The sequence below is a fragment of the Herbidospora mongoliensis genome (assembly GCF_001570545.1).
In the GTDB taxonomy this organism is placed as follows: domain Bacteria; phylum Actinomycetota; class Actinomycetes; order Streptosporangiales; family Streptosporangiaceae; genus Herbidospora; species Herbidospora mongoliensis.
Map to the genome: position 1 here is coordinate 1 of NZ_BBXD01000014.1, position 230686 is coordinate 230686.

General features: G+C 69.9%; 189 protein-coding genes and 2 riboswitches (1 of these 191 cut by a window edge). Of the genes, 100 read left to right on the top strand and 89 right to left on the bottom strand.

Going from position 1 to position 230686, the window contains the following annotated elements; genetic code table 11:
* Positions 1 to 46 precede the first annotated feature (46 nt).
* The gene (locus AW272_RS19115) at positions 47 to 829 is read left to right on the top strand and encodes a transposase family protein (protein ID WP_066367833.1); all 783 of its coding nucleotides are present in this window, start codon (positions 47 to 49) and stop codon (positions 827 to 829) included.
* Positions 830 to 909: 80 nt separating this feature from the next.
* On the opposite strand, the gene AW272_RS19120 is transcribed toward AW272_RS19115, so the two are convergent.
* Positions 910 to 1116 (bottom strand): GntR family transcriptional regulator, encoded by a 207-nt coding sequence (locus AW272_RS19120; RefSeq protein ID WP_066366899.1) that lies wholly within the window; start codon positions 1114 to 1116, stop codon positions 910 to 912.
* A gap of 661 nt (positions 1117 to 1777) precedes the next feature.
* On the opposite strand from AW272_RS19120, the gene AW272_RS19125 reads away from it, so the two are divergent.
* From AW272_RS19125 to AW272_RS19140, 4 genes are all read left to right on the top strand, one after another.
* Positions 1778 to 3796, top strand: a complete 2019-nt coding sequence (locus AW272_RS19125) for an MMPL family transporter (RefSeq protein ID WP_083958464.1) — start codon at positions 1778 to 1780, stop codon at positions 3794 to 3796.
* 3 nt (positions 3797 to 3799) lie between these two features.
* Positions 3800 to 4294 carry a hypothetical protein gene (locus AW272_RS19130; protein WP_066366905.1) on the top strand — a complete coding sequence of 165 codons (495 nt, stop codon included), beginning with the start codon at positions 3800 to 3802 and terminating at the stop codon, positions 4292 to 4294.
* A 146-nt stretch (positions 4295 to 4440) separates the two neighbouring features.
* On the top strand, positions 4441 to 5667 hold the full coding sequence (locus AW272_RS19135; protein WP_066367835.1) for a serine hydrolase domain-containing protein: 1227 nt from the start codon (positions 4441 to 4443) through the stop codon (positions 5665 to 5667).
* A gap of 58 nt (positions 5668 to 5725) precedes the next feature.
* A complete protein-coding gene (locus AW272_RS19140) occupies positions 5726 to 6424 on the top strand; it encodes an alpha/beta fold hydrolase (protein WP_066366910.1) in 699 nt (232 codons plus the stop codon).
* Between the two features lie 10 nt (positions 6425 to 6434).
* Here the strand turns inward: AW272_RS19140 and AW272_RS19145 are convergent, their stop codons facing one another.
* The 4 genes from AW272_RS19145 to AW272_RS40695 form a co-directional block, all read right to left on the bottom strand.
* A complete protein-coding gene (locus tag AW272_RS19145; RefSeq protein WP_066366912.1) occupies positions 6435 to 7202 on the bottom strand; it encodes an SDR family NAD(P)-dependent oxidoreductase in 768 nt (255 codons plus the stop codon).
* A gap of 65 nt (positions 7203 to 7267) precedes the next feature.
* Complete coding sequence (locus AW272_RS19150; RefSeq protein WP_066366915.1) at positions 7268 to 8140, bottom strand: LysR family transcriptional regulator; 873 nt, start codon at positions 8138 to 8140, stop codon at positions 7268 to 7270.
* 54 nt (positions 8141 to 8194) lie between these two features.
* A complete protein-coding gene (locus AW272_RS19155; protein WP_066366924.1) occupies positions 8195 to 18571 on the bottom strand; it encodes a hybrid non-ribosomal peptide synthetase/type I polyketide synthase in 10377 nt (3458 codons plus the stop codon).
* 55 nt (positions 18572 to 18626) lie between these two features.
* Complete coding sequence (locus tag AW272_RS40695) at positions 18627 to 19175, bottom strand: TetR/AcrR family transcriptional regulator (RefSeq protein ID WP_157518650.1); 549 nt, start codon at positions 19173 to 19175, stop codon at positions 18627 to 18629.
* Between the two features lie 36 nt (positions 19176 to 19211).
* On the opposite strand from AW272_RS40695, the gene AW272_RS19165 reads away from it, so the two are divergent.
* The 9 genes from AW272_RS19165 to AW272_RS19205 all read left to right on the top strand — a co-directional run bounded on the left by AW272_RS19165 (position 19212) and on the right by AW272_RS19205 (position 29410).
* Positions 19212 to 19499, top strand: coding sequence for a hypothetical protein (locus tag AW272_RS19165; RefSeq protein ID WP_083958466.1), 288 nt, complete (start codon positions 19212 to 19214; stop codon positions 19497 to 19499).
* A 32-nt stretch (positions 19500 to 19531) separates the two neighbouring features.
* The gene (locus AW272_RS19170) at positions 19532 to 22228 is read left to right on the top strand and encodes an AAA family ATPase (RefSeq protein ID WP_218010957.1); all 2697 of its coding nucleotides are present in this window, start codon (positions 19532 to 19534) and stop codon (positions 22226 to 22228) included.
* Between the two features lie 55 nt (positions 22229 to 22283).
* Positions 22284 to 23117: an alpha/beta fold hydrolase gene (locus AW272_RS19175; RefSeq protein ID WP_066366935.1), complete on the top strand. Its 834-nt coding sequence runs from the start codon at positions 22284 to 22286 to the stop codon at positions 23115 to 23117.
* Positions 23117 to 23911, top strand: a complete 795-nt coding sequence (locus AW272_RS19180) for an alpha/beta hydrolase (protein WP_066366937.1) — start codon at positions 23117 to 23119, stop codon at positions 23909 to 23911. The genes AW272_RS19175 and AW272_RS19180 overlap by 1 nt, the downstream gene beginning before the upstream one ends.
* A 58-nt stretch (positions 23912 to 23969) precedes the next feature.
* The gene (locus AW272_RS19185; protein ID WP_066366939.1) at positions 23970 to 24980 is read left to right on the top strand and encodes a glycoside hydrolase family 113 protein; all 1011 of its coding nucleotides are present in this window, start codon (positions 23970 to 23972) and stop codon (positions 24978 to 24980) included.
* Positions 24958 to 25524, top strand: a complete 567-nt coding sequence (locus tag AW272_RS19190) for a TetR/AcrR family transcriptional regulator (RefSeq protein WP_083958467.1) — start codon at positions 24958 to 24960, stop codon at positions 25522 to 25524. Before AW272_RS19185 ends, AW272_RS19190 begins: the two co-directional genes overlap by 23 nt.
* Before the next feature lie 75 nt (positions 25525 to 25599).
* Complete coding sequence (locus AW272_RS19195) at positions 25600 to 26511, top strand: GNAT family N-acetyltransferase (RefSeq protein WP_083958468.1); 912 nt, start codon at positions 25600 to 25602, stop codon at positions 26509 to 26511.
* An 86-nt stretch (positions 26512 to 26597) separates the two neighbouring features.
* Positions 26598 to 26951 (top strand): hypothetical protein, encoded by a 354-nt coding sequence (locus tag AW272_RS19200; RefSeq protein ID WP_066366944.1) that lies wholly within the window; start codon positions 26598 to 26600, stop codon positions 26949 to 26951.
* 155 nt (positions 26952 to 27106) lie between these two features.
* Positions 27107 to 29410, top strand: a complete 2304-nt coding sequence (locus AW272_RS19205; protein ID WP_157518651.1) for an alpha/beta hydrolase — start codon at positions 27107 to 27109, stop codon at positions 29408 to 29410.
* Positions 29411 to 29543: 133 nt separating this feature from the next.
* On the opposite strand, the gene AW272_RS19210 is transcribed toward AW272_RS19205, so the two are convergent.
* Positions 29544 to 30554 carry an aldo/keto reductase gene (locus AW272_RS19210; protein WP_066366949.1) on the bottom strand — a complete coding sequence of 337 codons (1011 nt, stop codon included), beginning with the start codon at positions 30552 to 30554 and terminating at the stop codon, positions 29544 to 29546.
* A gap of 90 nt (positions 30555 to 30644) precedes the next feature.
* Here AW272_RS19210 and AW272_RS19215 point away from each other — a divergent pair, with 90 nt between their 5' ends.
* Positions 30645 to 31220 (top strand): TetR/AcrR family transcriptional regulator, encoded by a 576-nt coding sequence (locus AW272_RS19215; protein ID WP_066366951.1) that lies wholly within the window; start codon positions 30645 to 30647, stop codon positions 31218 to 31220.
* Here AW272_RS19215 and AW272_RS40700 read toward each other — a convergent pair.
* On the bottom strand, positions 31204 to 31446 hold the full coding sequence (locus tag AW272_RS40700; protein ID WP_083958469.1) for a winged helix DNA-binding protein: 243 nt from the start codon (positions 31444 to 31446) through the stop codon (positions 31204 to 31206). The genes AW272_RS19215 and AW272_RS40700 overlap by 17 nt on opposite strands.
* 254 nt (positions 31447 to 31700) lie before the next feature.
* Here AW272_RS40700 and AW272_RS40705 point away from each other — a divergent pair, with 254 nt between their 5' ends.
* The gene (locus AW272_RS40705) at positions 31701 to 31919 is read left to right on the top strand and encodes a Rossmann-fold NAD(P)-binding domain-containing protein (protein WP_083958470.1); all 219 of its coding nucleotides are present in this window, start codon (positions 31701 to 31703) and stop codon (positions 31917 to 31919) included.
* Between the two features lie 86 nt (positions 31920 to 32005).
* Here AW272_RS40705 and AW272_RS19225 read toward each other — a convergent pair whose 3' ends face one another.
* From AW272_RS19225 to AW272_RS19265, 9 genes are all read right to left on the bottom strand, one after another.
* On the bottom strand, positions 32006 to 32599 hold the full coding sequence (locus tag AW272_RS19225) for a response regulator transcription factor (RefSeq protein ID WP_066366953.1): 594 nt from the start codon (positions 32597 to 32599) through the stop codon (positions 32006 to 32008).
* Positions 32596 to 33663: a sensor histidine kinase gene (locus AW272_RS19230; RefSeq protein ID WP_083958471.1), complete on the bottom strand. Its 1068-nt coding sequence runs from the start codon at positions 33661 to 33663 to the stop codon at positions 32596 to 32598. The genes AW272_RS19225 and AW272_RS19230 overlap by 4 nt, the downstream gene beginning before the upstream one ends.
* Positions 33654 to 34361: an ABC transporter permease gene (locus AW272_RS19235; protein ID WP_066366954.1), complete on the bottom strand. Its 708-nt coding sequence runs from the start codon at positions 34359 to 34361 to the stop codon at positions 33654 to 33656. The genes AW272_RS19230 and AW272_RS19235 overlap by 10 nt, the downstream gene beginning before the upstream one ends.
* The gene (locus AW272_RS19240) at positions 34361 to 35203 is read right to left on the bottom strand and encodes an ABC transporter ATP-binding protein (RefSeq protein ID WP_066366956.1); all 843 of its coding nucleotides are present in this window, start codon (positions 35201 to 35203) and stop codon (positions 34361 to 34363) included. The genes AW272_RS19235 and AW272_RS19240 overlap by 1 nt, the downstream gene beginning before the upstream one ends.
* A 142-nt stretch (positions 35204 to 35345) precedes the next feature.
* Positions 35346 to 37028, bottom strand: coding sequence for a CATRA conflict system CASPASE/TPR repeat-associated protein (locus AW272_RS19245; protein ID WP_066366958.1), 1683 nt, complete (start codon positions 37026 to 37028; stop codon positions 35346 to 35348).
* On the bottom strand, positions 37025 to 37345 hold the full coding sequence (locus tag AW272_RS19250; RefSeq protein ID WP_066366960.1) for a CATRA system-associated protein: 321 nt from the start codon (positions 37343 to 37345) through the stop codon (positions 37025 to 37027). The genes AW272_RS19245 and AW272_RS19250 overlap by 4 nt, the downstream gene beginning before the upstream one ends.
* A 430-nt stretch (positions 37346 to 37775) precedes the next feature.
* A complete protein-coding gene (locus AW272_RS19255; RefSeq protein ID WP_066366974.1) occupies positions 37776 to 38159 on the bottom strand; it encodes a ubiquitin-conjugating enzyme family protein in 384 nt (127 codons plus the stop codon).
* 485 nt (positions 38160 to 38644) lie between these two features.
* Entirely contained in the window at positions 38645 to 39205 is a 561-nt protein-coding gene (locus AW272_RS19260) for a CHAT domain-containing protein (protein ID WP_066366976.1), read from the bottom strand.
* An 831-nt stretch (positions 39206 to 40036) separates the two neighbouring features.
* A complete protein-coding gene (locus tag AW272_RS19265; protein ID WP_066366980.1) occupies positions 40037 to 40573 on the bottom strand; it encodes an RICIN domain-containing protein in 537 nt (178 codons plus the stop codon).
* A gap of 266 nt (positions 40574 to 40839) precedes the next feature.
* Between AW272_RS19265 and AW272_RS19270 the strand changes: the two genes are divergently transcribed.
* Positions 40840 to 41775: an ArsR/SmtB family transcription factor gene (locus AW272_RS19270; RefSeq protein ID WP_169807573.1), complete on the top strand. Its 936-nt coding sequence runs from the start codon at positions 40840 to 40842 to the stop codon at positions 41773 to 41775.
* Positions 41776 to 41885: 110 nt separating this feature from the next.
* The gene (locus AW272_RS19275; RefSeq protein ID WP_066366987.1) at positions 41886 to 42410 is read left to right on the top strand and encodes a hypothetical protein; all 525 of its coding nucleotides are present in this window, start codon (positions 41886 to 41888) and stop codon (positions 42408 to 42410) included.
* 204 nt (positions 42411 to 42614) lie between these two features.
* On the opposite strand, the gene AW272_RS19280 is transcribed toward AW272_RS19275, so the two are convergent.
* From AW272_RS19280 to AW272_RS19305, 7 genes are all read right to left on the bottom strand, one after another.
* Positions 42615 to 42968, bottom strand: a complete 354-nt coding sequence (locus AW272_RS19280) for a hypothetical protein (RefSeq protein WP_157518652.1) — start codon at positions 42966 to 42968, stop codon at positions 42615 to 42617.
* 361 nt (positions 42969 to 43329) lie between these two features.
* Positions 43330 to 43680, bottom strand: a complete 351-nt coding sequence (locus AW272_RS19285; RefSeq protein ID WP_066366992.1) for a hypothetical protein — start codon at positions 43678 to 43680, stop codon at positions 43330 to 43332.
* Positions 43681 to 43819: 139 nt separating this feature from the next.
* The gene (locus AW272_RS45620) at positions 43820 to 43954 is read right to left on the bottom strand and encodes a hypothetical protein (protein ID WP_275527302.1); all 135 of its coding nucleotides are present in this window, start codon (positions 43952 to 43954) and stop codon (positions 43820 to 43822) included.
* A 184-nt stretch (positions 43955 to 44138) separates the two neighbouring features.
* Entirely contained in the window at positions 44139 to 44492 is a 354-nt protein-coding gene (locus AW272_RS19290; protein ID WP_083958472.1) for an STAS domain-containing protein, read from the bottom strand.
* Positions 44493 to 44602: 110 nt separating this feature from the next.
* Positions 44603 to 45598 carry a DNA topoisomerase IB gene (locus AW272_RS19295; protein ID WP_066367004.1) on the bottom strand — a complete coding sequence of 332 codons (996 nt, stop codon included), beginning with the start codon at positions 45596 to 45598 and terminating at the stop codon, positions 44603 to 44605.
* Positions 45599 to 45734: 136 nt separating this feature from the next.
* Positions 45735 to 46208, bottom strand: a complete 474-nt coding sequence (locus AW272_RS19300; RefSeq protein WP_066367006.1) for a hypothetical protein — start codon at positions 46206 to 46208, stop codon at positions 45735 to 45737.
* A 193-nt stretch (positions 46209 to 46401) separates the two neighbouring features.
* Positions 46402 to 48012 (bottom strand): helix-turn-helix domain-containing protein, encoded by a 1611-nt coding sequence (locus AW272_RS19305; protein WP_066367008.1) that lies wholly within the window; start codon positions 48010 to 48012, stop codon positions 46402 to 46404.
* Positions 48013 to 48121: 109 nt separating this feature from the next.
* Between AW272_RS19305 and AW272_RS19310 the strand changes: the two genes are divergently transcribed.
* Positions 48122 to 52300, top strand: coding sequence for an NACHT and WD repeat domain-containing protein (locus tag AW272_RS19310; protein WP_157518653.1), 4179 nt, complete (start codon positions 48122 to 48124; stop codon positions 52298 to 52300).
* A gap of 4 nt (positions 52301 to 52304) precedes the next feature.
* On the opposite strand, the gene AW272_RS19315 is transcribed toward AW272_RS19310, so the two are convergent.
* Entirely contained in the window at positions 52305 to 53282 is a 978-nt protein-coding gene (locus AW272_RS19315; RefSeq protein ID WP_066367013.1) for a methyltransferase, read from the bottom strand.
* An 11-nt stretch (positions 53283 to 53293) separates the two neighbouring features.
* On the bottom strand, positions 53294 to 54190 hold the full coding sequence (locus AW272_RS19320) for a tyrosine-type recombinase/integrase (protein WP_066367016.1): 897 nt from the start codon (positions 54188 to 54190) through the stop codon (positions 53294 to 53296).
* A gap of 245 nt (positions 54191 to 54435) precedes the next feature.
* Here AW272_RS19320 and AW272_RS19325 point away from each other — a divergent pair, with 245 nt between their 5' ends.
* Positions 54436 to 54735, top strand: coding sequence for an STAS domain-containing protein (locus tag AW272_RS19325; protein ID WP_066367017.1), 300 nt, complete (start codon positions 54436 to 54438; stop codon positions 54733 to 54735).
* On the opposite strand, the gene AW272_RS19330 is transcribed toward AW272_RS19325, so the two are convergent.
* Both AW272_RS19330 and AW272_RS19335 read right to left on the bottom strand, forming a co-directional pair.
* Positions 54736 to 55602, bottom strand: coding sequence for a fumarylacetoacetate hydrolase family protein (locus AW272_RS19330; RefSeq protein WP_066367019.1), 867 nt, complete (start codon positions 55600 to 55602; stop codon positions 54736 to 54738).
* 40 nt (positions 55603 to 55642) lie between these two features.
* Complete coding sequence (locus tag AW272_RS19335; protein WP_066367021.1) at positions 55643 to 56758, bottom strand: erythromycin esterase family protein; 1116 nt, start codon at positions 56756 to 56758, stop codon at positions 55643 to 55645.
* A gap of 80 nt (positions 56759 to 56838) precedes the next feature.
* Between AW272_RS19335 and AW272_RS19340 the strand changes: the two genes are divergently transcribed.
* Complete coding sequence (locus tag AW272_RS19340) at positions 56839 to 57549, top strand: TioE family transcriptional regulator (protein ID WP_066367023.1); 711 nt, start codon at positions 56839 to 56841, stop codon at positions 57547 to 57549.
* On the opposite strand, the gene AW272_RS19345 is transcribed toward AW272_RS19340, so the two are convergent.
* From AW272_RS19345 to AW272_RS19375, 7 genes are all read right to left on the bottom strand, one after another.
* Positions 57505 to 58314 carry an ABC transporter permease gene (locus tag AW272_RS19345; RefSeq protein ID WP_066367024.1) on the bottom strand — a complete coding sequence of 270 codons (810 nt, stop codon included), beginning with the start codon at positions 58312 to 58314 and terminating at the stop codon, positions 57505 to 57507. The genes AW272_RS19340 and AW272_RS19345 overlap by 45 nt on opposite strands.
* Positions 58311 to 59321: an aliphatic sulfonate ABC transporter substrate-binding protein gene (locus tag AW272_RS19350; protein ID WP_066367026.1), complete on the bottom strand. Its 1011-nt coding sequence runs from the start codon at positions 59319 to 59321 to the stop codon at positions 58311 to 58313. The genes AW272_RS19345 and AW272_RS19350 overlap by 4 nt, the downstream gene beginning before the upstream one ends.
* Positions 59318 to 60106: an ABC transporter ATP-binding protein gene (locus AW272_RS19355; RefSeq protein WP_066367028.1), complete on the bottom strand. Its 789-nt coding sequence runs from the start codon at positions 60104 to 60106 to the stop codon at positions 59318 to 59320. The genes AW272_RS19350 and AW272_RS19355 overlap by 4 nt, the downstream gene beginning before the upstream one ends.
* A 117-nt stretch (positions 60107 to 60223) precedes the next feature.
* Positions 60224 to 60928, bottom strand: a complete 705-nt coding sequence (locus AW272_RS19360; protein WP_218010958.1) for a cupin domain-containing protein — start codon at positions 60926 to 60928, stop codon at positions 60224 to 60226.
* A complete protein-coding gene (locus AW272_RS19365) occupies positions 60925 to 61827 on the bottom strand; it encodes a DUF6807 domain-containing protein (protein ID WP_066367029.1) in 903 nt (300 codons plus the stop codon). Before AW272_RS19365 ends, AW272_RS19360 begins: the two co-directional genes overlap by 4 nt.
* Entirely contained in the window at positions 61820 to 62914 is a 1095-nt protein-coding gene (locus AW272_RS19370; protein ID WP_066367031.1) for a Gfo/Idh/MocA family protein, read from the bottom strand. Before AW272_RS19370 ends, AW272_RS19365 begins: the two co-directional genes overlap by 8 nt.
* A gap of 90 nt (positions 62915 to 63004) precedes the next feature.
* Complete coding sequence (locus AW272_RS19375) at positions 63005 to 63979, bottom strand: LacI family DNA-binding transcriptional regulator (RefSeq protein ID WP_066367033.1); 975 nt, start codon at positions 63977 to 63979, stop codon at positions 63005 to 63007.
* Between the two features lie 446 nt (positions 63980 to 64425).
* Here AW272_RS19375 and AW272_RS19380 point away from each other — a divergent pair, with 446 nt between their 5' ends.
* The 8 genes from AW272_RS19380 to AW272_RS19415 all read left to right on the top strand — a co-directional run bounded on the left by AW272_RS19380 (position 64426) and on the right by AW272_RS19415 (position 77134).
* Positions 64426 to 65409 carry an ABC transporter permease gene (locus AW272_RS19380; RefSeq protein WP_066367036.1) on the top strand — a complete coding sequence of 328 codons (984 nt, stop codon included), beginning with the start codon at positions 64426 to 64428 and terminating at the stop codon, positions 65407 to 65409.
* Positions 65406 to 66278, top strand: a complete 873-nt coding sequence (locus tag AW272_RS19385) for a carbohydrate ABC transporter permease (RefSeq protein WP_083958527.1) — start codon at positions 65406 to 65408, stop codon at positions 66276 to 66278. The genes AW272_RS19380 and AW272_RS19385 overlap by 4 nt, the downstream gene beginning before the upstream one ends.
* Positions 66279 to 66319: 41 nt before the next feature.
* Positions 66320 to 67951 carry an ABC transporter substrate-binding protein gene (locus tag AW272_RS19390; protein ID WP_245657627.1) on the top strand — a complete coding sequence of 544 codons (1632 nt, stop codon included), beginning with the start codon at positions 66320 to 66322 and terminating at the stop codon, positions 67949 to 67951.
* A 5-nt stretch (positions 67952 to 67956) separates the two neighbouring features.
* Complete coding sequence (locus AW272_RS19395) at positions 67957 to 68643, top strand: YesL family protein (protein ID WP_066367048.1); 687 nt, start codon at positions 67957 to 67959, stop codon at positions 68641 to 68643.
* Between the two features lie 487 nt (positions 68644 to 69130).
* Complete coding sequence (locus AW272_RS44180; protein WP_083958474.1) at positions 69131 to 70864, top strand: RICIN domain-containing protein; 1734 nt, start codon at positions 69131 to 69133, stop codon at positions 70862 to 70864.
* A 37-nt stretch (positions 70865 to 70901) separates the two neighbouring features.
* Positions 70902 to 72071: a polysaccharide deacetylase family protein gene (locus AW272_RS44185; RefSeq protein ID WP_218010959.1), complete on the top strand. Its 1170-nt coding sequence runs from the start codon at positions 70902 to 70904 to the stop codon at positions 72069 to 72071.
* Positions 72072 to 72187: 116 nt separating this feature from the next.
* Entirely contained in the window at positions 72188 to 75259 is a 3072-nt protein-coding gene (locus AW272_RS19410) for an endo-1,4-beta-xylanase (RefSeq protein WP_083958475.1), read from the top strand.
* Between the two features lie 96 nt (positions 75260 to 75355).
* Positions 75356 to 77134, top strand: coding sequence for a ricin-type beta-trefoil lectin domain protein (locus tag AW272_RS19415; protein ID WP_169807574.1), 1779 nt, complete (start codon positions 75356 to 75358; stop codon positions 77132 to 77134).
* A 55-nt stretch (positions 77135 to 77189) separates the two neighbouring features.
* Here AW272_RS19415 and AW272_RS19420 read toward each other — a convergent pair whose 3' ends face one another.
* Both AW272_RS19420 and AW272_RS19425 read right to left on the bottom strand, forming a co-directional pair.
* Positions 77190 to 78245, bottom strand: a complete 1056-nt coding sequence (locus AW272_RS19420) for a fatty acid desaturase family protein (protein WP_066367056.1) — start codon at positions 78243 to 78245, stop codon at positions 77190 to 77192.
* Between the two features lie 10 nt (positions 78246 to 78255).
* The gene (locus AW272_RS19425) at positions 78256 to 79341 is read right to left on the bottom strand and encodes a ferredoxin reductase (protein WP_066367058.1); all 1086 of its coding nucleotides are present in this window, start codon (positions 79339 to 79341) and stop codon (positions 78256 to 78258) included.
* A gap of 126 nt (positions 79342 to 79467) precedes the next feature.
* Here AW272_RS19425 and AW272_RS40710 point away from each other — a divergent pair, with 126 nt between their 5' ends.
* From AW272_RS40710 to AW272_RS19435, 3 genes are read left to right on the top strand one after another with little or no spacing between them, the layout of a single operon-like run.
* Complete coding sequence (locus AW272_RS40710; RefSeq protein ID WP_083958476.1) at positions 79468 to 79884, top strand: UBP-type zinc finger domain-containing protein; 417 nt, start codon at positions 79468 to 79470, stop codon at positions 79882 to 79884.
* A gap of 19 nt (positions 79885 to 79903) precedes the next feature.
* Positions 79904 to 80902: an acyl-CoA desaturase gene (locus AW272_RS19430; RefSeq protein ID WP_066367060.1), complete on the top strand. Its 999-nt coding sequence runs from the start codon at positions 79904 to 79906 to the stop codon at positions 80900 to 80902.
* Positions 80903 to 80939: 37 nt separating this feature from the next.
* Positions 80940 to 81866: a LysR family transcriptional regulator gene (locus AW272_RS19435; protein WP_066367064.1), complete on the top strand. Its 927-nt coding sequence runs from the start codon at positions 80940 to 80942 to the stop codon at positions 81864 to 81866.
* A 25-nt stretch (positions 81867 to 81891) separates the two neighbouring features.
* Here the strand turns inward: AW272_RS19435 and AW272_RS42145 are convergent, their stop codons facing one another.
* Positions 81892 to 82074: a hypothetical protein gene (locus AW272_RS42145; protein WP_157518654.1), complete on the bottom strand. Its 183-nt coding sequence runs from the start codon at positions 82072 to 82074 to the stop codon at positions 81892 to 81894.
* Here AW272_RS42145 and AW272_RS19440 point away from each other — a divergent pair.
* The 3 genes from AW272_RS19440 (at position 82064) to AW272_RS19450 (ending at position 84150) form a co-directional block, all read left to right on the top strand.
* Complete coding sequence (locus AW272_RS19440; protein WP_157518655.1) at positions 82064 to 82564, top strand: DUF5994 family protein; 501 nt, start codon at positions 82064 to 82066, stop codon at positions 82562 to 82564. The two genes, AW272_RS42145 and AW272_RS19440, sit on opposite strands and share 11 nt — an antisense overlap.
* 75 nt (positions 82565 to 82639) lie before the next feature.
* Complete coding sequence (locus AW272_RS19445; RefSeq protein WP_066367066.1) at positions 82640 to 83398, top strand: ANTAR domain-containing protein; 759 nt, start codon at positions 82640 to 82642, stop codon at positions 83396 to 83398.
* Positions 83399 to 83412: 14 nt separating this feature from the next.
* The gene (locus AW272_RS19450) at positions 83413 to 84150 is read left to right on the top strand and encodes a GAF and ANTAR domain-containing protein (protein ID WP_066367067.1); all 738 of its coding nucleotides are present in this window, start codon (positions 83413 to 83415) and stop codon (positions 84148 to 84150) included.
* 5 nt (positions 84151 to 84155) lie between these two features.
* Here the strand turns inward: AW272_RS19450 and AW272_RS19455 are convergent, their stop codons facing one another.
* Entirely contained in the window at positions 84156 to 84530 is a 375-nt protein-coding gene (locus AW272_RS19455; RefSeq protein ID WP_066367068.1) for an STAS domain-containing protein, read from the bottom strand.
* 298 nt (positions 84531 to 84828) lie between these two features.
* On the opposite strand from AW272_RS19455, the gene AW272_RS19460 reads away from it, so the two are divergent.
* Positions 84829 to 85896, top strand: coding sequence for a DUF5685 family protein (locus AW272_RS19460; RefSeq protein WP_066367070.1), 1068 nt, complete (start codon positions 84829 to 84831; stop codon positions 85894 to 85896).
* Here AW272_RS19460 and AW272_RS19465 read toward each other — a convergent pair.
* The 4 genes from AW272_RS19465 to AW272_RS19480 all read right to left on the bottom strand — a co-directional run bounded on the left by AW272_RS19465 (position 85893) and on the right by AW272_RS19480 (position 90381).
* Positions 85893 to 86231 (bottom strand): peptidase inhibitor family I36 protein, encoded by a 339-nt coding sequence (locus AW272_RS19465; protein ID WP_066367071.1) that lies wholly within the window; start codon positions 86229 to 86231, stop codon positions 85893 to 85895. The two genes, AW272_RS19460 and AW272_RS19465, sit on opposite strands and share 4 nt — an antisense overlap.
* Positions 86232 to 86362: 131 nt before the next feature.
* A complete protein-coding gene (locus tag AW272_RS19470; protein WP_218010960.1) occupies positions 86363 to 89170 on the bottom strand; it encodes a M14 family zinc carboxypeptidase in 2808 nt (935 codons plus the stop codon).
* A 267-nt stretch (positions 89171 to 89437) separates the two neighbouring features.
* A complete protein-coding gene (locus AW272_RS19475; protein WP_066367076.1) occupies positions 89438 to 89995 on the bottom strand; it encodes a YdeI/OmpD-associated family protein in 558 nt (185 codons plus the stop codon).
* Complete coding sequence (locus tag AW272_RS19480; protein ID WP_066367078.1) at positions 89992 to 90381, bottom strand: VOC family protein; 390 nt, start codon at positions 90379 to 90381, stop codon at positions 89992 to 89994. Before AW272_RS19480 ends, AW272_RS19475 begins: the two co-directional genes overlap by 4 nt.
* 74 nt (positions 90382 to 90455) lie before the next feature.
* On the opposite strand from AW272_RS19480, the gene AW272_RS19485 reads away from it, so the two are divergent.
* Positions 90456 to 91388, top strand: coding sequence for a helix-turn-helix transcriptional regulator (locus tag AW272_RS19485; RefSeq protein ID WP_066367080.1), 933 nt, complete (start codon positions 90456 to 90458; stop codon positions 91386 to 91388).
* Between the two features lie 192 nt (positions 91389 to 91580).
* Positions 91581 to 93665, top strand: a complete 2085-nt coding sequence (locus tag AW272_RS19490) for an RNA polymerase sigma factor (protein ID WP_157518657.1) — start codon at positions 91581 to 91583, stop codon at positions 93663 to 93665.
* 12 nt (positions 93666 to 93677) lie between these two features.
* Here the strand turns inward: AW272_RS19490 and AW272_RS19495 are convergent, their stop codons facing one another.
* Positions 93678 to 94355: a peptidoglycan-binding domain-containing protein gene (locus tag AW272_RS19495; protein ID WP_245657646.1), complete on the bottom strand. Its 678-nt coding sequence runs from the start codon at positions 94353 to 94355 to the stop codon at positions 93678 to 93680.
* 343 nt (positions 94356 to 94698) lie between these two features.
* On the opposite strand from AW272_RS19495, the gene AW272_RS19500 reads away from it, so the two are divergent.
* The 5 genes from AW272_RS19500 (at position 94699) to AW272_RS19520 (ending at position 99833) form a co-directional block, all read left to right on the top strand.
* Positions 94699 to 96315: a carboxylesterase/lipase family protein gene (locus AW272_RS19500; protein WP_083958478.1), complete on the top strand. Its 1617-nt coding sequence runs from the start codon at positions 94699 to 94701 to the stop codon at positions 96313 to 96315.
* A gap of 131 nt (positions 96316 to 96446) precedes the next feature.
* The gene (locus AW272_RS19505) at positions 96447 to 97352 is read left to right on the top strand and encodes an ABC transporter ATP-binding protein (RefSeq protein ID WP_066367091.1); all 906 of its coding nucleotides are present in this window, start codon (positions 96447 to 96449) and stop codon (positions 97350 to 97352) included.
* Positions 97349 to 98086, top strand: a complete 738-nt coding sequence (locus AW272_RS19510) for an ABC transporter permease (protein WP_066367098.1) — start codon at positions 97349 to 97351, stop codon at positions 98084 to 98086. Before AW272_RS19505 ends, AW272_RS19510 begins: the two co-directional genes overlap by 4 nt.
* Positions 98087 to 98088: 2 nt before the next feature.
* Positions 98089 to 99213 (top strand): sensor histidine kinase, encoded by a 1125-nt coding sequence (locus tag AW272_RS19515; protein ID WP_245657628.1) that lies wholly within the window; start codon positions 98089 to 98091, stop codon positions 99211 to 99213.
* Positions 99210 to 99833, top strand: a complete 624-nt coding sequence (locus AW272_RS19520) for a response regulator (protein WP_066367102.1) — start codon at positions 99210 to 99212, stop codon at positions 99831 to 99833. The genes AW272_RS19515 and AW272_RS19520 overlap by 4 nt, the downstream gene beginning before the upstream one ends.
* On the opposite strand, the gene AW272_RS45625 is transcribed toward AW272_RS19520, so the two are convergent.
* Positions 99820 to 102480, bottom strand: a complete 2661-nt coding sequence (locus AW272_RS45625; RefSeq protein ID WP_066367103.1) for an ATP-binding protein — start codon at positions 102478 to 102480, stop codon at positions 99820 to 99822. The genes AW272_RS19520 and AW272_RS45625 overlap by 14 nt on opposite strands.
* Before the next feature lie 56 nt (positions 102481 to 102536).
* A complete protein-coding gene (locus tag AW272_RS19530) occupies positions 102537 to 103157 on the bottom strand; it encodes a TetR/AcrR family transcriptional regulator (RefSeq protein WP_066367107.1) in 621 nt (206 codons plus the stop codon).
* Between the two features lie 48 nt (positions 103158 to 103205).
* Here AW272_RS19530 and AW272_RS19535 point away from each other — a divergent pair, with 48 nt between their 5' ends.
* On the top strand, positions 103206 to 104153 hold the full coding sequence (locus AW272_RS19535; RefSeq protein ID WP_066367109.1) for an NADP-dependent oxidoreductase: 948 nt from the start codon (positions 103206 to 103208) through the stop codon (positions 104151 to 104153).
* A gap of 29 nt (positions 104154 to 104182) precedes the next feature.
* Here the strand turns inward: AW272_RS19535 and AW272_RS19540 are convergent, their stop codons facing one another.
* Positions 104183 to 105112: a GntR family transcriptional regulator gene (locus AW272_RS19540; protein ID WP_066367112.1), complete on the bottom strand. Its 930-nt coding sequence runs from the start codon at positions 105110 to 105112 to the stop codon at positions 104183 to 104185.
* A gap of 93 nt (positions 105113 to 105205) precedes the next feature.
* Between AW272_RS19540 and AW272_RS19545 the strand changes: the two genes are divergently transcribed.
* A complete protein-coding gene (locus tag AW272_RS19545) occupies positions 105206 to 105769 on the top strand; it encodes a GNAT family N-acetyltransferase (protein ID WP_066367113.1) in 564 nt (187 codons plus the stop codon).
* A gap of 43 nt (positions 105770 to 105812) precedes the next feature.
* Complete coding sequence (locus tag AW272_RS19550; RefSeq protein WP_066367114.1) at positions 105813 to 106670, top strand: alpha/beta fold hydrolase; 858 nt, start codon at positions 105813 to 105815, stop codon at positions 106668 to 106670.
* Between the two features lie 24 nt (positions 106671 to 106694).
* On the opposite strand, the gene AW272_RS19555 is transcribed toward AW272_RS19550, so the two are convergent.
* Positions 106695 to 107246, bottom strand: coding sequence for a calcium-binding protein (locus AW272_RS19555; protein ID WP_066367117.1), 552 nt, complete (start codon positions 107244 to 107246; stop codon positions 106695 to 106697).
* A gap of 277 nt (positions 107247 to 107523) precedes the next feature.
* Here AW272_RS19555 and AW272_RS19560 point away from each other — a divergent pair, with 277 nt between their 5' ends.
* The 4 genes from AW272_RS19560 to AW272_RS19575 are packed head-to-tail and all read left to right on the top strand — an operon-like array spanning position 107524 to position 112150.
* Entirely contained in the window at positions 107524 to 108618 is a 1095-nt protein-coding gene (locus tag AW272_RS19560; RefSeq protein ID WP_066367121.1) for an alcohol dehydrogenase catalytic domain-containing protein, read from the top strand.
* Complete coding sequence (locus tag AW272_RS19565; protein WP_066367123.1) at positions 108615 to 109361, top strand: SDR family NAD(P)-dependent oxidoreductase; 747 nt, start codon at positions 108615 to 108617, stop codon at positions 109359 to 109361. Before AW272_RS19560 ends, AW272_RS19565 begins: the two co-directional genes overlap by 4 nt.
* Positions 109349 to 111088, top strand: coding sequence for an IlvD/Edd family dehydratase (locus AW272_RS19570; RefSeq protein ID WP_066367133.1), 1740 nt, complete (start codon positions 109349 to 109351; stop codon positions 111086 to 111088). The genes AW272_RS19565 and AW272_RS19570 overlap by 13 nt, the downstream gene beginning before the upstream one ends.
* Before the next feature lie 18 nt (positions 111089 to 111106).
* The gene (locus tag AW272_RS19575) at positions 111107 to 112150 is read left to right on the top strand and encodes a LacI family DNA-binding transcriptional regulator (RefSeq protein ID WP_218010961.1); all 1044 of its coding nucleotides are present in this window, start codon (positions 111107 to 111109) and stop codon (positions 112148 to 112150) included.
* Here the strand turns inward: AW272_RS19575 and AW272_RS19580 are convergent.
* From AW272_RS19580 to AW272_RS19610, 7 genes are all read right to left on the bottom strand, one after another.
* Complete coding sequence (locus AW272_RS19580; RefSeq protein ID WP_066367137.1) at positions 112135 to 113118, bottom strand: Gfo/Idh/MocA family protein; 984 nt, start codon at positions 113116 to 113118, stop codon at positions 112135 to 112137. The genes AW272_RS19575 and AW272_RS19580 overlap by 16 nt on opposite strands.
* A gap of 68 nt (positions 113119 to 113186) precedes the next feature.
* The gene (locus tag AW272_RS19585; RefSeq protein ID WP_066367139.1) at positions 113187 to 115496 is read right to left on the bottom strand and encodes a beta-glucosidase family protein; all 2310 of its coding nucleotides are present in this window, start codon (positions 115494 to 115496) and stop codon (positions 113187 to 113189) included.
* Between the two features lie 25 nt (positions 115497 to 115521).
* A complete protein-coding gene (locus tag AW272_RS19590; protein ID WP_066367142.1) occupies positions 115522 to 116460 on the bottom strand; it encodes an aldo/keto reductase in 939 nt (312 codons plus the stop codon).
* Position 116461: 1 nt separating this feature from the next.
* Complete coding sequence (locus tag AW272_RS19595) at positions 116462 to 117307, bottom strand: SMP-30/gluconolactonase/LRE family protein (RefSeq protein ID WP_066367146.1); 846 nt, start codon at positions 117305 to 117307, stop codon at positions 116462 to 116464.
* Entirely contained in the window at positions 117307 to 118323 is a 1017-nt protein-coding gene (locus AW272_RS19600) for an NAD-dependent epimerase/dehydratase family protein (RefSeq protein ID WP_066367151.1), read from the bottom strand. Before AW272_RS19600 ends, AW272_RS19595 begins: the two co-directional genes overlap by 1 nt.
* A gap of 10 nt (positions 118324 to 118333) precedes the next feature.
* The gene (locus AW272_RS19605) at positions 118334 to 118699 is read right to left on the bottom strand and encodes a tautomerase family protein (protein ID WP_066367158.1); all 366 of its coding nucleotides are present in this window, start codon (positions 118697 to 118699) and stop codon (positions 118334 to 118336) included.
* Between the two features lie 81 nt (positions 118700 to 118780).
* Positions 118781 to 119827 carry a LacI family DNA-binding transcriptional regulator gene (locus tag AW272_RS19610; RefSeq protein ID WP_245657629.1) on the bottom strand — a complete coding sequence of 349 codons (1047 nt, stop codon included), beginning with the start codon at positions 119825 to 119827 and terminating at the stop codon, positions 118781 to 118783.
* A 378-nt stretch (positions 119828 to 120205) separates the two neighbouring features.
* Here AW272_RS19610 and AW272_RS19615 point away from each other — a divergent pair, with 378 nt between their 5' ends.
* The 4 genes from AW272_RS19615 to AW272_RS19630 are packed head-to-tail and all read left to right on the top strand — an operon-like array spanning position 120206 to position 124733.
* Positions 120206 to 121597, top strand: a complete 1392-nt coding sequence (locus tag AW272_RS19615; RefSeq protein ID WP_066367159.1) for an ABC transporter substrate-binding protein — start codon at positions 120206 to 120208, stop codon at positions 121595 to 121597.
* Positions 121598 to 121615: 18 nt separating this feature from the next.
* Positions 121616 to 122566: a carbohydrate ABC transporter permease gene (locus tag AW272_RS19620; RefSeq protein WP_083958480.1), complete on the top strand. Its 951-nt coding sequence runs from the start codon at positions 121616 to 121618 to the stop codon at positions 122564 to 122566.
* Complete coding sequence (locus AW272_RS19625; protein WP_066367160.1) at positions 122559 to 123347, top strand: carbohydrate ABC transporter permease; 789 nt, start codon at positions 122559 to 122561, stop codon at positions 123345 to 123347. The genes AW272_RS19620 and AW272_RS19625 overlap by 8 nt, the downstream gene beginning before the upstream one ends.
* Before the next feature lie 15 nt (positions 123348 to 123362).
* Positions 123363 to 124733 (top strand): glycoside hydrolase family 5 protein, encoded by a 1371-nt coding sequence (locus AW272_RS19630; RefSeq protein ID WP_066367161.1) that lies wholly within the window; start codon positions 123363 to 123365, stop codon positions 124731 to 124733.
* Positions 124734 to 124778: 45 nt separating this feature from the next.
* Here the strand turns inward: AW272_RS19630 and AW272_RS19635 are convergent, their stop codons facing one another.
* The gene (locus AW272_RS19635; protein WP_169807576.1) at positions 124779 to 127928 is read right to left on the bottom strand and encodes a S8 family peptidase; all 3150 of its coding nucleotides are present in this window, start codon (positions 127926 to 127928) and stop codon (positions 124779 to 124781) included.
* Between the two features lie 140 nt (positions 127929 to 128068).
* Between AW272_RS19635 and AW272_RS19640 the strand changes: the two genes are divergently transcribed.
* Complete coding sequence (locus AW272_RS19640) at positions 128069 to 129031, top strand: TrmB family transcriptional regulator (protein WP_066367163.1); 963 nt, start codon at positions 128069 to 128071, stop codon at positions 129029 to 129031.
* On the opposite strand, the gene AW272_RS19645 is transcribed toward AW272_RS19640, so the two are convergent.
* Positions 129032 to 129931, bottom strand: coding sequence for an NmrA/HSCARG family protein (locus AW272_RS19645; protein WP_066367165.1), 900 nt, complete (start codon positions 129929 to 129931; stop codon positions 129032 to 129034).
* Positions 129932 to 130026: 95 nt separating this feature from the next.
* Here AW272_RS19645 and AW272_RS19650 point away from each other — a divergent pair, with 95 nt between their 5' ends.
* Positions 130027 to 130578 (top strand): TetR/AcrR family transcriptional regulator, encoded by a 552-nt coding sequence (locus AW272_RS19650; RefSeq protein WP_066367168.1) that lies wholly within the window; start codon positions 130027 to 130029, stop codon positions 130576 to 130578.
* Positions 130579 to 131413: 835 nt separating this feature from the next.
* Here the strand turns inward: AW272_RS19650 and AW272_RS19655 are convergent.
* The 6 genes from AW272_RS19655 to AW272_RS19680 form a co-directional block, all read right to left on the bottom strand.
* Positions 131414 to 131896 carry a hypothetical protein gene (locus AW272_RS19655; protein ID WP_066367170.1) on the bottom strand — a complete coding sequence of 161 codons (483 nt, stop codon included), beginning with the start codon at positions 131894 to 131896 and terminating at the stop codon, positions 131414 to 131416.
* Between the two features lie 626 nt (positions 131897 to 132522).
* Positions 132523 to 133719, bottom strand: coding sequence for an aminotransferase class V-fold PLP-dependent enzyme (locus AW272_RS19660; RefSeq protein ID WP_245657630.1), 1197 nt, complete (start codon positions 133717 to 133719; stop codon positions 132523 to 132525).
* Positions 133720 to 133733: 14 nt separating this feature from the next.
* Positions 133734 to 133849: riboswitch (SAM riboswitch) on the bottom strand.
* Positions 133850 to 133912: 63 nt separating this feature from the next.
* Positions 133913 to 134539 (bottom strand): hypothetical protein, encoded by a 627-nt coding sequence (locus AW272_RS19665; protein ID WP_066367171.1) that lies wholly within the window; start codon positions 134537 to 134539, stop codon positions 133913 to 133915.
* Between the two features lie 896 nt (positions 134540 to 135435).
* Complete coding sequence (locus tag AW272_RS19670) at positions 135436 to 135924, bottom strand: VOC family protein (RefSeq protein WP_066367173.1); 489 nt, start codon at positions 135922 to 135924, stop codon at positions 135436 to 135438.
* 55 nt (positions 135925 to 135979) lie between these two features.
* Complete coding sequence (locus tag AW272_RS19675; protein WP_174551838.1) at positions 135980 to 136966, bottom strand: helix-turn-helix transcriptional regulator; 987 nt, start codon at positions 136964 to 136966, stop codon at positions 135980 to 135982.
* 403 nt (positions 136967 to 137369) lie between these two features.
* Positions 137370 to 138236 (bottom strand): NmrA family NAD(P)-binding protein, encoded by an 867-nt coding sequence (locus AW272_RS19680; protein WP_066367174.1) that lies wholly within the window; start codon positions 138234 to 138236, stop codon positions 137370 to 137372.
* Positions 138237 to 138325: 89 nt separating this feature from the next.
* On the opposite strand from AW272_RS19680, the gene AW272_RS19685 reads away from it, so the two are divergent.
* The 3 genes from AW272_RS19685 to AW272_RS19710 all read left to right on the top strand — a co-directional run bounded on the left by AW272_RS19685 (position 138326) and on the right by AW272_RS19710 (position 141868).
* A complete protein-coding gene (locus tag AW272_RS19685) occupies positions 138326 to 139051 on the top strand; it encodes a TetR/AcrR family transcriptional regulator (protein WP_066367175.1) in 726 nt (241 codons plus the stop codon).
* A gap of 155 nt (positions 139052 to 139206) precedes the next feature.
* Positions 139207 to 139992: an isoprenyl transferase gene (locus AW272_RS19690; protein WP_245657631.1), complete on the top strand. Its 786-nt coding sequence runs from the start codon at positions 139207 to 139209 to the stop codon at positions 139990 to 139992.
* 1048 nt (positions 139993 to 141040) lie between these two features.
* Positions 141041 to 141868: an AfsR/SARP family transcriptional regulator gene (locus AW272_RS19710; protein ID WP_169807577.1), complete on the top strand. Its 828-nt coding sequence runs from the start codon at positions 141041 to 141043 to the stop codon at positions 141866 to 141868.
* Here AW272_RS19710 and AW272_RS19715 read toward each other — a convergent pair.
* Complete coding sequence (locus AW272_RS19715) at positions 141863 to 142717, bottom strand: LysR family transcriptional regulator (RefSeq protein ID WP_157518659.1); 855 nt, start codon at positions 142715 to 142717, stop codon at positions 141863 to 141865. The genes AW272_RS19710 and AW272_RS19715 overlap by 6 nt on opposite strands.
* An 83-nt stretch (positions 142718 to 142800) precedes the next feature.
* On the opposite strand from AW272_RS19715, the gene AW272_RS19720 reads away from it, so the two are divergent.
* Positions 142801 to 143523 (top strand): SDR family oxidoreductase, encoded by a 723-nt coding sequence (locus tag AW272_RS19720; RefSeq protein ID WP_066367190.1) that lies wholly within the window; start codon positions 142801 to 142803, stop codon positions 143521 to 143523.
* 71 nt (positions 143524 to 143594) lie between these two features.
* Here the strand turns inward: AW272_RS19720 and AW272_RS19725 are convergent, their stop codons facing one another.
* The 5 genes from AW272_RS19725 to AW272_RS19745 form a co-directional block, all read right to left on the bottom strand.
* Positions 143595 to 144770, bottom strand: coding sequence for an RNA polymerase sigma factor (locus tag AW272_RS19725; protein ID WP_066367193.1), 1176 nt, complete (start codon positions 144768 to 144770; stop codon positions 143595 to 143597).
* The gene (locus AW272_RS19730; RefSeq protein WP_066367196.1) at positions 144767 to 145066 is read right to left on the bottom strand and encodes a YciI family protein; all 300 of its coding nucleotides are present in this window, start codon (positions 145064 to 145066) and stop codon (positions 144767 to 144769) included. The genes AW272_RS19725 and AW272_RS19730 overlap by 4 nt, the downstream gene beginning before the upstream one ends.
* Positions 145063 to 145419 carry a YciI family protein gene (locus AW272_RS19735; protein WP_066367198.1) on the bottom strand — a complete coding sequence of 119 codons (357 nt, stop codon included), beginning with the start codon at positions 145417 to 145419 and terminating at the stop codon, positions 145063 to 145065. Before AW272_RS19735 ends, AW272_RS19730 begins: the two co-directional genes overlap by 4 nt.
* Before the next feature lie 66 nt (positions 145420 to 145485).
* Positions 145486 to 146637, bottom strand: a complete 1152-nt coding sequence (locus AW272_RS19740) for an AI-2E family transporter (protein ID WP_083958531.1) — start codon at positions 146635 to 146637, stop codon at positions 145486 to 145488.
* A gap of 62 nt (positions 146638 to 146699) precedes the next feature.
* Positions 146700 to 147557 carry an alpha/beta fold hydrolase gene (locus AW272_RS19745; protein WP_066367203.1) on the bottom strand — a complete coding sequence of 286 codons (858 nt, stop codon included), beginning with the start codon at positions 147555 to 147557 and terminating at the stop codon, positions 146700 to 146702.
* Between the two features lie 166 nt (positions 147558 to 147723).
* On the opposite strand from AW272_RS19745, the gene AW272_RS19750 reads away from it, so the two are divergent.
* Complete coding sequence (locus tag AW272_RS19750) at positions 147724 to 149622, top strand: AfsR/SARP family transcriptional regulator (RefSeq protein WP_066367862.1); 1899 nt, start codon at positions 147724 to 147726, stop codon at positions 149620 to 149622.
* Between the two features lie 18 nt (positions 149623 to 149640).
* Positions 149641 to 149752, top strand: a riboswitch (TPP riboswitch).
* Positions 149748 to 150416, top strand: a complete 669-nt coding sequence (tenA, locus tag AW272_RS19755) for a thiaminase II (protein ID WP_066367204.1) — start codon at positions 149748 to 149750, stop codon at positions 150414 to 150416. (Overlaps the previous riboswitch by 5 nt.)
* On the opposite strand, the gene AW272_RS19760 is transcribed toward tenA, so the two are convergent.
* On the bottom strand, positions 150362 to 150802 hold the full coding sequence (locus AW272_RS19760) for a DUF6010 family protein (protein WP_066367206.1): 441 nt from the start codon (positions 150800 to 150802) through the stop codon (positions 150362 to 150364). The genes tenA and AW272_RS19760 overlap by 55 nt on opposite strands.
* A 99-nt stretch (positions 150803 to 150901) precedes the next feature.
* Between AW272_RS19760 and AW272_RS19765 the strand changes: the two genes are divergently transcribed.
* Together AW272_RS19765 and ligA are read left to right on the top strand one after the other, a co-directional pair.
* On the top strand, positions 150902 to 151879 hold the full coding sequence (locus AW272_RS19765) for a GlxA family transcriptional regulator (protein ID WP_066367210.1): 978 nt from the start codon (positions 150902 to 150904) through the stop codon (positions 151877 to 151879).
* Positions 151876 to 153945 (top strand): NAD-dependent DNA ligase LigA, encoded by a 2070-nt coding sequence (gene ligA / locus AW272_RS19770; protein WP_066367212.1) that lies wholly within the window; start codon positions 151876 to 151878, stop codon positions 153943 to 153945. The genes AW272_RS19765 and ligA overlap by 4 nt, the downstream gene beginning before the upstream one ends.
* An 11-nt stretch (positions 153946 to 153956) precedes the next feature.
* Here ligA and AW272_RS19775 read toward each other — a convergent pair whose 3' ends face one another.
* A complete protein-coding gene (locus tag AW272_RS19775; protein ID WP_066367214.1) occupies positions 153957 to 155159 on the bottom strand; it encodes a glycosyltransferase in 1203 nt (400 codons plus the stop codon).
* Between the two features lie 93 nt (positions 155160 to 155252).
* Here AW272_RS19775 and AW272_RS19780 point away from each other — a divergent pair, with 93 nt between their 5' ends.
* Positions 155253 to 155843, top strand: a complete 591-nt coding sequence (locus AW272_RS19780) for a TetR/AcrR family transcriptional regulator (RefSeq protein ID WP_066367217.1) — start codon at positions 155253 to 155255, stop codon at positions 155841 to 155843.
* Positions 155844 to 156083: 240 nt separating this feature from the next.
* Here the strand turns inward: AW272_RS19780 and AW272_RS19785 are convergent, their stop codons facing one another.
* From AW272_RS19785 to AW272_RS19810, 6 genes are all read right to left on the bottom strand, one after another.
* Positions 156084 to 158129, bottom strand: a complete 2046-nt coding sequence (locus AW272_RS19785) for a bifunctional rhamnulose-1-phosphate aldolase/short-chain dehydrogenase (protein ID WP_066367220.1) — start codon at positions 158127 to 158129, stop codon at positions 156084 to 156086.
* A gap of 6 nt (positions 158130 to 158135) precedes the next feature.
* Complete coding sequence (gene rhaI / locus AW272_RS19790) at positions 158136 to 159293, bottom strand: L-rhamnose isomerase (protein WP_066367223.1); 1158 nt, start codon at positions 159291 to 159293, stop codon at positions 158136 to 158138.
* A gap of 89 nt (positions 159294 to 159382) precedes the next feature.
* Positions 159383 to 160366: a substrate-binding domain-containing protein gene (locus AW272_RS19795; RefSeq protein WP_066367225.1), complete on the bottom strand. Its 984-nt coding sequence runs from the start codon at positions 160364 to 160366 to the stop codon at positions 159383 to 159385.
* A gap of 29 nt (positions 160367 to 160395) precedes the next feature.
* On the bottom strand, positions 160396 to 161394 hold the full coding sequence (locus tag AW272_RS19800; RefSeq protein WP_066367227.1) for an ABC transporter permease: 999 nt from the start codon (positions 161392 to 161394) through the stop codon (positions 160396 to 160398).
* Positions 161391 to 162368 (bottom strand): ABC transporter permease, encoded by a 978-nt coding sequence (locus AW272_RS19805; RefSeq protein ID WP_066367230.1) that lies wholly within the window; start codon positions 162366 to 162368, stop codon positions 161391 to 161393. Before AW272_RS19805 ends, AW272_RS19800 begins: the two co-directional genes overlap by 4 nt.
* Positions 162365 to 163918: a sugar ABC transporter ATP-binding protein gene (locus AW272_RS19810; RefSeq protein WP_066367233.1), complete on the bottom strand. Its 1554-nt coding sequence runs from the start codon at positions 163916 to 163918 to the stop codon at positions 162365 to 162367. Before AW272_RS19810 ends, AW272_RS19805 begins: the two co-directional genes overlap by 4 nt.
* Positions 163919 to 164107: 189 nt before the next feature.
* Between AW272_RS19810 and AW272_RS19815 the strand changes: the two genes are divergently transcribed.
* The 4 genes from AW272_RS19815 (at position 164108) to AW272_RS19830 (ending at position 171185) form a co-directional block, all read left to right on the top strand.
* Entirely contained in the window at positions 164108 to 165130 is a 1023-nt protein-coding gene (locus AW272_RS19815; RefSeq protein WP_066367235.1) for a LacI family DNA-binding transcriptional regulator, read from the top strand.
* Positions 165127 to 166521: a rhamnulokinase gene (locus AW272_RS19820; RefSeq protein WP_066367238.1), complete on the top strand. Its 1395-nt coding sequence runs from the start codon at positions 165127 to 165129 to the stop codon at positions 166519 to 166521. The genes AW272_RS19815 and AW272_RS19820 overlap by 4 nt, the downstream gene beginning before the upstream one ends.
* A gap of 164 nt (positions 166522 to 166685) precedes the next feature.
* Positions 166686 to 169892: an alpha-L-rhamnosidase gene (locus tag AW272_RS19825; protein WP_066367242.1), complete on the top strand. Its 3207-nt coding sequence runs from the start codon at positions 166686 to 166688 to the stop codon at positions 169890 to 169892.
* A gap of 135 nt (positions 169893 to 170027) precedes the next feature.
* Positions 170028 to 171185, top strand: coding sequence for an oxalate decarboxylase family bicupin (locus AW272_RS19830; protein ID WP_066367243.1), 1158 nt, complete (start codon positions 170028 to 170030; stop codon positions 171183 to 171185).
* 14 nt (positions 171186 to 171199) lie between these two features.
* Here AW272_RS19830 and AW272_RS19835 read toward each other — a convergent pair whose 3' ends face one another.
* On the bottom strand, positions 171200 to 171568 hold the full coding sequence (locus AW272_RS19835) for a winged helix-turn-helix transcriptional regulator (RefSeq protein ID WP_066367246.1): 369 nt from the start codon (positions 171566 to 171568) through the stop codon (positions 171200 to 171202).
* Between the two features lie 169 nt (positions 171569 to 171737).
* On the opposite strand from AW272_RS19835, the gene AW272_RS19840 reads away from it, so the two are divergent.
* Complete coding sequence (locus tag AW272_RS19840) at positions 171738 to 172691, top strand: NADP-dependent oxidoreductase (RefSeq protein ID WP_066367249.1); 954 nt, start codon at positions 171738 to 171740, stop codon at positions 172689 to 172691.
* Between the two features lie 24 nt (positions 172692 to 172715).
* Positions 172716 to 173480: an SDR family NAD(P)-dependent oxidoreductase gene (locus AW272_RS19845; protein WP_066367251.1), complete on the top strand. Its 765-nt coding sequence runs from the start codon at positions 172716 to 172718 to the stop codon at positions 173478 to 173480.
* Between the two features lies 1 nt (position 173481).
* Here the strand turns inward: AW272_RS19845 and AW272_RS19850 are convergent, their stop codons facing one another.
* On the bottom strand, positions 173482 to 173799 hold the full coding sequence (locus tag AW272_RS19850) for a substrate-binding domain-containing protein (protein WP_083958483.1): 318 nt from the start codon (positions 173797 to 173799) through the stop codon (positions 173482 to 173484).
* A gap of 29 nt (positions 173800 to 173828) precedes the next feature.
* Here AW272_RS19850 and AW272_RS43220 point away from each other — a divergent pair, with 29 nt between their 5' ends.
* Positions 173829 to 174077 (top strand): MmyB family transcriptional regulator, encoded by a 249-nt coding sequence (locus AW272_RS43220; protein WP_066367259.1) that lies wholly within the window; start codon positions 173829 to 173831, stop codon positions 174075 to 174077.
* Between the two features lie 610 nt (positions 174078 to 174687).
* A complete protein-coding gene (locus tag AW272_RS19860; RefSeq protein ID WP_245657632.1) occupies positions 174688 to 176127 on the top strand; it encodes an endo-1,4-beta-xylanase in 1440 nt (479 codons plus the stop codon).
* Between the two features lie 105 nt (positions 176128 to 176232).
* Here AW272_RS19860 and AW272_RS19865 read toward each other — a convergent pair whose 3' ends face one another.
* Entirely contained in the window at positions 176233 to 176700 is a 468-nt protein-coding gene (locus AW272_RS19865; protein ID WP_066367265.1) for a MarR family winged helix-turn-helix transcriptional regulator, read from the bottom strand.
* Positions 176701 to 176931: 231 nt separating this feature from the next.
* Between AW272_RS19865 and AW272_RS19870 the strand changes: the two genes are divergently transcribed.
* A complete protein-coding gene (locus AW272_RS19870; RefSeq protein WP_066367268.1) occupies positions 176932 to 178290 on the top strand; it encodes an extracellular catalytic domain type 1 short-chain-length polyhydroxyalkanoate depolymerase in 1359 nt (452 codons plus the stop codon).
* Here the strand turns inward: AW272_RS19870 and AW272_RS19875 are convergent.
* Entirely contained in the window at positions 178280 to 179146 is an 867-nt protein-coding gene (locus tag AW272_RS19875) for a PaaX family transcriptional regulator (protein ID WP_245657633.1), read from the bottom strand. The genes AW272_RS19870 and AW272_RS19875 overlap by 11 nt on opposite strands.
* Before the next feature lie 39 nt (positions 179147 to 179185).
* Here AW272_RS19875 and AW272_RS19880 point away from each other — a divergent pair, with 39 nt between their 5' ends.
* From AW272_RS19880 to AW272_RS19890, 3 genes are all read left to right on the top strand, one after another.
* Positions 179186 to 180046 carry an amidohydrolase family protein gene (locus AW272_RS19880; protein WP_066367271.1) on the top strand — a complete coding sequence of 287 codons (861 nt, stop codon included), beginning with the start codon at positions 179186 to 179188 and terminating at the stop codon, positions 180044 to 180046.
* 76 nt (positions 180047 to 180122) lie between these two features.
* Positions 180123 to 181439 (top strand): MFS transporter, encoded by a 1317-nt coding sequence (locus AW272_RS19885; protein ID WP_066367273.1) that lies wholly within the window; start codon positions 180123 to 180125, stop codon positions 181437 to 181439.
* A complete protein-coding gene (locus AW272_RS19890) occupies positions 181432 to 182940 on the top strand; it encodes an acyl-CoA synthetase (RefSeq protein ID WP_066367275.1) in 1509 nt (502 codons plus the stop codon). Before AW272_RS19885 ends, AW272_RS19890 begins: the two co-directional genes overlap by 8 nt.
* On the opposite strand, the gene AW272_RS19895 is transcribed toward AW272_RS19890, so the two are convergent.
* Complete coding sequence (locus tag AW272_RS19895; protein WP_083958533.1) at positions 182927 to 183949, bottom strand: LacI family DNA-binding transcriptional regulator; 1023 nt, start codon at positions 183947 to 183949, stop codon at positions 182927 to 182929. The genes AW272_RS19890 and AW272_RS19895 overlap by 14 nt on opposite strands.
* A gap of 106 nt (positions 183950 to 184055) precedes the next feature.
* Here AW272_RS19895 and AW272_RS19900 point away from each other — a divergent pair, with 106 nt between their 5' ends.
* Genes AW272_RS19900 through AW272_RS19915 form a run of 4 tightly spaced genes read left to right on the top strand, consistent with a single transcriptional unit; the run spans position 184056 to position 188155 of the window.
* On the top strand, positions 184056 to 185423 hold the full coding sequence (locus AW272_RS19900) for a type 2 periplasmic-binding domain-containing protein (RefSeq protein WP_066367276.1): 1368 nt from the start codon (positions 184056 to 184058) through the stop codon (positions 185421 to 185423).
* 1 nt (position 185424) lies between these two features.
* Positions 185425 to 186306: a carbohydrate ABC transporter permease gene (locus AW272_RS19905; RefSeq protein ID WP_066367279.1), complete on the top strand. Its 882-nt coding sequence runs from the start codon at positions 185425 to 185427 to the stop codon at positions 186304 to 186306.
* Positions 186303 to 187127, top strand: coding sequence for a carbohydrate ABC transporter permease (locus tag AW272_RS19910; RefSeq protein ID WP_066367868.1), 825 nt, complete (start codon positions 186303 to 186305; stop codon positions 187125 to 187127). The genes AW272_RS19905 and AW272_RS19910 overlap by 4 nt, the downstream gene beginning before the upstream one ends.
* A 2-nt stretch (positions 187128 to 187129) precedes the next feature.
* Positions 187130 to 188155 (top strand): glycoside hydrolase family 68 protein, encoded by a 1026-nt coding sequence (locus AW272_RS19915; RefSeq protein ID WP_169807578.1) that lies wholly within the window; start codon positions 187130 to 187132, stop codon positions 188153 to 188155.
* 9 nt (positions 188156 to 188164) lie between these two features.
* Here AW272_RS19915 and AW272_RS19920 read toward each other — a convergent pair whose 3' ends face one another.
* The 3 genes from AW272_RS19920 to AW272_RS19930 all read right to left on the bottom strand — a co-directional run bounded on the left by AW272_RS19920 (position 188165) and on the right by AW272_RS19930 (position 196826).
* Positions 188165 to 190861: a beta-L-arabinofuranosidase domain-containing protein gene (locus AW272_RS19920; RefSeq protein ID WP_066367280.1), complete on the bottom strand. Its 2697-nt coding sequence runs from the start codon at positions 190859 to 190861 to the stop codon at positions 188165 to 188167.
* A gap of 135 nt (positions 190862 to 190996) precedes the next feature.
* Positions 190997 to 193609, bottom strand: coding sequence for a family 43 glycosylhydrolase (locus tag AW272_RS19925; protein ID WP_066367282.1), 2613 nt, complete (start codon positions 193607 to 193609; stop codon positions 190997 to 190999).
* 43 nt (positions 193610 to 193652) lie between these two features.
* Positions 193653 to 196826 carry a family 43 glycosylhydrolase gene (locus AW272_RS19930; protein WP_218010963.1) on the bottom strand — a complete coding sequence of 1058 codons (3174 nt, stop codon included), beginning with the start codon at positions 196824 to 196826 and terminating at the stop codon, positions 193653 to 193655.
* An 836-nt stretch (positions 196827 to 197662) separates the two neighbouring features.
* On the opposite strand from AW272_RS19930, the gene AW272_RS45105 reads away from it, so the two are divergent.
* The 15 genes from AW272_RS45105 to AW272_RS20005 all read left to right on the top strand — a co-directional run bounded on the left by AW272_RS45105 (position 197663) and on the right by AW272_RS20005 (position 215931).
* Positions 197663 to 198802, top strand: coding sequence for a lectin (locus AW272_RS45105; RefSeq protein WP_066367284.1), 1140 nt, complete (start codon positions 197663 to 197665; stop codon positions 198800 to 198802).
* Between the two features lie 43 nt (positions 198803 to 198845).
* Positions 198846 to 201236: a ricin-type beta-trefoil lectin domain protein gene (locus AW272_RS45110; RefSeq protein WP_245657634.1), complete on the top strand. Its 2391-nt coding sequence runs from the start codon at positions 198846 to 198848 to the stop codon at positions 201234 to 201236.
* Between the two features lie 66 nt (positions 201237 to 201302).
* The gene (locus AW272_RS19945; protein ID WP_218010964.1) at positions 201303 to 202067 is read left to right on the top strand and encodes a FadR/GntR family transcriptional regulator; all 765 of its coding nucleotides are present in this window, start codon (positions 201303 to 201305) and stop codon (positions 202065 to 202067) included.
* 21 nt (positions 202068 to 202088) lie between these two features.
* On the top strand, positions 202089 to 202892 hold the full coding sequence (larE, locus tag AW272_RS19950) for an ATP-dependent sacrificial sulfur transferase LarE (protein WP_066367293.1): 804 nt from the start codon (positions 202089 to 202091) through the stop codon (positions 202890 to 202892).
* 130 nt (positions 202893 to 203022) lie between these two features.
* Positions 203023 to 204303: an ABC transporter substrate-binding protein gene (locus AW272_RS19955; RefSeq protein ID WP_066367295.1), complete on the top strand. Its 1281-nt coding sequence runs from the start codon at positions 203023 to 203025 to the stop codon at positions 204301 to 204303.
* Positions 204304 to 204439: 136 nt separating this feature from the next.
* Positions 204440 to 205273, top strand: coding sequence for a carbohydrate ABC transporter permease (locus AW272_RS19960; protein ID WP_066367303.1), 834 nt, complete (start codon positions 204440 to 204442; stop codon positions 205271 to 205273).
* A complete protein-coding gene (locus AW272_RS19965; protein ID WP_066367306.1) occupies positions 205273 to 206094 on the top strand; it encodes a carbohydrate ABC transporter permease in 822 nt (273 codons plus the stop codon). Before AW272_RS19960 ends, AW272_RS19965 begins: the two co-directional genes overlap by 1 nt.
* Before the next feature lies 1 nt (position 206095).
* Positions 206096 to 207289, top strand: coding sequence for a mandelate racemase/muconate lactonizing enzyme family protein (locus tag AW272_RS19970; protein ID WP_066367309.1), 1194 nt, complete (start codon positions 206096 to 206098; stop codon positions 207287 to 207289).
* A 39-nt stretch (positions 207290 to 207328) separates the two neighbouring features.
* Entirely contained in the window at positions 207329 to 210256 is a 2928-nt protein-coding gene (locus AW272_RS19975) for a right-handed parallel beta-helix repeat-containing protein (RefSeq protein WP_157518660.1), read from the top strand.
* 82 nt (positions 210257 to 210338) lie between these two features.
* A complete protein-coding gene (locus tag AW272_RS19980; RefSeq protein ID WP_066367313.1) occupies positions 210339 to 211187 on the top strand; it encodes a fumarylacetoacetate hydrolase family protein in 849 nt (282 codons plus the stop codon).
* A 24-nt stretch (positions 211188 to 211211) separates the two neighbouring features.
* Positions 211212 to 212468, top strand: a complete 1257-nt coding sequence (gene larA / locus AW272_RS19985) for a nickel-dependent lactate racemase (RefSeq protein ID WP_066367315.1) — start codon at positions 211212 to 211214, stop codon at positions 212466 to 212468.
* A 2-nt stretch (positions 212469 to 212470) separates the two neighbouring features.
* A complete protein-coding gene (gene larB / locus AW272_RS19990; RefSeq protein ID WP_066367318.1) occupies positions 212471 to 213124 on the top strand; it encodes a nickel pincer cofactor biosynthesis protein LarB in 654 nt (217 codons plus the stop codon).
* Positions 213121 to 214236 (top strand): nickel pincer cofactor biosynthesis protein LarC, encoded by a 1116-nt coding sequence (gene larC / locus AW272_RS19995; RefSeq protein WP_066367320.1) that lies wholly within the window; start codon positions 213121 to 213123, stop codon positions 214234 to 214236. The genes larB and larC overlap by 4 nt, the downstream gene beginning before the upstream one ends.
* On the top strand, positions 214233 to 215081 hold the full coding sequence (locus tag AW272_RS20000) for an amidohydrolase family protein (protein WP_066367323.1): 849 nt from the start codon (positions 214233 to 214235) through the stop codon (positions 215079 to 215081). Before larC ends, AW272_RS20000 begins: the two co-directional genes overlap by 4 nt.
* 79 nt (positions 215082 to 215160) lie before the next feature.
* A complete protein-coding gene (locus tag AW272_RS20005; RefSeq protein WP_066367325.1) occupies positions 215161 to 215931 on the top strand; it encodes a FadR/GntR family transcriptional regulator in 771 nt (256 codons plus the stop codon).
* A gap of 41 nt (positions 215932 to 215972) precedes the next feature.
* On the opposite strand, the gene AW272_RS20010 is transcribed toward AW272_RS20005, so the two are convergent.
* The 5 genes from AW272_RS20010 to AW272_RS20030 all read right to left on the bottom strand — a co-directional run bounded on the left by AW272_RS20010 (position 215973) and on the right by AW272_RS20030 (position 224628).
* Positions 215973 to 217625, bottom strand: a complete 1653-nt coding sequence (locus tag AW272_RS20010) for a glycoside hydrolase family 27 protein (RefSeq protein WP_066367329.1) — start codon at positions 217623 to 217625, stop codon at positions 215973 to 215975.
* 34 nt (positions 217626 to 217659) lie between these two features.
* The gene (locus AW272_RS20015) at positions 217660 to 219474 is read right to left on the bottom strand and encodes a family 43 glycosylhydrolase (RefSeq protein ID WP_066367873.1); all 1815 of its coding nucleotides are present in this window, start codon (positions 219472 to 219474) and stop codon (positions 217660 to 217662) included.
* 64 nt (positions 219475 to 219538) lie between these two features.
* On the bottom strand, positions 219539 to 221011 hold the full coding sequence (locus AW272_RS20020; RefSeq protein ID WP_245657635.1) for a non-reducing end alpha-L-arabinofuranosidase family hydrolase: 1473 nt from the start codon (positions 221009 to 221011) through the stop codon (positions 219539 to 219541).
* A 12-nt stretch (positions 221012 to 221023) separates the two neighbouring features.
* Complete coding sequence (locus AW272_RS20025) at positions 221024 to 222484, bottom strand: glycoside hydrolase family 10 protein (RefSeq protein ID WP_066367334.1); 1461 nt, start codon at positions 222482 to 222484, stop codon at positions 221024 to 221026.
* Between the two features lie 86 nt (positions 222485 to 222570).
* Entirely contained in the window at positions 222571 to 224628 is a 2058-nt protein-coding gene (locus AW272_RS20030) for an RICIN domain-containing protein (protein ID WP_245657636.1), read from the bottom strand.
* A gap of 462 nt (positions 224629 to 225090) precedes the next feature.
* Here AW272_RS20030 and AW272_RS20035 point away from each other — a divergent pair, with 462 nt between their 5' ends.
* From AW272_RS20035 to AW272_RS20050, 4 genes are all read left to right on the top strand, one after another.
* Positions 225091 to 226131, top strand: coding sequence for a LacI family DNA-binding transcriptional regulator (locus tag AW272_RS20035; protein ID WP_066367340.1), 1041 nt, complete (start codon positions 225091 to 225093; stop codon positions 226129 to 226131).
* Between the two features lie 929 nt (positions 226132 to 227060).
* Positions 227061 to 228095 (top strand): SGNH/GDSL hydrolase family protein, encoded by a 1035-nt coding sequence (locus tag AW272_RS20040; protein ID WP_083958487.1) that lies wholly within the window; start codon positions 227061 to 227063, stop codon positions 228093 to 228095.
* Between the two features lie 193 nt (positions 228096 to 228288).
* Positions 228289 to 230445: an iron-containing redox enzyme family protein gene (locus AW272_RS20045; protein WP_066367341.1), complete on the top strand. Its 2157-nt coding sequence runs from the start codon at positions 228289 to 228291 to the stop codon at positions 230443 to 230445.
* A gap of 44 nt (positions 230446 to 230489) precedes the next feature.
* Positions 230490 to 230686, top strand: the start of a protein-coding gene (locus AW272_RS20050) for a carbamoyltransferase family protein (RefSeq protein WP_066367342.1). 1642 nt of this gene lie beyond the right edge of the window; 197 of the gene's 1839 nt are visible here — the first part of the coding sequence; its start codon is at positions 230490 to 230492; its stop codon lies off the right edge, out of view.

Below are 230686 nucleotides of genomic sequence, written 5' to 3' on the forward strand. Positions count from 1 at the left end.
TAAGACAGCAGTCGACCAAGATCCGATGCCCCAACCGGGAGCCTCGCTGCTGTCTTACCGTGCCGCGATTCCGCTGTCGAACCGCACCCTGGCCCGCCTGGCCGACCTGATCCGCGCCCGCCGTGCCGAACGCCGCTGCAGGTGGCGGCGCCTGAGCGCCGGACGGCAAGCCCTGCTGGTACTCGCCCACCTGCGCAACGGCGACACCTACACCCGCCTGGCCTCGGGGTTCTCCATCGGCACCGCCACCGCCTGGCGCTACGTGCGAGAAGGCGTCGACCTGCTGGCCGCCCTGGCCGAGGATCTCCATGCCGCCGTCGCACGAGCCGGCCGCCTGGCCTACGCCATCCTGGACGGCACCCTCATCCCCATCGACCGCCTGGCCGATCAAAAGCCCTACTACTCCGGGAAACACCGGCGTCACGGCCTGAACGTCCAGGTTCTTGCCGACCCCATCGGCCGGCTGGTCTGGGCCTCACCCGCTCTGCCCGGCGCCGTGCATGATCTGACCGCCGCCCGCCCCATCGGCCTCATCGACGCTCTGACCAACGCCGGCGTGCAGGTCCTCGCCGACAAGGGTTACCAAGGCGCGGGCGGTGCCATCCGCACCCCGTTCAAGCGCCATCGGTATCGGCCACGGCTGTCCTCTGGCCAGAAAGCCGTCAACCGCTCCCACGCCCGCATCCGGGCCATGGGCGAACGCGCGGTCGCGACTCTGAAGACCTGGAAAGTCCTGGCCAAACTCCGCTGCTGCCCGCACCGGGCCACCGCGATCGTGCAGGCAATCCTCACCCTGGAGACCATCGAAACCGATCGCTACTCAGGATGAAAAGGGCTCAATGATCGACGTATAGAACCTTCATCCTGGCTGCGACCATCGATCTAGTGCAACAACCCCACGGCCTTGATCTACTCCAACGAGGGCGGGGGCTCGACTACGAAGCTCCCCATCCCGGGCTCTGTTCGTATCAGGCCGTCTGTGCGCAAGGCGCGGTGAACCTTCTGACCTGTCGCAGTGGCGATGCCGTAGATCTCCTGTAGCCCAAGAACGGATGGCACCTGGTCGCCGGCAGCGAGCTCCCCACGCTCGATCTGCCCCTTGATGTCCTCATACACCTGGAGCTATGGGGACTCGAACCCCAACCCTCCTCGATGCCAAGTCATTTGACTACATCAACAATCGTAATCTCTCGCGCCACGGAGTTCCCTGCTGCCGGTCTCAGTCTGTATCAGCTAACCCTGACGCAGCATGTGGTCGACCATATAGCCGATATGTGTCGAAACATGCCTAATTTAGCGTCAAGTAAGGCTCCCCAGTCCTAAGGAGCGTTTTGGCAAGCGGTAAAGACCTCGCCGTTCGCGCGCCCCGTCTAGATCACTTGGTAATCTTGGTGCCGCAGTTCCTGGTGTCAAAAGCCAGTTCGACGTAAAGCGATTCGCCCGCCTACGCCCGCTACGCCAATCGGATAAGGGACCGATCACGCGCCGCCACTTCGCATGCCAACGCATCAACCGGAAAGCGCGTCTCATAAGCAACATCGGCCTATCTTCTGAATTTGGGTTGGAAGCCCCATCCGAGCGAAGCGAGAACAACCCGAGCGAAGCGAGGCCCTACCAGGGAGCGCGAGGGGCGGAGCCCTTCGCAAGGAGCGGCAGCGACCCGGAGCGAACGCGACGCCGGGGGCGCGACAGCGCACCAGGGGGAGCGCGAGGGGGCGACAGCCCCTTCGCATCGGGGGGCTCGGGGGGTCGTCCCCCCGAAGATAGGGGGGCGTAAATGTCAATCCCATCGCGTATGCCGGTGATCGTGGTGTGGGTGCTTGTCGCGTTCGCATCGCTGGTGTCGCTGCCGGGGCTGTTGGAGCGGCTCGTTCCGCCGTCGCTGGAGGTGCCGGGGGCGGCCTCGGCCAAGGCCGCGCAGGTCGTGGCGGAGGGGTTCCCCGGGCTCGGTGACGAGCAGGCCGTACTCGCGTTCACCTCGTCGCGGCTCACCCCCGACGACCCGCTCTACCAGCGTGCGCTGGCCGCGACCGTACACAAGCTTGCCGCCCTGCCGGAGGTCGGTGACCTGCGGCCGTTGCCCGTCGTCGAGTCGCAGAATCCGCACCATCTCTACGTGCTGGTCGGGGTGCGTGGCGATGAGCAGGAGCGCCGGGATCGGCTGCCCGTTCAGCGCGGGGTGGCGCAGGACGCCGCGCGGGAGGCGTCGGGCGGGGCGGTGGAGGTGTCGCTGACCGGGTCGTCGGCGGTGTTCGCCGAGCTGGCGGGGACCGATGTGCGGGATCTGCGGGTCGTCGAGCTGGTCACGGTTCCGGTCGTGCTGGTGTTGCTGGCGCTCGGGCTGGGGTCGGTGCGGGCGGCGTTGGTGCCGATGACGGTCGCGGGGGCGTCGGTGGTGGCGGGGCTCGGTGCGCTGGCGGTGGTGCCGGGGCGGGTCGACACGCTCATGGTGACGGTGATGGTCGCCGTGAGTCTGGGGCTCGGGCTCGACTACGCGCTTCTGCTGCTGCTCCGCTACCGGCAGGCCAAGCGCGACGGGATGGACGATCACGCCGCTGCGGCCTCGGCTGTCCGGACTGCCGGGGTGACGGTCTCCTGGTGTGCGCTGGTCATGGTGCTCACCGCGGGCGGGCTGTTCGTCGTGCCGGCTCCGCAGATCCGGGGGATGGCGTTGGCGGCGATCTTGGCGACCGGCGTCACGGTCGCGGCGGCGTTGACGCTCACGCCGGTGCTGCTGTCGAAGGGGGTGCCGGCCGGTCGTACCGCGGCGGATCCTCACTGGGTTCGGTGGGCCACCCATTTGATGCGTCATCCCTGGCGCTACACCTTCGCCGTCACGGCGGGGCTGGTCATCGTGGCGATCCCGGTGGGTTCGACCGCGCTCGGGATCCACTACGACCGGTCTGTGCTGGCGGGGACCGACGCGGGTGCGGGGCTGGCCCGCATGGAGGCCGACGGTTTGGCCGGGTTCACGTTGCTCGCGTTGCCGCATCCGCCGGGGCCGCCCGCCGATACGACGGCGCTGACCGCCGGGCTGCGGGAGGATCCGCGGGTGTCGGCCGTCGTCAGCTTCGACAACGGGCGCGACCTCACTCTGGTCACCGTCGGTGAACGCCGGCCCGGCGATCATCCCGACACCGCCGCGTTGCTGGCGCGCTACCGCCAGCTGGCCCCCGACGCCCTGGCCGCCGGGCCGGCCGCACAGCTCGGTGACCTCACCGGGGAGCTGCGCACCCGCCTGTGGCAGGTCATGGCGGTCGTGCTGGCCAGTTCGTTCGTGCTGCTCATGGCGCTGTTCCGGAGCCTGCTCATCCCGCTGAAGGCGATCGCGATGAACGTCCTCACCATCGCCGCCACCTTCGGGCTGCTCGCGCTCGTCTTCGACGGGCAGGTCGGCGCGATCGTGCCGTTGCTGACGTTCTCGCTGGTCTTCGGCCTGTCGATGGACTACGAGGTGTTCCTGGCGCATCGCGTCACCGAGCACTGGCGGCGTACCGGCGACACCACCGCTTCGGTCGTGTACGGCCTGCGGCACACCGCGCAGGCCATCACGCTCGCCGCCGCCGCGATCGCCGTCACCTTCGCCGCGCTCATGTTCACCCATCGGGAGGAGATCCGGCAGACGGGCTTCGCGGTGGCCGTCGCGATCGCCATCGACGTCACTTTGGTCCGGATGGTGCTGGTCCCGGCGCTGATGCGGCTGTTCGGCCGATGGAACTGGTTCCCTGGCCGGGCCGTGACTTCCCCATCACCCGTTCCCTGCTACGAATTGGAGCTCACTGATCACGGGAGGTAACCCATGCCCGCTGTCGCCGTGCTGCTCGCCGCCGCCCTGCTGACCGCACCCGCACCCTCGAAACCCGCGTTGACCTGCGACGTCTCCACCGCTCCCGGCAGTGCGGTGACGTTCACCCCGGCGGTCGGCCTGCTGCCGCGCACGGTGAGGGTGAAGGCCGTCCTCAACCTGGGCAACTGCCGCCACGGGGCCACGATGACCATCGACGGCACCGTGCACGCGTCATGTGCGGGTGGGTGGCGCGCGGAGGGCGGCGGCCGCATCGAGTGGTTCGGTCGCAAGGGCGGCGTCGAAGCCAGCTCGACCGTCGAGTTGGTCACCAGTGACGTCGCGACCGCCAACCCGGCCGACATCCTGTTCAACGCGCGCGTCACCAAGGGCCGCCTGAAGGGCGCCAAGATCGGCGGCAGCGCCACGCCCACCTCCGAGACCGGCGGCTGCGCCCTCACCGGCCTGCGCTCGGTCACCGGCGTCGGCATGATCACCTTCACCCGCTGACACGGCTGATGGGGCGCGACCTCGAGCGGGTCGGTCGCGTCAGGTCGGCGACGGTCCCATATCAGGACGGCCCGCGACGGTGGGGTCATGAACGGTTCGCCACGGACATACACGGCGAACCACCACCGTAAGCAAGGGACTTGATGATGGACGGCAACAACGGTTTCTCCGAAGCAGGACTCCGCCGGGTGCACGACGTGCTGGCGCGGCACGTCGACTCGGGGAAGATCCCCGGGCTCGTCGCCCTGGTCGGCCGGGGCGGCGAGACCCACGTCGAGGCGCTGGGGACCATGCGCCATGACGGTGGCGCGCCGATGCGCCGGGACACGATCTTCCGGATGGCCTCGACGTCCAAGCCGGTCTCGACGGCGGCGGCGATGATCCTGCTCGACGAGTGCAGGCTGCGGCTGGACGACCTCGTCGAGCCGTGGCTGCCCGAACTCGCCGACCGGCAGGTCCTCAAGAGGATCGACTCCCCGCTCGACGACACGGTCCCGGCCCGGCGGCCGATCACCGTGCGGGACGTGCTGACGTCCACGTTCGGGCTCGGCATGGACCTGACCTCGCTGGGCACGCCGATCATGGGCGCGATCTTCGAGCAGGGGCTCACGCCCGACCTGCCCACCCCGATGCCCGAGCCGGACGAGTGGATGCGCCGCCTCGGGGCCCTTCCGCTCATGCACCAGCCCGGCGAGCGCTGGCAGTACCACATCAGCAACGACCTCCTCGGGGTGCTGGTCTCCCGGGTCACCGGGCAGTCGTTCGAGTCGTTCCTTCGGGAGCGGATCTTCGAGCCGCTGGGGATGAAGGACACCGGTTTCCACGTGCCCGCCGACAAGATCGACCGGCTGCCGACCCTCTATGCCCCCGACCCGCAGACGGGTGAGTTCCACGTGTGGGACGACGCCGCCGACGGACGCTGGAGCCGGTCGCCGGCGTTCCAGGGCGGTGGCGGTGGGCTGGTCTCGACCGTGGACGACTACCACGCCTACTTCCGGATGCTGCTGAACGGCGGCACGCACGACGGCGAGCGGATCCTGTCCCGGCCCGCCGTCGAGCTGATGACCACCAACCGGCTCAACCCGGCGCAGAACGCCGCCCGCAACGCCCTGGCCACCGACAACGTCCACATCTCGTTCGGGCAGGGGCAGCACGGCGGATGGGGCCTGGGGATGGCGGTGCGCACCTACCGGGGCGACTACGCGCCCGTCGGCCAGTTCGGCTGGGACGGCGGCAGCGGCACCTCGACCTACGCCGACCCCGGCAAGCAGGTCACCGGCATCCTGCTCACCCAGGTCGGGATGTCCGTCCCGGATCCCGCGCGGCTCATCCACGACTTCTGGACCACCCTCTACCAGTCGATCGATGACTGATGCGGGCACAGTCGGATGACTGTCGCGATCGGTGCGCGGGCTGACTAGCGTCGGCGTCATGAGTACTGATGGAGTCAACCCGCGCATCGTCCTGGTCCACGGTGCGTTCGCGGACGGATCCGGCTGGCAGGGCGTCTACACCCTGCTGAAGAACGACGGCTACGACGTGGCCGTCGTCCAGAACCCGACCATCTCCCTGGACGGCGACGTCGCCGCGACCCGCCAGGTCATCGACGCCCAGGACGGTCCGGTCGTGCTGGTCGGCCACTCCTACGGCGGGGTGGTCGTGACCGAGGCGGGCAACCACGACAGCGTGGCGGCCCTCGTCTACGTCACGGCCTTCGCCCCCGACAAGGGCGAGTCGGTCAACACGCTGATCGCCGACCCGCACCCCGGCGCGGCCTCGCCACCGATCCTGCCTCCCGTGGACGGTTTCCTGCGCCTTGACCCGGAGAAGTTCCACGAGGCGTTCGCCGCCGACCTCCCGGCCGCGCAGGCCGCGTTCATGGCCGACTCGCAGGTCCCGTGGGGCGTGGCCGCGCTCGGCGGCGTGATCTCCGAGCCGGCCTGGCGGGCCAAGCCGAGCTGGTATGTGGTCGCGGCAGACGACCAGATCATCCCGCCGTCCGCGCAGCGCGTGATGGCCGGACGCGCGGGCGCCACGGTGACGGAGACCCCCGGCAGCCACGCCGTGTTCGTGTCCAACCCCGCGGTGGTGGCCGAGGTGATCGCCAAGGCCGCGAACGCGGTCCGTTAACGGCCGACGCTCAGCAGCGACCGGCCATGACGCCGCCGTCGACGTCCCAGACGGCGCCGGTCACCCAGTCGGTCTGGTCGGACAGCAGGAAGGCGACGGTGGCGGCGACGTCGTCCGGAGTGCCGAGGCGGCCGAGCGGGTGGAAGCCGTCGAACCTGTCGAGGACGGCGTCGACCCTCTCCTTGGGGATGAACTCCTCGTAGATCGAGGTCCGGACGAAGGCCGGGGCCACCGCGTTGACGCGGATCCCGTAAGAGGCGAGTTCCAGGGCCAGATGCTGCGTCAGGGCGTGGAGCCCGGCCTTGGCCATCGAGTAGGCCGACGACGGCGTGGCGGCGACGGCCTGCCGCGCCCACATCGAGCCGATGTTGACCACGGCCCCCCGCTCCTCGCGGTCGATCACGTTCTGGACGACCGTCTGGGTGATCAGGAAGAAGGCCCGGTTCACGATCTGGTAGCGGTCGAAGTCGTCGGGCGTGTGGTCCAGGAAGAGCTTGGGCGCGAAGACGCCGGCGGCGTTCACCAGGAGGGTGGCGTCGGCGTGCCACTCCGTCAGGTCGGCGCGGAGCCGGTCGACGGCCTCGAAGTCGGTCAGATCGGCGACCAGACCCTCGGTCTTGCCGTACACGCCGAGGTCGGCCGCCGCCCGGTCGGCGCTCGACCGGGTCCTGCCGGTGACGACGGCGCTGCCGCCGCCCGCCAGGACGCGCCGGGCGACGGCGAGGCCGATGCCGCTGGTCCCGCCGATGACAATGACCTTCCGAGTGGTGAAGTCCATGCTTTCGACGGTAGGACGCGAAGGCGGAGGCCGGTAGAGGATCTTGGTGAATCAGGACATAAGCGTCATTTATCGCCAGCAAGCTCCCCGGTCAGCCAGGCGAGATCGGTGCCGAACGCCGAGTCGACGCTCCACAGGGCCTCGAAGGAGATCCGCACCTCGTGGCCCTCATCCATCAGCGGACGGTGGGGCACGCCGGGCGAGCTGAGCTTCGAGCGGGGGATCAGCGCCGCCCCGAGGCCGAGCGCGGTCCACTGCTCCAGGACCCGGTAACTGGCGGCCTCACCCGGATAGGCCCGCAGAGGCAGGCCGTGGGACCGGAAGAGCCGCTTGGTGAACATCGTCAGCCCGCACGGGTCGGGGACCAGAAGGAACTGCACCTTGCTCGCCTCGTCGATCTCGATCGGGGCGTCCGCGCCGCAGCCGACGACGACGATCGGGTCCACGTCGACCACGCGGTGTTCGAAGCCGGGCATCGCGGCGACGGAGGGCATCAGGACGACGTCGAGCTCGCCGGACGCCAAGCCCTGCTGGAGATCAGGGATGAGCGCCCCCCGCACCACCAGATCGCGGGGCTCGGGCAGGCCGCGCAGCACGCCGAACATCCGGGCGACGAGATGGGAGGAGAGGGGAGAGACGCCCATGCGGATCTTCGACTCGCCGGGCTCGGTCAGCCGCTGGGCCTCCGCCGCGACGGACCCGAGCGCGCCCAGGGCGTGGTCGATCAACGGCAGGATCCTGGCCCCGAAAGCGGTCGGGGTCACGCCTCGGGGCGACCGGTCGAACAGCTTCCCGCCGAGGCGATCTTCCAGCTTGGCGATCCCGTTGGACAGGGCGGGCTGGGTGACTCCGTAGGCGCGGGCGGCGGCGCTGAACGACTTGGTCTCCGCGACCGCCTGGGCGTACCGGAGTCCTTCGAGATTGAGTTTCTCGATCATGACTGTGCCTCGTCGCCGACCTGGCCCGCAGTGGGGCCTGTCAATCCAGCATAGTCACCGGACCTTTCCGGCCAGGTGGAGCGGGGCGGCGTGGACCCCGGCGGCGGTGATCGCCCGCCAGTACGCGAGGGCCTGATCCGGCTCCACCAGACCGTGGACGACGGGCAGGTCGATCAGGGATTCCAGGCGGCACGACGCGATGGTGCCGGGGATCCACGGCGCGGGCACGTCTTCGGCCAGCCGCCGTTCGATTCCCGCCATCGACAGCAGTCCACCGCCGACGACCATGACATCTTCCCTGGCCAGAGCCTTGGCGACGTCGAAACAGTGCGGGAAGGAGTCGTCCACGACGATCGTTCCGGGCCTCAGACGGTCGACGTCGACGACGATGCCGTGGCTGCTGACGGCGGTGACGATGAGGTCGGCCTCGTAGACCGCGTCGATGTCGCAGATCTCGGCGTCCGGGTGCAGCCCGTCCAGCCTGGCGGCGTTGTCACACAGCAGCAGCCGTTTCGGCCGGTCCTCCACGGCCAGCAGGAGGCGGAGAGAGGAGCGGCCGATGGAGCCCAGCCCGACGAAGGCGACGGTCAGATCACGCAGCGACCGGCCCGCCAGCGCCGCCCGCACGGTCAGCACGACCGAGACGGCGGTCGCGGCATGGCCGGTGGTGACGGGCACGCGCGTCTTGCGCGCGACGTCGAACCCGTAGCCGGTCAGCGAGGGGATCATCCCGGCGAGCGAGACGGTCCGGGCTCCTAGTGTGGCGGCGTAGTCGACGGCCTCGACGGTTCTCGATGCCAGGTCAGGGGTGCTCGCCAGCTCGTCGGCGAACAGCGGCAGGCAGATGAACCCTGACCGGCCGAGCGGAGTGTCGAGCTCCTCGGCCAGCCGGAAACGGCCGTCGGGGAAGAGCAGGGCGCGCAGGTCCTCCCGGGGCATGGCGGGCGCTCCGGCCAGGGCCAGCAGATGGCCGGGGGAGGGCAGGTAGCCGATCAGGGCCGCGTCCAGGGCGACCTCATGCGCGAAGGCCAGTTCGTTCCGCAGCAGCCGTTCGAAGCGGTCGAAGTCGGTCAGTGTCGCGCGGAGGATCACCCGTAGACCGTCCTCGGTCGGTCGCACCGCGAGGAACGTCTCCGCGCCGACCGGGGCGATCTCCGCGTCGAGGTCCCAAGTCAGGCTCAGCTCCGCGCCTTCCAGCGGGCCGAGGGCGGTGAAGTCGAGGTAGCTGAAGAAGAACTGCGCCGCCCTGATGTCGGGAGTGTTCCTGAGGCGCGCCGCCGCGATCTCCGCGGCCACCTCTCGCTGATTCCCCGACGACAGCCGGACCGGCACCGCGCTCGCATACGGCCCGAACACCAGATGCGCGTCCGGTGGCGCGGTGTCGCGGCCGGTCACGGCGACGCCGAGCATCAGGTCGTCCTGGCCGGTGAAGGCGGCCAATGCTCGGTAGTACGCGGCCAGCACCACGACGACCGGCGACGAGCCGGTGGCGTCGACGGTGAAGGCCGTGGAACGGGCCGGTCCGAGTTCGGTCACCGGTTTCCGGTACGCATCCCGTCCGCCCCCCACGGCAGACAGCTGCGCCACATGATCGCGGAACGTGCTGCGCGGGACCGGCAGGTCGATCCCGTCATAGGCGGCGAGCAGCTCACGCCCCAGCAGCGCGGCGCTGTATCCGTCGCCGATCAGATGGTGGGCATGCACGACCAGCACGTGCTCGTCAGGGGAGAGCGTGATCAACCGGAGGCGCAGCAGCGGCCACGCCCACGGCTCGAAGATCCTGGCCCGTTCCTCGGCGATCTTCGCGGCCGGATCGGCGGCGTCCTCGAAGACGACCGGCAGGCGCAGGCTGGCCGGAAGCTCCTGCTGAACGTCTCCGGGGAAGATCGTGCGCAGCATCCCGTGCCGCGCCACACACGTGTCGACCGCGCGCTGGAACCGCTCCCGATCGACGTGCCCACGCACCCGCAGCGTCGCCAGCCACGCCTGACCCGCGAGCAGGAACCCCTTCTGCGACGGCGTCAGCGGGAACGGCCCGTCGTCCCCGCCGATCTTCACCGGCTCGGCAGGTTCCGCGTTGTCGATGGCCTCGGCCAGCGCCGCCAGCGTCCCGTGTCCGTAGATGACCGTCGGACGTGGCAGCGTGTCGATCTGCTCGCCGAGCTGGGCGAACACGCGAAGGATCAGGATCGAGTCGCCGCCGAGCGCGAAGAAGTCGTCCTCCCGTGACACCTGCGGCACGTCGAGGAGCGTGCGCCAGACCTCGGCGACCACCTTCTCGGTCGAGGTCGCGGGCGGCGTCCCGTTGAGCTCGCGTCGGTCGATCTTGCCCGTGGTGGTCTGCGGGAGCGCGGGCACGATCTCGATCCGGGCCGGGATCATGTACGCCGGCAGCACCGCCCCCAGGTGCCCGCGCAACGCGACGGGATCGGGGTCGGCGCCGGGCCGGGGTTCGACGAACGCGCTCAGCCGGTCGCCCGTCAGCACCACGGCGGCCCGCGCGACCTCCGGATGCGTGTGGAACGCCGCCTCGATCTCGCCCGGCTCGACCCGATGGCCACGCACCTTGACCTGCGCGTCCACGCGCCCGAGGAAGACCAGATCCCCGGCGGCGTCCCGGCGGACGCGGTCGCCGCTCCGATACCACCGCACACCGTCGCGTTCGATGAAGGCGTGTCCTGGTTCGTCCAGATAACCGGGAGTGAGCCCGATCCCGGCGATGAGGAGCTCGCCTGATTCGTCCACGTCGACGAACGTCCCCGCGATGGGGCGGCCGATCGGGATCGTGGTCACGTCGTCGGCCGGACGCTCGTCGATGATGTGGCAGGTCGTGTTGATGGTCGACTCGGTCGGGCCGTAGAGGTTGGCGATCCGGGCACCGGGGCCGACCTGGTCGTACCAGCGGCGCACGTGCTCCGGCGGCAGTGCCTCTCCGCCGACGTGGATCCAGCGCAGGCGGGGGGCGACGGGGCTGGCGTCCAGCAGCCGCGACCACAGGCTGGGCACCGAACTCCAGACGGTGATGTCGCGGAGCCGGCTGGCCAGCAGTTCGGGGTCGCGGACCTCCTCCCGGGTGAACGTCACGACGGTCGCGCCGGCCAGCAGCGGGGCCAGCAGCTGGCGTACCGACGCGTCGAAGCAGATCGACGCCGTCTGGGCGAGGCGGTCGCCCTGGTGGTAGCCGAAAGTCGCCAGCGCCCAGTCGAGGTAGTTCTCCACCGACCGATAGGTGATGGGCACGCCCTTCGGGCGGCCGGTCGAGCCGGAGGTGAAGATGACGTAGGCGATGGCGTCCGGAGAGACGTCGGGGGCGTCGTGGGAACCGTCGCCCGAGACGTCGGTGACCACGGTCGTCACGCCGCAGCGAATGAGCTGGTCCTGGCGACGCGCCTCCGGATGGGTGGGGTCGAGCGGGACCCAGCCCGCGCCCGCGCGGATGATGCCGACCAGTCCGATGACGGTGTCGACACCGGGTTCGGTCATCAGCCCGATCAGGTCACCGGCTCCGCGCAGGCGGGCGGCCAGCGCGGCGGAACGCCGGTCGAGTTCGGCGTAGGTCAGCCGGGCGGTGCCGGTGTCGACGGCGACCGCGTCCGGGGTGGCGCGGAACCGGGCGCGCAACCGGGCCGCCAAGCCGACGCGTTCGGGATCCGAGGTGAGTTCGGCCAGATGCTCGGCGGCCAGCCGACGCACCGTGGCCCGGCGGAACAGGCGCGACGGGAAGTTCCAGGAGAAGCGCAGCTCACCGCCTGACTCCCAGCACAGCAGGCTGAGTCTCGTTGCGGCCGACGCGGTTCCGGCGGCGGTGGCGATGACGTCCACCGGGCAGTCCGGGTCGGCCGCCGCCGGGAATCTGGCGAAGCTGAACGACGCCGGGCTCGCCGTGCGGGGTCCTTCGGCAGTCGGCAACAGTCGGGCCAGATCGACGCCGGTCGGGGTGGCGTGGCGTTCGGCGAGCTGCCAGGTGTCCCGCAGTCTCGCCGCCAGCTCGGGCAGCGACTCGCCGGGGTGCACACCGGTCAGCAGCGGGAGGGTGTCGGCGAGCGGGCCGACCAGGCGATCCATGCCCGGGAGCCGGATCTCGCGGCGGGCTCTGGCGATGTTGACGGCCACGTCGTCGCTGGTGGTCCAGCGGGCGAGGCAGCGTACATAACCTGCCAGCAGCAGATGGAACAGCGAGACACCGTGCGCGGCGGCCTGCGCACGCAGGGCGGCGGACTGGTCGCTCGTCAGCGCGACCTGGAGGGTGTCGAGGGTCGGTCCGCCGAGAGCGCCGTCGTAGGGGAGGTGCAGGTCAGGGGTGGTTTTCAGGACCTCGGTCCAGTACGTCAGATCGTCGGCGCTCGCGGGCGGCGACGCGGCGGCGTAGTCGGAGAAGGTCGTGGTGAGCGGGGGAAGTGTCGGTTCGAGCCCTCGGGACAGGGCGGTGTAGACGGTCCAGAGTTCCTCGCCGAGCACGTTCAGGCTGAAGCCGTCGGCGGCGATGTGGCTGACGACGATGACCAGGTGGGTGCCGGTCGGGGTGCGGGCCAGCACAGCTCTCAGCGGGCTTTCGCCGCCGAGGTCGAACGGGCGGTTGCGGAGGTCGCTTTCCAGCGCGTCGAGGTCGTCGACGTCGCGGACCTCGAAGAACGGGCGCATCCCGGCTTCGGCCGACTGCGTGTCGTCGGGGTGAAACCGCAGGCGCAGCATGGGATGGCGGTCGACCAGGTGCTCAAGCGCTTTTCGCAGCAGGGCCGCGTCGAGGGGACCGGTGATGGTCTGGCGGACATACCCATACGCCGAAATTTCGGGGTAAAGGCGGTGCTGGGTCTGGAACGCGAGCTGCACCGGAGTGAGCGGGAACGACCCGTCGGCGTCCAGGTGGGCCGACAGTTCCCGCAGGGTGCGGAACTCGAAGAACAGCGTGACCGGGAGGGTCCGGCCGAGTTCCTTCTCCAGGCGTTTGACCAGGTCGACGGCGGTGAGCGAGTCAAGCCCGAGGCTCAGGAACGACTCGTCCTCACCGATGTCGTCACGCTTGAGCGCGGTGCCGACCAGCCGCCTGATGACGGTCCGCACCTCACCGGCCGGGGTCTCGGGCGTCGGCTCCGGTACGTCGTCCAGATCGGCCACCAGCACCTGCGCGGCACCCGTCCCGATCGCGCCGCGAAGAGCGGCTAGCGCCGCCGAGGTGTCGAGTGCACCCCGGGTCAGCCCGGCCCTGGCGGCCAGGCCGATCTCCGCGAACGCGGCGAAGTTGACGGCGATCCACGGCATGCCGGCCGCGCGTTCGGCCGTGCACAACGCGTCGAGGTAGGCGTTCGCCGCGGCGTAGTCGCCGATCGCCCCCGCCATCTCGGGCAGCACCGACGACACCGACGAGAACGCCACGCACACGACAGGAGTGAGCCCGTGGCGTCGCAGGCCCTCGGCCAGCAGGTATCCACCCCGCGTCTTGGCGGCCATGGCCTCGACGATCGCGTCAGGCGACTTGCTCCGGAGCGCGCCGGGACGCACCTCCCCGGCGGCGTGGAACAGCCCGTCCAGGCGGGGGAGCCCGCGCAGCAGCGGCTCGACGTCCTCGGACACGTCGACGGCGTGATACTCGACGGTCGCGCCACGTCCCCGCAGGTCAGCGAGCAGCCCGGCAGGCGGCCGGGGTGACCGCCCGGCCAGCACGAGCGTGGGCCGCCCCCGATCGGCGAGGTCCCGGGCCAGCGCCGCCCCGACACCTCCGGCACCCCCGGTGATCAGGTAGACCCCATCGGGAGGCAGTTCTGTAGGAGCAGGTACGACCGCCTCCGGCTCCCGCCCCAGCCTCGTCCCATCGCGCCATGCGACGACGCCGCCACCCCGGGCGGACAGCTCGCTTCCGACCGCGGCGACCCGGTCACGCAGGGGTTCGCGGGAGACCAGATCGACCACCCTGACCTCGGCGCCCGTCTCCTCCGCCAGCGCCGCCGCCAGACCTTGCAGGATCGCCTGCTCCGGCCGGTCGATGTGGACGTCCTGGGTGACGACCAGAATCCGGGCCGCGTCGAGCCCGAGGATCGCCTCCGCCATCTCGCGGTGCGCCGCGTCGAGCGCGTCGGCCGACCCCGCCGGACGGGGCGCTCCCGCGACGAGAACGGCGACGTCTCCACTGTTCAGAAGGGTCACGCCGGTCTTCTCCAGCGCCTCGGCCAGCCCTTCGACGGCCACAGGCGTTCCGTCGATGGGCCGTTCTTGCCAGACGAGCCGGTGCAGCAACCGGGACGACGGCCAGTGACGCCGCCGCTGGAACGGATACGTCGGCACGTCGACGCGGGCCCGCCCCTGGTCCATGGCGGTGCGATCGATCGGGAGGCCGCGCTGCCACAACGCGCCCACGGTCTCCAGCAGCGCCCGCGCGCCACCTTCATGCCCGGCCGCCATCGTCGTCGCGGTGCCGGACGCCGCCCGCACCGCGCCGCCCAGCGCGGGGGATGGCCCGAGCTCCAGGAACGTGTCGTATCCCTCGGCGATCAACCGGCTGACGGCGTCGGCGAACCGCACCGGCTGCCGGGCGTGTTCCCGCAGGTAGTTCGGGTCGAGAGGAGGGTTCCAGGCACCGGTGACGGTACTGAGGAGGGAGATCTCCGGCGGCCTGACGGTGATCCTGGCGGCGGCCTCGGCCAGCGGGTCCAGTGCCGGGTCCATCAGCGGTGAATGGAACGCGCGGGCGACGTTGATCCGTCGTCCGTTCAGCCGCTCGACGGCGTCAGGTGGGCCGGCGACGACGACCTGACCCGGCGCGTTGATCGCCGCCACGGTCACCTCCGGTGGCAAGTCGGTGTCGTCGGGGACCACCGCCATCGCGCCCGGGGGGCAGAGTTCGTGCATCAACCGGCCGCGTTCGGCCGCGAAGGTGACGGCATCAGCGAGGGAGAGCCGGCCGGAGACGCAGGCGGCGGCGATCTCGCCCACGCTGTGCCCGGCGACCGCGTCCGGAGTCACGCCCCAGGCGTTGAGCTGGCGGGCGAGCGCGATTCCGTACGCGACCATGAGCGGTTGCACCACATCGGTGCGGACGACGTCGGCGGCGGGATCCGCGCACCAGTCCCGCAACGTGCGCCCGCCGATCGGGCCGACCAGTTCGGACGCGGCGTCGATGACCTGCCGGAACACCGGAGCGCCGGCGTAGAGGTCCGCGCCGGATCCCTGCGCGCCCTGGCCGGGCAGCAGGAAGACCAGCCGGGGGCGCGGCCCGGCGACGCGTCCCTGTTCGAAGGCGGTCAGCCGCTCCGCCAGGTCTCCGTCGGCGACCAGCGCGACCCGGTGCGGACCGTCGTCCCTGGCCTGCGCGACCGATGCGCAGACGTCGGCCTCGTCATGTCCCGGCAGGAACGCGGCCAGGTCGTCGACCGCCCGGCGCAGCGCGGGCGCGCTTCTGGCGGACAGGGTGAGCAGGTTGAGACCTCGGTGGGGTGACCTTCCGCTCTCTCGCGGAGGCGCTTCGGACAGGATCGCGTGCGCGTTGGTGCCGCCGAAGCCGAACGCGTTGACCCCGGCGGTGCGCGGCCCCGTCCAGTCGACCGTTTCGGCCGGGACGGTGAAGCCGTCGAGGCCGTCGGCGGGCGGAGTGGCGTGCAGCGAAGGCGGCACCTTGCCGTGCTGGAGAGCCAAGACCACCTTGACCAGGCTCGGCATCGCGGCGGCGTTCAGCAGGTGACCGACGTTGGTCTTCACCGAGCCCAGCAACCGGGTGCCGGTGGGGAAGGCGTGGCGGAGTGACCGTAGTTCGATCGGGTCGCCGACCGGGGTCCCGGTCCCGTGCGCCTCGATGTAGGTGACGTCGGCCGGGTCGACCCCCGCCTCCCGGTAGGCCTGGACGATCACCTCCCGCTGGGTCAGCGGGTTGGGCGCGAGCAGGCTCAGCGACCGGCCGTCGTTGTTGACCGCCGTGCCCCTGAGCACCGCGAGCACGGTGTCTCCGGACCGTTCCGCGTCGTCGAGCCGGGCCAGCACCAGCGCGGCGCCGCCCTCGCCGGGGACGAACCCGTCGGCCGCCGCGCCGAACGTGTGACACCGGCCGGTGGGGGAGAGCGCCTGCGTCTTGCCGAGCGCGCGATATCCGGCCGGGGTGAGGTTGAGGTTGACGCCCGCCACCACGGCGAGGTCGCATTCGCCCTGCTGGAGGCTGCGCCGGGCCAGATGCAGGGCGACCAGCGCCGACGAGCAGGCGGTGTCGACGGCCATCGCCGGGCCGGTCAGGTCGAGCGTGTGGGCGACCCGGGCGGCGAGCAGGTTCGGCAGGTTGCCGGTGAGCGCCTCGGGCGGGAGGCCGGTGACGCCGTGGGCGCGTTCCAGGATCTCGCGGTAGCCGCTCTCACCGGACGCGGCGAACACGCCGACCCGGCGGTGGTGGCGGCGGGAACCCGCGTAACCGGCCCGTTCGAGCGCTTCGTGGGCGAGTTCCAGCAGCAGGCGGGCCTGCGGGTCGGTGGCTGCCGCCTCCTCATCGGAAAGGCCGAAATATCCGGCGTCGAAGAGGGCGGGGTCGTCCAGGAAACCGCCGTGGCCCTGGTAGTCGAATCGGGTGATGGGCGTGACGGCGTCATGGCCGCTGACGAGCCGCTCCCAGAACCGCCCGGGGGTGTCGGCGCCGGGGAACCGGCAGGCCATCCCGGTGATCGCGACGAGCGCACCGTCTGTCGTTCTGACCGGGGTTCGTCTGCGGGCCGGCGGGGCCAGCAGATGAGCGGCGAGGGCGGCGACGGTGTCGTGGTCGCGTACATCAGCCGGTTCGAGCACCACCCCGAACCGGTCCTCGACGGCGGCGAGGACCTGCATGGCCTTGAGCGACGAACCGCCCAGCGCGGCGAACCGGTCATGCGGGGCCGGGGTGACTCCGAGCACGTCGGCCCAGATCGCGATAATGGCTGATTCGACGTCGGCCCGGGAGCGGGGCGCCCGCGTGTACTCCCCGGCCTCGAACCGGTCCCGCATCACCGCCCGCCGCAACTTCCCGCTGGTCGTCCGGGCGAACGCGGGCTTCGGCACCGCCACGACGGTCACGTCGTCATGCCCGCACGCCTCGGCGACGCGCTGCCGGACCTCCCCGACGACCTCGGCCGACGCCGGGGCCTGGACGAACACGACGACCCGCTCGCCCTCGGGCCCCGGCGACCCGATGACGGCGACCGATCCCCGCCGGACCCCTGACGCGACCTCTTCCAGGTCGGCGGCGTGGAAGGTGGCGCCGTTGACGAACACGACGTCCTTGGCCCGGCCGGTGACACACAGCCTGCCGTCGTGCAGGAAGCCCAGGTCGCCGGTGTCGAGCCAGCCGGTGAAGGGGGTGCCTCCGTGATAGCCGCGCGCTGTCTGCGGCCCTCGGACCTCGATCGGCCCGACCTGCCGTTCGCCGCCGATCCGGACCTCGCAGCCGGGCACCGGACGGCCGACGTCCATGAACTCGACGGCGTGCGGGCCCGTTTCGGTGAACTCGACCCGTCCGTCGGCGAGCGCCTTCCGGTCGAGTACGAGCGGTTCCGCCACCTCGTTCATCGGCGGCACGGTGACCGCGAGGGTCGCCTCGGCCAGGCCGTAGACGGGCTGGGGCACGTGCGGCGGCAGGCCGGTCTTGGCCAGGAAAGCCCGCCAGACGCGCGGTGAGATCGGCTCCGCGCCGACCATGATGAGCCGCACGCTCGACAGGTCCAGCCCGGCGATGACCTCGTCCGGCACCCGCCGCTCGACCAGCGCCAGCGCGAAATTGGCCGCCGTCAGCACGGTGGCCCGATGGCGCGCGGCCGTCTCCAGCCAGATCGCCGGACGCTTCGCGAAAGCCAGCGGACCGAGCTTGACCTGCTTCATCCGCGCGGCCAGCGGCACGAGATGGGTGCCGATCAGCCCCATGTCGTGGAAGTAGGGCATCCAGCTGACCGTGACGTCGTCCGCGGTGATCTCGGCGGCGGCCCGGATCTGCGCCAGGTTGGCCACGACGGCGGCGTTGGTCAGCTCGACGCCTTTGGGCGTGCCGGTGCTGCCGGAGGAGAACTGGAGGAAGGCGAGGTCGTGCGGGGAGCGTACCGGCAGATCAGTGGCCTTCTCGCCGGTCCGCAGACCGTCGGGAAGCAGCACCCGGGCCTCCGGCAGCGGCGGCTCGTCGGCCACGATCGGTGGCCGGCCGAGCAGCTCCCACACGGGCCTGATGCGCCGAGGGTCCGGTGCCAGCGGGACGGGCACCAGCCCGGCCGCGATCAGCCCCCAGAAGAGCGGCTGGAAGTCGTCGCTCCGGTCGGCGACGAGCGGGATCGGCGTGCCGGGCGCGATCCCGGTGCGCAGGAGCGCCCCCGCGACGCGCAGCGCCTCGTCGAGCAGTTCGCGATGGGTGACGACGCGTTCGGCGCCGTCGCCCCGGACGTGCACGATGACCTGACCGGGCGCCTCGTGCGCGGCGCCCAGCAGCACGTCCAGCAGCACCATGAGCCCCCGATTCTCCGCAGATTCGGGACATGATGACAGAGGTGGGGCCGCCGCCTCAGTGGCCCGTCTCCCGGACGGCGGCGATGACGGCCGCGACCTCCTCGTCGAGGAGCAGACCGGCGTCGAGGCTCATGGCGTCGTACATGCCCGCGATCTCCAGCGAGACCAGCCCGTGCAGCCGCGACCAGCCGAGCACGCCGAGCCGCAACGCGGCCGGCGAGAAGTCATCCGGTACGCCGATGCGCGCCGCCCACTCCTTGAGCGACCCGTCGAGCGCGGTGGCTTTCGACGACGCGGGCGCCAGATCGTTGAGGGCGACCAGGAACCGCAGCATGGCCTGATCGAACGCCGCGACGCCCTCGGGCGGGTCCTGGGTGCCGGGGGCGCGGTCGCCGAGCAGCATCCGGTAGCGGCGCGGGTGGGCCAGCGCCCAGCGCCGATATCCCCTGGCGATCAGCCCGACCCGGGTGGCGGCGTCCTTCTTCGCCGCTTTCTGTACGGCGGTGACGACGGCCGAGGCGAGGTCGGCGTAGGCGTCGACGACGAGCGCCTCCAGCAGGGCCTCGCGGGACGGGAAGTAGCGGTAGAGCGCGGGGGGCGTCATGCCCATGGCCTTGCCGACCGACGCGATGGACAGTTCGTGCGCTCCGGCCTCGTCGACGAGTTCGCGTCGATGGTCGCCTTCGCCGGCGGCGTCATGAACATCGTCAACGCAGGCGACGACCGGCTGATGGCCGAGGGCTGGCGGACCCTCGGCTACCTGGTCTTCGCCGCGATCTTCGCCTTCGCGATCGGCGCCGTGCCCGAGGCCCAGGTCGCGAGCGTGGTCGACCTGGGTCTGGTGGTGACGACGGTGGCGGCGTACGTGCTGTGCAAGGGCTGGCTGAGCTGGCGCGTCACGGCGCCCGCTGTCGCCGATTACCGGTGACCGGGTCGTCTGTTTAAGGCAGTATGACCGCCGTGACCATCGTGGGCCGCACTGAGGAAAAGGCGAGTCTCGACCGTTTCGCCGAGACGTTGCGTGACGGGTTGAGCGGGGTCGTCGTCCTGCGGGGTGACGCGGGCATCGGGAAGACGGTGCTGCTCGACCACGTGGCCGCCGCCGACGGGGTGCGCGTGGTCCGGGTCTCCGGGGTGCAGGAGGAGGCGGCGTTCGCGTTCGCCGCGCTGCACCGGATGCTCATCCCCCTGACCGGGCCCGGCGGGCTGGCACCGGCTCTGCGGGTCGCCTTCGGACTGGCGGAGGGGCCGCCGCCCGACCGGTTCCTGGTCGGCCTGGCCACGCTCAACCTGCTGGCCGAGGTGGCCGCCGAGCGGCCTCTGCTGTGCTGTGTGGACGACGCCCACTGGCTGGACGACGATTCGCTCGGGGTTCTCGCGTTCGTCGGCCGGCGCGCCTTCGCCGAGGGGATCGGGCTGGTGTTCGCCACCCGTTCCGAGCTCCACGGACTCGCCGGTCTGCCGGTCACCGAGCTCGGCGGCCTGGCGGAGGACGACGCGCTGGAGCTGCTGCGCCGTGCCGTCGACGGCGATCTCGACACCCGGGTGGCCGCGCGCATCGTCACGGCGACCGGAGGCAACCCGCTGGCGCTCACGGATCTGGGCCGGGAACTGTCGGCCGACCAGTTCAGCGGCGGACTGTCCCTGCCCGACCCGCTGCCGGTCGGCCGGCGGTTGGAGGAGCACTACCTGCGGCAGGAACGCGACCTGCCGCCCGGCACCCAGACCTGGTTGCTGCTGGTCGCCGCCGAACCCGGCGGCGACCTCGGTTACATCATCGAGGCGGCGCGCGGACTGGGCGTGGACGCCGACGCCTCGGGACCGGCGGAGGAGGCCCGGCTGGTCGTGCTGGGGACGAGCGCCAGGTTCCGTCACCCGCTCATCCGCTCGGCCGTCTACGGTGGCGCCACCAGCGTCGACCGCCGGCGGGTCCACGCCGCGCTGGCCGAGGTGACCGTCCGACCTGCCGACGTCGACCGGCGGGCCTGGCACCTGGCCGCCGCCTGCGTCGGACTCGATGAGAAGGTGGCGGTCGAGCTGGAACGCTCGGCCGACCGGGCGGGAGGACGAGGCGGGTTCGCGGCCCGCGCCACCTACTTGGCCAGGGCCGCCGAGCTGACCCCCGACCCGGGCGAACGCAACCGGCGGCGGGCCGGTGCCGCCGAGGCCTCGCTGGCCTCGGGCGCGCCGATCCAGGCCCAGGCGCTGCTCGACAGCCTCGACGTGGACAGTCTCGACGACGTCGACCGGGGGAGGGCCCTGACGACACAGGCGATGGCCTCCATCATCCTGGGCCTGCCGCGCGCGTTCGGCATCGCCCCGGAGATGTTCATGGCCGGCGCCCGCGCCTTCTCCACGCACTCGCCCGAACGTGCGAACGAGGCGATGATCCGGGCCGCCGAACGGGCGATCTCAGCCGAACACCTGCTGGAGGGCACCAACTTCCAAGAGATCGCCGAGGTCGGCCGCGCGCTCGGCCACCCCTGTCCGGTGATGCGGTCGTTCTCGGCCCTGATCCTCGACGGCTACGAGGCGGCGGTGCGGCCCATCCGCGCGGCGACCGCCCACATCCTCGATCCGGAGACCTCCGACGGCGAGGTCCTCGCCAAGTTCCAGCTCGTCGTCTCGCTGGCGATGATCCTCTGGGACGACGAGGAGCAGACCGCTGTGACGCGCCGCGCGGCCGACGTGGCCCGGCGCACCGGTTCGCTGGTCCACCTCGACATGGCGCTGTACTCCTGGTCGCTGCAGTCCGCGATCCTCGGCGACCTCGACCACAGTGACGCGCTGGTGCGCGAGTGTCACCAGATCAGGTCGGCGATGGGCGCCAACGACGAGATGTGGGAGATCTACCGCCCGCCGGAGCTCCAGGCCTGGCGCGACGTGCCCCACGTCCAGGAGTTGCTGCGCCGCACCGTGGAGGCCTGCGACACCCTGGGCGCCGGCGCGGTCGCCGGCATGGGCGACATCGCGAAGTCCGTGCTCACCCTGGGCCGCGGCGACTACGCCGAGGCGACGGAAGTGCTGTCCGGCCTGGTCGACGGTGACACCATGGGGATGCACACCCGGGTGCTCCCCGACCTGGTCGAGGCCGCCGTGCGGTCGGGCGACCGGGTCCGCGCCGAGGCCACCCTGCACACCCTGACCACCCGCGCCACCGCCAGCGGCTCGCCCCGCGCGCTCGGCGTGCTGGCCCGCTCCGAAGCGCTGCTGCACCACGGAGAGCACGCCGAGGCCTCACATCTGCGGGCCGTGGGCCTGCTCGGTCAGGTCTGCGCCCCGGGCGAGCTGGCGCGGGCGCACCTCCTCTACGGCGAGTGGCTGCGCCGCCAGAAGCGCCGCCGCGACGCGCGTGACCAGCTGCGCAGCGCGCTGACGATGTACGAGCGGATCGGCGCCCCAAGCTACGCCGACCGCGCCCGCAAGGAACTCGTCGCCACCGGCGAGCAGCCGCACACCCGGACCGGTCACGCCACGACCACCCTCACCTCGCAGGAACACACCATCGCCGTGCTGGCCCGGGGCGGCGCGACCAACACCGAGATCGCCGCGCAGCTCTTCCTCAGCGCCAACACCGTCGACTACCACCTGCGGAAGATCTTCCGGAAGCTCGGCATCACCTCACGCAGGCAACTGACGCAGGCGATGGACGACTAGGGACTACGCGTTCCACGGGATTCGCGGACGGGGTCTCCCGCTGCACGATCGGCTCATGCCGTTCATCTCGACACCCGACGGAACCCGCATCTTCCACAAGGACTACGGTTCCGGCCGGCCGGTGGTGCTCAGCCACGGCTGGCCGCTGAACTCCGACAGCTGGGAGGCCCAGGCCCTCTTCCTGGCCTCGCACGGCTATCGGGTCGTCGCCCACGACCGCCGCGGCCATGGGCGGTCGGACGCGACCTGGCTCGGCAACGAGATGGACACCTACGCCGACGACCTGGCCGCGTTGATCGAGAAACTCGACCTGCGGGACGCCACGCTGGTGGGCTTCTCGACCGGCGGCGGCGAGGTGGCCAGATACGTCGGCCGGCACGGCACCGCCCGCGTGCGGCAGGTGGCGCTGATCTCGGCGGTGCCGCCGTACATGCTGAAGACCGGCGACAACCCGGGCGGCGTGCCCGTCGAGGTGTTCGACGCCCTCCGCGCGGGTTCGCTGCACGACCGGGCCCAGCTCTACCGGGACCTGGCCGACGGCCCGTTCTTCGGCGGCAACCGGCCGGGGGCCGACCCGTCGCAGGGCGCGCGGGACGCGTTCTGGCGGCAGGGCATGCAGTCCGACCACCGGTCGGCCTACGAGTGCGTCGCGGCCTTCTCCGCGACCGACTTCCGCGCCGACCTCGACGCGATCGACGTGCCGGCGCTGGTCGTCCACGGGGACGACGACCAGATCGTCCCCTTCGAGGTCGGCGGCAAGTGCTCGGCGGCCCTCATCAGGGACGCCGAACTGAAGGTCTACGCGGGCGCTCCGCACGGCATCACCCACACCCACAGCGAGCGGCTCGGCCGCGACCTGCTCGATTTCCTCAACGGAGGTTCACACTGATGAAGCCTGACACGATCGTCCTCATCCACGGGTTCTGGGTCACCCCGCGAAGCTGGGAGCACTGGAAGGCGCGTTACGAGGCGCGCGGTTTCAAGGTGCTCGTGCCGGCCTACCCGGGCTTCGAGGTCGAGGTCGAGTCGCTGAACGCCGACCCGACGCCGATCGAGAACGTGACCGTGCCGCAGATCATCGAGTCGCTGGAGACGCTGATCGGCGGCCTGGACACCCCGCCGATCCTCATGGGCCACTCGGCGGGCGGCGTGTTCACCCAGGTCCTGCTCGACCACGGCTTCGGTGCCTGCGGCGTGGCCATCAACTCGGCCCCGACCGAGGGCGTGCAGGTCATCCCGATCTCGCAACTCCGGGCGACCTTCCCGGTGCTGAAGAACCCGGCCAACCGGCACCGCGCGGTCGGCTTCACCTTCGACCAGTGGCGCTACGCCTTCACCAACACCTTCCCCGAGGCGGAGGCCCGCGCGACCTACGAGCGCTACCACATCCCCGCCAGCGGCAACATCTTCTGGGGCTCGGCGCTGGCCAACATCCACCCGGGCAAGGACGACAACTGGGTGAACTACCACAACGACGACCGCAAGCCGCTGCTGTTCATCTCGGGTGAGCTCGACAACCTCATGCCCCCGAAGGTGCAGCGCTCGAATGCCAAGCACTACAAGTCGGCCAAGACGATCACCGAGATCATCGAGTACGAGGGCCGCGCCCACCTCATGCCCGCCGAGACCGGCTGGGAGGAGATCGCCGACGCGGCGCTGGAGTGGGCGCTCGACCATTCCTGATGATTGCGCGCCGCGCACTTGATGCGTGACACGCAAGTTCTCTGGTAGGTTCGGCGGCATGAACGTGAGAGGCGTCAACTACGACACCGGCTTCGCCGACGTCCACGCCCGTGCCGCCGGGCGCACCACCCACGAACCGTTCGACCCTGTCGTGGTCGCCCAGGAGATGCGGGTCATCCGCGACGAACTGCACTGCACGGCCGTCCGGATCAGCGGGCAGCATCCGGAGCGGCTGAAGGCCGCCGCGAGCGCCGCCGCGCAGGCCGGGCTGGAGGTGTGGCTGTCACCGTTCACCTGCGACATCACCGCCGGCGAACTGCTCGGCGTCATCGCCGACCTGGCCGATCACGCCGAGACGCTGCGGCTCTCCGGCGCCGAGGTGGTCATGGTCACCGGTTCTGAGGTGAGCATGACGACCGACGGCTTCCTGCCCGGGGCGACCTTCGTGGAGCGGCTTCCGCTGCTGCCCACCGGGATCGCCGAGGTGCCTGACAAGATCAACGCGTTCCTGGCCGAGGCGGTCACGCTGGTGCGGGAGCGCTTCGGCGGGCGGGTGACCTACTCGTCGCTGCCGTTCGAACAGGTCGACTGGACGATCTTCGACATCATCGCCACCGACGCGGGATACCGGTCGGCGGCGACCGCCGGGACATACCGGGAATCCGTTCGCGCACTGGTCGAGCGGGGGAAGGCGCTCGGCAAGCCCGTCTCGGTCAACGAGTTCGGGTGCGTGACCTTCCGGGGCGCGGCCGACGCGGGGGAGCGCGGCGACGCCATCGTGGAGTGGGGGAGTGACGGTCGGGCGGTCGGTCTCTCGCGTGACATCGTCCGCGACGAGGAGGAGCAGGCGCGCTATCTGAAGGAGGTGCTGACGATCCTCGACGAAGAGGGGGTCGACGCCGCTTTCTGGTACACCTTCGCGCGGTGGGACCTGCCGGAGGAGTTCGATGTGGCGAGTCCCGGTGTGGTTAAGGTGCTCGGTGACCACGTGCGGTGGGAGCGCAAGCTGGCTTTCACGGCACTCGCCGACTTCTATGGGGGCACCCTTGACCGACCAGCGGGCCCGTAACAAGCAGGCCACCCGCGAGGCGATCACCCAGGCCGCGCTGCAGCTGGCGATCGAGTTCGGGCCCAACGGGCTGGCGCTCGTGCGCGTCCACGACATCGCGTCCGCGGCGGGGGTGTCGCCCCGGACCTACAACAACTACTTCTCCAGCCGGGAAGAGGCCATCTGCGGTCTCCACGCCGACCAGTCGAAGCGCGCGGGCGAAGCGTTGCGGGCGCGCCCCGCCGACGAGCCGCTCGGCGTGGCACTCACGGAGGCGATGGTCGAGCTGTTCACCGACCCGGAGCCCGACAGGGCCGGGCTGCGCATGATCATGCTGACGCCCGAGCTCGAGGGCGAGGCGCTGAAGGCGTTCACGGTGGGGGAGACGTCGCTGGCGGAGGCGATCGGGGAACGCACCGGACAAGACGGCCTCTGCTCGGAGGTGACGGCGGCGGCGGTGGTGGCGGCGATCAGGGTGGCGGGGAAGACCTGGCTGACACCGGCGGCCAACCGGCCGTTCGCCGATGTCATCAGGCAGGCGCTGGGGTGTGTCCTGCGAGGCTGAGGTTCGGCCATCCGTCGATGTCGTCCAGCGTGCGCCGGGGTGTGCCTTTCGAGTCGGATTGGCTATTTTCCGGACATGACTGTGACTTTCCGGCCGCCGACCCGGGCGGATCTCACCGAGATCGCCGCCGTTCTCGGCACCGATGGGCCCAATGAGCTCGGCCAGAGCGTGCTGGGCATCGGTCTGCTCGAAGGTGAGTGGAGCAGCGCGACGTTCGACCCCGCCACCGACGCCTGGGTGGCCGTCGGCGAAGACGGCTCGATCGTCGCCTACGGGCACGCGACCCTCAACGGGCCCGGGCTCGTCAGGTCATGGGGAGTGGTGCGTCCCGACCGTCGCGGCGAAGGCATCGGCACCGCGTTGCTCGACCGCATCGAAGAACGGGCCGACGACCTCCTGGCCGGTTCGTCTCCGGCCACGTTCCGCCATTCCGTCACCGCGACCGACCAGGCCATCGCCGGCATGCTCCGGGGCCGTGGGTTGAGCCCGGTCCGCCATTTCTGGTACATGCACCTCGACCTGGCCGACCCGATCACGCCCTCTTCGGACGCCTTCGACATCCGCCCACTCATCGGCCCCGACGAGCTCAGATCCGTCCACGGCGTTCTCCAGGCCGCCTTCGCCGACGACTGGGGCTACCAGCCCGAGCCCTTCGACCAGTGGGCCGGAGAGCAGACCGACGACCCGGCCCACTGGCTGCTGGCCTCGGACGGCGGTCGGCCCGTCGCCGCGCTGATCACCAGAACCGAAGGCACCCGGGGCTGGATCGCCGAACTCGGCGTGCTGCCTGCCCACCGGGGCCGGGGCATCGCGGACGCCCTCCTCCGCCGGGCCTTCACCGCGTTCCGCGCCCGTGGCCTGAAAGACGCGATGCTGAACGTGGACGCCGCCAACCCGACCGGCGCGACCAGGCTCTACGAGAACGCGGGGATGCGGGTCATCTGGCGCTGGGACCTCTGGGAACGCGTCGCCACCGATCACGCCTGACGAGTCATGCGCGGGGCATTCGACCGCACTCTTGCCAAAGTGTCAGAGAACACCACAAATCGATCATCGCGTGAAACGATCACCCGATGCGAATTCTCATCTCCGCCTTGTCCGCCGCGGCGCTCCTCTTGACCGCGACCCCCGCACAGGCCGCCGCGCCCAAGGACCCGGTGAAGGCCGTCCGGGCGCTGCTGTCACCCGGCAAGGGGGTCAGGTTCACCGACGTCACCGACATCGTGACCAATGGCGACGGCGTCACCGTTCAGCGGCGCACCGGATCCCTCATGTTCGGGAAGGGGAGGATCGCCGCGTCCGACATCACCGCGACGTGGGAGAAGACCCCCTTCGGCGACTCCCACGACAACGGGCGGACGATCCGGATCGGGCGCGAACCTGGTGACCACGAAGACGTTATAACCGTCCGAAATCCTCGTTTGTAGGCGATCGTTTACTCCGTTGCAACACGGATTAATGTCGGGACAATAGTTGAAAGTTTAACCTCGTGCTGTTTCGTGAGCTTTGTGTGGCTTGCGGGACGTAAGTGCACGAGAGGAATACCATGAGGCTTTCTAGGGCTGCCGCGATCCTCGCGGTGGTGACGGGGTTAATCTCCCTGCCCCTCCCCGCGTCCGCCGACACCTGGTCTGTTGTCGAGGTCGACGGGGGATACAAGGTCACGTTGACGCTCGACGAACCCCTGCCGGTCCGGGACTCCGTTCCCGAACTGGCGGTGGACGGTGAGTCGCTCGGCTTCGCCACCGAGAGCGCCGACGGTCACACCCTGACCCTGCTCACCGACGACCCGCGCGCCGCCGGCGCCGGCAGTGTCGAGGTCGCCTGGAACGGTGTGGTCGAGTCGTCGGCGCAGGTCAGGTCCAGGGCCATATACACCCCGCCCGCTGACCCCCAGCCCTCGACGATCCCCACGGACCCGGGTGTGCTTGGACCGTTCGAAGTCACCGAGACCGACTACGACCTGGGCTCGCAGGCCATCGCCCTGGAAGGTCTCGGCGGTCGGCTCGGCGAGCTGAAGGCCCGTGTGTACGCGCCCACCGGTGCCACCGGGCGGCGTCCGCTGGTGCTGTTCCTCCACGGCCGGCACTCCGCCTGCTACGACGCGGTGACCCGCCGCACGAGCAACGCCGCCTGGCCGTGCCCGGCGCCGCAGATCCCGATCGACAGCTACACCGGCTACAAGGGTCCGGCTGACGCGCTGGCCAGCCACGGCTACATCGTCGTCTCGGTCAGCGCCAATGCGGTCAACGCGTTCGACGCCAACTTCTCCGAGGACCGGGGCGCGCTGGCGCGTGGCGAGGTCGTCATGCGGCACCTCGACCTGATCAACGAGGCCGAGAAGGGCAAGGGCGACCCGCAGCTCGTCGCCCTGTTCAAGGGCCGGGTCGACCTGGACAACGTCGGCATGATGGGCCACTCGCGCGGTGGCGAGGGTGTGGCCAAGGCCGTGCTGATGAACGCCGGGCGGGCCAAGCCCTACGGCGTGCGCGCCGTGCTGCCGCTGGCGCCGACCGACTTCGCGCGGGCGTCGCTGCCGGGCATCCCGACGCTGACGATCCTGCCGTACTGCGACGGAGACGTCTCCAACCAGCAGGGTCAGCACTTCTACGACGACTCCCTGTACGCCGCCCCCGGCGACACCGCCTTCCGGTCGGTCCAGATGGTCATGGGCACCGACCACAACTTCTTCAACACCGAGTGGACGCCCGGCGTGGCCACCGCCCCCGCCTCCGACGACTGGTCGAACAACAACGACCCCGTCTGCGGCAACCGCGCGGCCTCCCGTCTGCTGCCCGCTGAGCAGTACAACGTCGGCACTGCCCTGATGGCCGGGTTCTTCCGGCTCGTCCAGGGCCAGGAGACGGCGCTGCTGCCGCTGTTCGACGGCAGCAACAAGTCCGTCGCCTCGGCCGGCCGGGCCGTCGTCTACTCCGTCGCCCAGGCCCCGGCCGCGAGCCGGATCGACGTCGACACCTTCTCGGGGTCGACGATCTCGACGACCTCCGGCTCGGCGACCGGCGTCATCTGCGCCAGCATGCTCGACCGCTCCCCGCAGAGCGGCCTGCCCTCCTGCGCGACCAAGCTGACCACCTCGCAGGCCCCGTCGTGGACCCCCGCGACCTACCTGCCGAACGCCACGGCGACCTCGCTCCTGCGGTTCACCTGGGCAGACACCACCGGCAAGCTCACCGTGCCGCTGGCAGAGCGGAACATCTCGAAGGCCGAATACCTGACCTTCCGGGTCGCCCGTGACGAGAACATCCCGGCCGCGCAGCCGCTCGACCTCGCGCTCACCCTGGTCGACGGCCGCGACCGCAGCGTCACCGTGCCGGTCTCCTCGCTGAGCACCGCGCTCGAGGCGCTGCCCGGACTCGCGTCCCCGCTGCCGAAGACCTGGCTGCGGGCGGTCCGCCTGCCGCTGGCCGGACTCAGCGGCATCGACAAGAAGGACATCAAGGAGGTGTCGCTGACCGGATCCTCGGCCACCGGCGCCGTCTACCTGGCCGACCTGTCGTTCACCCGCTACCGCGTCGGCGAGGAGACCATCGCCACGCTGCCGCAGGTCTCGGTCGGCGACGTGACCGTGGTCGAGGGCAACGGGCCGGGCACGGCGACCATCCCGCTGACCCTGTCGCGGGCCGCCGCCCAGCCGGTGACCGTGTCGGTGCAGGCCCTGTCGGCCGGTACCAACCCGGTGATCGCCTCGCTGGCGACGTCCATCACCATCCCGGCCGGTTCGACCGGCGGCACCTTCACGGTGCCGGTGACCGGTAACACGATCAAGTCCACGACGGCGCAGTCGTACCAGGTCGTGGCCGGTGTCTCGGCCGGCGCGACCGTCGGCGACGGCTTCGCCCGCCTGGTCGTCACCGAAGACGACTGAGAGTAGAAGAGAAGGGGCCGGTCCGTACTCGCGGGCCGGCCCGTTTCCTTCTCGCCGTCGATGGTCGAAAAGCTCTTTTTTCCGTTACGGCTCCGCCTGGCCGGCCACCCGACGAAGTGCCCCGGACCGAGTCTCACGCAGCCCTTCTCCGCAGGCTCGGGTCAACGAGGGCCGGAGGCAGGTAGGCGGCCTCGTCACGCGAGCCGACGTCGGTGCCCGGCGGCACGATCTCGTCGATCCGGTCGAGGATCTCCTCGCTGAGCACGACGTCCATCCCAGCGAGCAGGTCGTCGAACTGCTCCATCGTGCGCGGTCCGATGATCGCGCTGGTCACGCCGGGATGCGCGATCGCGAAGGCCATCGCGAGGTGCGTCATCGGCAGCCCCGCCTTCTCGGCCAGCGGAACGATCTGCTCGACGACATCCAGTCGCCGCTCGTCGCTGAACGATGAGAACCGCGCGGCCCGTCGCAGATCGGTCGTCTGACCCTTGCGAAGGCGACCGGTCAGCATCCCCTTCGCGAGCGGGCTCCACACCAGCGTGCCCATCCCATACCGCTGAGCGACCGGCAGCACCTCGGATTCGATGCCCCGGTTGAGGATCGAGTAGGTCGGCTGCTCGGTGCGGAACCGCTCCAGTCCCCGTCGCTCGGCCACCCACTGCGCCTCGACGATGTCCGAGGCGGGCATCGTGGACGACCCGATCACCCGCACCTTCCCGCTGCGCACCAGGTCGGACAGTGCCGACAGCGTGTCCTCGATGTCGGTCTCAGGGTCCGGCCGATGGATTTGATAGAGGTCGATGTGGTCGGTCCGCAGACGGCGGAGGGAATCCTCCACCGCCCTCATGATCCAGCGCCGCGAGTTCCCGCGTTGGTTGGGGTCGTCACCCATCGGCAGACTCAGCTTGGTCGCCAGCACGACCTCGTCCCGGCGCCCCTTGAGCGCCTGTCCGACGATCTCCTCCGACTCCCCGCGCGAGTAGACGTCGGCGGTGTCGACGAAGTTGATCCCCGCGTCCAGCGCCTTGTGGATGATGCGGATCGCTTCGTCGTGGTCGGGGTTGCCCATGGCCCCGAACATCATCGCGCCGAGCGCGTAGGGGCTGACCTTGATACCGGTCCGGCCGAGCGTGCGGTAACGCATGCGGCTCCTCCTGACAGAGGGTAAATTAAGCGGAACGTCTTTCCGGAACTATACGGAAAAGCTTTCCGCTTAAGCAAGTGAAGGAGTGCCGTGACGGAGACCCCGGCGCCGCGCCCGCTGCGCGCCGACGCGCGACGCAACGTCGACGCCCTGCTCGAGGCCGCCAGAACCGTCTTCGGTACGTCCGGAGTCGACGCCCCCGCCAAGGAGATCGCCGACCTGGCGGGTGTCGGTGTCGGCACCCTCTACCGGCACTTCCCGCTGCGCTCCGACCTCGTCAAAGCCGTCTTCCAGCGCGGCGTCGACGCCTGCGCCGACGCCGCCCCCGCGTTGAGCGCGGCCCACGAACCGGGGGCGGCCCTGGCCGAATGGCTCCTGCGCTACACCGAGTTCCTCGCGACCAAACGCGGCCTCGCAAGCGCCCTCCACTCGGGCGACCCGGCGTTCGAGTCGCTGCCCGGCTATTTCATGGGCCGGTTGGGTCCGACGCTCGGGACGCTGCTCGAAACCGCGAGGTCGAGTGGCGAGATCCAGGCCGATGTGACCCCGGAAGACCTGCTCTACGCCGTCGCCACCCTCTCCCAGCACGGCGTCGCCTACAGCGGGCGCATGGTCGCCCTCCTCGTCGACGGCCTGCGCTACCGCGCCGTCAGCGGTCGTTCGTGAGGCGGTCGAGCAGTTCGATCAGGCGGCTCAGGTCTTCGTCCGGCCAGTTCTCGGTGCGGGCGTAGAACTCCCGCCCGCGTTCCTCCAGCGTCGCCGCCACCCGCCGGCGCCCCTCTTCGGTGAGCCCGACGATGACGCTGCGCCGGTCGTCGGGGGCGGGCGAACTGTCGAGCAGCCCGAGTGACCGCATCTTGCCGATCAGGGTGCTGGTGGAGCTGCGGTCCATGCCGACGGCCCCGGCGACCGCGCTGGGGCGGGCGGGCCCGAACGCGTTAAGCCAGCGGGCTCGCCCCCTGGCTGCTGACCCGCGAACTCCTCCCGGCCCTGCACCGGGCCCCGGAAGCCAGGATCGTCACCGTCGCCTCCCCGGCCGCCCGCCGCCACGGCACGCTCCGGCTGCCGGCGGACCTGACCGAGACGGTCCCGTTCACCGCGCGCGGATCGTCGGCGCACTACGGCAGGTCCAAGCTGCTCGACATCATGTTCACCCTCGAACTCGCCCGCCGCCTGACCGGCACCGGCGTCACCGCCAACTGCCTGAACCCCGGCTTCAACACCACCGGCCTGGGCCGCGAACTGCGCTTCGCCGCGCCCCTGGAGAAGATCCTCACCCGGCTGATCCGGCCGCCGTCACTCGCCGACGACCCCGGCCTCCAGGCCAGGCTGTGGCGCGATACCGAACGCATCCTCGACGGCTGAGGCCCCCGCCCGAGCGGTGGGAGCGCCGGGCGGGAGCCATTCAGAGCATGGGGCAGGCCGGTATATCCCCGGTATAGCCGCAGGTCTCAGAGCCAGCCGCGCGACCGCGCGACACTGACCGCCTCGGCCCGGTTGCGCGCCCCCGTCTTCCCGATCGCCGACGACAGGTAGTTCCGCACCGTCCCCTCGGTCAGGAACAGCGCGCGGGCGATGTCGGACACGCTCGCCCCGCCGTCGGCGGCGCGCAGCACATCACCTTCCCGTACGGTCAGCGGACTCGCCCCCACCGCCAGCGCGGTCACCGCGAGCTTCGGATCGACGACGCGTTCCCCCGCCATCACCCGCCGGACGGCGGCGGCGAGTTCGGCGGCCGGCGCGTCCTTCACCACGAACCCGGCCACTCCCGCGTCGAGGGCCCGCCGCAGGTAGCCGGGCCGCCCGAACGTCGTCACGATGATGACCCGCACCCCGGTCAGCCGCTCGGCCACCTCCAGCCCGGACAGCCCCGGCATCTCGATGTCCAGCAGCACCACATCGGGCCGATGCGCGGCCACCGCGGGCCCGACCTCGTCACCCCGGGCCACCTCGGACACCACCTCGATGTCCGGTTCGAGCCCGAGCAACGCGGCCAGGCCACCCCTCACCAGGTCCTGGTCGTCGGCGATGAGCACCCGGATCACGGCACCTCCACCCGCAGCCGGTAGCCGCCGTCCGGCAGGCCGCCCGCAGAAAGCGTGCCGCCGGACGCCTCGACCCGCTCGGCCAAACCGGCGAGCCCGCTGCCCGACCCCACGGTGACCGGGGCCCGGCCGTCGTCGCGGACCTCCAGGGACACCCCCCCAGGACCGAGGGTCAAGGTGACCCAGCATTCTCTGGCCTGGCTGTGCCGGAGCACGTTGGTCGCCGCCTCTCGTACAGCCCAGGCGAGTAGTGACTCAGAGCCGGACGGAACCGGTTCCGCGCCCGAGACGTGGAGCCGGATCCCGGCGAGATCGAGCGCGGCACGGGCGTTGCGCAGCTCCTCGGGCAATGAGACCGCGCGGTATCCGGCCACGGCGTCCCGCACGTCGTCGAGGGCCTGGCGGGCCGTGCGCTCGACCCCGCCCATCTCGTCGGCGGCCCGTCCGGGGTCGGTCGCGGTCAGCCGGGCGGCGAGCTGGCTGCGGATGGTGATCGAGGTCAGCGTGTGGCCGAGAATGTCGTGCAGGTCCCGGGCGAACCGCAGCCGCTCGTTCTCCACCGCGAGCCGCTCGCTCTCCTCCCTGGCCTGGCTGAGCTGGGTGATCAGCCCCCGCATGTGGGTGAGCGCGTTTACGGCCGCCGCCTGTACGGCCATCGCCACCGGCACCCACCACACGAACCCCTCGCCGTGGACGAGCAGCACCCCGACATTCACAGCCATGGTCACGACCAGCCCGGCCGCCAGAAAGGACGACGACCCCAGCACGGAGATCACGAACAGCCAGGAGGTGTACGCCCAGGGCGCCCCCAGCAGCGGATAGAGCGCCGCCACCGCCGCCAGCAGCCCACCGACGCTCCACCGGTCGGCCACGTCGACGCCGAAGGCCCGCCACATGATCCGTCCCCAGCAGACGGCGAACACACCGACGAGCACCACGATGCCGACGATCTGCCACCAGGGAGGCCGCTCACGGAACGCCTCCCACAGCGGCCAGACCAGCACGAGCAGCCAGCCGAGCGAGGTCAGCCGCGCGAGCATCAGCACCCGGTGGTTCACCTCCACATGGCCCTCCGATATCGCCACACCCCGAGCAGGACGAACAGCGCCGTCCACCCGGCCAGCACCAGCGCCGACGTCCCGGTCGGCGGCAGCCCGTCGAGCGCCCGCCACCCCAGCGACCCCGACTGGTAGGCCGGACTGTACTCGGCCACCACCCGGAACCAACCGGGCATCCGGGAGACCGGCAGCCACAGCCCGCCGAGCACCGCCAGCAGGAAGAAGACGACCATCGTGGCGATGTTCGCCGACTGGCCCTTGAGCGCGTAACCGAACGCCACCCCGAGCGCCGCGAACGGCACCACCCCGACCCAGATGAGCAGCGGCAACACCAGCCACGTGCCCACGGGCAACCGCACCCCGCCCAGCAGCGCCCCGGCCGCCAGCACGATCACCACGCTCGGCAGCACGGCCAGCATCCCCGCGACCACCTTGGACACGATGTAGCCGTGAGCGGGCAGCGGTGTGACCGCGAGCTGCCGCAGCCACCCGCTCGCCCGCTCCATCGCGATCGCCCCGCCGATGAACAACGCACCCCCCATCGCCCCGTACGTCGCCATCGACACCATGGAGACCGGTCCGGACGCCAGATCGAGCACCTTCGTCCACAACAGGTAGAGCAGGACCGGGAACCCGGCCAGGAAGACCAGGTTGACCGGGCTGGACATCCCGCGCCGCACCTCGAAGAGCAGGAAAGACCGCATCACGCCCCCTTGCCGGTCAGACTGACGAACGCGCTCTCCAGATCGACCCCGGCCGTCCGCACGTTCCGCACCTCGTCGAAGGCGGCGAACATCGCGCGGAGCGTGGCGTCGGAGTCACCGGTGCGCAGAGTGGCCGTGGACCCGTCGACCACGACGTCCTGAACACCCGGCAGAGCCCGCAACCCGGGGACGTCCATGACGTCGAGAGTGACCCGCACCTCGGTCCCTCCCACCAGCGCCTTGATCTCCTCGACCGGCCCGTCGGCGACGACCCGGCCCCCCGACAGCAGCACCACCCGATCGGCGTGGTCGTCGGCCTCGGCAAGATAGTGGGTGGCGAACACGACGGTCCGATCCCGCACCTGCCGCCACAGCGCCCGCTGGGCGTCGACGTCGAGACCGACGGTAGGTTCGTCGAGGATCAGCAGCTCCGGGTCACCCGCGATCGCGAGCGCGAACCGCACGAGCTGCCGCTGCCCGCCCGAGAGCGCCATCACCCGACGTTCGGCCAGGTCACCGAGGTCGAGCAGCGCGTTCCCGGGATACATCCCGGCGACGGCCGCGACCAGGTCGCCCACCTTCACGTCCTCGGGCAACCCCGCGTCCTGGAGCAGCACCCCCACCCGACCGGCCGTCATCGCCTCCCGGGGCGGCCGCCCGAGCAGCCGGGCGGTGCCGGAACCGGGGGAGAGCAGGCCGAGCGCGATCGACAGGAGCGTGGTCTTGCCCGCGCCGTTGGGTCCGAGCAGCGCGACCTTCTCACCCTTGCGGACCTTCAGGCTCACGCCGTCGAGCGCGGTGATGTCTCCGTACTTCTTGGTTAGATCAGTGAGTTCCAACATGGGACCAGCGTCGCCGGGAGGGGTGTGGCGCTGTAGTGCCGCGAAACAGCCTGAACCGGATGACGAATGTCATAGCGAGCCGTGTGGGTCCGGGGTTCGGTTCACCGGGACATCGCCGTTTCTGGATCTTGCTGACGCGGGGTCATTCACGTGGAGCCGCCTCGTCGGGCTTCGGAAGCGGGATCGGTTCGCGCCGCAGGGCCGTCAGGGCGGCGAAGTCGCCTGCCGTACGCCAGCCTTCGGAACCGAGGTCGACCGGGCAGCCCGCGAGGCGCAGGCGGAGGGCGACCTTCTCCCGGAAGCCCGGCTCGCCGGAGACCCTGATGAAGTTGCGGCCGCCGAGATCGCTGACGGGCCGCTGGTCGCCGACGACGAGCAGCAGGGTCCGTTCCGGGTGGACGACCAGCGCCATGCCCAGTTCGAGCAGGACGTTGGGCCGGGCCTGGAGGGACGGCCGGTTCTCGTGGCTTTCCGGGCGGAGATCGGGGTGGAGCTGGACGACGTCGTCGGGCGTCATGATCACCACGACGGCCCGGGCGAGCGGCAGGGATCGGGCGATCACCTCGCCGAGATAGGGCGTGGCCTGGCCGGTCATCGCGACCAGGTCCTCCCACTCCAGCGGGCGCAGGCCGAGGGCCCGCAGCAGGGCGAAGACGGCCACTCGGGCGGGCTCGTCCCGGCCGTGGACGACGAACACGTTCTGCGCGGTGCCGGACTCCGGGCCGGGCGTGCTCTCGCGCGGCGCGGATCGGCTGCCGGCGTTGGTCAGGTGCTCGGCCTGGTCGGCGGCGATGCCGAGCGCGGCGAGTTCGTCGGTCAGTCGTTCCAGCAGGGATCGGGCCAGACCGGTGTCGTCGGCGAACGGACCGCCGGGGACGAGCACCTTCGTCAGGTCGAAGGCCCGGCCGAGATTGTCCGTCGCGATCTCGACGGTCTGCCGTAAGGCCCGCAGGTCGGTGTGCAGGAGCAGCGCGTCGAGCCGGCGCAGCCGCAGCATCTCGGCCTCGGCCTGCGCGTCCGGGCCGAGCTGCCGTAGTTTGCCGCCCAGCGCGTCCAGCGAAGACCGTAACCCGGTGGACTGACTGTCGCGCCGCCAGACGCGAAGCTGGTAGCGGAGTTTCGCCGCGTGCAGGAGATAGCGGGCCAGCGGCGGTATCGCCGGGTCGCCACGCGACCATGCCCAGGCGCTCGCCACCGGATCCGCTTCGGGGCCGACCGCGAGCAGGAACCGGCGGCTGGGGCGGTCGTCGGCTTCGGCGCCGCACTCCCAGAACGCCAGGTCGGGCGCGGGCGAGACACCACGCCACCAGCCGTCACCGGTCCTGACCGGCGGGGGTAGCAGACCGCTGAGCCGTTCGTAGAGCGGGGTGGCCGCGGCGGCGAGGTCGGGTTCGTCCTCGATCCTGGTCTGATAGATCTGCGCCTCGCCGAGCAGGTGGGGCGTGTGCTCGGCGGTGAGCGAATCCCACTGCCGGCCGAACAACCGCCACCACGGCCAGCCGCCGCCGTCCGGCGCCCTCGCCTCCGGCGGGGCGAGCGCGACGGACAGATTGAGCACGTCGTGGTGTCGGCGCAGGACGGCCTGGCAGTCCGCGCCGGGACGTTCCTGCGCGGCGATCGTGACCTCGCCGTCCTCGGGCAGGCCGTCCAGTGACGCGGGCAGGAGGTCCGGAAGCCAGAGGCCCGGTACGGGCTGGGTCATGCCGAACAGCAGCCGGCAGCCGCGCCAGATCTCGCTGAGCGCCCGGTAGGAGGCCCGCGCGCCGGGTCCTTCGGTGAAGCCGTACAGATGGACGACGAACTGCTGATCCAGCACGACCGTCACTCGTCCTCCTGCGGGTGGGCGCTGCTCAGTCTGTGGACGAGGATGTTGAGGCGATCTCGCACGGGTGGGGGCGGTGGTTCGCTCGGTGTCGCACCGAGCCGGGTCATCCGTACCGGCCCGACGAGTTCGAGCTGGACGGTGGTGGCGTCGAGACCATCGAGGTCGCCGGCCGCCACGGCCACGTCCGCGACCTCCAGAAGCTCCGCGACGATCTCCCAGCGCGCCGGGGTCAGCTCCCAGTCCGGGATCTGCCGCAGGATGGCCAGCGCCTGGTTCCGTACCTTCTGCCGATCGATCATGACGCTGACCGCTTTCATCCAATGTCCGTACGAAGGTGGCGACAGCGGCGACACGCAGCGGATCGAAGTCGATGCCCACCGGGTACCTGATCCGCTTTCCCCTGGGGTTGTCCTGCCGGGACTCGCGGCCGACGGGTTCGACCCGGACGCGGGTGAAGACATCCCCGTGCCCTTCCCAGACGTTCCGATAGAAGACGGGCTCGCCCTCGGCGGCCGCCGGCCGCAGCAGAATCTTCGGTGTGCGCGGCGACAGCCAGACTGCCGCGCCGTCGGCGGTGAGCTGCGCCGACCCCAGAACTTTCACGTGGATACGCGTCACACGGGCCCCTGGGTGCGTCGTGCTCACGCCTCGGTTCCCCCGAGAGGCGACGGTCACCAGGCTAGCCGCGCGGCATGTCGTCCGCACGCCGCTCCGTCGTGTGAACGGTCTTACTGTCACCACCCTCACTCACTTCCGGGTTCCTGCTGGAAGACCTCGAACTTGTTGAGCCACAGGGCCGACTTGGCCACGGCGAAGGCGGTCGAGACGCATGATGCAGAGGTTTCCCGCCTGGTAGATGTGCGGGCAGGCCGAATCCCAGCCGACCGGGTAAACGGACGGGATCTCATGCGGGTGGTACTGCGGCAGCACGATGCTGAGCGGGCAGGTCCCCTGCTCGTTGGTTCGCAACGTGCCGTTGATCCGGAGGGAGCCGTCCGGGGCTTGGGCGAAGCCGAACTGCGGAAAATGCTCCCGCAACCTTTGCTGCTCCAGGTGCAGCCGGCGTGACCAGTTCAGCTCGGCGATGAGAAGACCGGCCGGCACCACGAAGTCGTTGTCACGGCGGGCCATTCCTAGAAGTCGTCCGCCTTCCATTCGACGCGGCGGAGATCGTGCCGTCCGCGGCTATCACTATGGGCTGGTCCTCGGTTTGCCTGTTCAGGATCGCGGCATTGCTTCCCCCTGGTTATTGATGAGTTCGGTCAGTATCACACGGGAAATCTGGAGCGAACAAGAATTACCGCGCTTCCAAAACGCTTCTCAAGTGGTTCCAGAGTGATACCGCGAGGGAATTATCCGGCTTTATCGAATACGCTTCCCTCATCGAATATCCTGCGCCTTCGCGGCCGCGCGCAAAAAGCTGCCCGGTCGTTCACCGATGCGCTCCGAGGCTGCGATCCGGGTCCGCTACGCGACGAGTGCTGGTCGATGCTCGGCCGCCCCGCCCGCGAGGTGCTCCTGGGCAGTGCGGGCCGCCCAATCGAGTGGTGGGCCGCCGTCGACGGCTCGGGCCGGCTGGGCCCGACGCCGAGACGGCGCACCGGGACCTGCGCTGCCTACGCGCGAGGGTCCTGCGGCATGTCGGCATGGAGTGACTTCCGGTCGGCGCCGAGCGCTACGAAGGCGGCCCAGAACGGGCGGTCCGGCACCCGCGCCGTTTTGGACTTCTCCCGGGCGACGGCCTTGGCCGCGTGCAGTGCCGACGGCACGTCCGCACCGGCTCTGAGGTGCTCGTAGAAGTCGACCATCAGGCGCTTCGCGGCCGCGTCGGGCACCGGCCACAGGCTGGCCACGACCCAGCGGGCCCCTGCGGAGAAGATCGCCTCCGCCTCGATGAACCGCCCCTGAGTGCGCAGGAAGTGCCCGAAGCTGGTGAGACAGGCGTGGAATTCCGGGCGGTCGGACCCGGACCTGGCGAGCGAAATCTCCGCCTGTCGGTACCGCTGTTCGGCACCGACTGGATCGGCACCGGTCTCGGTGAGCAGCATGGCTCCGCTCAGCAGGCTCTGCCCGGCCAGAATATCGAGGAATCGCCGCTGACTCGGCATGATCATGATCTTCCGCAGGTTACGGAACCGCGATGCCGCCTCGTCGTAATTAGCCAATGCCTCAGCCATGTATCCATCCCGCTATAAAACATCTCCCTGTTCGTAGAGGTTTGTCGCCTGCTTCAGCCGGGAGTCCGCTGTGATCATGTTTTCTATTGTCGCATCGCTTACAGCGAAATTCGATATTCCGCCGGGATCCGTTCGTCGGCCGCACCGACTTTGCCGGAGAGTTGACAGAAGCGACAGGTGGACTGTCCCTTGCCCGGGAGCGCTCTCTACGCGGCCAAGAATAAGTCGCGGACTATCCGGATGGCCCTGGTTTTAATTCGCTCCTCCCCGCCGACCCGTCGGGAGGGAACTCTTCCTGCGAAGACCGCTGCGCGCCCTGTCGGTGCTCGCGCACAGGAAACCCTCGACCAGTTCCCTATGTGCGCGCGGATGGCCCCGGCCTCGTCGAAGCCAGGGCCACTTGTACGTACACCCCGGGCGTGAGGTGCCACCTCCCGCATCGAACGGCGGGCGAACCACCAACTCAGGGGCGTAGCGGATGGGCGTGTCGCGCTGGGCCGGGTCGGACAGGTCCTCGACCTCGTAGCCGAGGATGCGATAACCGGTCACGTCGCCAAGGCGGAAGTTCGCCGAGAATTCGGTGACCAGTGGCCGGTCTTGCCGACCTCAGCCCGACCTGGTCGAGGCTGGCTCTGCACTCCCCAGCGATTCCAGGGTTCCGCCACCACGACGGCAGATCGGCGCTTCGTGGCGCACTGGTGGCTGGTGACAACGACACCCAGGACGTTTCAGTGCTGTCAGGCCGAGTCGGTTCGGGAGATGAACCCTCGGAGGGGCGCGGCCGGTTGCGGCGCATCGAAGACGCTCATGTCTGCCCAGACTCAGTGGAGCTCAGTACCACATCTGGTAGTCGCCCCGGTTCTGCGGGGAAAGGTACACCGAACCCGCCCAGTTGCTGTCGAGGTTCTGGACCGACTGGCGTTGGGTGATGTGACCGGCGACGCCCAGCTGCCATTTCTGGTAGTCGCCGCCGTTGCAGCTGAGCGTGTAGACGCTGCCGGTGGCTGCGGTGCCGTCGAGACACTCCTGGCTGTGCCAGTTCATCAGGGGCCTGTAACCCTCCCCGCCGACCCACGTCCAGGTCTGGGTGGGGCCGTAGTGGCACAGACTCGTGAAGACGTGCCCGTTATTGCCCTGCTCCAGGCATCGGTTCGTGGCCTTGTTCCTGACGTAGCCGGCCGCCTGGGCTCCGATGGTCGCCGACTCCATGGTGAAGCCGGACTCGGCCAGTGTCGCCTGGGCGGCGGGTGCCACGGTGATCGGCGCGGTGACCGCGGCACTCGCCGGGGTGGGCACCAGCCCGGTGCCGACGGCCGCGGTGGCCATGACGGCCATGCTCATCAGCGTGGTGTGGATTCGGTTGCGCATGCTCAGGTGAACCTTTCTTTCGGCGGGACGGCATGAGGTCGAGCCGTCCCTTCTGTGGAAGATCGGCCCGCTCACTGTCGCAGGAAGAAATCACGCACTGTGAGGCTTGTAAGTCCTGGCTTAACCGTGCCGCTCAGGGCATTTCTTGACCGCTTGGCGGCATGCTGTGACGGCGATGCCGACGCATACATGGGGGTCGGATGCACAGGATTCACTTCACGGCCGAGGACCTGGGGCGGGTGCGGGTCGCGCCGACGTTGGGTCCCATGGCCGAGACCCTGTTCAGCCTGACCACGCTGCGCGGGCGCGCGGAGGAGGTGACGTTCGGTGCGTGGCGGCGTCGGGTGCGTGGTCGCCTTGACGCGCGGTTCGCGGTCCTGACCGCTGTCGCGCCCCCGCGAATGCCGTGCTTCGACCTGGCTCGCCTCGCCGGGACGGGGCGCGATCTGGCCGAGAGCGCCGAAACCTTCCTGGCCAGCCCTCGGCAGGCCGTCCAGTCAGAGCTGGACTTCTACGCCGGCCACCATGGCCGGGTGCCGACCGCGCTCGCCGGGCTCGCCGACACCCTCGCCGTCAGACGGGAGGTACTGTCCACGCTGCGGGCCTACCACCATGCCGCTGTCGGTTCACACTGGGGCCGCATCCGGGCGCACCTCGACGCTGAGCGCGGCCGGCGCGGCACGATCCTGCTCGACCACGGTATCGACGGTCTGCTGTCCCAACTGCACCCGAACATCCGGTGGGCGCCGCCTACCCTCCACATCAATGCCGGCGGACACCGCAACGACGACTTCACCCTCGAGGGGCGGGGACTGCTGCTGGTGTCGTCGTTTTTCCTGCGAGCCCCGGTGGTGATGTATGACCCGGGCGATCTCGCCGACTGCATTCTGATCTATCCGGCCGCACTCAGCGTCGACCACGCCGCGGGCATCTGGACGGCCGGCACATCGACGCGGGCGCTGGCCAACCTCCTCGGGCGCACGCGCGCATCGGTGCTCACCGCCATCGCCGACGGCGTGACCACCACCGGCGCCCTGGCCCGCAGCCTGGACATCTCCTCGGCGGCCATCAGCCAGCACACCGCCGTCCTGCGCGAGGCCAGCCTGATCACCACACGCCGGCACCACGGCAGCGTCCTGCACCACCCCACTCAGACCGGTCTGACCCTCCTGGACCGGCATGACGCGGACCCGACTACGTGACGCCGGCCGAATACCGGCGAGCGACGTAACCCGCAGCACCCGCCGCCCGGGGGATTGCGGACCCAAGCGGAGGACGCTACTTGCCGTGTGGCACAGCGCATCATAGGAACATGAAGGTGAGGGCGCATCCGATTGTGCGTGGCGCTCTGGCCCTTTCTGGCCTCCTGCTAATCGTGCTCGGCCTGCTCTGGTCGAGCGTGGTCCTGGGAGCAGAGGGCAGCGGCTTGCGGCTGGAGCATCTGGTCAGGGCTTCGCCGGTCGAGTTGGGTACGGTGGCGGTCGTCTCGGTGCCCTTGTTGGTGGTCGGTGTCGTGCGCGTGGCACGGGCGGCCCTGTTCGGTGTCAACTGCACCGGCACAGAGGTCAGGGTGCACAAGGTGATGTGGACTCGTCGAGTCCCGATCGGGCGGATCACCGAGATTCGCCGTACCTGGACGGGCAAGTTCGATCTTCGGTGGGAGAGTGCGGAGGGGTGGCCACGCCGGACTCGGGTTCCCGCGTTCTCTCTCCCCCTCACCACTGGCTGGCTTGTCCGGCAGTGGCTGGAGCCGTACAACGACCAATGCGTTGCCGCGCTGCGAGAGTGGATCGAGCAGGAGCGCTCAATTGGCAGCGGGGCTGACCCTCACCCGTAGAGCGGGTGGCAGAGGTGGTTGTGCGTCGCGTAAGCGGCATCGACGGGCGGGAGAGCCGGTAACATTTTCCGCCTGGCCGTGACGGTTCACAGTGTGGAGCTCACGTCGGACGAGGCGCGGTCGCGCGGTCAGCGTCGGAGTCGACTTTCGGTTGCGACGTCGAGTTCGCCTGCGAGATGAGCATCCGGGTGGCGGTGGTGCCGGTCAGTTGGCGGCGGCGGCCTCCCGCTGCGGCAGGTGAACGGCGTAGCAGACGACCAGGCGCGTTCGATCCGGTGTCAGGAAGAGCTGCATGTGATAGCGGTAGCCGGGGCTCCACACCTGAGCCGGCACGACTTCCGGCAAGCTGCATGCCTCGAGGTCGGCGATGGCGTCGGTGAAGCCGACGGGGGCGGCTTTCGACCCGTAGTCGATTCCGTGAAAGGTGGACAGAAGGTCGTCGACCTTGGCGGCGGTGTCGAACACCTCGTAGCTGCCGCCGCCGGACAGGAGCGCACCGCACAGCATGTCCACATCGCGATCACGCAGGAGTTGGCTGAGATTCTCACGAGTCGTCACATGTCATCCTCTCTCGGGGCGACACGCGTGGGGCATCAGATCGTGAACCAGTCGATCCCGCCTGCCTGAACTGTGGTCACCTGCCCCACTACCCGGGGACCTACGCCACCCTCTCCACGGTCGCCGCCTAGCCTGCTGCTGCCGCACGAGACCATCTGGATCGCCCCGGCCACCGCGGTGATCATGGTGCACGCCACTGGCTACCAGACCCTGACCAGCGGGCTGCTCCGGGTCGCCGCCCGGGTCATCCTGGCAGGCAACATGGGCCACTTCCTGACGCCTACCCCTGGAAACGCGAAAGCCCGCACCCGGCGACCGGTGGGACCCTGTGACCGGACGTCGGATGCGGGCTGCTTCGGGGCTACGGCCGCTGGTTGTAGCCGGTGTAGTAGTTGCCGACCTGCTCGCGGTAGGTCGGGTCCTTGTATGTGTCCTCGTCGAACTCGGGTGCGTTCTTGATCTCTTCCTTCGTGCGGGACAGGAAGACCTTGCGCTCCTGCGGGTCGACCTCGGTGATCGTGCTCGCGGGCATGACGACCTTCTTGCCGAAGATCCAGAAGCCGGTGTCGACGACGATGTAGGCATCGCCGACGGCGTCACTCTGCTCGTCCACGGATCCGATCTTGCCGTCGGTCGCTTCGACGTCGAACCCGATCAGGCTGACCCCGGCACCGGAAACGACGCCCTCGTTGTAGCTCCACGGCTCAGACATGGACAACCCCTTTGGTTCTTGGTGGAACCCTCTAGTGCCCGTGACGGGGGAGGCAAACGTCGTCAGCCGGACAGGGCAGCCGCAAAGCGAGGGCTTCCGGGTGATGCACACCCCTGTCGCTGCGATGGATGCGGTGGAATCAGCCTCTAGCGTTCCTCAGTAGTTCGCTCAACGTCATGAGGGCGTCGCGTGGTTCGGTGAGCCGGATCGGGTCGTCGTGGTCGCCGATCTGGTCCCAGGAGACGTACCGGCTGCCGTGGTCGAGCTGTCGCACGTACTTGCCAGCCGAAATACTGGCTGATCGAATATCCCGACGACAGCTCGGTCTCCAGGGTGGCGCCGAAGGCACCGAAGATGACCAGGGCCAGTACCCCCCAGCAGCACCGCGAGCTGACCCCACGCGGCCGGCAACACCAGACCCTCGTCGTTCAAGGGCGCTGCCGCGGCCACACGAACGCTCAGCCGGCGTAACTCTCGGCGGCGACCGCGTTGATCGCGTTCTCCACGTTTCCGTAGGAGGGAAGCCGTCCCAGCATCCCCATCACCGTCATCAGATGCTCGACGTGTTCGCTCATGCCCGCGATGGCCATCCGGCCCGGACGGACGGACTTCGACACGAACGTGGCGATCAGCAGCCGGATCCCCGCGCTGTCCACGAACGTGACCCGCGACAGGTCCAGGACGAGCCCGGGTGTCTGGCGGGTGCCCGTGCCGACGATGCGCTCACGCAGCGCGCCCACGGTCATGGTGTCGAGTTCCCCGGACACGGCCACGACGGCCACTGTCCCTCTTCGGTATGACGCGATCTCCATGTCGATCCCCCTGTCCGTGGCCCGGTGCTTCGTGGGTCGGTCGGGTGCATGTCGGTATCGTCAACAATTGTGGCTGCTTCTCTGGCCAGGATCAACGACGCTTTCCGGCTTCATCGCGTGCGTTTGAGCAAGGCTATGACCGCGCGTTCGGCCGCGCCGTGCGTGGCGGGGCCGTCGCCGTCGCCCAGGTCGGTGAGAGCGCGCTCGATGGTCTTTCCGCGCTCGTAGGCGGTGATCACCCGGGGGTCGACATAGGAGGCGCGGGCCACGGCCGGGGTGTTGCCGAGGTGCTCGGCGACCTCTTTCATGACCCTCGTGATCGCCTTGCGGCGGCCGGTTCGGGTGCGCAGCCGCTGGGAGACGGCCAGGCCGACGGCGGCGTACACGGTGGCGTGCCAGGTCCGGAAGTCCTTCGCGGTGACCTCGGTGCCGAAGCGGTCGCGCAGGTAGGCGTTGATGTCGTCGCTCTTGACGTCGACCCAGCCGCCGTCCTGCTCGTAGCCGAGCAGCTCGCCGTCGTCGTGGTGCTTGCGCAGGGCGGTGACGACCTTGCAGACGTCCGGGTCGGTGATCTCGATCTCCCTCGGTACGCCGCCCTTGGCCGGATAGGAGCAGGTCACCCGGCCTTTGGCGCACGTGACGTGCTCCATGCGCAGAGTGGCCAGGCCGAACGACTCGTAGGCCTCGCCGCCGACGCGGAACAGGCCGATGTCCAGCATGCGCGCCGCGGCCGCCAGCACCCGATCCCTGGTCAGGCCCTTCTCACCCAGGTCGGCCTCGACCTTCTTGCGGAACTCGGGCAGGCGTTCGGCGAGCTTGCCGACCCGGTCGAACTTGGCCCGGTCCTGCTCCTCGCGCCAGACGTCGTGGTAGCGGTACTGGCGGCGGCCCGCGGCGTCGGTGCCCACGGCCTGGATGTGGCCGCCGGAATCACGGCAGATCCACACCTCCCGCCAGGCCGGGGGGAGCACCAGCGCCCGGATCCTGCGCAGGGTGCGCCGGTCCTTCACCGGGCGGCCGTCGGCATAGGCGTAGGAGAAGGAACGCCCTCTCCGGCGGCGGGTGATGCCGGGTTCGGCGGGGTCACTGGGACGCAGTTCGGTCATGTCAGCAACGGGACGATTGGCGCTCGGCCGGCGGAGTCTGGTGGGTTTCCTCAGGCATCTCCGCCTTGTTCCCATCGAGTCGATCGCCTAACGAGTGATCATGTGGCCGAGGCACCTCGGCCACATGACCCGGCTCCTAGTAGACGACGTAGCAGTTGACGCCGTCCGACTCGCGGTAGCACTTGGCCGTCTCAGCGCCGTTGATCTTGGTGTAGACGTTGGCGTTCACCCAGCGCCACGATCCGTGGTGGCTCAGCCAGTAGCCCTCGTACTGGATGGTGAACGCGTCGGTGTCGGCCCAGATGTTCCAGCTGTACGTGTGCCCGTTCATGCTGCGCGTGTCGCAGTTGCCCCCGGGGTTGACCGGGTTCCAGTTGTTGCCCCCGCCCCAGTTCCAGATGTTGCAGTTCGACCCCCGGCCGACGTTGTTGGCGCTGATGTTCGCGGCGACGACGACGTTCTGGATGCTGTCGTAGCGGATGACGAGGCCGCAGCACTCGACCGCGGCGGAGGCGCTCGCCGCGGTCGGGGCCTGGAACCCGACAGCCGACGCGGCCAGCGCGAGGGAGAGGGCGAGGTAGCGGACTAAGCCGCGCTTTCCTGATCTCACGTGTGGTCCTTAATCGAGGTGTGGAGTACGACGATCAGGCCGGGAGCCGACCGGTCGGCTCCCGTCCCCCGTGACGTGAGTCAGAGTGGCAGGCGCCGCCATCACCGACAACGTCCAGGAACCCTCCTGGGAAGGTGGGACGGAAACCGGCCTCTCACCTGCGCGAACCCGGAGAAGTGGGACGTCCTGCCACCTAGGGCCGGGACTCGATGAGGATCGGTTCCTCGGTGATCGTGATCGGATCTCCTGGGTGGACGGCCTCGGTGGTGCCGTCCAGCCGGCGTATCGCGCGGACGTGGGGGCCGGCCGTGGTCTCGGCCGTTCCGGCGATCGTCCAGCGGATCGTCGCCTCGTGGCGGTCGCCGGGCGTGGCGACGGTGATCTCGCACTGCCAGACGTTCTCCGGCAGGTCGATGGCCGTCCCGTGGCCGCATGACCGGCTGCTCGCATGGACCAGCCATCGCTGCAGTTGCTCCACCGCCAGGGCGGCGCGGGTGGGGACTCCTCCCACCGCCTGCAGGACGATGGGGATCTTGGTGCCGCCCCAGTTGTAGAAATACATGCGTTCGAGATTGAAATTGCGCGCGTACAAACCGGTGAGAAAGAAGCGCACGGCGTAGTTCCGCGCTCTGGTCTCGTCCAGCGATCCCTGCAGCGGAATCGAATACGTGGTGCCGGTATTCCAGACCCGTGGATGGATGCCGGCCTCGTGGAAGGCCCGGTCGGCGGCGGTGACGAGTTCCAGCATGGTTTCCGGCGGGTCGGACGGGGTGCGTTGGTGGAGCTTGATCCCCGCGGCGTCGCAGTGGCCGTATCCGCCGAGCGTGGTGAACCGATGAAGCGCCTGACGGCCTTCCGCCGTCCACAACCGTCCCATGCCGGGGCATACCAGGGTCGCTTCGGGGTCCGCCGCCCGGATGATGCGACTGGCCCGGCGCGTCATCTCCACGAGGCTTTCCATGCTGCCCGCGTAGAAACGCGGGTCGTTGCCCAGTACCCACAGCTCATAGGCCTGGATGCGCCCTCGGTAGCGTGTCACGACGGCGCGCACGAAGGTGTCCCAGTCGGTCAGGTCGTCCGGCGGCGCCGCTCGCGAGCCGTCCGGGTAGGGGCCCACCGGGCCGGTGGGGCTGGCCCACGCGGGGGTGCCGCCCGCGACGAACAGCACGGGGAGCCCGGCCTTCTCCGCACCGTCGACGTGCCGGTCGAGCGCCGACCAGTCGAACGCGCCCCGTTCCGGCTGGATCTCCGACCAGCGGGTGCCGCCGTCCCACAGGCGCACCCCGCCGACCCGGAACGCCGGCATGGCCCCGGTCGCGGTGTTGAGGGTGACACCGAAGAGTGTGCGCGGCACCGGCGTCTCGGGCAGGGTCCACGAAGGTCCGTTCACCCATTGGGGCGTCTGCGGGGGAGATTGTCGTACGGGTGCCGCGCTCGCCGTCAGGACAGACACGCACAGGATCGCCAGTGTCTTGCCGAGGTACCCGGATCGCCCGGAGACCACAGGGTTCGCCGACGGCTCCGGAGCCTGGTCGGTGGGTAAGGACTCCTCGCGGGCCGGCGGGGTGCTCGCACGTTTCCAGCGCCGGTACAGGTCGTCCAGTTCGGCCTTGTCCGCACCGCACGCCTTGGCGATGCGCTCCACCGTTCCGTAGTCGTCCGGCACGATCTCGCCGCGGCAGTAGCGGTGCACCGTGGATCGGCTCATGCCGGTGCGGCGTCCCAAGGCCTCGTAACTGCGGCCGCTGCGCCGCTTCAGCTCGGAAAGCAAATCGGCCAGACCCTCCGCCGCTGCTCCTCCCACCGCTCACCTCACTTGATCCGGAATGGTGGGCCTTTCGAATATGCCATCAGATCAGTGCGAAAGGTGATATTTCTGCGACAGCGGAAACACAGGCGTTCAGGTGACCTGGATGGCGGTCGATATCGAGCAGGGGCGCGGCGATCAGCCTCGCGAGATGCGGGCACGGGTCGCGGCGGCCGTCGTCCGGCAGGCCGGTGGCGGAGCGTTGCGGCTGACGCCGCCCCTGCTGCTCGCCACCCTCTGCGCCAGTGCGCTGACCCCCCTGGCCATGGGCGAGCCGGACGTCGCCATAGCCCAGGTGATCGCCGGGGTGGGGGTGAACATCCTCAGCCAGGTGATCAACGAATCGATCGCCGCGCTGCGCCTGCGGACGAAGAAGCCCGAACCGCAGGACGCCGAGCGCGAATTGTCCGAGCGGATCGCCGGGATGCTCGACACGGGCAACGCCCAGGCCAGGCGGTTGCGGATCGAGATCGCCGGGGTGCTCCGCGAGATCGACGCGGCCGGGCTCACCCTGGAGGCGATGGTCAAGAGCGGGAACCGGGCGCTGCAGGCGCAGATCGCCGGGGCGTTCACCGACCTGAGCGCCGAGTTCACCGAGTTCGGCTTCCTGCTCAGCGGCATCGAGGACGCCGCCGACCGGATCCAGCGGGAGCTGCAACGCCAGGCGGCGGAACGCCGCTACGACCGCGATCTGGCCCGTCAGCAGTCTGACCAGCTCGTCCTCATCCGCGACGAACTGGCCCGGCTGCGGCAGGCGCGCCACCACGACCCCGAGGCGGTGCGGTGGGTGAGCGGGAGCCCGTACCGAGGGCTGTCGCCGTTCGAGGCCGACCACGAACCGATCTTCTACGGACGCGAGCAGCTCACCGCCCGCCTGGTGGGCAAGGTGGGCGAGCGGCTCACTGGGCCGGGGCTGGTGATGGTGACCGGCGCGTCGGGCGCGGGCAAGTCCTCGCTCGTGCGGGCCGGGCTGCTGCCCGCGCTGAGCCGGGGGCGGCTGGCGGCGGCCGGGTCGCGGACGTGGCCGCGCCTGCTGTTCACCCCGACCGGGACTCCGCTGGACGAGTTCGCCGTCCACCTGGCCGCCGCAGGGAAGCTGAACCCCGTCACCACCGGGAACGCGCTGGCCGAAGAGCCTGGCCGGGCGGATCTGCTCGTGCGGCAGTGCCTCCTGGCCACCCAGGGCGGCCCCGAACGCCTCGTGATCATCGTGGACCAGTTCGAGGAGATCTTCACCCTCGCCGGCGCCGGGCAGCGGGAGGCGTTCGTCACGGCGCTGTCCTCGATCGTCGCGACGCCGACGGGCCTGGTCGTCGTGGTCATGCGCGGTGACTTCACCGAGCGGTGCGCCGACCATCCGGTGCTCGCGGAAGCGCTGATGGACGGGCAGTTCGTCGTCGGCCGGACCACCAGATCCGAACTGCGGCGCGTCATCACCGGCCCGGCCGCGGCGGCCGGTCTGACCCTGGAGCCGGGCCTGACCGAGACCATCCTGGACGAGCTCGGCCCTGCCGCCCACGAGGCGGGAGCGCTGCCCCTGCTGTCCCAGGCGATGCTGATGACCTGGGAGAACAGGGACGGCGACCAGCTCACCATCCGGGGCTACGGACGCGGCGGCGGAGTCGAGCTCGCCGTCCGGACCAGCGCGGAGGCGGTGTTCGAGGGTCTCACCCCGGAGCGGCAGGCGCTGGCGCAGCGGCTCTTCCACCGGATGACGCTGGTGTCCCACGACGGTCACCTCGCCCGGCGGCGGCTGAGCCGGGCCGAACTGTACGACCAGGCCGACCCCGCCGACGTTGACGCCGTTCTGGACGCGTTCGCGGCCAGACGCCTGATCGTGCTCACCGAGACGGGCGCCGAGATCAGCCATGACTGCCTGCTGCACGCCTGGCCCCGGCTGCGCGACCTGCTCCGGGAAGACCAGGCCGTCCACGCCCTGCACGGCCAGCTCACCGACGTCGCCGCCGTCTGGGACGGCCACGGCAGGGACGCCTCCTTCCTCTACCTGGGCATCCGGCTGGCATCCTTATGCGCGGCCCGTGACGTCTGGGCGGCTCAGCCCGACCGCTTCCCCCCTGTCACCGAGACGGCCCGGGAATTCCTCGACGCGTGCGAGCGGGCCGCCGCACGGGCCGAGAGATCCGTCGTCCGCCGCAGATGGCTGACCCGTCTCGTCGTCGCGGGGATGACCGTGCTGGCGCTCGCCGCCGTGACCGGAGCGGTCGCCGCCGTCAGGTCCGCGGGCGACGCCGAGACCGGGCGGCTGGCGGCCCTGTCCCGGCAGCTGGCGGCGCAGAGCCTCGCCCTGGCCGTCATCGACCCGGTCACCTCGGCCCGGCTGGCCTACACGGCCTTCAACCGGGCCGACACCGCCGAGGCCCGCCACGCGGTGCTCAACGCGCTGGCCTCGCCGCTCCGGGGCATACTCACCGGCCACACCGACGCCGTGAAGACGGTGGCGGTCAGTGCCGACGGCGCGCTCGTGGCGACGGCGGGGGAGGACGGCACCGCCCGATTGTGGGACGCCGTCACCCACAGGCAGATCGGCGCGCCTCTCACGGGAAACGCGTCAGGAGTGGCCCTCTCCGACGGCGGCGCCCTGCTGGCCACCACCGGCGTCGACACCGTCGGGCTCTGGGACATCGCGACGCACCGGCAGGTCGGCGCTCTGCGAAGCGAGGACGTCGATCTCTCCGGCCAGGTCGTGTTCGGCCCCGACGCCGCGACGGTGGTCACCGCTGGAACCGATGGCACCGCCCAGCGGTGGGACGTCGTCACCCGGCAGCCGATCGGCCGGCCCGTCGGCCGTAGCCGGGCCGATGCGCAGACAGCCTTGAGCCGTGACGGCAGGCTGCTCGCGGTGGCGGGAGCCGGCGGTCCCGCCGTTCTGTGGGACGTCACCACCGGGAAGCGCGCCGGGGACCCTCTCCTCGGGGACACGGGGAACGTGCGGGCCCTGGCGTTCAGCCCCGACGGCGGCCTGGTGTGCGCCATCGGCACCGACGGCACGATCGTGCTCTGGGACGTACACACCCAGAAGCAGCTCGGTGACCTGGTCTCCACCTCTCTGGGGGCCCTTTTCGCGGTCGCGTTCAGCCCTGACGGCGCCACGTTCGCCGTCACCGGCGGCGACACCGTGGAACTCTGGGACACCGCGACGCGCAGGCGGATCGGCGCGCCCCTGGTCAGCGGCGTCGGCCCGGTGGAAGCCATGGCCTTCGACCCTGCGGGAACGACGCTGATCACCGCCGGGGGCAAGGGGGCCGTCCGCCTCTGGGACGTCGGCGTCCACCGGCAGACGGGCGCCCCGCTCCGCGGACACGAAGGTCCCCTCCTCTCGCTGGCCTTCGACGGCGATCGAGGCGTGCTGGCCACGGGCGGAGCCGACGGGACGGTGAGACTGTGGGACGTCGCCACCCGCGAGCAGATCGACGCTCCGTTCGAGGGCCACACCGGTGCCGTCTACGCGATGGCGTTCAGCCCTGAAGGCACGCTCCTGTCCACGGCCGGGTCAGCGGGAGAGATCCAGTCGTGGGAGGTCCGCACCCGGCGGCAGACCGGCGCCGTCCTCCGCACCGGATACGTCGCGTCGTCGGTGCGGTTCAGCCTCGACGGCACACTCGTGGCCACGATCGGGTCAGAAGGCGATGCCCGCGTATGGGATCTCCCCGCCCGCAAGCGGATCGGCGCCCCTGTCAGCGCTCCGGAGGTCATCGAGACCGCGGCGTTCAGCCCCGACACGACCAGGCTGGTCACCGCCGAATCCGACGGCACGGTACGGCTGTGGGACGCCGTCACCCGCGAGCAGATCGGCCCGCCTCTCCTCGGCCATGACCGCAGGGTCTCCTGGGTGGAGTTCAGCCCCGACGGGACGAAGCTGGCCACCGCCGGGTTCGACGGCACGACCCGTCTCTGGGAGGTCGCCACCGGCAGGCAGCGCGGCACCCCTCTCGCCGGCACCGGGAGGATCGCCTCGGCGCAATTCAGCCCGGACGGCACGAGACTGGCCACCGCCGGGTTCGACGGCACCGCCCGGCTGTGGGACGTCGCCACCGGCGCGCAGATCGGTGCGCCCCTCGTCGGCCACACCGACACCGTCCAGATGGTGGCGTTCAACCGCGAGGGGACGGTGCTGGCGACCGTGGGCAACGACGCCACCGCCCGGCTGTGGGACGTCGCCCAGCCCTCCGACCCCGCCGCGATCTGCGCCGTCGTCGGCACCTCCCTCAGCGAGGAGGAGTGGGCCCGGTACCTGCCGGGCGAGGACTACCGGCGCCTCTGCTGACCGCTCAGGACACGGGTGCGGGCAGGAGTTCGACGATCTGCCGCCGACCGGTGGAGACGACCGTCCCGGGGGTCAGCCCCGCACCCCGGGCCAGGTCGACGAGCTGTTCGACGGTGCGTTCCCGGCCGAGGCAGTAGGCGAGCATGCGCAGGTCCATCTCCGTGTTGACCGCGCCCCTGCCCGTCTCCTCGATGACGATCACCCGGCCGGCCCGGGCGCAGTTGGCCAGGATGCGCGCCGCGTCCGCGTCGCCCCAGTCGTGGATCACCCGGGACAGGATGTAGCCGCCCGCCCCACCCGGGAGCGGATCGAAGAAACTCCCGGTCAGCACGCGCCCCCGATCGGCGAGCCCGGCCTTTCTCAACGCCTCGGCCGCGGCGGCGGCCGGGGCCGGAAGGTCGATCACCGTTCCGCGCAGCCCCGGATGCGCCCGCAGCAGCCCGATCAGCAGGGTCCCGTCGCCACCGCCCACGTCGACGACCTCGCCGAGCGCCGCCCAGTCGTAGGCCGCCGCGACCTCGCCGACCTCCTGGGCGCCCATCGACCGGTCGAACGACTCGGCCACTTCGGGGTTGGCGGCGAGGTCGTCCCAGAAGCCGTGGCCGAACCGCTGCGGGAAGGCCGCCTCGCCGGTGCGGACCGTGTGCAGCAGCTCCACCGCGCACAGGTCGGCGCGCCCGATGGCGCCGGTCAGGTCGATCTGGGACCGGACGCGCTCGGGATGGTCGTCGCGCAGCCACTGTCCGTCGTCGGTCAGCGCGTAGGAACCGTTCTCGTCTGCGAGGAATCCGGCGGTGACGAGGTGGTCGAGGACACGTACGAGAGGATCTTCCGCCACCCCGAGCCGGGCCGCCAGATCGGGACCCGCCATCACCCCGGCGGCGATGAGGTCGGCGACCCGCAGTGTCGCCGCGACCCGCAGTGCCATCGGGGTGTAGAGGTCGGCGGCGCGCCACAGCGCGCCGCCCCAGGTCTCCGCCATGTCGGTCTCCCTCAGATGTCGGTGATCAACGAGTTCAGCACGGCCTCCCGGTCGGTCTTGACGGGCAGCCCGTAGCGGCGGGTGCTGTCGAGGGACTCGAGGCCGAGCAGTTCGGCGACCACGATGGGGTCCTTCCCGTCGCGGATGAGCTGAGTCGCGAAAGTGTGGCGCAGCACCAGAGGGCTGAACGGATCGTCGGGGTCGGCGAAGCCGGTGATGATGTCGCGGGCCGCGCGGTCGCTCAGGCGGAAGCCCCGGTGGTTGAGGAACAGCGCCGGGTCGACGCTCGCGCCCTTCCACCCGGCCCGGACCTCCAGCCAGCCGGTCAGCACCTGGCGCAGCTCCGGGTGCACGGGCACCAGACGGGCCTTGCCGCCCCGGACGCCGAGACCGTCGGTGCGCACGTCGGTCAGGTCGAGGCCGACGACCTCGGAGATGCGCAGCCCGGCGAGATAGGGGAGCAGGGCGATGGCCCGGTCGCGCGGGGTCGCGGTGTGGCGGACCTGGGCCAGGTAGCGGCGGACGCGCTGGGCGTCGAGGGACCGGGGGGCCTGCCGGCGGGGGTCGCGTTCGCGGCCGGCCTGGGGCTTGCCGACGCCGCGGCGGGCGTAGAAGTCGTCGAGGGCCGACAGGTAGGTGTCGATCGTGGTGGGGGCCCGGTGGGCGTCTTTGAGGTGGTGCCGGAAGGCGCGGACAGCGAGGGAGGCCGCCGCTGCATCCGTCAGGGGGTCGCCTTCGAAGGTCTCTTGAGCCAGCCAGGACAGATATCCGCGCAGGCGGGAGACGTATTTGTCCTGGGTGGATCCGGCCAGAGGGGCGGTGGTGAGCGCGGCGGCGTAGTCGGCCAGCACGGTGGTGTGCGCGGCCGAGAGCGGGACGGCCCGAGACCGGGTCTTTCCGGAAGTCACTCCTTCATTCTACTTCCGGAAACACGGATTTCCGGAAGTAGTGAGGTAGAGTGAAGAAACCGAGGACATTTCGAGAACCGGCCTTCGGGCCGGTGAATCCCGGTTACTGATCTCACACATGTGTCAACCACTGTGCCGCCTGCCGGTCGGATCGAGCGGCCCAGTTCACCGCCCGTCCTGGCGGTCGGCCGATCTCCGGTCGGCAGGCATCAAGTCACGTTCCGTCACGAGAAGGAAGTGCTGCCATGACCGTCCTGGCAACATCGGCCCCGACCGTCCTGTACCTGTCCGGGGACATCGACATCTTCACCACCGCCGCCCTGCGCCGGCGGATTCTCGGCGCGCTCGACGACCGCAGCGACGCGATCGTCCTGGACATGTCCGGGGTCACCTTCTGCGGCGCCGGTGGGCTGGGCGTCCTGCTCCACGCCCAGCGCCGGGCCAGGGCGATGGGCATCACCCTGACCCTGACCGGCGTCACGCCGCGAGTGGCCAGACTGCTCTTCATCACCGGGCTGACCGGCCGCTTCGCGATCACGGCCTGATCAGAAGCCCGGCATCGCGGCCTTCCCGGCGACGACCGTGCTGGTCAGCGTGCCGACCTCCGAGATCGTGATGGTGATCTCGTCGCCCGCCTTCAAGGTGAACGGCAGCTCAGGGACCAGGCAGGTGCCGGTCGCCAGGATCACGCCGTCCGGGAAGACGTCTTCCCGGAACAGGTAGCCGACCAGGTCGTCGAGCCTGCGGTGGAGTTGGGCGGTGCTCGCCTGACCGCTCCAGGCCTGCTCGCCGTCGCGGGTGATCGTCAGTTCGATCCCGAGCGTGTACGGATCGGGTACCTCCCACGCCGGTCGGATCGCCGGACCGGTGGCGCAGCCGCCCAGATAGATCTTGGCCTGCGGCAGATAGAGCGGATTCTCGCCCTCGATCGTCCGTGAGCTCATGTCGTTGACCACGGTGTATCCGGCGATCTCGCCGTGCCGGTTGACCACCAGACCCAGCTCCGGTTCCGGTACGTCGATCTCCGAGTCGCCCCGCACCGACACGTGCTGACCGTGGCCGGTCGCCCGCCAGGCCGCCGACTTGAAGAACAACTCGGGCCGATCGGCGTCGTAGACCAGGTCGTAGACGTCGGCCGCCTGCTCACTCTCGACCATCCGGGCCGCCTTGGAGCGCTCGTACGTCACTCCGGCCGCCCACACCTCCATGCGGTCGTCGAGCGGGGGGAGCAGACGTACAGAGGATCGATCATGGCGCGGGCCGTCGGCGGCGGCGCACCGGTCGCGCAGTTCCTCCACCGTCAACCGGAGCAGTTCGCCGATCGAACCGCCGATTTCGATGATGTGGACGCCGTCGTCGAGACCGATCGTGGCCTGGCCAGTGGCCGGGCCGATAAACCGCACGATGTGCACGTAACCGCTCCTTCAGGTGGTTCTTGGCCCTCATCCTTCCCTAAGCGTCCGGGTCGCCGACGTGCAGGAGCGCGTCCGCGCCGTCGAGGGTCGCGGGGGTGAGCGGGAAGTAGCCCTGCTGCGGGGTGGTGTCGGTACGGGTGGCGCCTTCGGGGAGGTCGGTGGTGAGGCCCCACGTGGAGAAGCCGAGCCGGCCCTCGTAGGTGCCCGGATCGGGGTCGGCGAGGCCGACCGCCCGGCTGCGGCCGAGGCTCGCGGCGATGAACGCGTAGCGCTCACCCCACAGCGAGGCGATGATCGAACCGGCGCCGTGCCAGGTCACCGCCCGGTCGCCCATCTTCCAGGTGCTCGGATTCTTCTGCAGGTGGGCGTTGTGGGCGAACACGAAGGTGCGGCCCCGGCGGGCCTCGACGTCGCGGATGTCGAAGAGGTTCTCGGCCATCAGGACGTCCCGGACGCCGAGCAGCACGACCATCCGGTCACGCGGATCGGCGCGGGGGACCGCGGCCTCGGCGTGGTAGCGGAGCAGGCCGATTCCGGTGGTGAGGTGGGTCTTGGCCCGGATCCAATCGGCCCGGGGGCCCTCGGGGGCCTGGGCGTAGAGCCGCACGAGCATGTCGTCGGCGACGACGCGGGCCTGCCGGGCCCCGGGTGAGGCGCCGGGCGACTCGGTGTAGTCCATGATCGCCTCGGTGCGGTGCCAGCGTTCGTCGTCGCCGAGCAGGCCGGCGAAGTCGACGTCGAGGCCGAGGTGGTCGCGGGCGTGTTCGAGGTGGCGGCGCGGGCTGGGGGCGTTGTAGTTCTCGGTGGCGGCGTCGAAGCCGTGGAAGGTGAGGCGGTCGGCCGGCGGCCGCTTCTCGTTGTGGTCGCGCATCCAGGTGACGAGCGCGCGGAAGTGGTCTTTCTCGCCCCAGCCGTGGGTGAAGCCGTCGCGCATGACCGTGTCGAGGTCGTGCGGGCCGCCCTGGACGTAGTCGTCGACGAGGAGAGCGGCGGTGCGGCCGGTTTCGAGGGCGATCGAGCGGAAGCCGCCGGCGGCCAGCCGGGCGAGGAACTCGTTGCGGAGCCATCCGAAGGCGGGCTCGGTGTGGGTCGGCTCGCCGAGGCCCAGCAGTTCACATGAAGAAGGGACGAAGTCGAGAATCTCCTGACTCATGTCCCGCAATCGTATCGTTGAATGACCGGTTGAGACTTTGGTTATGTTTCCAGCGGTTGCCGGCGATAAAGTCTCCAACCATGCGACCGGCCGACCTCGCCCGCGAACATGGGCTCTCGACCCAGGCGGTGCGCAACTACGAGCAGGCCGGGTGCCTCCCGCCCGCCGGGCGCACCCCCAGCGGCTACCGGATCTACACCGAGGCCCACGCGGCGGCGCTGCGGGCCTTCCTGGCACTCGTTCCCGCCTACGGGCACGCGACCGCCACCGGCATCATGAACGCCGTCCACCGGGATCGGCTCGACGAGGCCCTGACCACCGTCGATCGCGGTCACGCCCAGCTTCTCCGCGACCGGGAGACGCTCGACCTGGTCCGCGGGGCCGTCCACAACCTGACGGAGGGCCAGGCCGGCCCGGCGGTGAAAACGATCGGCGCGCTGGCCCGCCGGCTCCAACTGACCCCGGCGACCCTGCGCAAATGGGAACAGGCCGGCATCCTCGACCCGGCCCGCGATCCGGCGACCGGCTACCGCGTCTTCCGCGCGGACGACATCCGCGACGCCGAGCTCGCCCACCTGCTCCGGCGCGGCGGCTACCCGCTCGGCCACATCGCCACGATCGTCCGGCAGATCCGCACCGCGGGCGGCACCGCGTCACTGTCCGGTGCCCTGGACGACTGGCGTCGCCGCCTCACCCGCCAGGGACTGGCCACGCTGCACGCGGCAGCGCGGCTCAGCCACTACCTGTCACTTGTGGAAGCGCAGAATCCGTCGCTCGACCAGCCCGAGTAGCACGTCACACAGCTTGCCCAGCGCCGCGAGCAGCAGGATCGCCATGAGCAGGATGTCGGTCCTGCCGGTGTTCTGGCTGTCGGTGAGCAGGAATCCCAGCCCCATCGACGACGCGATCAGCTCGGCGGCGACCAGGAACAGCCAGCCCTGGGCCAGCCCGAGCCGCAGGCCCGAGAAGATCGCCGGGGCGACGCTGGGCAGCATGATGCGTCCCAGCAGCTCACCGCCCCGCAGACCGTAGGCGCGCCCGACCTCGACGAGGTGGGCGTCGGCGTGCGCCAGCGCGGCCGAGATCGTGGTGTAGACGGGGAAGAAACTCCCGATCGCCACCAGCGTGATCTTCGGACCTTCGCCGATGCCGAGCCACAGCACCAGCAGCGGCACCCAGGCCAGCGACGGCACCGCCCGCAGCGCCGCGATGCTGGGCGCGACGACCGCCCGCACCCGCGCCGACAGCCCGACGATCGCGCCCAGCGCGAACCCGAGCCCCGATCCGGCCGCGAACCCGATGAGCACGCGCTGCAGGCTGATCGCGATGTGCGTCCACAGCGACCCGTCCCCGGCCAGCTCGCCCAGCGCGTCGAGGACCGAGAGCGGCGCGGGCAGCTGGGCGGACGAGTAGAGCCCGCTCGACGCGGTGACCTGCCAGACCACCAGGAGCACGACCGGCAGGATCAGCCCGGCGACCATCGGCCTCCGGCTTTTTCTGACAGGGCGCTTCCTGACGGGCTTCTCGGCCGAGCCGGTCGCCTCGATGAGCGTCACGGCTTGGCCGCCGCCTCGGCGAACTTCGGCTCAAGGAGGCTGTCGAGGGCGGTCTTCGCGTCCTGCTCGGTCTTGACCTGCTTCTCCTCGACGAGCGTCGGCAGGATGCGCTCCAGCACCGCGCGCTGGTCGGCGCCCGGAACCGCGCTGCCGGTCAGGTTGGTGCGCTCGGTGATGACGAGCTTGGCGACCTCGGGGGAGACCTTCGACTCCTTCGCCAGCAGCGCGACCGCCGCGTCGGGGTTCTTCTGGATCCAGTCACGGGCCTTCGCATAGGCGTTTACCGTCGCCTGGACGAGGTCGGGGTGCTCGGTGATGAACGCCTCGCGGGCGTTGAGGAAGCCGTAGGAGTTGAAGCCCGGGTTCCGGTAGATGAGCTTGGAACCCGCGTCGACCTGGCTCTGCGCCATCAGCGGGTCGAGCCCCGCCCACGCGTCGACGTCGCCGCGCTCAAGGGCGGTCTTGCCGTCGGCGTGCTGGAGGTTGACCACCTCGACGTCGGTCGCGGCGAGCCCCGCCTCGTGCAGCGACTGCAGCAGGAAGAAGTAGGGGTCGGTGCCCTTGGTGGCCGCGACCTTCTTGCCCTTGAGCCCCGCCACGTCGGCGATCGCCGAGTCCTTGGCGACCACGATCGCCGCCCACTCGGGCTGGCTGAAGATGCCGACCGCCTTGATGGGCGTCCCGTTCGACCGGGCCTGGAAGGCGGCGGCGCCGGCCGTCGACCCGAGGTCGATGACGTTGCCGCGCAGGTTCTCGTTGGCCTTGTTGCTGCCGGCCGACAGCGTCCAGGTGACCTTGACGTTCTTGGCGGCCAGTTCGGTCTCCAGCCACTTCTGTTCGCGGATGACCAGGCTGGACGGGTTGTAGTAGGCGTAGTCGAGCCGCAGTTCGGTCTGCGGCCCGCCGCCCTCGGCCGCGGGCTGCCCGGTCGAGTCCTCGCCGCCCACACAGGCGGTCGCCAGCGTGGCGGTCAGGGCGAGGGCCAGCGTGATCCGGAGTCTGCTCATCGTGCGTGGGTCTCTCTTTCCAGGGGGGTGGTACGTCGCGGCACGCCGAGGCCTGCCAGCAATTCGGACCTCAGCTCGGCCAGTTCCGGCTGATGATGGTCACGGGGCCGATCGCCCGGCACGTCCAGGACGACGCTCACTCCGGTGGGAGCGCCGCCCAGAAGCACGACCCGGTCGGCCAGTTTCAACGCCTCGTCGACGTCATGGGTGACGAGGATCACGGTGGTGCCCGACCGCCGCTGGACGTCCTCGACGAGGTCCTGCATCCGCAGTCGCGTCAGCGCGTCGAGCGCGGCGAAGGGTTCGTCCAGCAGCAGCACGCCCGGTTTCCGGGCCAGCGCCCGCGCCAGCGCGGTCCGTTGCGCCATGCCGCCCGACACCTGGCGCGGCCGGTAGTCGGCGAAGCCCTGGAGCTCGACCTCGCCCAGCCACTGGCGGCTCTCGGTGTCGCGCTGGTTCCTGGGCAGGTCACGGGGCAGCCCGAGGGCGACGTTGCCCGCGAGGGTCCGCCAGGGGAGCAGCCGGGGTTCCTGGAACACGACGGCGCAGCGGGAGTCGATCCCGGTGACGTCGTGGCCGTCCACCCGGACCGTTCCTGATGTGGCGGTGTCGAGCCCGCCGACCATTCTCAGCAACGTGGATTTGCCGCAGCCGGACGCGCCGAGCAGCGCGACGACCTCGCCGGGGGCGATGTCCAGATCGATGTCGCGCAGCACGACATGGTCGCCGAAAGCCCGGCCGACGCCGCGCAGCGAGACACCTGCGGGTGCGGTAGTGATCGTCACGAAACGGACTATATCCTACCAAACCGATAGACATAACGGGGTAACCGAATGGTGGAACACCGCCTGACCGAGACGACCTTAACGACCTGCCCCGGTCGGCCCTGACACCGGTCCGGCCTATCCGGTCGTCTCGCCGCGGCGGACCAGGTCGTAGGGGCTGAGGAATCCGCACATCCCGAGGCGGGGCTCGGCGAATCTGCCGATCTTCGCCACCTGGGCCGTGCCGAGGTGGTCCGATCGTCCGGCCGCGAGGGCGTCGATGTGGTCGAGGGTTCGCCGCGCCTGGGCGAGGGGGCCCGACTCGACGGCCGCCCGCCAGCGCGGCAGATGGCCGGAGACCAGGGCCGCGGCCCGGCGGTGGAACTCCCGCAGTGCCGGGGCGCTCTCCTGGAGAAGGTGGAACCCCTCAAGGGCCAGGTCCCTGCGGCGGCGGGCGAGGTCGACGCTGGGCCGGCCCGCCGCGTCGAGGATCGAGGCGGCGGCGCGGTAGGCCTCGGGCGAGGTCAGGTGGTCGGGGGGGAAGGTCATGACGGCGTCGCCGGCCTCGGGCAGGCCGCCGTTCTGCATGACCACGACGACCTTGAGGTTCCCGTGGGAGACGGCGCGGTGGATGGTCCCCGGCTCGAACCAGACGACGTCGCCCGGGGTGAGGTCGGTCTTGTCCGGGCCGCTGCTCGTCAGGGTCTCCAGCGAACCGGACCCGCCGACGACGACGTAGCACTCCGTGCAGGCCAGATGCAGGTGAGGCGTGCCGCCGCCGGGATAGACGTCGAGTTCGGTGATGCCGGCCGAGCCGGGGAAGTCCGGCAGGGGGACGGTCACGGGTGGTGCCGCTCGGCCAGGACGGCGATCTCGCTCTCGTCGTGCTGCCGGTCGAACACGACGAGGCGGTGGAAGAGCCGCAGGCTCTGCCCGGGGTCGAGGGCGATCTCCTTGTGGAAGGCGGGGGAGGGGTTGACCGCGGCGAACGGCTCGTCGCGGACGAACCACACGATCGGGACGGCCGCCGAGGTGGTGCCCGCGTAGAACAGCAGGGTCGCGCCGCCGTCGCGCTCGTCGTGCGGTGAGCTCACGGCGACCCAGGGCGCCTCTCGGCCCATGACGTCGGCGCCGGAGCCGTCGGCGCTGGTGATCCGGGCGCCGGTGAAGGCGCGGGGGCCGCGCCAGAACCAGCCGGTGTATCCGGCGTTGTGCCGTCCGTGCGTGGTCGGGCTCCCCAGGTCCAGGGGCGTGTCGCGGATGTTGGTGAGCTGGGTGGTGAAGTCGAGCTGCCAGCTTCCCTCGTCGAGATCGACGCTGTGGAAGCGGTGGCGGCGATCCTCCCGCAGCCATTCCTCTCCGGCGGAGCTGATCCAGGTGAGGTCTTCGTCGATCACGGCCTCGGCGCCGGTGTGTTCGGAACCGCGGAACGCGTCGTGCCTGATCCGGCCGAGGTTGTCGCGGCCCACGTATCCTTCGTGCCGGTCGAAGGTCGGGCCGCCCCAGAAGTTGTTTCCGCTGACGTGTGACCACGTCATCTGCAGGCCCTTGTGCCAGCGGTGGTCCCAAGGCCGGGAGATCGAGACGACGGCGCCGTCCAAAGTGCGCAGGGGAGACAGGGACGGCTTGGGCGCCTCGAAGGCCGGATCGTCGCTCACGTATATATAAGTGGCGATCGGCCGGCCGCCGACACTGATGACCCGCTCGGTCCCGGAGTCTTCGACGGTGAACGTGTCAGGCACGGGAGAGCTCCTGGGGGGCGACGTGCATCGAGTGGTAGTAAGGGTTGTCCGGCGTGAGTTCGCGGCGTTCGACCGTGCGGCCGGTGGCGGCCGACTGGTACATGCCGGCGATCAGTTCCAGGACCCGTCTGCCGTCGGCGCCGCTCACCGGGGGGCGACGGCCCGCGCGCAGCGCTTCGAGCACGACCGACAACTGGGCGGTGTGTGAGCTGGGCACGTCGGTGGAGGCGGGCCAGAAGGCCGCCTTCTCAGGCTCGACGTGGGGGGCGGGGGTCCATTTCCAGTCGGCGTTGGCGTAGCCGTACAGGTGCTCGACCTCGACGGTGGCGTCGGTGAAGTCGAAGCGCAGGTAGCTGCTCTCGCGGGGGGACAGCACGCTGTTGACGATCGACAGCAGCGCGCCCGACTCCATGCGTACCGAGGCGATCGCGACGTCCTCGGTCTCGACGTCGCGGGCCAGGGTCGCGTTGAGCGCGGTGACCTGCGCCCAGTCACCGAGTAAGGCCAGGGCGAGGTCCATCTGGTGGATGCCGTGGCCCATGCTGGGGCCGCCGCCCTCGTTCTCCCAGGTGCCGCGCCACGGGACGGCGTAGTAGTCGTCGCCCCGGTACCAGAGGGTGTGGCAGACGCCGACCAGCGGTGCGCCCAGGTCAGCGGCCCGCACGTGGTCGCGTAACCGGAGGGCGCCAGACCCGAAGCGGTGCTGGAACACGTAGGAGGCGTAGGGGCCGCCTTCGCGTTCGTGCGCGGCGACCTGGTCGTAGTCGGCGAGCGTCAGCGTCGGGGGTTTCTCGCACCACGTCCAGACACCCGCGTCCAGGCACCGGACGACCGCGTCGCGATGGGCGCCGGGGGGCGTGCACACGATCACCAGGTCGAGCCGCTCGGCGGCGAGCATGGTGGCCAGGTCGCCGTAGGAGGCGGGGATGTCCCAGGTGGCGGCGAACGCGACGGCGCGGTCGGCGTCGAGGTCGGCGACCGCGACCACCTCGGCCTGCTCGCGGTGGGCGAGGAGGGCGGGCAGGTGGCAGACCTCGGCGATGTTGCCGGTTCCCAGGATGGCGACTCTGGCCAGGGTGGGGGGCACAGATCTCCTTTCGCGGGGAGGGTCACGCGAAATCGACGTTAGTGAACGTTCACTATTCGGTCAATAGGTCACCCGGAGCGCCCCCGTGGCTCAGCTCGGGGGCGCGGCCGTGGACTCGCGGAAGATCAGCCGGGGGTGCAGGTGGGGCCGGAACCCGGGATCGGGGTCGCCCGCCATCCGCGCCAGCAGGACCCGCATCGACTGTCGGCCCAGCGTGACGCGGTCGAGGTCGACGGTGGAGATCGACGGGCTGAAGTACTGGGTGAACTGCTCGTTGTCCCAGCCGAAAACGCTGACGTCCCGCGGCACCCGCCATCCGCGATCCTGGAATCCCCGGATGACTCCCATCGCGACGAAGTCGTTGGCGGCGACGACGGCCGTGACCCCGGAGGCGTCGGGGAGGTCGCGAGCGGTGTCGTAGCCCGACTGCACGCTCCAGTCGCCGTCGACGACCGCGTAGGACTCCAGGCCGCGCGCCTTGATCGTCTCCAGGTAGACGTCGCGCCGATTGCGCGCCGACGCCCAGTCGGAGTTGCCGGCGACGTGCAGGAACCGCCGGTGGCCGAGTGAGGCCAGGTGATCGACGATGTCGGCCGCCGCGCCGCCGCTGGCCAGGAAACCCTGCGACCGGAGGTTGTCGTCGTAGGCGCCCACGACCACCGTCGGCGGCCCGCCGGGACGGGCGTCCGCGATCTCGCCGAGTGGCGTGAACGCCAGCACGCCGTCGGCCTGGCCGGAGTCGAGCAAGGACCGCACCCGATCGCCCCGGATCTTCTCGCTGCCCTCCAGGCCCACGATGTCGATCATGTAGCCCGCGGCGTGGGCCTCGGCCGATGCCCCGCCCAGGGTCTGGACCGGCACGAACGACGTCACCGCGGGGAGCACGACCATGATCCGGTTCGAGCGGCGGGTGCGCATCGACCGGGCGACGAGGTTCGGCCGGTAGTCGAGATCCGCGATGGCCTGCTCGATCAGGGCGAGCGTCACGGGCTTCAGCCCGCCGTTGCCGCGCAGGAAGCGCGAGACCGTCTGGTGCGAGACCCCCGCCCTCCTGGCGACGTCCATGATCGTCGCTCGCCTGCCCGCGGGCGGCCCGCCTGCCGAGGGTTCGGACGGTCTCAAGCTCGGATCCGTTCTGCAGGTCGGGCACGTTCCGCCCACAGTACTGCGGGCCTGTGAGAGCGTTTCCCGGCCGCAGGCAGGCCGAGGTCGGGCGGGTGGACCGGTCCGGCTCGACAGGCTGAAATATTTCGAATCCAATAGCACTCAATCGATGTATTTGAGATCTGCTTCACCCCCACGACAGTGGCACTTTCGGGTGAATCGGCAGTTGACAGCGCTCTTGACGCACCCACTTCCCCCGCTTATATTTCCGCAATATTAAGGGGACTGATGGAAAGTTTCTTTCCCCTCGTGAGCCCTGATGCCTTCCGTGGACGGCGTCGGGCGGCACCGCCGTCGGCCGAAGGGACGGGCATGACAGGCCAGAAAGCACCCCAGCCGGTGCGCACATGAGTGCCACCGGGACGGTCGACGCCCCGTCCGACACTCAAGATCGCCGGAAGGCTCCTCCTGCGGGCAGGCCCCGCGCCGGGCCCACCTGGCGGCAGGCGCTGCGCCGTGACTGGCAGCTCTACTCGCTGGCCGTTCTCCCGTTGCTGTTCTTCGCGATATTCCGGTACCTGCCGATGATCGGCAACGTCATCGCCTTCCGGAAGTTCGAGCCCGGCGGCAGCGTGCTGGGCGAGGAATGGGCGGGGCTGCGGTACGTCCAGATGTTCCTGAGCGATCCGACGTTCTGGCGGGTGTTCACCAACACGCTGGTCCTCGGCGGGCTGACGCTGCTGTTCTGCTTCCCGATGCCGATCGTGCTCGCGCTGCTGATCAACGAGGTGCGGATGCGGCGCTTCAAGCGGTTCGTGCAGTCGGTCTCCTACCTGCCGCACTTCCTGTCGATGGTGGTCGTGGCCGGTCTGATCATGGAGATGCTGTCGGTCGACGGGCCGGTGAACCAGATCGTCCGCGCGGTGGGCGGGGACGCCGTCGCGTTCATGCAGGAACCGGGCTGGTTCCGGACGATCTACGTCTCCTCGGAGATGTGGCAGACCGTCGGCTGGGGCACGATCCTCTACCTCGCCGCGCTCACGACCATCGACGACCAGCTGTACGAGGCCGCCCGCATGGACGGCGCCGGCCGCTGGCGGCAGACCTGGCACGTGACACTGCCCGGCATCCGGCCGACCGCGGTCACCCTGCTCATCCTGAACATCGGCGCGTTCATGGCGGTCGGGTTCGAGAAGGTCCTGCTGCTCTACAACCCGCTGACCTATCCGACCGCCGACGTGATCTCCACGTACCTCTACCGCATGGGCGTGGTCTCCAACAACTTCAGCTACGCCGCGGCGATCGGGTTACTCGAGGCCCTGATCGGGCTGGTCCTGGTCCTGACGGCGAACCTGATCTCCCGGCGATCGGTGGGGACGAGCCTGTGGTGACGGTGGATCGGACCAGGGGCTACCGCCTGTTCCAGGGACTGAACGCCGTCATCCTCACCGGCGTCGTGATCGTCACCCTCTACCCCGTGATCAACATCATCGCGCGGTCGCTGAGCGACGAGAACGCCATCCGCTCAGGTTCGGTCAACCTCATCCCGCGCGGCTTCACCTTCCAGACCTACCAGTACGTGGCCTCCGACCCCACGTTCTGGATCAACTACCGCAACACCGTCGTCTACACGGTCGTGGCCACGTTGATCGCGATCATCCTGACCACCTGCTACGCCTATGTGCTTTCCAAGCCGAAACTCAAGGGCCGCAAGGCCCTGATCTGGGTCGCCGTCTTCACCATGTTCTTCTCCGGCGGCCTCATCCCGAACTACATCCTGATCTCCAGCCTGGGCTTGAAGGACAGCATCTGGGCGATCGTCCTGCCCAACGCCATCAGCGTCTTCAACCTCCTGGTCATGAAGGCGTTCTTCGAGGGACTGCCGGCCGAGCTGGAGGAAGCCGCCGCTATCGACGGCATGAACACCTACGGCATCCTGCTGCGCATCGTGCTGCCGCTGTCCAAGGCGGTGCTCGCGGCGATGGTGCTGTTCTACGCCGTCGCGTTCTGGAACTCCTGGTTCTCCGCCTTCCTCTACATGACCCAGTCGGACCTGTTCCCGGTGACCGTCTACCTGCGCAACCTGATCGCCGGCGCCACGTCCGCGACGTCCGTCGGCGCCGACGCGACCAACATGACCGTCGCCGCCAACATCAAGTCGGTGACGATCGTGCTCACCCTCCTGCCCATCGTCCTGATCTACCCCTTCGTCCAGCGCTTCTTCGTCTCCGGAGTCACGCTCGGCGCCGTCAAGGGATAGGCCCCACCCCCTCCTGAGGAAAGGCATCCCCCATGTATCAGATGAACCGCCGCACGGCGCTGATCACCATCGGCACGGCTCTGGCGCTGGCCGGCTGTGGCACCGACGAGCCGGAGAAGAAGGGCGACGACTTATCGGCCAAGCGCGACGGCGCGATGGCGAACTTCGCGGTCGGCACCCAGTTCGCGGCCACCGCACCGGTGTCCTTCTCCCTGCTGTACAACAACCACTCGTTCTATCCGATCAAGAACGACTGGCTGTTCTGGTCGGAGCTCACCAAGCGGACCAACACGACGCTCGTGCCGAGCGTGGTGCCGCTCAGCGACTACGAGAGCAAGCGCAGCCTGATGATCGGCGCCGGCGACGCCCCGCTCATCATCCCCAAGACCTATCCCGGCCAGGAGACCTCGTTCGTCGCCTCCGGAGCGATCCTGCCGGTCAGCGACTACCTCGACCTGATGCCGAACTTCAAGGACAAGGTCGCCAAGTGGAACCTGGGGCCCGACCTCGACACGCTCCGCCAGTCGGACGGCCGCTTCTACCTGCTCCCCGGCCTCCACGAGGGCTACTGGGTCGAATACTCCCTGGCCATGCGAACCGACATCCTCGAAGAGCTCGGCCTGGAGATCCCCACCACCTGGGACGAACTGCACACCGTCCTCAAGGCGATGAAGGCCAAGTACCCGGACCAGTACCCCATGTCCGACCGATGGGGCGTGCCCACCCCCGGCGGCGCGCTGCTCAGGGTCCTCGGTTCGCAGTTCGGCGCCCCCGGAGGCTGGGCCTACCAGAACGCGACCTGGGACCCCAAAGCCCAGAAGTTCGCCTTCACCGGGGCGATGGAGCAGTACAAGCAGGCCCTGACCTACCTCCACACGCTGGTGGCGGAGAAGCTGCTGGACCCGGAGAGCTTCACCCAGCCCGACGACATGGCGATCCAGAAACTGGCGTCCGGCAAGTCGTTCGTGATCAGCACGAACGCGCAGACGCTGGTCAACGAGTATCGGCCGCCGCTGGCCGAGGCCAATCCCAGGGCCAAGCTCGTCAAGATCCCGGTGCCCATCGGGCCGATGGGACCCATCAAGCCCGACCCGAAGACCCGCCTGGAGAACGGCATCATGATCTCCAAGAAGGCCCTGGACAGCAAGAACTTCGTCGCCATGATGCAGTTCATCGACTGGCTCTGGTACTCCGACGCGGGCCAGGCCTTCGCCAAGTGGGGGATCGATGGCGTGACCACCACCAAGGACGGGTCGGGCAAGTACAAGCCGGCGTCGGACGTCGACTTCATCGGGCTCAACCCCGGTGCGCCCAAGCACCTGCAGAAGGACTTCGGCTTCTCCAACGGCGTGTTCGCCTACGGCGGCAGCACCGAACTGCTCCAGTCGACCTTCTCCGAGGAGGAGGTGGCGTTCCAGAAGACCATGAACGCCCGCACCGCCCTGCCGGTCGAGCCGCCCCACCCGCTGACGGACGCCGAGCGTGAGCAGGCCACGCTCTGGGAGACGCCGCTGAAGGACCACGTCACCCAGAACACGCTCAAGTTCATCCTCGGCAACCGCGACCTCGGCGAGTGGGACGCCTACGTCAAGGAGCTGGAGGCGCAGAACAGCAAGGCGTACATCGACATGGTGAACGCCGCCTACGAGCGCTACAAGAAGCAGCACGGCTGACCCGAGTGACCGACACGACGACCGGAACCCGGTTCGGCCAAGGACCTCTGGCCCGCGCGTGCGCGCTGATCTACACCCTGATGGTGGTCGAGGCGCTGTTCCTGCTCACCACGGTGCCCGGCCTCGTCGCCCTGGTGCTGCTCGACCGTGACCCCGCCAACGTCCCGCTGGCAGGGGCCTGCCTGATCCCGGTCGGTCCGGCACTGTCCGCCGCGCTCTACGCATTGCATCATCGGCGCCCTGACCTCGCCGATCTTCATCCGATGGCGATGTTCTGGCGCGGTTACCGACTCAACGTCCGCGGGGCCCTGAAGCTGTGGGTTCCGTGGCTGGGATGGCTGACCGTCATCGCGACCGGCCTCGCGCACTTCGGGGCCGCCGGCGTGCCGACCTGGTGGGCGGTGTTGTCGGTCGTCATCGCGGTGGCGGCGATCCTGTGGGCGGCCAACGCCCTGGTGATCGTGTCCCTCTTCGAGTTCCGCACCCGGGACGTCGCCCGCCTCGCGGCCTATTTCCTGAGCGGCTCGTTCCGGGTCACGCTGGGCAACCTCAGCCTTCTGGTCGTGGCGGGCTGCGTCACGCTGATCGGCTCCGAGGCGCTGCTGACGCTGCTGGTCTCGGTGCTGGCCGGGGCGCTCCTGCTGAACAGCCGCTCCATGATCGCCGAGGTTCGACGGAGATTCACGGCCTGACGGACACCCGGTAAGTCAAACGGAGCGGGTCTCCAAGAGTTCCCTCACGAGATCGTTGCCACGAAATATTTCACGAGTTTCCTGAAAGTTGCATCCTTTAAGGATTTGGTCAGGTAATTCACCTGCATATATGTCACGAGAACTTTCGGCTCAAGTGATCGAGTCCTGGAGTGGAACGCGATAGGAGCCTTTCTCCGAAAGTTTTCGAAGCACCTCCCGACTGAATGATTCAGGGCCGTGGGCCTCCGGAGTGCGAGCTTCGGGAACGCTCCCGCAGCTTGCGGCAGGCGTCGGCGGGGTCGAGCGAATCGGGCGATCAGTCACCTCTTGACCGGATTCGCACGTGTCGGGTTTGCTCCGGCCCACCGACAGAGATCGCCGACTGTGAGCGTCGGAGCGGTACGACGCTCTCCACCGGATCTCGCCCCACGCGGACGTCAGCGACACCTCTTGTCGCTCCCACCCCCCACCCGGAAGGAACGATCTAGTGATCATCAGATTGGGCCGGTTCAAGATCCGTTCGGCGATCGTCGCGCTGACGGCGGCGACGACGCTCGCGGCCGTCGGAGCGGTGGCACTGGGCACCACCCAGGCCACCGCGGCCGTCGGAGTCGAGAACGAGGGCGCGGACTGCACCGTGCCCACCCTGCCCGACCAGGGAGCCCTGCCCACCAACTCCCGGCTGCCCGACCCCTTCAAGAGGCTGAACGGCACCCGCATCACCAGCAAGGCCGACTGGCGCTGCCAGCGCGAGGAGACCAAGCGGCTGGCCGAGAAGTTCGTCTACGGCGAGAAGCCCGGCAAGCCGCAGACCGTCACCGGAACCGTCTCCAGCTCCAACATCACGGTGAACGTCAACCACAACGGCAGAAGCTCCAGCTTCTCGGCCAGTGTGCAGCTCCCCAGCGGCACCGGACCGTTCCCCGTCGTGGTCGTGCTGGGCGGATTCGGCGCCGACACCGCCGCGATCCGGGCGGCCGGCGCGGCCACCATCAACTACGACCCCTACGTCGTCGGCCGCGAGGGGACCCCGCGCAACAACAAGCAGGGCGCCTTCTACAGCATCTACGGCAACACCAGCAGCACCGGCCTGCTGGCCGCCTGGGCCTGGGGCGTCTCCCGCATCATCGACGTCATCGAGTCGAACGGCGGCAACGTCCTGCGCGCCGACGTCGGCGTCACCGGCTGCTCCCGCTTCGGCAAGGGCGCGTTCGTGGTCGGCGTGTTCGACCAGCGCATCGCCCTGACCATGCCGATCGAGTCCGGCAGCGCCGGCGTCCCGATCTTCCGCGGCATCCCCGGCGAGGGCGCGCAGAGCCTGTCGTCGGCCTACGGCGAGCAGCCGTGGCTGGGCGACGCGTTCGGCTCCTTCACCAGCAACCCGAACCGGCTGCCGGTCGACACCCACCAGGCGGTGGCCATGATCGCGCCGCGCGGCCTGTTCATCATGGACAACCCGCACATCGCCAACCTGGGCCCGCGCTCGGCCGCCGTGGCCGCGCTGGGCGGCGCCGAGGTCTACAAGGCCCTCGGCGCGGGCGCCAACATCACCTACCACTCCAACGTCACCAACGGCAGCCACTGCGCCAACCGCTCCGAGTGGACGACCCCGCTCCGGTCCAACATCCAGAAGTTCCTGGTCAAGACCGGCAGCTACACCGGCTCGATCAACATGCACGCCAACACGACCGGCAACCTGGCCAGCTGGCGCGACTGGACGACCCCCACCCTCACCGACGGCGACCCCTCCCCGACGCCGACCCCCTCACCGAGCGGCTCCCCGTCGCCGAGCCCGTCGCCCAGCGCCAGCCCCTCGCCTTCGCCGTCCCCCTCGCCGTCTCCTTCGACGACGTTCCGGCTGCGCAACGAGGGTGCGGGCCGGTGTGTGGACTCGCCGAACAGCGCTTCGGCGAACGGCACGCTGTTCCAGATCTACGACTGCCACACCAACCCGAACCAGCGGTTCACCCACACCTCGGGCCGCCAGTTGCAGATCCTCGGCAAGTGCCTGGACGCCCCGACCGGTGCCGGCTCGGGCACCCGCGTGCAGTTGTGGGACTGCCACACCAACACCAACCAGCAGTGGAACTTCAACTCCGACGGCACCGTCACCAACGGGGCCAACAACCTGTGCCTGGCGGTGAGCGGGACGGCCAACTCCAGCACGGTGACCGTCGCCAGCTGTAACGGCAGCGCCAACCAGCGCTGGACCAGGGCCTGACCGCAGGATCCACACCGTGGAGCAGTGAGGAATCGAAATGATCGACAACACCGACCCGGACGGCGGACGCCGCAAGCGCCCGTCAGCCATCAGAAAAGCCCTGGTCATCGCCGCCCTGGGCGTCCTCAGCGCGAGCCTCGCCGTGGTCCTGTCCACCCCGGCCGGCGCCGCGAACTGCAGTGGCGGATACGTCGGCCTGACCTACGACGACGGGCCGAACGCGGGCAACACCACCACCCTGCTGAACGCGTTACGGCAGAACGGCCTGCGGGCCACGATGTTCAACGTCGGCCAGAACGCCCAGAACAACCAGGCGCTGGTACGCGCGCAGCGCGACGCCGGGATGTGGATCGCCAACCACAGCTACACGCACCCGCACATGACCAGCATGAGCCAGTCGCAGATGCAGTCGGAGATCCAGCGGACCCAGACCGCCATCCAGCAGGCCACCGGAACGGCTCCGACGCTGTTCCGCCCGCCGTACGGCGAGACCAACGCCACGCTGAAGGCGGTCCAGCAGCAGCTGGGTCTCCGGGAGATCATCTGGGACGTCGACTCCCAGGACTGGAACGGCGCCTCCACCGCCCAGATCGCCCAGCGCGCGGGCGGCCTGCAGAACGGCCAGATCATCCTGATGCACGACCAGTACGCGACCACGGTCGCCGCGATCCCGCAGATCGCCCAGACCCTGACCAGCCGCAACATGTGCGCCGGCATGATCTCGGCCTCCACCGGACGAGCGGTCGCGCCTGACGACGGCCCGTCTCCATCACCCAGCCCGTCCGCGTCGCCCAGCGCCAGCCCTTCGCCGTCTCCCTCCACCTCTCCTTCGACGACGTTCCGGCTGCGCAACGAGGGTGCGGGGCGGTGTGTGGACTCCCCGAACAGCGCCAGCGCGAACGGGACGCTGTTCCAGATCTACGACTGCCACACCAACCCGAACCAGCGGTTCACCCACACCTCCGGTAGGCAGCTCCAGATCCTCGGCAAGTGCCTGGACTCCCCGACCAACGCCGGATCCGGGACCCGCGTCCAGCTGTGGGACTGCCACACCAACACCAACCAGCAGTGGAACTTCAACAGCAACGGCACCGTCACCAACGGCGCCAACAACCTGTGCCTGGCGGTGACCGGCACGGCCAACTCCAGCACGGTGACCGTCGCCAGTTGCAACGGCAGCGCCAACCAACGCTGGACCAGGGCCTGACCCGGACCGGCTCCCACATCCGCGCCGGTCCAGGCCCCCTGGGCCGGCGCGTCCCTTCCGCGCGGGGGCGCGGTCCACCATGCCCGTTTCACCTTCGTTCCTGCGGAGGAACCGAAATGCGAAAGACCATCTCCCCGACCGAAAGACCACGTCTCCTACGACGGTTGATCACCGCGTCCGCCGTCGCGATGGCGTGCGCGGCCGCCACCTTCGCGGTGGTCGTCGCCCAGCCCGCGGGCGCCGCCGACGATCCCCAGTGGTCGATGGGCGGCCAGAACATCGGCAACAGCCGGTCCAACCCGACCGAGACCGTCCTCAGCCCGTCGACGGTGCCCGGTCTGAGGCTCAACTGGTCGTACACGACCAGGGGTCCGGTCTCCGCGACGCCCGCCGTGGTCGACGGCGCCGCCTACTTCCCCGACTGGGGCGGATACGTCCACAAGGTGAACGCGAGCACGGGGCAGGTGATCTGGTCGCGGTCGGTCGCGTCGTATGTGGGCGGCACCGGCACCGTGGTCGCCCGCACCCACCCCGTCGTGGTCGGCGACACCGTCTACATCGGCACCCAGACCGGCGCCAGGCTGCTGGCGATCAACACCACCAACGGTGACCTGCGGTGGAACGTCGCCACCGACACCCACGCCGACGCCGTGCTCACCGGCGGGGCGGTCTACCACAACGGCGTCCTCTACCAGGGCGTCTCCTCCCTGGAGTTCAGCCAGGCCTCCAACGCCGGGTACGACTGCTGCACCTTCCGGGGCAGCCTCGTGGCGTTCGACGCCACCACCGGCGCCCGGCTGTGGAAGACGTTCATGCTGCCGGACCAGGGGCCGGGCGGTGACATCTTCAGCGGCGCGTCGGTCTGGGGGAGCACCCCGAGCATCGACCCCGCCACCAACACGATCTTCGTCGGCACCGGGCAGAACTACTCCATCCCGCAGAGCGCGGCGCAGTGCCAGGCCAACGGCGGAACCCCGCAGCAGTGCCTGCCCTCGTGGAACGCCAAGGACTCCATCGTCGCGATGGACCTGACCACCGGCGCGATCAAGTGGAACTCCGGGCCGGCCCGTTTCGACGAGTGGAACTTCGGCTGCCTGCCGGGCTATCCGCCGAACAACTGCCCGAACCCCGGTCCCGACCACGACACGAGTGACGGCACCCACCTGTTCGACATCCCCGGTCCGAACGGCACTACTCGGCGCGCGGTCGGCGCGGGCCAGAAGAGTGGCGAGTTCTGGATGCTCGACGCGGCCACCGGGGCGGTCATCTGGAGCGCCTCGATCGGCCCCGGCTCGACCCAGGGCGGCATCGAGTGGGGCACCGCCAATGATGGCCGGCGCATCTTCTTCACCTCCAGCAACGCCGGCAACCTCACGCACACCCTGCCCAACGGGCAGACGATCACCTACAGTTCGTTCGGCGCGCTGGACGTGGCCACCGGCCAAATCCTCTGGCAGGTCGCCGAACCGCGCGGCGGCCGCTCGATCGGCCCGGCCACCTACGCCAACGGCGTCGTGTACGTCGGCTCGATGAACAACTGGATGTACGCGCTCAACGCCGACAACGGCCAGGTGCTGTGGGAGTACCAGGGCCAGGGCTCCTCCAACGCGGGCCCGGCGATCGTCGGCGGCAAGCTCTACTGGGGCAACGGCTACTCACGCGGCGGCACGACAAGCACGACCTTCTACTCGTTCGGCCTCCCCGGAAACCCGTCGCCGTCCCCGTCTCCCTCGCCGTCTCCCTCGCCTTCGCCGTCCCCGAGCCCCAGCCCGAGCCCCAGCCCGAGCCCGAGCCCCAGCCCGAGCACCAGCCCGCCGCCCGGTCCCGGCACCACCCTGGGAGCAGCCGCCGCCCGCAGCGGGCGTTACTTCGGCGTCGCGATCAGTGGCGGCAAGCTGAGCCAGCCGGCGTACACGACGATCGCCAGCCGTGAGTTCAACTCGGTCACCGCCGAGAACGAGATGAAGATCAACGCCACCGAGCCCAACCCCAACCAGTTCAGCTTCGGCGCCGGTGACCAGATCTACAACTGGGCCGTCCAGAACGGCAAGCGGGTGCGTGGCCACACCCTGGCCTGGCACTCCCAGCAGCCGGCGTGGATGGAGAGCCAGTCGGGCAGCACCCTGCGCCAGTCGATGATCCGCCACATCAACGGTGTCATGGCGCACTACCGGGGCAATCTCGTGCACTGGGACGTCGTCAACGAGGCCTTCGCCGACGGAAGCGGCGGCGGACGGCGCAGTTCCAACCTCCAGAACACCGGCAACGACTGGATCGAGGTCGCCTTCCGCACCGCGCGGGCCGCCGACCCGAACGTCAAGCTCTGCTACAACGACTACAACGTCGAGAACTGGAGCGCGGCCAAGACCCAGGCCATGTACCGGCTGGTCCAGGACTTCAAGAGCCGGGGCGTGCCGATCGACTGCGTCGGCTTCCAGGGCCACTTCAACAGCGGCAACCCGGTGCCGGCCAACTTCCAGACCACCCTGCAGAACTTCGCCGACCTGGGCGTGGACGTGGCCATCACCGAACTCGACATCGCCGGCGCCTCGGCCACCTCCTACGCCAACGTCACCCGGGCCTGCGTGAACGTGGCCCGCTGCGTCGGCATCACCGTGTGGGGCGTCCGCGACCAGGACTCCTGGCGGTCCGGCGACTCACCCCTGCTGTTCGACAACAACGGCAACAAGAAGGCCGCCTACACAGCGGTCCTGAACGAACTCAACGCGGCGGTGCCCAACCCGAGCCCGTCGCCCAGCCCCTCACCCAGCCCTTCACCCAGCGCCAGCCCTTCGCCTTCGCCGTCTCCTTCGACGACGTTCCGGCTGCGTAACGAGGGTGCGGGCCGGTGCGTGGACTCGCCGAACAGCGCCACGGCGAACGGCACGCTGTTCCAGATCTACGACTGCCACACCAACCCCAACCAGCGGTTCACCCACACCTCCGGTAGGCAGTTGCAGATCCTCGGCAAGTGCCTGGACTCCCCGACGAACGCCGGATCCGGCACCCGAGTCCAGCTCTGGGACTGCCACACCAACAGCAACCAGCAGTGGAACTTCAACAGCAACGGCACCGTCACCAGCGCCGCCGGCAACCTGTGCCTGGCGGTGACCGGGACGGCCAACTCCAGCACCGTGACCGTCGCCTCCTGCAACGGCAGCGCCAACCAGCGCTGGACCCGCGCATAACCCCCAACCAGCAGCGACACCCGTGCCGGTCCAGACGAACCCCGCCTGGACCGGCCGGAGCCGCCGATCCTGACCAGCTTGATCTGAGGAGAGATCGTGATACGAGTCCTCATGGCGTCCGCGCTACTCGGCACGTCACTGGTGAGCGGGGCGACCGCGGCCGCGCCGGTCATCACCGTGTCGGAGAGCGTTCAGCATCAGGAGATCGACGGCTTCGGCATCTCCACGGCGTTCCGGCGAGGCGAACTGCTGCGCGGCCTTTCGACGACGCAGCAGAACGACATCTTCCGGCTGTGGTTCGACCGCAGCACCGGGGCGGGGCTCAGCATCCTGCGCCTCGGCATCGGCGCCTCACCGGCGGGCGTGCCGTACGACAAGATGGTCTCCATCCAGCCGCAGGATCCGGGTGGCCCCGACGCCACGCCGAGGTATGTGTGGGACGGTGACGACGGCGCCCAGGTCTGGGTCGCCAAGGTCGCCCAGTCGTACGGCGTGCGGCGTTTCTACGCCAACGCCTGGAGCGCCCCCGGTTACATGAAGGACAACGGGAGCGCCGACAACGGCGGCACCCTCCGGCCCGAGTGGCGGGCGGCCTACGCCCGATACCTGATGCAGTACACGAAGTTCTACGAGCAAGAAGGCATCAAGATCACGGATCTGGGCTTCCTCAACGAGCCCGACTACACCGCCAGCTACGAGTCGATGCGGTTCACCCCCGCGCAGGCGGTGGCGTTCGCCAAGGTCCTCGGCCCGATGGCCGGAGACGTGAAGATCGCCTGTTGTGACGCCTTCGGGTGGGACCAGGCCAGGTCGTACACCAGCGCCATCGAGGCCGACGCGGACGCCCGCCGCTACGTGTCGACCTACACCGGCCACACGTACGCCAGCCCGATCACCGGCCCGCAGCCCGGGAACAAGCCCACCTGGATGTCGGAGTGGGGCCCCAGCGCCGGCGCCTGGACCGTGAACTGGGACGACGGCAGCGGCCGCGACGGATTCACCATCGCCTCAGCCATCCACACGGCGCTCACCACGGGCAACGTCAGCGCCTACCTCTTCTGGCTCGGCGGCTCGCGCGGCGACACCCAGGCGTTCATCCAGATCAACGACACGGCGCGGACCTACCAGGTGTCCAAGCGGCTGTGGGCGATGGCGGCGTACAGCCGCTTCATCCGGCCGGGCGCGGTCAGGATCGGCGCGTCGTCGAGCGACTCGGCCCTGCGGGCCTCGGCGTTCCGCAACCCCGACGGCACGAAGGTGATCGAGGTGCTCAACACCGGCTCCTCGGCCGTCGCCTGGGACGGCATCGCGGGCGCGGCCAGCGCGTACGTCACCGACAACACCAACTCCCTGACGCCCACTACGGTGACGGGCGGAGCCGTCACCCTCAGGCCACGCTCCCTCACCACCGTGGTCATCGGCACCGGACCGTCGCCGTCCCCTTCCCCGTCTCCGAGCCCGTCGCCCAGCGCCAGCCCCAGCCCGTCGCCCAGTCCCGCGACGGCGTTCCGGCTGCGTAACGAGGGTGCGGGCCGGTGTGTGGACTCCCCGAACAGCGCCAGCGCGAACGGGACGCTGTTCCAGATCTACAACTGCCACACCAACCCCAACCAGCGGTTCACTCACACCTCCGGCCGCCAGTTGCAGATCCTCGGCAAGTGTCTGGACGCCCCGACAGGAGCCGGTTCGGGAACCCGCGTGCAGTTGTGGGACTGCCACACCAACACCAACCAGCAGTGGAACTTCAACAGCAACGGCACCGTCACCAACGGGGCCGGCAACCTGTGCCTGGCGGTGAGCGGGACGGCCAACTCCAGCACGGTGACCGTCGCCACCTGCAATGGTAGCGCCAACCAGCGCTGGACCAGGGTGTGAATCAGCCTCCGGAGCGCCGGTCCAGACGCTCCCCTGGACCGGCGCTCCTCCGGGCTCAGCCTGGCAGCGCCAGTCGCAGGACGCGCTTCCACACCGAGCCCACCTGCCGGGTCAGGGAGCCGGAGGTGTAGGCCAGGCCGTATCGGTCGCACAGGGCCCGGACCCGGGGGGCGATCTCGGCGTAGCGGTTGCTGGGCAGGTCGGGGAACAGGTGGTGCTCGATCTGGTGGCCCAGGTTGCCGCTCATGATGTGGAACAGGCGGCCGCCGTCGATGTTGCAGGAGCCGAGAAGCTGGCGGAGATACCATTCGCCCCGGGTTTCGCCGTCGAGGCGGTCCTCGGTGAAGTACTCGGCTCCGTCGGGGAAGTGGCCGCAGAAGATGATGGCGTGCGCCCACACGTTGCGGGTCGTGTTCGCGGTCAGGTTGGCCAGCAGGGCGGGCAGGAAGGCCGGTCCGGCCAGCAGCGGGAAGGCGACATAGTCCTTGACGGCCTGGCGTCGTGCCTTGCGGGCGAGCATGCGCAGCTGGGGCAGGATCTCCGCCGGGCTCTTCTCCCCGGACGGGACGCGTTCGAGTTCGAGGTCGTAGATCGCGATGCCGTATTCGAAGAACAGCGCCAGCAGCACGTTGTAGAAGGGCTGGGCGAGGTGGAGCGGGTGCCAGTCCTGCTCGGGGGTGACGCGCAGCGCCGAGTAGCCGATGTCCCTGTCCTTGCCGAGCACGTTGGTCCAGGTGTGGTGGACGAAGTTGTGCGAGTGCTTCCACATCTCGGCCGGGCAGACGATGTCCCACTCCCAGGTGGTGGAGTGGATCTCCGGGTCGCGCATCCAGTCCCACTGCCCGTGCAGGACGTTGTGGCCGATCTCCATGTTCTCCAGGATCTTCGCGGCGGACAGCGCCGCCGTCCCGGCGATCCAGGCGGGCGGCAGCCAACCGGCCAGCAGCACCACCCGGCCGCCCAGTTCCAGCATGCGCTGGGCGGCGATGACGCCGCGGATGTAGCGGGCGTCGCGGTCGCCGAGATCGCCCAGTACCTCCTCCCGGATCTTGTCCAGTTCTCGGCCGAACTCGTCGATGTCGGCCTCGGTGAGATGCGATGTGCCGGTCATGTGGTTCCTCTCAGAGCTCCAGTTCGACGGGGCCGGCGGCGGCCGACACGCAGGTCTGGATCAGGTCGCCGGGTTCGCCGTGGATCAGGCCGGTGCGCAGGTCGCGGACCCGGCCGGAGCGCAGGGGCGCCACGCAGCTGTGGCAGATGCCCATGCGGCAGCCGCTGGGCATGAGGACTCCCGCGTCCTCGCCTGCGGTCAGCAGCGGCGTCGAGCCGTCGGCGTCGGTCTCCCGGCCGGTCGTGGCGAACCGCACGCGCCCGCCTGCCGCGCCGGCAGCCGGGCGGAAGGGCTCGGTGAAGCGTTCGATGTGCAGGTTCTCCGCCGGGCCGGGCCATTCGGCCGCGAGTCGGTCGAGCATTCCGGCCGGCCCGCAGGCCCAGACGGCGCGCTCCGTCCAGTCGGGGCAGAGGGCGGCCAGGTCCGCCGGCGCGAGCCGTCCCACGCTCCGCGTGTGCCGTTCATGCAGTTCTATGTACGGTGACCGCGCGGCCAGCAGCCGGAGCCGGTCGCCGAAGATGACGTCCTGTGATGTGGGCGCGGAGTGGATCAGCACCACATCCGGCGGCATCGCGATTTCGTCCACCAGCAGGCTGCTCAGCATGGCCATCACGGGGGTGATGCCGCTGCCGGCGGTCAGGAACAGCAGGCGCGGCGGCGCCGGCTCCGGGATGACGAACACGCCCTCCGGCCCGGCCAGCCTGACGATCGTCCCCGGCGGGGTGCGCCGGGCCAGGTGAGGGGAGACGAGCCCACCCGGGTCGGCCTTGACCGTGATCGTGATGCGGCCGTCCGGCCGGTGCGGGGGAGAGGACAGCGAGTAGGTCCGCCAATGGCGCCGCCCCTGGACGTCGACGCCGATCCGGACCCATTGACCGGGGCGGTGCGCCCGCCAGCCCCGGCTGGGGCGGATCACCAGGGTGACCGCGTCGGCCGTCTCCGGCTGAACGCCCTCGACCCGGCCGCGAAGTTCGCCGGCCGGCCAGAGCGGATCCAGCAGGCTCAGGTAGTCTCCGGGCGACAACGGCGTGGACAGCCATCGGCCGACCTCGGCCAGCGACCTGGCGGCGTACCCGAGGGTGTTCGCGACGGTCATGCGGCGGTGATCGCCTTTCTCGGCACGGCGGCCCTTGTTGATCGCGCCCGGGTTATTCCCCCCGGTCGATCAAGGGGTGGCCACCGCTTCACCCGCAACGCGTACATTCGGCCATCACGGCGGGTGATGAGGCTAGCTCGGACCGCCTGTTTCCCTCTGCCCGCTGAGCACCTTGACTGGTGGGTGACCAGTCGGCGCAGCTTGCGCCGCTGTCACCGTGAGGGGGTCGTCGTGACCCTGCACACGCATGGGACGAATGCGACCGATCGCGCCGGCCTGAACGGTCAGGCTCCGCGCTGCGATCACGTCCATCAGCTTCCGGCCGCGCGGCGCGGACCGCCCAAATGCGAGGAATGCCTAGCTCAGGGCAGGACCTGGGTGGGCTTGCTGGTGTGCCTGACCTGCGGGTGGGTGGCCTGTTCCGACGATTCGCCGGGCGGCCACGCACGCGCTCACTACCAGGAGACCGACCATCCGGTGGTCGGCGCCCTGGAACCCGAGTCGACTTGGCGGTGGTGCTACGTGCACTGCCGGACGGTATGAACGAGACGAAAGTTAATCTATGACCATCGACAACCTGGCGGCGGAACGCCGTCAGGACTACGACGGCGCGTCGCCCTTCCCCGAGGCGGAGGACCACGACCTGGCCGGACGGACCCAGGTGTGGGTGACGGCCGCGATCGTGATCGTGCCGTTCGCCGCCCTCGGTGCCGCGATCTTCCTGGCGTGGGGGCGGGGAGTCACGCTCACCGATCTCCTGCTCGCCACGGCTCTCTATGTGGTGACCGGGCTGGGGGTGACGGTCGGCTACCACCGGCTGCTCACCCACTCGTCGTTCACCGCCCGGCCGTGGCTGCGTGTGACGCTGGCGATCGCCGGGTCGATGGGCTTCCAGGGAAACGTGATCGACTGGGTGGCGGTGCATCGCCGCCATCACGCCTTCACCGACCGGCCGGGCGACCCGCACTCTCCCTACCGGTACGGCACCGGTCTCCGCGGGCAGCTGCGGGGGCTCGCCCACGCTCACCTGGGCTGGCTGTTCGTCAAGGACTCGACCCCGGCCGAGCGCTACGCTCCGGACCTGCTGGCCGATCCGGCCATGGTCAAGGTCGCCCGCTTCTTCCCCGCGCTGTGCGTGCTGTCGCTGGCGCTGCCCTTCGCGGCGGGGTGGGCGATCACCGGCACGCTGTTCGGCGGCCTCACCGCTTTCCTGTGGGCCGGGCTGATCCGGGCCGCGTTGCTGCAGCACGTCACCTGGAGCGTCAACTCCCTGTGCCATGTGATCGGCAACAGGCCGTTCAAGACCCGCCGCCACGACCGGTCGACGAACCTGTGGCCGCTGGCCCTGCTGTCCTTCGGCGAGAGCTGGCACAACGGCCACCACAGTGAGCCCGCCTGCGCCCGGCACGGCGTCGATCGCCACCAGATCGACCCGTCCGCCGCGATGATCGGCCTGTTCGAGCGGTTCGGCTGGGCGAGCAACGTGCACTGGCCCGACCGCCAGCGGGTCCAGCGCCGTCGTGCCGGTCGGTCGCCGGAACGGGCCTCTGCCGCGGACTGACCGAATGAGTCCCGTCGGGGCGGGAAATACTGGCGCCATGGAACTACGCCAGCTGCGCTATTTCGTGACACTGGCCGAAGAGTTGCATTTCGGCCGGGCGGCTGCGCGTGAGCACATCGTCCAGTCCGCGTTGAGCCAGCAGATCCAGCGGCTGGAGCGTGAGCTGGGGGTGCGGTTGCTGGATCGCAGCACGCACCACGTCGACCTGACCCCGGCGGGGGCGGCCTTCCTCATCGAGGCGCGTCAGATCCTCGACCACGTGAGCCGGGCCGGCCAGGCCGCGCGCGGCGCGGTCGGCCCCGCCCCCACGCTGCGCGTCGGCATCATCGACGCCGGCTACGACTCGATGCCGCAGATCCTGCGCGAACTCCGGCACAGCCATCCCGGAATCACGATTCACCAGGTCGAGGCGGGCACCCCCGAGCAATATCGGCAACTGGCCGACGGCCGGCTGGACATCGCCGTCGGACCCGCCTCCCACACCCCGGCAGGGGTGAGGTCCGAGCTCATCAGGCTCGATCTGCTCGGCGTGCTGGTGTCCGACGACCATCGCTTCGCCGGCCTCGACGCCGTTCCCGTGGCCGACCTCTCCGGCGAACTCCTGCTGATCGGCGAAGAGGCGCAGACCCCCGAGCTCAACCAGTTCGTCGTCGCGCTGTGCCGTTCGGCCGGGTTCACTCCCACCATCTACGAGGGCACCGTCGAGAGCTCGCGGGCCGCCGCCGATCTCGTCCTCCAGCGCCGCTGCGTCTACTGCGTGCCCTCCTCCTTCCGCACCTCCAACCGGCCGGGCACCAGCTGGCGGCCCCTGACCGAACCGGCCACGCACTACTCCTGGTCGCTGCTGTGGCACGAGGGAAATCTCTCTCCCCACATCGCCACCGTCATCAACAGCGCCCGGCGCCTGGCCGACCGGCTCGGCTGGCTGGAACCCGTCTTCCCGGCGACCACCGAACCACGCTGATCGGCCGGAAAAAGCAATTTCCGGCTCATTTATCGCCGAATTCGATATTCGGCACCCGGTTTTTATCTCTTTGGCGTGCGAAATAGACGTACAATAAATTACCGAGGATATTTCGCGCGTTGGCAATCAGGGTTGGCGCCACCCGCGGCGATGGACGCTTCCGGCCCGTGGTCAGGGCCCGACAGGCACAGGCGACGATGACGAACACGCTCCTCTCCGAACCCAGGATCAGCCTGAATCCGCTCCTCGACCGGACGGGTACCGTCGACGGCGCGTGGTGGCCCGGCACCCGGGACGCCACGGCCGAACTGCCCGGTCTCATCTCCGCCGTCGACCTGCGGGCCGGCAGGCCGGTCCTGCGCGTGGGCCTGTATCAGGAGGCGTGGGACCACATTCCGCACCGCGTCCCGGCCGCCGGCCGCGAGGTCAGAGTCGGCTGGTTCCTCAGTGGTGACCCCGACCTGATCATCCTGAGCTTCGCGGGGATCGGGCCCATCACCCTGCTCGTGATCCCCGCGGACACGCCGCACGACCCGGCCGCCGCCGCGCTCGCGCTCGCCGCCGCGGGAACGACCGGCGTCCGTCCCGCCGACATCCTGCGACCCCCGGCTCCGGACGAGGGCACGCCGGGCCGTGACTGGGAGAGCGAGGGCGGCCACGCCGCCGCCGCCGAGCCCCTGCAAACCGCCGCCACCTGACCCGGGCCGTTTACGTGAATACGTCGAGATACGTGAATACGTCGAGATCAGTGGCATGGCAGGCAGCGGAGGCCGATGGAACAGCAGCGGGCGGAGCGAGTATGGGGGCTGATCTACGCCCATGCCCGCGCGGACGGCCTGCCGATCTCCATCGACACCATCTGTCACGCGTGCGCCGACGCGTTCGGCGCCACGGGGGTGACGATCGCCCTCACCGGAGACCTGGCGGTGTACGAGCCGGTCTCCGTGACGGGCCCGGCCGCTCACCGGCTCGCCGACCTTCAGATCACCCTGGGCGAGGGGCCGGCCCTGGCCGCGCTGACCGACCGGCGCACGGTCCTGGTGCCTGATCTGGGCAGTCCGGAGGCCGCCGTCCGGTGGCCGGTCCTCGCACCGGCGGCCGTCGAGGCGGGTATCCGGTCGGTGCACGTCTTCCCGTTGCTCCTCGGGGCGATCGCGTGTGGCGTGCTGGAGATCAGCCATGCCGACACCCGGCTGCTGACGCCCGATGAGATCGGGGACGCGATGATCTTCGCCGACGCCGCCCTGCTGATCCAGACCCATCAGCTCGTCAACCCCGACGCCGGGCCGACGGACCTGCAGCTCGGGCAGGTGGAACGGTGGGCGGAGGTGCACCAGGCGACCGGCATGGTCGCCGCGCAGATCGACGCCGACCTGACCACCGCTTTCGTCCGGCTCCGCGCCCACGCCTACGTCGCGGGCCGCAGCCTGCGTGAGGTGGCGCAGGACGTGGTGGCGCGGACGCTGCGGATGGAACCGTGGACGCCCAATGGAGCGCCCAATGGAGCGCCCAATGGAGAGAGTGAGGACTGAGGCAGGTGACAGAGATGCTCTACCGAAGAACGGCACAGGTCTTCGTCGAACTGGCCGACACCCTGGTGGCCGGTTTCGACGTCATCGACTTCCTGCAGTCGCTGGCCGAACGGGCCGTCGAGATCTTCGATGTGGACGCCGCCGGGATCCTCCTGGCCGATCCACGCGGGACTCTCACGCTGGTGGCCGCCTCCAGCGAGGAGGTGCGCCTGCTGGAACTGTTCCAGTTGCAGGAGGAGGAGGGCCCCTGTCTCGACTGCTACCGCAGTGGCACTGAGGTGACCTGCGCCGACCTGTCGGTCGACCCGTCGCAGTGGCCGAGGTTCTCGGCCGCCGCGCGCGAACTCGGCTTCTCCGCCGTGCACGCCTTCCCGCTGCGGCTGCGCGACCAGGTGCTCGGCGCGATCGGCCTGTTCAACGCCGCTCCCCGTGAGCTGCCGGAGGACACCACCACCGTGGCGCAGGCGCTCGCCGATGTGGCCACGATCGGCATCCTGAACGAGCGCACACTGCGCGAGCACCAAGTGGTCACCGAGCAGCTCCATTTCGCGCTCAACAGCCGGATTCTGCTCGAACAGGCCAAGGGCATGCTCGCCGAGCGCGCCCGGATCGATGTCGGCGAGGCTTTCGCCGTCCTGCGCAAATACGCCCGCGACCACAACCGGACGCTGTCCTCCGTCTCCCAGGAACTGATCGACAACAGAGCGGGGATGACCGACCTCATCGCCGCGGCGAGGAAACGTACCGGCTGATCATCTCAGGGGGCCACGCTCTCCTTGACGCCGGATTCACTGGGCACCGCACCGATGTCGACCGCGTAAGGCCCGAGTGTGGGCCAGCCTGTGCGGATGAGGACCCGGTGCAGCCATCTGGACACCGAGACGATCTGCACGAGACCGTTTCCCTGCGCGGTCTCCAGGGAGCGCAGGCTCTCCACGTCGATGAAACTGAGGCCGCCCAGATCGAGGCTGGGGGGCCCGTCGTCTCGCCGCACGGCGGACAGCGCCGCCATCACCGTGACCATGCCCCGGTGGTCCAGCTCGCCGTCGACCCGCACACCCGGCGGGCAGGCGAGGGAGGTGATGTGCATCGTGTCGTCGTGGCGATCGAGGAAAAGCGGCCTGATGTCCATGTCCCGTCCTTCGCGTGCTTGAACTCAGAGCCGCGGGGACTGGACGGCGCGAACGGCATCGCGGATCTGCTGACTGACGGCGCGACGCATTTCAGTAATTAGAGTATGTGCCACTTGGGGGCAAATAGCTCTCAATAATCTTAACTGCGGGCAAATGAGTCAGCCGGATATGGCCGCCAGGCGAGGCTGTGTCACTCGGCGTCCTCGCGTCAGGACGACGACGCCTGTCCGGCCGGTTCCAAGCCGTGTGCAAGTCGGACCTGGCAGGCTGATCCCGAAAATTTCGGGAAGGATCACCGTGTTCGGGATAGTTCGCCCCTGCCAGCACAACTTGTGCGGCGGGTTGTTCGCGGAGTGGATGGCCCACCTGTGCGGCCTCTGCGTGGCCCTACGTGACGAGCACGGGCAGGCCGCCCGCCTCGTCACCAACTACGACGGCCTGCTGGTCTCGGTGCTCACCGAGGCGCAGTCGCCGGTCGTCAGACACCGCCGGGCGGCGCCCTGCGCGCTGCGCGGCTTCAAGGGAGCCGACATCAGTGAGGCTGAGGGGGTCCGGCTGGCCGCCGCCGTGTCGCTGATTCTCGCCTCAGGCAAGCTCAAGGATCACATCGAGGACGGCGACGGGGTCTTCCGGCGGCGTCTGGTCGCGGCGGGTGCGGGGCGGCTGGCCGACCGGTGGTCGGCGGCCGGGACCGGTACCGCCGCCGACCTGGCGTTCGATCCGGCACCGTTGGTGGTGGCCGTACAGAAACAGGCTCTGCTGGAACGGCTTCCGGGCATGTCTCCGCTTCAGCTGACCGGGCCGACCGAGGACGCCGTCGCGGCTGCTTTCGGGCACACGGCGGTGCTCGCGGGGAAGGCGCACAACCGGGCGACGCTGGAGGAGGCCGGGCGTTACTTCGGGCGGCTCGCCCATCTGCTCGACGCCGTCGAGGACCTCGAGGAGGACCGGGCGCTGGGCGCGTACAACCCGCTCGTCGCCTCCGGCACCGATCTGGCCACCGCTCGCAGGCACTGTGACGAGGCCGTCAGCGGGCTCGGGCTCGCCGTCGCCGACCTCGATCTCGAGCGGCGCGGACTGGTGAAGGCGCTGCTGGTCAAGGAGACCGGACGCGCCGTGGAGCGGACGTTCGCCGAGGCGTCGAAGAAGGACCCCCGGGTGAAGCCCAACCCCGGCGGGCTGATCTCGCTCGTCTGCTCCGCCGCCGCGTGCTGCACGTGCGGACTGTATCGCCCCCCGTGGGACGAGGAGCGATACAAGTCGTGCGCGGATCGCTGCGGCTGCAACTGCAACTGCGACTGCGGCGGCTGCGACGGATGTTCCGGGTGCTGCGACTGCTGCGACTGTTGTAGCTGCGACTGCTAGCAGGTGGGCGCGACGGCGTCGATCTTGGCGCCGAAGTCGTTGCCGTAGACGTGCCGGAAGTCGCCGTTGCGCACGACGCGGGTCTCCTTGCGGTCGGGGACGCTGATCCAGTTGATGAAACAGCCGTCGGCGCCGGCCCGGAAGGAGCCCACGTTGTCGTGCAGCGCCGGGGGCAGGTCGACGCAGCCGTTGCTCGGGTTCCAGCACCACGACGCGCCCTTGAAGTCGCGCCCGCTCCACATGCAGATGTCGCCGGCCTCGGCCTGGGCGGCGGGGGTCACGACGGTGAGGGTGGCCAGGGCGATCACACCGGCCAGCGTGGCGATACGGATCATTGTGGTCCTCCAAACAGGGTCACAGGTTGCATTCATAGGAATACTCGCTGCGACCTGGTGGAGGCGACGTCCAACACGCGAAAAGAGAAAGCCCGGCCGGGTGGCACCCGGCCGGGCTTCCTACCGCTGGACTATCCGACGACCGAGCGGAGCGGGACGCCCGCCACGTTCAGGTCGTTGATCAGGTCACGCAGGTAGGGGTGCTCGTGGATGTCGAGACCCTCCGGGTTCGGGATCGTCAGGTAGGACGAGCCGTCGGCCTTGGCGACCGTGGCGGTGCCGGTGTACTTCGCGACCACGGCCTGGGTGCGGGCGAGGTCGGCGTCGGCCACCTGGATCTGGATCGGACGCCACTCGCCACCGAGGTTCGGCGCCTCGGCCGAGGCCTCGGCCGTGACCTCAGCCGGAGCGAGGGAACGAGCCGCCGCACGCTTCTGCGTGGCGGTGGCGGTGCCCTTCGGCTGGAGGATCGCGTTGGCGAGCAGGTGGATGCCGTTCTCGTTGTAGGCCCGGAACAGCGGGTTGTACGAGAACAGGACCGCGTGTCCGGCGCCGGTCGGCTCGTTGGTCACCGACACGCTGCCCTTGAGGGTGTCCGCGCCCACGGTGTACCCGTTCGACCAGAAGGTCGCGTTGTTCGGGTACGTCAGGACGTTGGTCCCGGTGGTGCTCGGGTTGAGGATCGGGTCGCCGTTGTTGAACTGGAAGTCCTCGGACGGACGGGCCAGACCCACCGGGTCGGAGGTCGCCGTGTCGACGCGGAAGTGCGAGCCGACGACGGTGTAGCCGGCCGGCTTGGTCCGCTCGGTGGTGCTGGTCAGACCGGCGGCGCGGGCGACGCGGGTGCCCTCGTTGCGCAGACCGATGTAGGTGCCGCCGTTGGACACCCACGCCTTGAGATTGGCCTGGCCCTGCGCGTTCAGACCGCCGGTGGCGTTGCTGCCGTCCGGCACGAGCAGGACGGTGCGGCCGGTGAAGGCGGCGGTGTTGTTGTTGATGTCCGCGGTGCCGACCGGCTTGAGGTCGATGCCCCAGCGGGAGCCGAGCACGTAACGGGCCTCGCCGTAGGAACCGGACGTGGTGCTGATGCCGGTGCCGTTGAACAGACCCAGGTCGGGGTTGGCGAGCGGCGTACCGGAGGGAGCGGTACCGTTGGCCGTGACGGTCACGCCGAGGGCGGTGGCCGCCTCGTCGAGCTCGGCCCGGTCGACCTCGGTGGGCGAGAAGCTGACGACGCCGGTGGTGAGGTCACGCTTCAGCGCGACGCCCTGCTCCAGCAGCTTGAAGGTCAGCTCGGAGGCCGAGGACGAGTCGAGCGGGAAGGAGTAGGACCCCTTCTTGGACGCGCCCTGCGCGACGCCGCCTTCCATCTTCCGGACCAGCTCGGCCGACGGGGCCACGACGTCACCGGAGTAGACGGTGTCCACGCCGGCCAGGAGCGGGTTGCTCCAGGACGAGACGTCGTAGAAGTACGGGAAGGGGGTGTACGGGTCCTCGCCGAGCGTCGCCTGGATCCAGTGCTTCTGCGGCTGCTCCATCGGGATGTAGTAAGAACCCGTGGGGATCACCTTGCCGCTCTCGGACCGGCCGCCGAAGATCTTGGCGTTGGGCACGGTGAGCGGTGCGGTGAGGCGGTAGACCTCGACGTCCATCTGACGCAGGCGCTCGACCAGCTTGCGCACGTCGCCGATCTGCCGGTTCGGCAGCAGGAAGTACGAGCGGATGGTCTGCTCCGGCACCGGGAACTGGACGGTGTTGGTGGGCTGCACGACCTCGTTGGGCTCGAGCTTGCCCTGCGCGCCCTCGGCGAGGGCGTCCTTCCAGATCTTGAAGTAGCTGGTCAGAACCTCGTGCTTGTTGGCAGCGGCCCAGCCGGTGGTGGCCCACTGGGTGTTGAACTGCTGCTGCACGCGGTCCGGGACGGCCGAGGTGGAGCCCTTCTCGAACGTCATGCCCGCGGCGCCGAAACCGGCGGCCGGGACGGTGTCGCCGTAACCCATGTAGAACAGGTCGTAGGTGGCGTAGTTGAAGTAGCACTCGACCGTCACAGCGCCACCGCAGGCGCCGTTGAAGCCGAAGCCGGCCTTGTTGGCCTCGCCGATGCGGTTGATCCAGTCAACCGGCGCGTCGGCGATCTCGTGGTGGATCGGGTCGGCGTTCGGCGGGAAGAAGTACTGCCGGCCGCCCATCTCGTGCGCGTCGATGAAGACCTGCGGCGGGTACTGGCGCAGCAGCTCGATCTTCGCGTCGGTCTCGGGCTGGCTGCGGGCGAACCAGTCACGGTTCAGGTCGAAGCCGTACTCGTTCTGCCGGCGGTTGGCGTCGCGGCCGTCCGGGTTCTGCGTCGGCAGAATGATCGTGATCAGGTTGTCGTTGCGCTTCGCGACATCGCAGGAGAGGCCGGAGGCCAGCTCGTACAGCGTCTTGAGCGAGGCGTCGGCGCCGCTCTTCTCGCCACCGTGGACGTTGCCGGCCACCCAGACGATCGCGGGGTTGTCGGTGGCGATCTTCGCGGCCTTGGCGTCGGTCAGGGTGCGCGGGTCTCGCAGCGACACGATGTCGTCAGTGAGCTTCTTCAGTCGCGCATCGGTGACGTTGGCCGAGTTGGACACGATGGCGTAGGGCAGGTCCTGGCCCAGGACGCTCTTGACCATCGTGCCGGTACGCACCCGGTCGGACGCGTCGCCGACGGCCGCGACGTAGCTCTGGATCTCAGGGGTGGTGAGAATCCTGGTCTGGCCCGCGCCGAGAGGGAACCCGAAGAACTGCTCGGGCGTCGGCACGGACGCGACGTGGGCGTTCGGGTCGCTGACGCAGTCGGCCGCAGCGGACTGCGCCGAGGCGGTCGGCGTCAGGGTGAGACCGGCAGCCACCAGGGCCGCGACGCCGAACGCCGCGACATAGGGGGATTTGTTGCGCATCATTGCGCGAAACCGCATCACGCCTCCAGGCGGAGGGGACGGGGGCGCTCGGGAGAGGAGCCCGTCCGAGGGAGTATCAAAACCACTGCGGACGGTATTGGAACGCAATAAAACGGACAAGATAGTAGAAAAGTCAACTGGCGGCTGTCAAGTCATGTGATATGCGACATATTACCAGGTCACAGGGGCCTCGCCTGCCCCAAAGGCCCCTTTATAACGGCCGATAACGACTGGGCGTCTTCTTCGCAAACACCGCAAGATTGAGCAGGTCGCCGGTCGGATCCCTCAGGTCTTCCCGGAGGATTGGGCCGCGCCGGTACGAAGTTCGCCGAGCACCTTCTCCAGCCGGTCGGCCCGTCCTTTCGGGCTCCGGGCCTTGAGCAGCGGCAGGATCAGCAGGTAGCGCGCGGTCTTGTCGAGCCGGTCGAACACCGCCCGCAGCTCGGGATCGAGCGCCGCCGCGAGGTCGTCGGGCACCGTGAACTCGCTCTGCGCCACGTAGGCGGCGGCCCAGCGGCCGTCGGCGCGGGCCAGCTCGACCTCCGCCAGCCCCGGGGCCCGCATCCGCCCCGCCTCGGTGAGGGCCTCCACCCGGCGGACGTTCACCTGCGACCACGGGCTGGTCTTGCGCCGCCGCGAGTATCGCTGCAGGTAGCTGTGCTCGTCGTGGCCCTTGCGCTGGCTGTCGATCCAGCCGTAGCAGAGCGCCACATCGAGCGCCTGGCTGATGGTGACCGACACCAGCGGCGACCCCTTCTTGCCGATCACCAGCCAGACCCCCTCTCCGGCGTGGTTGTCGGAGAGCCAGGCCTCCCAGGCCGCCGCGTCGGGAAAGTGCATCATCGGGCGAGAACCTCCAGATAGTGCTGGTTGTACATGATGCCGAGCACGTTGCCGAACGGGTCGACGACCGACGCCGTCACGAACCCCTCGCCCTGTTCTGTCACCGGGAGGTGGACCGTGGCGCCCAGGTCGAGCAGCCGGCGGAAGGACGCCTCGATGTCGTCGACGTGCCAGTGCATGATCGCGCCGCCGGGTTCGCCCGGCTCGCCGGCGGGGGCGTACTTCCGGTCGATGATGCCGAGCTCCGACTGGTAGTCGCCGAACCGGAACTCGTAGTAGCCCGGCTTCTGGAAATAGGGCTCCACCCCCAGAACCTCGGTGTACCAGTCCTTGGCGACGTTCAGATCGTCGGCCCAGAACGTGATGGTGGCCGGTCCTCGCAACATGGTGTTGCTCCTTTCATCTGCCTCCAAATGTAGATCCAATCGCGGAACGTGCGGTTCCGCGATTGACTGGGAGAGTGCTCGAGACCTCCGTCAGGCTGCTCCGCCTGCTGTCCCTCCTCCAGTCCCGCCCCGACTGGGGCGGCCCCGAACTGGCCACCCGCCTCGGCGTGACCGGCCGGACCGTCCGCAACGACGTGGAACGCCTCAGAATCCTCGGGTACGAGATCCTCTCCACCCCCGGCGTCGCCGGCGGTTACCGGCTCGGCGCGGGAAAGGCCCTGCCCCCGCTCCTGCTCGACGACGAGGAGGCCGTGGCCGTCGCGGTGAGCCTGCACGCCGCCGCGGGAGGCACCGTCACCGGCATCGAGGAGACCTCACTGCGCGCGCTGACCAAGCTGCAGCAGATGCTGCCCTCACGGCTGCGCCGCCGCATCGACGCCGTCGGGATGGCGACGGTCTCCGTCCACCGGCGCGGCCCGACCGTCGACGCCGCCACCCTCACCCACATCGCCGCCGCCGTCCGCGACCACGAACGCCTGCGCTTCGACTACCAGGTCCGCGACGGAACCTCGGGCGTCCGCGAGGTCGAACCCCACCGGCTCGTCCATACGGGCCGCCGCTGGTACCTGCTCGCCTGGGACGTCACCCGCGCCGACTGGCGTACCTTCCGCGTCGACCGGGTCCGCCCCCGCGTCCCGAACGGCCCGCGCTTCGTCCCCCGCGAACCCCCGGCGGACGCCGCGACACAGGTCATGCGCGGCGTGGGGTCGGCGGCCTACCGGATCCCGGCCCGGGTGCAGTTCCACGCGCCGATGTCGCGGCTGACGGAACTCCTCACCCCGGCGGCGGGCCTGTTGTCCGACGACGGCGTCCTGGAGACCGGGGCCGACTCCCTGAGCGATCTGGCCGCCTTCCTCGGCAGCCTGGGCGTCGACTTCACCGTGCTGGACCCACCCGAGCTGAAGGACTTTCTGCACCGCTTGGCGGAGCGCTACGCCCGCGCCTGACGCCAGTCTGGTCGCGCGGTTGGTTAGCGGTGTGACACGAACTGCCAGTACCTGGTGCCGGAGTTCGTGCCCGCGCTCGATGGCGCAAGCCGCTTTCGTTCGTCATGCTCTCACTAGACGGTTTATCGATTTCGGGGGAAATCGGCACGGTCGCGTGGAAGTGCTCGTTGACAGTCCAGGGAGGCGGACTGGATGGGGCTACTGGGGGACTATTCGGATACGGAGCTCGTGGAGCTGGCCAAATCCACGAGAACGCGGCGGGAGGCGCACGAGCGCATTTTCGCCCGATACAAGGAACGCGTTTTACGCGTGTGTCTTTCCGGGCTTGATCTGGAGCGGGCCCAGGACGCCGCGCAGGAGTCGTTCCTCGTCATGATGAACGCCGTCGGGCGCGACGGCGGACCGGAACCGGACAAGCTCTGGCCGTGGCTCCACGGGGTGGCCTCCAACAAGGTGCTGGAGGCCTACCGTCAGCGGCGGCCGGCTCCGATCGAGCCGCCTGAGGAATGGGCCGATGCGGACTATGACCGGGTCGACGAGGCGCGGCGGCTGGGGGAGTTCCTGCGACTACTGGACATCGTGGCGTCCGGGCTGACCGAGCGGCAGCGGCGGATCTACCAGTTGACGGTGCGGGAGGGGTTACGTGGGCAGGAGCTCGCGGACGCCCTCGCGACCGGCCCCGACGAGGCCAGCCGGTTGAACAACGAGGTCAGGAGGGTCGTCGCCGACGGCTTCGGCGCCTTCGTAATTGCGGACCACACGCAGTTCCTGTGGCGGGCCGGTCGGAGCGGCGAGTCCTGCCACGGGCTTCTGAAGATCATGCGGGAGTGGAATCGGCAGCACGGCCTGTGGACCGCGAAGACGTTCCCGGTCACTCTGCGGCATCAGGTTTCCCAGCATGTGCGCGGGTGCCCGGCCTGTCTGGGCGAGCACCAACGCCGAGTCCGGCCTTACGTGCCCGGCCTCATCCCGGTGCTGCTCCTCCCGGCGCTGGTCGATCGGATGGCGGAGGAGTTCGCGAAGGTCTCCGCCGAACAGGACACTCGAGAGGGCGCCGAACAGGGCTGGCCGGAAGGAGCCCGGCGGCGCGTCGAGCGGGATGTCACGGCGCCGATGCCTTCACCCGCACCGCGACGTGCACAACGACCCTCGCCGCCAAGTACACAACGGCCCGCGCCGCGACGGAACCGGCGACGGCCGCGACGGGCCGGGCCGAGGGTCGGCAACGGGCTGGTCGCAGGTCTCGTGCTGGCCCTGCTGGCCGGTGTCGGATACGTGTGGGCGGAGTCGGGCTCTCCCACCGACCCGCCACCCGGTGCGTCGCAGACGATCCCCGCCGTCCTCACCTCCCCGGCTGAGAGGACCACGGGCAGGCCCGCTCCTACGCGGAGCCCTGCCTCACCTCCCGGAGCCACCCCCGGAGCCAGCTCTCTGGGGAACGCGGCCGGTCCCACGCCCGGGACGCCGCCGGCCGTGCCTGCTATGACGTTCTCCTCCGGGTCGCTCGCCCTGGAGGAGGTGTACGTCGCCACGCTGACCGGGTTCGGCGCCGACGAGCTCGTCGACATCACCGGCGACCCCTCTCCCGAGAAGACCACGAGGCGAGCCGACGCGAACGGAGCCGCGACGATCCCGCTGACCGTGGGGCCGTCGCAGGACGCGGGAGAGTACCTGATCACCGCCACCGGACGGCGGACGAAGATCTACACGACGGAGGCCGTCACCGTCATCGCGCCGAAGCTGACGGTGTCGGTCCCTGAGGTCGCCCAGGGTGAGAGCGCCATGGTCGAGGGCACGGGCTTTCCGTACAACACCGAGATCACGCTCATGGTCAGCCCCGGTGAGGTACCTCTGACGGCCGTCACCGGCTGCTGTGCCGGGACCTTCACGGTGCCCTTGCCCCCGCTCACCACCCCCGGTCGGTACACGATCCAGGCCGAGGGGTTCACCGCCCAGGCCGAGGTCTCGGTACGTGCCCCGCTGTGCCGGCTCGCGCTGACCATGACGTACCGCATGGAGACGATTCCCGCTGCGCCTCCGTTCGGCGGGACGGAGAAGCGGATCGACGTCCTGTCCGCCACCGGGCTCCCCGCGGGCGCGACCGCGACGTTCACCCACGAGGAGAACGGCGGGAGAGCCTCCATCGGCACGAAGGTCGCCGACCAGAACGGCACCGCCAGGATTGACACACGGGTCGGCACCGGCGTGTTCCACGTCTCCGCGCCCGGCTGCGAAGACGGGACACACGACGCGGGACGAGGGCCGATCGTCCGCTGACCGGCCCGCCCTTCAGCGGTGGCAGCGAGCCGAGGAGTCCACGGCGAAGTCGAGGAACCTCAGCTTCCTGCCGCCTTCCTTCAGGGGGAGGCCCGCGGAGATGCGTACACAGGCGTTCTTGTCGGCGGCTGAGGTGAGAGTGTCGACGAAATCGTTGATGAACTCCTCCACCATCTGCTCGCAGGCGAACCTGGAGATCTTCGCTGGGGCCCTGAGCGGGGTGCACACTCCGAGGGAGACCAGGTCGATGACCACCTTGTTGACCAGTTCGTGGCTCGCCGCGACCCTGCTGCCCGCCTGACGGGTGACGTCCCGGGTCACGATGAAGCGGCAGATGCCGTTTCCGCAGTTCGGCGCGCCGATCGGCAGTGCCAGCGAGGGTGTGATCAGCGCGGCGAACGTGTTCGGGCCGGCTTTCCCGTCGGGCTGCAGCCCGTGTGCTTTCTTGAAGGCGCTGACGTTCTTTTCCGTCTGCTCGCCGAACACCCCGGTGACCAGCTGGTCCGGGTAGCCGTTGGCGCGCAGGGCCTGCTGGAGGATCTCGACACAGGGCGTCTCGCCGGGCCGGTCGACGTCGCCTCTCCGCAGGACCGGGCAGTCATGCGCCTCGCCCGGCCGACCATTCGCCTCGCCCGGCCAGCCGGGAATGGCGATCGAAATGATGGATACGCCCAGCAGACCCAATCCCACCAACCACAAGAATCTCTTGAACACCCGCATGGCGAGGCCTCCGACTCGACCATGGCGCCGTTTCTGGCGCCGCTCGAGAAGAGGTGCGGGATGAGACCTGAATCTCCCCCTCCGGAAAGAGAAAATCTTGAAAGAAATTCGCGGGGTTCACGCTGTGGCATTTGGACGTGCTTGAACGCCCCCGGCCAGCCCTGTGCGAGGGCGGCGTAGCCGACCGCGCTGAGGGCCGGACCACCCGCACGGCTCCGGCACATCGGCTGGAGAGCGAGCAGGAACAGGTCGATTCGTGCCATGTTCGGGACGGAACGGCGTCCGGACGGTGTCGATCTTGTAGCGTCGGGCGATGATCCACTTATGGCGAACAGTCACCACCGTCGTGACCGCTGCCGCCCTCACGACGACGGCGTTTCCCGCCGCCGCGACCGTGACTCCGCCCGGCCACCACGACGGCGGCCAGACCGCCACGGTCCGCATCGACACCGGCTGGCTGCGTGGCACCGCGGCGAAGGACCACCGGCTCTTCCGGGGAATCCCGTACGCCGCTCCTCCGGTCGGCGATTTGCGATGGCGGTCGCCGCAACCGGTCGCAGCGTGGCAGGGCGTGCGCGCGGCGACGGCCTTCGGTGACCGATGCGCTCAGCTTCCCGGCATCACGAGTCTTCCCGGTAGCGACAGCGAGGACTGTCTCTACCTCGACGTGGTCGCGCCGGCCTCCGCTTCGTCCGCGCGGCGCAAACCGGTTGTGGTCTGGCTGCACGGCGGTGGCCTGATGACCGGGGCGGGCAGCGACAACGACGCCCGCCGGCTCGCCGTCCGAGGCGACGTGGTCGTGGTGACCGTCAACTACCGGCTGGGAATTCTTGGCTTCTACGGCTATCCGGGGCTGGAGAACAGCGGCGCGTTCGGCATCGAGGACCAGCAGGCCGCGCTGCGCTGGGTGGCGCGCAACGCCGTGGCCTTCGGTGGCGATCCGCGCAACGTGACACTCGCGGGAGAGTCGGCCGGCTCGCACTCGGTGTGCGCGCAGCTCGCCTCGCCCTCCGCCGCGGGGCTCTTCCATCGGGCGATCATGCAGAGCAGCGCCTGCCGGATGGGCGACTTCGCCGCCGCCGGCGTCACCTCCTTCCTCGGCGTGCCGCTGTGGATCCCGCGTGAGGCGCACGAGGGCTACGGTCAGGTGATCGCCGCCGGGCTCGGGTGCGCCGATCCGGCCACCGCCCTGGCCTGCCTGCGCGGCAAGCCGGTCCCCGAGCTGCTCGCCCAGACGCCGCTGCCGCTGCCGGGCTACGGCAACGCCGTCCTGCCGGAGGACCCTGCGAAGGTCTTCGCGGAGGGACGGTTCCACCGGGTGCCCGTGTTGTCCGGAACGACCCGGGACGAGGGCACGCTGTTCGCCTCGCTGCTGTTCACCGATCCCGGGCAGGAGGCGTTCGAGGCCGCCGTACACCGGAACTTCGGCGACAAGGCCGCGGCCGTCCTGGCGAAGTATCCGTCGAGCGAGCACGGTTCGCCGCTTCAGGCGGTGGCGGCCATCATGAGCGATTTCGAGTGGACGTGGGTGGCCCGCGACAACAACCTGCTGTTCGCCGAGCACGTGCCCACCTACGCCTACGAGTTCACCGACCGTACCGCGCCCCCGCTTTTCAGCCTGTCCAATGGGGTCCAGCCCCTCGCCTTCCACAGCGCGGACCTGTCGTACCTGTTCGACACCTCCTCGCTCACCGCCCCCCTGAACAGGCAGCAGCGCCGGCTGAGCGACACGATGATCGATTACTGGACTCGCTTCGCCGCCACCGGCACCCCCAACGGTCCCGGCCTGCCGCGCTGGCAGCCGGTACGGCCCGGCGATCCCACGCCCTACGTCCAGGGACTGGGCCTTGGCCCCGGCGGTGTCGGCCCCTGGGACCAAGCCGCCGCTCACAACCTGGCCTTCTGGGACACGCTGACCGCACGCTCCTGACCCGCTGACCGCCGCCTTTTCGGGCATCGTCCCATGACGGCCTGAAACGGATCTATCCACCGATCGGCTGAGTCGAGATCCCGCCCGTTGGGCGGTGCCGGAGAAGGGGCCCGGCGGCGCAATCTTGGCGCATGCCACCAGTGATCGAGGTAAGCAACCTCCACAAACGCTACGACGACAAGGTGGCCGTGGACGACGTGTCGTTCACGGTCCACCAAGGAGAGATCTTCGGGATCCTCGGCCGCAACGGGGCCGGGAAGACCACGACGGTGGAATGCGTCGAGGGTCTGCGCACGCCGGATCGGGGGACGATCTCGGTGCTCGGGCTCGACCCGCTGACCGACCGGCTGGAGCTGACCCGGCGGCTCGGCGTCCAGTTGCAGGCCGGGATGCTGCCGGGCCGTCTGCGGGTCGGCGAGGCGCTGGAGCTCTACAGCTCCTTCTATCCCCGCCCGGCCGACTGGCGCGGGCTGCTCCACGACCTCGGACTCTCCGAGAAGGCCCGGTACGCCGACCTGTCGGGCGGCCAGCAGCAGCGGCTGTCGATCGCGCTGGCCCTGGTCGGCAACCCCGACGTCGCGATCCTGGACGAGCTCACGACCGGGCTCGACCCGCAGGCGCGCCGCGACACGTGGGAACTGATCGAGGGGGTGCGGGCGCGCGGGGTGACGATCGTGCTGGTCACCCACTTCATGGAGGAAGCCGAGCGGCTGTGCGACCGGATCGCGCTGATCGACGCGGGCCGGGTCGTCGTCGTGGACACGCCCGCGGGCCTGACCTCGCGTGCGCGGATCGAGCAGCGCATCCAGTTCCGGCCGTCACGCGAGTTCGACACCGGACTGCTGGCGAACCTGCCCGAGGTCTCCGGCGTCAGCCGCCGGGACGAGTTCGTCGTCGTCACCGGCGACGACGACGCGCTGAACGCCGTCATGGCGGTGCTGGCCCGCAACCAGATCACGGCCGGGCGGCTCCGCGTGGAGCAGGCCAGCCTGGAAGACGCTTTCGTGGAACTGACCGGTCGAAAGGACGCGCGATGAACGGCGCTACGTGGCGGCTCATCGCCGTCGAGGGCAAGCTCAGCATCCGGGACAAGGCCGCCCTCGTCTGGGGTGTCGCCTGTCCGCTGGTCGTGCTGGTCATCCTGGGCAGCATCCCGTCCTTACGGGAGCCCATCACCGAGGATCTGACGGTCTTCGACGTGTACGTCCCTGTCCTGATCCTGTTCAACGTCGCCATCCTGGCGATGACCGCACTGCCGTCCACGCTCGCCGGGTACCGGGAGAACGGCGTCCTGCGGAGGATGCGGACGACCCCTGTCGGGCCGGTCAGAGTGCTCGCCGCCCAGCTCGTGGCCAACTTCGTGATCGCGCTGGTCGCCATGGCGCTGTTCCTCGCGGTGGCCGGCCTGGGGTTCGGGGTCGAACCGCCGAGGAACCCGCTCGGGTTCGCCGTCGCCTGGCTGCTGGCCACCGCCGCGCTGCTCTCGATCGGGCTGCTGGTCACCGCGCTGGTGCCGTCGCGGGCGGCGGCCACGGCGATCGGGACGCTGCTGTTCTTCCCGATGATGTTCTTCGCCGGCCTGTGGGTGCCGATCGCGCAGATGCCGCCGCTCCTGCAGGACGTCAGCGCGTACACGCCGCTCGGCGCGGGCATGGGGGCGTTCCAGGACGCCTACCTGGGCGACTTTCCCTCGGCGTCGCCGCTGGTGATCCTTGTGGTCCACGCGGTGGTGTGCGCGGCCATCGCCGTCCGCTGGTTCCGCTGGGAGTAGACGTGCCGTTCCTACTGGTCGCCGTCGTGCCGTTCACGCTGCTCGCGGGGCTCACCGGATATCTGGCGGCGGCCGGATATCCGGCCGCCGACCTCTGGCTCTGCGCGGTGGCGGCGGCGTGGATGCTCGGCCTCTACCGGTGGCGCGAGAAGCCGGTGTTCTTCGCCGGGCTGCTGGTGATCGCCGCCGTCATGGTGCTGCGGAACCCGGTGTTCGGGCTGTTCACCCCGGTTCCCTACATCTACGCCTTCACGATGCTGCGCTGGCCGTGGCGGCTGGCCGGGGTCGGCCTGACGGCGGTGGTGTCGGGGCTGGCGCAGGCGTCGCCCGTCCCGGGGCTGCTGCTGCCGCTCGTCATCGTCGGGGTCAACGTCGTCATGATGGGGACGACCGCCTGGGTGCTGCACACCGCCGACCTGGAGCGGGAACAGCGGATCGAGGCCGTGGCCCGGCTGGAGGCCGCTCTTGAGGAGAACGCCGGGCTGCACGCCCAGCTCCTCGTCCAGGCCCGCGAGGCGGGCGTGCTCGACGAGCGGCAGCGGATGGCCAGGGAGATCCACGACACCCTGGCCCAGGGGCTGACCGGGATCATCACGCAGCTCCAGGCGGCCGAGCAGCTGCACGAGGTGCCGCAGCAGTGGCGGCGGCCGTTCGACGCGGTGAAGGGGCTGGCCAGGGAGAGCCTCCAGGAGGCCCGCCGGTCGGTCGACGCGCTGCGGCCCGCGCACCTGGAGACCGCGCGGCTGAGCGAGGCTCTGGCGAGCGTCGCCGATCGGTGGTCGGCCCTGCAGGGCATCCCGGTCGAGGTCACCACCACCGGGACGGTCCGGTCACTCGACGCCGCGACGGAGTTCGGACTGCTGCGTACCGCGCAGGAGGCCCTCGCCAACGTGGCCAAGCACGCCGGCGCGCGGCGGGTCGGGGTGACGCTGTCCTATTTGGAGGGGGAGGTGGCTCTGGACGTACGGGATGATGGAAAGGGTTTCGATCTTTCCCGGCACAGCGAGGGATTCGGACTGTCCATCATGCGGCAGCGCGTGGAAGGGCTGTCCGGGAGCCTGCGCGTCGAATCCGAGCCCGGCCTGGGGACCGGGATCTCGGCCTGCGTCCCCTGGAGGTCCGCATGATCCGCTTGCTGATCGCCGACGACCATCCCATCGTCAGAGACGGTCTGTGCGCCATGTTCGCCGCCGCGCCCGGCTTCGAGGTGGTGGGGGAGGCGGCCGACGGCGCCGAGGCGGTGCGGCTCGCCGGTGAGTTGCGGCCCGATGTGATCCTGCTCGACCTGCGCATGCCGGGAGTGGACGGGCTGACCGCGATCACCGAGCTGACCAGGCTGGGCGTGACCTCGAAGATCCTCGTGCTGACGACCTACGACACCGACTCCCACGTGCTGCCGGCGATCGAGGCGGGCGCGACCGGCTACCTGCTCAAGGACTCACCCCGGGAGGAGTTGCTGCGCGGCGCGCGGGCCGCCGCCCGGGGGGAGAGCGTGCTGTCGCCGTCGGTGGCGGCCCGGCTGCTGACGCGGGTACGCACCCCGCCGCCCCTGCTCAGCCCACGTGAACTCGAGGTCATCGAGCTGATCGCGGCCGGGAACGGCAACCGGGAGGCGGCCGCCCGGCTGTTCATCACCGAGGCCACGGTCAAGAGCCACCTGCTGAACATCTACGCCAAACTCGGCGTCAACGACCGCGCCGCCGCCGTCGCGGAGGCGTTCAACCGGGGGCTGCTCATCCCGCGCTAGCCAGCGCCCGCAGTTCCGAGCGGTCCGCCGAGGCGGTCTTGGCGAGCAGGCTCGCGACGTGCGTGTCGACGGTCCGGCGGGAGATGACCAGGCGTTCGGCGATCTTCCCGTTGGTCAGCCCCTGGGCGACCAGGCCGAGCACGTCCATCTCCCGGCTCGTCACCCCCGCCGCCCGCAGACCGGGCGGCACCGGCGCGAGGCCGCGCCCGCGCCGGGTGGGCGCCCCGGCGGCGCGCAGCAGGTCGCGGCAGACGCGGGCCATCTGGTGGTCGTCGGCCTGTACGTGGGCGTCCAGGTCCACCCGCAGCGCCGCCACCGGGTCGCCCCACCCGTCGGCGACGGCGGCCTCCAGGACGAGCAGCCGCAGCACCCGCCGCCACCAGTGGTGCCCGGCGAGGGCCCGGTCGGCGTCGGCGAACAGGGCGTCGGCGAGGCCGGGCTGCCCGGCCCGGCCCGCCGCGACCGCGTCGGCGTACTGGAGACCGGCGCGGTTCGCGACCTGGGCCATGGCGGGGGAGCGGCGCAGGGCGGCGCGGGCTTCGGCGTCGCGGTCGCCGAGGACGGTCCGCAGCAGCGCCCACAGGCCCCAGTGCTGGACCAGACAGGCCTCGTCGTGGCCGGCGAGCACGCCGATCGCGTCGTCGAGCAGGTCGCGGGCGCCGGGCAGGTCGCGGGAGAGCAGCCGATGGATGCCGAGGGTGGCCTGCGCCACGGCGGGGATCTCGACCCGGGCGTGCGGGCGGGCCAGGGCCCGCGCGAGGACGGCCCGCATGGCGGCCGCGTCGCCGGTCACCGCGTGGTCGGTGGCGAGGAACAGGTCGGCGAGGCTCTCCAGATTGGCCAGCCGCAGCCGCCCCGCCTGCTCGGCCGCGCTGCGGGCGAACACGGCCGCCGCCTTCGGGCCCCGGGTGTTGAGCGTGATCTCGGCGAGGAGCACCTCGCTCCAGGCCACCTCCGCGTGCAGACCGGCCCGCTGGGCCACCTCGCGTCCTTCGACGAGGGCGGGCGAGGCGGCGTCGTCGAGCAGGTCGAGCATGCCCAGGCCGAGCAGGGCGGTCACCCGGTCAGGGACCAGCCCGTGTTCCGCGCCGATCTGGGCGGCGCGGGCGAAGGCGCGGCGCGAGACGGAGAGGTCGTCGCGCGTCGCGCACCGGCCCAGGATGATGAGCGCCTGGCAGACCGTCTCCCAGCGCTCCTGCTGTTCGGCCCGGTCGGCGGCGGTGACGGCCAGGCCTTCGGCCCGGCGCAGGTCGCCCGCGCCGAAGGCCGAGTCGGCGGCCAGGACCAGCGCGCGGGGGTCGTCGGGCCGTCCGGCGCGTTCGATGTACCGGTCGGCCTCGGCCCAGCGGCGGGCGGCGAGGGCGGCCTCGGCGAGGCGCAGGCACAGTTCGGCGTGCTGGTCGCCCGTCACCTCGGCCAGCGCCGGGGCGCCGGCCTCCAGCGCGGCGGGCGCCGCGCCGAGCAGGGTCAGCAGGCGCACGCGCTCGACCGCCACGCGGGGTCCCAGCGCCGACGCGCGGTCGAGGTGGTCTTCCGCGCTGTGCAGGGCGGCGGCGTTCATGTCACGGCGGGCCAGCCGCAGGAAGATCTCCGCCGACCTGAGGTCTTCTCCGGCTGCGGCCAGGAGTTCGGCCGCGTAGGCCTCGCGGCCCGGCTCGCCCCTCGTGAGGATCACCTCGGCGGCGCGGCGGGCCAGCGACGCGCGCTCAGGCTGGGTGACCGGCGCCAGCACCGCTTCCCGGGTCAGCGTGTGCCGCCAGCGCAGGCCGCCTCCGGTCTGCACGAGCAGGTGCGGTACGGAGTCGCGCAGCGCCCCCAGCACCTGCGCCTCCGGCGTGCCGGTCATCGGGGACAGGATCGTCCAGTCGGGGTCGGTGCCGAGCACGGCGGCGGCTTCGAGGACCGCGCGGCGCTCGGGGGTGAGGGCCGCCAGGTGACCGGCGACGCGGCAGACGAGACTCCCGGGGACCACCGAGGGGCCGCCTTCCCGCAGACTCGCCACCAGTTCCTCGGCCAGGTAGGGCAGGCCGTCGGCGTGCTCCACCACGAAGCGCCGCGCGGTCTCGGGCAGGTCCGCGGCCAGGCCCGCCACCTCGGCCGCGGTCAGCCTGCCCAGCCGCAGCGTGGTGACCTCGTCTCTGCGCATCATGCGGGTCAGCACGCCGGGCACCGCCTCGTCGTCGCACACCGAAGCGACGACCAGGATCGGCTCGTCGAGGAACGCGCCGGTCAGGTAGTCGAGCACGGCCAGCGTGTCGCCGTCGGCCCAGTGCAGGTCGTCGAGCACCAACAGGCAGCCGCGCTCGCCGCCGCCCGCCCGCAGCAGTTTCAGCACCTCCCCGCAGATGACCAGCGCGGGGTCGACCGCCGGGTTGACGACCGGCTCCGGGCAGCCGGGCCACGCCTCGTGCCACTTGCCGAGCGCCTCGGCCAGCGGGCGGTAGGTGGCGCCACCCTCGACGGCGCGTCCGCTCGCCACGGCAAGTCCCGCTTTCCTCGCCTGATCGGCGGCCTCGCGCAGCAGGCGGGTCTTCCCGATCCCCGACTCCCCGCTGATCAGCAGCACCCCGCCACGCCCGCGCCGCACCCCGTCGACCATGCCGCGCACGGTGGCCAGTTCGGCGGTCCGCCCCACCATCGATCGCATGCCGTCACTTCACCCCACCGGCCTCATCGCGAGTAGGGCGAAATCCACATTCGGCGTCAGGCTCTGGTGAGGGGAAGCCGGACCGCCGGTGGCAGCGGCGCCGGGACGGGGTTCGCCATGAACGACTGGATCATCAGCGCCGCGAACCGGCGCGACGCGGCGGCCCGCAGGACGGGGGACTCGGCGCGGATGCCCTCGTTGGCCATCAGCGCCAGCACGATGTCCTCCAGCACGAAATCCCGCCGCAGCGGCCCCGCCTCCTTCGCCCGCCGGACGAGTTCGCGCACCATCCCCAGCGTGCGGTCGCGGTCGGCGGCGAAGACATCTTGGAGCGCCTGCGAGGTGAACGCGCGGGCGAAACCCCGGTCGAGGGCGTGCACCACCATCAGCTTCTCGATCACCAGGCAGAACCCGCGCCACGGATCGGCCTCCGCCAGGCCCTCTTCGACGATCTCGGAACAGGCCGCCATCTGCTCGGCGAACGCCTCGGCCAGCAGCGCTTCCTTGGTCTCGAAGTGCCGGTAGAGGGTGGCCGGCCCGACCCCGGCCCGCCGCGCGATCACCCGGATCGGCACGTCGAGGCCCTCGGTCGCGAAGGCCAGGCGGGCCACCGCGAGGATCCGCTCGCGGTTGTCGCGGGCGTCCGAACGGAGCTTCGTTCCCACTTCTGCCGTCACGGCTCTCACTTTAGCCAAACGGACGGGGTGTTCCGTTACGGTCGCCGCATGAGAGCAGTTCAGTTCATCGAATACGGCCCGGCGGGCGTCGTCCACGTGGCCGAGGTCCCGGAACCACACGCCGGACCAGGGGAGATCCGCATCGCCGTGCGCGCCTCCGGCATCTCGGCCGGGGAGATCACGCTCCGCTCCGGCAGGCTGCGTGACGTGGTGCCCATCGCCCTTCCGTACCGGACCGGGTTCGACGCGGCAGGGGTGGTGGACGAGGTCGGCGACGGCGTCACCGGGGTGCGCGCCGGCGACGAGGTGTTCGGCGCGGCCTCACCGGCCAGGCGGGGAGCCAACGCCGACTTCACGGTGCTGACCGCGTGGGCGGCCAAACCGGCGGAGTGGAGCTGGGAGGAGGCGGGCGGCGCCGCCGGCGCGGTCGAGACGGCCACCCGGGTCCTCGACCGGCTCGGCGTCGGCGCCGGGCAGACCGTGCTGATCCAGGGCGCGGCGGGAGGGACGGGTTCCGTCGCCGTCCAGTTCGCGGTCGCCCGCGGCGCCACCGTCATCGGTACGGCGAGCGAGCACAACCACGACTTCCTGCGCTCCCTCGGCGCCGTGCCGACGACCTACGGGCCGGGGTTGGTGGAACGCGTCCGCGCGCTGGCCCCGGCCGGGGTCGACGCGGTGTTCGACTGCGCCGGAGGCGCGCTGCCCGACCTGATCGCCGTCGCCGGTGACCCGGCCCGCGTGGTGACGATCGCCGACTTCACCGCGAAGGCGCACGGGGTGCACATGTCCCACGGCGCACCCGACGCCGAACCGGGCGGCGCGGCGGGAGCGGCCGACCCGATGGCCTGGCACGGGCTCACGACCGCGGTCACCCTCGCGGGAGAAGGGCGGCTGCGGGTACCGGTCGCGGCGGTGTTCCCGATCGGTGAGGTGGCGGCGGCGCACGAACTCAGCGAGACCCGCCACGCCCGGGGCAAGATCGTGCTGACGACATAACCCCCGGGGAGAGCCGTCTGCATCCGTCCTCAGCGACCTGCCACCAGGACGGCGAAGCCGTCGAGGTGGCAGGCGAGGCTGTATTCGAACAGGGCGTTCGCGTCGGACGCGTCTTCCTCGGTGAGCGTGGCCAGCAGCGGGAAGCGGCCGCTGTCGAGGAGGTCGTCGGCCTGCTGTCGCCGGGCCAGCCACCAGCGGTCGAGTGTCACGCCGGTCTCCTGTTCGGCCTCGACCTCGGCCGCCATGGACAGCGCGAGGGTGAGGACCAGGGCGTGCAACGTGAGCGCCTCGCGAATCCGGATCGTCATGGGCAGGCCGAGCCCGTCGAGGGCACGCAGGATCCATTCGGTGTGCGCCATCACGTTGGGCACGAGCGACGGGCGGGTGAACGAGATGGCCCTCGGCAGCCAGAGGTGCCGCCCGCACAGCTCCCACTGCCGCCTGGAGATCAGTTCGAGCTTGGCCCGCCACCCATCAGGCCCGGGGACGGGCAGCTCCGTCTCGCCGAAGACCTCGTCGGTCATCTGCGTGACCAGCTCGTCCTTGTTCGCCACGTGCCGGTACAGCGACATCGGACCGACCCCGAGCTCGGCCGCGAGCCGCCGCATGGACACGGCGTCGAGCCCCTCGACGTCGGCGATCGCGACGGCGGCACGGAGCACCTGCTTCCGGTTCAGCGCCTGCCGTGAGCCGCCGGCCCGCCTCGGTCTCGGCGGCGGGGCGGGTGTCCCGGGCCGCTTCCGGCCTGCGCCGACGACGGTCCCGGCGCCGACCCTCGTCTCGACCAGGCCCTCGTCGCGCAGCGTCGCCATCACTTTGGTCGCGGTCGCGACCGCGACGCCCCACCGCTGGGCGATCTCCCGGATGGACGGCATCCTCTCGCCGGGCCGCAGGTCGCCGCTCAGGATCCTGGCCCGGATCTCCGCGACGATCTGCCGGTAAGGGGGTTCGGGCCGCATGCCTGCGAGTGTACTAGTGCAATCATCCCTGTACTAGTTCACTTCACGATGCAGATCAGCTCGTACTTCCCGGCCTGGAAATACGATGTACGCATGACATTCGATACACCGTACGCATCGATCCGGCGGGCGGACGACACCGACCGGCAGACGGTGGTGGACGTCCTGACCGAGGCGTTCACGGAGGACCCCATCGTCCGCTGGCTCTTCCCCGAGCCGGACCAGAGAGCCGAGCGCCTGGCGGGCTTCTACCGCACCCTGCTCACCCACCCCGCCGCCGAGGTCTACCTGGCCGGCGACGAGGGCGCCTCGGTGTGGCTGACGATGACCGCAGGTCCGCCGCCCCACGAGGACCACTCGGATACACGGTTGTCGGCCCTGGCCCGGGCGCTGGACGCCCGGCACCCCGATCACGAACCGCACCTCTACCTCGCGTGCATGGGGGTGATCAGCGGGCGGCAGGGCGCCGGGCTCGGCTCGGCGCTGTTGCGCCACCGGCTGGAGCGAGCCGACCCCGACGGCCTCCCCGCCTACCTGGAGGCCAGTTCCCCCCGCAGCCGCGACCTCTACCGACGGCACGGCTTCGAGGAACACGGCCCACCGGTACGCGTGGCGGACAGCCCGCTCCTGTGGCCGATGTGGCGCCGACCGGCCTGACCAGCAAAAAGGCCTGTCTGACCGACCAAAGGAGACAACCACGATGACGACGCGACCCCCGACCCTCGTTTTCGTTCACGGCACCAATTCCTCCGCGGCCTGGGCCTCCGGGCTGACCGGTGAGCTCACCCTGCGCGGGCACCGGTGCCTGGCCGTCGACCTGCCCGGACACGGCCACGAGGCGTTCTACCCCCGCTCCTACCAGGCGCCCCAGGACCTCCAGGCGCTGGCGACCGAACCGTCACCGCTCTCGAAGATCACCATCGACGACTACGTCGAGCGCGTCGTGGGGGTGGTGCGCCGCGCGCACCGCCTCGGGCCGGTGATCCTCGTCGGCATGAGTCAGGGCGGCGTCACCCTGAGCCGGGTCGGCAACGCCGTCCCCGAACTGCTCGACCGGCTGGTCTACGTCGCGGCCTACTGCTGCGTCGATCTGCCGAACATGGTCGCCTACCTGAACACCCCGGAGAACGCCGACAGCCTGCTCCTGCGCGTGGCCCAGGCCATGGTCGCCGATCCGGCCGTCCTGGGGGTGACCCGGCTCAACTGGCGCTCGGCCGACCCGGCGGTGTTCCAGGGCGTCAAGGACGCCCTGGCCGCGGACTTCACCGACGACGCCGTGCGCCGGATGCTCAACATGCTCGAACCGGACGAGTCCGCGAGCATCCCCCTGGCCGAGGCCCGGGGTGAAGCGCACACCTGGGGCCGGATCCCCCGGACCTATGTGCGCTTCACCCTCGACCGGCTGATCCCCCCGGCGCTCCAGGACCGCTTCATCGCGGAGGCCGACCGCCTCACGCCCGGCAATCCGACCGACGTGCGCAGCGTCGCGGCACCCCATGTCGGCCCGTTCGACCGGCCCGAAGTGGTGGAGATCCTCTCGGAGCTCGCCGGTGCGTAGGGACACGGTCACTCCGGGCGTGGGTCAGAACTGCTCGCAGGTGAACGCCGTCTCGGCCGAGCAGTAGTCAGCGGCGCCGGCGCCGCCCTCGACGCGGTCGACGTCGGGGCCGCCCACGAGTTCGTCGTTGCCCCCGTTGCCGAACAGGACGTCGTTCCCTTCGTCGCCGAAGACGGTGTCCCGCACCGAGCCCCCGAAGTAGGTGTCGATGCCCCTGTTCAGGAAGACCCGGGCGGGCAGCCCCGTCTGGTTCTCGACCCAGTCCCGGCCGTCGCCCGTGCTGATCTGGAGGTTGGTGACCCCCGCGCTGGGGCAGCGCACCGTGAACGCGTTGGGCTTGGTGCAGCCCGGGGTGACGGCGTTCATCGTGTCGTGGGGGTTCGTGACGACGATGAACGCGCCGTCCGTGCGGACGATGATGGTGTTGTCCACGTTGCTGGCGGCGACGGTGAGCTTGCCGCCGCCCCCGATCGACACCCCGGTGGTGGCCTGGGCGGGTGAGGCGGCGAGCAGCGTGAGCGGGAAGGCGAGTAAGCCGGCCGACAGTGCCAGTGCGCGCTTGGTGGAAATCTTCATGGCGTCTCTCCTGTGTGTAGATGTGTTTCCTGCTGCTTGAAGACTCCCGTCCACGGCCTCGCGGCGAATCGGTAGTTTCTACGGAGTTTGCGAACGTCAAGCTACGTACAAGAAAGTTTCGGTACCGACCCCGACGTCTCCACCTTGTTCTCCTTGCTGAAACGTCCCTGATGTCCAGGCTGTGACGGGGTGAAAGTTTCGAAACTATTGACCCTTACGTTCGTTACATCTACGTTTACTGCGATCGTGGGTTCGGTAGATGGAGGGACGGGGTCAGATGAGGGCTGCGCTGCTGGAACAGGTCGGGGCGCCGCTCGTGGTGCGTGATCTCGATCTCGCTCCGCCAGGCCCCGAAGAGGTGCTGGTCAGGATCGAGGCGGCGGGGGTCTGCCACAGCGACCAGCACTACCTGGCGGGCGACCTCAAGTGCCCCCTCCCGGTCGTCCCCGGCCACGAGGGCACGGGAGTGGTCGAGGCCGTCGGCCCGGGGGTGACCCGCTACAAGGCGGGCGACCGGGTCTGCCTGATGTGGCGGCCGAGGTGCGGGCAGTGCCGCAACTGCCTGGTGGGCAGGCCCGCGCTCTGTGAGGCGGCCGGGATCATGGCCGGCTCCGGCGGCCTGCTCGACGGCACCACCCGGCTCAGCGCCGACGGCGAGAAGGTCCACCACCTGCTCGGCGTCTCCTGCTTCGCCGAATACGCCGTGGTGTCTGAACGCGCGGTCGTGCCGGTCCCCGACGGGGTGCCGCCGGAGATCGCCGCCATCGCCGGGTGCGCGGTCATCACCGGCGTCGGCGCGGTGCTCAACGCCATCGGCGAGTGCGCCGGTGACGCCATCGTCATCTTCGGCGCCGGTGGCGTCGGCCTGTCGGCCGTCCTGGGCGCGGTGCTCGCGGGCGCGAACCCGATCATCGTCGTGGACGTCGTCGCGGAGCGCCTGGAGATGGCCGAGCGCCTCGGCGCCACCCACACCGTCGACGCCTCGCAGGTGGACGTCGTGGCCGCCATCCAGGAGATCCGCCCCGGCGGCGCGGAATGGGCCATCGAGGCCATCGGCCGCCCGAGCACGCTGGAGTCGGCCTTCGAGGTGCTCCGCCCCGGCGGCACCCTCGTCGCGGTCGGCCTCGGCAAGGTCGGCCAGACCTTCAGCGTCCCGGTCAACCTGCTCGTCCAGCGCGAGAAGCGGGTGGTCGGCAGCCTCTACGGCTCCGCCAACCCCCTCATCGACCTGCCGAAGCTCTTCGACCTCTACCTCGCCGGACGGCTCCCGCTCGACCTGCTGGTCGGCCGCCGCTACCGGCTCGACCAGATCAACGAGGCGTTCGCCGACCTGACCGGGGGCGCCGTCGGCCGAGGAGTGATCGTGCTGTGACCGAATACGCCTCCTACCCGAGCCTGCGCGACAGGGTCGCCCTCGTCACCGGTGGCGCGACCGGCCTGGGCGCCGAGTTCGTCGCCCAGCTGGCCGCCCAGGGCGCGAAGGTCGCCTTCGTCGACATCGACGACGCGGGCGCGCAGCGGCTGACCGACCAGGCCCTCTACATCCACGCCGACGTCACCGACATCGACGCCCTGCGCACGGCGATCGTCATGGTCGAACAGGCGCTCGGTCCCGTCTCGATCCTGGTCAACAACGCCGCCAACGACCACCGCACCGGGATCGAGGACCTCCAGCCGGCCGAGTGGGACCAGGGGATCGCGGTCAACCTGCGCCACCAGTTCTTCGCCTCGCAGGCCGTGCTGGCCGGGATGCGTTCCCTCGGGGGCGGTTCGATCATCAACCTCGGCTCGGTCAGCCCCCACGTCGGGCTCCTCGGGCTGCCCGCCTACGTCTCCTCGAAGTCGGCGATCGAGGGCCTGACCAAGATGATGGCCCGCGAACTCGGGTCCGATCACATCCGGGTGAACTGCGTCATCCCTGGCTGGGTCTTCACCGAGCGGCAGCTCACCCATTGGGTCACCCCCGAGGTACGGGAGAAACTCGCGGAGGTGCAGTGTCTACCTGACAACCTCGAACCGTCCGACGTGGCGCGGATGGTGTTGTGGCTGGCCGCCGACGACAGTGCCATGTGCACCGGACAGAACTGGATCGTGGACGCGGGATGGATGATGTGAACGAGAACGTGAAGAGGCGCAGCCAGCACTGGTTCGGGGCCGAGGGCCGCTCCGGCATGCTCTACCGCTCCTGGATGCGCAACCAGGGGTTCGGCGCGGAGGTCTTCGACGGCCGTCCGGTCATCGGCATCGCCAGCACGTGGTCGGAGCTGGCCCCGTGCAACGCCCACCTCGACCGGGTGGCCGACGCGGTCAAGCGCGGCGTCTGGATGGCGGGCGGCTTCCCGCTCGTGTTCCCGGTGATGGCGACCGGTGAGACGCTGCTGCGGCCGACCGCGATGCTCTACCGCAACATGCTGGCCATGCAGGCCGAGGAGCTGATCAGGGCCAACCCGCTCGACGGCGTGGTGCTGCTGTCCGGCTGCGACAAGACGACGCCCGGCCTGCTCATGGGCGCCTCCAGCGTCGACCTGCCCTCGATCATGGTGACCGGCGGCCCGATGCTGAACGGCAAGTTCCGGGGCCAGGACGTCGGCTCGGGCACCCACGTGTGGAAGTTCGAGGCCGAGATCAAGGCCGGCCGCATGTCGGTCGAAGACGGCTACATGGCCGAGGGCTGCATGGCCCGGTCGAACGGCCACTGCATGACGATGGGCACCGCCTCGACGATGGCGTGCCTGGCCGAGGCGCTCGGCATGCAGCTCCCCGGCTCCGCCACGTGGCCCGCCGTCGACGCCCGCCGCTTCGAGGTCGCTCAGGAAGCGGGCAAGCGCATCGTGGCGATGGTCGAGGAAGACCTGAAGCCGAGCCAGATCATGACCCGCGCGGCGTTCGAGAACGCGATCCGCGCCAACGCCGCGATCGGCGGCTCCACCAACGCGATCGTCCACCTGACCGCGCTGGCCAACCGGCTCGGCGTCGACCTGCCCCTCGACGACTTCGACACGCTGGCCCGCGACGTCCCGACCATCGTCGACCTGATGCCGTCGGGCCGGTTCCTGATGGAGGACTTCTGCTACGCGGGCGGCCTGCCGGTCGTCCTGCGCCAGCTCGACGAGGCGGGCCTGGTCAATTCCGACGCCCTCACGGTGACCGGCCGGACTCTCCAGGAGAACGTTCAGACGGCGGTGAACTGGAACACCGAGGTCATCCGCCCGATGACCGAGCCGCTGCAGCCCGCCGGCACGGGCACCGCGATCCTGCGCGGCAACCTCGCCCCCAACGGCGCGGTGATCAAGCAGTCGGCCGCGACGCCCGCCCTGATGACCCACGTCGGGCGCGCCCTGGTCTTCGACTCGCCCGAGGCCTACCACGCGGTCGCCGACGACGACGATCTCGACGTGACCCCCGACGACATCCTGATCATCCGGGGCGCCGGCCCGAAGGGCTACCCGGGCATGCCCGAGGTGGCCAACGTGCCGCTGCCCGCCAAGCTGCTGCGCGCCGGGGTGACCGACATGGTGCGCATCAGCGACGGCCGGATGAGCGGCACCGGCTTCGGCACCGTCGTCCTGCACGTCTCCCCTGAGGCGGCCGTGGGCGGCCCGCTCGCGCTGGTGCGCACGGGCGACCGCATCGAACTCGACGTACCGGCCCGGAGCCTGACCCTGCTCGTGCCGGACGAGGAGCTGCTGAAGCGCAGGGCCGACTGGGTGCCGCCGAAGCATCACGACGACAGCGGTTACCGGTGGCTCTATCGGGAGCACGTGCTGGGAGCCGACGGCGGCGCCGACTTCGACTTCCTCACCGGCAGTCGTGGCAGCGACGTGCCGCGCGATTCGCACTGACCTCGGTACGATCGGTTGGTGTCCGACTCGTTAGATTCTCGCGTGACCGTGGCCGACATCGCCGCCGAGGCAGGGGTGTCCCGCGCGACGGTCTCGAAAGTGCTCAACGGCCGTTCGGACGTGTCGCCCGCCACCCGGTCGCAGATCGAGACCCTGCTCGCCACCCGGGGATACGTCCCCACCAAGCGCACGAAGCGGCCCCTGCACCTCCCGCTGCCCAGGGCGGCGGCCCGCAGGGGCGGCCTGCTGGAACTGGTGGTCAACGACGCGGGCTCTCCCTGGTCCGCCGAGATGATCCGCGGCGCCGAGCTGGAGGCCCGGTCGGCCCGGGTCGGCATCGTCGTGTCCGTGCTCGCCCCGGGGCACGGGCAGCAGTGGCTGGAGGACATCGCCGACCGGGCGCCGGGCGGCATCGTCCTCGCACTGTCGGAGCTGACCCCGGCCGACCACTCGCGCATCGCGAAACTGGGGCTGCCCGCCGTCCTGGTCGACCCGGTCGGCGACGCCGACGGGACGATCCCGTCGATCGGCGCGGGCAACTGGGGCGGCGGCATGGCCGCCGCGAAGCATCTGGTCGACCTCGGCCACCGCCGCGTCGGCATCATCACCGGGCCGATGCGGCTGCTGTGCAGCCAGGCCAGGCTGGCCGGATACCGGGCGGCGCTGGAGCGCGCCGGGATCGCGCTCGACGACGACCTCGTCCAGCACGGCGACTTCCACTACGGGTCGGGCTTCGAGAAGGCGCAGGCCCTGCTCGACCGTCCGCGACCGCCCACGGCGATCTTCGCGGGCAACGACGAGGAGGCCCTCGGCGTCTACGCCGCGATCCAGGAGCGGGGCCTGCGGGTGCCCTTCGACGTGAGCGTCGTCGGGTTCGACGACGTGCCGATGGCGCAGTGGATGGCCCCGCCGCTGACGACGGTCCGCCAGCCCATCGCGAAGATGGCCGCCCTGGCGGTGCGCTCGCTACTGGGCCACCAGGACGGCACCGAGATGACCGAGGGCCGGGTCGAACTGTCGACCAAGCTGGTGGTCAGGTCCAGCACTCACTCGCCCGGGTAACGCAACCCCGCCTGGGCGCGGACCTCGTCCATCGTGCCCATGATCTCGACGGTCTCCCGCAGGGTCAGGACCGGGCTCTCGGTGAGGCCGGCGCGCACGCAGCGGGCGACCTCCTCGGCCTGGAAGCGCAGCCCGTTGCCGGGCACGTCGAACTCGTAGCGCTCGACGGCGCCGTTGCGCGCGGTCAGCGTGAACGACGTCGCGCGGTACCACCAGGGCTCGATGTCGATGCGCGCGTCCACCCCGGCGATCGACGCCCGGTTCGGCAGGAACGCCTCCATGCTGCTGGTGGCCACGCCCTGACGACCGCCCGCGTAGCCGGTGACGACGGAGGTCTGGCCGTCCACTCCTGTGTCGCCGAACTGGGTCGAGGCGGTCACCGTGGAAGGCGTGCCGAGAACCATCGACAGGAATGAGATCGGGTAGACGCCCAGGTCGAGCAGCGCGCCGCCGCCGAGGTCCGGGTCGAACATCCGGTGTACGGGGTCATGACGGAACCAGACCCCGTGCTCGGCCACCACGAGCCGCACGTCGCCGAGCCGCCCCTCGGCCAGCAGTTCGCGGATGCGGACCATGTGCGGCAGGAACCGCGTCCACATGGCCTCCATCAGGAACACGCCGCGCGCCTTCGCCGCCGCGACCAGTTCCTCGGCCTCACCCCGGTTGATGGTGAACGGCTTCTCCACCAGGACCGCCTTGCCCGCCTCGATCGCGGCCAGGGCGCCGGCGTGGTGCGCGGGGTGGGGCGTGGCGACGTACACGGCGTCGATGTCGTCGGCCGCGAGCATCGCGGCCTGGTCACCGTAGGAGCGGGGCGCGCCCACCTCGGCGGCGAAGGCCTCGGCGCGGGCCGCGGTCCGCGAGCCGACGGCGACCAGCTCACCGGAGCCGGACAGGCGCAGGTCCCCGGCGAAGTCCCGGGCGATGCCGCCGGTGCCGATGACGGCCCAGCGCAGCGGTTCGGTCATGACCCTCCTCGATGAAGAAAAAAGGGGGGGTGGCCCCGTCTCCGACCGACGGTCCACCCCCGTGCCCGTCACGCGCAGGTGACGGACGCCAGCATGACGCGGTCGAAGCCGACGCGGCGACGCGGGCCGGTCATCGTCACGGCGAGGGTGGCGCGGATGTCGGCGCTGGACGCGCCCACCCGCAGCTCGACCGCGCCGGGGTCGACCTGCCGCTGCCAGGACGCCCCGGTGTAGGAGGTCTGGTCGGCGTGCAGGGTCAGCGTGAGCTCGCGGCTCTGGCCGGGGGCCAGGTCCACGCGCTGCGCCGCGATCAGCGCCTGCAGCGGCCGGGCGACCTCGGCGACCGGGTCGTGCAGGTACACCTGGACGACCTCCGACGCCTCCCGCTCGGTCTCGTTGCGCAGCGTGACCGTGACGTCGAAGGTGCCGTCGGTGGTCCATTCGGCGGAACCGGTGACCTCACCCCAGGTCACCGGCGCGTAGGACAGGCCGTGGCCGAAGGCGAACAGCGCCGTCGGGTCGACGTTGCTGACCTCGTTCTTCTGGGCGAGGGTCGCGCCGAGGTAGGTCGCGGGCTGGTTGCCGCCGTCGTAGGGGAAGCTCACCGGCAGGCGTCCGGCCGGGTTGGCCCGCCCGGAGAGCACGTCGGCCAGCGCCGCCGCACCCTCCTCGCCGGGGAAGAACCCGCAGACCACGGCGGCGAGCCGGTCGATCTGGCGGCCGAGCTCGTAGGGACGGCCGACCAGCAGCACCAGCACCACCGGCTTCCCGGTGGCCAGCAGCGCCTCCAGCAGCTCCTCCTGACGGCCGGGCAGCGCCAGGCCGGGGGCGTCGCAGCCCTCGCCCGAGGTGCCGCGCCCGAACAGGCCGGCCTGGTCGCCCAGGACCGCCACGACGACATCGGCGTCGGCCGCGGTGGCGACCGCGGCGGCGATGCCGTCGTCGTCGCCGCCGGTCACCGGCACGCCCTGGGCGTAGGTCACGTCGTATTCGGTGCGGAGGGCGTCGAGCAGGGTCGGGATCTCGATGCCGACCTCGGTCTCCGGGTGGTGCACGCCCACGTGCATCGGGAAGGAGTAGCAGCCCAGCATGGCCTGCGCGGTGTCGGCGCGCGGCCCCACCACGGCCAGCTTCACGCCCGCCGCCAGCGGCAGCGTCGCGTCCTGATTGTGCAGCAGCACGATCGAACGGCGGGCCAGCTCACCGGCGAGCGCGCGGACCTCGGGCCCGTCGAGCACGGCGTCCTCTTCGCTGAGGATGGGCGGCTCGGGGTCCCAGTCGGCGTCGAGCAGGCCGAGCTCGCACTTCTGCGCCAGCACCCGGCGCAGCGCGCGGTCGATCAGCGCGATGTCGACCTCGCCCTTCTCCACCGCCTCGACCAGCGCGGGCCCGAAGGTGTTGACCGTGGGCAGCTCGACGTCGATCCCGGCGGTCAGCGCCAGCCGCGCCGCCTCGGTGGGGGAGCCGGCCACGTGGTGCAGGGTCTGCAGGAACGCGACCGAGAAGTAGTCGGCCACGACCGTGCCGGTGAAGCCGTAGGTGTCGCGCAGCAGGTCGGTCAGCAGCGTCACGTCTGCCGCGACGGGGGTGCCGTCGATGTCCGCGTACGAGTTCATCACCGACCCGGCGCCCGCCCGCAGCGCCATCTCGAACGGCGGCAGCAGCACGTCGGCGACCTCACGGCGGCCGGCCGACACCGGGGCGAGGTTCCGGCCGCCCTTGGACGCCGAATAGCCCACGAAGTGCTTCAGCGTGGCGATGACACCCTGCGACTGCACGCCCTTGACGTAGGCGCTCCCGATGATGCCCACCAGGTGCGGGTCCTCGCCGATCGTCTCCTCGACCCGGCCCCAGCGCAGGTCACGGGCGACGTCGAGCACCGGCGCGAGGCCCTGCTGGACGCCGAGGCGGCGCATGGTCCCGCCGATCTGCGCGCCCATCCGCTCGACCAGTTCGGGGTCGAACGTGGCGCCCCAGCACAGCGGGTTCGGGTAGACGCCCGCCTGCCAGGCGGCCACACCGGTCAGGATCTCCTCGTGCACGAGCGCGGGGATGCCGTGGCGCCCGGCCGTGATGAGGGACCGCTGAGCGGCCGCCAGGGTGGCCGCGCCCTTGACCGGGTCGACCGGCGTGGTGCCGAACGGCCGGGTGAGCTGGCCGATGCCGTCCTTGACCAGGTCGTCCCAGGGGACCGGGAGCGCGGTGAACTCGTGCTGGTGGGGGGCCATCTCGCCGTCGGTGTTGTCGATGCCGACCCATACCCCGTACAACTGGGCGATCTTCTCGGGCAGGCTCAACCGCGCCATCAGCGCCTCGACCCGCTCCTCTGGGGACCGTCCCGCGTCTTTCCAGGGGGCGGGCGTGGTGGTGATGGTCATGTGATTCTCCGATTGATACAGCGGGTCATTCCGGCCAGCCGCCGGATGGGGGCGCGAGCCGGTCGAGTTCGTCCCACAGTTCTGCGGGGATGGGGATGTCGGCGAGCGCCAGGGTCGCGGCGACGCGTCCGGGTTCGGAGACACCGACGATCGTGGACGTCACGCGCGGGTCGCGCAGCGAGAACTGGAGCGCCGCCGCCGACAGGGGGACTTCGTGCTTCTCGCACGCGGCCATCATCGCCCTGACCGCCTCGCGGATCGACTCGGGGGTCTCGCGGTAGGCGTAGCGGGGCTGGGCGTCGGGGCCCTTGACGAGCATGCCGCCGCCGTAGGGGGCGCCGTTGACGAACGCGATCCCCTTGGCGGCGGCGTCGTCCATGAGGGGGTCGGCCGAGCGGTCCACCAGGGTCCAGCGGTTGTGGTTGATCACGGCGTCGAACACGTCGGTGCCGACGAACCGCCGCATCAGGTCCACCGGGCCGCCCGCGACGCCGAGGTGGCCGACGACGCCCTCGTCGCGCAGCGCGACCAGGGCCTCGACCGCGCCGCCCGGAGCCATCGCCTCCTCGAAAGTGAGGTGGTATTCGGGGTCGTGCAGGTACATGACCGGCACGTGGTCGACGCCGAGGCGCTCCAGGCTCTCCGCCACCGAGCGGCGGACCCTCTCACCGTCGAAGGCTCCGGTCTCCGGGTCGGCGTCGGCCTTGGTGGCCAGCACGAACCCCTCGGGCAGGCCGCGGCGCCGGATCACCGCGCCGATCCGGCGCTCGGCCGAACCGTTGCCGTAGTTGTTGGAGGTGTCGAGGAAGTTGACCGGTCCGTCGAGCACCGCGCTCACGGTGGCCTCGGCGCGGGCGTCGTCGACGGCGTAGCCGTAGAGGGCGGGCATGCTCGCCAGCGGGCTGGTGCCGATGCAGATCGGCGTCACGCGCAGGCCGGTCCGGCCGAAAGGTCTCTGGTCCACGTCAGATCACGAACCTGTTCGCGGGTCGGCCGCGGTGGCCGGGCTCGGCCCGGAAGATCGCACCGGCGGTGGGCTGGTCACGGAGCTGGTCGGGGGACAGGCCCTCGGTGGACGTCGAGATGTAGAGCACGTCCAGGCCGGGGCCGCCGAAGGCGCACGAGGTGACCTGGGTGACGGGCAGCTCGATGATCACGTCGGGCTTCCCGTTCCAGAAGCGGACCACCCGGCCGCCGCCCCAGAACGCCACCCACACCCCGCCGTCGGCGTCGACGGTGAGACCGTCGGGCATGCCCGAGAGGTCGGAGGTGTCGGCGAAGGTCCGGCGATCGGTCAGAGCGCCGGTCGTCACGTCGTAGTCGAAGACGTCGATCTTCTTCGTCGGGGTGTCGACGTAATAACAGCGGGTCCCGTCGGGCGACCAGTCGATGCCGTTGCTGCACGTGACGTCGGTCAGCACGGTGTGCAGCGAGCGGTCGGCGTCGAGGCGGTAGAGCTCCGCGGCGCCGGTCGTGAACGCGTAGGCCATGCTCCCGGCCAGGTAACGCCCGGCCGGGTCGACTCCGCCGTCGTTCATCCGGATGTCCGTCCGGTTCGCCAGAGGCGCGGCCAGTCGTTCGGTGATCATTCCACCCGAGGTCAGCGCCATTCCGTCGCCGTCGGCGATCAGCAGGGTCGCCGGGTCGGTGGTCATGTGGACGGCGGTCACCGGCGCGGGGAGGTGGAACCAGTCCGCGTCGGCGAAGACCCGGCCCTTCGGGATGTCGACGAACCGCAGGCGGCCCGCGACGTCGTCCCAGGTGACGCCCTCCAGGTGGACGCCGCCGACCTCCAGCCACACCTCGGCCATCAGGGCGCCAGCGAGGTGACTGCGGCGGCGGCGGCATGATGCGCCCGGACCAGCCGGCCGAGCACCTCGTCGGTGGCGGCGTCGGGGCCGGTCTGCCCGGGGTTGGCCTCCCGCCAGGCGTGCAGCCTGCGGGCGCCTTCCGACCAGGTGGTGGTGGGGTTGAACGCCGGGACGAAGCGCTTGATCTTGCTGTTGTCGAAGACCGCGGTGTGCGCGAGGTCGCCGAGGATCAGGGTGGACCAGAACCAGTCGGGGGCCACCTTCGGCAGGAACTCCGACGGCAGGTGCACCAGACGGGGCTCGACGCCGGCGGTGCGGGCGATGATGCCGTAGATCTCGTCCCAGGTCAGCGACTCGTCGGAGGTGATGTGGAAGTCCTCACCGAGCGCCTGCCAGTTGCCGATGAGGCCGGCCAGGCCGACGGCGAGGTCGCGCGCGTGCGTGAGCGTCCACAGGTTGGTGCCGTCGCCGGGAACCACCAGTTCGTCGCCGCGGGCGATGCGGTCCCAGGCGGTCCAGTCGCCGGGAAGCGGCGGGTTGGCGTCGTCGTAGGTGTGCGACGGGCGGACGATCGTGACCGGGAACGCGCGCTCCTCGTAGGCGCGGTGCAGCACGTCCTCGGCGGCGATCTTGTCCTGGGCGTAGGCCAGGTAGGGGTTGCGCCGGTTCGTCGACTCGGTGACCGGCCACTGCCGTACCGGCTTGTGGTAGATCGAGGCCGAGCTGATGTGGACGTACTGGCCGACGCGGCCCTCCAGCAGGCCGACCATCGCGGCCGCGTCCTCGGCGCCGAAGCTGAGGAAGTTGACGACGCTGTCGAAGGCGGTGTCCTCGAACGCCGCTTTCAAGGAGCCGGCGTCCTGCACGTCACCCGTGATGGGCGTGACGCCCTCGGGGAGGGGACGCTTGCTCGACTTGCCGCGGTTCAGGACGTATACATCCTGACCTTGGGCGACCGACTCGGCCACGCACGACGAGCTGATCGTGCCGGTGCCGCCGATGTAAAGAACCTTCATCGTGGAACTCCTAGTTGCGGGACTTGCCGGCGTACCAGTCTTCGAAACCGTTCTCCACGACGCTGATCAGCAGGTCGTCGTTGCGGATGCCGAGGTCGGCCAGGTTCTTCGCGATCAGGTCGAACGTCGCCCACTTGGTCGTCACGTCGTACATGTGGACCATCTGGATCTGGACGCTGATCAGGTCGCGGCGGTCGACGCCGTTGTACCCGGGGTCGGCGACGAGCTCGCCGGGGGCGTGCGTGCGGAAGATCTGGAACTTGTCGGTCGGGTCCATCCCGAGCCCGTCGACCAGTGCCTGATGGACTCCTTCGCTGATCTGCGGGCCGAGCCGTTCGGCGAGGGAACGGTCAAGGTCGATCTGCACGAGGGGCACTGGGACTCCTTAAAGAAAGTTTCGGGAATTATCCGAAACTCCGATCGTTCGGTGACAACGTAGAGCCGTCTTTCCGGGACGTCAAGGCTGTTTCGAGGAAGTTTCGGGCGGCGCACAGGTGCTGTCCCTGATCACCAGGCTGGTGGAGAGCTCCAGCCGCAACGGCTCCCCGGCGGGGTACTCGGCTTCCAGCACGTTGCGGACCGCCAGCACCGCCATCTGCGCCAGGGGCTGGCGGATCGTGGTGAGTTTCGGCGCCGTCCACTCGCAGACCTCGGTGTCGTCGAAGCCGACCACGCTGAGGTCGTCGGGCACCCGCATGCCCCGCAGCCGCACCTCCTCGTACACCCCGGCCGCCTGCTGGTCGGACGCGGCGAACACGGCGGTGGGAGGTTCGGGCAGGTCAAGCAGCTCGGAGGCGCCGCGTCTGCCGCTCTCCGGGTAGAAGTCGCCGGGCCTGATCAGGCACTCGTCGACGGGCAGGCCGGCCCGGCGCAGCGCGGCGCGGTAGCCGTCGAGGCGCTCCAGGCTGCACGGTATGCCGTCGGGTCCGGTGATCATGCCGATCCGCCGGTGGCCGAGGCCGATCAGGTGCTCGGTGGCCGCGAATCCGCCGGCCCAGTTGGTGGCGCCGATCGTCGGGATGTCCTTGTCGTAGCCGCCGACCTGGTCGATGACGACGAACGGCGCGTCGAGCGTCCGCAGCCGGGCCGCGGACAGATGCTGGGTCCCCGACCCGACCAGGACCACCCCGTCGGTGTGCCGGGAGGCGAGGGCCGACAGCCACTCGCGTGGATTCGCCTGCCGGTCGTGCGTCACGGTCAGCACCAGCCGAGCGCCCAGCCGGTAGGCCTCCTGCTCGGCGCCGCGCAGGAGTTCACTGGCCCAGGCGGTGTCCAACTCGGTGATCACGAAGTCGACCAGACCTACTTTGCGTGGCTCTGACCTGGTCCTTCGCTGGTAGCCTGTGGCCTCCAGCGCGGTCTGCACGCGTTGGCGGGTGGCTGGGCCAACGGCGTCACGGCCGTTGAGCACCTTGCTCACGGTCGGCACGGATACGCCCGCCTCCGCGGCGACCATCGCGATGGTCACCCGTTCGGTACGGCTGGCTGCGGCCCGCTTCGGCACGACACCTCATCATGCGTAGATTCGATTTGTCGAAACTTTCTATCACCGTAGCACCGGCAGGGTCGGTGTCGTCCAGAGCGGTGGTGAACTGCGAAAACTCGGATGTATTCGCAGGCCGGCGCTGCTGTGGGGCTTCGGCGAGGGGCTACGCAAGATCCAGAGTTTCGAAACTCAACGGAAACAATTTAGCCCAAATTCTTGACACTGTAGAGAGCGCGGTGTTTGTCTCTTGCCAGACCGCTTTCGAAACTTTCGGAGTTTTCGGAAGCCTTGCCTGATCCGGCTCTCGTCGTTCGGTCGAATCCGTCGACAGTTCTCACAGGGTGCGGAACGGCGTCAGTACCACGGTGCGTGCCTATCACGCGCAAGGAGAGACACATGCTGGGATCTTCGCGAATCTGGAAGCGACGTCCCCTCGGGTTCGCCGCCGCGATCATGAGCGGTGCGCTGGTGCTCGCCGGATGCGCCGGTGGAGGTACACCGGCGCAGAACGGCGCCCAGGGTGCGGACCAGGGGCCCGCCGACTCGGGCGAGGTCAGCTGGTGGGGATGGACGCCCGACCAGGCGCCCGCCGATGCGTACATCAAGGCCTTCAACAAGGTCTACCCCAATATCAAGGTCACCTTTAAGAAGCTCACCATCGACGGCTACGACGCGGCCATCCGCCCCGCGCTCGCCTCGTCGGTCGGCCCGGACGTCTTCGACGTCGCCCCGGGCGCGGCCAACGGCTCCGTGGACATCTACGGCGTCAACGCCCTCGACCTGAAGCCCGCCGTGGAGAAGGTGCTGGGCGCCGACTGGGAGTCGAAACTGGCCCCCATCGGTGTGTCCAGCCTGAAGAACGGCGACAAGCTCGCCGCCCTGTCGGTCGGTTCGGTGTTCTCCGGGACGATCTGGGTCAACAAGGACCTGTTCGACAAGTACAACCTGCAGCCGCCCACCAACTACGACGAGTGGAAGAAGGTCTGCGAGACCTTCAAGGCCAACAACGTCGGATGTTTCGTCCAGGGCGCGGCCCAGACCGCCTTCAACGAGGACACCCTGCAGGCGATCTCCAACAACGTCCAGCCGGGCGTGTGGGTCAAGGCCATCGCCGGTGAGGTCCCGTGGACCGACCCGACGATCGTCAAGGCGCTGACCCTGTGGAAGGGCCTGTTCGACGACGGGATCATGCAGGAGGGCGCCCTCGGCACCCAGCAGTACCCCGACGCCAACAACGGCTTCATGTCCGGCAAGTACGCCATGGTCATGATGGGCAGCTGGTACATGCAGTACTCGACCGTCGAGGGCATGACCGCGGCCATCTCGGGCGCCGGTGTGGCCGACCCCAAGCCGTTCACCCAGCTCCCGATCCGCTTCCCCGACATCGCCGGCACCGGCAACGTCGGCGGCGTCTACGGTGACGCCGACTTCGGCCTGGCCGTGAACCAGAAGTCGAAGAACATCGCCGCCGCCACGACCTTCGCCACCTGGCTCGGCACCTCCACCGAAGGCCAGCAGGTCGTCGCGGACGTCCTCAACGACATCCCCGCCCTCGTCACCTCGCAGCCCAACTGGGACACCGTCAAGCTGGTCAACCCCGAGGTGCAGAAGCCCGCTCTCGAGCAGCTGATCGCCGACGCCGGCAAGTCGTCCGAGCCGCGTCTGGCGACCGTCGTCGCCGACCTGCAGACCGCGATCGGCGTCGCGTCCACCACGGTGGCGGCCGGTGATGCCACACCGGAAGAGGCCGCGGCCACCCTGCAGGAAACCGCCTCCAAGATCCAGTAACCCCCGAGGACGGAACCCTTGACCTCCACGACCACATCGAAGACCGGGCGCCGTCCTTCCGGTCACTCCGCTCCGGGCCGCAAGGCCCGGAGCGGGGCGACCCGCCCATCCGGCCTTCCCTGGATCCTGCCCGCGTTCGTCTTCGTGGTCGGAATCCTCTACTACTGCATCGGCGAGACCGGGTATCTCTCGACTCTCGACTGGGACGGCGTCAACCCCAACCCGACCCCCGTGGGCTTCGACAACTACACGAAGCTCTTCCAGGACCCGATCTTCTACCAGGCCATCTGGCACACCGTCGTCTTCTTCATCGTGACGTTCGCGGCGCAGACGGCCCTCGGGTTCGGCTTCGCGGCGCTGCTCCACTCGAAGATCAAGCTCGGCACCCTCTACAAGGTGATCGTGTTCACCCCGGTGATCATCGCCCCGGCGACGATGGCGCCGGTGTTCCGGCAGATGTTCGCCGCCGACGGCCAGCTGAACTGGTTCCTCGACCACATCGGCCTGAGCTTCCTCTCTCAGCCCTGGCTGGCGCAGTCGAGCACGGCGATGCCGGTGATCATGTTCATCACCGTCTGGAACTTCACCGGTCTGACCTTCATCCTCTATTACGCGGCGATGGGCCAGATCGACCCGGAGATCCTCGAGGCGGCCCGGACCGACGGCGCCAGCAACTTCCGCACCCTGATCAGCATCGTGTGGCCGGGAGTGCGCGGGACGACGGTGGCCCTGGCCATGCTGGGCGTCATCGGCGCGCTGAAGACGTTCGACGTGCCCTACCTGGTGACGATCGGCGGCCCCAACTACGCCACCGAGTTCCTCGGCACCTACATCTACCGCATGAGCATCCCCAGCGCCCACGTCGGCTACGGCGCCGCGCTGTCGGTCATGCTGCTCATCCTGGCCCTGCTCGGCGCGATCTTCGTCGCGGTCCGCGCCAACCGGAAGGACGGTGACACCGGTGTTTGAGGCCCGCCGGGTGCCGACGAAACTGCTGCTCCAGCTTCTCGTCACCCTCCTGACCATCCCCTACCTGTTCCCTTTGGTCGTCATGGTCCAGGGATCGCTGTCGGGTGAAGGATGGGGCAACTACCGCGCGGTGTTGGAGGTCGGCGCCATCGGCACGTTCTTCAAGAGCAGCGTCATCATCTCCGCCGCCACGATCGTCATCACGCTCACCCTGACGATGCTGGCCTCCTTCGGGTTCTCCAAGTTGCGCATCCGCAACAAGGAGGTCTTCTTCTGGATGATCCTGGCCGCGCTGACGCTGCCCGAGGTCGTCCTGCTCACCCCGCTGTTCGCCACCACCCTGGCGATCGGCGTGTACGACACGTACTGGGCGGTCATCCTGCCCCTCGCCGCGCTGCAGATCCCGTTCACCGTGCTGATCGCCCGCCGCTTCGTCGACGGGGTGCCGGACGCGCTGTTCGACGCCGCCCGCATCGACGGCGCCAGCACGTGGATCGCCTTCCGCTCCATCGTCCTGCCGATGACGCGGCCGATCGCCGCGGCGATCGTGGTGCTGACCCTGATCGGTTCGTGGAACTCCTACCTGCTGCCGCTGGTCCTCATCCAGGACCCGGCCCAGCAGACGGTGACGCTGCTGCCGCAGTTCTTCGTCAGCCAGTTCAGCAACGACCAGACCAAGGTCCTGGCCAGCGCGGTCATCACGGCGATCCCCGAGATCATCGCCTACCTCTGCCTCCAGGGACTCTTCGAGCGCGGCCTGTCCGCAGGCGCCATCAAGTAAAGGAATCCGTTTAACATGACCTTCCTCCGGGTCGAAGGACGCCAGATCGTCGACGAGTCGGGCGCCCCCATCCGCCTGCGCGGCGTCGCGGTCGGCGGCTGGCTCAACATGGAGAACTTCATCACCGGCTACGCGGCCAACGAGGCGCTGATGCGCAGCACGGTGCGCGAGGTCCTCGGCGACGAGCGCTACGAACTGTTCTTCGACCGCCTGCTGACCGCGTTCTTCAACGAGGACGACGCGAAGCTGCTGGCCGAGATGGGCATGAACTGCGTCCGCCTCCCGGTCAACTACCGCCACTTCGAAGACGACGAGCGGCCCTTCGAGTTCAAGACCGAGGGCTTCAAGCACCTCGACCGGGCCGTTGCGGCCTGCGCGAAGCACGGCATCTACACCGTGATCGACCTGCACGCCCTGCCCGGCTCGCAGAACCACCACTGGCACTCCGACAACATCACCCACCGCCCCCTGTTCTGGGACCACCCCCACTTCCAGGACCGCGTGGTCAAGATGTGGGAGCACATCGCCGAGCACTACAAGGACAACCCCTGGGTGGCCGGCTACAACCCGATCAACGAGCCCGCCGACGAGTCGCGCAAGGTGGTCGGCCCCGTCTACACCCGCCTGGTCAACGCCATCCGCGCCATCGACGACCGGCACATCCTCTTCCTGGACGGCAACACCTACTCCACCGAGTTCGACGTCTTCGACGAGCCGTGGGGCAACACGGTGTACGCCGCCCACGACTACGCCGCCCCTGGCCTGGGCGGCGGCGGCCCCTACCCGGGCGACACCGCCGGGAAGCACTGGGACAAGTCCACCCTCGAAGAGAAGTACGCCGAGCGCACCGAATACAGCAACCGCACCGGCACCCCCGTGTGGGTCGGCGAGTTCGGCCCGATCTACACCGGCTCCGAGCCCCGCGACGCCGAGCTCCGCCAGCTGCTGGCCGACCAGCTGGAGATCTTCAAGCGCGACGACGCCGGCTGGTCGATCTGGATGTACAAGGACCTGGGCCGCCAGGGCCTGGTCATGGTGCGCCCCGACTCCCCGTACCTGAAGCGCTTCGGTGACTTCGTCGCCAAGAAGGTGCGCCTGGGCGCCGACCAGTGGGGGAGCGACGGCAAGGGAGTCGCCGAGGTCACCGGCCCCTACTACAAGATGATCGCCGAGGAGTTCCCCGGCTTCGACCCCTACCCCTGGGGCCAGTACGACTGGGTCCGCACCCTGCTGCTCAACCTGACGGTGGCCCAGCCGCTGGCGTATGAGTACGCCGAACTCTTCCGCGGCCTGTCGGACGACGAGCTGATCGAGCTGGCCGACTCGTTCGCCCTGGTCAACTGCGACGTGCGCACCACCCTGCGCGACCAGCTGATCGAGGGCTGACAGCTTCAGGGCCGAGACGGGGAAACGTCTCGGCCCTGAAAACCACTACCTGATCTCGTACGCCCGGATGACCGTCTCGGTGAACGCGTTGTCGTCCACGTCGGCGGCCTTCACCCGCAGCGAGGCGAACCGCGCGCTGTGGGGGTGCCGGACCTCCGCGCTCCAGGTGCCGCGGCCCGTCTCGCGCACCTTCGCGTCCTGCCAGGTGCGTCCGTCGTCGTAGGAGACCTCCAGGCTCGGCGTCCGCACCTTGAGGTCAGGCGAGCCCTGCTGGCGCTCGACCCGCAACGGGATGGTGAACTTGCCCTCGGGGGCGCGGTTGCGGTCGTCCAGGTCCGGGCCGATCCTGACCGCCAGCAGCGGCAGGACCGAGCGTTCGCCCTGCTCGGGGGTCTTGGAGCGGAACGTCCACTCGGCGCTGACCTTGGTGGATAGCTTCGTCATCGCCGCCGGGCGGTCCGCGCTCAGCGTGAACCGGTAGCGGCTCTCCTTCTTCTCCGCGGGGACCTCGATGTTGCCCGGCAGGTAGTCGCCGGTCGTGAAGATCTCCTTGCCGTCGCGGAGGAGGGTGGCGCGCGGGTGCTCGTACTCGCCGTAGGAATAATGTCCCGGTACGGAGTCCTCGAACAGCGCGGTCGCGAACTGGAGCAGGTTCTCCTCACGCCACGAGTAGTCGCCGCCGGGGTTCAGCGACGCGCCGAAGACGCCGGAGTTCCAGCGTTCCGAGGTGCGCTGCCCGGCTCGGTAGGTGGTCTTCTCGCCGAAGAAGAACTGGTTGACGTCGTCGAAGCCCTCCAACGCCTTGTACTGGATGAACGAGGGGTACCAGGCGGTGTCACCGGGCGTGTAGTACTCGGTCCGGCGGAACGGCAGCGGGAAGTTCGCCACCCTTCCGTAGGGCATCCAGGCCAGTTCCGTCCCGTACAGGACGGGCAGGGCGAACCGCTCGCCGAACTTGGCGGCCTGCTGGGTGGCGTACGTCGAGGTGACCTCGGCGAGATCGCCGTTGGCCGGGCGGTAGCCGGGGTCGGCGGGGATGCCGGGTTCGGCCTTCATCAGGTGGTAGAAGTACGGGCTGGCGTCGTATCCGTCGCCGTTCGGCCTGGCCCACTGCGTCCACCGGTAGTAGGCGAACTTCTTGCTGACCATCCGGCCCGACGGGATGGCCTTGACGCCCTCGACGCGGGCACCGTCGCGGGCCAGGTCGAGGTCCACGCCCAGAGGCTGCTGGCCGTCCATGATCTGGAGCAGGCCGACCAGGCCGAAGGCGAGGCGGGCGGACTTCTCGGACGGCCGCACGTCGACCGGCCGGGCGGCGCGCGCGTCGGCGGTGAAGGTGCGGTCGGCGGTCAGCGTGAACTCCGGGTCGGTCGCCAGGACCACGGTGCCGTCGTGGTCGAGCAGCAGGCTGACGACCGTGTAGCGGCGGTCCTTCTCGAGCTTGAGATCCAGGGTTCCGGTGGAGACGTCGTAGTTGGTCTGGGCCCCGGCGTCAAGGTCGATGACCCCGGCGAACGCGGCCGAGGCGGGCTTGCCGTCCGAGCCGGTGAAGGTCAGCTTGAGGGCGCGCTTCTCGGGTGAGATCCGCATGCCGATCCCGGTCCGCACCGAGACGCCGCCGCCGGTGGCGATGACCGTACCGCTGAAGTCGCCGATCGCGGACGCCCGCGCGCCCACCTCGACCTGCGCGGAACCGCGCGCCGGCACCTCGACGCTCGTGGCGCCGAGCGTGAACTGCGGCGCCGTCACCCGCAGGTCCAATTTCACCGGGGCGTTGCCGTCGTTGCGGTAGGTCAGCGTCCGGTTGGCGGGTTCGGCGGGTAACTGGAGGTCGCCCATGCTCAGCGCGGCGGGCTCGGAGGTGACCTGCTGGGTGACCGCGCGGGCGACGTCCAGGCGACCGGAACCCTGGGCGTAGGCGCCCAGTTCCTCGCCGGCCGCCGTCGAGGCCATCAGCGCCGCCTTGAGCCGGTCGGCCTTCCACTCGGGGTGTACGCCGGCCAGGATCGCCGCCGCTCCCGTCACATGCGGGGTCGCCATCGACGTGCCGCTCATCGAGACGTAGGAGTCGGTCCCGGCCATCGCCGCGACGATGCCGAGCCCGGGGGCGATCAGGTCGGGCTTGACCGCGCCGTCGTCGAGGCGCGGCCCGGTGCTGCTGAACTGCGCGAGGGCGTCGTCACCGCGGCCCGACGCGCCGACCGACAGCGCCCGGTCGGCGGTGCTCGGCGAGCTGACCGTCTGGGGGCCGGAGTTGCCCGAGGCGACGACGAACAGCGTGCCGTACTGCTCCGACAGGGTGTCGACCGCCTGTTCCAGCGGGTCGAGGCCGGGCGCGTCGGGGCTGCCGAGGCTCAGGTTGACGACCTTGGCGCCGTTCTCCGCCGCCCAGGTCATCGCCTCGATGATGCCCGAGTCCGGGCAGTCGCCGCTCTGCGTGCAGACCTTGCCGATCATCAGTTTCGCGCCCGGCGCGACGCCCTTGTGCGTGCCGCCCGAGGCGGCGCCCGAGCCCGCGACGGTGGAGGCGACGTGGGTGCCGTGCCCGTTCAGGTCGCGGACGTCGGGTTCGTCGGTGAAGTTCTTCGAGGTGGTGACCAGCCCCTTGAGATCGGGGTGGTCGGGGTCGTATCCGCTGTCGAGCACGGCCACCGGGACGTCCGCGCCGGTGTGCCCGGCCGCCCACGCCTGGGGCGCGCCGATGTGCGGGACGCTGACGTCCAGCGACAGCTTCGCCTTGCCGTCGAGCCAGATCTTCTCCGGTACGGCCGCCGCCCTGGCCTGGCCGGTCAGCGACTTCCAGAGGGCGCCAGCCGAGTCGCGCGACTCGGTCCGGGCCACCCCGTTGATCGCGGGCAGCGGCCGGCCGCCGGCGACGCGCAGCGCGGTCCCGCCGGGCGGATAGGTCACGATCAGCGGAAGCGCGTCGTCGTAGCCGAGCGCGGCGAGCTGGGTGACGTCGAACAGGCGGGGATCGAGCCGGCCTTCGGCCAGCAGGGGCAGCGCGTCGGCCGGGACGACGCTGAGCCCGTCCTGGCTCCGGCGGCGCAGGAAGTCGATCTTCTCGCGGCCGGGGGCGGGCTGGACGTCCAGCTGGGTCTGATCATTGGGGAGTGAGCGGAGGGTGACCGTGTCCCCGGTGATGAGTGTGATCGACGAGGGCTCGGGGCTTGCCTGAGCGGGTGCGGGGATCACTACCAGCGCTGATATCAGAGCGCCGGCAAGGAGGGTTCGCTGTAGCACGACACGATTTCTAACTGTCTGTTAACTATGATGCCAAGGGTGCCGGTGTGTCCTATTGCGGCAGCCGCCCGAAATGGCCAATATGTGGCGACATGTTGCAAGTGCTCGGGATCAGCCCGTTCGACGAACGGATCTATCGTGCGGTGCTCGCCTCGCCCGGCATCTCGGCGCAGGAGATCGTCATGCGGAGCGGCGAGAGCGGCGGCCGCGTCCAGTCGTCGCTGAGCAGGCTCAGCACCCGAGGCCTGATCAACCGCCGGCGGGGGAGCTGGACGGCGACCAACCCGGGCACCGCGATCCGCTCCCTGGTCCGGGGCCTCCAGACCGAACTCGACCGGGTCAACGACACCGCCGACGAGCTGGAGGCGACCTTCCGCAGCGTCGGCCAGGAGCCCGACGAGATCGGCCAGTTCGAGATCATGGCCGGGCCCGAGATGCTCGCCCGGTGGTATCAGCAGGTGCAGCAGGAGGCCAGGGAGGAGGTCCTCACCTTCGACCGCCCGCCCTACCTGCTCGACTACCGCAACCCGATGGAGCGCGCCCGCCTGCGCGACGGCGTCCGCTACCGGACCATCTACGCGCCCGAGGCCTTCCAGCACGAGGGCGCGCTCGACGAGCTGGACACCATGCTGAAAGAGGGCGAGGAGGCCCGGGTGCTGCCCGGCCTGCCGTTCAAGATGGTCCTGGTCGACCAGCGGGTCGCGATCATGCCGCTGCACCTGTTCCTGCCGGTCAGCCGCAGTGTGCTGATCCGGGGGTCGACCATGGTGGTGGCCCTGGTGGAACTGTTCGAGCGCATGTGGCGTGAGGGGGTGCCGATGTATCCGCACCCGTCGTCCGCCCCCGAGAAGGAGGCGGCGCCCGCCGAACTCGACGTGGAGGACCGGCGGCTGCTGGCGCTGCTGGCGGCCGGGCTGAAGGACGACGCCATCGCCCGCCAGTTCGGCACCAGCCCGCGCAGCCTCCGCCGCCGCCTGCGCCACCTCTTCGACGAACTGAACGCCGAGACCCGGTTCCAGGCCGGGGCGCAGGCGAGCCGTCGCGGCCTCGTCTGATCAGAGGTATTTGACCGTCCACTCCTCGAAGGTGGTCAGGGGGATGCCGAACGCCCGCGCGTACTCCGGCCGCGCGGGCTGCCCGACGGCGCCGGTACGTTCGTGCGACACCCCCGCCCACACCGGCATCCCCTTGGCGACGGCCTCCTCTTCAGTCAGGTCGGGTGCGGTCAGCTCGGTCCTGAGCGCCGTGGACAGGGCCGCGGCGATCTCGGTCATCGACCGGTGGTCGCTCGCGAGCTCCAGCTCGATCCCGTGGAAACGCCCGGGGTCGGCGATCGCCGCAGCGGCGGCCCGGCCGATGTCGTCGACCGCGACGAGGGAGAGCCTGGTCTCCGGCTTCAGCACCGTGACCAGGCCGCCCTCGACCCCGCGAGGGAACAGGTAGGCCAGTTCTGGCAGGAAGTTCTCCATGAAGAAGCCCGGCTTGATCAGCGTCCAGTAGGTGAACCCGGCCTCCCGGACACGGTCCTGGATGGCGCCCTTGGTGGCGTAGTAGGGGTCGAGCCCGGCCCACCGCTCGGTGACGACCCGCTGCCCGGCGCCGGAGACCGAGGTGTGCACGAACTGCGGCACCCCGACGGCCCGCGCGGCCTCGATCAGGTTGACCGCCTGGGCCAGCTCCCCGTCGAAGTCGATGGAGTTGCCCGCCAGCCCCTCCGCCATCGGCGGCATCTGCACCGAGAAGACGGCCCGGGCCCCTCGCGCGGCCTCGACCAGCGAATCGCGGTCGGTGAGATCACCGGTCACCAGCTCGGCGCCGAGCGCCTCGACGGCCTTGGCCCGCTCCGTCGAGGGATCGCGGACCAGCGCCCGCACGGGCACCCCCGCCGCGAGCAGGGCGCGGGCGGTCGCACCCCCCTGCCGGCCGGTGGCACCGGTGACCAGGACAGAAGACATGAGAGCTCCCCAGAGTTTTAAACGGCGGACCCCGCCGTTTCTGATTCGGTACGATACGGAGACCCCCGCCGTTTAGCAACCTCGAGGTGAAGCCCATGCGCGCCGACGCCCAGCGCAACTACGCGCGCCTGCTCGCCGTGGCCGGCGAGGAGATCGCCCTCAACGGCGCCGACGCGTCGCTGGAACAGATCGCCCGCATCGCGGGCGTGGGGTCGGGGACGGTACGCCGCCACTTCCCCACCCGCCACGCCCTGCTGGCCGCGGTCTTCCGCGAACGCGTCGACTCCCTGTGCGCCCACGCAGGCGACCGCATAGGTCGCGCCGACACCCGGGCCGCGCTGCTCGAGTGGCTGAGCGCTGTCACCACGTCCGCCGCGACCATCGGCGGCCTGGCCGTGGCCCTGAACCGCGCCTGCGCGACGGACCCCGGCGCGGCCCACGAGCACTGCGCCACCGCCCGGCTCACCGAAGCGGGCGAACCCCTGGTCGCCCAGGCCGCCACCGCCCTCGCCCCCGGCATCACCATCACCGACCTGCTCGCCGTGGTCACCGGCCTGGCCCTGGCCACCGAGCACCACACCGACCCCGCCACCGAGGCCGACCGCCTCCTGGGCCTGACCTTCGCCGGAATCAGCCCGGCCCGGTGACACCGCGGCACCGTGAACTGCCCAGCGACTTCCCGTGCGGGCCTGGGCATGGCGGTGGGGGGCAGACACCGGACACCTGAGGTGCGATCGCGCCGACCCGGAGTTCGCCGAACTGCGGACGCGACATGACGTCGATCGGGTCCAGGAGGTACGGCATCCCGAGGTCGGTGACCTGTTCTCCGACCTGACGACCCTGACCACTGGTACTTGGAGCTCTAGAACCCGCGATGAGCTTTCAGCCGTCGGCGGCCTGGACGATCTTGATTGGTCGGGTGGCCAGAGGGAGATCGGGTGGCCGGCCAGGCGGAGCCGTAACGGAAGAAATGCAGTCGGGTTCTGCCGTCGGCTGGGGTGGCGTGGTGCGGCAGACCTGGTAGTCGACGGCGAAGGTCCCGATCAGGTGGGCCGCGCGGGTGCGCCAGGTGAGACGGGTGAAGGAAGGGGCGTCGGTCCAGGGCGCGTCATCGGGCAGCCGGGTTCGCCGGGTGCGGTAGCGGCGATACGGTCGGCGACCGCTGAGCCGGTGGATCAGCTCGTGCCACAGGGCGCAATCCGGTGATCATGCCACCTGGTCGGCGCACGCCGCGAGTTCGGCGAGTGGCTCCCGTTCGGGCTGGTCTGGCGACGGCGGGGGTTGTTGGAGCCGAGGCTGGCGTGAAGGTGGTCCGGCTGCGGAGGGGAGCGCCGGACCACCGGCCTGGTGAGGTCCGGCTTAGAGCTCCTGACAAAAGAGCTTCGCTGTACTCGGCGCCGGCACGGCGAGGTGTGTCATCTGGATGGATGGCGCAGGACGACGGAGCCTTGCCAGGCGCTGGGGTCATTCTGTTAGGCCTTCTTAGTAGATGCCTTCCTCGGTGTTGGACTCGGCGCTGATGGTCGCGCCGTCGCCGTCGATGAACTTCGCGACGATGTAGACCTCGTCGCCGTTGTTGCCCCAACCGCTGTCCTCGTTGAGGAACGATCCCTGGGGGACCTCCCAGCCGTAGTCCAGGTGGATGCCGTCCGGGCCCGCGGTCAGGCCGAAGTCGTCCTTGTACCAGGTGACCGGACCATAGATCACAGAGTCGGTACCGGGGTCGCTGCCGTAGAAGCGGACCTGGATCCTGGCGCCGTGGATGAGATAGCCGTTCGCGTCGTACTCGTTCATGGGCACGTGCACGCTCAGGTTGATGGTCCGGGCGGCGGGCACGCCGGTGTTGAAGCCGATCTCCAGGTGGGCGGTGATCACGGTCGCCGCCTGGGCGGGCGCCGTGGCCAGGCCGATGATGCCGATGGTGGCCACCAGGACGGCGGCCAGCCGGTTGAGTATGCCTTTCATTGTCTGTCCTTCTCGGGTTCTGATCACCATGAAGTGATCAAGGGCAAATTGAATCGCGGCCGGTCGCGGCCGTCTCACAGGTAGGGCGTTCCATCCCGTTCCGCCGGGCGACACGCGTGGAACTGATCGCGGCCTTGATGACGGGGCTGGAAGGCGAGACCCGTCTATGGCCATACGCTCTTCCCCGGTTCTGGTCGGCCGGGACCGCGAGATGGCCGACCCGGGCACCGCGATGGCCGGGATGGCGACCTTGCAGGGAAGCGGCTCGACCGCAGAGAGGGCCGGCTCCTTCCCAGTACAGGAGGTTGGCTAGATGCTGAGCGGTGGCCGGCCACGACCCGCCCTTTTCAGCGTCGGTCGGCATGAGCGGGCAAGGTGAACCGCCGAGTCCGCGATCCGGTATCGGTTCCCAGGTTCGGCTCGTGGGTGGGGGCGGCGAGGAATATCCGAATGCCCCGCTCAGACGAGCGAAGCGAGAGCCGCCCGAGCGAAGCGAGGCCTTGCCGGGGAGCGCAGCGATCCCGGAGCGGTAGCGGCGTCGGGACGCGACAGCGGCCAGGGGAGCGCGAGGGGGCGAAAGCCCCTTCGCAGCGGGGGGCTCGGGGGGTCGTCCCCCGGACACACATCTACTGGAAGCTTCGGAGTGCAACCAGCAGCCGGTCGACGTGTTCGTCGGTGCTGCCGATGCCGATCGAGGCGCGCACCGCGCCGCCGATGTCGTCGCAGCCGCCCTCGCCCACGCCGAGCAGGTGGCGGACGAACGGGTGGGCGCAGAACTTGCCGTCCCGGACGCCGATGCCGTGGTCTTCGGAGAGGCGTTCCGCCACCTCGCGGGCGGTGTGGCCGTCGACGACGAAGGAGACGATCCCCACCCGGGGATGGTCGTGCGGCCACAGCGCCAGTTCGTGCACGCCGTCGATGGCGGCGATGCCGTCCCGCAGCCGGGCGAGCAGGCGCTCCTCCTCGTGGACGAGGTCGGTCCAGCCGGTGCGGGTCAGGTGTTCGCAGGCGGCGGCGAGCGCGATGGCGCCCAGCACGTTGGGGGTGCCCGCCTCGTGCCGGGCCTCCACGTCGCTCTGCCATTCGGCCTGGTCACCGACCGAGAGGACCGCGCCGCCGCCCTTCAAGTAGGGCTCCGCGTTCTCCAGCCAGTCGCGCCGGCCGACCAGGACGCCCGCGCCGAAGGGGGCGTACACCTTGTGGCCGGAGAAGGCGACGTAGTCGAGGTCGAGGGCGGCCGTGTTCAACGACCGGTGCGGCACCAGTTGGGCGGCGTCCACCGCGATCCTGGCGCCGTGCCGGTGGGCGATGTGCGCCAGTCCGGCGATCGGCCACAGCTCGCCGGTGACGTTGGAGGCCGCGGTGACCACCAGCAGCGCGGGTCCGTCGATCGCGGCCAGCGCCTCGTCGGCCGCGCGGAGCGCCTCGCCGGGCAGGGTGGGAGGCTGGAGTCGTACCGGCGAGGACCAGGGGAGCAGCGTGGCGTGGTGCTCGGTGTCGAAGACCACGACGGTGGTGCCCTCGGGCAGGCTGCGGGCCAGCAGGTTCATCGCGTCGGTGGTGTTGCGGGTGAAAATGAGCGCGTCGTCGGGCCGGGCCCCGACGAACGCCTTGATCGTGCGCCGCGACTGCTCGTAGCGCGCGGTGGTCAGCTGGGAGGCGTACCCCGCACCGCGGTGCACGCTGGAGTAGGCGGGCAGCGCCTCGGCGACGGCGACGCTGACCGCCTCGAGACAGGGGGCGCTGGCCGCGTAGTCGAGATTGGCGTAGGAGACCAGCGCGCCACCGCGCACCGGGACGTCAAGGGACAGCACGGCGGACACAACGCCTCCAGAGGGCCACGCGCTTGCCCGCCGCACCACGCGACGGACCAGGTCCTCACCCGGGGCACCCCGCCGCGGACGCGAGGGTTGCCGGCCAGCAAGCCGGGGCTGTGCGCTGGCACTCATGACCTACAGCCGGAACTATAACCCGATGATCCGGTCCGGGCGCAAGCGGTGTTCTGAGGTTGTGCGGTCAGCGCCCCAGCAGGTCGGCGACCCGCAGGAGGGCGGTCACCCGCGTTTCGATGTGGTCGCCGTCCTTGATTCGGCCGGGCTCCCAGGCCAGGAGGTCATGGTCGGCCAGGCTCCATTCGGGTATCCGGTCGGCGAGGTGCGCGGCGATCAACGCCGGGCCGAGGAGAGCGCGGGAGAGTTCCGGGTCCTGGGTGACCACTCGAAATCTGCGGTCGAAATCGACGTGTCCGGTCGCGGCGGCATTGTCGCCGAACATTCGCCGACCAAGGCGTGAAAACGCGCCTCGCGACACGACGGCGATGGGCGGATATCGCCGGTCGAATCGCACTGCGGTGACGACGTAGTTGTACGCCGTTTCTTCTCCATCGGAGTCTCTTGCCGAGTACGCGTAATCGGCCACGGCGACGGGCCGGCCGTCGACCGTGCCCGATAGCAGCAGGGAGACGCCATGGCCGTATCCGCCGGGTAAACGTGCTGCCCAGCCGCTCGGAGGCGGCCGCTTCTCGACCGTCCAACCGTGGTCGGCGGCCCATTCCCGGATCTGCTTCGTGCGCTTCCGCTCGCTCAGTCCGGAAATGACGATCAACGCGCCCACAGTGGCCCCGAAAATGGCGAAGATTTCCACGTGTTCAGGCCTTCGGGTATTTACTCGCTGATTCCTGCGTCCAGCCTACGTTCGGGCCGCCTGATTCGATTCGGGTGGCGGGGGAGTGGGAACGCGAATGTGGCCTGGGCGTGATCCGGGAGGTGGCCCGCGTCGATCGGGAGGCCGTCGACGGTCTGCTCGACGACGGCATCATGGACCGTCCGTGGATCACATCAGCCTGGCCGTCCGCGCGGCCGGACCCTGGGCCCGGTCGGACAATCGGAATGCGGCAAGCCCAGCATGGCGCGGGTCGTCCCCGGAGCGGGCCTTCGGCGTCGCAATTAAAGGCTGTTGTGGACGTGGTGCGCAGGCAGATTGATGCAAGTGCCAGTCCCTCGAATCACTTCCGCCGCTGGATTCCGTCTAGGTCAAGCCGACCGTGGTGTCCCGGGACAGGGGAGAGAACTAGGGAATGTGGCCTGGGCGATCCGGTGAGGACAGTAGGCCTGGCCATATTGGCCCAAAGTGCTTCGGCCGCCGCCCTCACCACATCCCGGGACTTCTCCGATACGAAATCTCGCTAGAAATCTACTTTGTAAAGGCGCCGGGTTACTGAAAAGAAATCTCGAAAAATCCAACAAGCCCGCAACAATCTAGGGACCCAGCGTTCGAGTTCTACCGACTCCCGCGCCCCATCGCTTGTCCCGGCCCTCTTGTACGTCGGTAACGACCGCACCTCATGAGGGTCCTTGCCCTATGGCCGGTGGTCGACAGGACTTGGTCGACCTGCACCGGGTCGACACCGAGATGGGCCGACAGGACCGGGTCGCCGCCGGGCTGGGCCTCCACCGAACTAGGCCCGCCACCGAGCTGGGCCGCGACAGCGGTGTCGGCGTTCTCGGCCATGTCGAGCGCCACCGATCTGGCGGTCGTGCTCAGGTGCCGTCGTGGGGGAAGAACTCGGCTCCCGTGACGTATTCCATCGCCTTGACGAAGGCCGGGTCGCCGAAGCGTTGCTGCATCTGTTCGGCGGTCACGTCCTCGATGCGGGTCTGGATCCACCAGAGGTTGCCCAGGGGGTCACGCACGCGTCCGACGCGGTCGCCGAACAGCAGGTGGGTGACGTCGGTGACGGAGGTGCCGCCGGCCGCGACCGCCTGCCGATGGACGGCGTCGGCGTCCGGTACGTAGAGCCGCAGGAAGCCGGGGGTCGGGGGCCAGTCGGGCTTGGCGTCGAACATCATGACCATCGAGTCGCCGATGCGGACCTCCGCGTGGCCGATGACGCCGTCGTCGCCGACGAGGCGGACGATCTCCTCGGCGTCGAACGCCTCCTTCACATACTCCATGAGCTTGGCGGTGTCGGTGGAGATGATCCACGGCGTCACGGTCGAGTAGCCGTCGGGAACTGCTTTGACGGTCATCTGGCTGCCTCCTGGCGTCGGGTGGGAACGTGATCGACGCTAACGGGAGTACAGGTCAGAAACCGGCCTGAATAGACGGCTGCCTCCGACCGTCACCTGCACGCAGGAAGAGCGCGCCCATGGCGTGGATGTAGGCGCGGAACTCGTCAGGCTGGACGACGTCGAACTCGGCGTCCACCGCCGCCAGGATCATGATCGGCCAGTCGAAGGCGTCGACGCTCATGTGCAGTCGGCAGGCGTGCTCGTCGACGGGCTCGACCCTTCCTCCGGTGACGGCGACGACCTGTTCGACGTCACCAGGCGGGGCGTGGATGTGGACCACGATGTCGTAGCGGGTGGGGCGGGCGTCGATCCGGTCCTGGACGAACGCGGCGGCGTCGGCCGCGGGCAGTTCTCGTTGGCGGAACCGGGCTCCGGTGGTGGCCGGGCCGGTGAGGCGGTCGAGGCGGAAGACGCGCCAGTCGGCGCGTTCGAGGTCCCAGGCGACCAGGTACCAGCGACGCTTGAGCGAGACCAGCCGGTGCGGCTCCACCAGCCGGGTGGTCGGCTCACCCGCCGGGGTGGCGTAGGTGAAGGTGAGCCGTTCGTCGTCGCGGCAGGCCTGGCTGATCACGGTGAGGGTGGCCGCGCCGACCCGGGGGCCGTTCGCCGCCGGGGCGACGGTGTAGGTCTGCAGGGCGTCGACGCGGCGGCGCAGGCGGGGCGGCATGACCTGGACGACCTTGGCCAGGGCGCGCAGCGAGGTCTCCTCGATGCCCTCGACGGTGCCGCCGGCGCCCGTGCGCAGGCCGACCGCGATGGCGACGGCCTCGTCGTCGTCGAGCAGGAGAGGGGGCATGGCCGTACCGGATTGGAGCTGGTAGCCGCCGGCGACGCCGCGGCTGGCGTCGACGGGGTAGCCCAGTTCGCGCAGGCGCTCGATGTCGCGGCGCAGGGTGCGTTCGCTCACCTCCAGCCGCTCGGCGAGCTCCCCTCCGGGCCAGTAGCGGTGACTCTGGAGCAGGGACAGCAGCCGCAACATGCGCGCGCTCGTGTTCGCCATGAATCCAGCATCCTCAGCATTCCGGCCAGATGATGACCTGAATGAATCCCGGCTTCGCCTCCGCTGCCGACCCGACGGAGGATCGGGGCGTCCGGGGTCGTTGGCTGTCACGTGGGCGGATGCCGACCAGCGGTCAGCGATCACACTGTCGCGCGAAAAGGCTGGATCTGCGGCGAGCGCGGAGAAGGCTCGGTCTGCGGCGAGTCCAGCCCTTGCTCCACAGTTCGCGACGCGCTCACGAGATTTGCGGCGAGCCTGACCCTTGCTCCACGCCGCGCAACGCGCTCACGAGATCTGCGGGGATCTGACTCTGGGCAGATCCCCGATGGTGCACGCGATTCCCTGTCTCGAAACCGGTCCTTCAGACCCCAGCGCACCTCTCCGATGGTGAACGCCAAAAGGGTCAGTGGCCGGGCGGTTGCTCGGCGAGCATGGTGTCCAGGGTGGTGGGCGGGCGGCCGATCAAGCTGGCCAAGGTCGGGTCGACGGTAGAGAATTCACCGGCGCGGGCGGCGGCGAAGATGCCGAGCAGGTGGTCCGCTGCCTCGGCGGGGACGCCGCGGTCGGTGAGTTGCCGCCGGAACCGGTCGTCGGTGGCGGTGGTTCTGGTGATGGTGCGGCCGGTGACCTGGGTGGCGATCTTGGCGATGTCGTCGAAGGTGAGCGCTTCGGCTGCGGTGAGTGGCGGGGTGGGTCCGTCGAAGCGGCCTTCGTCGGCCAGGACGGCGGCGGCCGCGTCGGCGAGGTCGGCGTGGGCGGTCCAGCTCACCGGACCGTCGGCGGGGAGCGCGACCTCTCCTCCGCCGGCCAGTGCCGGGCCGAGGAACTGCACCGCGCTGGCCGCGTGGAAGCCGTTGCGCAGGGAGGTGAACGGCACGCCGCAGGCGCGCAGCGCGTCTTCGGTGGCGGCGTGGTCGCGGCAGGCCTGGAAGTGGGAGGACGGATCGGCGCCCATGTGGCTGGTGTAGAGGACGCGCCGGGCGCCGGCCGCGACGGCCGCGCCGATGGCGGTCCGGTGCTGCTGTACGGCTTGTTCGCCCAGCTTGTCGACGGAGACGATGAGGACCTGGGTGGCACCCTCGAAGGCATCGGCGAGCCCGGCGGCGTCGGTGAAGCTGCCCTGCCGCACCCGTACTCCCCGGTCGGCGAACCCCTGCGCTTTCCTCGGGTCACGGACGCTGACGCCGACCTGATCCGCAGGCACGCGGGTCAGCAGCCTCTCGACGATCTGGCGTCCGAGCTGCCCGGTGGCTCCGGTCACGATGATCATGGTTGCTCCACAAGTTAGTACCACTGGAAACATAGCCACGTTATCACTGGAAATTATCAGTGGAACCCAGAATGGGATAACGTTGATTCATGTCACCTCGCAAGGGCGCCGAACCCGGCACCGAGGCCACCGGCCAGGAGCAGACCCGCCGGCGGGTCATTGAGGCCGCGATCGAGTTGCTGACACGCGAGGGCCGCGACGCGGTCACCACCCGTGCGGTCGCCCTCGCGGCGGGGCTTCAGGCGCCGGCCATCTACCGGCTGTTCGGTGACAAGGACGGGCTGCTCGACGCGGTGGCCGAGCACGGCTTCGCCACGTTCCTGGCGGGCAAGAAGATCGACCCCGACCCCGAAGACCCCATTGAGGACCTGAAGGCGGGCTGGGATCTGGCGGTCGAGTTCGGCCTGGCCAATCCCGCTCTGTACGTGCTGATGTACGCCGAGCCCACTAGAACCGCCTCGCCCGCTTTCACAGCGGGCATGGAGATCCTGATGGGCCGCATCCGCCGTCTGGCCGCCGCCGGCTGGCTCCGCGTCAACGAGGACCTCGCCGCCGCGATCATCCACGCCACCGCGCGCGGCGCGGTCCTCACCTGGCTGTCCCTACCTGAAGAGCGGCGCGACCCGGCCCTGCTGACCACCCTTCGCGAAGCCATGCTCACCGCCGTCACCAACCACCGCCCGGCCACTCAGGAGGCAGGGCCGGCCGGCGCCGCCCGCGCCCTGCGCGCCGCCCTGCCCGAACAGACCACCCTCAGCGACGGCGAACAGCGCCTCCTGGAGGAATGGCTGGAGCGCCTCACCACCGAACGATGAGACGCCCTTCCAGACACACTCGGCGGCCGGATGAACGGGCGTGAGTTCGGCCGACGCCCTGTCCTTCGTTGAGGTTGAAGCTCGGCCTGTCGTTTTTTCGTGCGGGTTCGGTGCAGCGGGTTGTCTGGGGACGCGGGCCGGACGACGATGACCTGGTGCTCTGGATACGACGTCAGCTGAGGGGTGTCCTCGACCGGATCTACGTCAGAAGGCTGGCCGGACGGCTCCCGCTCGACCTGATGCCGCGCCATATCGGCATCATGGTCGACGGCAACCGCCGCTGGGCGAGGTCGGTCGGTTTCCCCGATCCCGCCGACGGTCACCGCGCGGGCGGTGCGAAGATCCCGACGTTCCTCCGCTGGTGTGACGCCTACGGCATCGAGCAGGTGACGATCTACCTGCTCTCCGACGACAACCTGAACCGCGCCGAACCCGAGCTCACCGCCCTGCTGGGCATCATCGAGGACGTGATCGGGGAGCTGGCCGCGCCGGGCAACCCGTGGCAGATCACCCCCATCGGCACCCTCGACCTGTTGCCCGACGCCACCGCGCTCGGCATCAAGGAGGCCGCCGATCGCACCGTCGGCCGCACCGGTGGCGCGAGGGTGAACGTCGCGATCGGGTACGGCGGTCAGCGGGAGATCGCCGACGCCGTCCGGTCGGCGATCGGGGAGCAGCGGGCGCTGGGTGTGCCGCTGGACGAGATCCTGGAGAGCTTCGACGCCGAGCTGATCTCCCGGCACGTGTACACGGCGACCCAGGCGCCGCTCGACATGATCGTCAGGACCAGCGGCGAACAGCGCCTCTCGGGCTTCATGCTGTGGCAGTCGGCCTACGCCGAGATGCACTTCTGCGAGTGCTACTGGCCGGACTTCCGCGAGATCGACTTCCTGCGGGCCCTGCGCGCGTACGCGGGCCGCAACCGCCGCTTCGGGCGCTGATACGGGGGTCAGCCGTTGAGGAGCCGGCGGCCGAGCGGAGTGAGGTCGTGCAGGATGGCGGGCCTCGGCGGGTGCTGGTGATGAGTCCTGCTTGGCGGAGGGTCTTGGTGTGGCGGCTCATCGACGCCAGCGAGGTGTGCAGGCGGGGGGCGAGCTGGGTGGTGGAGGCGCTGTGCCGTAGGGCGGCCAGGACGTTGGCGCGGGTGGTGCCCATGAGGTCGGCCAGCGATTCTCCCGGGTCGGTGCGGGTGGCCGTCCCCCAGTGGTGCTCGGGTGCGATCGGGTAGACCAGGACGGGTGGCAGGTCCGGGTCGGCGAGGGAGACGGGCGTCCCGCTGCAGAAGAAGGACGGCACGAACCGCAGGCCACGGCCCCGCAGGTGGAGGTCCCGCTCGACCGGGTAGCGCACTTCGAGCACGGGCCGTCGCCAGCGCATCATCGGCTCGAAGCCGCGGAACAGCGCCTCGACGCCGCCGGTGAGCAGGGCGCCGACCCGCGCGGCGACGTCGGCCTCGACGCCCGGGAGGATCAGGTCGTCGTGGGAGCCCACTGCGGCGTGGTGGTAGTCACGCAACGCGCTCGTCAGGCAGGTGCGCGAGGTGCCGAACCGTGACTCGGCCCCGGCGCCCGGGTGGAGCCGCTCCGGTTCGTGCCGGAGTATCGCGTCCAGGCCGGCGTCGAGTCCGTCCGCCGATTCGGCGGGGGTGAGGAAGTCGGGGACGTGGGGGCCGCGTGGGGCGATGCCGGCGAGGAGGGCGGCGGCGGGCCGCATCCTGGCGAGCAGGTCGGGGCGGGCGCGCAGGCGGGCCGTCCACGGCTGGAGGTGGGCGGGCCGGTCGGGGTCGGCGAGCCGGAAGTGGCTGAGCAGGACTTCCCACAGCGGGTCGGCGGTGGTGGCCAGGCGGGTTCGCGCGAGGTCTTCGGCGGTGAAGTGGATGCGCAGCTCGGTCACGGCGGGAGCATCGCGAGCGTGGCTTGACACGGCCTTGCCGCCCGGTTCACCTGGGGCTATACCTCGTCTATACCGTCGGTTCCGATGCTCGTGATCATGCTTGACGGGCGTTGGGAATTCCGGCTGCTGGGTCCGGTCGAGGTGTGGGACGGCGAGGGCAGGATCGCGCTGGGGCGTCGTGCGCAGCGCTGCCTGCTGGGCCTGCTGCTGCTGGAGGCGGGGCGGGTGGTCCCGGTCAGCCGGTTGCTGGAGCTGCTGTGGGACGACGAACCGCCCGACCACGCGCGGGGCATCCTGCACAGCCACGTCGCCCGCCTGCGCGGGACCCTCGATCCCGACCGGACGGGTTCGCGCGGGTTCCGGCTGGTGCGCCGGGGTGACGGCTATCTGGCCGAGACCGATGAGGGAAGTGTGGACGTGCACGTGTTCCGGGACCTGGTCGGGCGGGCCCGCCGGTCGGCCGGGCCGGGTGGCCGGTCGCGGCTGCTGCGGGAGGCGCTGGCGCACTGGCGGGGGCCGTTGCTCGCCGACGCCGCCACGGATCGGCTGCGCGACCGGCTGGGGGTGGGTCTGGAGGAGCTGCGGTTGTCGGCGATCGAGTCGTGTGTCGAGGCCGAGCTGGAGTGCGGCCGGCATCGGGAGCTGCTCCCTGAGCTGGCGGACCTGGTGCGGCAGCATCCTCTGCGGGAACGGCTGATCAGGGCGTCCATGCTCGCCCTCTACCGCGACGGCCGCAGGCCCGACGCGCTGGCGGTGTATCGCCGGGCCCGCGCCGACTTCGCCAGGGAGCTGGGTCTCGCGCCGTCCGGGGAGCTCCACGATCTGCACGACCGGATGGTCCAGGCGCCCGACCTGTTCCGGCCGAGGGTGCGGTGGTCGCCCGACTCCTCGCACTGGGTTCCGGTCGGCCTCAGCGGGTCATAGCCGGGTGGCGGTGCGGACCAGGTCGGCGAGGGCGCGTGAGCGGCTGTGGGCGGGCCAGGCGATGTGGGTGACGACGGGCGGCGCGTCGGTCAGCGGGACGGCGGCGTGGTCGGCCCACATCCAGGAGCGGGCCGAGTCGGGGACGACGGCGAGGGTGCGTCCGAGGGCGATGAGCTGGGCCAGCTGGGTCTGGTCGCGGACCTCGGGGCCGTTGCCGGGCGGGTAGACGCCACGGTTGGGCCAGCGGGCGAGAGGGAGGTCGGGGACGTCGCTGACGTCGGCCAGCGACAGGGCCGGGCGCGCGGCGAGGGGGTGTGCGGCGGGCAGGATGGCGACCTGTCCTTCGGCCATGAGTTCCTCGCTGTCGAACCCGGCGAGGGAGTTGAACGGGGTGTGCATGAGGGCCACGTCGGCGCGGCCGTCACGCAGCAGCCCTTCTTGTTCGCAGAAGCCGCACAGCAGCACCTCGATCTCGGCGGCGCCGGGCTCGGCCGCGTAGGCGTCGAGGAGTTTCTGCAGCAGTTCGTGGGCCCCGGCGGCCTTGACCCCCAGGACCAGGCGGTCGCGGGGGCTGTCGGCGGCACCGGCGCGGCGGGTGCGGCGGGCGGCCGCCACAGTGGCTTCGAGGGCGGCGCGGCCCTCGTACAGCAGGACCTGTCCGGCGCCGGTGAGGGAGACGCCGCGGCGGTTGCGGTCCAGGAGGGAGACGCCGAGGCGGCGTTCGAGCTGCTGGATCGCGCGGGACAGCGGCGGCTGGGCCATGCCGAGGCGTTCGGCGGCGCGGCCGAAGTGCAGCTCCTCGGCGACGGCGACGAAGTAGCGCAGTTCACGCGTTTCCAGGGTGTCCACGCCTGTCACCATACCTGCCGGGTATCACAGGGCACCGCATCGGTGTTGGCCGCGCCACCCGTCCACGGGCGAGCATCGGCGACATGAGCGAAACGAAGACCGCGCTGGTCACCGGCGCCAACAAGGGAATCGGATATGAGATCGCGGCCGGGCTCGGCGCCCTCGGCTACCGCGTGGGCGTCGGGGCCCGCGACGCGGCGCGGCTGGAGACCGCCGTGGAGAAGTTGCGCGCCGCCGGGGTGGAGGCGTTCGGGGTGCCGCTGGACGTGACCGACGACCGGAGCGTCGCCGACGCCGCCGGAACGCTCGATCGGCTGGACATCCTGGTCAACAACGCCGGCATCTCCGGTCCGATGGGGCCGGGGTGGGAGCAGGACCCGACCGCGCTCGACCTCGACGTGGTCCGGACGGTCGTGGAGACCAACGTCATCGGGGTGATCCGGGTGACCAACGCGATGCTGCCGCTGCTGCGGAGGTCGGCGTCGCCGCGCATCGTCAACGTGTCCAGCAGCGTCGCCTCGCTGACCCGGCAGGCCGACCCGGCGATCGCGATCGGACCGATCATGGCGGCGTACTCCCCGTCCAAGTCGTTCCTCAACGCGGTCACCGTGCACTACGCGCGGCAGTTCGCCGGGACGGACATCCTGATCAACGCCGTGTGCCCTGGGCTGGTCGCGACCGACTTCACCGGCTTCCTGGGGCGCACCCCGCAGGAGGGCGCGGCGGTCGCGATCCGGTACGCGACGCTGCCCGACGGCGGGCCGACGGGCACGTTCGCCGAGGATGGGGGCGTCGTCCCCTGGTGAGAGACGACGCCCCCGTGCTCTACCAGCGGGTGTAGTTCACCTCGGAACTACGCGTTCTTGCCATCACGTGGTCAGTCTGGAGGACGTGCCCGTTCCCGCAGGTAGCGCTGTTCGGGGAGGCTCGTGGTCAGGCGGGCCGCGAGCAGGTAGTTCTCCCGGGCGGCGGCGTGGTCGCCGGCCAGGTCCTGCAGGTGGGCGCGGACGGCGTGCAGGCGGTGGTGGCGGGCGGTCCGGGGGTCGGTGTCCAGGCTCGCCAGCAGGTCGAGGCCGGCCCGCGGCCCCCGGGTCATCGCGACGGCGACGGCGTGGTTGAGGGTGACCATCGGGTTGGGGGAGAGGCGCCGGAGGACGACGTACAGGATGCGGATCTGTTCCCAGTCGGTGGGCGACTGGACGTGCAGGGCGGCGATGGCCGCCTGGAGCTGGTAGGGGCCCAGCGGTGAGCGGGACATGGCTTCGGTGACCAGGTCGGTGCCCTCGTCGATCAGCGACCGGTCCCACCGGTCGCGGTCCTGGTCTTCGAGGGGGATGAGGGCGCCGTCGGGGGCGGTGCGGGCGGCGCGGCGGGCGTCGGTGAGCAGCATCAGGGCCAGGAGGCCGGCGACCTCCCCGTCGCCGGGGCGGGCGCGGTGGACCGCGCGGGTCAGGCGGATGGCCTCGTCGGTGAGTTCGGCGCGGTGCAGGTCGGGGCCGCTGCTGGCGGTGTAGCCCTCGTTGAAGATCAGGTAGAGGACGTGCAGGACGGCGTCCAGACCGCCCCGTTCGAGGGTCGCGGCGGCTTTGATCTTCTGCTTGGCGCGGCTGATCCGGGGGGCCATGGTCGCCTCGGGGACCATGAACGCGCGGGCCACCTCGGCGGTGGTCAGGCCGCCGACGGCACGCAACGTCAGCGCCACCTGCGAGGCGGGGGTCAGGGCCGGGTGGCAGCACAGGAACAGCAACGCCAGCGTGTCGTCGTGGGCGGGGCTTTCCGCGCCGATCGGTTCGAGTTCGGCCGCGGTGATCTCTCTGCGGCGGCGGGCCTGCTCACTCCGTACGTGATCGACGAATCGGCGGGAGGCCACAGTGACCAGCCAGGCCTTCGGACTGTCCGGCAGACCCTCGACCGGCCACTGCGTCGCGGCGGCCAGCAGCGCCTCCTGGACGGCGTCCTCGCACTCCTCGAACCCGCCGTGGCGGCGCAGCAGCACGCCGAGGACCTGCGGCGCCAGTTCGCGCAGCAGGTCCTCGCCGGACGTGTCGTTCACATCTCCATCCCGGCCGAGTCCATCAGCGGGCGCACCTCGACGCCGCCGTCCCGGCCGCCCAGGATCAGCACCGCCAGTTCGAGGGCGCGCTCCCGGCCGTCGCAGTCGATCACGTAGTGGCCGGTGGGCTGGTCGGAGGCGGGGCTGTAGGGCCCCTCGGTCACCGTCGCCACGCCGTCCCGCATCCGGACGGCGGCGGTGATGGACGGGTCGGCGAACACCTGGCCGCAGACGAGTTCCCCGGCCAGGACCGCCTCCTCCACCGGCTCCGCGTAGAGGTTCAGCAGGAACTTCACTGCGTGAAGACCACCGGTCTGACCTCGACGCCCATGCCCTCGATGGCGGCGTCGGGGATGAGCGCGGCCAGCTCGAACGCGCGTTCGCGGGACTCCACGTCGACCATGTAGTAGCCGCCGAGATACTCCTTGGCCTCCAGGAAGGGGCCGTCGGTCACCGCAGGGACGCCGTCGCGCACCCTGACCACGGCGCTCTGCGACGTGTTGGCCAGCGCGGCGGTGCCGACCATCTCCCCGGATTTCGTGATCGTCTCCATGAACGGGCCGTGGCCGCTCATGACCTCATTGCGCTCCTCCTCGGTCAGCGCGTCCCAGATCTGCTCGTTGATGTGCATGATCAGCAGAAACTTCATGTCATCTCCTCTTGCCGGTCTTCTGGAGATGAGTCGGAGCCGGCGCCCCGACTTTGACATCCGTCCTCAGGAAGTATCGAGACGGGGGAAGGCGACCTCGCGCAGGATGAGCCGCAGCGCCGCCGCGACCGGGATCGCGAACAGCGCGCCGAGGATGCCCAGCAGCGCCGCGCCCAGGGTCACGGCGACGAGGGTGACCACGCCGGGCACCTCCACCGCCTTGCCCATGATGCGCGGGACCAGGACATAGTCCTCGAACAGCCGGTACACCACGAAGAAGACGGCGGTGGCCAGCGCGACCGGGAACGAGACCGACAGCGCCACCAGGAAGACCACCACCCCGCCCAGCGTCGACCCCACGACCGGGATCAGGTCCATGAACGCGACGAACAGCGACAGCAGCAGCGCGTACGGGACATTGAAGATCACCAGCCAGACGAAGGTGAGCACCCCCGCGACCACCGACGTGACCAGGTTGCCGAGGACGAACCTGCCCACCTTGCTCAGGATGTCCTCGCCGATGAGGATCGCGCGCGGGCGACGCGAGTTGGGCACGCAACGGTAGGCGGTGGCCTTGATCCGGGGCAGGTCGGCCAGGAAGTAGACCGTCAGCACCAGCACGATCACCGTCGAGAAGGCCGCCCCCGCGACCGCCTCGCCCGCCCCCAGCAGCCCGCCGACCAGCGAGACCTCGCTCTTGCCCGTGCCCAGCTCCTGGATGACGCGGCCCAGGTCGAACCGGCCGTTCAGCCGCCCGACGAGCGTGTTCTGGTCCGTGGCCTGCTGGAGATAGGCGGGCACCTCGTGGACGAACTGGCTCACCTGGGCCACGACCACCGGAATGGCCAGCGAGAGGAACCCCCCGACCAGCCCCAGCGTCGCCACGACGATGATCAGCACGCTCGCCCAGCGCGGCACCCCCCGCCGCACCAGCCAGTTCGTGGCCGGATCGAGCCCGATTGCCAGGAACAGCCCCAGCCCGATGAGGATCAGCACGTCCTTGGCGGCCCCGAGCAGCAGGATCACCCCGTAGGTGACGGCCACCCCCGCCGCGGCCATCATCCCGATGTGGAACGGCGACCGCCGGTCGAAGGGCCGCCCCTGCCGGCCGAACGGCTGCCCGTCCGTGGCGGTCGCGTTCGCCTTCTCGGCCGCCCGCTCGACGGGTCCCTCCGGAGGTCGTTCCGGCGGGGGAGCGGGCTTGTCATCAGATGTCATGGCCTCCCAGGCCATTCCCCCTGGTGGAGTGCGCCACCGAACTTTGTCGGAAAATGGCCTGGTCAGCGGGTGAGCAGTTCCCGCAGCCGCCGCACGATCTCGGCCGGGGCCTCCTCCGCCATGAAATGGCCCGCCGATGTGGTGTGGTGGCGGAGATCGCCGGCCCAGGCCTGCCAGAGCGCGGCGGCGTCATAGCCGAGCGCCGCGCCCCAGTCCTGCTGGACGACCGTCACCGGCATGGCCAGCCTGACCCCTTCCGCCCGCGAGGTGGTGTCGTGTTCGACGTCGACCCCGGCCGAGGCGCGGTAGTCGGCCACGATCGAGGGGATGGCCTCACGGGAGGCCGCCAGGTAGACCTCGCGGGGGATCGCCAGGGGATCGGTCGCCCACTGGTCCAGGAAGTGGGCGAAGAAGGTGTCCGGGTCGGCGGCGATCATCGTCTCCGGCAGGCCGGGCGGCTGGGCCATCAGGTAGAGGTGCCAGCCGACGGCGGCCCGGGTGCCGCGCAGGACATCCCACATGTCCAAGGTCGGCAGGACGTCGAGGCAGGCCAGGTGGGTGACGGTCCCGGGATGGTCGAGCCCGGCCCGGAACGCGACGAGGGCGCCCCGGTCGTGACCGGCCAGGGCGAACCGCTCATGGCCGAGGGCCGCGGCGAGCGCGACGATGTCGGCGGCCATCTCGCGCTTGGAGTAGGTTCCGGCTGGTTTGTCGCTGGCGCCGTATCCGCGCAGGTCAGGGCAGATGACCGTGTGGTCGGTGGCGAGATCGGCGGCCACGTGCCGCCACATGAGATGGGTCTGCGGGAACCCGTGCAGCAGGACGATCGCGGGACCGGAACCCCCGACGGCGGCGGACAGGGACACCCCGTCGGCGACGGGGACACGGTGGTAGGTGAAGTTCTCAATCACGCCGCCCAGGCTGCCGGGCGCCGATGAGCATCCGATCAGCAGCGTGGTGATCTTTCCTCTCCGTTACGGCTCCGCCTGGCCGGCCCCGCCCGCCGCCTCCGGCCCGCGCCGTGGCCTGCGCCGACCGGCCGCGCCCGGATCGCCCGGTCACGGCGAGGAGCGTTACGGTGGCTGGGTGTCCGTTTCGCTGGGGGTGCTCGGACCGGTGGAGGCGTGGGACGCCTCGGGGGCGGCGGTCCCGTTGAAGGGGCCCCGGCATCGGGAGGTCCTGGCGCGACTGGTCGCCGCGCGGGGCAGGGTCGTGCCGGTCGACGTGCTCACCGCCGACCTGTGGGAGGACCCTCCGGAGGGCGCGGTCGGCGCGATCCGCACCTTCGTCGGCGCGCTGCGCCGGGCACTGGAGCCCGACCGGCCGCCCCGGACACCGCCCCGGCTGATCGTCACCGTAGGGCCCGGTTACGCGCTGCGCACCGACGCCGTCGACGCCCGGCGCTTCGAGAAGGCCGCCGAAGCCGACGAGCCGCCGCTCAAGCTGCTGACCTCTCTGGACGCCGCGCTGGCGCTGTGGCGCGGCCCCGCCTACGCCGAGTTCGCCGACGCCCTGTGGGCGCGGCCGGAGCGGGCCCGGCTGGCGGAACTGCGGCTGCGCGCGGTGGAACGGCGGGCCCGGGCGCTGCTGGATCTCGGCCGCGCCGCCGAAGCGGTGCCCGACCTCGACGCCGACGCCCACGCCCATCCCTGGCGCGAGGAGCTGTGGCGGCTGCTGGCCCTGGCCCTCTACCGGACCGGCCGCCAGGCCGACGCGCTGAACGTGCTGCGCGCCGCCCGTCACGAACTGGCCGAGCGGCTCGGGCTGGATCCCGGGCCCGGACTGCGCGATCTGGAGACCGCCATCCTGCGGCAGGACGGCGAACTGGCCGGTCCCGGCGATGCGGCGGCCCGCGTGTGGGCCAGTGCCACCGCCGCCCACGACCGGGCCGCGCCGGGGGCGGGCCCTCGGCTGGAGGCGGCCGTCGGGCTCATGCGGGGGCTCGCGGTGACCGGGGGAGGGGGCCTGCTGGCGGCCCGGGAGCACCGCGCCGCCGCCGTCGAGGCCGCGGAGGAACTGGGCGATCCCGACCTCACGGCGCGGGTGATCGGTGCTTATGACGTGCCGGCGAACTGGACCCGCTCCGACGACCCCGGACAGGCGGCCAGGGTGGTCGCGGCGGCCCGGCGCACCCTCGACCGGCTCCCGCCCGGCACCCCGCCGGGCACGCGGGCCCGGCTGCTGGCGACCATCGCGCTGGAGTCACGCGGTGACGGCTCGGCCCGCGCCCGCGAGGCGGCGGCCGAGGCGGAGCGGATCGCCCGGGGGCTGGAGGATCCGGCGCTGCTGGTGTTCGCCCTGAACGGTGCGTACATGCAGAGCTTCGCGCACACCGGCCTGTCGGCCGGGCGCGCCCTCATCGGCGCGGAGATCCTCGATCTGTCGGTACGCCACGGGCTGGTCAGCTACGAGATCCTGGGCCACCTCATCGGTCTGCAGTCCGCGTGCGCCGTCGCCCACTTCGGCACGGCCGACATGCACGCGGCGCGCCTCGACGAGCTCGCCGAACGCCACGACCGGCCGCTCACGACGGTCTTCACGACGTGGTACCGGGCTCTCCGCCTGGCGGAGGATCCCACGGTCGACCTCGCCGCCAAGGAGGCCGCCTACCGTGCGGCGGTCGCAGTCTTGGAACCGGCGGGGATGCCGGGCCTGAGCGCGGGACTGCCGGCGCTGGCGTCATTGTGCCTGCGGCTGCGCCACGGCCTTCCGCCGGAACCCGGTGATTCGGCTCTCTACGGGCCCTTCGAACCGTGGGTGCTCCCGATCCTGCGGCCGGACGCCGACCCGCGCGAGGTGCCCGACCCGCCGCACGACCTGCTCGCCGAAGCGCTGTGGGCACTCCTGGCGCTGGCCGCGCGCGAACGGGGAGACCTGGGCACGCTGCGCCGGGCCCAATCGGCGCTGCTCCCCGCGTCGGGGGAGCTGGCCGGGGCGGCGAGCGGTCTGGTCAGCCTCGGGCCGGTGGCCCTTTTCCGCGGGTGACATGTCGGTTAGGTTGATCGACGACATCGCGGGAGCCCGGCGCATCGGGCTGAGAGTGTGGCTGAGGCGGCCACAGACCGCTTGAACCTGACCGGGTCATGCCGGCGTAGGGAGACAGGTCCGCCGTGACGCATACGTACAGCGACGAGTTGTGGAACGCCGTCGCCCCCACCTACAAGGCGATCCTCGACCACCCCTTCCTCACGGGGCTGGTCGACGGGACGCTGCCCCATGAGGCGTTCCGCCACTTCGTCGTCCAGGACTCCCACTACCTGCGCGACTACGCCCGGGCCCTGGCCGTGTGCGCGGCCAAGGCCCCCGACGACGAGGTCACCCGCGCCTTCGCCGGTGACGCCGTCGGGGCCATCGCCGCCGAACGGGAGATGCACGCCGCCTTCATGGCCGACCTCGGCGGCTCGGCCGAGCAGGCGGCGGCCCAGCCGGTGGGGCCGACCACCAGGGCCTACACCAGCTATGTGCTGGCCACGGTCTACGGAGGCTCGTTCCTCGACGGGCTCGCGGCGGTGCTGCCCTGCTACTGGATCTACGCCAGGGTCGGCGAGGATCTGCTCGCGCGGTCCTCACCCGATCCGCTCTACCGGCGCTGGATCGAGGCGTACGGGAACGAGGCCTTCCAGGACACGGTCCGCAGAGTGGTGACCCTCGCGGACAAGGTCGGCGCGGAGGCCACCGAGGCGCAGCGCGCCCACGCCGGGGAACATTTCGCCACCACGGCCCGCTACGAGTGGATGTTCTGGGACGCCGCCTGGCGCCGCGAGTCCTGGCCGATCTGACGACGGGCGCGGACCCAGTCGAAGACGGACGGGCCGCCCGCGAGGCACCACAGCGCGATGATCGGGTCGCAGATGGCGCAGCCGAAGGACGAATGCTCGGCGAAGGGGAGAATCGGACTTCCCTTCAGGTGGTGGACGATGTCCCAGGCGGTGTGGATCAGCCAGCCGACGCCGATCCAGGTCCAGCTCGTGAGCCCTTTGTAGGCGACGAAGCTCATCACGACGGGCAGCAGCAGCTCCCAGTAGCCGAGCCCGCCGCCGCTCAGATAGGCCGCGCCCGCGCCGCCGACCACCACGGCGTTGATGTGGCGGCGGCGCGGTTCGGGGATCAGTGACATGACGGCGACGCAGATCAGCCCGATGACGATCGGCATGATGATGTCCATGGGCGGCAGGCTAGATCGGCGGGCCGGGGCCGCCCCATGGGCTGAATCGACAATCTCCGCCGGGTTCTCGCCACCCGGTGACTCGCTTACGGTGTCGGCATGCACACGGTGGCGGTCCTGGCTCTGGACCATGTGGTGGCGGCCGACCTGGCGACGCCGGTCGAGGTGTTCGGGCGGGCCCGGCTGGCCGACGGGAGCAGGCCGTACCGGGTGCTGGTCTGCGCCCCCGCGCCGCAGGTGGCCGGCGACGCCTTCACCCTCATCGCCCCCCACGGCCTGCCGGCGCTGATGGAGGCCGACACGATCGTCGTGCCCGGGTGCTCGGAGGAGGCGAGCCCGCCTGCGCAGGAGGTCTTCGACGCGCTGCGCGCGGCGGCGGGCGCAGGCACCCGGATCGCCTCCATCTGCGTGGGCGCGTTCACCCTCGCCGCCGCCGGGCTGCTCGACGGCCTGAGCGCCACCACCCACTGGGCGGCCGCCGACCAGCTGGCGCGGCGGTTCCCGCAGGTGGACGTCAAACCCGATGTCCTCTACGTCGACAACGGCCAGATCCTGACCTCGGCAGGGGCCGCCGCCGGGCTGGACCTGTGCCTGCACCTCGTCCGGCGCGATTTCGGCTCGGCGGTCGCCGCGGCGTCGGCCCGGCTGTCGGTGGTGCCGCTGGAGCGTGAGGGCGGGCAGGCGCAGTTCGTCCCGCACGCCCGCCCGGCCGCTCCCCGGGGATCGCTGCTCGACCCGGTGCTGACGTGGATCGAAGACAACCTGGCCCACGAGGTCACGCTGGCCGACATGGCCCGGCGCGGCGGGATGAGCGGGCGCACCTTCAGCCGCCGCTTCCGCGAGCAGACCGGCACCACCCCCGTGCAGTGGCTGCTGCGGGCCCGGGTGCGGCGTGCGCAGTTCCTGCTGGAGACCACCGACGAGGGCGTCGAACGCGTCGCCGCGCAGGCCGGATTCGGCTCGCCGACCGCGTTTCGGGAAAGGTTCAAACGCGTCGTGGGCGTGACGCCGCAGTCCTATCGTTCGTCGTTCAGGCCCCCGAAATTGTCAGTGCCGTTCGAGAGAATGAGATCATGAACGAAACGCCCCCGATGACGATGATCTCGGATGAGACCGCTTACGCCGAGGCCGTTCAGCTGGCCGTCGACGCCTCCGCGGCCTACTACGCCGACGGCACCTCCACGCTTGACGACGACTCCTATGACCGCCTGGTGCGCGGGATCGAGGCCTACGAGGCGGCCCACCCGGAGCAGGTGCTGCCGAACTCGCCGACGGGGAAGGTCGCCGGGGGCGCGGTCGTGGGCGACGTGCCGCACACCGTGCCGATGCTGAGTCTCGACAACGTCTTCGGCGCCGAGCAGCTGGTCTCGTGGGCGGCCTCGCTGGAGCGCCGGCTGGGGCATCCCGTGGAGGCCTGGAGTGTTGAGGCCAAGCTCGACGGGCTGGCGGTTTCCGCGCGCTATCGGCGTGGGCGGTTGGTCCAGCTGGTCACGCGGGGTGACGGCGTCGCGGGTGAAGACGTGTCCCACAACGTCGGCACCATCGTCGGGTTGCCCGAGCGGCTGGCCGAGCCGATCACGGTGGAGCTGCGGGGCGAGGTCATGATGACGGCCGCCCAGTTCGCCGACGCCTGTGAGAAGCGGCAGGCCCACGACGGCACCACTTTCGCCAACCCGCGCAGCGCGGCGGCGGGCACTCTCCGCACGAAGGACCGGCCTTACGTCTGTGAGCTGACCTTCTTCGGCTACGGCGCCCTTCCGCTCGACGGTTCCGAGACCCAGCTCGCCGAGCTGCCGCACAGCCAGATCATGGAGTGGGTGGCGGCGCAGGGCGTCCAGACGACGGCCGTCACGCCGGTCGCCGGGGTGCTCGTGACCACGCTCGAAGAGGTGCAGGCACGCGTCGAGGAGATCGCGGCCGCGCGGGCCGGGCTGGAGTTCGGGATCGACGGCATCGTGATCAAGTGTGATCTGGCCGCCGACCAGGCGCTGGCCGGGTTCAGCTCGCGCGCGCCCCGGTGGGCGGTGGCCTACAAGCTGCCCGCCACCGAGAAGATCACCAAGCTGCTGGGCGTGGAGTGGAACACCGGCCGCACCGGCATCATCGCGCCCCGCGCCGTGCTCGAACCGGTCGAGCTCGACGGCTCGATCGTCACCTACGCGACTCTCCACAACGCCGCCGACATCGGACGGCGCGGGCTGATGATCGGCGACTCGGTCACCGTCTACAAGGCGGGCGACGTGATCCCGAGGGTCGAGGCTCCGGTCGTCCACCTGCGCACCGGCGACGAGACGCCGATCCTGATCCCCGAGGTGTGCCCGTCGTGCGGTGACGCCATCGACTCCAGCCAGGAACGCTGGCGGTGCGTGCGGGGCCGCGCCTGCCGGGCCATCGCCTCCATCGAATACGCGGCCGGGCGCGGCCAGCTCGACATCGAGGGCCTGGCCGTCAACCGCATCCAGCAGATGCTCGACGCCGGTTTCATCGTCGACTTCGCCGACCTGTTCTTCCTGACCCGCGAGCAGCTGCTGGGGCTGGAGCGCATGGGCGAGACCAGCACCGACAACCTGCTGGCGGCGTTGGAGAAGGCCAAGGAGCAGCCGCTGAGCCGGGTGTTCTGCGCGCTGGGCGTGCGCGGCACCGGCCAGCGCATGTCCCGCCGGATCGCCAGGCACTTCGCGAGCATGCAGGCCATCCGCGCCGCCACCTCCGACGACATCCAGCGGGTGGAGGGCATCGGCCCGGAGAAGGCCCCCGTCGTGGTCGCCGAACTGATCGAGGTCGGCCCGCTCATCGACAAGCTGATCGCGGCCGGGGTCAACATGATCGAGCCCGGTGTGACCGCCTGGACGCCCGAAGCGGAGGAGCCCGCCCCGGCCGAAGACGCCGCCGAGTCGCCGCTGGCGGGCAAGTCCGTGGTCGTCACCGGCGGGATGAGCGGCCCGCTGGAGGCGCTGTCGCGCAACGAGATGAACGAGCTGATCGAACGCGCGGGCGGCAAGGCGTCGTCGAGCGTGTCGGCCAAGACGTCGCTGGTGGTCGCGGGGGAGAAGGCCGGCTCCAAGCGGACCAAGGCAGAGAGCCTGGGCGTCCCCATCGCCACGCCCGAGGAGTTCGCCGAGATGGTCGCCGCGTTCCTCTGACGGCGCGGCCGTCAGGCCTTGAGCCGGTTCACCGCCTCGATGACGGGTGCCGCGCCGTCCTCTGCCGCGACCCCGGCCGCCAGGGCCTGGGCCCGCCGCCGGTAGGCCGGGTCGGTGACGGCGGTGGTGAGCGCGGCGGCCAGCCGGGTGGGCGTCAGGCGGCGGAACGGGATCGCGGCCGGGGCCACGCCGAGGGCCCTCAGCCTCGATGCCCAGAACGGCTGGTCGTGCATGACCGGCATGGCCACGGCGGGCACCCCCGCCCGCACCCCGCTCCCGGTGGTGCCACCGCCGCAGGCGTGGGCGACGGCGGCCATTTGGGGAAACAGCCAGTCGTGCGGCACGTCGCCGACCGCCAGCACATCGTCGCAGACGCGTCCGCGCACGCCCGTCTGCAGCACGCCCCGCAACCCCGCCCGCCGCAGCGCCTGCACCGCCAGCTCCGTGTACTGCTCGGGCCGGGTACCCGCCAGGCTGCCGAAGCCGACGAAGACCGGGGCGGGCCCGGAGGCCAGGAAGTCGCTCAGCTCGGGATCCGGCCGCCAGTTCGGCGAACGGTGCGACCACCAGTACCCCGCGATCTCCAGCCCCGGCCGCCAGTCGGCTGGGCGCGGCAGCACCAGCGGGCTGACCCCGTGGAAGACCGGCCAGCGGCTGCTCTCCCGGAGCTGATAGAGGGCGCGCGGGGTCATCGGGGGCAGCCCGAGCCGGGTCCGCATCTTCGTGCTCAGCCCGGCGATCAACGGACCGGCGGCGGGCACCTCGAACGCCAGCCGGGCCGCCCGGCGGTTCCCCCACCGTCCGAGCGATCGGTGGAACACGCTCAACAGCGGCGGGAAGTCCCCGGTGGGGTCGATCGGCTGCAGGTGCACCCCCATGCTGGGGATCCCCATCGCCTCGGCGACGTGACAGCCGAGCGCGCCCGCCACACCCACCAGGAGCAGGTCGGCCTTCCGCTCGGCGAGCCGGGTCAGGCCGTCCATGAGCTGCTCGCTGTAGATCTTGTATTCGCTGATGGAGAAGCGGCCGGTCAGCAGGAAGAGCGGATCTCCGGGAAGAGGCAGATACTCCAGCCCCGCATCGGTCACCAGTCCCGCGTAGGGCTCGTGCGCGGCGATGGACACCTCGTGCCCGGCCTCGCGTAAGCGCACCCCCAATCCCGTGTACGGCGCCACATCCCCCCGCGTGCCGACACCGACGATCAGAATCCGCATCCGTTGTCACCCCTCGTCTCTTTTTTCATGCACTCGCATGATAAACGCGACGGTACGCTTTTACCATGCACTCGCACGAGAAAAAGGTGGGCCATGCCGAAGATCGTCGACCATGACGACCGGCGGCGGCACATCGCCGAGGCCGTGCACCGCGTCATCCACGACAGGGGCATGGAGAGCGTCAGCCTGAGAGAGGTCGCCGCCGAGGCCGGCATGTCCATGGGCGCGGTGCAGTACTACGTCACGACGAAGAACCACATGCTGCTGCTGGCCCTGGAACACATCGGCATCTGGATCGGCAACCGGGTCGCCGCCGTGGCCGCCCGCCAGGCCACCCCGCTCGACCTGCTCCGGGCCACCGTGCTGGAACTGCTGCCGCTCGACGACGAGCGCAGCTACCTGAACCGCATCGGGCTGGCGTTTCACGCGAGCTCGGTGGTCGACGACGACCAGGCGACCGCGATGCGCCTCGGGCTACCCCTCCTGCTGTCCTTCTTCGCCGACCAGATCAGAGCAGCTCAGGCCGCCGGGCAACTCGCCGCGGACCTCGACCCCGACAAGGAGGCGAGCATCCTGTACGCCTTCGCCCAGGGCATCGTGAACGCCACCCTGGTCGGGCACTACACGCCCGACCAGGTCACCGCGCTGCTCGACTACCACTTGGCCCGGCTCCGCCGCGCCTAGCCGCCGCCGTTGTGGACCCGCAGCCCGGCGAGCCCGCTGCCCGAACGGGGCGAGCTCACCCCGTTGCCGAAGTAGGGGCTGTCACAGGTGCCCTGCGCGGTGAAGGTCCATCGGGCCGCCGGGTTCGACGACGGCTCGAAGCTGTCGCTGATCTGCCAGATCCCCGCGGTGGTGGCCGTCCGGAGATCTGTTCACCCTGGACTTTCGCCTCGGGGGACCAGGGTCAGCCCCTGGGCCGGCCTACCGGAGGAAGGCCGCCGCCACCCCCGCGTCCACCGGGATGTGGAGGCCGGTGGTGTGGGAGAGGTCGCCGCCGGTCAGGGCGAAGACCGCGTTGGCGACGTGCTCGGGGAGCACCTCGCGCTTGAGCAGGGTGCGCTGGGCGTAGAACTCGCCGAGCTTGTCCTCCGCCACTCCGTACACGGCGGCCCGGTTGGCGCCCCAGCCGGAGGCGAAGATGCCCGAGCCGCGCACGACGCCGTCCGGGTTGATGCCGTTGACCCGGATGCCGTGGCCGCCGAGTTCGGCCGCGAGCAGGCGGACCTGGTGGGCCTGGTCGGCCTTGGCCGCGCTGTAGGCGATGTTGTCCGGCCCGGCGAAGACCGAGTTCTTGGACGAGATGTAGACGATGTCGCCGCCCAGGTTCTGCGCGATCATGATGCGGGCCGCCTCGCGGGAGACCAGGAACGAGCCGCGCGCCATGACGTCGTGCTGCAGGTCCCAGTCGGCGGCCGTGGTCTCCAGGAGCGGCTTGGACAGCGACAGGCCGGCGTTGTTCACGATCAGGTCGACACCGCCGAAGGCCAGGACGGCCGCGTCGAGGCCGGCGCGGATGTCGTCCTCGCTGGTCACGTCCGCTGCCACGGCGATGGCGACGTCCGAGGCGCGCAGCGCGTTCGCGCCGAGTTCGGCGGCGACCTGCTGAGCCGAGGCCAGGTCGCGGTCGGCGACGACCACGCAGGCGCCCTCGGCGGCCAGGCGGCGGGCGGTGGCCGCGCCGATGCCCGAGCCGCCGCCGGTCACGAAGGCGATCCTGGTCGCCAGCGGCTTGGGCTCGGGCAGGCGCCGGAGCTTGGCCTCCTCCAGCGACCAGTACTCGATGCGGAACTTCTCCGCCTCGCTGATCGGCGCGTAGCTCGACACCGACTCGGCGCCGCGCATGACGTTGATCGCGTTGACGTAGAACTTGCCGGCCACCCGCGCGGTCTGCTTGTTCGCGCCGAAGGAGAACATGCCGACGCCGGGGACCAGGACGATCGCCGGGTCGGCGCCGCGCATCGCGGGGGAGTCCGCGACCGCGTTGCGCTCGTAGTAGGCGGCGTAGTCGGCGCGGTAGGCAGCGTGGAGTTCGCGGAGGCGCTCGGCGACGACGCCCGGCGGAGCGTCGGCGGGCAGGTCCAGGACGAGCGGCGAGACCTTGGTCCGCAGGAAGTGGTCGGGGCACGAGGTGCCCAGCGCGGCCAGCCGGGGATGCTCGGCGCGCGAGACGAAGTCGAGCACGACGTCGCTGTCGGTGTAGTGACCGACCTGTGGCCTGTCCGTCGAGGCCAGGCTGCGGATCAGCGGAAACAGTTCGGCCGCGCGCGCGTGCCGCCGCTCCGGCGACAGCGGCTCGTAGCCGGGAATGACGGAACCGAAGGGCTCGGGCCTGCCGTGGGCGGCGAGGTGGGTCTCGGCCAGGCGGATGATCTCCAGCGAGTTCTCCCGGCACGCCGCGGAGGTCTCGCCCCAGGCGGTGATGCCGTGGCCGCCCAGGATGACGCCGATCGCCTGCGGGTTCGCCGCCTTGATCGCCGCGATGTCCAGACCCAGCTGGAAGCCGGGGCGTCGCCACGGCACCCACGCCACCCGGTCCCCGAAGATCGTCCGGGTCAGCTCCTCGCCGTCCGCCGCCGTCGCGATGGCGATGCCGCCGTCCGGGTGGAGGTGGTCGACGTGGGCCGCGTCGACCAGGCCGTGCATGGCGGTGTCGATGGACGGCGCCGCGCCGCCCTTGCCGTGGGTGCAGAAGTCGATGGCCTCGACCATCTCGTCCTCGTGCCCGGCCCCCGGATAGACACCGGTCAGGGCGCGCAGGCGGTCGAGCCGGAGCACGGCCAGGCCGGACGCCGTGAGGGTGCCGAGGTCGCCGCCGGAGCCCTTCACCCACATCAGGTCGACGGGCTCGCCGGTGACCGGGTCGATCTGGCTGCCCTTCGCGGAGGCGTTGCCCCCGGCGTAGTTGGTGTTACGGGGGTCCGCGCCCAGTTCGTGGGAGCGGTTCAGCAGGTCGTCAACAACGCTCATGGTGGTTCAGGCTCCCCATCCGGCCTGGATGCCGCCGACTCGCTCGGCGACGATCTTGTCGTAGTAGCCCGACGCGCGGTACGTGGCGATCGGGTCGGGATCCAGGCCGCGCCGCTCCCGCCAGGTGGCGAGCAGCGGCCGGACGTCGGTGTCGTACGCGTCCATCACCGCGGCGTTCGCCCCCAGCACGTCACCGCTGTCCTGGGCGGTGCGCAGCGCCACGGTGTCGACCAGCAGCGCCTTGGCGGTGGCCTCCTGGACGTTCATGACCGAGCGGATCTGGCCCTGGATCTTGGGCTCGATGTTGTGGCACTGGTCGAGCATGAAGGCCACGCCCGTCGCGGGGTCGAGGCCGCCGCCCCTGACGACCTCGTACATGATCCGGAAGAGCTGGAACGGGTCGGCGGAACCGACCATGAGGTCGTCGTCGGCGTAGAAGCGGGAGTTGAAGTCGAAGGCGCCCAGCCTGCCCGCGCGCAGCAGCGTGGCCACGATGAACTCGATGTTCGTGCCCGGCGCGTGGTGGCCGGTGTCGACGCAGACGGTGGCCTTGGGGCCGAGCGCGACGCAGTGCAGGAAGGAGGTGCCCCAGTCGGGGACGTCGGTGGCGTAGAAGGCCGGTTCGAACAGCTTGTATTCGAGCAGGATGCGCTGGTCGTCGCCGAGCCGGGCGTACACCTCGGTGAGGGCCTCGAAGAGCCGGTCCTGGCGGGTGCGGATGTCGTCCTGGCCCGGGTAGTTGGTGCCGTCGGAGAACCACAGCTTCAGGTCGCGCGAGCCGGTGACGTCCATGATGTCGACGCATTCGAGCAGGTGGTCGGTGGCCTTGCGGCGGATGCGCGGATCGGGGTTGGTGACAGAGCCCAGCATGTAGTCGTCGTCCTGGAACACGTTCGCGTTGATCGCACCGAGTCCCACTCCCTGGTCGGCCGCGTAGGCGGCCAGCACGGAGTAGTCGGAGACCTTGTCCCACGGGATGTGCAGGGCCACCGTCGGGGCCGCGCCGGTGAAAGCGTGCACCTGGGCGGCGTCGGCGATCTTCTCGAAGGGGTCGCGCGGCACCCCCTTCTGAGTGAACACCTTGAACCGGGTCCCGGAGTTGGCGTACGCCCACGACGGCGTCTCGATGGCCAGGCGATCCAGCCCGGTGGACAGGTCAGTCATGCTCTCAAATCCCCGCATTCCAGAAGCGTGCGCTGCTCACGTGGTGCGACAGGTGGGGCCGGGGCAACGCGGCCCCACCTGCCCGTTCATCAGCCGGCGGTGTCGACGTTGGTCTTGTCCACGAGGGTGACGGGGTTGAACACCTCACGCTCGGCCTCGTTGGAGAACTGGATCGGCTGCTTGTTCAGCGCCTGCTCGCCGAGGGTGGCGGTGAGGGCGCCCATGGCGGTGGGGTCCTGCGCGACGGTCGCGGCCAGCAGGTCGGCCTTGATGGCGGTCAGCGCTTCGGGGTCGGCGTTGAAGCCGACGGAGACGACGTCGGTGACCGGGCTCTTGCCGGCGTCCTTGATGGCGTTGGCGGCGGCCACCCCCATCGGGTCGTTGCAGGAGAACACGCCGGCGACGTCCGGGTTCTTGGACAGGATGTCCTTCATGACCTTGTAGCCCTCCTCGGCCTTGGAGTTGCCGGAGAGCTCCGCCACGACCTTGTATCCGCGCGCCTCGATCTCGGTCTTGAAACCGGCGTTGCGGCGGGCGGCGTAGGTCGCGGACGGCTCGCAGGTGATGGAGGCGACGTTCTTGCCGGCACCGCCGTTGGCCTGGATCTGCTTGTCCATGAACTCGGCCGCCAGCTTGCCGCCGCCGGCGTTGTCGGAGATGACGATCGCGTCGTAGGGAGTCCCGCCGCCGCCGATGTCGTTCACGATCACCAGCACGTTCTTCGCCTTGGCCTTGGCGATGATCGGGCCGAGCGCGGTCGGCTTGAACGGGCTGATGATCAGCAGGTCGACGCCCTGGTCGATGAGCGCGGAGGCGCCGGTGACCATCTCGTTCTCGTCGCTCTTCTCGTCGTGGAGCTTGATCTCCCAGCCCTTGGCCGCCACGGCGTCCTGGGTGCCCTTGGCCATCTTCTGGAAGAACTCGTACTGCATGTCGTAGACCGAGAAGCCCACGGTGATCTTCTTGTCGGCGGGGGGAGCCGAACTTGTGGCGGCGGTCTCGCCGGAGTCCGAGCAGCCCGCGAGGGCCAGCATGCCGAGGAGGGCGACGGAGGCTATCTTCTTGGTGCGCATGTGACGTGTCTTTCTGGGTGGGGGGTCGGTCAGGACGTCGGGCGCAACGCCCTGCGGAAGGAACCGGGACCGGCGAAGCGGGTGCGGAGACCGTCGATGGTCAGGGCGACGATGAGGACGCAGCCGAGCACGATGCGCTGGTAGGCCGACTCGACGCCACGGCTGACCAGCACCTCGTTCAGGACGCTCACGAGGAAGACGGCCGAGAAGGTGCCGATGAGGGTGCCCTTGCCGCCCTTGAGCGCGGTGCCTCCGAGGACGACCGCGGCGATCACCTTGAGTTCGAAGCCGTCCTGGGCCGAACCGTCGGCGGTCCACACCCGGGTGATGTACGTCAGGGCGGCGATGCCGACGGTGACGCCGACCAGGGCGAACACGAACAGCCTGATCCGGGTGTCGGAGATGCCGCAGAACCGGGCCGCCGACGGGGACGAGCCGTAGGCGAGGGTGCGGCGGCCGATCGCGGTGCGGTGCATCAGCACCCAGCCCGCGGCGAACACGCCCGCCATGATGAGGAACGGCACCGGCAGCCCGGCGAAGTTGAGGCTGCCGAGCTTGGCGAACGGCGAGTCGACCTGCTCGTACGGAAGCGTCCGCGGGCCGTCCTGGGTGAGCAGGTAGGCGATCCCCCGGAAGACGAACAGCGAACCCAGGGTCGCCACGAACGGCGGAACCCTGAGCTGGGTGATCAGACCCGCGTTGACCAGGCCGCACAGCAGACCGGTGGTGATCGCCGCCGCGACGGCCGCCGCCGTCCCGCCCCCGTTGAACGCCATCAGCGTGACGACGCTGGTGAGCGCGAGCTGACCGCCGACCGACAGGTCGAAGGCGCCGCTGGCGATGGCGAACGTCATGCCCACGGCGACGATGCCGACATAGGCGCTCTCGCGCAGGACGGACTGCAGGTTCTCGATCTCCAGGAAGCCGGGCGCGATGACCGGCGTACACAGCACGAGCAGGACGAGGAGCGCGGTGACTCCCCAGGTGTCCCACAACCGGCCGAGGGGAATCTGTGTCCGGGTGGTCATGCCGCACTCTCCTGAACCCTCGCCGGGACCCGGTTCGGCCCTGCGCCACGCCTCTCGCGGCGGCGCAGGGCCAGCAGCGCCAGGGCGGCGATCAGCAGCAGCCCCACGCTGATGCGCTGGTAGGCCGGGGGTGTGTTGAGCAGGTTGAGGCCGTTCCTGATGGTCTCGATCATCACCGCGCCCAGAACGGTGCCGATGATCGACGCCCTACCGCCGAGCAGGGCCGTACCGCCGAGGACCACGACCGTGATGGCGTCGAGTTCGAAGCCGAGCCCGAGCTGGCCGTTGCCCTTCTGGAGCTGGCCGGAGATCAGCAGACCCCACAGCCCGCCGGACAGTCCGACCAGGACGTAGACGGCGATGCGGATGCGGTCGACCGGCAGCCCGGACATCCGGGCGGCGTCGCGGTTCGACCCGATCGCGCAGACCCAGCGGCCGAAACGGGTCCGGTTGATGGTCCACCAGGCCAGCGCCGCCACCGCGACGGCCAGCACGATCGGCATGGGGATGCCGAGCGGGCGGCCCGCGACCAGGTACTTCAGGCCGGGGGAGCTGACGATCTGGTCGTGCCCGTCGGTGTAGGCGAGGGACGCGCCCCGGACGATCACCATCGTCGCCAGCGTGGCGATGAAGGGGGTGACACCCAGCTTGGTGATCACCAGGCCATTGGCCAGGCCGATGAACGCACCGACGCCGAGCGCCGCCAGCAGGGAGAAGGCGAGCGGCAGACCGGCGATGAGGGCGCTGCAGCAGGCGACCCCGGCGAGGGAGACCGTCGAACCGATCGACAGGTCGAACTCACCCATCGCCAGGCAGAACGTCATGGCGACCCCCGGGATAGCCAGGATCGCGGCCGCCACCAGGACGTTCTCGAGGTTCCCCACGCTCAGGAAGGTGTCGGTGGAGAGGGCGAGGATGGCCATGACCAGGACGAGCGGTACCAGGAGCGGCACCTTTTTCAGCGCGTTGATCATCGCTTGGTCAGCTCCTCGGAGAAGACGCGCCGCCCGGTCGTCGCGCAGGCCACGACGTTCTCCTCGGTCCGGTCGTCGCCGGTGAGGTGGCCGACGATCTCGCCGCCGGCCATGACGTACACGCGATCGCTGACACCGAGGAGTTCGGGCAGGTCGCTGGAGACCATGAGCACCGCCGCGCCGTCGGCGGTGAGGAGGTTGATCAGGCGGTGGATCTCGGCCTTCGCGCCGATGTCCACACCTCGGGTGGGCTCGTTGAGCAGGAGCAGCTTTCCGCCGGGGGCCAGTGCGCGGCCGAGCAGGACCTTCTGCTGGTTGCCGCCGGACAGCTGCCCGATGAGCTGGTCGGGCCCCGTGGCCTTGACGTTGAGCCGCCGGTGGTAACCGGCGTAGACGTCGCTCTCCTTGGCCGGTGCCAGCAGCCGGGTGAACGCGCCGCGGACCTTGTCCAGAACGGAAATCGTCAGGTTCTGGCGGATCGAGAGGTCGGGGAGGTTACCGGCCGCCTTGCGGTCCTCGTGCAGGAAGCCGATGCCCCGGGCCATGGCGTCGCCGGGGTTGCGAGGCTTGAAGGGTTCGCCGTTCAGCGACATCGTCCCGAAGTCGATCGCCAGCGCACCGAAGATCAACTGCGAGAGTTCGGGCTGACCGGCTCCGGCGATGCCGCCGATACCGACGACCTCTCCCGCTCGCACGGTGAGATCGATGTCTCTTAACCGGCGTCCGGCGCTGACACCCGCCAGTTCAAGGACGACCTTTCCCTCGCTCATCTGGTCTCGGTGGAAGACCGACTCGACGTCGCGGCCGACCATGTCGCGGACCAGCCCGTCGGGGTCGGTGTCAGCGATGTCGCAGGTGCGGATGTGTCTCCCGTCCCGCAGGACGGTGACCCGGTCGGCCAGGGCGAAGACCTCGTCGAGGCGATGGCTGACGTAGACCACGCTGCGGCCCTCGTCACGCAGCCGCCTGACGACGCCGAGCAGCTGGGTGACCTCGTCGGCCGACAGCGCGGCGGTCGGCTCGTCCATGACGATGATCCGGCCGTCGACCGACAGCGCCTTGCAGATCTCGACGAGCTGCTGCTCGGAGACGGTCAGGCCGCCGACCGCGGCCGTCGGGTCGATGTCGACCCCGAGCACCGTGAACAGGTCGCTCGTCCGGCGGTTGATCTCGGCGTACCGGATGCCCCGGGAGATCGCGCTGTGCGGTTCCCTGCCGGAGAAGACGTTCTCCGCGACCGTGAGGTCGGGATAGAGGTTGAACTCCTGGTAGATGACGGCGATGCCGGCCGCGAGCGCGTCGGCGGGCCGCCGGGGGCGGTAGCGCGCCCCGGCCAGCCGGACCTCGCCGGAGCTGGGACGGTGCACACCGCCCAGGACTTTCAGCAAGGTCGACTTACCGGCGCCGTTCTCGCCGACGAGGGCGTGCACCTCGGCGGGCCGGATGTCGAAGCGCACCGAGTCGAGCGCCCGGATGCCGGGGAACTCGACCGTGAGGTCGTCCACCTCGAGCAGCGCCTGATCGCCCCGGAGAGGGGGATCGCTTCCCATGTTCCCTCACGCCCTCTCAGCGCCATGCGCAAAAACGTTTTAACAAATCTTGTCTGGAGGAACGTAGAAGTAACATGAGGGACGCGTCAAGGGTGCGGTTTTGTGATCGTGATGCCTTGACACGTTTCAATCCGAGCCGCCACAGTGTGGCGAGCATCGCCGCTCTACTCAGTCCTTGTGAGGTCACTCATGCCAAGATCCGGAACCGGTTCGCGTGACGTGACGGTCGGCATCAAAGAGGTCGCCCACCAGGCGGGAGTCTCTCCGGGGACCGTGTCCAACGTGCTGAACCGGCCCGAGCGGGTCGCCCCCGACACGCGGGCCCGGGTCCAGCGGGTGATCGAGGAGCTGGGGTTCGTCCGCAACGGCTCGGCGTCCAGCCTCCGGGCCGGCCACGGCCGCATCGTGGGCCTGATGCTGCTCGATCTGGGCAACCCGTTCTTCGCCGAGGTCGCCCGGGGCGTCGAGGACCTGATGAGCGAACGCGACTACGGCGTGATCCTGTGCGGATCGGCCAGCCAGGTGGGTCGCGAGGAACGCAACATGCGGATGCTGGCCGAACAGCAGGTCCGCGGCGTCCTCGTCACCCCCGTGAGCGACAACCGGGGGAGCCTGGCGCTGCTGCGGGAACGGGGCATCCCCACGGTCATGCTCGACCATCCGGCGACGCGCGGCGATCAGTGCTCGGTCACCGTCGACGACGTGACCGGCGGCCGGTTGGCCGTCGCCCATCTGCTGGAAGGCGGGGCCCGTGACATCGTGTTCCTCGGCGGCCCGCTGACCATCCGGCAGAACGCCGACAGGCGGGAAGGCGCGCTCCGGGCGATGCGTGAGGCGGGCACGGGCGTCCTGCGTGACGTGATCGTCGAGGAGATGACCTCCCGCGCCGGTCACGAGGCGGCCGAGCGGCTACTCGCCGAACTCCCCGACGCGGTCTTCTGCGCCAACGACCTGCTCGCCATGGGAGTGCTGCGCGTCTTCCTCCAGCAAGGGGTCCGGGTGCCGGGGCGGGTCATGGTCGTCGGCTACGACGACATCGAATACGCCCTGGCCTCGGCGGTTCCCCTGACCTCGGTCCGCCAGCCCCCCTACAAGCTCGGCCGGATCGCCGCCGAGTTGCTGCTCGACGAGTGCGACAACCCGGGTGACCACGCCCATCAGCAGATCATGTTCCAGCCCGAACTGATCGTCCGGGAGTCGACGACCCGATGAACGCCACCATCGCCGCGATCGATCTCGGCGCCTCCAGCGGCCGCGTCCTCACCGCGCGGGTCGCTGACGACCACCTGGACATCACCGGGATCCATCGGTTCCCGAACCGACCCGTCCGGGTCGCCGGAACGCTGCACTGGGACATCCTCGGGCTCTACGGCGACGTACTGGATGGTCTGCGGCCTCAGCTCGATTCGATCGGCATCGATTCCTGGGCGGTCGACTACGGCCTGCTCGATCGTGACGGACGGCTGATCGGCAATCCGGTCCACTATCGCGACGATCGCACGACCCCGGTCATCGATCGGGTGCACGGTCGCGTCTCGCCACAACGGCTCTACCAGGTCAGCGGCCTGCAGTTCCTCCCCTTCAACACCCTCTACCAACTGGCCGCCGAACCCTTCCTGGAGCGGGCCGGCACCCTCCTGCTGATCCCCGATCTGATCTCCTTCTGGCTGACCGGAGAGCGGGGCGCGGAGCAGACCAACGCCTCCACCACGGGTTTGTACGACGCGAGCCGTGGGGTCTGGTCAGACGAACTGATCGAGGCGTTATCGCTCCCACGCGGCATCTTCCCTGCGATCCGCGCCCCCGGGGCACCCGCCGGTGTCTTCGACGGAACCCCCGTCACCACCGTGGCCTCCCACGACACCGCCTCCGCCATCGCCGCGGTCCCCGCGACCGGCCCGAACTTCGCCTACATCTCCTGCGGCACGTGGTCGCTCGCCGGAGTGGAGACGACCGCGCCGATCCTCACCGAGGCCGGACGCGCCGCGAACTTCACCAACGAGACCGGCGTCGACGGGACCATCCGCTATCTCCGCAACGTCATGGGCCTCTGGCTGCTGTCGGAGTCTCTGCGCGCCTGGGGACTGGCCCCCGCCGAACTCGGCGCGCTCATCGAGGGTGCCGCCGCATCGCCCGCGCTGCGCAGCGTCGTCGACCCCAACGACCCGGCCTTCCTGCCCCCCGGCGACATGCCTTCCCGCATCGCCCGGCTCTGCGCCGACACGGGCCAGCCCGTTCCCGGGACCAAGGCGGAGGTCGTCCGCTGCGTGCTGGACAGCCTCGCCCTCGGTCACCGGAACGCGATCCGGCAGGCCCTCGCGCTGTCCGGACAACGGGCCGACGTCATCCACATCGTCGGAGGCGGCGCCCAGAACGCGCTGCTCTGCCAACTGACCGCCGACGCCACGGGCATCCCCGTCGTCGCCGGCCCCGTCGAGGCGACCGCCCTCGGAAACATCGGCATCCAGGCCCGGTCGCTCGGTCTCATCCCCAGCCTGCCCGCCCTGCGATCTCTCGTCGCCGCGACACAGCCACTGCACCACTACGAACCGCAGGGTTTCGCCGCCTCCTGGAGCGACGCCGCCGACCGTCTCACAACCTGATTCTCTCGTTCGGCCATTCCATTCGGCAATTGTCATTCGCCGAATGGCGCTTTGGCATGCCCTGATTTCACGGGAAACGTTTATAAATTCAGTCTTGACGCTCGCCAATGAAACATTTAGGTTAATTGATGAACCTGTTAAAACGATTTAATACTGGATGGGAAATGCCAGTGAAAAGAAGCTCCCGGCGCACCTTGGCGATGAGCTTGGCCATCGCCGTGGTCGCGCCGTTCATGGCCACGAACGGACCTGCCGGCGCCGCCGTTCCCGGAGGAAACGTCGAAGTCCAGCGCCTCGGCGTCGACGGGCGTCACGACAATCCTTTGGGATTGGACGATGTGCAGCCCGTCTTCAGCTGGCAGTTCGCCGAGACCTCTCAGGCCCGCTCGCACGCCTGCTACCAGCCGGGAGCGGTGGTCGCGTGTCCCGGTGACAAGCAGACGGCCTACGAGGTGCAGGCGGCCGAGTCGGCGGCGAAGCTGGCCGCCGGTGACCTGATCTGGACCTCGGGCCGGGTGGCGAGCGCCGACCAGCGGGTCATCTTCAAGGGAACCCTCCACTCGCGGCAGTCCGTCGTCTGGCGGGTGAAGGTCTGGGACGCCGGCGAGCAGGAGTCGGCGTGGTCGGCGCCGGCCCGGTGGACCGTGGGTCTGCTCGAGCAGAGCGACTGGGGCACCGCCCGCTGGATCGACTACCCCGACCGCGTCGAGTCGCAGTCGCTGCCGATCTTCGCGCGCCAGTTCCAGATTCCGGCGGACAAGCAGGTCGCCGACGCTCGCCTCTACCTGTCGGGTGTCGGTCTGCACCACGCCACGGTCAACCGGGACGAGGTGTCCGACGAGGTCCTGGCGCCGGGCAACAACAACTACCAGCTGTCGAGCGAATACCGCACCTACGACATCACCGAGTCGCTCCGGCCCGGCGACAACACCATCGGTGTGGAGCTGGGCAACGGCCCCGCCTACGTCCGTCGTAGCGTGACCAACGCGGCGGTCGGCCGGACCTCTCCCTACTCCTGGTGGCAGAGCCAGCCCAAGGGGAACGGCACGCTGGCGGACGGCGTCGCGGTCGGCGCGACGAACGTCAAGGTCGACAGCGTCGCCAACTACCACGTCGGCGGGACGATCAACGTCGACACCGGCCAGGGCGGCGACCGCCTGGAGTCGCGGACGATCACCCAGATCGGCACCGCCGGAGCCGCCGGCACCGGCATCACCTTCACCCCGGCTCTGTCCATCGCCCATGCGACCGGCGCCAAGGTGACCGGCTCGGGCAACAACATCGCGGCCAGCGACGCGTCCGCCGGCGCGGCCGTGACGCCGCGCCTCATCGGCCGGGTCGAGATCGCCTACACCGACGGCACCTCCGACACGATCGTCACCGACCGGTCGTGGCGCACCGCGCTGGGCCCGCTGGTCACCGACGCCTGGTATTCGGGCTCGGACTACGACGCCCGCAAGGAGCAGCCGGGCTGGGACAAGCCCGGATCGAACCTGACCGCGACGGCCAAGCGCCGCGACGGCTCGCCCACCGGCTGGACCAGCGCAGGGATCGCCCCGCCGCCGAACCTCGCGACCAAGCTCGTCGCCCGGACCGCCGACCCCGTCCGTGAGCAGGAGACGTTCAAGCCGGTCTCGGTGACCAACCCCGTACCGGGAACCTGGGTCTTCGACTTCGGCCAGAACATCGTCGGATGGCCGAAGCTCAACCTGGGGCAGGTGCCCGCGGGCACCACCGTGAAGATGCTGCCGGCGGAGTCGCTGAACGCCGACGGCACCGTCAACCAGGCCTCGCTCATGGGCGGCGGCACCTCGCGCGGCACCAACCTCTTCAACACCTACACCGCCCACGGCGCGGCCACGGGCGAGACCTGGCACCCCGACTTCAACTACTTCGGCATGCAGTGGGTCCAGGTCACCGGCCTGCCCGAGGGCCACACCCCCACGGCGGACCTGGTCACCGGTGTCCGCCTGCAGGCCGACACCGCCGTCGTTGGCGAGTTCACCAGCTCCGACGCGCGGGTCAACCGCATCCACAAGATGGCCAACTACTCCTTCGCCTCGAACATCATGTCGGTCTTCACCGACTGCCCCGGCAGGGAGAAGCTCTCCTACCCCGCCGACTACACGATGCCGATGGGGTCCATCCACCGGAACTTCGAGCTCAACGCCTTCATGCGGACGACGATGCGCCACCTCGTCGAAGGCCAGTCCGTCGCCGACACCTCCATGGCCGGAAACGTGGCCCTGAAGACGCCGGTCTACGACTGGGGCTACACCGGCCAGTTCGGTGACGAGATCAACTGGGGCAACGCGATCATCCTGGTCCCGAGCATGCTCTACGAGTACTACGGCGACACTCGGACGATGGCGCGGTACTACCCGCAGATGGTGAGGTTCGTCGACTACATCCAGCGCCAGAAGGTCGGCACCGGCGCGAACGCGAACATCGTCAACGCCGCCCTCGCCGACTGGGTCTCCGCGGAGCAGACCTCGGGCCGGATCACCGGCACCTGGGGCTACTACATCATGATCACCAAGATGGCGGAGATGGCCCAGGTCATCGGTAACACCGCCGACGTGACGAAGTGGACCCAGCTCGCCGCCGACATCAAGACCTCCTTCAACCAGGCGTTCTTCAACGACTCCCTGGGCCGCTACACCGCCAATGGCAACGCCGGCACCACCGGCGCCACCCAGTCGGCGCAGGCCCTCGCCCTCGACGCGGGTCTGGTGCCCGAGGACAAGCGGGAAAGCGTCCTGAACGCCCTGGTCGAGCTCGTCTACGCCTTCCACCCGAGCGGTGACGGCCCGCACTTCAGCGGCGGCACCATCGGCATGGCCCCGACCGTCCGGGCCCTGATGAACGGAAACCGCGACGACGTGCTGTGGGACCTCATCCAGGAGGACGAGCAGCCCAGCTACGGCTTCTTCATGGAGTCGACCACCGCCAACCCCGGCGGCATGACGACCATGGGCGAGCGCTGGAACCGGGGCGACTCCAAGAACCACATGATCCTCGCCCAGATCGAGGAGTGGTTCCACTCCGGCCTGGCCGGCATCCAGGCGGCCCCCGGGTCGATCGCTTACCGCAAGCTCGTGATCCAGCCGAAGCCGGTGGGCGACCTGGTGAGCGCCGAGGGCAGCTACCTGACGCCGCACGGCCTCACCAAGAGCTCCTGGACCAAGGAAGACGGCCGGTTCAAGCTGAAGGTGACGATCCCGTCGAACACGACGGCGGAGATCCGGGTGCCGAAGACCGCCCACCAGACGGTCATCGCGCCGCCGCGGGCGACCTTCGTCAAGGCGGAAGGCGGCTACGCCGTCTACGCGGTTCCGTCCGGCGACGACTTCGTTTTCATCACGAATTAGGACGCAAGCTCTAAATAAGGACAGGGTTGCCGGGAATCCGGCGACCCTGTCCTTTTTGGAATCGGGAAAAGATTTTCACGTTTCACGTTTCTCTTCATAGGGGTGTTTCTGACCCCGTATGGCCAAACTGGCAATATGAAGAAGCCCAAGCAGCAGAACGTCCCGCATCCGCAGCGGAACGGCAGTGGCGGTCTCGACACCGGCCCGCGCAACATCGAGCTGGACCTGCAGAACCCCGATCTGCTCGTGCCGCCGGTGACCGACAACGGCACCCTGCCCAACATGAAGTTCTCCTTTTCGATGGCGCACACGCGGATCGAGGAGGGCGGCTGGACCCGCGAGGTCACCCAGCGGGAGCTGCCGATCGCCACCACGCTGGCGGGGGTGGACATGAAGCTCAACCCGGGCGCCTACCGTGAGCTGCACTGGCACAAGGAGGCCGAGTGGGCCTACGTGATCGAGGGAAGTTGCCGGATCGGCGCGGTCGACCAGGAGGGCCGCAACTTCCTCGACGACGTGCGCAAGGGTGACCTGTGGTTCTTCCCCAAGGGCATTCCGCACTACATCCAGGCGCTGGACGAAGGGGTGGAGTTCCTGCTCGTCTTCGACGACGGTTCGTTCTCGGAGAACTCCACCTTCATGATGAGCGACTTCTTCGCGCACACGCCCAAGAGCGTCCTGGCCAAGAACTTCGGCTGGACCGAAGAGCAGATGGCCCACATGCCGGAGAAGGAGAAGTACATCTTCAAGGGCGAGGTGCCGCCCCGCCTGGAGTCCGACAAGATCGTCAGCCCCATCGGCGACGTGCCCGACTGGTTCAGCCACCGGCTGCTCGCGATGGAGCCCAAGCGGTTCCGCGGCGGGTCGGTGCGGGTCGCCGACTCGACCAACTTCAAGGCGTCCACCACCATTTCGGCGGCGCTGATCGAGATCGAGCCCGGGGCGATGAGGGAGCTGCACTGGCACCCCACCAACGACGAATGGCAGTACTACATCTCCGGGCGCGGGCGCATGGGGGTGTTCGCCAGTTCCGGGCTGGCCCGGACGTTCGACTTCCAGGCGGGAGACGTCGGCTACGTGCCCTTCGCCTACGGGCACTACATCGAGAACCTCGGGGACGAACCGCTGGTCTTCCTGGAGATGTTCCGCCACCCGCGATTCGAGGACATCTCGGCCATGCAGTGGATGGCGAACCTGCCGCCGCAGGTCAGCGCGGACACGATCAACATGCCCCGGGAACTGATCGAGGCGCTGCCCAGGGACAAGCGCCCCGTCATCACCCAGAACCGGTGACCGCGGCCGGCGGGTCAGCGGGCGTCGAAGCCCGTGCGTGAGTCGAGGATGCCGACGGCGTTGTCCTCCGCCCATCCGGCCAGGGCGCGGACGACCTCCAGCAGGCTGAACCCGCGCGGGGTCAGCGCGTAGTCGACGCGCGGCGGCTTGGTGTCGTAGACGGTCCGCGTCACCAGCCCGTCTCGCTCCAGCCCGCGCAGGGTCGCGCTGAGCATGCGCTGGGTGATGGGTTCGCTCAGCCGGCGCAGCTCGTTGAACCGCCGGGTGCCGTCACCGAGCTGGCAGATGACCACCACCGACCACTTGTCGCCGATGCGTTCGAGCACGCCGCGGATCAGGTCGCGGCCCTGTTCGCACAGGTCGTCCCTGTCCGGTTGCGCCATGCGCCGAGTATACGAAGCGAGTATACGAAAGGTACCTGGTTCCCTTCCGGGTGGTTCTCCCGGTGATACCTGGGCACGCCGAAGTGCTCTCTTGCCGCTTTCGTACCGCGATGCGAAGGTACGAATGACGCACTTGGTATCCAAAGAGAACCGTCAAGGAGCTGGGACTTTGCGAGCGATCGGTATGTACGCATTCGGCGGGCCCGACGTCCTGCGGGTCGTCGACCTGCCGGAACCTCATGCCGGGCCGGGCCAGGTCCGGGTGCGGGTGCACGCGGCGGCGGTGAACCCGGCGGACACGCTGCTGCGCTCCGGCGGGCTGGCCCACGCGTTCGCGGGGGTGCCGGGGCCGTACGTGCCCGGGATGGACATCGCCGGTGTGATCGACGAGATCGGCCCGGACACCGAGACCGGGTTGTCCCCGGGCGACCCGGTGATGGCGATGGTGCTGCCGATCGGCCCGGCCGCGGGCGGCTACGCCGAATATGTGGTGCTCCCGGCGGGATGGGTCGTCCACGCGCCGGCGGGCACCGATCACGCGGCGGCCTCGACGCTGCCGATGAACGGGCTCACGGCCCTGCTCGCGCTCGACCGGCTGGACCTGGCCCCCGGCTCGGTCCTGGCGGTGATCGGGGCCGCCGGGACACTCGGCGGATACCTGGTCCAGCTGGCCCGGCACGCGGGTCTGACCGTGGTGGCCGACGCCGCGCCGGGCGACGAGGCTTTGGTCCGCCGGTCCGGCGCGGCCGAGGTCGTGCCCAGGGGGCCCGGCGTCGCGGAACGCCTCCGCGCCCTCCGTCCGGACGGGGTGGACGCGGTCGCCGACCCGGCGCTGGCCGGGCCCGGCCTCCTCGACGCGCTCCGCGACGGCGGCGTCTACGCCCAGTTCCGCGGCGGTGACGAACCCGGCGGCCATGAGTTCAGCGGCGACGGCAGGGTGCGGAGGGTGTTCGTCCCCGACTACGCCGGACGGACCGACAAACTCCGCCAGATCGGCGGGCTCGCGGAGGCGGGCGTGCTCATCCCGAGCGTCGCGGCGACCCTCCCCGCCGCCGAGGCGGCCGACGCGCACCGGCGGCTGGAGTCCGGCGGCGTGCGTGGGCGTCTCGTCCTCACTTTCTGATCCATACGAGTACAAGGAGTAGTCATGTCCGCACGTTTCGCGGAGAAAGTCGTCCTGATCACCGGCGCCACCTCCGGCATGGGCCGGGCCACCGCCGAACGGCTCGCGGCAGAGGGCGCGAAGGTCGTCCTGGCCGCCCGGGGGAAGGAAGCCGGCGACGCGCTGGCGGCCGATCTGCGCGCCGCCGGAGGGGAGGCCACCTTCGTACCGGCCGATGTGACGGTGGAGACCGAGATGGCCGAACTGGTCCGCCAGTCGGTGAGCCGGTACGGCCGCCTCGACGCCGCCTTCAACAACGTCGGCGCGGCCACAGCGGTCGGCCCGGTCACCGACATCGACGGCGACGCCTGGCAGGCCGAACTGGCGCTCAACCTCAGCAGCGTCTTCTACGGCCTGAAGCACCAGATCCCGGCGCTGCGCGCCGCGGGCGGCGGCGCGATCGTCAACAACGCCTCCATCGCGGCCGTCGTCGGCTCAGCCGGGATGGCCTCCTACAGCGCCGCCAAGCACGGCGTGGTCGGCCTCAGCCGATCGGCGGCGCTCGAGACCGCCGCCGACGGCATCCGGATCAACGCCCTGGTCACCGGTGGTGTCGACACCCCGTTGCTGCGCGGCAACATGGGCCCGTCCTCGGAGGAGTCCCTGCGCGCGGCCAGGGCGATGCACCCGGTCGGCCGGATCGCCCAGCCGGAGGAGATCGCGGCGTTCGTGGCGTTCCTGCTGAGCGAGGAGGCCCGGTTCATCACCGGAGCCGCCCTCGCGATCGACGGCGGCATCACCGCCGCCTGACTCAGGCCACGGAGGGCGGCGGCGCCGTCGATCGGCGGGCGACCAGTTTCGGGGCCACGGAGAAGCGGGCCGCCGACGTCCGGCCTTCGATCCGCTCCAGCAGCAGCCGGCCCGCCATGCGGCCCATCGAGAAGCCGTCTTGGTCGACGCTGGTCAGGTTGATGTTGGGCAGGGCGGCCAGCAGGGTGTTGTCGTAGCCCGAGATCGAGATGTCCTCCGGCACCCTCAGGCCTGCCTCGTGGATGGCGGCGAGCGCGCCGATCGCCGCCTGGTCGGCGCCGGCGAAGATCGCCGTCGGGCGGGGGGACCGGCTCAGCAGTTGCGTGGTGGGCCGCCCAGGACGTCTACGTGCACCGGCACGGCGTCAAGCGGTTCCGCCACCCCGACATCGGTGTGCTCGACCTGGCGTATGAGGCCTTCGACCTGCCCGGCGACGAGGTCCTGACGCTGCTGACCTACTCCGCCGAGCCCGGCACGCCGTCGGGCGACGGCCTCGAACTGCTGGCGAGCTGGGCCGCCGGCGACGTCGATGGTCCAGTCGACGGTCCAGGGGATCGCCGGGCCGCTCTGCCTTCCCCTGAAAAGCAGAGCGGCTGACACGAGCTGACCTGGGCGTGTGGTGTCACCCAGGTCTGACAACGTCGCGCATCACATGGGAAAGAGAACCATGTTAGCGCTAGCAGTCACTAGTCGACCTCCTCGACACCTCGACGTTTCGGTGGTGTGAGGGGGAGTAAATCCAGCGGGCCGGACAGTCGTCAAGGGCCGGCGGTTCGCCGTCGGGGACGGTGCCGCTCGCCTGCGGATCTCCGTCCTCGGGTCCGCAAGTTGCGACATCTCTGTGAAACTTTCACTCTCCATACAGGTCTAATTTTCGGCACTGGGGACGTGGGATGGCGCCTGCATCGCCGCGTATAGAAGCCTGATTCGCCGATAACTCAGCCGCGAATTTCCCGAAAATTTCTGCGAAGTGTTGACATGTTTCGGTCGCGTTTCCAAACTGATCCCGAGGCGGTCGGCCCGGCCTGATGTGGTGATCGGTCAGGGCCGCCGGTCAGACGCCAGGTGGTGTAGGCCTCCCCGGCCAGGGGTGCGGCACCGTTCGCCAGGATCCCCGCACGTCCCCTCTTTCCGTAACTTAAGTATGGAGTCAGGCATGGGTACGAACGCTTTACCCTCATCCAAGTCCGGACGTTTCGGTGGCCTCATGAAGGTCATCGGGATCAGCGCCGTGGGTGTCGTGAGCGCGGCGCTGATGATTTCGGTGCCCGCCGACGCCGCCGGCAGCACGCTGGCCGCCGCCGCGCAGCAGAGCGGCCGCTACTTCGGCACCGCCATCGCCTCGGGGAAGCTGGGCGACTCGCAGTACACGACGATCGCGAACCGCGAGTTCGACATGATCACCGCTGAGAACGAGATGAAGATCGACGCCACCGAACCCAACCGGGGGCAGTTCAGCTTCACCAGCGCCGACCGGGTCTACAACTGGGCCGTGCAGAACGGCAAGCGGGTCCGCGGCCACACGCTGGCCTGGCACAGCCAGCAGCCGGGCTGGATGCAGTCGCTGTCGGGCAGCTCGCTCCGCCAGGCGATGATCGACCACATCAACGGCGTCATGGGCTACTACCGGGGCAAGATCTACGCCTGGGACGTCGTCAACGAGGCCTTCGCCGACGGCAACTCCGGCGGACGCCGCAGCTCCAACCTCCAGAGCACCGGCAACGACTGGATCGAGGTGGCCTTCCGCACCGCGCGGGCCGCCGACCCCTCGGCCAAGCTCTGCTACAACGACTACAACATCGACAACTGGAGCTGGGCCAAGACGCAGGGCGTCTACAACATGGTCCGTGACTTCAAGTCGCGTGGCGTGCCGATCGACTGTGTCGGCCTGCAGTCCCACTTCAACAGCAACAGCCCGTACAACAGCAACTACCGCACGACCATCCAGAGCTTCGCCGCTCTCGGGGTCGACGTGCAGATCACCGAGCTGGACATCAACGGCGGCTCGGCCAACACCTACGCCAGCGTCGTCAACGACTGTCTCGCGGTGGCGCGCTGCACCGGCATCACCGTCTGGGGCGTGCGTGACAGCGACTCCTGGCTGGGCGCCAACACCAGCCCGCTGCTCTTCGACAGCAGCGGCAACAAGAAGGCGGCGTACAACTCGGTTCTGAACGCGCTCAACGCCGCGACCCCGAACCCGACGCCCACGCCGACCACCTCGCCCACGCCGGGCACCTCGCCGACGCCGACCCCCACGCCCACCGTGGGTACCGGGTCACAGATCCGCGGCCAGGCCTCCAACCGGTGTGTCGACGTGCCGAACGCCTCGACGACAGACGGCACCCAGGTTCAGATCTACGACTGTCACACCAACTCCAACCAGCAGTGGAGCTACACCTCGTCCCAGGAGCTGCGCGTCTACGGCAACAAGTGCCTCGACGCCGCCGGCACCGGTAACGGCGCGAAGGTGCAGATCTACACCTGCTGGGGTGGCGCGAACCAGAAGTGGAACCTGAACTCCGACGGCTCGATCACCAACCAGCAGTCGGGTCTGTGCCTGGACGCCGCCGGCTCCGGCAACGGCGCCCTCGTCCAGGTCTACTCCTGTTGGGGCGGCACGAACCAGCGGTGGTCCCGGACCTGATCCGGCCCTCCTGCCGGCGCGGCAGCGCCTGACAGCCTGACGCGATGATTCAACCTGGTCTGGGCGGCTCTCCGGGGGCCGCCCAGACCAGCCGCGTGTTCCCGGTCAGCCGGCCGAGGGCCGCAGGGCCCGTGTGCAGAGGGTGAGGCCCTCCGTCAGTGCGGCGCGCGTGGTGTCGTCGACCTCGCCGAGCATGTTCTCCTCGATGTCGTCGAGTGAGCGGTCGCAGCGCCGCAGCGTCGCCTGTCCCTCGTGAGTGAGGTGGACGCGAAGGACCCGGCCGCCGTCCGGGTGGGCGTCACGGTGGATCAGACCGCGTTGTTCCAGGTCGCGGACGACCAGGTTCATCGCCTGCGGGGTGACGAAAGCGATGCGGGCCAGTTCGGCCGAGGAGAGTCCGTCGCGCATGAGCAGTTCGCTGAGCGCCATGTATTCGGTCGTCGTGATGCCGTATTGGACCAGCGCCTCGTCGAGCCGGGCGCGGATGCGACGCTCCAGCCGATAGATCAAGTAGCTCAGGCGAGGCGTCTGCTTGACCGGCTGGTCGGCTGCGGGAGAGTGGCGCGAGGTCACCGGATGACCATAACGGGCAATGTAAGTTTCGCGACCCGTATATCAAGCTACTTGATAACAAATCGCTTGATAACCAGCACAAGCAGCGCTTTTCCGTGAGCCGAGCGCCGTGATCCCGGACGGCGGCGGCTTGACCGCGCGCGGGTGCCGCTCCTATACCGGCTGACATCAGGACGAGTCGGCGGCGCCGCGGCCTCGTGGATCGAGCGAACGTCAAGCAGAGGAGAGCCGATGAAGCGATTGACCGCCGTGCTCGCGGGCGCCGCCACCGCGATGCTGTGCGCCGCCACGGTCCTGGTGGCCGGGCCACCCGCCGTCGCGGCCACGCTGACCGAGGTGACGAACTTCGGCGCCAACCCCGGCAACCTGCGGATGCACCTCTACGTGCCGGACAACGTGCAGTCCAGCCCCGCGATCGTGCTCGCCATGCACGGCTGCGGCGGCTCGGGCCCCGGCTTCTTCTCCGGTTCGGAGTTCCGCTCTCTCGCCGACCAGTACGGCTTCGTCGTCATCTACCCGTCGGCGTCCAAGAAGGGCAACTGCTTCGACTCCTGGTCGGCGGCGTCCCAGGTGCGCAACGGGGGCAGTGACCCCGTCTCGCTGATGTCCATGATCACCAACGCGCGGCAGCGCACCAACGGCGACGCGAACCGCATCTACGTCACCGGCTCCTCCGCGGGGGGTATGGAGACCAACATCATGCTCGGCAACTACCCCGACGTCTTCAAGGCCGGGGCGGCGTTCATGGGGGTGCCGTTCGCCTGCTTCCCGAACGAGGCCGACTACATTCCCTCGCCCGGCGCGAGCAACTGCGCCTCCGGGCGGATCAGCAAGACGCCCCAGCAGTGGGGGGACCTGGTCCGGGCCGCCTATCCCGGCTTCAGCGGCACCCGGCCGCGCGTCCAACTCTGGCACGGCACCACGGACAACCTGGTCTACTACGCCACCCACCAGCAGGCGATCGACCAGTGGACCAACGTCTTCGGCCTGAGCCAGACGCCCACCTCCACGGACACCCCGCAGCAGAACTGGAACCGCCGCCGATACGCCGACGCCTCCGGCACGGTCCGGGTCGAGGCCTACAGCATCCAGGGCGCCGGCCACAGCCTCCCGAGCAGCGGCATGGCCGCCGCCGCGATCCAGTTCTTCGGCCTCACCGGCACGCCCAGCCCGTCGCCCTCGCCCAGTCCGTCGCCGTCCCCCAGCCCGTCGCCCTCACCGTCCCCGAGCCCGTCACCGTCTCCCAGTCCGTCGCCTTCGCCCAGCGCGGGCACCGGATGCAGGGTCACCTACGTCCCCAACACCTGGAACAACGGATTCACGGCCGACGTCACCCTGACAAACACCGGCGCGACCCCCGTCAACGGCTGGGCCGTCACCTGGACGTGGGCGGGCAACCAGCAGGTCACCGGCGCCTGGAACGCGGCCATCACCCAGTCGGGCTCGCAGGTCACCGCGCGCAACCTCTCCTACAACGCCTCCATCGCCCCGCAGGGCAAGGCGAGCTTCGGATTCCAGGCCACCTACAGCGGCACGAACGCGACTCCGGTCTCCTTCGCGCTCAACGGTGGCGCGTGCGTCACGGGATGAGTTCGTCCAGGACCGCGTCGGCCACTTTCCTGGCGGGCCGTTCGTAGGCCTCGGCGCGGGAGTGGAAGACCTGCTCGGCCCGGATGGCCGGCCAGTCGGACGGGAGATGCTCGGCCGGCAGATGAGGATCCTGCCGGACGAGTTGCAGCCAGTCGGTGTGGAGCAGGAGTTGCCGGACGAGATCGTCCGGCGCGTCGGGAAGCGGCCGGGTGACGTCCCACCTGGCCAGGAAGCCCCGATAGCGCCGGGCGATCTGCTCGATGTCGAACGCCTTGGCGACCAGGTCGACGGCCTCGGTCGGCTTGAACGCCGTGGCGGTCAGGACCGTGACATGGTCGTCGACGTCGAGGGCGTCGAACACGCCGGTGACCTCCCGAACCCCCGGAGCAATCCACAGGCCGGCCTGCAGCGGGCCGAATCCGGCCCAGATGAGGCGTGATCGCAGGTCGTGGCGGGTGCTGCGGCGGCTGTCGGGAAGGGAGAAGCCGACGACGGTCCAGGTGCCGTCCCAGTCGCGGTTGACCGCGCCGGTCTCCCAGACCCGCCGCCGTCCGTCGCGGAGCACGGCCACGGCGTGGGGGGTGAGCCCGAGGTAGGCCTTGCGTCCCACCCGGTGCCGGATCAGCAGGTCGCGTTTCACCATGCGGGCGAGCGTGGACCGGACGGCCTCCTCCGAGACGTCGAGGCGGGCGAACACGTCGATGACGCTGCCCGAGGAGATGGCGGTGCCGCGGTCGAGGGCGTAGATGCCGAGGAAGCTGAATATCAGGGACTGCGGGCGCGTGGACGGCGCCGCCGGTTCGTCTTCGCCGCCGATGGTCACACCGGAAGCGTAGACGGGCCAGATGTCAGGCACATAATTGACGGAAGTCATATTTGTGACCGAGGAGAGCTCATGAACGTCGACGAACTGGTCGCCATCGATGTGCACACCCACGCCGAGGTGTCCGCCGACGGGCACGCCTCGCTGAGCGACGAGCTGGCCGGTGCGTCGGCGGCCTACTTCAAGGGGCACGCCCGGCCGACGATTCCCGAGACGGCCGCCTACTACCGGGAGCGGCGGATGGCGGCGGTGGTGTTCACCGTCGACGCCGAGCACGCCACCGGGCATCCGCGCATCTCCAACGAGGAGGTCGCGGAGAGCTGCGCCGCCCATGCCGACGTCCTGATCCCCTTCGCCAGCGTCGATCCGTGGAAGGGGAGGGCGGGGGTCAGGGAGGCGCGGCGGCTGGTGTCCGACCACGGCGTGCGCGGCTTCAAGTTCCATCCGAGCGTGCAGGGAATGTCGCCCGACGACCGGGCGGCCTACCCCCTCTACGAGGCGATCGAGGAGCTGGGCGTGCCGGCGCTGTTCCACACCGGCCAGACCGGCATCGGCGCGGGACTGCCCGGCGGGGGCGGGATCCGGCTGAAACATTCCAACCCGATGCTGATCGACGACGTCGCCGTCGACTTCCCGGAGCTCCGGATCATCCTGGCCCATCCGTCGTTCCCCTGGCAGGACGAGGCCCTCGCGGTCGCCACCCACAAGCCCCACGTCTACATCGACCTGTCGGGGTGGTCGCCGAAGTACTTCCCGCCGATCCTCGTGCAGTACGCCAACACGCTGCTCAAGGACAAGGTGCTCTTCGGCTCCGACTATCCGATGATCACGCCCGATCGCTGGCTCGCCGACTTCGACAAGCTCGACATCAAGCCCGAGGTGCGCCCGAAGATCCTCAAGGACAACGCCGCCCGGCTGCTGGGACTTCTCTGATATGGGGCAGAGTGTTGACGTCCGTCATAAATCTGCCTAACCTCCGGGCAAGTATCCCGGACTGAGGAGCTCAGTCATGACGGACCCGTCGGTCTTACCCCCCAACCAGGTTCAGCTCCGCCGCGCGGTGGCCTCCAGCTTCCTGGGCAGCGTCATCGAGTACTACGACTTCCTGCTCTACGCCACGGCCTCGGCAGTGGTCTTCAGCAAGGTCTTCTTCTCCTCGCTCGACCCGCTCACGGCCACGGTCGCCAGCTTCGGCACCTTCGCGACGGGATATCTCGCCAGGCCGCTCGGCGGAGTGATCTTCGGGCACTTCGGCGACCGGCTCGGCCGCAAGCAGATGCTGATCCTGACCATGACCCTGATGGGTCTGGCCAGCTTCCTCATCGGCCTGCTCCCGACCTACGAGCAGATCGGCTTCCTGGCCCCCGTCGCCCTCGTCGTCCTGCGCGTGCTTCAGGGCGTCGCCATCGGCGGCGAATGGGGCGGCGCGGTGCTGATGTCGGCGGAACACGCGACCAGCCGGCGGGGACTGTGGGCGAGCTTCACCAGCGCCGGCGCCCCGTTCGGCATGGTGCTGTCGACCGGCGTGCTCAGTGGCACCGCCGCCGTCCTGGGTGAGCAGGCGTTCCTGAGCTGGGGCTGGCGGGTGCCGTTCCTGCTCAGCATCGTGCTGCTGGCGGTCGGCCTGTTCGTCCGGCTGCGGGTGGAGGAGACGCCCGTGTTCGCGGCGGGCGGCCCGCGCGTCCGGGTGCCTCTGGTGGACGTGCTCCGCAACCACCCGAGGACGCTGCTGCTCGGCGTGGGCGTCGGTCTCGCCGCGTTCGTGGCCCAGGGCACGCTGACCACCTATCTCATCGCGTACGGCGTCCGGACCGGTTTCACCCGGCAGGAGGTGCTGAACGGGCTCACGCTGTCGTCCGCGCTGGCCGTGGTGGGCATCATCGCCTTCGCGGCCCTTTCGGACCAGGTCGGCCGGCGGCCGGTCGTGCTGACAGGTGCGGTGCTCATGGCCGCGTTCGGCTTCGCGCTGTTCCCGATGGTGAACACCGGCAGCGTCGTCGTGCTCACCATCGCGCTGGTGCTGGGCCAGGCGATCATCCACCCGCTGATGTTCGGCCCGCTCGGGGCGCTGTACGCCGAACTCTTCCCGACCGGGAACCGCTACACCGGCGCCTCGCTGGGCTACCAGTTCGCCGGGCTCGGCGCCGGGCTGGGACCGCTGCTGTTCGCCCAGATGGACGCGTCGTCCGGAGGGGGCAGCACCACGACGATCTCGGTGGTCATCGCGGTCTGCTGCCTGCTCACCGTCGTCTGCGTGCTGGCCCTGCGCGAGACCAGATCCGACGACCTCGCCTCGGACGCCCCCGCGGTCGCCGCCGATGCGTAACGCGGGGCTCGGCGGGTGGACGGCCCGCCGGGCCCTGATGAGCCCCGGCCGCACCGCGTTCGTCCAGGCGGACCGGTCGGTCAGCTACGCCGACGTCCACGTGCGGGCGACCCGCCTGGCGTGGCGGCTGCGCGGGGAGGGGATCCGGCCGGGGGACCGGGTTGCCTACCTCGGCCCCAACCACGTCGCCTTCGCCGAGACCCTGTTCGCCACCCACCTGCTGGGCGGGATCTTCGTGCCGCTGAACTTCCGGCTGGCCGCGCCGGAGATCGCGTACATGCTCGGGCACTCGGAGGCCTCGCTGCTCGTGTACGACCCCGCCTGCGCGGAGACGGTGCGCGGGCTGCCCGGCCCGTGCCCGGTCACGGCCCTGGCGGAGGCCGAGACCTGGATGGCGCAGGGCGATCCCGAACCCATCGACGTGCCGGTCGCGCTCGACGAGGTGGCCCTGATCCTCTACACCTCCGGCACGACCGGCCGCCCCAAGGGCGCCACGCTCAGCCACGCGAACCTGGTGTGGAACTGCCTCAACATGCTGATCGGCGTCGACGTGACGAGCACCGAGGTGGCGCTGATCAGCGCGCCCCTCTTCCACGTCGCGGCCCTGAACCAGACGCTGCTGCCGACCTTCCTCAAGGGCGGCACCTCCGTGATCATGCCGTCGTGGGACGCCGGACTCTGCTGCGACCTCATCGAGAAGCACGGGGTCACGTGGATGTTCGGCGTCCCCACGATGTTCGCCGACCTCGCCCGGTCGCCGCGCTGGGCCGACGCCGACCTGTCGTCGCTGCGCACCCTCATGTCGGGCGGCGCGGCGATCCCGGTGGCGCTGATCCGGGCGTACCAGGAGAGGGGCCTGGTCTTCTGCCAGGGCTACGGGCTGACCGAGACGGCGCCCGGCGCCACCTTCCTCGACGCGGGCGAGAGCGTGCGCAGGGCAGGCTCGGCCGGAGTCCCTGTCTTCTTCGCCGAGGTGCGGGTGGCCCGGCCCGACCTCGCCACCGCGCCGGCCGGGGAGCCCGGCGAGGTGCTCATCCGGGGGCCCAACGTCACCCCCGGCTACTGGCGCGACCCGGCGGCGACCGCCGCCGCGCTGACCGGGGACGGCTGGTTCCGTTCCGGCGACATCGGGGTCATGGACGCCGAGGGCCATCTGACCATCGTCGACCGGGTCAAGGACATGTACATCTCCGGCGGCGAGAACGTCTATCCGGCCGAGGTCGAGGGCGTGCTCTTCACCCACCCCGCCGTGGCGGAGGCCGCCGTGGTGGGCATGCCGGACCAGAAGTGGGGCGAGGCGGGCCGCGCCTTCGTGGTGCTCCGGCCGGGCGCGGTCGTCGACCCCGGTGAACTGGCGGACTTCCTGCGCACCCGGCTGGCGAAATACAAGATCCCCGCCCGGTTCGAGATCGTGGACTCGCTGCCCAGGACGGGGTCGGGCAAGATCCGCAAGACCGAGCTCCGCGACCGGCCCGTGGCCGGAGAGGTCAACGGGGCTTGACCGACTCCCGCAGGCGCACCGGCATGGCGACCCGGTGCACCTGGCCGGGCTCGCTCTCCTCGCCCATCTGGGCGAACAGCACCTCCACCGCCTTGCGTCCCAGTTCGTAGTAAGGCAACGCCACCGTCGTCAGCTTGGGGCGCAGCCACGAGGCGATCGGGTGGTCGTCGAACGACACCACCGACACGTCGTCGGGGACCGAGAGCCCGGCGTCCTGCAACGCCTGGTAGGCGCCCAGCGCCAGCCGGTCGTTGAGGCAGATCAGCGCCTTGGGGCGGTGCTCGGCCAGGAGCGCCCGGGTCGCGGCCAGGCCTTCTTCCGGCTGCCAGTCGGGGCACGCCCGCGCTCCGGCGATCTTCAGCCCGCTGTCCCTGATGCCCTGGAGGCGTTCCACCGCCGCGACGCTGTCGACGGGCCCGTCGCGCAGCCTGGGCCCCGCGCCGATCAGGTAGACGCCGTCGCGGTGCCCGGCGTCGAGCAGCACCCGGGCCGCCGAACGGCCGGCTTCCACCTCGTCGGGCACGATCGACGGCAGGCCGGAGGCCGGCTTGGGCAGCGCGTTCAGCAGCACGGCGGGCCCGATGTCCTTGGGGACCTTGATCGTACGGGTGAACATGGCGGCCAGGATGATGCCGTCGACCTGGCGGTCCTGCATGGCGTGGAGCAGGCCGCGCTCCAGATCGGGGTCGCCCTCGGTCTCACCGATGAACAGCATCACGCCGCGTTCGCGGGCCGCCTCCAGAGCGCCTTTGATCATGTCTCCGGCGAGGCGGGATGTCGCGACGGTGTCGGAGACGAAGCCGATCGTCCGGCTCGTCCCGGTGCGCAGACCGACCGAGACCGCGTTCGGGCGGTAGCCCAACTCGTCGGCGGCACGCAGTACCCTCTGCTCGACGTCATGGGAAATGCGCAGCTCACGGCCCCTGCCCGTCATCACGAGCGAGGCGGTCGTGCGGGAAACTCCGGCCGCCTGGGCCAGATCGGCCAAGGTGACCCGACGTCGACTCACGGCGGAGACCTCCACATTCCAAACGCATTACGGGGCCTTGACACCGCCGGATACGCACGGTGAGACTATCGCATCGCTAATCCGATTTAGCAAAGGGAGACGCACCATGTCTCATCGAGTTAACTCCCGCCGGAGCCGCGTGGCGATGGTGGTCATCCTGGGGGGAAGCCTGGCCGCCGCCTGCGCGGCGCCGGGCAGTGGCAACGCCCAGCCGACGGCCGCCGCGTCGTCGGCTCCGGCGTCGTCCGCGCCGACCTGCGGTACCGAGCCGATCACGCTCAAGGGCTACTTCGAGACGGGCTTCCCGATCGCGAAGGCGCTCACCGACGAGTTCACCAAGCAGCACCCCAACGTCACCTGGGACATCCGGGAAGACCAGTTCGCGGTGATCACCCAGAACGCCCCGCGCGTGCTGGCCGACGACCCGCCCGACCTCATGCGCCTGCCCCAGGTCTCCGAGCTGGTCAAGAACAACCTGCTCAAGAACCTCGACGACTACGCCAAGCAGTTCGGCTGGGACAAGTGGCCCGCCTCCCAGCTCGAGCAGATGCGCCTGGCCCCCGGCGGCGCGGTGCGCGGTGAGGGCTCCCTCTACGCCATGGGCCTGAACTTCTCCATGACCGGCGTCTTCTACAACAAGAAGCTGGCCGAGCAGATCGGCATGACCACCCCGCCCGAGACGCTGGCCGACCTCGACGCCGCCCTGGCCAAGGCCAAGGAGGCGGGCCTGGCCCCGATCGCCCAGTTCAACGGCGGCGCCACCGGCGGCCTCGCCTTCCCGCTCCAGAACCTGATGGCCTCCTACGGCCCGTCGGCGCCGATCAACGAATGGATCTACCAGAAGCCCGGCGCGACCATCGACACCCCCTCGAACCTCCAGGCCACCCAGCACCTGGAGAAGTGGATCAAGGCGGGGTACTTCTGGAAGGACGTCAACGCCGTCGACTACGCCACGATGATGAGCCGCTTCATGAAGGGCGACGGCCTGTTCATGTTCGACGGCGACTGGGAGTCGGGCAACCTCGACAAGCAGATGGCCGGGAACGCCGGCTTCTTCCTGATGCCCCCGGTCCAGGCCGGCGGTAAGCGCGCGGCCATGTCGGCCCCGCTGACCTTCGGCATCGGCGCGAACGCCAAGAACGCCGACTGCGCCGCCTTCTACCTCGACTGGGTCGCCACCGACACCAAGGCGCGCACGATCGGCGTCCAGATCGGCGGCTCCCACCCGATGGGCCCGGCCGACGCCCCGATGCCGCCGGTCGCGGCGGGCACCGTCACCGAGAGCACCCTCGGGGCGGGCGCGCAGATCGCCAAGGACAACGGGTCGATGGACTTCATCGCCAACGCCACCGGCGCGATCTACGCCAAGAGCTGGACCCCCAACCTGCAGAAGCTGGTCGGCGGGGAGCAGACCCCGGAAGGCCTGCTCAAGAGCGTGCAGAGCGACTACCAGACCCAGGTTCAGGGAGGCTGACGTGAAAGCGGCCGTGAAGCGGCGGAGAAACTGGGCCGGCTGGTTGTTCGTGCTGCCCGCGGCCGCGTTCTACGTCGTGTTCGTGATCCAGCCACTGTTCATGACGGTGCAGTACTCCCTCTACAAGTGGGACGGCATCGGCGTGGCCACCTGGACCGGGTTCCAGAACTACCTGAAGGTCTTCACCGATCCCGACCTGTTCGCCGCGATCTTCAACGCGGTGAAGCTGATCGCCTTCTTCAGCGCGGTCCCGGTCGTGCTCGGGCTGGCCATCGCGGCGACGATCCGGCGCATCGCCACCAGCCGTCTCGCGCTGGTGGCCCGCACGGTCATCTTCCTGCCGCAGGTCATCCCGCTGGTGGCGGCCGGGATCACCTGGAGCTGGCTGCTGTCCTCGACGGGGCTGGTGAACCAGCTGCTGACGTACATAGGACTGGAGAAGATCACCCGAGCCTGGCTCGGCGACTTCTCGACGGCGCTGCCGGCGGTCGGCGTGATCGGCGCGTGGGTGCTGCTGGGCCTGTGCACGCTCCTGCTGCTGGCCGGGATGAGCAAGATCGATCCGGCTCTGTACGAGGCCGCGCGCCTCGACGGGGCCGGCCCGTTCCGTGAGTTCTTCTCGATCACCCTGCCCAGCCTGCGGCAGGAGATCGGGGTCTGCGTCACCGTGACCGTCGTGGCCGCGCTGGCCAGCTTCGACATCGTCTACATCTCGACCCAGGGCGGGCCCGGCAACGCCAGCATGGTGCCCGGCCTGGAGATCTACTACCTGGCCTTCTCCGAACGGCAGGTCGGCCTCGCCTCGGCCCTCGCGGTGGTCCTCACCGCGCTGGTGATCGCGTGCGCGCTGCCGATCCAGTGGCTCACCAGGGACCGCACATGAAATCCGCCCGTCGCGAGGCCTTCACCGGCCGGGTCCTGCTGATCGTGCTGATGGCGGCGACGCTGATGCCGTTCATCAGCCTCTTCGTCACCGCGCTCCACCCGTCGGGCACCTACCCGCTGGGCCTGGAGTGGCCCGACGACCCGCAGTGGGGCAACTTCGCCACCGCGTTCACCGCCGCCAAGATGACCGAACTGCTGAAGTCGAGCGCGCTGATCGTGCTCGGGGTGGTGCCGATCTCGCTGGTCGTGGCCACCATGGCCGGGTTCGCCATCGGGCACCTGCGCATCCCCGGACGGCGCATCGTGTTCGTGGTGTTCCTGCTCGGCCTGACGCTGCCGTTCGAGGGCATCATCACGCCGCTCTACTACCTGGTGCGCGACATGGGCGTGCTGAACACCAGGTGGGCGATCATCCTGCCGCTGATCGGGCTGTTCATGCCGTTCTCGGTGTTCTGGATGCGGGCCCACTTCATCAACATGCCCGAGGAACTGTCGGAGAGCGCCCGCATCGACGGCGCGGGCACCTGGCAGCTGTTCTGGAAGGTCCACGTGCCGCTGGCCGCCCCCGCGACCTCGTCGCTGGCGATCCTGCTGTTCCTGTGGACATGGAACCAGTTCCTGCTGGCCATCGTGCTGGTGGACGATCCGCTGCAGCGCACCATGTCAGGGGCCCTCGGCGCCTTCCAGGGACAGTGGGGCACCGACATCCCGCTGCTGTGCGCGGGGTCGCTGCTGATCCTCACGCCCACGCTCCTGGTGTTCCTGATCTTCCAGCGACGCTTCGTCACCGCCCTGCTCCAGGGCTCCTTGAAGGGATGACCGTGACCACGACGACACGGTGGACGCGACGCCACCTCGACCTGATCACCGAGGACCCGGCGACCACCGCGCCGCCCATCCTCGGCCCGGTCGAGGCGGCGCTGCCCGGCGTGGACCTGTGGGACATGTGGCCGATCCAGGAAGAGGACGGTGCCACCGCCCTCTTCGACGGCCGCGAACTCTGGATGGGCCTGGCCGCACCGGCGGCCGGCCATCCGGAGGACCGCCACGACGTCGCCCGCATCCGCCTGCTCGCCCTCGAGAACGGCAAGTGGATCGACCTGGGCGACCAGTTCCCCGACGGCGCGTCGCCGGGCAGCCGCGAGTGGTCCGGCACGGCGATCCGGCGCGCCGACGGCACGATCTCCGTCTTCTACACCGCGAGCGGATTCCGCGGCGAGGAGCGGCCCACCTTCGTCCAGCGGGTGTTCGAGGCCCGGGAGGGGGTGCACCGGGAGATCGTCCGCTCCGGCGGCGAGTTCTTCCTCCCGGCCGACGACCTCGAAGGAGGGCCGGGGAAGATCCGGGCCTTCCGCGACCCGGCGTGGTTCCGGGGCCATCTGCTGATCGCGGCCTCGGTCCCCTGGGGCGAGCGCCACATGGGCGCCATCGCGCTGACCGGCCCGGAGTCGGAAGGCCGGCCGATGTATCCGCCGCTCCTGGTCGCCGACGGCGTCAACCGCGAGATCGAACGCCCGCACGTCGTCGTCCACGACGGTCTCTTCTACCTGTTCTTCTGCACTCACGGTCAGTCGTTCGAACCGGCGGACGCCGCCCCGACCGGCCTCTACGGTTTCGTCTCCGACACACTCACCGGCCCGTACGAACCCCTGAACGGCTCCGGCCTGGTCATCGGGAACCCGGCGGCCCAGCCCGACCAGGCCTACGCGTGGATGGTGCTCGACGACCTGCGCGTGGTGAGTTTCCTCGACTATCGGGGGCCGGTCGACCGCGCCAATTTCGGCGGGACGCCGGCCCCCGTGCTGAGACTGCGACTGGACGGCTCCCGGACCCGCCTGGAACCGTGAGCGCGGGTCTTACAGGAACCTCCAGAGGTTGTTGGCCGAGCCGTTGTCGTCGGACAGCACCGCCTGCGCGCCCTGCGCGGTGCCGGACAGGCCGAGGACCCGGCCGCCGTTGGCGCACTGGATGCGGAAGGCGGCGTTGGAGCCGTAGCGCAGCCGCCAGCGGTGGTCGCCGGCGCCGTTGTCGGCCCACTGCACCAGGCGTGATCCGGCGGCGGTGGCCGCGTTCTCCACGCCGAGCACCTTCTGGCTGTTGGAGTTGCGCAGGCGCAGGTAGCCGCCGGTGTCGACGATCGCCGTCCACAGGTGGTCGGCGGTGCCGGAGTCGCCCCACTGCACGACGAGCGCCCCGTCGGCCGTGGACATGCCGGTGACGCCCAGGACCATGCCGGTGCCGACGTTCTGGATGCGCCGCGCGCCGTTGGGGACGAAGCGCCACTGGTTGTCGGCGCTGCCGTTGTCGGGGTCCTGGACGGCCTGCGCCCCGTTGCCGGTGCTCCCGTTCAGGGTGCCCAGCAGCTTGGAGCTGTTGGCGTTGCGGATCTTGACCGAGCCGTCGCCGACGTCGGTGATCGTCCAGCGGTGGTCGGCGGTGCCGTTGTCGGCCCACTGCATGACGCGGGCGTTGTCGGCCGTCGACATGTTCTCGACGCCGAGCACCTTGCCGCTGTTGACGTTGCGGAGGCGCAGCGCGTTGCCGTCCACGACCGGAACCCAGTCGTGGTCGGCGGTGCCGTTGTCGGTCCACTGCAGGGCGAGGCCGCCGTCGGTGGTGGACATGTTCTGGATGCCCAGGGCCAGGCCGCTGGCCGCGTTGATCAGGCGGAAGCTCGCCTGGCCGCCACCGCCGCCGCCGTTGACCGACCAGTAGACGACGTAGTTGTGGTTGTGGGCGTCGTAGAACGGGCCGAGGTTGACCGAGCCGTTGGCGGTGAACGCCAGCGACGAGGTGCTCGTGCGGTTGATCGTCGAAGGGGTCAGGGCCGGGGCCGCCGACAGCGACGTGCTGCCGTAGTTCCCCGACAGGACGACCGGGCCGTAGATGATCGCCTGCAGGTTCGGGTTGTCGTTGGCTGCCTTCATGACCACTCGCATCGGCAGGCGCACGGTCACGGTGTCGCCCGAGGTCCAGGAGCGGGTCAGGTCGGCGTAGCTGCCGGGGGTGGTGGTGATGCCCTGCTGCACGCCGTTGACGCTGATCGTCGCGCCCTGGGTCCAGGCGGGGATGCGGACGCGCATCGTCCAAGATCCGGCGACGTTACCGGTGACCTGCAACGACGTGGTGTCGGTGACCGGGTAGGAGGTGGTCTGGGTGACCGTGATGCCGCGCTGCGACCAGTTGAGCGTCGAGGGCGTGAACAGGTTCACGAACAGCGTGGTGCCGTTGTGGAAGTAGATCGAGTCCATCAGCTTGGTGTTGGTCTCGATGCCGGTGCCCTGGCAGCACCACATCGAGTTGTAGTCGGTGCTCCACGTGCCGCCGCCCCAGGCCGGGCCGACCCCTCTGCGCCCGCCGGGGTTGAGCGGGGTGAAGTAGGTGACGTGACCCCGTGCGTCGGCCGGGTTCTGCTGGCCGATCAGGTGGTTGAGCAGGGCGTTCTCGTAGTAGTCGAAGTAGTCGGCGCGGGTGGGCGACAGCTGCCACAGCTCCCGGGTGAGCTTGAGCATGTTGTAGGTGTTGCACGCCTCCCCGGTGTCGCGGGCCAGGTAGGAGGCGATGGCGTTGGGCGCGCGGAAGTGCTCGGCCTGGCTGTTCGATCCGTTGGCGTAGCTGTGCGCGTTGACGGTCAGGGTCCACGCGTTGGCTGCGATGTCGCGGTAGCGCGTCGTGCCGGTCGCCTTGTACTCGCGCGCCGCGCCGATCCACTTGGGGACCTGGGTGTTGGCGTGCAGGCCGTTGAGCTGGTCCTGGTTGGAGGCCAGGGGGTTGAAGACGGAGGCGTGGTCGAAACGCTGGGCGGTGGCCAGCCAGCGGGAGTCGCCGGTCATCTGGTAGAGGTCGGCGAGCACGGCGTTCATGCCGCCGAACTCGGTGCCGAGCATGGACTGCATCTGGCTGGACGACAGCCGCGACGTCCGGGCGTCGACCCAGGCGGCCAGGTTCAGCAGCACCGTCCTGGCCTGGGTGTTGCCGAGGAACCGCCACACGTCCAGCAGTCCGGCCAGCGTCTTGTGGATGCAGTAGTAGGGCACGTTGCCGTTGGACAGGGTGCGGTTCTCCACGGCGGTGATGTCCGACTCGGGGAAGCCGGACAGATAGCCGTTGCTCGCCTGGCATTTGGCCAGCTCGGCGACCATGTAGTTGGCCTTGTCCCGGCAGGTGGTGTCCCCGAGCACGGCGTAGGCCTGCGCCCAGGCGGTCAGGAAGTGACCCTGCATGTGCGACCGGAACGGGAAGTTCGGCGCGTCCCACCCGCCGTTGGACGAGGCCCCGCCGGTGGACTGGCCGTGGTTGGCGCGGAAGACGTACAGCAACCGGTCGACGTCGACGAAACGCAGGTAGGCCAGGGTGCGGTTCTGGTTGTCCAGCCAGCGGCCCGAGGTCAGCCTGACCTGGCCGAGGTCGAACTCGTAGGCGGAGACGCCGATGTCGGCGCGGGCCCAGGCCAGCGCGGCCGAGGCGGGGGACAGGCCTGCCACCTGGCCGGCGGCCGAGATCGCGGCGGTCGCGCCTGCGGCCTTGAATAATTGGCGACGGTTCAACGGCACGGAGGAATCCTTTCGGGAGCTGTTATCGCTAACATTTCGCTGGGTCGCCCTTCGTGTCCAGTGAGGGTGAAAGTTTCACCGGGACACCTCCGGACGCCGGTCGCCCGGCATCCGGAGGTCGCCGATCTGGAGGGGTCAGGTTCGGGGAGTGCCGCCCCAACGGACGATCAGGGCGTCGGCGTCGCGCAGCAGGACGGTGCGGACGATCTCGTCGGCCTCGACGCGGTGGTCCTTCACCCCGCTCTTGAACTTCTCGATCACCTTGACGATCTTCTTGTCATCCTTCTCCTCGGCGATGGCGGCGATGACGCGGTCGAGTTCCTTGTGGAGCCGGACGGCGCTGCTGGCGTTGGTCCTGTCCTCGGCCTCGAAGCGGTCGATCAGCGCCGAGATGTCCTCCACGGAGGTGGTCACGGTGAAGCGGACGGTCTTCTCGGTCTGGTTGCCGGCGTTGTCGTCGGCGGCGACCGTGAGGACGTGCTCGCCCAGGGCCAGCTCGTAGAGGGTGTGCGCGGTGCCGGAGATGACCGGCTCCCCGTCGAGGGTCGCGGTGACCGACTTCACGCCGGACTCGGCGTCGTCCGCCGTCCAGCCGATGGTCAGGTCGTCGCTGTCGCCGTACTCGCCGCCGTCCTCCACGCCCGAGACCTCGACCGCGGGAGCGGTCTCGTCCGGGGCCTGGCTCTCGAAGGCCCAGGAGTCGATCTCGAACAGGTCCGCGCCCGCGGTGCCCGCGTAGGTGAAGTAGACGTCGTGCACGCCGGTGACGCCGTCGAGTTCGGCGGTGAGCTCCGTCCACGCGTTGAGCGGAGCATCGACGGGGATGGTGGCCACCACGGGTGCGGTGCGGCTGCCGAGGCGGACTTCGATCTTCGCGCCCGCCGCGAGCGGGCGGACCTTCGCGGTGACGGCGGTGGCACCCTCGTCACCGAAGTCGACCGACGCGAGCGAGGTCCAGTCGCCGTTGTCGACGTCGTGCAGCACCAGGTTCGGGGCCAGCGCGCCGAACTCGGCCGAGGAGCCGTCGATCTTCTTGGTGGCGATGCCCTGCTGCCAGGCGATCGTCTCCGCCTCGATCACCCGGTAGGGCGCCAGGTCGCGGATCTTGTCCACGCCGTCGTAGGTGCCGAGGACCTCCTTGATCGTGCCGTCCTGGTTGAACTCCAGCTTGGCGATGTGCGGGCTGCGGAAGCCCTGGGTCGCGTTGCCGGTGATACGGCGGTTGAGCGTCTGGGCGTGGTAGGTGAAGTAGTACTCGCCGTCGAGCTCGAACACCGACTGGTGGTTGTTGCCGCCGGCGCCGAAGAAGTTGCCGGGGTTGCGGAAGATGACGCCCTTGTACGTGTCGGCGGTCCAGGGCCCCATCGGGTTGTCGGCGACCATGTAGGCGATCGCCCCGGTCGGGGGACCGGCGGGGTCGATCGGGCCGCCGAAGCCGAAGTTCGAGGAGTACGAGTAGTAGTACTTGCCCTCGCGCTTGAAGACGTGGCCCGCCTCGAACATGAGCGGCCCGTCGATGACCTCGGCCGAGCCGACGGTGCTCGTCAAGTTCTCGCCGAGCCTGATCACTCGGGTGGACTTGGGGTGGTTGGTGTTCTCGTAGCTGTCGGAGTTGTCGTCGCCGCCACCACCGAAGTACAGGTAGCCCTGGCCGTCGTCGTCGATGAACACGCCCGGGTCGAAGAGCCAGTTCACCCCGTTGGACGCGCCCGGCGTCGCGCCGGTGATCAGCAGGCTGCCCCGCTCGTCACGCCACGGGCCGACCGGGGAGTCGCCGACGATGACGCCGGTGGCGGCGCCGTTGTTGGCGAAGTACAGGAAGAACTTCTCCTGGCCGTTGACGATCTTGCTCTCCATCGCCGGGGCCCAGGAGTTGCCGGCGTAGCGGGCGATCCCGCTCGGCCCGGCGACCGGGATCTCGCCGTGGTCGACCCAGTTCACCAGGTCGTCGGAGGAGATGACGGTGATGGTGTTGATGCCGCCGTAGGTGTTGGTGGGGGAGATCCCGTTCGGGCCCGGGTTGTACACCTGGGTGTCGTTGGTCATGTACATGTACACGCGGCCGTCGTGGACGAAGGCGTTGCCGTCGGCCCCGAACTTGTGCGAGATGAGCGGGTTGCCCTCACCGGGGTTCTTGCCGAGCACCTCGATCGTGGTCGACGGCGTGAACTCCGAGAGCTTCACGTCGTCGACCTTGAAGTCCATCAGGTGCGTGTCGGGCGCCGCCGAGGGCGTCTGCGTCCACGGGGTCTCGACGAAGATCCGCGCGGTCGTCACGCTCTGCGCGGCGGGGATGGTGAACGTGCCCTGGATCAGGCCCCACTGTCCGCGCGGCGTGGTCACGGTGCCGAGGTTGGTGTAGGTCCCGCCGCCGTAGTGCATGGTGACGAAGAACTGCTTGGTGGCCGGGCTGGCCGGGTTCTCATACTTCACCCGTGCCGTGACCGAGTAGGTCTTGCCCGCCTGCACCTTGCCGGACAGGTCCTGCATCGGGCCCGACCCGGTGGTCGTCCGCTGGGTGACCACGACGGCGCCGGAGCCGGAGTAGGCGTCCGTCGTCGGGGCCAGCGCGGCGGTGTCGGCCGCGTTCCCGTTGTTCGGGAACCAGCTGGTCAGGCCGTTCTCGAAGCCACCGTTCACGATGATTTCCGGGCCCGCGGCCTGGACGGGCGCCGCCACCAGGGTCGACAACCCGCCCACCATCGCGGCAGCGGTCACGATCGCGGCGAAGCGCGAGCGTAATTTCACGAGATGTTCTCCTCTTTCTTCGGATCTTCATCTGAACCGGTGGTCAGGCCCGGGGTGTGCCGCCCCAACGGACGATCAGGGCGTCGGCGTCGCGCAGCAGGGTGGTGCGGACGACCTCGTCGGCTTCGACGCGGTGGTCCTTGACGCCGCTCTTGAACTTCTCGATCACCTTGACGACCTTCTTGGGGTCCTTCTCCTCGGCGATCGCGGCGATGACGCGGTCGAGCTCCTTGTGGAGCCGGACGGCGCTGCCGGCGTTGGTCTTGTCCTCGGCTTCGAAGCGGTCGATGAGGGCGGAGACGTCCTCGACCGAGGTGGTGACGGTGAAGTGGACGGTCTTCCCGGCCGCGTTGCCGTTGTTGTCGTCGGCGGTGACGGTCAGCACGTGCTCGCCCAGCGCCAGTTCGTACAGCGCCCGCTTCACGCCGGAGGCGACGGGTTGCCCGTCGAGGGTCGCGGTGACCGACTTCACGCCGGACTCGGCGTCCTCGGCGGTCCAGCCGATGGTCAGGTCGCCGCTGTCGCCGTACTCGCCGCCGTATTCGAGGCCGGAGACCTCGATCGCGGGAGCGGTCACGTCCTCGGCCTTGAGCACGCCGAGCCGGGCCAGCTGGTAGCTGAGCGCGCGTTCCGGCGCGTCGATCTGGTTCTGGGTGCCGAACCGGCCGGCTCGGGCGGCCTTCGCCGTCGCGAGGGCCTTCTGCGCCTCTGCCCAGGCGTCCGCCGGGTAGGAGGCCGCGGTGAGCGTGTCGGCGTGGGCGATGGCCTCGTCCAGGGCGGTGGTGTCGAGGGGCAGGTTCTGCGCGGTCAGGGTGTCGCTGAGCAGGTAGTGGTCGAAGTCGACGCGCCCGCCCTTCTCCTGGGTCGCGTAGTTGAACAGGGCGACCCGGTGTCCCATGAAGTGCGCGAGGCTGCCGTCCAGCGACTGCGGGCCGACGCGGTTGCCCAGCCGGGTCCACTCCAGCCCGTCGAGGCTGTAGTAGAAGGTCGTCCACAGCTGCCCGACCGGCGCGGCGAAGTCGAGGTCGGCCTTCACCGAGACCTCGGTGGCCTCGCCCAGCGGCACCGTCGAGCCCGCGACGAAGGTCTCCAGGGCGGCCTGGTCGAGGTCGACCCCGAACGGCTGCCCCCGGTTCACCACTCCCAGCGTGTTCACGCCGTTCACGCGCTTGACCGCCACGTAGGAGAACCCTCGGTTGAACGCGGCCAGACCCGCGACGTCGCCGTTCTTCATGCCGGAGACGTCCATCCGGGTCTCCGCCGACTGGCGCGGCCCGAACGTGCGCTGGGTGAGGGTGTTGCGCGCCTCCTCCAGCCACGTGAGCTCGGCCCGGTTGGAGAGCTTGGTGTAGACGTACTGGCCGGTCACCGGCTTGCCCGTGGTCAGGCGCAGCCAGCCGTCCCGGTCGGTGAGCGACCAGAGGCGGTTGTCGGGGGCGTGGTTCCACTCCCAGGCCGGGTCGAGCCGCGAGCCGTTGGGGGCGATCTCCGCTTCGGCGGGATACTCCGCCGTCGGCGGGAGCCCGACGATCGACACGTCGTCGATGAGGTATTCCACGCTGGAGGACGCGGGCTGCGGGTTGGCCCACGGCGTCTCCACCGCGAACTTGAAGTTGCCCAGGTTCGCCGTCGTCGGCACGGTGAACCGGCCCGTCACGGTCGTCCACTGGCCGATCGGCACGGTCCCGAACGTCATGACCTGCACGCCGGTGCCCCAGTCGGCCGCGAGGTTGAACCGCACGGTGCTCGGGCCGGACGTGTATTTGATCTTGGCGGACACGTTGTAGGTCACGCCGTGCTGCATCTTGCCGTTGAGGAACTGGTTGGGGGCCGAGCCGTTGACCGTACGGTTGCCGACCTTCAGCGCCGCCGAACCCGAGGCCGGGTCGGTGGCGTCCCGGCTGAGGACCGCGCCGAACTGCGCCGCCCACGGCGCGGTCGTGTCGGCCTCGAACCCGGGGTTCTGCACGAGCTCGACGCCGAGGAGTGACTCGTCGATGTCGGGCGGGGCCGGGATCGTCCATTCCTCGTCCGTGTACGCCTTGTGCGGGGCGTCGTTGGCGAAGTCGTCCGAGGCGACGATGCTCTTCTGCCGCTCCAAAGCGTTCTGCTCGGGGGTGAGCTCGATCGGCTTGTCGAACAGGCCCTCGACCTGCACGACCCCGTTGTTCCCGAAGGTCGGCCAGCCGTCCTGCCAGGTGGCGGGGGTCAGCGCGGGGATGCGGCCGATGGGGAAGGTGTCGCGGAAGAACATGCCCCACCAGTCGGTCCGGCCGCCCTCACGGGAGATCGGCACCAGGCTGCCCTGGGCGAAGCCGTTGGAGTTGAGGACGCCGCGCGCCTCGTAGGTGTTGACCCCGCCGGCGGAGCTGTAGCGCCCGAGGAGCTCCCTGGAGCGGAACATGACGACCTGGCGGCCCTGCCCGGACGGCCAGGTGATGATCACCGCGTAGTACCAGCCGTCGATGTGGTAGAACTGCGCGCCCTCGAACAGCCCGCCGATGTACGGCCGGCCGGCGTAGTCGCCCGCGGTGAAGATGTTCGGGTAGTCCTGCGCGATGGCCGTCAGTCCGGCGTTGAGGCGTACGGCGCTTGTCCCGCCCGAGCCGTAGAAGATGTAGGCCGTGCCGTCGACGTCGAAGAAGAGCGACGGGTCGTGGAGGCCCCGGCCGAGGGCGGTGCGCTCCCACTTCCCGTCATCGATGTCGTCGGTCCGGTAGAGGTACGCGCCGCCGAGGTTGTTGGTGTTGAAGGCGACGTAGTACATGCCGTCGTGGTAGCGCAGGGACGACGCCCACTGGCCCTGACCATAGGAGTTCTGGCCGTTGCGCAGCGAGAACGCGTCGCCGATGCTCGCCCGGTCGAACACGTAGTTGACGGTCTCCCAGTTCACGAGGTCGTAGGACTTCATGATCGGCGCACCCGGGCTCATGTGCATCGTGGTGCTGATCATGTAATAGAGATCGCGGCCCTCGTCGTTCTCGGCGGCCGGGACGCGCTCCACGCTGATGTCGGGCACGTCGGAGCGCATGAGCGGCACGGAGTAGGTGCCGTCGCCCCGGTCGGTGGAGGTGAAGGACGGTGCGGGCGACCACGAATCGTCGGCGGCGTGCGCGCCGCCCGTGGGCAGAAGGCCGACACAGGTCAACACGGCGACGATCCCGAGCGTGAACCTCTTGAGTGAGCGGGTGGTGCGGGAGCGGTGGTACACGAACATCGAACCCCATCGGAAGGAGGGCGGTGTGTTAGCGCTAACAGGCAAAAGAAGGCGTCCGCCTGCGATCTGAATCCAGCGGAGGAGACCCTTCGGGGCTGTCGAGCACGTCAGTGGTAGACGGTGAGTTAAGTTACGCAGTTTTCTCCGAACGTTCCGTTGTGTGACTGTAAAGTGGCCTGACATTCCAGACAAGGGCCCGTCCGCAAGATCCCCGAAACAAATCGGCAACCTGCGGCCGCCTCTGCGGGGGAGCGATCCGGGCCGTCAGGGCCGCCACCTGGCTGATCGCCGTTGCCGGTGCGAGTCCGCCGCGTCGGCGAGGAGTGCCCCGATGACATGCGGAGCGGCCGGGTCGACGGACGTTGCCGGACCCGGACTCGAAATTTTCAGCGCCTCGAGTGGCGGAGTGGGCGAAGCCGCAGGTGGGCACCCGGGACGTCCGGGGCGATGTTTCATACTCTTGACGGCCGCGCTTTATTTCGTGTTTGCTACGCACCACCAACAACGGTGAACCCCCGAGATGCGAGGAAGGGTTGATGCCGTCCGCGAGATGTTAGCGTTCTCACCTCCCCGACCTGCATTGATGTGGGCAAGGGTGACGTCGGGTTCACGATGGACGTCGCATTCGTCGACCACCCGGCGGTCAAGATCTTGTGCACTCGAATGCCTCGCAGTCGTCTTCGTTCATGATCAGACTGATGTGCGACACCTGGTCTGGAGGTAACCCGGCAGGGGCCGGCGGTGCCACGCCGGTTCCGCCGGGTTCACGCTCCCCTCGCGGACAGCACGCGAACGCTCACTCCCCGCGCGGCTCAATCATCCGAGAGAGGTCGAGCATGCCTGCTTGGAAACGATTACTCACCCTGGCCCTGGGAGCGGTGATCGTCCTCACCTCCTTGGCGGCGATCCGCGCGACCGCCCACGCCGAGTCCAACGGCGGCGTGAGGGTCATGCCGCTCGGCGACTCGATCACGGAGGGCACGCAGGTACCCGGCGGCTACCGCATCGGGCTGTGGCAGCGCCTCGCCGCCGGCCGGTACACGACCGATTTCGTCGGCTCCCAGTTCAACGGGCCGGGCTCACTCGGCGACCACGACCACCAGGGACATCCCGGGTGGCGCATCGACCAGATCGACGCGAACGTCGCCGGCTGGCTGCGGACCCAGAACCCGCGCACCGTGCTCCTCCACATCGGCACCAACGACGTGCTGCAGAACTACAACGTCAGCGGCGCGCCCCAGCGGCTGTCCACGCTGGTCGACCGCATCACCTCGACGGTCCCGAACGCCGACGTGTTCGTCGCCACGATCATCCCGCTGTCGAACTCGGGCCAGGAATCCGCCGCCCGCAACTTCAACGCCACCATTCCCGGCATGGTCCAGAGCAAGGTCGCCGCGGGCAAGCGGGTCCACCTGGTCGACATGCACAGCAAGCTGACCACGTCTGACCTGATCGACGGCATCCACCCGACGGCCGGCGGCTACGACAAGATGGCCGCCGCGTGGTACGCGGCCCTGCAGTCCGTGTCCGGAAGCATCGGCCAGCCGGGCGGCAGCAGCCCCAGCCCCAGCCCGACGTCCTCCCCGTCGACGACGACCCCGATCCGCGGCGTCGGCTCGAACCGGTGCGTGGACGTGACGGGCGTCTCCCAGGCCAACGGCGCCGCGGCGCAGATCTGGGACTGCAACAGCCAGAACAACCAGCAGTGGACCGCCACGTCGGCGGGCGAGCTGCGGGTGTACGGCGGTAAGTGCCTGGACGTGAACGGCGCCTCCACCGCCGACGGCGCAGCGGTGATCATCTGGGACTGCAACGGCCAGAACAACCAGAAGTGGCGCTTCAACTCCGACGGCACCCTGACCGCTGTCGGCGCGAACAAGTGCCTGGACGTCCCGAACTACTCCACCGCCAACGGCGTGAAGCTCCAGATCTGGACCTGCGGGGGCGGCGCCAACCAGCGCTGGACCCGTAGCTGAGCCCGGACTCCGCTCGCCGAACGCACCCCCCAAAGGAAGACTCATGCTCCCACCTTCATTCGCCATGCTGAAAAGGCTGCTGACAGCGGGGACGACCGCGCTCGGGCTCACCGTCGCGGTCACCCTCTCGGCCCCGGTCTCTCCCGCCTCGGCGGCGACCACCACCCTCTACGCCGCCCCGTCGGGGACCGGCACCGCCTGCACGTCGGCCCAGCCGTGTTCGGTGACTGCCGCCCAGACCGCGGTGCGCAACCTCGTCGCCGGGATGTCCGGTGACATCGTCGTGCAGCTCGCGGACGGGATCTACCGGCTCACCGCGCCGCTGCGGCTGACCGCCGCCGACTCCGGCGTCAACGGTTACCGCGTGGTGTGGCAGGCCGCGCCCTCGGCCCGTCCGGTGTTCAGCGGCGCCAGGGCGGTCACCGGCTGGACGCTGGCCGACTCGTCCAAGAACATCTGGCGGGCCAACGTGGGCACCGGCGTCGACAGCCGCCAGCTCTACGTCAACGGCGCCGCCGCCATCCGGGCGCGCACCCAGGTGAACCGGGGCGACTTCACCGCCTCCAGCACCGGCATGCGCTTCACCAACGGCGCTCTGTCCTACCTCAACAACCTGGCCAGCCAGAGCCGGGTCGAGTTGGAGAGCGTCGGCTCGTTCACCGACCGGTACTCCCCGGTGCAGAGCATCAGCGGCGGCCTGATCACGATGCAGCAGCCGGCCTGGAACAACAACAACTTCGGCTACGACACCTTCACCAGCCCCCACCGCGCGGGCCCCCTCTACCTGACGAACGCCTACGAGTTCCTCGACGCGGCGGGGGAGTGGTACCTCAACACGGGGACCGGAGCCCTCAACTACATCCCGGCGTCGGGGCAGAACATGAGCACCACCTCCGTCGAACTGCCGGTGCTGCAGTCGCTGGTGTCCGTGGGTGGCACCTACGGCTCGCCCGCCCACCACATCACCTTCTCCGGGGTCACCTTCACCGGCACGACCTGGCTCGGGCCGAGCAGTAACCAAGGGTTCGTCGACCAGCAGACCGGCTCCTACATCGTCGGCAACTGGAGCTGGCCGGGCTTCACCACCTGCCACAACGGGTGCACGCAGTTCGAGGCCGCCCGGCCGAACTGGAACCAGATGCCCGCCGCCGTCCAGATCTCGGCCGCCGACAACATCACCTTCAGCGACTCCCAGTTCCTCAACCTGGGACAGACCGCCGTCGGCATCGGCAACGACGCCAACGCCAACACCAGCGGCGTCGGCCTGGGCGCGAGCAACATCACCGTCACCCGGTCGGAGATCGCCCGCAGCTCGGCCGGCGGCGTCGTGGTCGGCGGCGTGCGCGCCGACGCCCACCACCCCAGCGACCAGCGGATGACCAACCGCAACATCACGATCAGCAACAACCGCATCCACGACCTCGGCCTCGACTACCGGGGGATCGTGTCGGTGCTGACCACCTACGTCGCCGACGCCACGGTCTCCTACAACGAGGTCTACAACATGCCCTACACCGGCATGTCGATCGGCTACGGCTGGGGCGCCAACGACACCGGCGGCAACACCCAGTACGCCAACCGGGGCCTGTACAACTACCAGCCCCGCTACACGACGCCCACGACCGCGTCCAACAACCGGCTCATCGGCAACTACGTGCACGACGTGATGCAGCAGATGAACGACGGTTCGTGCATCTACACCCTGTCGTGGAACCCGGGCGCGGTGATCAGCGACAACCACTGCCTGCGGACCAACGGGCACTTCGGCGTCTACTTCGACGAGGGGTCCAAGTACTACACCGTCAGGAACAACGTCTTCTCCAACATCGGAGTGTGGGCCACCGCCAACTACTGGGGCGGGGAGAACATGGGCAACTGGACGGTCACCGGCAACTGGACGAGCAGCAGCTCCACCAACGTGACCAACGGTGACCGGGGCAACGTCGTCAACAACAACGTCGTGGTGAGCAACGGCCAGTGGCCCTCGGGCGCGCAGGCCGTGATCGCCGCGGCCGGCCCCTCGGGCGGCACGACGAACCCGCCGCAGACGTCCCAGATCGCCGGCGTCCAGTCCAACCGCTGCATCGACGTGGTCAACAACAGCAACGTCAACGGCTCCGCCGTCCACCTGTGGGACTGCTCCACCGTCCAGACCCAGCAGTGGACGCGCACGTCGTCCGGCCAGCTCCAGGTGTTCGGCAACAAGTGCCTGGACGCCTCCGGCCAGGGCACCGCCAACGGAACCCCGGTGGTGATCTGGGACTGCAACGGCCAGGCGAACCAGCGCTGGACGGTCAACTCCAACGGCACCATCAGTGGCGCGCAGTCGGGATTGTGCCTGGACGCGCCCGGCAACGCCACCGCCAACGGCACCCGGCTCAACCTCTGGGCCTGCAACGCGGGCGCCAACCAGCGGTGGACCCTGCGGAGCTGACACTTTCCACGATTCTTCGGGGGCCGGTCTCGGCGCCCGGCCCCCGATGAGTCGTACTCTTGACCCGTGGCAGAGCAAACAGACGGTGTGGTCCAGAGTCCCCCTACGACGGTCGCCTACCGGCCCGGATACGAGGTCGCGGCGGAGCAGGTCCTGGAGTTGATCACTCAGTTGCGCCTGCGGCCGGGTGATCGCCTGCCGACGGAGATCGAACTGGCCCAGCGGCTGGGCACCAGCCGGACGGTGGTCCGCGAGGCGGTGAAGATCCTTTCGGCGCTGGGCCGGGTGCGGGCCCACAAGGGCAGGGGGCTCTACGTGGCCGACGACGAGGGGATGCTCGGCAGCGGACGCTGGACGCCCTACTTCCTGCCCACCGACCTCGACCACGTCTACATGCTCTTCGAGTTCCGCCGCGCCCAGGAGATGGAGACCAGCCGCCTCGCCGCCCGCCGGGCCACGCCCGCCGAACTGCACGAGATCGAGAAGGCCGCCGGCGTCTGCCGCCACGGGTTCGAGACCGGCCGGGAGGACCTGTTCAACGAAGGCGACGACACCTTCCACACCGCCGTCGCGGCCGCTTCTCACAACATGTTCCTCCAGGTGGCGGTCCGGGAGGCCCGACGGCTACAGGCGCAGTCCAACATCATCGGGCTGGCGGGCTCGGTCGGCGGGCACGCCGCCAAGGCGGTCGAGGAACATGAGGCGATCTTCCAGGCGATCAGGGTCGGCGACGCCGAGGCGGCGGCCGAGGCCGCGGCGGCCCACATCGACAACACCCTGGAGGACTACCGCCGGGAGATCCAGCAGCGCATCTTCTCGTCCACCGACTGACCCCTCCCGAGGAGATTCCCGATGAACGAGGCGATGCGCCGGCTCACCGAGCGGCTGCGGCAGGAGAGCGCCCTCGTGGTCGCCTATTCCGGCGGCGCCGATTCCGCGCTCCTGGCCGTCGTGGCGACCCGGGTGCTGGGCAGACGGGCGGTGGCCGCCACCGCGGTCTCGCCCAGCCTGGCGTCCTCGGAGCTGTCGGCCGCCCGCGCACTGGCCAGGGAACACGGCCTCACGCATGTCGAGATCCGCACCCACGAGGCGGAGAGCGGCGACTACGTCGCGAACGGGGCCGACCGCTGCTACCACTGCAAGTCGGCTCTCTTCGACGCGTTCGGCCCGCTGGCCGAGGCCGTCGGCGCCCGGGTCGCCCTGGGCACCAACCTCGACGACCTCGGAGACCACCGGCCGGGTCAACGGGCGGCGGCCGAACGCGGCGCCGTCGCCCCGCTCGTCGACGCCGGCCTGACCAAGGCCGACGTCCGCGCGCTGAGCCGTGAGCTCGGCCTCACGACGGCCGACAAACCCGCCGCGCCCTGCCTGGCCTCCAGGGTGACCTACGGCGACCCCGTCACGCCGGAGATCCTGCGCAGGATCGAGGTCGCCGAACGGGCGCTGCACGATCTCGGCTTCGCCGTCTGCCGCGTCCGCGCCCATTCCCAGGGCGCGCTCGCGCGGGTCGAGGTGCCGAAGGCGGACATCCCCCGGGCCACCGAGCTGCGCGACCGCATCGACGCCTCCGTGCGCGCGGCCGGATTCGCCTTCTGCTCGCTCGACCTGTCGGGATTCGCCTCCGGCCGCCTCAACGCGCTTCTCCCGCTCCTGTAGGGCTTTCCGCGCCAGACCACGGTTGCGCATCAGAATGTGTACTACTTATTGACGTCAGACGTCATACGAATTACGTTCCCCTCACATGGACGGCCGGGCCAGCCGGTCGCCGCCTGGAGAGTGAACAACGATGAAGCAGCGAATCCTGTGGTCGGCAGTTACGGTGCTAGCGATAACCGTTGCTGGGTGTGGCAGTGCCTCCCAACCCGCGTCGGCTCCGGCCGAGTCCGGCGCCGCGGCCGCCCCCGCGACCAAGCTCGTGGTCTGGGACTGGAAGTCCGGTGAGCCATATGCGAAGACGTACATCGAGAAGGCGAAGGCCGACTTCGCCAAGAAGCACCCGAACGTCACCGTCGAGTTCGTGCCCCAGCCGTTCGAGCAGTACTACACGCTGCTCGGCGCCGCGATGCAGACGAAGACCGGGCCCGACGTCATGCTCTTCAACGGCGGCGGCCAGATCCGCGACCGGGCCGACTCGCTTCTGCCCCTTGACGAGTACATCGCCGAAGACAAGTCGCGCCTGGCCGGCTGGGACGCCTTCGCCAAGGACGGCAAGACCTACGGCGCCCCGGTGACTCTCCAGGGCCACCCGATCTACTACAACAAGGCGCTCTACGAGAAGGCCGGCATCACCGCCCCCGCCACGACGTGGCCCGAGTTCCTCGCCAACTGCGACAAGCTCAAGAAGGCGACCGGCGCCGCCTGCTTCGCCCTCGGCAACAAGGAGGGCATCGGGCCGCAGTTCTGGCTCTCCGGTCTGGGCTCGGGCGTCCTGACGCCGGCCGAGTACGACGACTGGATCGCCGGCAAGCGCGACTGGAAGTCCCCCCACGTCAAGAAGATCTTCGAGATGTTCAAGGAGACCGGGGACAAGAAGCTCAACAACGAGGGCGCCAACTCCACGGCGATGTTCACCGACATCTTCTCGGTCTTCAACACCGGCAAGGCCGCCCACATCATCGGCCTGATGTCCGACATCGGTCACTGGAAGGACTTCGGCGAGTTCATCGGCCCCGACAAGGTCGGCATCATGCTCGCCCCGGTCGTCACCGAAGGGGCCACGCCGAGCCTGCCCTACGACGGCGGCATCGGCTACGCGGCGGCCAAGTGGACCAAGGACCCCAAGGCCGCGGCCGACCTGATCCGCTCGCTCACCACCACCGACGCCCTGTCGTCCTTCTCCGCCGAGGCGGGTGCCATCGCGTCCGACACCACCATCTCCGCGCCGCAGGACGCCCCTGTCGTCGGCGAGATCGTGGCGCAGCTGAAGGCGGGCAAGCCGGCGCTGCACGTCGCGATGGACTCCAAGACCATCGACCTGATGGGCCGGCTGTCCCAGAAGCTGCTGAGCGGCTCGGCCACTGTCGACGAGGCGGTGGAGGAACTGGCCGCCTCCGACCAGGAGAACTGAGCCGGTGCCGACGAAGAACACCTCACCGGCGGTTCGCCCGACTGAGAGCGGGCGGGCCGCCGGGGGAGGCCCGAGAGAAAAGTCACGCCACGGCGCGGCCCGCCGGAGAGGGCGTTCCGAACGCTTCGCTCCCTATGTGCTGGTCGCCCCGGCCGTACTGATCATCTTGGCGCTGCGGCTCTACCCGCTCGCGCTGGGCGTCAACTTCTCCTTCACCGGAGACGGCGACGCCAACGGCACGGCGGTCGGCCTCGCCAACTACCTGGAGCTGCTGGACGACCCGCTGTTCCAGACCGCGCTGGCCAATGTGGGGCTGCTGGTGCTGCTCCTGCCGGTCGCGGTCGCGATCCCGGGGCTGCTGGCGACGTTCATCTTCCTGAAGGTGCCGGGTCACCGGATCTTCCGCAGCGTCTACTTCTTCCCCGCCGTGCTGTCGCCGGTGATCGTGGGGGCCATCTTCAACCTGATGCTCGCCTTCGACGGCCCGCTGAACGAGCTCCTCGGCACGATCGGCCTGGGCCCGGTCGACTGGCTGGGCGACCCGGGCGTGGCGAAGTTCGCCGTCGTCGGGGTGCAGATCTGGGCGACGTTCGGCATGGCCCTGGTGGTGTTCCTCGCCGGTTTCGCCACCCTCGACGCCTCACTGCTCGACGCGGCCCGGGTCGACGGCGCCTCGCTGCGTCAGAGCATCTGGCACGTGATCATCCCGAGCCTGAGCCAGACGATCCAGTTCGTCTTCGTCACCACGATGATCGGCATGCTGACCTCGATGTTCGGCCTGCTCTTCGTGATGACCAGCGGCGGGCCCGAGGGGTCGACCTACCTGCCGGAGTACTACATCTGGATTCAACAGGGACAGATGAACCGGCCGGCGCTCGCCTCGGCGGCGTCCACGGTCCTGTTCCTCATCATGCTCGTGGTGGGCCTGCTGCAGATCAGCGTGCTGCGCCGTGCCGGACGGGAGGACTGATGCGGCGTCTCGGCAAGTGGGTGGTCGCCGTCCCGATGGCGATCCTGGCCCTGGCCACGATCTATCCCCTCATCTTCACCGCCAACGTGGCGATGAAGACCCGGCGCGAGTACGTGCTCGACCGGTTCTCGCTGACCGAGTCGCTCCACTGGGACAACGTCGCCGCGGCGTGGAACAGCGTCGGCATGGCGCGTTACTTCGCCAACTCGCTCTTCGTGGTGGCGGCGTCGGTGTTCCTGCTGCTGTGGCTGGGCTCGATGGCGGGCTTCGCACTGAGCAGGCTGCCGTTCCGCGGGTCGAAGGCCCTGTTCATCGGCTTCCTGGCCGCGCTGTTCATCCCGTTCCAGGTGATCATGGTGCCGATCGCGCGGGTCATGGCCGACACCGGCCTCATCGACACCTATCCGGGGCTGATCCTCGCGTACGTGGCCCAGTTCCTCCCGTTCACCGTGTTCCTGATGACCAGCTACTACCGGTCGGTCCCCAGGGAGATCGTGGACGCCGCCCGCATCGACGGCAACACCGTCTACGGCGTCTACCGCCGGATCATGGTGCCCATCGGCCGGCCCGCGCTGCTGTCGGTCGGCATCCTGGACGCCCTGTTCTGCTGGAACGACGTGCTCATCGCGCTGCTGATGATGCCGTCGGCCGACCACCGCACGCTCATGGTCGGGGTGACGTCGCTGCGCGGTCAGTACACCGACAACATCCCCATGTTCGCCTCGGGGGTCCTGATCGCCGCCGTACCCGTACTGCTGGTCTATCTGTTCCTCCAGCGCCAGATCGCCGACGGTGTGACCGCCGGTTCCACGAAGGGCTGACATGCGCATCTCGGGGTATCGCACGTTGACCACGATCCAGGAATGGGGACGGCCCGTCGGCGACGCCAACGGCCTGTACGCCGACGGCGTCGTCCCCGTCCCGATCGTCGTCGTGGAGACCGACATCGGGATCACCGGCGTCGGCATCGGGCCGCACGCGGAGATCGAGTCGATATTCGCCGCCCTGGAAGGGGAGGACCCGCGCGCCGTGACGGCGCTGTACGACCGCATGCTCCGGCGTGCCTTCAAAGCCGGTCACGCGGGAGTGGTGTTCGGCACCATCGGGGCCCTCGACACCGCCCTGTGGGACATCAAGGCGAAGGCGGCGGGCGAGCCGCTGTGGCGCCTGCTCGGCGGAAACGACCGGAAGGTGCCCGCCTACGCCTCCGGTCTGGACATGGGCCTCAGCGACGACGAACTCGTCGCGCAGTACGAGGTCTACGCCGCCCACGGCCTGCGCGCGGCCAAGCTCAAGGGCGGCCTGGACGTCGAGCGCGACCGGCACCGCCTGACCCTGGTGCGCGACGTGCTCACCCGCGCCGGAGGCGGGGCCCGGCCGAGCCTGATGCTGGACGCGAACGAGGTGTGGTCGCGCAAACAGGCGGTCAGGTACGTCGCCGAGCTGGAACGCACCCTCGACCTGACGTGGATCGAGGAACCGGTCCGCCGATGGGACGCCGAGGGCCTGGCGGCCGTCGGCAGGGGAGTGCGCGCCGCCGTCGCCACCGGGGAGAACCTCACCGGCCTGGAGCAGTTCCGCCCGCTGCTGGCCGCCGGGGCGGTCGACATCGTCCAGACGGCCGCGGTGTGGGGGGTCTCGCACTTCCTGCGGGCGGCGATGCTGGCCCACGCGCACGACCTCCCCGTGAGCCCGATCGGCACCACCCCCGTCGCGTTGCTGCACGCCGCGACCGCGGTGCCCAACCACATGGCCAGCGAACTCCAGGACCTTCACCCGCCCGTCGGCCTGTCGGTCGGCGTGACCGTCGAGGACGGCGCCTTCATCCTGGGCGACGCGCCGGGGGCGGGCATCACGATCGACGAGGAGTCGATCACGGCGTCCACCGGAAGGGCGGGCACCCGCTCCGCGGACAGCCCCGCGGTCCGGCCGGCCAGGGCCGGCCTCCGCCTGCTGGCCGAGGCCCACGGCCCGCACCACAACTCCTCACTCAAGGACCTGCACAACAAGCGCTGAGCGTTCGCGCGCAACTCGTGCCGGAAGAAAGGAACCACCGTGCCTCCCTCCCCCATGCCCCGAGTCTCCATGATCGTCGCCGCCTTACTGCTCACCGGGGCCTTCACCGCCCCGGCCCACGCCGCCCCCGTCAGTCAGACGATCGTGGTCGCGCCCACCGGCGCCGGCAACGCCGACGACAACGGTTCGGGCCGCAGGGACGAGCCGCTGGCCACCCTGGCGGAGGCACAACGCCGCGTCCGCGCCGCGATAGCCAAGGGCGGCGTCAACGTGACGGTCGAACTCCTCGACGGCGTCCACCGGCTGACCGCGCCGCTGCGCCTGGACGCCGCCGACTCCGGCCGTGAGGGCACCACGGTGACCTGGACGGCGGCACGCGGCGCCACCCCCGTGATCAGCGGCGCCACCCCCGTCACCGGCTGGGAGCCCGACGAGTCGGCGCCCGGCGTCTACAAGGCCGCGGTGGGCACCGGGTTCGACACCCGCCAGCTCTATGTGGACGGGAAACTCGCCCCGCGCGCCAAGGTCAGACTGCAGCGCAGCGACATCACGCTGAACGCGAACGGCTTCACCATCAACAACCCGGCCCTGGCCTACCTCGCCGGCCTGCCCGACCAGAAGCGCATCGAGCTCCAGGCGATGCTGTCGTTCACCAACCGGTTCGCCCCGGTGGAGAGCATCACGGGGAACACCGTCGTGATGCAGCAGCCGGCGTGGAACAACAACACCTACGGCTACGACACCATCCAGTCGCCGCTGCGCCCCGCGACGTTCTTCCTGCAGAACTCCAAGAGCTTCCTCAACGAGGCAGGTGAGTGGTACCTCGACACCACGGCCGGCGTGCTCTACTACAAGCCGCTCGCGGGCCAGGACATGGCGCAGGCCCGGGTCGAGCTGCCGAAACTGGAGTCGCTGCTCCAGATCGGCGGCACCTACGACGCCCCCGCCCGCAACCTGCGCTTCGAGAACCTGACGTTCACCGGCACCTCCTGGCTCAACCCCAGCACCTCCGACGGGTACGCCAACCAGCAGACCGGCGTGTTCATCAGCGGCGTCCAGGAGCACCGCCCCGCCGACGCCTTCGACTCGTGCGAGTTCGGCTGCCGGGGCTTCGAGGGTTCTCGCAACGGCTGGGCCCAGTCGCCCTCGGCGGTCCAGGTGTCGGCGGCCGAGGACATCTCCTTCACCGACAGCACCTTCGTCAACCTCGGCTCCATCGCGCTCGGCATCGGCAACGACGCCAACGCCCACGCCAGCGGCGTCGGGCTCGGCGCGCACCGGGTGACGGTCTCGGGGAGCACCTTCACCGCGAACGCCGGCGGCGGGATCATGGTCGGCGGCGTGCGCCCCGACGCGCACCACCCCGCCGACCCGCGCATGGTCAACAGCGACATCGTGCTCCGCGACAACCGCGTCCACGCGACCGCGCTCGAATACCTCGACAACGCCGGCATCTTCGCCAGTTACATCACCCGCCTGACCGTCGAGCACAACTACGTGGCCGACCTGCCCTACACCGGCATCGGGCTCGGCTACGGCTGGGGCGCCAACGACCCGGGCGGCAACCAGGAGTACGTCGGCCGGGGCCTGTACGACTTCCAGCCCATCTTCACCACGCCGACGACCCTGAGTGACGTGCGCATCGTCGGCAACCACGTGCGCAACGTCGTGCAGACCCTCTTCGACGCGAGCTGCATCTACACCCTCTCGGCCATGCCGCGCAGCGTCATCGACGAGAACTACTGCGAGAACAGCGGCCAGCTCGGCCTCTACTTCGACGAGGGCTCCCGCTACCTGAGCGCCAGCCGCAACGTGCTGGTCAGGACCGCAGGCCAGTGGGCGCACGCCAACAACCAGAACGGCAACCCCACGGGCAACCTCACGCTGATCGACAACTTCGCCACCAACTCCGGCATCACCGGCATCTCCAACGGCAGCCGGGGCAACGTCACCCGGGGGAACCTCATCGTCACCGAGACCACCCTGCCCCTTGAGGCCAGCCGGGTCGTCTACCAGGCCGGTCCCCGGGGCGACCACCGTGGCGCGCCCGACCCGGGCCGCCCCGCCGTGGGCGCCGTCCTGTCCGCTGATCCGTCCGTGCTCCAGGGCGGCGAGTCGACGACCGTCACGGTCACCGTCAAGAACTTCAGCGAGCGCCGGGCCTCGGAGCTGGCCGTCGCCGTCACCGTCCCCGACGGCTGGCAGGCCGTGCGGGTCGGCAAGCCGGTGCCGTACGGCCTCGACTCCGGCGAGTCCGACAGCGAGACGTGGAAGGTCACCGCGCCGCCGTCGGTCTCGACCCCGGTCAGCCGCGCCGAGATCAAGGCCGTGCTCACCGGGCGGGCCGACCAGGCCGACCTCACGGTCAACCGGTCGCTGACGCTGACGGCGCTGAACCCGCTCACGTCGATGAAGAGCCACGGCTCGGTGCCCAGCCAGTTCGCCGAGGCCGGTTCGCAGGTCGTCATCCTGACCTCGGGCACCGACATCTGGCAGGACGCCGGCGGTTCGTTCGACGAGTTCGGCGCCGCCTACCGCGACGACGCGGCCGGTGCCACGTCCACCGTCACCGCCCAGGTCACCCGCATGGACAACACCAACGCCTGGGCCAAGGCCGGCGTCTTCGTGCGCAACGACGCCACCGGCACGGGCGCCTCGCCCGGCTACGCGGCCATGGTCGCCACCCCGGGCAACGGCGTCGCCTTCCAGTGGGACGCCAACGGCAACGGTTACCTCGACTCGTTCAGCGGCGCCACGGGCGTCACCGCCCCTGTCTGGGTCCGGCTCGTCCGGTCCGGCAACCAGGTCAGCGGTTACTACTCCAAGAACGGCACCACGTGGACCAAGGTCGGCCCGACCGCGACCCTGCCCGGCATCGCCGAGCGGCAGGACGCGGGGCTCATCGCCACCTCCCACGCGGCGGGTGTGACGGGCCAGTTCGCCTTCAGTGACTTCACTGTGAGCTAGACCGGACCGCCCCGGTGCCGGCGTCCGGAAGGGCGCCGGCACCGGGGACGCCCACGGATCATCAAGCGAAAGAAGGCGGGACGTGAAGTTGTGCCGGGTGGGTCAGCCGGGCCATGAGAGGCCCTGTGCCGTCGACCCCGCAGGGCGCTTGCTCGATCTGTCGTCGCTGACGGCGGACATCGACGGGGCCTTCCTCGCCGGAGGAGGCGTCGAGCGGGTGCGCGCGGCTCTCGCCGCAGGCGGCCTGCCGGAGGCAGGCCCGTACGAACGGGTCGGCGCACCGGTGGCCAGGCCGGGGAAGGTCGTGTGCATCGGGCTGAACTACTCCGACCACGCGGCGGAGACCGGAGCGGCGATCCCGGCCGAACCGGTGGTCTTCCTCAAGGCGTCCGGCACGGTCGTCGGCCCCGACGACGAGGTGCTGGTGCCGCGCGGCAGCGTGAAGACCGACTACGAGGTGGAACTGGCGGTGGTCATCGGGGCCACGGCCCGCTACCTCGCCTCGCCGCAGGAGGCGGTGGGGGTGATCGCGGGGTACGCGATCGCCAACGACGTCTCCGAGCGGGAATTCCAGCTGGAGCGCGGCGGTCAGTGGGACAAGGGCAAGTCGTGCGAGACGTTCAACCCGCTCGGGCCGTGGCTCGTCACGCCCGACGAGGTCGGCGATCCGCAGGCGCTCGGTATGCGCCTGTGGGTCAACGGCGACCTACGCCAGAACGGCGACACGAAGAACCAGATCTTCGGCGTCCATCACGTCGTCTGGTACCTCAGCCAGTTCATGGTCCTGGAACCGGGCGACGTGGTGAACACCGGCACTCCGGCCGGGGTGGCCATGGGCAGGGGGCCGGATGCCTACCTCCGGGCCGGCGACGTGGTCGAGGTGGAGATCGACGGCCTGGGCCGCCAGCGCCAGCGGCTGGGACAGGCGTGAGCGGCGACCCCCGGGAGGCGCCGGATGCGTGTTGACCTCGCCTATGGCGTCGACGGGCTCGCGGTGGACTTTCCGGACGACCGCACCACCGTGGTCACGCCGGTGACCAAGCCGGCGGCGGCGGACGAGACGGCCGAGCTGCTGCGCGCGCTGCGCGAGCCCGTCGCCGGACCGCCGCTGCGGGCGCGCGTGCGGCGGGGGCAGACGGTGGCGATCTCCGCGTGCGACGGCACCCGGCCGCAGCCCCGGCACCTGATGATCCCGGCGATCCTGGCCGAGCTCGACGGGCTGATTGATCTGGACGACGTCGTCATCCTGGTCGCCACCGGCACCCACCGGGGCAACAGCGAGCCCGAACTGCGCGCCATGTTCGGCGACGAACTGGTGGACGCCGTTCGGATCGTCAACCACGACGCCAGGGACGAGAGCTCGCTGCGCTGGATGGGCCGCTTCGGCAAGGACGTGCCCGTCTGGCTCAACCGCGAGTGGGTCGACGCGGACGTGCGCATCACCACGGGTTTCGTCGAGCCGCACTTCTTCGCCGGGTTCTCCGGCGGGCCGAAACTCGTCGCACCGGGGCTCGCCGCGCTGGAGACCGTGCTCACCCTCCACGACGCCGCCCGCATCGGCGACCCCCGGGCCGCCTGGGGGATCATCGAGGGCAATCCGGTCCACGACGACGTGCGGGCCATCGCCGAGGGGACCGGCGTCACCTTCGCCCTCGACGTCGTGCTCAACCGGGAGCAGAAGATCGTCAACGCCTTCGGCGGCGACCTCCTCCCGATGCACGCCGCCGCCACGGCCGCCGCCCGCACGGCCGCGATGAGACCGGTGCCCGCGCCTTTCGACGTGGTCGTGACGACCAACGCCGGGTTCCCGCTCGACCAGAACCTCTACCAGGCGGTGAAGGGGATGAGCGCCGCCGCCGGGATCGTGCGGCCGGGAGGGGTCATCATCTGCGCGGCCGAGTGCCGGGACGGGTTTCCCGACCACGGCCCCTATCGGGAGACGCTGACCTCCGCCGCCTCGCCCGACGCCCTGTTCGAGGAGATCACCGGCCGTGAGCGGACGATCCCCGACCAGTGGCAGGTGCAGATCCAGGCCCGCATCCAGCGGCACGCGCGCGTCATCGTCCACACCTCCTATCTGAGCGACGCGGACCTGGCCGCCGCCCATCTGGAACAGACCCACGACATCGGGGCCACCGTCCGCGGCCTTCCCGGCCGCGTGTGCGTGCTGCCGGAGGGCCCCATGACGATCCCGTACCTGGCGGGGGAGTAGCCGTGGACCTCGGATACGCGCAGGTGGACGTCGGCAGACAGGCACGTCAGGGCCTGCCGGAGATCGTCTACGGGCCGGGCAAGAAGATGCGGGAGATCGCGGGGATCGTGCGCGTCCTGCTCGATCGCAACGACGGTCCCGTCCTGGTGACCCGGACCGGGCCGGGCACCGCCGCGGGCGTGCTCGCCCTCGTCCCGGGCGGAGGCTACGACGCCGACGCCCGGCTGATGACGTGGCGCCGGGCCCGGCCGCTCGGGCACACGGTGGCCGTGGTGACGGCCGGAACCGCCGACGGCCCGGTGGCCGCCGAGGCCGCCGCCGTCGCGACGGCGCTCGGCCTGACGACGACCGTGATCAGGGATGTCGGGGTGGCGGGCATCCACCGGGTGCTGGCCGAGACGGAGACCCTCCGCGCGGCCGACAGCGTGATCGTCGTCGCCGGCATGGAGGGCGCGCTGGCCAGCGTCGTCGGCGGGCTGGTGGAGACCCCGGTGATCGCGGTCCCCACGTCCACCGGCTACGGCGCGGCCCTGGAGGGCGTGACGGCGCTGCTGGCGATGCTGACCTCCTGCGCGGCGGGGATCACCGTGGTCAACATCGACTCGGGGTTCGGCGCCGCGCTCGCCGCCTACCGTCTCACCCGGAGGCAACGTTGATCCTCTATCTCAATCCCTTCACCGGCCTGGCCGGCGACATGCTGCTCGGCGCGCTGCTGTCCGCCGGGGCCTCGACGGAGGCCGTGCGACGGGCCGTCGCCCGGACCGGCCTGACCGGGTGGCACATCGAGACCGAGGACGTCCGCACCGGCGCCCTCATGGCGGTGCGCGTCCGGATCGACGTCGACGACGACGCGACCGAGCGCCCGGCCGCGACGCTGATCGAGATGGCGGCCCGCACCGATCTGACCGTCGCCGTGCGGGCGCTGAAGGCCATCGCGGAGGTGGAGGGCGCGCTGCACGGGGTGCCCGCCGCCGACGTGCACCTGCACGAACTCGGCGGGCACGACACGCTGATCGACATCGTCGGGTGCGCCGCGGCGCTGGCCGACCTGGACGTGACTCAGGTGTACTGCGCGCCCCTGCCACTGGGCGGCGGCAGCGTCGAGACCCGTCACGGAGTGCTGCCGGTGCCCGCCCCCGCCACGCTCGCCCTGCTCAAGGGGGCGCAGGTGCGGGGCGGCGGGGAGCAGGAGTCGGTCACCCCCACCGGGGCCGCGATCCTGCGCGCCGCCGAAACCCTCTACGGCGCGGCGCCGCCCATGGAGGTGCGCGCGGTCGGGTACGGGGCGGGAAGCCGCCAGCTCGCGGACCGGCCCAACGTCACGGTCGCCGTGCTGGGCCGTCCCGTGACCTCGCCGGATCACCAGGTCATCCTGTCGACGAACCTGGACGACGTGACGGGGGAGTTGCTCGGGCACGTCCTCCAGCGGGCGCTGCAGGCCGGCGCCGCCGACGCGTGGATCACGCCCGCGATCATGAAAAAGGGCCGCCCGGCCCACATCCTGCACGTGCTCGCGCCCATCGAGATGGCCGACCGCCTGGAGAACCTCCTGTTCGCCGAGACCGGCACGCTCGGGCTGCGTCGCAGTCAGGTGGAGAAGGTCATGCTCCCGCGGAGCGTCCGGACGGTGGAGCTGTACGGCCAGAGCGTGCGCATGAAGCAGGGGCCGTGGGGCGTCAAACCCGAATACGACGATCTGGCCCGCCTGGCGGCCTCGACCGGCAAGCCCCTGCTCCTTCTGACCAGAGAGGCACTCGAAGCCCTGTGATCATCGACGCCCACCACCATCTCTGGGACCTGAGCGCCCGTCCGCAGGACTGGCTGGAGACCCCGCACCTGCGGCCCATCTTCCGGGACTTCTCACCTTCCGACTACGCCGCGACCTCGGCGGAGGCGGGGATCGACCGGTCGGTCCTGGTGCAGGTCCTGGCCGACGCCCAGGAGACGCGTGAGTTCCTGGCGCTGGCCGCCCGGTCGGACACCATCGGGGCCGTCGTGGGATGGGCCGACCTGACCCGGCCCGATCTCCCCGGGGAACTCGACGCGCTCAGGGCGTCGCCGGGCGGTGAGTTCCTGCGGAGCATCCGTCACCTGGTGCAGGCCGAACCCGACCCGGACTGGCTCCGCAGGAAGGACGTGCGCCGCGGCCTGCGCCACGTGGGGGCGGCCGGACTCACCTACGACCTGCTCGTGGCACCCCATCAGCTCTCCGCCGCGATCGAGACGGTGCGTGCCCTGCCCGGGGTGAACTTCGTGCTCGACCACCTGGGCAAACCGCCGATCTCAGCGGGACGGTCGCAACTGTGGGCCGCCCTGCTGACCCGGCTGGCCGCCGAGCCGAACGTCACCGCCAAGCTTTCCGGCATCATCACCGAAGCCGACTGGAACACCTGGGACGCGGCCGTCCTGGGGCCCTACGTCGACGTCGCGCTCGAGGCGTTCGGACCTCGGCGGCTGATGTTCGGCTCCGACTGGCCCGTCTGTCTCCTGGCCGGCACGCTGCCCGTGTGGACGGAGACGGTGAAGACGCTGCTCAAGGGAGCCGGGCTGCCGGCGGCGGAACAGGCGGAGATCTTCTCGGGTACGGCCACGCGGGTGTATCGGATCACGTGACTCATATGACGTCTGATGTATGTCGTTCGTTTACACTGGCCGCAGACCCCCGCGCCTGCTGTGGTCATCTGGAGGGGACATGTCGGCATCTCAAGAGGCGCTTCTGAGCGCCAGTCAGTCCCCGGCGTGGACGAAACGGCCGGCCAACCTGGCCAGGGCGCTGACGGGCGAACTGGTCGAGCGTATCGTGCGCGGAGTCCACCCGCCCGGCACCCCGCTGCCCCCGGAACCGGCGCTGTGCGAGACGTTCTCCGTCAGCCGGACCGTGGTCCGCGAAGCGGTGAAGGTCCTGCAGGAGAAGGGTCTGGTGCAGGTCCGCCAGGGCAGCGGCACGATCGTCACCGCGCCCACCGAATGGAACATGCTCGACGAACTCGTCCTCGGGGCGACGATCGCGCAGGACGACGGCATCGGGGTGCTCGACGACCTGGTCGTCACCCGGCGGCTGCTGGAGTCCGACATGGCCCACGTGGCGGCCCGGGTCGCCGGCGCCGAGACGATCGACAGGCTCCACGCGCTGGTCGACCGGATGGACGAACTCGTCGGCGACCCCGTCGCCTACGCCGACTTCGATCGCGCCTTCCACGACACGATCATGCAGTCGTCCGGGAACCGGATCGCGCGTGCGGTCGTGCGCTCCCTGGAGAGCCAGGTGATCAACACCGCCCGCTACATGGGCCGCACGGAACGAGCGCTGTGCGTGGCGTCCAACCTCGGCCACCGCCGCGTCTACGAACGCATCGCCGCCCGCGATCCCCGTGGCGCGTCCGAGGCGATGTTCACCCACATCACCGAGGCGTGGCTCGTCCGCCGCAGCAGCCCGAGCGAGGCCGCGCGTCTCCAGCGGTGACACGCGGCCTCGCCTGCCCTCAGCTCAGATCAGGCTCTCGGTCACCCTCTCGTCCAGCGCTGGTTGGCGGCGCCGGTGCACGACCAGATCTGGACCCGGGCGTTGTTGGCGGTGGAGTTGCCGGCCACGTCCAGGCACTTGTTCGCGCCGAGGGCGGTGATGCTGCCGTCGGAGTTGAAGCGCCACTTCTGGTTGTTCTGGCCGTTGCAGTCCCAGATGAGGACGCCGGTGCCGTCGGCGGTGCCGTTGTTGTTGACGTCGAGGCACTTGCCGCCGTACACCCGCAGCTCACCGGCGGTCGTGGCGGTCCACTGCTGGTTGCTCTGGCCGTTGCAGTCCCAGAGGACCACCGCGGTGCCGTTGGTCTGCGAGGCGCCGGTCACGTCGACGCACCGGTTGGATCCTACGCCGCGGATCGGGCCCGAGGACGCGGTGGGCGTGGGTGTGGGGGTGGGACTGGGGTTGGGAGTTCCCCCGCTGACCCGGAAGACGACGGTGCCGTGGGCCGGGACGCTCGCCGAGATGGCGCCGGTGCTGGTGGTGACGGCGTTGGTCCAGGCCTCCCGCAGGGTGAAGGAGCTGCCCGACTGGCCGATGGCGGCGGCGGTGGTGCTGATCGTGATGGTGCTGCCGCTCTGGTTGAACAGGGCCACCGCGACGTCGCCGTTGCTCAGGCGTTTGGCCAGGATGCGGCGGGTGCCGTCGCTGACGATCTGGTTGGCCTGGAGGCCGAGCGAGTCCTGGTTGATGGCGATCAGGTTCTGGTTCTTCATGATCGTCGAGGTGGCGGAGTCCATGTTCCGGACGTCGTTGCCCGCGATCAGCGGTGAAGCCATGATCGCCCAGAGGGCGAAGTGGCTGCGCATCTCGGTGTCGTTCATGCCGCCCCGGCCGACCACCATCATGTCGGGGTCGTTGAACTGCCCCGGAGCGGCGTAGCCCGACAGCGGCGCGGTGACGTTGACGATGTTCTGGATGCCCATCGGGTAGCCGTTGGTCTGGCCCGAGTTCCAGGTGTTGGTGATGTCCTCGGTCGTGCGCCAGATGTTGGCGATGTCGCCCCAGTTGCGGCGCGGTCCCGTCTTGTCGTGGATGCTGTTGGAGTTGATGCTGTACAGGATCGGCCGGCCGGTGGCGGCCAGCGCGTCCCGCATCTTGGCGAAGGTCCTGATCTGGTCGTCGATGCTGCCGGTGGGGGAGCACCAGTCGTACTTGAGGTAGTCGACGCCCCAGGCGGCGAACTGCCGGGCGTCCTGGGCCTCGTGGTTGAGGCTGCCGGTCGCGCCCGGATAGGAGCCGAAGTACTGGGCGCAGGTCCGGTCGAGCGGCGCCTGGTAGATGCCGAACTTCATGCCCCGGGAGTGGATGTAGTCGCCCAGCGCCTTCATGCCGCTGGGGAAGCGCGACAGGTTGGCCTGGAGGTTCCCGGAGGAGTCGCGGTTGGGGTCCATCCAGCAGTCGTCGACCACGACGTACTGGTAGCCCAGGTCGCGCATGCCGTTGCTGACCATAGCGTCGGTGGTCTGCTTGATCAGCGTCTCGTTGATGTTGCAGCCGAAGGTGTTCCAGGTGTTCCACCCCATGGGCGGGGTGCGGCCGACGCCGTTGTTCAGCGCGTGGGCCTGGACGGCGGGGACGAGCGCCACGGCGAGCGTGGTCAGCGCCAGAATCGCCCGCGTTCGTTTCTTTCTCATGGGAGCTCCTCTACGGATGAAGGCGGCGCCGCCGTCACTGGAATGAGGCGTCGTCGATGTACAGGCCGTCGGTGCCGGCGGCGGTCTCGACGTACAGGGAGGCGTTGGTCAGCGTCCCGGTCCAGGAGACGGTCGCGGTCCCGGTGAGCTGGGTCCAGCCGTTGGCGTTGACCGTCTGCGCGGGGGTGAGCTGGAGGTAGCTCGTGGTCCCGTTCGCGGTGAGGGTCAGCGTGGCCTTGGCGCTGGGGGTCCCGCTCTGCGAGCGGACCCAGACGCTGGTGGCGTAGCTTCTGCCGTTGGTGAGCTGCGTGGTCACGTTCTGGTGCGGGCCCTGCCAGGAGGAGGTACGACCCGAGTTCAGCAGCGCCCTGCTGCCTCCGTGGACCACGTTGGTCACCGAGGAGAGGGTGCCGCCGGAGGAGGTCCAGCCGGTGGTGCCGTCCTCCATCGCGGAGTTGGTCAGCAGGTTCCCGCCGCTGCCGCCACCGCCGGTGAACTGCCACCAGTTGAGGTTGAACAGGTAGCCGCTGTTGCCGGCGAAGCGCAGGAACAGGTCACGGGTGCCGGTCGCGCCGGAGATCGGGCAGGTCACCGTGGTCCAGGTCTGCCAGCCGCCGGTGCCGCCCACGGTGCAGGTGCCCACGAGGGTTCCGGTGGCGCTGCCGAGCCGCACCTCGATCCGGCCGCCGCTGGTGCCCGAGGCCACCCGGGCGCTGAACGACGTGGCCCCGTTGCCGAAGGCGGCGCCCTTGACCTTGACGTAGTCGCCGTTCTCGATGAACCCGACGTTCATCCCGCCCTCGGTGGAGGCTTCGGTCTCCACTCCCTGCGACCAGGCGATGGTCTCGGCCTCCTGGCGGGTGTACGGGTTCAGCGTCCCCACCTGAGGAGGTCCGGCGGTGGTCATGTTGATCGTCGGAATGGTGCCGTCGGAGTTGTAGGTGAACTTCTCCACCGCCACCGACCTGGTGTAACCGCCGCCGCCCGGCAGGGCGCCGTTGTGGTGGAAGAAGTACGACCCGCCCGAGAAGTCGATGATCCCGGCGTGGTTGGTGAAGCTGCCGCCCTGCCGGGGCATGACCGTTCCCCGATACGTCCACGGCCCGGTGGCACTCGGAGCCGTGGAATAACCGATGAACTCCGAGCAGCACTCAGCGGCGAACACGTTGTAGTAGAGGCCGCCCCGCTTGTAGACCCAGGGCCCCTCTTCGTAGAGGGTCGGCCGCTGGGCGTTGCCGCTGCGCGCGCCGAAGCCCGAGGCGGTGAGCTGGACGTAGTTGATCCCGCCCGAGTAGGAGATCATGTCGCTGTTCAGGCGCACGTACGCGAGGCGGGGGTTGCCCCAGTAGAGGTAGGCCTGGCCGTCGTCGTCGATGATGACGTTGGGGTCGATCTCGTTGTTGTCGACCAGCGGGCGGCCCAGCGCGTCGCTGAACGGCCCGGTCGGGCTGTCGGCGACGCCCACGCCGATGACCATGCGGCCGGTGGAGCGCTGGCGCACCGGGACGTACCAGTAGAACTTGTTGTTGCGGTAGGCGACGTGCCCGGCCCACGCGTTGGCGTCGGCCCAGGAGAAGGTGGCCAGGCTCATGGGTGAGCCGTGGTCGGTCCAGTTGGCCATGTCGGCGGAGGAGTAGACGCGCCAGTCGCGCATCGTGAAGTACGTGGAGCCGTCCTCGTCGTGACCGGTGTACAGGTAGACGCGGCCGTTGTGGACGAGCGGCGCGGGATCGGCGGTGTAGATCGTCTGGACGATCGGATTGTCGGCCGTGGCCGGCGCCGCGGGCAGCAGGACCATGAGGCAGAGCACGCTCATGATCCAGGCCAGGCGGCGTTGCGCGGATCTCATCGTGATCCTTTCCGCGTGACACGGGCGGGCCCGGTTGTGCACCGAGCCCGCCCGCGTCATGCCGTCATCGCTGGAGCGTCAGCAGACCCGGCCGGTAGGGCAGCAGACCGTAGTCGACGCCGTTGGAGCTGGGGCTGCGGCCCTGGTAGAGCAGCTGCAGGTTGCAGGGGTCGACCGTCATGGTCTGGTCGGCGTTGGTGCGCAGGAGCTCACCGTGGCTGATGTCGTTGGTCCACGTCGCGCCGCTGTTGGCCTTGCCGGCGAACGGGTTGGACTCGGTGGTGGCGTTCGGGGTCCACGAGCCGCCCAGGCTGGTGGCGGTGAAGGAGCGGAAGTAGCGTCCCTGCGAACCGATCGCCTCGACGATCATGAGGTACAGGTTCTGGTTCGCGATCTTGTAGACCTGGACGGCCTCGAACAGGTTGTTCGTGGTGTCGGTCATGATGGTCTGGTAGCTCGTGCCGAAGCTGCCGGGGAAGTTGCCGATCGGCATGCTCGCCCGGTAGATGCGGCCGTTGTCACCGGCGAAGAACAGGTACATGTTCTGGCCGTCGCCGATGACCGCCTGGTCGATCGGGCCGGTGCCGGAGTTGGAGATGCTGCCCGAGAACAGCGTCTGCGGCGCCGACCAGCCGTTGGGGTTGGTCGGGTCGCTGGAGGTCCGGTAGGAGAACGCCGGGCCGCCCCACTGGTAGGCCAGCACCCAGATGCTGCGCGGGGCGAAGTAGAACAGCGACGGCGCGACGGTGCCCGAGTTCATCGCGTTCTGGCTCGCCGAGCCCATCTGCGAGTAGTTGCCGAACAGGCCGAAGTTCATCGAACCCCAGCTCGACCCGAAGTCGTGGGTGGTGGCGTAGACGAGCTGCTGCCCGTTGTAGGGGGCGACGGTGAAGTCCTTCAGCGAGACCCAGCCCGATCGGGGCTGCGCGAGCGCGCCCGACGACGTCCAGCGGTAGGTCGAGGGCAGGTTGCAGGAACCGGTCGGGGTCGGCGTCGGGGTGGGCGTCGGGGTCGGGTTGCCGCCGCCCACCTGCACGAACTGCCACTGCTGGTTGTTGCCGCCCCAGTCGTCGTACTGGACGATGTTGGCGCCGTCGGCCGTGGACGCGCCCTGCACCTCCAGCGCCTTGTTGCTCTGACGCCCGATCAACCTGACGTAGCCGCCCGAGGAGTCGGCCAGCCGCCACTGCTGGTTGGTGCCGTTGAGGTCGGTCCACTGCACGATCGCACCGCCGTTGGCGGTGGAGTAGCCGGAGACGTCCAGGACCTTGCCGGAGAGGCGGGACTTGACGCGGTAGTAGCCGCCGCCGGAGTCGACGAACTGCCACTGCTGCTGGTTGCCGTTGTTGCGGGTCCACTGGGTGATGCGGGCGCCGTCGTTGGTCGCCAGGTTGTAGACGTCCAGGGCCTTACCACTGCCGCGGTTGACCAGGACGTACCAGGCGTTGGTGTCGACGGTCGCCGCGTTGGCCGAGGGTAAGGCCACGAACAGGGCCGCCACCAAGCTCGCGATGACGGCGATGGGTTTGAATCTCACGTGTGCTCCGATTTATCCGACGCGGACGAGTTGCCACTGCTGGTTGGTGCCGTTCCAGTCGTCGTACTGGACGATGTTGGCGCCGTCGGCCGTGGAGGCCCCCTGAACCTCCAGGGCCTTGCTGCTGTTCCGGTTGACGAGGCGGGAGTATCCGCTGCTGTCGGCGACCCGCCACTGCTGGTTGGTGCCGTTGAGGTCGGTCCACTGCACGATCGCCCCGCCGTTGGCGGTGGAGAACCCGGAGACGTCGAGCACCTTGCCGCTGAGGCGGGACTTGAGCCGGTACCAGCCGCTTCCGGAGTCGACGAACTGCCACTGCTGGTTGTTGCCGTTGTTGCGGGTCCACTGGGTGATGCGTCCGCCGTCGGCGGTGGACTGGCCGTAGACGTCCAGGGCCTTGCCGCTGCCGCGGTTGAGCAGGACGTACCAGGCGCTGGTGTCGACGCCCCCGCCCGACGTGGGGGTGGGAGTCGGAGTCGGGGTGGCGCCGTTGTTGAGCGTGCTCAGGACCGAGTTGTACGCGGCCTTCTTGTTGCCCGAGTTGTCGAACAGCAGGGCGTTCTCGCTGCCACGCCATGAGTCGCTGTCGCGGATGCCCCAGACCGTGATGCCGTTGCACCGCGCCACGTTCAGGCAGGCCCGGGTGACTCCCGCGAAGATGTTGGCCTGGTTGGACCCCTGGGAGACGTCGAGTTCGGTGATCTGGACGTCGACGCCGAGGTCGGCGAAACGCTGGAGGTTGGCCTGGTAGTCGCTGGAGAGCGATCCGCCCAGGTGGGACTGGAAGCCGACGCAGTCGATCGGCACGCCCCGCGACTTGAAGTCACGGACCATGTTGTAGATGCCGGTGCTCTTGGCGTTGATCCCGTCGGTGTTGTAGTCGTTGTAGCAGAGCTTGGCGTTCGGGTCGGCGGCGTCCGCGGCCCGGAAGGCGGCCTCGATCCAGTCGTTGCCGGTGCGCTGGAGGTTGGAGTCACGGCGGCCGCCGGAGTTGCCGTCGGCGAAGGCCTCGTTGACGACGTCCCACGAATCGATCTTGCCCCGGTAGTAGGTGGCGACCCGGGTGACGTGGTTGATCATGGCGCTGCGCAGGTCGGAGCCCTCCATCCCGCGCGCCCATGTGGGCATCTGCTGATACCAGAGCAGGGCGTGGCCACGGATCTTCATGCCGCGCGAGATGGCGTGGTTGGCGATGCGGTCGCCGTTGCTGAAGTTGAAGTTGTTACGCGAGGGCTCGGTCGCGTCCCACTTCATCTCGTTCTCGGCGGTGACCTGGTTGAACTCCCGGTTGAGGATGTTCATGTACGTCGAGTCGCCCATCCGGCCCGCGGCGATGGCCGCGCCGAAGTAGCGACCGCCGCGCTCGGCCGCCGACGCGCCCAGCGTCGATGCGGCCTCGGCCGGTGCGGTCAGCGACACCGTCAGGCCGGCGCCGAGCAGCGCCGCGGTGAGCACGGACAAGAGTCGTTTCATGAGGACTTCGTGCCTTTCTGGGGGGAGGTCCGGCCGATCGCCCGGCCCGTTCGTCCTGCCACGAACGGACCGGGCGGTGAGGTCGGCTAAGGAGTGGTCAGGTCGAAGCGGCGTACGGTCACCGCTCCGCCGAGGGCCTGGGTCGCGTAGTTGAAGATCCCGAAGCGGTATCCCATGAAGAACTGCCAGGCGTTGTTCAACGTGAAGGCCGGGCCGAGCGTGGTGAAGTTCGTCCCGTCGGTGCTGTAGGAGAAGCGGGCCTGTCTGCCCGAACCCGGGCGGATGTCGGCGTTGACCCGCAACCAGATCCGGCCGCCGGAGATGTTCGCGCCGGCCTGTTCTGAGCCGGTCCCGGTGGTGGCCCAGCTGCTGTTCATGGTCAGCCCGTTGGTCATCGAGACCCGGTAGGCGCCGTTGTCGCGTCTGACCCCGATCCAGGCCGACTGGTCACGCAGCATCGCCAGTCCGGCGCGGTCGCCGTTGGCCATGGCCGAGTAGTCGAGCTCGATCGTCGAGGTCGACGTCGGGCCCTGGATGCGGTGGGTCAGCGTGTTGCGGGCGTTGTACAGGTCGTTGGTGACGGTTGCGGTCTGGAGCCGCAGGCCGCTGCCGGTGGAGAAGCGGCTGGTGTCGGGGTTGTGGTTCCACTCCCACCGATGGCCCAGGCTGCCCGAGGTGAACGTGTCAGGCCCGATCATCGAGGCCACCGTGCGGCTGGTCTGGATGTTCGGCTTCGGGTAGTTCACGCCCCAGCCGCCGTTGACCGTCTGGATGACCGGCCAGTCGTTGACCCAGCTGATCGGCGCGAGCGCCGGCACCCGGCCGCCCGGGTAGGCGTCGACGAACGACATGTAGTACCAGGCGCCGGCCTGGGTCTGGACCAGCCCGCCCTGGTGCGGCGTGCCGCCGCCGGAGATCGGGCTGGGCATGTTGAGCAGGACCTGCTGCATGTCGTACGGACCCCATGGGGAGGTCGAGCGCAGCACGTACTGGCCGTTGGCCGGGCGGGTCAGCCAGATGTAGTAGTAGTTGCCGCGCTTGTAGAAGCGGGCGCCCTCCAGGGTTCCCACGCTGCTCGGGGTCTGGAAGACCTGCTGGGCGCGGACCTGGCTGAGGCCGTCGGCCGAGAGCTGGGCGACGCTGATCGTGCCGTTGCCGTAGGCGACGTACATCGTGTCGTTGGTGTCGATCAGCAGGCCCGCGTCGTAGTAGCACTGGTTCATGCGGGCGCGCTTGGTCCACGTGCCGTCCACGGCGGAGGCGGTGTAGACGTAGGTCCGGTTGAACTCGGTGCAGCCGTACCAGTAATAGGTGCTGTTGCTGGGCCGGTAGTTCAGCGTCGAGGCCCAGATGCCCTTCACGTACGCCCGGCCGCCGTTGAGGTCGTAGGCGTTGGAGTCGAAGTCCAGGCGCGGGACCGAATGGCCGGCGTACTCCCAGTCGGTGAGGTTGTAGGAGCGCAGGATCGGCGCTCCCGGCGAGTAGTGCATGGTCGAGGCCGAGTAGTAATAGGCGTCGCCGACCCGGATGATGTCGCCGTCGGCGAAGTCCTGCCACACCACGGGGTTGGTGTAATTACCGCCGGGCGTCGGCGTGGGCGTCGGTGTGGGCGTGGGGGTCGGGGTGGCACCGCCGACCGGCACGAACTGCCACTGCTGGTTGGCGCCGCCCCAGTCGTCGTACTGGACGATGTTGGCGCCGTCGGCGGTGGAGGCGCCCTGCACCTCCAGGGCCTTGTTGCTGTTGCGGTTCAGGAGCCGCACGTAGCCGCTGTCGCTGTCGGCCAGCCGCCACTGCTGGTTGGTGCCGTTGAGGTCGGCCCACTGGACGACCGCGCCGCCGTTGGCGGTGGAGAAGCCGGAGACGTCGAGGACCTTGCCGGAGTGGCGGGACTTGACACGGTAGTAGCCGCCGCCGCTGTCGACGAACTGCCACTGCTGCTGGTTGCCGTTGTTGCGGCTCCATTGGGTGATGCGTCCGCCGTCGGCGGTGGACAGGTTGTAGACGTCGAGGGCCTTGCCGCTGGTGCGGTTGACCAGGACGTACCAGGCGTTGGTGTCGACGGTGGCCGCCGTGGCGGCCTGGGCCGTGACGAAGGCGCCGAGGAGCAGCAGTGATGAGAGAAGCGCGAGCACACGTCTCACACGAACCTCCGGGGGGTGAGGACTCCGTGACGGTGACAGGCAGTGGCACGGCCGGTCCCGCTTGAACTGTTATCGCTAACATCCGTGGCGCGGAGTACATCCGACGGTCCGATCCGACGTCAACGAGCCACCATTTCGCCGACCTGGGCGTTACCGCCGACACGCTCCTCTGCCTGGACATTCGTCATCGCGGAGATCGAGCCTCCGTGCCGCAGTCATGAAAATTTCATAGATGTTACCGGGTGGTGACCAAAGATTTCGGTCCGAATCCACGTAACTTCCGACCGGTTCTGACCTCGGCAGGCGAAGTGGGGTCCCAGGTCTGACAGAAAATTTCAGACATACTACGATAGTTTTCGGGCCGCACATGTGTCGGCTGTCCGACGGACTGGTCGTTCAGCAGGGGGAGCAGCGGAAACGGAGATGTCCAATAGCCGAAAGCCCTTGGATAGACTCCCCGGCATGACCTCGATCGAGGATGCCCCCTATGCCGATCAGGCTGCCACCGAAGCGCTGACGCTCTCTCAACTGGCCGAGCTGGCGGGGGTCTCCGTGGCCACCGTCTCCAAGGTCGTCAACGGCCGCTCGGAAGTCGGCTCCGAGACGCGGGCACTGGTCGAGAGCCTCATCCAAGAACACGGATTCCGGCGGCAACGCCGCCGGATCAGACCCGCTGGACTCATCGAGGTCGTCTTCCACGAACTCGCCGGCGACTATCCGATCGAGATCGTCAAGGGCGTCCAGTCGGTGGCCCGGGGACACCGGCTGAGTGTGGTGGTCTCCGAACTGGGCGGACGCCACATCCCCGGGCACCGATGGATCGAAGACGTGCTCAGCCGCCGTCCCGCCGGTGTCATCACGGTGTTCTCCGGCCCCACGGAGGAACAGCGCGCCCAGCTGGCCGCCCGCGAGGTTCCGCTGGTCGTGCTCGACCCGGCGGGAGATCCCGGCAGGGGGGTGCCGTCGGTCGGGGCCACCAACTGGAGTGGGGGCCTGGAGGCGACCCGCCATCTCCTCGAACTCGGCCACCGCCGGATCGCCATGATCGCGGGCCCGGAGTTCGCCCTGTCCAGCCGGGCTCGCCTGGACGGTTACCGGGCCGCTCTCGACGGCGCCGGGGTGCCGGTCGATCCGGATCTGATCCGCCGGGGCTCATTCCTGATCGACGACGGTGTCCTCCACACCCGCCGGCTGATGGCACTGCCGCAACCGCCCACCGCGATCTTCGCCGCCAACGACGGGCTGGCCATGGGTGTCTACCACGCGGCCCACGAGTTGGGACTGCGCGTCCCCAAGGATCTGAGCGTGGTCGGCTTCGACGACATGCCTCCCTGGCGGTGGGCCATCCCGCCACTCACCACCGTCCGGCAGCCGCTGATCGAAATGGGCGCGACCGCGGCCGCCACGGTGATCAGCATGGCGGAGGGGGAGCCGTTCCAGCGGCGAGTGGAACTGGGCACCGAACTGGTGGTCAGGGCAAGCACGGCGGCCGTTCGGGGATGACCGAAAGGCCTGCTGCTCACCGCAACTTTCGGTGACGCGCACGATCGACGAGCGTGCTGAGGCCCTTACGTTTCCAACGGTGCGCCTTCGGCGTCGGTCGCATGCCCGCGGGTCGGTGGCGTCCGTGCGTGGTGGAGCAGGGCGCCGACCGTAATATCGGCCTCACCGGCGGGCGGTGAATTGGCGGCAGGGGCGACGCCCGTGTGCCTGCCGCCGCCGGGTGCGGATTCCGCCGAACAGCTACGCGCCGCGAACTCATTTCATGGGGAGATTCGGCCATCAGCCGGGACGGGTCTCGCCGCGAGGCCGGCCCGCCGTTTTCAGATCGCGGAAATCCTCCGGGCCGCACCCCCTGCGGAATTAGTGACAGCCTCCGCCATAGTGGGAGAAGACCGAAACAACTGCGTCTATTGACAGTACCAAACTCGGTCAGTCTAATACGAAAGCGGGCAATTCAGCACGAGCCAAACATCTGCCCGCAGCAGGGTAGATCGACTCCAGTGACGCAGCATCTACCAGCATGAACGTGGAGAAGGAATCCTCAGCACAGTACGGAAAGCCATCAGCCGACTTCGGGGGAACACCTTGCGCACGACACCTGCCGCGGTGTGTCAGCCTTTCGCCACCGGCTTCCCGGATCGCCCTGAACGAGGTCCTTGCTGACGGATCTTAATTGCACCGAAGAACCTCAGTGCATTCATCTGAGCTTCATATGTTTCATTTTTCAACATGAGCCCGACTCGACCATTGAATGGCTCGATTGGGTCGCGAAGTGCTGCGCGCACGTCATTCCGTAATTCATCCAACGGCAGTCGGCATGCCCGTGAACACTGCCTTGACAATGACATTTACCGAGAGTGGTGATTGCTGTGTCCCGTGTGGCCGCGGTGACCGGCAAGCCACCCGAGAAACCGAGGAGTGTGCGTCCTGTGAAGCTCCACCGCGAGGGACTGACCCCGCAGATGCGGGAGTACGACAGGTTCTTCGACCCCGCGGACCTCAACTACCAGCCGTACCTCATGTACTTCCACCACCCGCACTTCACCTCGCAGGCGATCAACACCGACCGCAGCGGATTCCGTGTGTCCGTCGGCCCGGACGGCGAACAGGCCTCGGCCGGCGGAGCCGTGGGGCCGGGACCGGTCCGGGTGATAACGGGCGGCTCCAGCGCGCTCGGCATCGGCGCGACCCACGACCGGAACACCCTGGCGTCCCTGCTGTGGAGTCGCTACGCGCCGTCCCGCCCCTGGCTCAACTTCAGCGGCCGCTGCTACAACTCCACCCAGGAGGTCCTGCTCTTCACGCTCTATCGCCACCTGCTGCCGGAGATCGACGAGGTCGTCCTGTTCACCGGGCTCAACGACCTGACGGTCGGCAGGCTGCCCGAGTGGCAGCAGGGCGACCACGGAGCCTTCTTCTTCTGCGGTGAGTACTTCGAGGCCATGGACGACCTGCGGGATCGCAACCGCAAGCACTCCAAGGTCTTCGGCAGGCGGGCCGAGCGCAACCGGTCGCGCATCGCCACCTTCGACGACGTGCGCCACGACATCGGCCAGGTCATCGACTCGGCGGCCGAGCTCACCCTGCGCCATCTCGACACGTGGCGCCGCGTGGCCGGGCCCGACACCCGGATCTCCTACGTCCTGCAGCCGATGTTCCTGTGGATGGGCAAGACGTGGTCGCCGGAGGAGAAGCTCCTGTTCGAGGAGATCGACCGCATCTCCAAGCTCGGCACCTGGCAGGAGCTCTACGGCGACATCTCCACCCCGGAGGTCGCCAGGGAGTTCGCCGAGGCGATCCGGGTCGGCTGCGAGAAGCGCGGCGTGCGGTTCTACGACCTCAACCCCGTGGTCGCCGACGCCGTGACCGCCGACGACTGGATCTTCGTCGACCGGGCTCACTACACCGACAAGGGCCACGACGTCGTCGCCGGCCTGCTGGCCGAGACGCTCGGGCTCTCCTGACCCGTCCCCACCCCACTTGAGGAGTACTTCGGCATGTCATTCCTGCGCAAGATCGTCGACAGGGTGTTCCGGCGCAAGAAGCGCGCCAGGAAGAAGAACGACGCGTCCATCTACCCCATGTTCTGAGACCGGAAGGAGTTCCCCATGCGATCCGCCAGACGATCCAGGTCCGGTCCGGGAGGTGAGGGTGACGATGGAGACGAACGTGGCGACCCGCCGGCTGTACGCCCGCGCCGCCGACCCTGAGGCGTACGTCCCCGCCGGCGTACTCCTCGACGAGGTCCGCGCCGAATTACGACGGAACGTTCCCGACGGCCCGGCGCGACTCGACGACCTCCTGCGGCGAGCCGCCGACTGGGCGTCCGCCGAGGGCGAGAGGTTCCGGGAACTGGGCGACCGGACGCACGACGACGAGGGCCGCCGCGTCCTGGTCCGCCGGGCCGCGCTCGGATGCGCGCCGCTGGCCCTCGCCTCCGGGGCGTGGCTGCAGTGGCTGAGCGCCCCGGGCAACGCGGAAGACCCCCTCGTGCTGCGCATTCTCGCGCTGTACGCGTCGGATGTGGGCGTCGGGCACCCCGGCGCCTCGCGCGGCGACGCCTACCTCGACCTGCTGCGGCGCTTACGTCTCTCCGAGAACGCCGTGCCGCTCGCGCGCCTGGCGGGCGACCCGCGCGTCGCCGACGGCGCGTACACCCTGCCGGCCCTGCTGCTGGTGATGAGCAGACGCCCCGACGACTTCCGGGGCGAGCTGCTCGGCGCCGACCTGTGCCTGCGGACGGTCGGGCTGCCGCCACCGCTCACCCTGGTCAGGCAGACGCTGCCGTTGGTGGCGGACTGGGCCGTCATCGACCCGTCCACGGCCCGGCCGGAGGATCCGCCGCCGGTGGAGGAGTGCCGCGCGGTGGTGGCGGAGCTGGTCGCCCGGGAGGGAGCCGCCGCCGAGGCGGCCGTGCTGCTCGGCTTCTCCTGGGCTCTGGCCGCGCTCCGGGACCACGCCGACGCGCTCCACGCCGAGCTGACGGCGTCGTCCGACCCGGCCTACGACATGGCCGAGCTGATGAGGCTGCGCGCCAGGGAGGGCGCGGTCTACCACCACGGGTTCGAGCTGGAGGGCCGGTCGCTGGCGGCCTGGCTGGCCGACGCCCGGACCGATCCGTCGGGGCTGCTGGCGGCCCTGTCCCGGAGCAAGCTGCTCAAGCCCGGCCGTTCCGAGGCGAGTGCGCTGGTCAAGGGCCTGGTCGGCGAGCGCGGGCCGATGTTCCGGGTGTTCTCGCCCGACGACCTCACGGTCATCCGCCGCTGGATCGACTCCCTCCCGGCGACGTCTTCCCCGGTGGAGCGCGCGGGTACCGCCGGCGGCCGGGCCGTCCCGGCTCCGGCGGCGGGGGTGGCACGGGCGCTCGAAGCGGGGCCGTGGTCGGAGGGCAGGGCGCCGGCCGACGTGCGGGAGGCCTACCACCTCCTGATGGTCCGCACCGACACTCCGGCGCTGCGCTCCTGGTGCCTGGAGTATGTGAACGGCTGGCTGGCGCGCTCCCGGTACGGCATGGACGGCGGCACGATGCCGCTGCCCCCGAACTGGGGACGCGAGGGACTGCGCCCCTGGCTCCAGACCCAGCACGACCGCCACGGCGCGGAGTTCGAGCGGAACGCCGAGGTCCCGCTGCCGTCGCGGGAGGACGTCATCGACGACACCGTGCAGACCGCGCCGCTGACCCTGATCGACGGAAGCTGGCTGCAGGGTTTCACCGACCACGAACTCGCGTCGTCCGACATCGGCCACGCCCTCTTCCAGACCTACTGGGACGAGCTCGGCAACGGCCTGGCCAAGCTGAACCACCCGCTCATCTACCGCGACGTGCTCAAGGAGATGCGGGTCGACCTGCCGCCCACCGCGTCGCCGGAGTTCGCGCGCTGGCCCGGCTTCCGGGACGAGTCCTTCGAACTGCCCGTCTACTGGCTCTGCGTCGGGCGGTTCCCCCGCACGTTCCTCCCCGAGGTCCTGGGCCTCAACCTGGCCATGGAGCTGTCGGGAGTGGGCGGCACCTACCGCAGGGCCCGGCTCGCCCTGAAGCGCTACGGCTTCAACACGCGGTTCGTGGACATCCACAACACCATCGACAACGTCGCCACCGGTCACTCCGCGTGGGCGGCCGACGCGGTCGACATCCTCCTCGCCGGCCTGCCCGAGGCCCCCGGGCCGGGATCCCGGGCGGAGACCTGGGAGCGGGTCCGGGCGGGTTACCGCTCGCTCAACCCGCCCGGCGGTCTCGGCGCGCGCAGAGCCGCGCGCCGCGCCACCCGCCGCAGCAGGATCGCGCCGATCTTCCCGTTCGCCGACCGTCGGTGACGCGCGTCCCGCCATCGAATCCCCGTACGGAGAGGAGCAGCACCATGTCCGATCTCGTTCTCGGCATCTCGGCCTTCTACCACGACAGCGCCGCCGCCCTGGTCGCCGACGGCGTGGCCGTCGCGGCGGCGCAGGAGGAGCGTTTCACCAGGAAACGGCACGACGCCGCGTTCCCGTCCCGGGCGGTGCAGTACTGCCTGGACGAGGCGGGCGTGAGCTTCGACGACGTCTCCGCGGTCGC

What these genes read in the sequence shown, in the direction of transcription:
- AW272_RS19505 (WP_066367091.1), top strand. Translation starts at nt 96,447, where the DNA reads ATGCCACCAGTGATCGAGGTAAGCAACCTCCACAAACGCTACGACGAC.
- AW272_RS19290 (WP_083958472.1), bottom strand. Translation starts at nt 44,492, where the DNA reads ATGGAGATCGCGTCATACCGAAGAGGGACAGTGGCCGTCGTGGCCGTG.
- larE (WP_066367293.1), top strand. Translation starts at nt 202,089, where the DNA reads ATGAACGAGGCGATGCGCCGGCTCACCGAGCGGCTGCGGCAGGAGAGC.
- AW272_RS19520 (WP_066367102.1), top strand. Translation starts at nt 99,210, where the DNA reads ATGATCCGCTTGCTGATCGCCGACGACCATCCCATCGTCAGAGACGGT.
- AW272_RS19825 (WP_066367242.1), top strand. Translation starts at nt 166,686, where the DNA reads ATGCCAGTGAAAAGAAGCTCCCGGCGCACCTTGGCGATGAGCTTGGCC.
- AW272_RS19410 (WP_083958475.1), top strand. Translation starts at nt 72,188, where the DNA reads ATGCGAAAGACCATCTCCCCGACCGAAAGACCACGTCTCCTACGACGG.
- AW272_RS19295 (WP_066367004.1), bottom strand. Translation starts at nt 45,598, where the DNA reads ATGACCGAACTGCGTCCCAGTGACCCCGCCGAACCCGGCATCACCCGC.
- AW272_RS19760 (WP_066367206.1), bottom strand. Translation starts at nt 150,802, where the DNA reads ATGGACATCATCATGCCGATCGTCATCGGGCTGATCTGCGTCGCCGTC.
- AW272_RS19470 (WP_218010960.1), bottom strand. Translation starts at nt 89,170, where the DNA reads ATGCGGTTTCGCGCAATGATGCGCAACAAATCCCCCTATGTCGCGGCG.
- AW272_RS19380 (WP_066367036.1), top strand. Translation starts at nt 64,426, where the DNA reads ATGAGTGCCACCGGGACGGTCGACGCCCCGTCCGACACTCAAGATCGC.
- AW272_RS20015 (WP_066367873.1), bottom strand. Translation starts at nt 219,474, where the DNA reads ATGAGATCCGCGCAACGCCGCCTGGCCTGGATCATGAGCGTGCTCTGC.
- AW272_RS19135 (WP_066367835.1), top strand. Translation starts at nt 4,441, where the DNA reads ATGGACGGCAACAACGGTTTCTCCGAAGCAGGACTCCGCCGGGTGCAC.
- AW272_RS19255 (WP_066366974.1), bottom strand. Translation starts at nt 38,159, where the DNA reads ATGGCCCGCCGTGACAACGACTTCGTGGTGCCGGCCGGTCTTCTCATC.
- AW272_RS19765 (WP_066367210.1), top strand. Translation starts at nt 150,902, where the DNA reads ATGCACACGGTGGCGGTCCTGGCTCTGGACCATGTGGTGGCGGCCGAC.
- AW272_RS45625 (WP_066367103.1), bottom strand. Translation starts at nt 102,480, where the DNA reads ATGCGATCGATGGTGGGGCGGACCGCCGAACTGGCCACCGTGCGCGGC.
- rhaI (WP_066367223.1), bottom strand. Translation starts at nt 159,293, where the DNA reads ATGACTGACCTGTCCACCGGGCTGGATCGCCTGGCCATCGAGACGCCG.
- AW272_RS19335 (WP_066367021.1), bottom strand. Translation starts at nt 56,758, where the DNA reads ATGAGTCAGGAGATTCTCGACTTCGTCCCTTCTTCATGTGAACTGCTG.
- AW272_RS19800 (WP_066367227.1), bottom strand. Translation starts at nt 161,394, where the DNA reads ATGACCACCCGGACACAGATTCCCCTCGGCCGGTTGTGGGACACCTGG.
- ligA (WP_066367212.1), top strand. Translation starts at nt 151,876, where the DNA reads ATGAACGAAACGCCCCCGATGACGATGATCTCGGATGAGACCGCTTAC.
- AW272_RS19795 (WP_066367225.1), bottom strand. Translation starts at nt 160,366, where the DNA reads ATGCGCACCAAGAAGATAGCCTCCGTCGCCCTCCTCGGCATGCTGGCC.
- AW272_RS19550 (WP_066367114.1), top strand. Translation starts at nt 105,813, where the DNA reads ATGACGACGCGACCCCCGACCCTCGTTTTCGTTCACGGCACCAATTCC.
- AW272_RS19885 (WP_066367273.1), top strand. Translation starts at nt 180,123, where the DNA reads ATGACGGACCCGTCGGTCTTACCCCCCAACCAGGTTCAGCTCCGCCGC.
- AW272_RS19430 (WP_066367060.1), top strand. Translation starts at nt 79,904, where the DNA reads ATGACCATCGACAACCTGGCGGCGGAACGCCGTCAGGACTACGACGGC.
- AW272_RS19500 (WP_083958478.1), top strand. Translation starts at nt 94,699, where the DNA reads ATGATCCACTTATGGCGAACAGTCACCACCGTCGTGACCGCTGCCGCC.
- larA (WP_066367315.1), top strand. Translation starts at nt 211,212, where the DNA reads ATGCGTGTTGACCTCGCCTATGGCGTCGACGGGCTCGCGGTGGACTTT.
- AW272_RS19640 (WP_066367163.1), top strand. Translation starts at nt 128,069, where the DNA reads ATGTTGCAAGTGCTCGGGATCAGCCCGTTCGACGAACGGATCTATCGT.
- AW272_RS19710 (WP_169807577.1), top strand. Translation starts at nt 141,041, where the DNA reads ATGCTTGACGGGCGTTGGGAATTCCGGCTGCTGGGTCCGGTCGAGGTG.
- AW272_RS19185 (WP_066366939.1), top strand. Translation starts at nt 23,970, where the DNA reads ATGAACGTGAGAGGCGTCAACTACGACACCGGCTTCGCCGACGTCCAC.
- AW272_RS19200 (WP_066366944.1), top strand. Translation starts at nt 26,598, where the DNA reads ATGCGAATTCTCATCTCCGCCTTGTCCGCCGCGGCGCTCCTCTTGACC.
- AW272_RS19910 (WP_066367868.1), top strand. Translation starts at nt 186,303, where the DNA reads ATGAAATCCGCCCGTCGCGAGGCCTTCACCGGCCGGGTCCTGCTGATC.
- AW272_RS19670 (WP_066367173.1), bottom strand. Translation starts at nt 135,924, where the DNA reads ATGACCGTCAAAGCAGTTCCCGACGGCTACTCGACCGTGACGCCGTGG.
- AW272_RS19480 (WP_066367078.1), bottom strand. Translation starts at nt 90,381, where the DNA reads ATGTTGCGAGGACCGGCCACCATCACGTTCTGGGCCGACGATCTGAAC.
- AW272_RS19815 (WP_066367235.1), top strand. Translation starts at nt 164,108, where the DNA reads ATGCCAAGATCCGGAACCGGTTCGCGTGACGTGACGGTCGGCATCAAA.
- AW272_RS19900 (WP_066367276.1), top strand. Translation starts at nt 184,056, where the DNA reads ATGTCTCATCGAGTTAACTCCCGCCGGAGCCGCGTGGCGATGGTGGTC.
- AW272_RS19735 (WP_066367198.1), bottom strand. Translation starts at nt 145,419, where the DNA reads ATGAAGTTTCTGCTGATCATGCACATCAACGAGCAGATCTGGGACGCG.
- AW272_RS19240 (WP_066366956.1), bottom strand. Translation starts at nt 35,203, where the DNA reads ATGTTGGAACTCACTGATCTAACCAAGAAGTACGGAGACATCACCGCG.
- AW272_RS19140 (WP_066366910.1), top strand. Translation starts at nt 5,726, where the DNA reads ATGAGTACTGATGGAGTCAACCCGCGCATCGTCCTGGTCCACGGTGCG.
- AW272_RS19445 (WP_066367066.1), top strand. Translation starts at nt 82,640, where the DNA reads ATGGAACAGCAGCGGGCGGAGCGAGTATGGGGGCTGATCTACGCCCAT.
- AW272_RS19540 (WP_066367112.1), bottom strand. Translation starts at nt 105,112, where the DNA reads ATGCGGCCCGAACCCCCTTACCGGCAGATCGTCGCGGAGATCCGGGCC.
- AW272_RS19465 (WP_066367071.1), bottom strand. Translation starts at nt 86,231, where the DNA reads ATGATCCGTATCGCCACGCTGGCCGGTGTGATCGCCCTGGCCACCCTC.
- AW272_RS19125 (WP_083958464.1), top strand. Translation starts at nt 1,778, where the DNA reads ATGTCAATCCCATCGCGTATGCCGGTGATCGTGGTGTGGGTGCTTGTC.
- AW272_RS19545 (WP_066367113.1), top strand. Translation starts at nt 105,206, where the DNA reads ATGACATTCGATACACCGTACGCATCGATCCGGCGGGCGGACGACACC.
- AW272_RS19315 (WP_066367013.1), bottom strand. Translation starts at nt 53,282, where the DNA reads ATGGCGGAGACCTGGGGCGGCGCGCTGTGGCGCGCCGCCGACCTCTAC.
- AW272_RS19155 (WP_066366924.1), bottom strand. Translation starts at nt 18,571, where the DNA reads ATGGTGCTGCTGGACGTGCTGCTGGGCGCCGCGCACGAGGCGCCCGGT.
- AW272_RS19685 (WP_066367175.1), top strand. Translation starts at nt 138,326, where the DNA reads ATGTCACCTCGCAAGGGCGCCGAACCCGGCACCGAGGCCACCGGCCAG.
- AW272_RS20045 (WP_066367341.1), top strand. Translation starts at nt 228,289, where the DNA reads ATGGAGACGAACGTGGCGACCCGCCGGCTGTACGCCCGCGCCGCCGAC.
- AW272_RS40710 (WP_083958476.1), top strand. Translation starts at nt 79,468, where the DNA reads ATGAGGCTAGCTCGGACCGCCTGTTTCCCTCTGCCCGCTGAGCACCTT.
- AW272_RS19965 (WP_066367306.1), top strand. Translation starts at nt 205,273, where the DNA reads ATGCGGCGTCTCGGCAAGTGGGTGGTCGCCGTCCCGATGGCGATCCTG.
- AW272_RS19455 (WP_066367068.1), bottom strand. Translation starts at nt 84,530, where the DNA reads ATGGACATCAGGCCGCTTTTCCTCGATCGCCACGACGACACGATGCAC.
- AW272_RS19615 (WP_066367159.1), top strand. Translation starts at nt 120,206, where the DNA reads ATGCTGGGATCTTCGCGAATCTGGAAGCGACGTCCCCTCGGGTTCGCC.
- AW272_RS45105 (WP_066367284.1), top strand. Translation starts at nt 197,663, where the DNA reads ATGCCTGCTTGGAAACGATTACTCACCCTGGCCCTGGGAGCGGTGATC.
- AW272_RS19475 (WP_066367076.1), bottom strand. Translation starts at nt 89,995, where the DNA reads ATGATGCACTTTCCCGACGCGGCGGCCTGGGAGGCCTGGCTCTCCGAC.
- AW272_RS19775 (WP_066367214.1), bottom strand. Translation starts at nt 155,159, where the DNA reads ATGCGGATTCTGATCGTCGGTGTCGGCACGCGGGGGGATGTGGCGCCG.
- AW272_RS19585 (WP_066367139.1), bottom strand. Translation starts at nt 115,496, where the DNA reads ATGACCATCACCACCACGCCCGCCCCCTGGAAAGACGCGGGACGGTCC.
- AW272_RS19570 (WP_066367133.1), top strand. Translation starts at nt 109,349, where the DNA reads ATGGATGATGTGAACGAGAACGTGAAGAGGCGCAGCCAGCACTGGTTC.
- AW272_RS40705 (WP_083958470.1), top strand. Translation starts at nt 31,701, where the DNA reads ATGTTCACCCTCGAACTCGCCCGCCGCCTGACCGGCACCGGCGTCACC.
- AW272_RS19325 (WP_066367017.1), top strand. Translation starts at nt 54,436, where the DNA reads ATGACCGTCCTGGCAACATCGGCCCCGACCGTCCTGTACCTGTCCGGG.
- AW272_RS19810 (WP_066367233.1), bottom strand. Translation starts at nt 163,918, where the DNA reads ATGGGAAGCGATCCCCCTCTCCGGGGCGATCAGGCGCTGCTCGAGGTG.
- AW272_RS19740 (WP_083958531.1), bottom strand. Translation starts at nt 146,637, where the DNA reads ATGACATCTGATGACAAGCCCGCTCCCCCGCCGGAACGACCTCCGGAG.
- AW272_RS40700 (WP_083958469.1), bottom strand. Translation starts at nt 31,446, where the DNA reads ATGGACCGCAGCTCCACCAGCACCCTGATCGGCAAGATGCGGTCACTC.
- AW272_RS19510 (WP_066367098.1), top strand. Translation starts at nt 97,349, where the DNA reads ATGAACGGCGCTACGTGGCGGCTCATCGCCGTCGAGGGCAAGCTCAGC.
- AW272_RS19265 (WP_066366980.1), bottom strand. Translation starts at nt 40,573, where the DNA reads ATGCGCAACCGAATCCACACCACGCTGATGAGCATGGCCGTCATGGCC.
- AW272_RS19350 (WP_066367026.1), bottom strand. Translation starts at nt 59,321, where the DNA reads ATGAGCAGACTCCGGATCACGCTGGCCCTCGCCCTGACCGCCACGCTG.
- AW272_RS19375 (WP_066367033.1), bottom strand. Translation starts at nt 63,979, where the DNA reads ATGGACGTCGCCAGGAGGGCGGGGGTCTCGCACCAGACGGTCTCGCGC.
- AW272_RS19555 (WP_066367117.1), bottom strand. Translation starts at nt 107,246, where the DNA reads ATGAAGATTTCCACCAAGCGCGCACTGGCACTGTCGGCCGGCTTACTC.
- AW272_RS19785 (WP_066367220.1), bottom strand. Translation starts at nt 158,129, where the DNA reads ATGAGCGTTGTTGACGACCTGCTGAACCGCTCCCACGAACTGGGCGCG.
- AW272_RS19180 (WP_066366937.1), top strand. Translation starts at nt 23,117, where the DNA reads ATGAAGCCTGACACGATCGTCCTCATCCACGGGTTCTGGGTCACCCCG.
- AW272_RS19645 (WP_066367165.1), bottom strand. Translation starts at nt 129,931, where the DNA reads ATGTCTTCTGTCCTGGTCACCGGTGCCACCGGCCGGCAGGGGGGTGCG.
- AW272_RS19420 (WP_066367056.1), bottom strand. Translation starts at nt 78,245, where the DNA reads ATGACCGGCACATCGCATCTCACCGAGGCCGACATCGACGAGTTCGGC.
- AW272_RS19425 (WP_066367058.1), bottom strand. Translation starts at nt 79,341, where the DNA reads ATGACCGTCGCGAACACCCTCGGGTACGCCGCCAGGTCGCTGGCCGAG.
- AW272_RS19535 (WP_066367109.1), top strand. Translation starts at nt 103,206, where the DNA reads ATGAGAGCAGTTCAGTTCATCGAATACGGCCCGGCGGGCGTCGTCCAC.
- AW272_RS19560 (WP_066367121.1), top strand. Translation starts at nt 107,524, where the DNA reads ATGAGGGCTGCGCTGCTGGAACAGGTCGGGGCGCCGCTCGTGGTGCGT.
- AW272_RS19930 (WP_218010963.1), bottom strand. Translation starts at nt 196,826, where the DNA reads ATGTTCGTGTACCACCGCTCCCGCACCACCCGCTCACTCAAGAGGTTC.
- AW272_RS19780 (WP_066367217.1), top strand. Translation starts at nt 155,253, where the DNA reads ATGCCGAAGATCGTCGACCATGACGACCGGCGGCGGCACATCGCCGAG.
- AW272_RS19845 (WP_066367251.1), top strand. Translation starts at nt 172,716, where the DNA reads ATGTCCGCACGTTTCGCGGAGAAAGTCGTCCTGATCACCGGCGCCACC.
- AW272_RS19235 (WP_066366954.1), bottom strand. Translation starts at nt 34,361, where the DNA reads ATGCGGTCTTTCCTGCTCTTCGAGGTGCGGCGCGGGATGTCCAGCCCG.
- AW272_RS19340 (WP_066367023.1), top strand. Translation starts at nt 56,839, where the DNA reads ATGCGACCGGCCGACCTCGCCCGCGAACATGGGCTCTCGACCCAGGCG.
- AW272_RS19490 (WP_157518657.1), top strand. Translation starts at nt 91,581, where the DNA reads ATGGGGCTACTGGGGGACTATTCGGATACGGAGCTCGTGGAGCTGGCC.
- AW272_RS19440 (WP_157518655.1), top strand. Translation starts at nt 82,064, where the DNA reads ATGACGAACACGCTCCTCTCCGAACCCAGGATCAGCCTGAATCCGCTC.
- AW272_RS20010 (WP_066367329.1), bottom strand. Translation starts at nt 217,625, where the DNA reads ATGAGAAAGAAACGAACGCGGGCGATTCTGGCGCTGACCACGCTCGCC.
- AW272_RS19270 (WP_169807573.1), top strand. Translation starts at nt 40,840, where the DNA reads ATGGCCGAGACCCTGTTCAGCCTGACCACGCTGCGCGGGCGCGCGGAG.
- AW272_RS19830 (WP_066367243.1), top strand. Translation starts at nt 170,028, where the DNA reads ATGAAGAAGCCCAAGCAGCAGAACGTCCCGCATCCGCAGCGGAACGGC.
- AW272_RS19450 (WP_066367067.1), top strand. Translation starts at nt 83,413, where the DNA reads ATGCTCTACCGAAGAACGGCACAGGTCTTCGTCGAACTGGCCGACACC.
- AW272_RS19195 (WP_083958468.1), top strand. Translation starts at nt 25,600, where the DNA reads ATGACTGTGACTTTCCGGCCGCCGACCCGGGCGGATCTCACCGAGATC.
- AW272_RS19650 (WP_066367168.1), top strand. Translation starts at nt 130,027, where the DNA reads ATGCGCGCCGACGCCCAGCGCAACTACGCGCGCCTGCTCGCCGTGGCC.
- AW272_RS44185 (WP_218010959.1), top strand. Translation starts at nt 70,902, where the DNA reads ATGATCGACAACACCGACCCGGACGGCGGACGCCGCAAGCGCCCGTCA.
- AW272_RS19130 (WP_066366905.1), top strand. Translation starts at nt 3,800, where the DNA reads ATGCCCGCTGTCGCCGTGCTGCTCGCCGCCGCCCTGCTGACCGCACCC.
- AW272_RS19880 (WP_066367271.1), top strand. Translation starts at nt 179,186, where the DNA reads ATGAACGTCGACGAACTGGTCGCCATCGATGTGCACACCCACGCCGAG.
- AW272_RS19655 (WP_066367170.1), bottom strand. Translation starts at nt 131,896, where the DNA reads ATGAAAGGCATACTCAACCGGCTGGCCGCCGTCCTGGTGGCCACCATC.
- AW272_RS19260 (WP_066366976.1), bottom strand. Translation starts at nt 39,205, where the DNA reads ATGGCTGAGGCATTGGCTAATTACGACGAGGCGGCATCGCGGTTCCGT.
- AW272_RS19870 (WP_066367268.1), top strand. Translation starts at nt 176,932, where the DNA reads ATGAAGCGATTGACCGCCGTGCTCGCGGGCGCCGCCACCGCGATGCTG.
- AW272_RS19435 (WP_066367064.1), top strand. Translation starts at nt 80,940, where the DNA reads ATGGAACTACGCCAGCTGCGCTATTTCGTGACACTGGCCGAAGAGTTG.
- AW272_RS19145 (WP_066366912.1), bottom strand. Translation starts at nt 7,202, where the DNA reads ATGGACTTCACCACTCGGAAGGTCATTGTCATCGGCGGGACCAGCGGC.
- AW272_RS19630 (WP_066367161.1), top strand. Translation starts at nt 123,363, where the DNA reads ATGACCTTCCTCCGGGTCGAAGGACGCCAGATCGTCGACGAGTCGGGC.
- AW272_RS19860 (WP_245657632.1), top strand. Translation starts at nt 174,688, where the DNA reads ATGAAGGTCATCGGGATCAGCGCCGTGGGTGTCGTGAGCGCGGCGCTG.
- AW272_RS19675 (WP_174551838.1), bottom strand. Translation starts at nt 136,966, where the DNA reads ATGGCGAACACGAGCGCGCGCATGTTGCGGCTGCTGTCCCTGCTCCAG.
- AW272_RS19390 (WP_245657627.1), top strand. Translation starts at nt 66,320, where the DNA reads ATGAACCGCCGCACGGCGCTGATCACCATCGGCACGGCTCTGGCGCTG.
- AW272_RS19835 (WP_066367246.1), bottom strand. Translation starts at nt 171,568, where the DNA reads ATGGCGCAACCGGACAGGGACGACCTGTGCGAACAGGGCCGCGACCTG.
- AW272_RS19820 (WP_066367238.1), top strand. Translation starts at nt 165,127, where the DNA reads ATGAACGCCACCATCGCCGCGATCGATCTCGGCGCCTCCAGCGGCCGC.
- AW272_RS19600 (WP_066367151.1), bottom strand. Translation starts at nt 118,323, where the DNA reads ATGAAGGTTCTTTACATCGGCGGCACCGGCACGATCAGCTCGTCGTGC.
- AW272_RS20035 (WP_066367340.1), top strand. Translation starts at nt 225,091, where the DNA reads ATGACCTCGATCGAGGATGCCCCCTATGCCGATCAGGCTGCCACCGAA.
- AW272_RS19680 (WP_066367174.1), bottom strand. Translation starts at nt 138,236, where the DNA reads ATGATCATCGTGACCGGAGCCACCGGGCAGCTCGGACGCCAGATCGTC.
- AW272_RS40695 (WP_157518650.1), bottom strand. Translation starts at nt 19,175, where the DNA reads ATGACGCCCCCCGCGCTCTACCGCTACTTCCCGTCCCGCGAGGCCCTG.
- AW272_RS45110 (WP_245657634.1), top strand. Translation starts at nt 198,846, where the DNA reads ATGCTCCCACCTTCATTCGCCATGCTGAAAAGGCTGCTGACAGCGGGG.
- AW272_RS19310 (WP_157518653.1), top strand. Translation starts at nt 48,122, where the DNA reads ATGGCGGTCGATATCGAGCAGGGGCGCGGCGATCAGCCTCGCGAGATG.
- AW272_RS19970 (WP_066367309.1), top strand. Translation starts at nt 206,096, where the DNA reads ATGCGCATCTCGGGGTATCGCACGTTGACCACGATCCAGGAATGGGGA.
- AW272_RS19250 (WP_066366960.1), bottom strand. Translation starts at nt 37,345, where the DNA reads ATGAAAGCGGTCAGCGTCATGATCGATCGGCAGAAGGTACGGAACCAG.
- AW272_RS19720 (WP_066367190.1), top strand. Translation starts at nt 142,801, where the DNA reads ATGAGCGAAACGAAGACCGCGCTGGTCACCGGCGCCAACAAGGGAATC.
- AW272_RS20025 (WP_066367334.1), bottom strand. Translation starts at nt 222,484, where the DNA reads ATGAAACGACTCTTGTCCGTGCTCACCGCGGCGCTGCTCGGCGCCGGC.
- AW272_RS19285 (WP_066366992.1), bottom strand. Translation starts at nt 43,680, where the DNA reads ATGTCTGAGCCGTGGAGCTACAACGAGGGCGTCGTTTCCGGTGCCGGG.
- AW272_RS19210 (WP_066366949.1), bottom strand. Translation starts at nt 30,554, where the DNA reads ATGCGTTACCGCACGCTCGGCCGGACCGGTATCAAGGTCAGCCCCTAC.
- AW272_RS19175 (WP_066366935.1), top strand. Translation starts at nt 22,284, where the DNA reads ATGCCGTTCATCTCGACACCCGACGGAACCCGCATCTTCCACAAGGAC.
- AW272_RS20005 (WP_066367325.1), top strand. Translation starts at nt 215,161, where the DNA reads ATGTCGGCATCTCAAGAGGCGCTTCTGAGCGCCAGTCAGTCCCCGGCG.
- AW272_RS19955 (WP_066367295.1), top strand. Translation starts at nt 203,023, where the DNA reads ATGAAGCAGCGAATCCTGTGGTCGGCAGTTACGGTGCTAGCGATAACC.
- AW272_RS19580 (WP_066367137.1), bottom strand. Translation starts at nt 113,118, where the DNA reads ATGACCGAACCGCTGCGCTGGGCCGTCATCGGCACCGGCGGCATCGCC.
- AW272_RS19595 (WP_066367146.1), bottom strand. Translation starts at nt 117,307, where the DNA reads ATGGCCGAGGTGTGGCTGGAGGTCGGCGGCGTCCACCTGGAGGGCGTC.
- AW272_RS19275 (WP_066366987.1), top strand. Translation starts at nt 41,886, where the DNA reads ATGAAGGTGAGGGCGCATCCGATTGTGCGTGGCGCTCTGGCCCTTTCT.
- AW272_RS19890 (WP_066367275.1), top strand. Translation starts at nt 181,432, where the DNA reads ATGCGTAACGCGGGGCTCGGCGGGTGGACGGCCCGCCGGGCCCTGATG.
- AW272_RS19150 (WP_066366915.1), bottom strand. Translation starts at nt 8,140, where the DNA reads ATGATCGAGAAACTCAATCTCGAAGGACTCCGGTACGCCCAGGCGGTC.
- AW272_RS19805 (WP_066367230.1), bottom strand. Translation starts at nt 162,368, where the DNA reads ATGATCAACGCGCTGAAAAAGGTGCCGCTCCTGGTACCGCTCGTCCTG.